This window comes from Aciduricibacillus chroicocephali (genome assembly GCF_030762805.1).
Classification (GTDB): domain Bacteria; phylum Bacillota; class Bacilli; order Bacillales; family Amphibacillaceae; genus Aciduricibacillus; species Aciduricibacillus chroicocephali.
Map to the genome: position 1 here is coordinate 820,001 of NZ_CP129113.1, position 230,686 is coordinate 1,050,686.

Here is a 230,686-nt window from a genome sequence, read left to right on the forward strand (position 1 = left end):
CCATCGGTTCGAATCCGGTTGCCGCCTCCATGATTATATTGATTTGCCGGTGTGGCGGAATTGGCAGACGCGCGGGACTCAAAATCCCGTTCCTTCACGGGAGTGTCGGTTCGACCCCGACCACCGGTATCAAAGATTTTTAAAGAAGCAGATTGACTATTATGTCAAGCTGCTTCTTTTTTGTTTAATACAGATCTACTGTAGGGGAGCGAGCAGAATTGCGGAAATGGTTTCCAAGCATTTACGATAAAGTAATGAATCCCATTGAACGGAGAGCCTTCTATTCTATCCGGAAGCAGCTTATTGGTAAAGCAGAAGGAAAAGTGCTGGAGATTGGTGCAGGATCCGGTGTTAACTTTCCATACTATAAAAAAGCTCAAGAAGTGCATGCAATAGAACCTAATATGTATATGCAAAAACGAGCAGTGAACAAACTTCAATCTGCTGCTATCCCAATTCACTTCTATGAAGCTTCTGCAGAGAAACTGCCTTTTGCTGACAATTCGTTTGATACAGTTGTGGCTACACTTGTATTTTGTACAATACCAGACGTGCTAAAGGCCTTTAAGGAGATTGAAAAGGTAAGCAAGCCTGATGCAACTCTTTTGCTCTTTGAGCATGTCAGAATGTCTGAAAAGCCGTTTCTCGCTAAATTACAGGATGTATTAACACCAGGGTGGAAACGAGTTTGTGATGGCTGCCATCTAAACCGTGAGCCATTAGAATTGCTTCAGCAAACTAGATTCCTAGTTAAAGAACCAATTTATTATTTTGGAGGTCTGTTTGTAACCGTAGAAGCGACAAATTCAAAGGAATGTAGTAAATGATAACTTGACGAGTAAAATTCTTGAGAGTAGGCTAATAGCTTAATAAGAAATGCTTTATTTATATGCCAGTGTGGCGGAATTGGCAGGCGCGCGGTTCAGGGCCGTGTTCTCTTTGGGGAGTGCGGGTTCGACCCCGACCACTGGTATCAACGGGTATACGGCCATTTTAAAAAAATTAAAACGTCTCAAACCATGGTATAGCAAGGTTTGAGACGTTTTCCTGTATTTTGGAAAGACAATCGTATGGGATTGGTTTTTAAATAGAAATACACTGCTCGGACACCCCTTTATGAAGAGTCTTACATATTATCATTAAACATAAAAAGAGCGCATACTGGATTAACCAGTATGCGCTCTTTTTATGCAGACAGCATGTTGCGAAGCTGTCTGTGCTAGTGTGTTGAGTAGTTGTTGTAATACTACTAATTTACATATTGAATATTCCCGTCATTTTAGTAATACGGAGAAATCAGCACATAAACGAATACACCCGTCAAGCTGACATAAAGCCAGATTGGCATTGTCCAGCGCGCAATTCGCTTATGCTTGGTCATATCCATATTGAGTCCTTTGGTCAGTGTGAACAGAGATAATGGCAACAGGACGATAGAAAGAAATACGTGTGTGATTAGAATGAAGTAATATAGGTATTTCATGAAGCCATCTCCGCCAAAGCTTGTCGATCCGGCCATTGCATGGTAGGAAAGATAGGAGATCAGAAATAGAAATGTTGTAATAAAAGCAGAAAAAATGAAATTTCGGTGTGCAGCAATGTTGCCCTTTTTTATCATCACAAGTGCACAAACGAGCAGGATGAAGGAAATGCCATTTAGAAAAGCATTAGCCAGAGGCATGATGGTCAAATTAAATCCAAAAATTGTGTTTGTCGTGCTGCGTGGTAAATAATTCAGCGCAAGTATAATAATTACGGCAACTACGGAAACGCTCCAAATGATTGGAGTATAGTTGCGCTGCTTGAGATCAGCTGTCTCCTTCTTCATAGTCTTCCTCTCTTTCTTAACACGTACTTTATTATAATGATACAATAAAATCACGTCAGAGACTGAAGTCAAAGATGACATTTGTGTGGCTCTCGTAGCGGAAATATGACTGGCAAAAGTACGTTACTTCTGATGATTCCCGAAAGTCTGGATCCGTCGAATGGTATAGTTTAAATCGATGATAAAGGAATGAAGTCATTAGAGAAGCATAATTGGAGAAATAGGTTCATGCCAGATGTTCGCGTTTATCTGGAGAGGATGCTTATGAACTTTGCTTTATGGGGGTAATACAGGGGGCAAAGTATAAAGATAACATTTCCAGTACGTATAGCACTATCTTCAATTAAAAACCAGTCTTGCGTTTGTACATACAGCAATTATATTGAAGAGAACATAAATAAAAACAGGCCCTATAAAGGACCTGTTTTTTATAAAAGATTTAAAATTAAGCTTTTTGAACGTTAGCAGCTTGTGCGCCGCGAGCGCCTTGCTCAACTTCAAATGTTACTTTTTCGCCTTCATCCAAAGACTTGAAGCCTTCGCCTTGAATTGCAGAGAAGTGTACGAATACGTCGTCTCCGTCTTCACGTTCGATAAAGCCAAAACCTTTTTCTGCGTTAAACCATTTTACTGTACCTTGTTCCATGTTTGTTGCCTCCTCGTGCGTTGCCACACATTGTATTACTATCCTTGCTCAAAGTATAATCAAGATGAAGTTGAAATCATACTACCTTTACACCGAACAAAAATAATTCTTCTTTATCATAACAGGAATCGTTAGGAATAGCAAATTATTGGTTTAAAAAATAAAATATTTTAAATTCGGCAAAGAAATATTAACCAAGCAAGTACACGTAATCTCCATTCCCAATTAAATCAGTTCTCCCGGATGAACGCGTGCATTTGTTGAATAGCATACAAATAGAGGAGAAACTGTGTTGCAATACTCCAGGAGAGGTGTTGAAATTATAAGCAGGGGAAGAAAGAAGAGGAAGATATGTTGGCTTCCCTTAATTGCAGGATGCTCTAGGAATGAATGGGAAGTCCGAATACTGGGTTGCTTCAAAGAGCATCTGCAAGACTTAATAAATAAAAATAGCGAATAGGAAAGAGGTAATGAAAGATGGATGTGAAATTTCCGATTGGAGAGTTGCAAGTTCCAGAGATAGCGACATTGGATGATGTACAGGGCTGGTTAAAGGAAATTGGAGCGTACACATCTCGATTGAGGAATACAGTTGATTCATTGAGTGATGAACAGTTACATAAAACATATCGTGAGGGCAGCTGGAATGTCCGTCAGCTTGTTCATCATATTGCGGATTCTCAGCTGAATATGTATCAGCGTCTTAAGCTCGCTTTGACAGATGAAAATCCTGTCGTACCACCATTCGATCAAGATAAGTGGGCGGTTCTGCCGGATACGGAGCTTCCTGTAGAAAGTTCTATCAAAATGTTGGAAGGCATTAACGAGCGAATTGTATCTCTTGGGAATAGTCTTACAGAAGAGCAATTGGGTCGTACTTTTACTCTCCAGGGTGATGGCGAAATCTCAGTTGCAAAAAAGGTTGCCAAATTGGCTTGGCATGAAGAGCACCATTTAGCCCATATTAAGATTGCATTATCGAAATAGTAAGTAGGATATGAAGTAAGCTGAACAGGACCAGTAAGTATTCTACAAAACACAAAAAACACCTCCCATCGCGATAACGAGTCGTGTCGGGAGGTGTTGTACATATTTTTAGTTCTGTTTTGCCTTTTCAACCAAGTCTTGAAAAAGCTTCAGTTGCGGGTCATGTGCTGACATGAATTCGGGATGCCATTGAACACCGATAATGGAGCGGTTATCTGCTTCAATTGCTTCAATCACGCCATCTTCTGTTTGACCGCATACGATAATACCTTCGCCAGGCTCTTTAATTGCCTGATGGTGGAGGGAGTTCGTAAGTGCTTTCTCACCGAACACACTGGAGAAATACGAGTCCTTTGTGAAGTGGACTGTATGTGTCGCATCATGTGGCTCAGCTTGCTGTACGTGTTTCATATAGAATGCGGGCTCGACACCGAGATCCTGATAAAGTGTGCCGCCAAAGGCAACATTGACGATCTGCAAGCCGCGGCAGATGGCGAGTACAGGCTTTCCGAGGGCATGTACGGCACGGAACAGTGAGAGATCGAATTCATCACGTACAGGGGAGATTCTGCCAAGTCCCTGATGCGGCTCTTCGCCGTATAGAAGGGGGTTCACATCGGCACCACCTGTAAGGACAAGTCCGTCGATGCGCTCAGCAAGAGCAGTAATAACCTCCTGTTTGTTTGTGAGCGGCATGATACACGGCGCTCCTCCAGCCAATTCGACTGACTGAATATAGTCATTGCTTATATAAGCACTTTTAATTCCGGGAAATATGGGGCCTTGTCTTGTTTCAATATTGCCGGCAACTCCGATGATAGGCACCATGTGCATCGATCCTTTCTGTAAAATATATAACACTAGTATATGTGAAATACATGAATTCGCATGTGGCAAAAACAGATATATTCCAAATATTGGCTTATGCCCATCTGCTCAATTCATGAACAGCAATGGAATGATCCAATCTTCTTATTATACGGACTGCAAGCCTTTTCGTCTATCATGTAAATCTGAAAGCTTCTTATTAGCCTTCTTTGGAGCGAGAATATAATATAGAGTGGAGCCGGGGCGTGTGATTTGTCTATAATGGGTAAAATACATAATGATCATAATAAAAGGAGATTGAATAATCATGACTACTTATGAAGAGAATGTAGCAGGTTTTGACAAAATTGATTCTGCGAAAGCGCAGGAGCTGGTGAAAGGGAATGCTGAAGCCGTAATTTATATCGGCAAGTCTGTATGTCCATTCTGTCAAAAGTTTGTAGTGAAGCTGAAGAAAGTAGCTGAAGAAACAAATACGCATATCTATTATGTAAATAGCGTGGAAGAATCAGATATGGATGGTATTCAGGCTTTCCGCAGTGAATACAACATTCCAACGGTTCCTGGGTTCATCTATACGAATGGAGAAACAGTGAATGTGAAATGTGATTCATCCATGTCAGAAGAAGAAATTAAAGCGTTTATGCATAAATAATGCAATTCAAGAAGCTACCTTCAGCAATCGCGCCCGATTGCTGAAGGTAGCTTTTTCAATGTAATTAAAAATGTCTTTTTTGTATCTAAGAAGGATACAGTTTTTTTATGTGTAATGCTGTTATAAATTTCAGACCGAAAACTCTTTGCAGTCTACCGAGTAGAAACAGCACAATCAGTCTAACCATTGCATAGTTAATGTAAGATAAGTATGGTAATTCAAAAGGGCTCATATTCTATAGGCGCGTAAAATATTGCGGTAACAGGCATCCTGTTTATGCTAAACTAATGGAATAAATCATAAGATACTTTAAAAAGTGGGGATATAAAATGATAGCAAAGACTGAAGAAGATTTTAACGGGTTAAAGGAAATCGGTAAAATCTGTGGAGAGATTCGAAATGAATTAGTCTCTCGTACAAAACCTGGAGTTACAACACAGGAACTTGATGAAATTGCGGGAAGCCTTTTTGAAAAAGCAGGGGCTCAGTCTGCTCCAAAGGGAGAATATGATTTTCCTGGATATACATGCATTAGCGTAAATAAAGAAGTGGCACACGGAATTCCTGGAGCAAAGGTTATTCAAGAAGGGGATCTTATAAATATTGATGTTTCAGGTTCAAAAAACGGATATTTCGCAGATACTGGTATCTCATTTGTAGTCGGGAATGGAGATAGCATATTACAGAAAATTTGTGATGTTGCGAAAGAAGCATTCGACGCTGGGATTAAGAAGGCAAAACCAGGATCGAAAAAAAGTGCGCTCGGTAAAGCAGTACAAAATACGGCGAAACAGCATGGTTTAACAGTTATCAAAAATCTTACTGGACACGGTGTTGGACGCTCCATACATGAAGCACCGGATCATATTTTCAATTACTACTCCCGCTGGGATGACGAAATTTTAAAAGAAGGTACGGTGATTGCCTTTGAGCCATTTATTTCAACTCTTGAAGAGGAAGTTTACCAATCTGATGATGGCTGGACTTTTTTGACTGATGAAAGTTTTGTCGCTCAATATGAACATACAATTATTTTAACTAAGGAAGGTCCGATTATTACAACATTATAAAAGGACATCGTTTTTCAAAGATTGCGAACCATATAAAGAGTGCATACCTGTTTAGCTGGTATGCACTCTTTTATTGCTGTAATATATAATGTTTACTTTATGGAACCAGGCAGTCTTAGTGCACAAGGCTCCTTTTTAAAACATATTATCATCATAATAATTATTTCCCCGTTTTTTTACGGTCTAGAATTAGTCTAATGTCCATTTATCAGATAATAAAGAAATCTAGAGTGAATATGATGAATATATATCATTACCTATTATAAAAGTAAGATAAATGTTTCTCAGAAGGTTGTTTGGCAGTTCTTTGATTATTTGTTTGAAATCAATAACAGATAAGGGGAGAAGAACAATGGCAGATCAACACAAAGACAGAATAAAAATTCCTCGCAAACATGAGGTATGTTCAAATGAAATTGCAACAATGATCAGTGAGGGCGGTCTTGGAGCTGATAAGTATTATGAGATTGATAATGATATGGAAGGAGAAGATTTTACAGAGTCCATCAGCAACAATGGGTAGCCATATCTGTAACAAAGGCCCAAACAGATGAATAGAATAAGTCCATAAGCCATGAAGGGATTGAAGAGTGACTTATGTATCCATATTCGTATCCTTATCCTTATTCTGTGAACTACGATGACTATAGGCATTTGCCCGGTTACAATTACTATCCTGCAAGCCCAGGATACCAACAGCATGTTACTCCGAATTACTCCAATCAGGAGAGTTACAGGGAAACTTTAAGAGATTACGGTCCAAATCCATTTGTTATTGATATTAACAGTGCTGCGAAGCAAAATAATACGTATCGTACGGCCATATGGACAGGACCGCATATACAAATTACACTTATGAGCCTGAATGTTGGAGAAGATATCGGTTTGGAGGTACATCCTAATCTTGATCAGTTTTTACGAGTGGAGCAAGGGCGGGGAGTCGTTCAGATGGGAAATACTAAAGAAAATCTGAGCTTTGTAAGAAATGTTCATCCTGGTTCAGCAATCGCTGTTCCTGCAGGGACATGGCATAATGTAACCAACACCGGCAATACACCTCTCAAGCTTTACTCTATATATGCTCCGCCAAATCATCCATTTGGCACGGTTCACCCGACCAAAGCAGATGCAATGTCTGAGAGATAGCAGATATAAGAGAAGGTCAGAAAAAAAGAGCCGGCTGGATTCCAGCGGCTCTTTTCAACTCTTTAATTGTTAAACTTGTCTCAACACATTTACCATAACAACGATAATCAGTATAGGTATGATGTAGCGTAGGAGGAAGTACCACGCTTGGAAAATACCTTTTCTCATCTCGCTGCCTTCCGATAATTCCTCATAAACAGTTGATTTCTTCATAATCCATGAAACGAAGATTGCGATGAGCAATGTTCCGATTGGCATGAGTACATTACTTACTGCATAATCAGCTAAATCAAAGAATGTTTTGCCGAATATTTTAAAATCAGCCATTAACCCGTAGGATAACGCTGAAGGAATACCAACAATGAAAATCCCAAGACCAATAATCCAAGACCATTTCCTGCGCTTGTTCGGATCTCCCTTTGTGATGATCGCAACAATCATTTCAAGCATTGAAAAGCCTGAAGTCAGAGCTGCGAATAAGAACACGACAAGGAACAGGAAGAAGAAAAACATGCCGAATGGCAGCTGACTAAAGATTGATGGCAGCACATGGAACAGAAGGACTGGACCAGCATCTGGCTTCATGCCAAAAGAGAACACTGCAGGGAAAATGGCAAGACCTGCAAGTAGAACGACCGCGATATTCATAATAACAATAGATATTGCGGATTTTGGCAAACTCTCTTTTTTCGATAGGTATGAACTGTAAGTAACCATGACGGAAACACCGAGACTTAATGTAAAGAAGGACTGTCCCATCGCTTCCAATATCGTCTGTGAACTCACTTTACCAAAGTCTGGCTGAAGCAGGAAGCGGACTCCTTCGATAGCATGGGGCAAAGTAAGGCTGCGAACGACCAGGATGAAGAACAAAATTGCAAGAGCAGGCATCATAATTTTGCTCATGCGCTCTATCCCTTTTTGCACACCTTTTGCGACTACAATGATGGTGATGAGCATGAAGATGAATTGCATGCTTAAGCTAATCGTAGGATTGGCAATTATCGAGGCAAAAAGCCCGTCATAATTTGCATTTTGTACATGCGCCAAAGAGCCTGTCGCAGCTTTGAATAGATAAATGACGATCCAGCCACCTATTACACTGTAGAAAGAAAGAAGTATGAAACATGTTACAAGACCGAGTATGCCGATACCAAACCATGGTGTTTTCGGTGCCAGTCTTTTATAAGATGTAAGGGCATCTCCACCCCCAGCTCGTCCAATTGAAAACTCGGCGAGCAAGAGCGGAAGACCGATAAGGATTGTAAATAATAGAAATAGCATTAAAAAGGCTCCGCCACCATTTTGGCCGGTTATATAAGGGAATTTCCATATGGCGCCAAGGCCGATTGCCGACCCGGCTGCTGATAATATGAATCCCAGCTTTGAGGCCCATTGTTCCCGTTCTTGCAATGAAATCTCCTCCGATGTGAATACAAAAATAAAACCATGCAGTGACTATACAGGAATTCAATGAGCTTTTCCATAAGAAATCAAAGAGTGGTAATAAGGAGAATATTCTGTTTAAAATCATGTGCTAGAATAAAAAAGTTATTATGAAAATTGAAGTAAAGGGCTGGAGATTTAATGATAGATTTAAGCTATAAGCCGCGAATTGAGGGAGAGAAAGTTGTACTAAGGCCTTTTAAGGAAGAGGATCTTTCGTTCTTAGAGGAATGTTTGAAAGATCCTGAAGTATTAAAGCTGACAGGGAGCGGAGCGGACTTCGACCAAGAATCAATCGCTGAATGGTACAGCACAAGAAATGAACAGACCGATCGTTTGGATCTTGCAATTGAGGACAGGTCACAGGGCGTCCCAGTTGGAGAAGCAGTCGTCAATTTATACGATGAGAACAAACATAGCATGAACTTCCGTATATTAATTGGCCCAAGAGGGAGAGACCGGGGATTAGGAACGGAAGCGATGCATCTGATAATTGATTACATATTTAATAAAACGTCGCTGAATGAACTTACTCTAAGTGTTTTTGAGTTCAATCCAAGGGCAAAGCATGTTTATGAAAAATTGGGGTTTGTTGTCTATAGCGTTGATGAGAATGACTTGGAATTTGAAGGAGGATGGATTAACTCTATTAATATGAAGTTGACGAGGGATAATTGGCTGAGTAGAAAAAGTACTGATGATGTCAGATAGATTTAATATACTTTTATTAATTACTAAGATGTTGTTGCTAAATGAAGCAAATTCATGCTGCAACAGCATCATTTTATATTGTTGTAATGAGAACAGTAGTTAACTTCAGTTAAAAGACTCTAGATTATTGAATTTTTAGTTAACCATATATATAATTTTCCAGTAAAGTTAATAGAACACTTTTTAGGGTGTTGATCTATGAATTGATATTCTATAAGGGGAAAAGGGTGGGTAAAGTGAAGAAAAAATTAGTGTTATATATGCTTTCTATTATTTTAATCATAATAGTTGCGGTTCCTAGTTTTTCTAAAAATGTTTACGCAAAAACAATGGACGAAAAGATAGTAGATAAACAAATAGCAGAGTTAAAGAAGAAAAAAATCTCGGGATATAAATTCCATGAAGCTTATGCTGTTAAGTTTACTGGAAAGAATGTGGAAGAGATTGTGGTATCCAGTTACGGTTTTGAGAAAGGTACTAATTATATTGATAAATCGCTATTACAAGTTTATCAATATAATGCCTCTCAAAAGAAGTGGAAAATTTTAAAAGAATTTGTTAGCAAAAATGATGTTTTTACATATAGTCCATTAAGTTTTATCACAAAGGGTAAATTGGTAAATAGTAAAAAAGAAGCGTTAGTGGTAGGCCATAGATGGGGAAATGATTATACTTTAAGTCCCATGGTATTGGGATCTGTGGATGGAAAGACAGTGAAAATGTTGATTTCCCCAAAGAACAAAAGCTTTACAGATGGAACGGCTATTATTAAGGGACGTCAGTTATACTTCATCAACTTCTTATCCACCGTATCAGAGCGGTATGCCTATAAGAATGGAAAGCTTGTAAAGTATAAAGGTACTGGTTCGGATGATCGTAAAGTTGCTGGTGGTGCGAAGCATTTACTATTGTTGGAAAAGAAATATGGAAAGTTTTCATTAACAGGTAATAAAAACATTCGTATGAAGGTTGGGGAAAGCTTTTCTATTATTAGAAAAAACAAATCTGATCGTACTAATTACATATACAGATTCCTGATCAACCTGAATGATAAGGGGCCTCTAAAGAATAATGGAGGTTCATTAAAAGCGGTTAAACCAGGTAAAATTGATTTCACAGTGATTTTAGATGACCAAAGTATTAATCAAAGTTTCAATGCAGAAGATATTGAAATTACTGTTACTAAATAAAAAATATTTGAGTTGTTTAAAGGGAATGTAATGCTTTTTTATAAGGTCATTACTTTCTTTAGTAAACCTCAAGAGATCTTGCATTTTAAAAAACATCCGCTCCTTTAATTTGCGGATGTCTTTTTCATGTTTCTGTCCTCTCAGAGATGGCAATAACTAAAAGTGGTATGCTTAATTGTACAAGCAGTTGATTTTTTCATCATTGCTCAGTCATAGGGAGGTATCCAAATGCAGCTGCTTCTAGAATACGGCTGAACGGTTATTGTCATCATTGGGCTGGAAGGGTTGCTTTCAGCGGATAATGCCCTTGTAATGGGGGTTATTGTAAAGGATCTACCGGAAAAGCAACAGAAAAAGGCTTTGTTTTATGGGCTAGCTGGTGCGTTTGTTTTTCGTTTCTTAGCTTTATTTGTTATTTCCTTTGTTGCTGGTCTTTGGCAACTGCAGGCAATTGGAGCAATTTATCTGATTTATCTTGGTGTGAAAAATCTTATTCCAAGAAAATCAGGTAAAACGGTTGAGGAAGAGGAAAAACAATCCGTCTCTCCTGAATCAAGTCTTTGGAAGACGATTGTTAAAGTGGAATTGACCGATCTTGCATTTGCAATCGATTCAATATTGGCAGCAGTGGCCATTGCTGTTTCCCTGCCCAATAGTCCATTGCCTGAATTCGGTGGTATGGATGGAGGGAAGTTCGCCATAATCTTTACCGGAATGATGGCTGGTTTGATTCTGATTCGAGTCGCAGCTACATATCTGATTAAGCTTATGAATAAATATCCTGTCCTGGAGAAAGCGGCTTACGTTATTGTCGCTTGGGTTGGGATTAAGCTTGCAATTTTTACGCTAGCTCATCCGAAAATTGGAGTGATTCCGGAAGGGTTTGTCCATGGAGCTCTCTGGAATACGATTTTCTGGGTTGTTTTGCTTCTGATTGTAGCTGTTTCTGTACTTTCTAGTATGCGGAAGAAAAAACGAGAAGAAATTTAAAATTTTTTCTTGACGCAGACGCGCGTTTGCCTCATAATATTTCAAGTAGCCAATCACATTCTATTATGCCGGTGTGGCGGAATTGGCAGACGCGCGGGACTCAAAATCCCGTTCCTTCACGGGAGTGTCGGTTCGACCCCGACCACCGGTATCTCTTAAAAAAGTCTTGCATCTTAATTAAGATGCAAGACTTTTTTGTTTTTTCTATCGTTATTAGCAAGTCGTGAGATTAAACAGTATAAAAGGATAATTTAGAAAATTCCCTTGACTGATAATAAGTAACCATGTATATTATTGTCATAAGTTATCGAATAATTTAATAATTTCTTATCGAGAAAGGTGGAGGGACTGGCCCGTTGAAACCTTAGCAACAGACTCTAGAAGTACTGTGCTAATTCCAGAAGCGTTTGCTTGAAGATAAGAAGAGTGGCTATGCATCTACAATCCTCTTCTTATTTTTAGAAGGGGATTTTATTTATGGCTGTTTTTTGGCAGTCTTGATGAATATTTACGAGAAAGAAGGCTGAAGAGATGGGAACAACTACAAAAAAGAGAAATGTGCGTGCACCTTTCAGAGCAGATCATGTTGGAAGTTTTTTGCGTCCAGAGCGCTTGAAAAAGGCTCGTGCCCAAAGAGAAAATGGGGAAATTACAGCTGAAGAGCTGCGTCAAATTGAAGATGAGGAAATTACCAAACTGGTAGAAAAGCAGAAGGAAGTTGGATTGCAGGCTATTACAGATGGTGAATTCCGCCGCAGTTGGTGGCATTTCGACTTTCTGGAGGGCTTTGATGGAGTAGAAGGTTACACTCCTGATAAAGGTTTGCAGTTCACTGGCACAGAGACGAAAAAACGCGGAATCAGAGTGACAGATAAAATTGGTTTCAGCTCACATTATATGATTGATCATTTCAAGTTTTTGAACGGGATTGTTGGGGATGCTGTTGCGAAGTTCGCAATTCCAAGCCCGAATATGCTTTTCTTCAGAGGTGATTTTGAAGATGGTGTATACGCTAGCGATGAGGAAATCATTAATGATTTGATTGCAGCCTACCAAGGTGTCATTCAGGCACTATATGATGAAGGATGCCGCTACTTGCAAATTGATGATACTTCTTGGGCGATCTTCTTCTCAGATAAAGGAAGAGCTTCCATGATTGGGAAAGGTAAGGATCCTGAGAAAATCGCAGAATTGTGTGCGCGTGCGATTAATGAATCGATTGCGAAACGTCCGGAAGATATGCTTGTTACAATGCATATTTGCCGTGGTAACTATAAATCCACTTATATGTCTAGTGGAAGCTATGAAGCACTGTCGGAAACGATTTTCGGTGGTCTCGATGTAGATGGTCTCTTCCTTGAGTTTGATGATGAACGATCTGGAGGATTCGAACCTCTGCGCCATGTAAAGCGTTCTGATCTCTATATTGTGCTTGGCTTGGTCACATCAAAATTCAGTGAGCTGGAAGATCCGGAACAGATCAAGGCACGTATTGCTGAAGCTACTGAGTATGTACCGCTCGAACAGCTTTGCCTGAGCCCGCAATGTGGTTTTGCCTCAACAGAGGAAGGCAATTTGCTGACTGAAGAACAGCAGTGGGAAAAAATCCGTCACGTGATTAAAATCGCTGAGGATGTTTGGAAGTAATTATACAAATCTATAGCCGGCAGAACTCTTATGAAGAGTGGTGGAGGGACTGGCCCGATGATGCCCGGCAGCCTTCGATATACCTTTATTGAAAGTTGCCAAATCCTGCATAGCTTTAGTCTATGCGACATAAGAGAGGTCCACTGGTTACAGAGCTCCTCTTTTCGAAGAGGAGCTTTTTTATATAAATAAGTGACATAATCTTTAGAAAAAGGAGAACACAGCAATGTCTAAACAAAAAGAAGGTTGGCAGCCTTATCACAAAATCTGGAGTTTGCTTCTATTAGGTTGGGTCATTTCTTATATTGACCGCACAGCAGCAGGTCCAATCATTACATATATGATTGACCATAATGTGTCATTCTTTGCAAATGTTGAAAACCCACATGGAATTGGCGGATTGATTGGGAGTCTGTTTTTTGCAGGCTTCATGCTAATGCAGTTCCCAGGAGGTTATTTTGGGGATAAGCACGGTTATCGTGCAGTAATCGTCTGCAGTATTTTCTGGGCAGGTATTGCAACTCTATTAACCGGGCTCGTTGGAGGACTTGTAGCATTTATTTTATTCAGAGTTTTACTCGGTCTTGGAGAAGGCGTCTTTTACTCAAATGATCGTTCTTATATTGCCTATCATACACCTGCTGATAAAGTCGGGACGGGAATGGGCGTCGTATTGACTGGTGTTTCTGTTGGTTTGACGGCTGGTATGCTTGGTGTTCCTTATTTGCTAACGATTGCTGAACCATTTATGGGAGAAGAAGCATGGAGATTCCCATTCTATGTCACAGGCGGGCTCACGCTTGTAGTCGGAATCATATTATACCTATTCTTGAAGCCGAAAGAACAGCCTGGACGAGAATACGATGCGGCTTCACCTGGAGTTAAAGCAAATTACGGCAAAACCCTACTGCAAATGGTTGGATACTCTGCTGTATTCCTAGTACTCGTTATGGCAATTTACTTTGTCTCCGTCCGCTTGGACCTATCGGAAGTAGGGATTGCTTTCATTCTCGCAGCTTTATGCCCGCTTCTTATTCTGTATCTTTATAAAACAAAAAAAGAAGAAATCAAACCACTGTTAGCGAATCGCAACTTGTTCTTTATCTATCTATTCTTCATACCGGTTATGTGGCATTTGTGGTTCTATGGTTTCTGGTCTGTATCGATCGTACAAGATTTTGGCGGCGGCGCTCTTCTAGCAGCGGCATTGGTTGCATCTTTCAATGGACTTGCCGGTTTAATCGGATTCCCTATTGGAGGGAAAATATCTGATTTGGCATCTGTGCGTCCGAATGGTCGACGTAATGTTCTTGTTGCATTGACTACTGTTCTTACCGTTCTCATATTTGCTTTCGCAGCTTATGTAATGATGGGATATTCCAACCCGGTAGTTATGTCGATTCTACTCTTTGTGTCAGGTCTGTTCTTCTTCGCTTTGCAGCCTGTTGCTCACGCACTTGCGTCTGACCTTACTGAGGAGAAGAATAAAGGATCAATGTTTGGTATGCTGAACCTTGTCGCAGAAATCGGTGCTGTACTTGCTCCAGTCGTTTCCGGGGCAATCCGGGATGCATCAGGCAACTGGGGGTCTGCTTTGATATTGGATGGTGTGCTGATGGCGGTAGGTTTATTACTCGTCATTACGATATCTGGTAAAAAGGCAATAGGTGCTGTTTTTAACAAGGGTGCTTAATTGAAAATAACTGTATCACCAATTCATTCTTCATTTAAAATGTAGTAAATATTAATGATATATCTTTAATCAAAAATTGAGGACATCAGGAAGTAGCGTATAATCGCTGTTTCTTGGTGTCCTTTTATTTTTGATTGGTAAGTAAGCAACTTCGATAAACAGCGTTAATTGTCGTGGGGTAGTGGAACAGCCGGAATTGATGAATAGATACTAAGCGGGGACTTCCTTAACTCTAAGGCTCTTATTAATCGCACGCGTTTGTAATATAATGGAATAGGAGGGGATTAATTTGAAGAAATTATTCGTATTGTTGTTTTTAGCAATATTACTTTCGGCATGTAGTGCTCAACAACGAGCGGCAGATGATTTTGAAAGAAAACTCGAGAAGAGAATTTTAGAGCAAGGTGAAAATGATGATATTTATTTCAAAGAAAATGTAGCAAAGATTGAAGGTATCAAAATTGAAATAACAAATACTAAAGTGATCCCTGTCGGAAATAAAGGCAATAAAGGTGACAAGCCTCTATTTGCCATATGGTACAAGGTAACTAATTATACAGACAAAAATATAGACCCTATAGCAGCCTGGAATTCTATTTATAATGCCGTACAGGAAAATGGTTCAAATAAAATAGACAAACTGAAAATGGGAACGCTGCCAGACCAAAAATATTTAGATTCTCAAGTGGAAAGTATTAAGAAAAACGGAACAGTCGAGAACGCTGTCTCTTATGAATTGGACAATCAAATAACCCCGCTTACATTGATTGCTAGACAAGGAGTGAATGGAGAAGAAATTGGCAGTCAAGAATTCAAAATAAAATATTGGTGAAAAGAAAGAGGGGGGAGAGAGCTTCCCTCCTTTTAATCTTGCATCAATTCATATATCTTACGAACGGTGTTAACATTTCTTACTGTGATGTTTTTGTATATGTCTGAACCAATGATCTTTGATTTACCGCTTTTTGTAATATTTTCTTTGTCTGCTGACCAGAGGATCGCACCTGGGACATATTTTACCGAGTCAATAGCAGGTTTAATAACCAGTTTCTCAAGAACCGATTCATTATCAATTTCATCCCAAAGAAAAAGGACATCACTTTTCATGTTCATGTCATTTTTCCAAGAAGCAGGAATGGCGCTAACGATTTCTTTAAAATCACCAAGGCTCAGTACTATTGTTTTAATATGTAATTGGAAATCATTATGTATCATTTCTTCCAAAAGATTAGCCAGTTCAGTTTTAGATTTGCCTTTACAAGAAAAAATAATGTTTCCTGTGTTGATGTAAGTCACTACATTGTCCAAACCGGCGTTTTCAAAGGTTTGTTTCAGCAATTTCATATTAATTTTATTTTTTCCACCTACATTAATACCTCGAAGCAGCGCAACAAAAATCATCAACCATCCTCCTTGTTAACCTTTTATTTTTGAATCCATTATATTTTAAACTTGGAAGCTCAGCACGTCCTTTATGTTGTCACATAAAAAATATTTGTAAGGATACATGGCATATGCCATAGCAAATAAATAAAGTTCCAATAGTATACAGAATGCCCATATGAAAATTTTTTTTTTGCATATAGTTATTTAAAGGCCAGATGTGCGGGAGGAGTAGGGATTGGATAATCCGCAAAAGGCGTTGTTCGGATCTTGGGTACAAGCAATTGGCACAACAATGGCTGCTGTAGCTGGTACGCCGCTGCCAGGAGAAAGTCAGGTCATTTCCCCGCAGTTTTATGAGGCATTTTCCAGGAATCTTGATATATTGGGAAATGAAATGCAAGCTACAGGAAATGCTTTAATTGCGGACAGTCAATTTGAATTTACTCATGACAAAGTGGGTTCACAAGTACAATCAGTTGGGAATTTGGTGAACGTAGCCGGGTTTCTATTGGATGTCAGTGAGCAAGTGGAGATTAAATTCAATATTAAAGGGAACCTCATTCAAGCGACAGGTGGAAGTCTATCCTATATGCATGCATTAAATGAAGAACAAATACCGGTCATTTCCTTTTACAGTATTTATGGGAATCTCCTTCAAGTAATTGGAAACTCGATGCAAAGTCTATCAGGTATTTTGGAGCTTAGAGGAGAAGACGGGGTAATAATCAATACGATTGGTGGATGGGTTCAAGCGACCGGTTCCATCCTTACCTTGGTCGCTACTATCAAACTTGTTGATTTGGAAGAATAAAAAAACGTGCTAGCTTCCTTTATAGTGAGGAAACTACCACGTTTTTTTCTGTTTTAAGAGATTTGCTGCTTTTTTTGAAAATCCATTGGTTTCTGCTTGCGCGGTTCATAGCTCTTCCATAACTGAGCATGTTCGTGAATATTTTATAAGCGCCCGGGTGTTGCTGTTCGATTTGTCTATGGAAAATAAGGTTCGTGTACAAAAATGTCCCTTTTCCGTAATGTGCAGCGAGTATGCCACTTTCCATTGCCTGTTCATCACGGTCTGCAACTTGGACAACTGTTTCATATTGTGAAGACCAGTTCATCGGGAAGTATAGACCTCTTTCTTGAATCCATCCATCCCAATCTTCTGATGCAATCTGATTCGGATAATGGAATAGGGGAGAGGCGGGCTTCAGATGACTGACTTTTGCTGACTCATCAGCCACACGCCAGCGTAGGGATGGTGTGCCAAGTTTGAACGGATAAGGTCCTGGCACCCAATGATTGAAGCCGTCTGTCGGCTTGTGATACTGCATAATTAGATTGCCACCATGTTTTACATAATCCATTAAGCGGCTATGTTGCTGGATGAGGTCTTGGCGTGACAAATATGCACGAGTTCCGATGACAATCGTATCATAGACTGTCAGGTTATTTTCAGCAAGGTCTGTATCCGTTAGACTCGTGACATCGAATCCAACACCGGCCAGATGATCGGCTACATGATCGAATCCACTATCGACGTAACCGATTCGGAGTGACTCAGGCTTTTCAAGTTCGAACAGAGAAGCACTGATTTTCGCATCTTTTACATAATAGGCAGGGTCGATATGATCATAGCTGATTTCCTGAACTGACAAGGCCCCTGACTTTCCTTCAGCAGTTTGAAGATGTGCTTTAAGCTCAATTTTTCCAGTATCATTCTTGCTGGAAGGTGCGATTTGCAGTACCAATTCATGTTTTGCAAATGGTTCGATTGCAAGTTCTTCTTCGTTGCCATATAAAGCCCATCCTTTAGGCAAGTCGATGACAAGACGGGCATGTTCTCTCTTGGGAGAAAAGTTCTTAATACTTGCTTTAAGAGTAACAGGCTTAATCTGAGGTTCATTTGTGTTAAACGCAATATGATCTTTCGAAAACGTAAGGCTGAGATTTGGCAAAACGTGAATTGGCAAATCTTCCTCCTTAGTAAACACAGCAGACCCAATATGCATTTGCCAGATGCGGCTGATTGCTGGACGTTCATATGGATTATGAAGTTCTGCTTCGGCTGGAATATGAACAGTACTATTAATGGACGTATGTCCACCGGAATCTTTAGTATGAACACGTACTGATGTCGAAATCTCCCAATCTTTAGCAGTATCTAAGAAACTATAAATTTCTACATTGGGGAGTGAACCAGCGTACTTTGTTTTCCAATCAAATTTTGCAATTGTACCGGGATTCAAGATGACAGGCATATTTATATTAGTTATAGACAGTTTTGCAGTGGCGAATGCAGCTTCTGAAACCTGCTTCTGCTTTAATGTCAGTCTATAAACAAGGTCGTGCTTCTTTACTGAATTGAGCTGACTGTGATTAGTCTTTTTAACAAGTTCAGAAATTAGGACACTAGCCTGTACGAGTTGAGTCAGAACTTGTTCTTCATTCGGATAAACATCAATTGCATTGTTCAGTAAATCTTGGAGTTTTATTAGATCATCAGCTAAAACAGAATGAGCTCCCACTGTTTGTGCGTATTCTTTGAAGTCTTGAGGGATACCAGAGAACAGGTTATTATCTGGCATCTCCTGAATAGATTTTGCAAGCTTCAAATAAAAGGTACGTGGTTCTGGATCGAGGTCCACCCCCATGCCTTGTGTACGGTGGAACGAACGTGACTCCTCACCGAGCTGAGGATAGGTCAGTCCAGTTGCTTCATTCAGTTCACCGATTTCGAGGGAAAGGGTAGCGTATTCCTCACTCTCCGGCAAATATAGTTTGCGAATGTTCCATGGCTTCAAGCCTTCCTTGAAATGCTCTGGAAAAACGTCTGCTTTACCCGCGTCGTGGAAAGCTTTCATCGTCAGTTCGGTCATTGCCCGATGATGGCCATGCTCCAATTCATCATCAAGGAAGCAAGGCATTACAATATCGGGTCGATGTTCACGAATAAGACGGATTAATTTGTTATAAACGAGATCCTTTCCCCATTTGCGAAGTGTATCTGCTGCGGTTTTTTCAAAGCCGTGATCGTAAATGGGATCATCTGCATTTTCACTTAAATGGAAAGTCTCAATACCAAGAACATTGGCTGCTTGCTTCATTTCTTCAGTTCGCAAAACCCCGAGCGCGTTCCCATGTTCACTCCCGATTGCGTTCTGGCCGCCTTCACCACGATTGGCGATGATGGCGGTCGTCCGCACACCAAGACCGCGTGAGAGAAAAGCGAGCAGATCACTACGCTCATCATCGGGATGAGCTCCTATATTCATAAAAGAAACGCTCGATTGAAGTTTTTTCAAAGCATTCCATAATTGGTTAGCAGCCATTTGGATTCACTCCTTTTCTTGGTGTCTATAAAAAACAAAGTTAATTTATCGGATTAATTGTTGTTTAGATATTAAACGGGTTTTACTGAATTGTCAATAACTTTCGCAATCTTTCATTCTCAAACCTAGACGCGTCATTGACATTATCAGAAAAATCGAGCATAATTGGAGTATCTATTTTTATATGAAACGTTCGGTTCTTTTCTGTCCTGTGTCATAGGACATGAAGAGGATTTTTTTACATGATATGAAGAAAACGGAGAGATTGACTGGGAGGCGCATCGATGGAGAAGAAACGAGTAGTAGTGAAGATCGGCAGCAGTTCTCTGACAAATAGCCATGGAGAAATTGACCAGGAGAAATTCCAGGATCATATCCATGCGATCGCCAATTTGAAGAAAGCAGGACACGATGTGGCGATTGTTTCGTCTGGAGCTGTCGCTACAGGTTTTAAGAAATTGGGCTATCGTTCGCGTCCCGTCACTCTTAAAGGAAAGCAGGCGGCAGCCGCAGTTGGGCAGAGTTTGCTTATCCAGTCATATATTCAGCATTTCGCCGAATACGATATTGTACCAGCTCAAGTGCTGCTCACACGTACGGACTTTACGAACCGTGAGAGATACAAGAATGCCCACGCAACATTATCGGAGCTTCTTGATAGGGGAATCCTGCCGATCATCAACGAAAATGATACCGTGTCTGTAGAAGAACTTACATTTGGCGACAATGACATGCTTTCTGCTCTTGTAAGTGGGCTAATTCATGCCGACCAGCTAATGATTCTTACAGATATAAATGGCTTGTACAGTGCCAATCCATCAAAGGATCCGGATGCGAAGAAGTTCGATTATATACCGGAAGTGACGGATGAACTTCTTCAAATGGCCACAAGTGAAGGTTCTAGTGTTGGTACCGGGGGAATGAAATCGAAACTGTTTGCTGCCAAGACGGCATTGGCTCTCGGTGTTAAGGCCTTTATTGGTAGTGGAAAAGGTGAGGACAAACTTCTTGATATTCTCAAGGGCAACGGGGACGGTACGTATGTCGGGCAGAACGTCCTGATTCCAGTTAACAATACGAAACAATGGATTTGGATCCACTCGGATGTGTCCGGAAAAATCTATATCGATGACGGTGCGGAACGAGCACTTCTTGACAAGGGAAGTAGTCTTCTGCCGGCTGGAATCTATGATTTCAAAGGAACTTTTGAGAAGGGTGATATAGTCGATGTCTACGGTAAGAGCGGTCTTCTTGGCCGAGGTGAGGTCCGATGCTCTTCCGAAGAACTGACTCAGGCGATGGGCAAGCGGACAGATGAGCTTGTTCTGCATCTGATCGAAGTCATTCATAGGGATGAATGGGTGCAAGCGATTCACTAATCAGAAGGGGGAATATTCATTATGACAAATGTGCAAACGAATGAAGTCAGGGAAAAAGGTGCGCTAGGTAAACGCGCAAGCTTTATTCTGAATGGCAAAACGACAGAAGAAAAAAATGAAGCACTTGCCAAGATTGCTGACCAGTTGATCAAAGATCAGGCTGCAATTATTGAAGAGAATAAGAAAGATTTGATTTCGGGAGAAGAAAAAGGCCTTCCAACGTCAACGCTTGATCGAATCATGCTTGATGAGAAGCGTATTGCGGATATCGCCGAAGCTGTTCGTCTCTTGATTCAACTCGAAGATCCTATTGGAGAAACTTTGGAATCCATTGAGAAAGAAAATGGACTGCGTATTTTTAAAAAGCGTGTGCCGCTCGGTGTTGTTGGTATGATTTATGAAGCACGCCCAAATGTAACAGTCGATGCAGCAACACTTTGCCTGAAAACAGGAAACGCGGTCATTTTGCGCGGTAGTTCCTCTGCAAAGTATTCCAATATGGCACTTGTGAAATCGATTCAGACAGCATTAGCTGAGACATCCATCCCTGTAGATTCAGTTCAGCTCATTGAAGATACGTCTCGCGAAACAGCTAAGGAACTATTCGACATGAAGGAATATCTTGATGTGCTCATTCCGCGTGGTGGTAAGAACCTTATCGACCTTGTTGTTCGTGAAGCGACTGTTCCAGTATTGGAAACAGGAGCAGGTAACTGTCATCTTTATATTGATGAAACTGCTGAATATGAAATGGCTGAAAATGTTGCCATTAATGCAAAAACACAGCGTCCATCTGTTTGTAACGCGATTGAAGGTCTCGTCATTCATAAAGATTGGGTCAAGGAACATGGCGCTAAACTTTTGAACGCCTTGAAATCTCATGGTGTACAGGTTCATGCAGATGAAGCGGCACATTCTGTCTTCCCGGAAGCAATCGTTGCGACTGAAGAGGATTGGGGCACAGAATATCTGGATATGGAGCTTTCCGTCAAAACAGTTTTCGATGTTGAAGAAGCGATCGAACATATTAACAAATATGGCACGAAGCATTCAGAAGGAATCATTACGAACAATCAGGAAAATGCTGAGAAATTTATGAGCAGTGTTGATGCGACTACTGTATATCATAATGCGTCCACACGTTTCACTGATGGTTCGGAATTCGGTTATGGAGCGGAAATCGGCATCAGTACACAGAAGCTTCATGCTCGCGGACCAATGGGTCTTCCTGCTTTGACATCCACTAAATATTACGTATTTGGCGAAGGCCAGATCCGTTCATAATTAATGAATTGGGAGCTTGGATTTATTACAGGCTCTCTTTTTGTATGATTTTTCCTGAATTTCATTTACCTGATGTATAATCTATGCTATGGTAGAGCTAACTGAATGATAAACATTCTGCTGGGGGTGCCCGTGAGCCGGGCTGAGAGGGACATAGCGTTTGAAATGTCTCAACTCTTGGAACCTGATCTAGTTTGTACTAGCGTAGGGAAGTGGAGCACGGTATTGCCAATGGTGTCTTTCTTAAGGGGACATTTATCGATTTTGCATGCCATAAAGTGTATATTTCCACAGGTTCCGTTGATTCGTCAATGGAACCTGTTTTATTTTCCATCAGATCAGGTTCAATCAACGATTCTCATATTTGGAGGGATTAGACGATGAACCAGGTAAATGAAGAAAAGATCGAATTCAGGAAGCAGTTTCCGAATAGCCGGAAAGTATATGTAAAAGGAAGCCGAGAGGATATTCGAGTGCCGTTCCGGGAAATCTCACTTTCAGATACAGTGACGGATTACATGACAATGAAGAACGCACCGATCCGTGTCTATGATACAAGTGGTCCGTATACAGATGACGAGGCTGTTATCGACATACATAAAGGAATAAGCAGACAGCGTGAAAAATGGATTGAAGAACGCGGAGACACAGAGCTGTATGAAGGGCGGAAAGTGAGACCTGAGGATAATGGCGGGAAGGAAGTCGTCTTTTTCCAGAATGAGTTCAAGCATCGTCCGCGCCGGGCAAAAGCGGGCAGAAATGTTACGCAAATGCATTATGCAAGGAAAGGAATCATTACCCCAGAGATGGAATTCATCGCTATTCGTGAGCAGCTTGATCCTGAAATTGTCAGGGAGGAAGTAGCGGCAGGTCGAGCTATTATTCCATGCAATATTAATCATCCGGAGAGCGAGCCGATGATCATCGGCAAACGTTTCCACGTGAAGATTAATGCCAATATCGGAAACTCCGCTGTCAGTTCATCTATTGAAGAAGAAGTAGAGAAAATGACATGGGCCACACATTGGGGAGCGGACAATATTATGGATCTCTCTACTGGCAAAAATATTCATGCGACACGGGAATTCATTATTCGCAACTCACCTGTTCCAGTCGGGACAGTTCCAATTTATCAGGCACTGGAAAAAGTGAATGGAATTGCGGAAGATCTCACTTGGGAAGTCTACCGTGACACGTTGATAGAGCAGGCAGAACAGGGCGTGGATTACTTCACGATCCATGCTGGAGTGCTCCTCCGTTATGTTCCGATGACAGTCGGCAGAACGACAGGCATTGTATCAAGAGGCGGTTCAATTCTAGCTCAGTGGTGCCTTGCCCATCATGAGGAAAATTTCCTTTACGAGCATTTTGAAGACATCTGCAAAATTTTGAATCAATATGATATTTCCGTCTCTCTTGGGGATGGCTTGCGCCCAGGTTCAATCGCTGATGCGAATGATGAGGCGCAATTTGCAGAGCTTGACACATTGGGAGAACTGACAAAGATTGCGTGGAAACATGATGTACAAGTGATGATTGAGGGGCCTGGCCATATTCCGCTCCATAAGATAAAAGAGAATGTTGATAAAGAGATGGAGATTTGTCAGGAAGCACCGTTTTATACGCTTGGGCCATTGGCAACTGATATTGCTCCAGGGTATGATCACATAACTTCGGCAATTGGGGCGGCTACAATCGCTATGTATGGAACGGCGATGCTTTGCTATGTGACACCAAAGGAGCACCTTGGACTGCCTAATAAGAATGATGTGAGGGAAGGGGTCATTGCGTATAAGATTGCAGCACATGCGGCTGATCTTGCAAAGGGTCATCCTGGAGCGCAAGTTCGAGATGATGCTCTTTCTAAAGCGAGGTTCGAATTCCGATGGCACGACCAGTTTAATCTGTCTCTTGATCCGGAGCGGGCACTCAGCTACCATGATGAGACGCTGCCTGCGGAGGCTGCAAAAGTCGCTCATTTTTGCTCCATGTGCGGTCCGAAGTTCTGCTCCATGAAAATTTCACATAATTTGCGTAAGGATATGAAAAAACAGAAAGAGATGGAGCAGGGAATGCAGGAAATGGCTGAGCAATTTGTCGCCAAAGGAAGTGAAATTTATTGGTAGAGTAAGTGACATATGCTGGAGAATTTCTGAAATAATCCTTTGCTGAATGTGATATTCTTATAGGAGTAAGTTTCAGAAAGTAGGGTTATGTGCATGCTATTGGCAAAACGACTCGGTTTCTTCATGTTAGGGCTGATTCTGTTCAGTCTGGGCATCGCGCAAGCCGTTCAGATTCAATATCTCGGCATTCATCCTTGGGAAGTTCTGCATGTCGGGCTTTATGAAAAGTTTGGCCTCTCAATCGGAACATGGTCCATTATCATAGGGATTGGTCTTATATTCATAACACTTATTCTTGACAGGCGTTATATCAATATTGGCACTTTCCTTAATGTATTTCTTGTAGGCTGGGCTGTTGATTTGTGGCTTTGGCTGAACTTTCTTCCAAAAGGCGGGAATCTTATCGTTGATGTTGTAATAATGCTTTGCAGTATGGCTCTTATGGGAGTCGGAGGAGGCATGAACAACGCCGCAAGGATTGGATCTGGTCCCCGAGACGGATTCATGCTTTCAATTTCGGATAAGACAGGCATCTCAATTAGAAAAGTAAGGATTACCATGGAGACGAGTGTTTTCGTGCTTGGGATTATGATTGGCGGCCCAGTGTTTCTTTTTACTTTCCTCTATACATTTGTCCAGAGCCCGATATTCCAATTTGCGTATGAGCGGACGACTGTTTGGCTCATAAAGGATAACTATGAGGAAGCTTCAGCAGTATGAATATAGGGTTGTTCCCAAGTTCAATTGGGAACAACCCTTTTACTTACTTTGGAAATTCGCCAATAACATCTTGAAGCCATACCCAGGTGAGAATCATTGCGATAATGATAACAAGAATGATGATACCGACTGTAATTTTCCCCTTCATGGCAGTCGCTCCTTTTTCTATTACATTAGCAAAAGCGCCAAGCTCTGTAAATCTGTTATACAGTATTGTCTGACATTTTCATTTGAGCTATTATTGTTCGGCAAATAAATAATGATGCGATAACCGAGTAAAATGATTATGTCGCTGGAAAGAAGAAATAAATCCTCCCGCTCGATTTTAGTCCATAAAAACAGTTCGGATTTTTTTGTGTCAGTATTTTTGAGCTTTAGAAAGATTAAAATGACATAGTATTGTTGTTAAAGCGAGGATATCTCATTATTTCCAAAGTTTAAAAAAGAGATGAAATTCCGCCAGCGTGGTATACTTATGCATATACTGGATTAAATGCCGAGAGCGAAAAGGTGCGCAAACATAATGGCTAATGTACTAAAAGGAACGCGTAACCATCAGCTCATTGAAGGAGGAATTGCTCATGTTCAAAAATATTCTGCTCGCTGCTGATGGGTCGGAACACTCTGTAAGAGCTGCTGAATATGCTCGTTCACTTGCAGAAAAATTTGAAGGGACAGTTGAAGTCTGTTATGTCGTTGATGGCGAAAATGCGAAGGCAGACGTATTGCATCACAACGACCCCTTTGAAATCGAGCTTGCACGCAAGGAAAAAATTAGGCAAGTACGAGAGCAATTCGAACTTGCCGATTATCCTTATGAATTGCATATTCTGCATGGTGAACCTGGACCGACACTCGTAGAATTCGTGAACTCCAGAGAATATGACTGTGTCGTCATTGGCAGCCGTGGTTTGAATAAACTCCAGACATTTATTCTTGGTAGCGTCAGCCACAAAGTCGCCAAGCGTGTCAGCTGCCCAGTTCTGATCGTAAAATGAAAAAATGGAACAGATTCCGCTATCCGGATTCTGTTCCATTTTACTTATTTGGCCAATTTGGCTTCATAATCAATATCATGCAGCATCACCTTCATCTGCCCAATATGTTCAGCTTCATGGTGAATCATGAAGAAGAATATGTCTCCATAAGTCTTGAAGCGTCCGAATGACAGTTCATATTGAAGTTCCTTATTGAAAAAATCCGAATCCAACGCGTTGATCCGTTCCGTTTGTTTTTCAATATGGGAGATAAGCTCTTCATGACTTGGTGGTTTTTGAGTCCAGTCGGCAGGCTTCGTATCGGCCGCAAACATATCATAATAATAAGATGGAACGTTCTCGGACTCATTGGGGAAGTGGAACAGATAATGTTCCGGGATAACGATACAGTGGCCAAGATGCCAGCGCAGTGTATTGTTCATCGCCTTAGGCTGATAGTCGAGCTGCTGCTCTTCGAGACTTTTGGCGAGTCTCGTGAAGACCCTTCTCGTCAAATTGAAATGCTCCAGCTGCAACAGCATGGCTGTACACCTCCAGTTCATCACTCTTTACTGCTTATGATTGCGTATCTACTGGGCAATTGCAAATAATATGTTCGAATTTTTCAGCATATATGCGAACTTTCGACATCATTGAACAGGTACACAGGCTATGATAGAATTTTCTTATACTCTGTCAACAAAAGGCTGACAAATCTGAGTTTTATGATAAGATTAATTGGCAGTTGTTATTTTTTGTGATAGATTAGAATCTGATATACATATGAGAATGAAGAGAGGCTGAATACAAATGGGTAAAACATTGATTTTTGGTCATAAAAATCCTGATACGGATACGATCTGTTCTTCACTTGCGTACGCTGACTTGAAGAAGAAGCTTGGAGCGGATGTTGAAGCTGTGAAGCTTGGCGATGTAAACAAGGAAACTCAGTTTGCCCTTGATTATTTCAAGTTCGAAGCACCTGAATATTTGCCGACACTTGAGCCTGGCACAGAAGTTATTCTAGTTGACCATAACGAGTTCCAGCAAAGTTCTGAAGGTATTGAGGCTGCGCGTATTCTTGAAGTTATTGATCATCATAGAATTGCCAACTTCGAAACAAAGGAACCTGTATATTTCCGTGCTGAACCAGTTGGCTGTACAGCAACAATTATTAAGAAAATGTACAAGGAAAATCAAGTTGACCTTCCAGAAAATATCGCTGGATTGCTTCTTTCTGCAATTATCTCCGATTCTCTTCTGCTAAAATCGCCTACATGCACAGACGAAGATGTAGAAGCAGCCCATGATCTTGCTCGTATTGCAGGAGTCAACCTGGAAGAATACGGTTTGGAAATGCTAAAAGCAGGAGCTGACCTGAGTGACAAGTCAGCAAGTGAGCTTATTTCCATGGATGCGAAGGAATTCTCCATGCACGGAGCAAAAGTTGAAGTTGCTCAAGTGAATACTGTTGATGTTGAAGGAACATATGCAATAAAAGCGGAGCTTGAAGCTGCAATTAATAAAGTCATCGAAGAAAAAGGCCTTGACCTCTTCTTGTTTGTTGTAACAGATATTCTGAACAATGACTCTGATGCCCTTGCTCTTGGAAAGTCTGCAGACAAGGTTGAGAAAGCGTTCCATACAAACCTGATCGAAAATCGCGCCTTCTTAAAAGGTGTCGTTTCCCGGAAGAAGCAGATTGTTACAAATCTAACAGATGCTTTCGCTGAATAATAATTAAAAGAAAATCGGTTTCCCAAAAGGGAACCGATTTTTTTATAGAGGGAAAATCTGCTCTTCAATAAGGTACTTACGAATCGCATCGCGGTCTATTTCATAGCCAATGCCAGGACTTTTAGGTACAGTAATCTCTCCGTTGGTGACAACGACTTCCGGATGTATAATATCCTTTTTCCAATAGTGCGCCGAACCACCAATATCCCCTGGTAAAGTAAACCCTGGCAATGAAGCCAAAGCAATATTATGAGCCCGGCCAATTCCTGCTTCAAGCATCCCTCCACACCAAACGGGGATATTCCTTGCAAAGCAATAGTCGTGAATTTTCTTTGCTTCCGCAAGTCCGCCGACACGGCCGATTTTGATATTGATCACTTTGCAACTGCCTAACTCAAGTGCTGTGCGTACATCCTGCAAGGAATGAATGCTTTCATCAAGGCAGACAGGTGTTTTAATAGCTCTCTGTAATTGCGCGTGATCTGCAAAATCTCCGTCTTCAAAAGGCTGCTCAATCATCATCAAATCAAATTCATCCAACTGGCGTAAATAATCGAGATCACGAATACAATATGCTGAATTGGCATCTGCCATTAGGGGGAGAGTCGGGAAATGTCGACGAATTTCTCGCAATATATCCATGTCCCAGCCTTTTTTAATTTTCACTTTAACACGAGGGCAGCCGGCAATTACTTTCTGCTCAATTTTTTTAAGCAAGTCTTTAACATCAGGTTCGATTCCAAGACTAATTCCTGCTGCAATTTTTGTTCGATTACCTCCTAGAAGTTGATAAAGCGGAGTTTCAGTCTGTTTGGCATACAAATCCCATATTGCTTCCTCGACAGCAGCTTTGGCCATTTGGTTCCGCTTAACGACCGAGAATAGCTCTGTTATCTCCTCGGGATGCGAGATTGTCTTTTCGCGAAGTAGAGGGATGAGCCAAGACTCTATAGCCATTCTGTTTGTCGCCACAGTTTCTTCGGTATACCATGGTGTATCAAATGCGACTGTTTCACCGTAGCCTTCTATACCTGCTTCATCTATAGCTGTAATAATATACAATTCTTTTGCGTTCACTGCAGATATACTATTGCGAAAAGGATTGTTCAGTTTCATTTTCAGCCGCTGCAATCGAATTTCTGTCAGTTTCATATCATTCCTCCTAATTCAAAGATACTTCCTGCAATACGTTCTTGCAAATTCTGCCTCGTTTGAAAAAAAGATGTTTAGGGGAAATTATTAACATAACCTAAAAGAAGACGGAGGGAGAACAGGAATTGACTGAACGCTATGACGCAATCATTATCGGATCGGGACCAGCGGGCTCTCAGGCTGCGGCTGAGCTTGGCAGAAGGAATTGGAAAGTTGCCATAATTGAAGAGGACGGATTTGGTGGCACATGCCCGCTCAGAGGTTGTAATCCGAAGAAAATCATGGCAGCTGTTACCGAATTCGTAACAAAAAATGCACAACTTCAAGGGGCAGGGCTCGTGTCTGATACTCGCATAGATTGGAAAGAGCTCATCCAATATAAGCGAAAGTTCATTGAGCCTGTTCCAAAGGCGAAAGAGAAATCGTTAAGGCAACAAGGAGTAGAAACGATACATGGAAAAGCTTCCTTCGTTAACGATAAGACGATCAGGGTCGCTGGAAGAGAGCTTATGAGTGAGAAAATCCTGATTGCCACCGGTGCAAAACCAGCGAAACTTCCAATAGATGGATTGGAGCATCTTGCTACTAGCGACGACTTCCTTGAGCTTGAAACATTGCCGAAGAGGCTTATTTTTATTGGAGGCGGTTATATCTCCTTCGAATTCGCTCATATCGCTGCACGCAGTGGTGCTGATGTAACCATATTACAACGTGGAGATAGGGTGTTGGAAGGGTTTGAACATGACTTTGTTGATATCCTTGTAAAGGAATCTGAGAAAATCGGCATCCGTGTTGAATGTGGCCAATCCGCCAAAAGAGTGGAAAAGGTTGATGGTGGATATAAGGTGATCACTGAAACAGGTGATACTGAAGCTGAATGGGAAGGCGACCTCGTTATTGCTGCTGCAGGTCGCAGTCCGAATATTGATGAATTGAACCTTGAAGATGCTAAAGTGAAATATGATAAGAGCGGCATCATTGTTAATCCTTTCATGCAGAGTACTACAAATCCGTACGTCTATTCAGCGGGAGATGTAGCTTCCACAGGGGCACCTCAGCTTACTCCGATTGCAGGATATGATGCGAGCGTTGTTATTGAAAACTGGATTCGCGGTAATGAGCGGAAGACCGTTTATCAAGATATTCCGTCCGTTGTTTTCACTTATCCTGCTCTAGGAGAAGTGGGCATGTCTGTCGCAGAAGCAAAAGAAAAAGGATCTCGAGTTAAAATAAATGAATATGATTTGAGCAATTGGTTCAGTTATAAGATTGTGAACGATCAGGCGGCTCGAGCTAAGGTGATCATTAACCGTGCTACGGGAGAAATTCTCGGTGCACATATCATTAGCGGCGAAGCCGACCAGCTAATCAATATGTTTGCGCTCTGCATCCAACTGAAAATTAAAGCAGAAGATATTCGCAAAGTCATCTATGCATTTCCTTCACCCGGAAGCGACATGCAAAGTCTCACAGCTGAATAAGAAAGCAAAAATGAGAAGACCGCTTCATGCGGTCTTCTCATTTTACTCTGCATAATACTTTTTCTTGACGACAATCGTCTGAATCACAAGGAACAGACCTCCTGTTGCCCAGTAAAGCGGTAAGGCTGCCGGGGCGTTCAAGGAGATGACACCAATCATGATTGGGGAGATGAGTCCCATGACAGCCATCTGTTTCTTCTGTGTTTCATCCATGCCGATCAGAGAAACACGGTACTGAAGGAAATAGATGATAACCGCAATGATCATCATAATTATATCCGTGTGTCCAAGGCTGAACCACAGGAAGGGGTGCTTGGCAATCTCAGGTGTGCGGATGATCGCATAATAGAAACCGAGTAGCACCGGCATCTGGATCAGCAAAGGAAGACAGCCGGCAACGCCTGCGAGTGGATTCATATTATGTTTCTTATAAATCTCCATCATTTCTGCTTGTTGTTTTTGCTGTGATTCCGGATCTCGTTTATTCGCATACTTCTTCTTAAGCTCATCTAGTTCAGGCTTAAGCAAGTCCATCTTCGCTTTCATATCAAGACTCGACTTTGTCTGTTTCACCATGAATGGCATCAGGATCAGGCGAATCACAACCGTAATGGAGATGATTGAAAGACCGTAACTTCCTCCAAAAATTGATGCGATTTTCTTAATTAGTAGTGAAAACGGATAGACGAAATAATGTTCAAAGAATGTAAGCGAACCGGGATCGAGTGGAGCTCTAGACGGACCACATCCGGCAAGAATGGCAATTAGCAGAACGGCTAGCAAGATAAGTTTGTATTGTTTCGAAAAAGTGAATGCAGGTTTTTTCATTTTCTTCCTCCTCATTGACTGTTTGTCTGTACTGCTGTTTGAGGAAGAAAGAAGGCTCACTATCGTCATCCGGTCCATCTGTCCGCTTCATTTTGAGGACAATCCACCCGTGAAGGGCTTCAATGCTTGGGAATACATAATCATCTCTGTTCATCATAGCTTCATGAGTATGGATTGAGCGCCAGTAGTCATTATTGCTATGGAGTGCCAGTTTACCGAATCGGAGTTGGAACAATTGGCAAGAGCAATATACAGTTATGAACATTCCGATGTACAAATAAAGCGGGTGGGAGTCTGCCAGCATTTCCAGAAGAAGATCCACTCTGCATTCACCTCCTTTTTCTAAGTCTTATCATTATAACATGTCAAGATGCCAAACGATAAAAAAGCAGATAGAATTCCCTTGTCTGCCTTTGCTAAAACAAGTTCGTGATCATCTTAACCAATTGAACTTTTTAAAGTTGTTGGATTTGCGTTACCTTCAGTTGATACAGTGTTGCACCGATTCTGTCGCAAGCGCGGAGATTTTCCTAAAGAAATGGGTCATTGTCTGATACAAGGTATTCTGCTGAGCCATAGTCTGTAGTGTAGTAAATAACAGAAAGGGGCGTTTCATATGAGCTATGGCAGAAGAAACCGATGGATGGGTGGCCACTGTGGCTGCGGTCCGAAAAGAATCGTTCACCCGACTAAACATGAAGTAGTAAACTGCTGCACAGAGGAAATGGTAGAGCATATTCATCCAATCCATACAACGGTATGCAATCACCACATTATAAAGAATCAACATGTTTTCCCGCATACTGTCTCTCAGGAGCAGTCTGTTGAAGAAGTGAACATGACGGCTCCAGTGGGACCTGGCATGATGGGTCCTGGTATGGTTGATCCTGGCATGATGGGTCCGGGCATGGGTGGACCTGGCATGATGGGTCCAGGCATGGGTGGACCTGGTATGGTGGGACCTGGCATGATGGGTCCTGGACATGATGGTTGGGGCAAGAAATGTTGCTCTAAAAAGAAATGGTGCTAATAAATTGGGGGTGGGCTGGCGTTGGCCGGCCCACTTTGTTTTGGAAATCATTCTTGTTACAATATAGTGAGGAAAAGAGGTGTGCCATTGCTGAAGAAGATTGCAGTGAGTGGTTACAAATCGTATGAGCTTGGTATATTTCAAGAAAACGATATTAAAGTTGGTTTCATCAAATCCGCACTTAAGAAACGTCTCCTTCAGCTTATTGAAGAGGGACTGGAATGGGTCTTGCTCTCCGGACAGCTCGGAGTCGAACTTTGGGCAGCACAGTCTGTACAAGAACTTCAGGCAGATGGATGGAATATCCAACTTGGCGTCATTCCACCTTTTGAAAACCAGGAGAGTCGGTGGTCTGACGAAATGAAGATGATTTATGAAGAAGTATGTGCCGTTGCAGACTTTTGCCAGCCACTGTATAAAGGTGAATACAAAGGTCCATATCAATTCAAGGCACGAGACAAGTGGCTCATCGACAAGACAGACGGCTGCCTATTGCTTCTCGATGAGGAAAACCCAGCAAGCGTGCGCTTTTTTCATGAAGAGGCGAAGAAAACCCGGTCACGGAAAAATTACGAGATCATGCTAATTACTCCATTTGATCTTGATGAAATTGTCCAGGAAATACAGATGAATGATCCGGACTTTTGGACGTAAGCAGTACATAGGGGACCGTTTGAATCGTTCTGTTTTGGGTAAGTTAAAGGTAAAGACGACTTACGAAAGAACGGAGGCATCATCATGAGTAAACGTAAATGGATCAAGAAGGCAATTAAATACGGACCAATCGTATATGCGGCATATAAGAAATATAAAAATAAAAAGAATGGGCAAGGAGCAGGAAAAACAAGTAGACATTCCTAACTAGACAGGCAGGCGGTCAAGCTCATGAGCTGACCCGCCTGCCTGTTTGCTTTCAAAAAAGGAGATAGATATGGATAAAACAAGGATACTCAGTCTGCCGCCTGTCCTGCCTGAAAAACCGAGAGTACTCATTCTCGGGTCAATTCCAGGGGTACAGTCACTGACGAAACAGCAATATTACGGAAATCCGCGTAATCATTTTTGGACCATCATGTCAGCGATCTTTAATGACCAGCTGCCTGAAAACTATGAAACCAGACTTAACTGGATTAAAGAAAAACAAATTGCTCTATGGGATACAATCGGCTCATGCACACGTCCTGGAAGTCTCGACTCGAATATACGTGATGAGCAGCCGAATGCGATTCCAGAACTGATCGAGCAATATCCGACAATCGAAAGGATTCTGTGCAATGGGGGTAAGTCGTGGTCTGTTTTTCAAAAACACTTTGGAAAGTCTCTCGGCAGCATAATTGAAGTAAGGAAGCTTCCTTCGACGAGTCCTGTACCTGGAAGATATACGAAGACATTGGAAGAGAAAATAATTATATGGAAGGATGCAGTACTTGAAAGTTAATTTTTTTGCCAAGCAAGTTTATGAAATTGTGAGGGTGGTATATCTATCTATGTAACGCTAACCATACAAAATACCGAGAGGAGAATATACGTAATGGCTAAAAGCAATAACAAGAACAATAAAAAGATGAGCTTGGAAGAAGCAGGACGCATGGGTGGAGAAAAGACAGCAAAAACTCATGACAAGGACTTCTATCGCGAAATTGGTCAAAAGGGTGGCGAAGCGACTGCCAACAATCACGATAAAGACTTCTACCGTGAAATCGGCCAAAAGGGCGGAGAAACAACAGCGAACAATCATGATAAGGACTTCTACCGCGAGATCGGCCAAAAAGGCGGCGAAGCAACAGCAGAAAATCACGACAAGGACTTCTATCGCGAGATTGGCCAAAAAGGCGGAGAGTCAACAGCAGAGAATCATGACAAAGAGTTCTACCGCGAGATCGGTCAAAAGGGCGGAGAGTCAACTTCAGGAAATCATGATAAGGACTTCTACCGTGAAATCGGCCAAAAAGGCGGAGAGTCCCGCAGTCGCAACGATGACAGCAACAATAGCAGAAGCAGCAAATCCCGTCGCAGCAAATCAGATAAATAAAAAAATAATTCCTGAAATAAATCAGGAATTGTCCAGAAATCGAAGAGAGGAAGAGCTTTCCTCTCTTTTTGCTTGTTTTCATTATAATTCTTTGTATGATGTAATGCAATATTTGTGATTTTAAATGTGTATTTTTTAGTAAATGTTAAATGATAAGTGTAGAGAATCCCCCAATTTGGTGTTAGAATTGTTAACATCATAAAAATGGCGGAGAACGCCGTCATTTTTTTACGAGAAAAATGAATGGTCATTCATTTTTTAAATAAACAGATAGGCGGTTGGAAAATAATGAAGAATATTGGACGGATTTATGGCCGCGACATGAAGAACATTGCCACAAACTGGGTCGTGCTCGTACTGATTAGCGGCTTGGTCATTCTGCCATCTCTATATGCGTGGTTCAATATTAAGGCTTCGTGGGATCCTTATGGTCAAACAGAACATATCCCAATTGGTGTAGTCAATGCGGATAAGGGAGCAACTGTAAGAGGGGAGAAAATCCACGGCGGGGATGAAATTGTAAAAGCTCTAAAAGCGAATAAATCGATGGGCTGGAAATTTACAGATCGCAAAACTGCGATGGAAAAAGTGAAGTATGGGGATTATTTTGCAGTCATTGTCATTCCAGAAGACTTTTCGAAAAATCTTGGGAGTGTGTTGGATGAGAAACCGACAAAAGGGAAGATCGAATACTATGTCAATGAGAAGCTCAATGCAATAGCACCTAAAATCACAAGCAAGGGTGCCTCTGTAATTGTGGACCAGGTGAGCAGCAAGTTCATTGGGACAGCAAACGGGGCAATCTTTGACGTTTTCAATTCACTTGGCGTTGAATTGAAGAAGGATAAACCAGATATCGAACGGTTTGAGAATTACATCTTTAAAATTGAAAAAGATCTACCAGAAATTCATAAAATGCTTTCTGGAGCTACAAATGATGCAGCAAATGCGAACGAACTTGTAAGAAATGCAAAAGGACAAATACCGAAAGCGAAGGAAACTGTCCAAAATGGGCTTGAGATCACAGATGATGCTATGAGCTACCTTAATAAAGCAGAAGCTCAGCTTAATGAAATCTCGCCAAATGTGAAAAAAGATTTGAAAACAGCTAAAGACATTACAGACAAGACAAATAGTTCTATCAAGGAAGCGCGGAATATGCAATTTGATTTCAGTAAAGGCCAGGAACTAGCCACCCAGCTGAATAAAGACGCAAACGCTTCTCTTAAAAAAATAGGCGAAATTGAGAATGCTATTGCCAATCTTGAAGCTCAGGCTGACAAGATTGGTCAAGCAGCAGGAACAACTACGGACGAAGAAGGAAATGAAAAGCCGAACGCAGATATAGAAGAACAAGTGAAAAAACAGAAGCAAGTTCTTCAGGATGCAAAAGACAGACTTGAAACACTTAAAGGGGCTATAGGAGAGACACAGGACAACGCTACTAAAGTACGTAGCTTTGCTGAAGATAAGAAGAAAGAAGTCGATCGTACACTCAAGCAGCTACAAGACAAAACAGCGGCGACTTCTGTCCAAATAGATGCCTTCCTTAAGGAATATGAGAATAATATTGAGCCTACTGTTCTTGCTCAAATCAGCAAGACGAGAGATACATTACAAAGTGCTCGCGAAATGCTTTCCGATGTAAAAGATGCAATTCCAGCTGTTGAGAAAATCCTTAATAATACAGAGGCTAATCTCAATACAGGCTCTGACAAGCTAAATGATGTAATGGGCCAGTATCCTTATGTGAGCGAAAAGATTCGCCAAGTAGCGGATAGAATTCGCAGTATTCAGGGAGAGACGGATCTGAATGATATCATTCAACTTCTTCTCAATAACCCTGAAGCAGAGAAAGGTTTCTTTGAACAACCGGTCAAACTTGATGAGCATAAGCTTTATCCGATTGAGAACTATGGAACAGGCATGACGCCATTCTATACAACACTTGCAATTTGGGTAGGCTGTCTACTTCTTATTTCATTAGTTGTGGCGGAAGTACACAGTGAAGAAAGAAAATTCACGAAAACAGAGGAGTATTTCGGCAGAGGGCTCACCTTCTTAACAATCGGACTTATACAGAGCCTAATTGTGACACTCGGGGACATATTCATCATTAATGTTCATATTCACAATCCGGTCTGGTTTGTAATTTTTGGATTGTTCATCGGACTGATCTTCATGATGATGGTATACACGCTCGTATCCATTTTCGGAAATGTCGGGAAAGCAATGGCAATCATTGCATTGGTGTTGCAAGTAGCCGGTTCGGGCGGGACATATCCTGTCGTACTATTGCCGACATTCTTCCAGAAAATCAATCCATTCTTGCCGTTTACCTATGGGGTTGATTTGCTGCGGGAAGCGGTAGGTGGCATCGTTTGGGAAAGAGTTCAACATGATGTAATGATGCTTGCCGTATTCGGAATTCTGTTCCTAATACTAGGTGTGTTGTTGAAGGAACCGATTAACAAAAATACTGATAAAATCCAGGAGAAAGCAAGAGAATCCGGATTATTCCATTAAAATGGGAAGGAAGGTATGGCATTTTGCCGTTCCTTCCTCTTTTTTTGTAGAAAATCCTGTTTTGCTGTTGAAATTCAATAAAATATTATTTACAATAAGTATCAGATGGCAAGTTCAGTTGTGAGCAAGCTTGCTAGCCGCAACGAACCGCACTTGTACATATCTTTTCGCAACGCAGTATCTCGTAACTTGATTTACGAGGTGCTGCGTTTAATTTATATGTACCTTAATAATGAGCTTACCGTTTCTTTTATAAAAGGAGTAGGTTCTTATGATATTCATGTTATTTCTGTCCTAAGAAAACAAAAGATATGAGAAGTTATTTTGATAATAGAGGGTAGAAAATCAATATGTGTAGAATTAGTGTGGATTATGCCGAAGGGAGAGCTTATAGAAAAGCATAGCGCTGCTCTTTCCTTCAATTTCTATCTTAATCAAAAAAACTTTTTATATAGAAGGTTTGATTTCCTATGAATATAGAAGATTTAAAGGCGGAAATTATCGCCTACAGCAAAGAAATTGGCATTGACAAAATCGGCTTTACGACCGCCGATCCTTTCGTGGAACTTAAAGAAAGACTGCGTCGTCAGCAAGAGCTTGGCTACCAGTCAGGTTTTGAAAAAGGGACAATTGAGGAGCGGACGGAGCCACGGCTACTGTTCCCTGATGCGCAATCCATTATTTCAATTGCTGTTGCCTACCCTGCAAAAATGGAAAATGCTCCTAAAAGCACACGTGGAGATAGACGTGGTGTCTTCTGCCGAGCCTCCTGGGGAATCGACTACCATGATGCCCTTAAAGAAAGACTCTCGAAGCTCTCCGATTTTATTAAGAGTAAGGAAACAGAATTTACAGGCAAACTGATGGTTGATACAGGTGAGCTTGTTGATAAAGCAGTTGCCGAGCGTGCGGGCATCGGTTTTGGCGGGAAAAATACTTTGCTCATCACACCGGAATTCGGCTCCTACGTCTACCTTGGAGAGCTCATTACGAATATTCCATTTACACCTGACGAACCTCTTGAAGACAGCTGTGGTGATTGTACTATTTGTATCGATGTCTGTCCAACAGGGGCCATCGTTCAGGGAGGTCAGCTCGATTCCAAGCGTTGCATCGCATTCCTCACTCAGGTAAAAGATTTTGTTCCTGAAGAATTCCGAGATAAAATCGGCAACAGACTCTATGGATGCGATACATGTCAGGCTGTTTGTCCGCGTAATCGGCATGTCGACTTTCATTTGCACGCAGATCTTGAGCCTGAGCCTGAAATCGTCAAGCCACAGCTAAAACCGATCCTAAAAATGTCCAATAGGCAATTCAAGGAAACTTATGGTCACATGGCTGGTTCCTGGAGAGGAAAGAAACCGATACAACGAAATGCCATCATTGCACTTGGTGTATACAAAGACAATACTGCAATTGATGAACTTATTGAGATTCTTGTAAATGATCCGCGTCCAGTTATGCGGGGAACGGCAGCATGGTCTCTTGGGAAAATTGGTACAGACGCAGCTCTCATAGCAATTAGCGAGGCTAAAGAAAGAGAGGCAGATGATCAAGTACTTTATGAAATTGATCTTGCTTTGAATAAGCTTGAAGGAGGGGCTGCATCCAATGCACGTTGAATATGGTGAAATCCAATCTCCATTCGGACTGATGACAGGTGCCATGGCTGAAGGAAAGGTTGTTTGGCTTGATTACGGTCATAGCGAGCAGCATATTTCAGATATGAAGAAGAGACTTGGGCGCCACGCAGACATCACTGAATTTCGCAAAAACGATTGTGCAATTAAACCCTTGAGAGACTGGGTGAATTGCTATTTTAAAGGTGAAGAAACGAAGAAGCCTCCTGTGCTCCTTATCGGTACAGCGTTTCAAGTCAGTGTTTGGGAAGCTCTTTTGGAAGTTGAATATGGTTGTTTGAAATCATATAAGGAAATAGCAGAACGTATTGGGAATCCAAAGGCAGTCCGAGCAGTTGGCCAGGCAGTCAACAGGAACCCGATTTCTATTTTAGTACCTTGCCATTGCATAATCGGTACAAATGGCAGTTTGACCGGTTACAATGGTGGCCTGGACAAGAAGACCTATTTGCTTGAGCTTGAGAAAAAGTCATGAAGCATTATCTCCTCCAATAGAGTTGCATATGGAGGGGATTTTTTTATGGAAGAGATCAGAACATATTGGACAGATTTGTTTGCCGGCTACACGAAAGAAGATTGGCTTGAAAGAAAAAAAGAACTTTTCAGCAGAAGGCAGGCCGAAATTTTAAAAATTTCTGGAAGAGGCCATGTTTATGAAATCATGCAGAGAGATGGAGAGGATCATGGTTCTTACAACTTGCATTTGTCCTATTTTATTAGACAAGGCGACTGCTTTTATATAGAAGAACAGCTGCTTCCAATGCAATTTACTTTAAAGGGTGGCAAACTATCCAAGCACGAGGAAGCTGATAAGGGTTCAATTGAAACATTTACACCGCCACCGGCTCCTTTTGAGCGTAAAGATGGATTAAGAGCTCCTGAACAGCCGTATAACAGGTTAGCTGCTGTTCAGTACGCGGAAAGATGGTGGAATGATTTCAACCCGCAATATCACAGATTTCATAATGACGATTGCACTAATTATATTTCGCAATGTCTGTTTGCTGGCGGCGCCAAAATGTGGGGAAGTCCCAATCGTTCGCGCGGCTGGTGGTATAGCGGGAAAAGCTGGAGCTATAGTTGGGCGGTCGCCCATTCATTCAGATGGTATCTCTCGGGTACATATCAAGGTCTTAAAACGAAAGAGGTGGAATCTCCACAAGAACTCGTGCCAGGGGACATTATCTGTTATGACTTTCAAGGGAATGGGAAGTTCGACCATAACACAATTGTCGTAAACAAGGATGCAGAGGGAATGCCCCTTGTGAACGCACACACAAACAACAGCCGGAACAGATACTGGGCTTATCAAGATTCGGCAGCGTGGACGCCCAACTGCCAATATAAATTTTTCCACATTTTAAGTGTCTGATATAATAAAAGAAGTATGAAATCTTGATGAATGACAGGAGAATACAAAGATGGGCCTTCACGTAGCATTGTATCAGCCGGAAATTCCGCCAAACACAGGCAATATCGCAAGAACATGTCTTGGAACTGGCACGTCTCTGCACCTTATTCATCCGCTCGGCTTCAAAATCGATGACAAGACATTGCGCCGGGCGGGATTGGATTATTGGAAGCATGTCGATGTGCATGAGCATGAATCGTTTGAAGCATTGCATTCCAGCTGGCCAAACGCAGAATTCTATTATATTGAGAACTATGGTACTTCCTATTTGACTGATGTAGATTTCAACAGGCCAGACAGAGACATTTTTCTCGTTTTGGGCAAAGAAACGACCGGTATTCCACATGAACTGCTGGTCGGGAAGGAAGATAGATGTTTGCGTATTCATATGAATGACCAAATCCGCTCACTCAACCTTTCCAATGCTTGTGCCATTGCCATATATGAAGTGTTGAGACAACAAGGTTTTCCTAATTTGAAGTGATACGAAAAGACCCTTCCATGAAGAACATTCATGGAAGGGTCTTTTCATCAGATTACTGTTTGCGCGGCATGCCTGGCTTCGCATCATAGCCCGATGTGAAGCAGGAAATAAGGAAAGTGATCATGACGCCGATAAGTAGTGCAAGCTTCATGCAATATACCTCCTTGTCTGCGGCCTGTATCTGCCTTGAGACAGAGTGGCTGCAAGCTGAAACGGATTAATTTCATTATGGACAATATGTAGATATAAATCAATCTTTTCTGGAAATTCAGAGGACAAGTTTGTTTTCGCCCATTTGGGGAAAATCGATAGCAATACGTAATTTCTTGTACATAGTTATAAGTATAAACGCAGGAAAATGACAGCGCTTGCATGGGAGTGCCAGGTTGCTGTCAGCAGGGGGGATGGCGACATGGATTTTACGGAAAAACGCCAGGCGTTCTGGGGACAGTTCAGCCAACTGAACAGAGGTTATCTTGAGGAACAATATGAACACTATGAAGAAAATCCTAAAAATGTAGAAAAATCAATACGCCAGCTTTTTGATAAATGGGGGCCACCAGAATGGTTTGATCAGGAGGAATTATCTGAGGTAACGGCTGAAAGAGCGCCTACTGTACAGAAAGTCAAAAAGTTAACTGCAGTTATTGAATTAATAGAAGCCATTAGACGCTATGGACATTTGGAAGCGGAAATTTATCCGATTGATTTTTCCAAGGCCGGACACTCACCGTTAATTGATCCTAAAACATATGGGCTGACAAAGGAAGACTTGCGGAATATGCCGATATCATGGCTACGGGACAAGTATCCAAAAGAACTTCAGAATGGCGAGGACCTTATTCAGTATTTACGCAAATGCTACACAGGGAAAATCTCTTTTGAATACGATCATGTGAACAATGATCTGGAGCGCCGCTGGCTGCTGGAACATATTGAGTCGAAGCGGCTTAAAGTTCAGCTCACGGACGAGGAGAAGAAGAAGCTCCTGAAAAGGCTTGAAGACGTGGAGGGATTTGAAAGTTTCCTGCAACGTACTTTCGTTGGGCAGAAACGCTTTTCAATCGAAGGGCTTGAAATGATGGTTCCCGTTCTCGATCATATCATTAAGCTGTCTATTGAGGATAAAATCGAGAACATTTTGATGGGGATGGCACATCGGGGAAGGCTCAGTGTTCTCGCTCATGTATTGAAGAAACCGATTGATAAAATCTTTTCCGAATTCAACAAAGGACCGAATCGGGAATTGCTCCCAGCTGAAGGTACAGCAACAATCAATTATGGTTGGAGCGGAGATGTAAAGTACCATTATGGAGCTCAGAGCGATGTGAAAGAGGGGGCAGGCAAGACTAGTCTCACGCTTGCCCATAACCCTTCCCATCTTGAATTCGTCAATCCTGTCGTCCAGGGAGCGACTCGGGCAAAGCAGGATAACAGACAGCGCTCAGGCATACCATATCAAGAAATGGAAAAAGGCTTTAGTGTGCTGATCCATGGTGATGCAGCTTTCATAGGAGAAGGAATTGTAGCTGAAACACTTAACCTTAGCGGGCTTGCTGGATATCGCACAGGAGGAACTGTCCATATCATCGCTAATAATAGAATTGGTTATACGACTGCAGAAAAAGACGGACGTTCCACCCGGTATGCGAGTGATCTGGCTAAAGGTTTTGAAATCCCGATTATTCATGTGAACGCGGATGATCCACTTGCTTGCATATCGGCTGCTGCTCTCGCATTCAAATATCGACGGACTTTCGAGAAAGATATCTTAATCGATCTTGTCGGCTATAGACGGTACGGCCATAACGAAATTGATGAACCGCGTACAACACAACCGCAACTGTATGCCAAAATCGACAAGCATCCGACAGTTGCCACATTGTTCTCACGCCAACTGATTGAAAAAGGTATTTTATCGGAAGAAGGTTTCAATAACATGCAAGCTGAGCGCAATACAGGCTTAAGAAAGCTGTATGATTCCATGAAAGAGAACAATACGGAAGATCAAGAAATCGGTCCAATTCCGCCCGCGCTTGCTAAGGAGCTTGGCCGCTTCAAAACAGAGGTGCCTTTGGATAAGCTTAAAAAACTAAACGACCAACTTGCCGAGCGTCCAGAAGGCTTCATGGCATTTCGTAAGCTGGAGAAAATTCTTGCCCGACGCAAAGGGATGCTTGAGTCTGGAGGTAAAGTTGATTGGGGAGCTGCTGAAGCACTTGCCTTCGCTTCCATTCTCTCTGACGGGACACCGATTCGCCTAACTGGTCAAGATACAGAGCGAGGCACATTCGCGCATAGACATATGGTATTACATGATGTAGAAACAGAGGATACGTACTGCCTCATGCATGGCATCAAAGACGCCAAAGCTTCATTTGATATTCATAACAGTCCACTATCCGAGGCAGGAGTGCTCGGGTTTGAGTACGGATACAGTGTGCATGCTCCTGAGACTCTCGTAATCTGGGAAGCGCAATTCGGAGATTTTGCTAACGCTGCTCAAGTGATTTTTGACCAGTTCATTACATCAAGCCGGGCAAAATGGGCAGAGAAATCCGGACTTGTCATGCTCCTTCCACACGGTTATGAAGGGCAGGGGCCGGAACATTCCAGTGCGAGACTTGAACGATATCTGCAGGGAGCGGCTGAGAATAATCTGATCGTTGCAAATGTGACATCAAGTGCACAATATTTCCATCTTCTTAGGCGCCAGGCATTACTTTGCGGAAAGGAAGAAGTCCGTCCTCTCATCGTTATGACGCCAAAAAGTCTTCTCCGCAATCCAATTGTCGCTTCAGATCCGGAAGAGTTCTCGGAAAAGACATTTGAATTGGTAAAGCCAGGTTACCAGCGCAAAACTTCTCGTAAAGAGGCAAAGCGCTTGTTGCTTGGCAGCGGGAAAATCATGATTGAAATAGAAGAAAAGATGAAGAAGACAGATGATGACTTCTCCTGGCTTGAAGTGTTGCGCCTAGAGCAATTTTATCCTTTCCCGGAACGGACATTAGGGAGACATCTCGCAGAAATGCCCAATATCGAGGAAATTGTTTGGGTACAAGAAGAACCGCGCAATATGGGGGCGTGGGATTTCGTAGATGACTATCTTAATAACTTGCTCCGACCAGGACAGATGCTGCGCTACCTTGGCAGGCCAAAGCGTTCTTCTCCGGCAGTCGGTGAACCGAATTTGCATCGGAATGGCCAGACACAGATCATTGAGGCGGCAATCAGCCGTGAGAAAAGGAGTGTGTTCCTATGAGTAGCAAAGATATTATAGTGCCCCAGCTAGCTGAATCTATTACTGAGGGTACAATTGTAAAATGGCTCGTTAAAGAGGGAGAAGAAGTCGAGAAAGACAATCCAATTGTTGAACTTGAAACAGATAAAGTGAACGTGGAAATTAACACAGATTACACCGGTGTCCTTGAAAAAATCATTGCCGGTCCAGGAACTGATGTAGTGGTAGGTGAAACAATTGCCCGTATAACGGAGGGTTCCCCAGTACATGATTCCCAACAAAATGAGAAGGAAGAAATAATAGAGGTCGACAACACAGATCATCAGGAGGAATTAACTGAATCCATTTCGAGGAAAGATGAGCCGGATTCAGAATCTGCTTTGCTTAATGTTCCGGCGACCCCCTCAGCACGCAAATACGCCCGCGAGCATGGTCTTAGCCTGAATGAGCTCGACAGGAAGCTTGTTGAGTCCTATGGCAGGATTGGAAGGAGGGAAGCAGAACTGATAGGTTCTTTAAAGAATGGAGAGAAAGAACAGTCGAATGGTTTTAAGAACGGTGGCAACAAAACGGGAGACACTGAAGTGGAAGAAACCCCGTTGCAAAATACGAATTCAGAGCGTCCAACCGAAAGAAGAAAGATGTCTCGTCGCCGCATGACAATTGCCAAAAGGCTTGTTGAAGCCCAACAAGAGGCTGCAATGCTAACTACGTTTAATGAAGTAGATATGACAAATGTTATGAAACTGCGTAAAGAAAGAAAAGAGAAGTTCAAGGAGAAACACGGTGTGAAACTTGGTTTCATGTCTTTCTTCACGAAAGCCGTCGTTGCGGCTCTAAAAGACTTCCCATTGCTCAATGCAGAGATTGAGGGGAACGAACTCATAATTAAGAATTATTTTGATATCGGTATTGCTGTAGCTACAGATGATGGTTTGGTCGTACCAGTTGTCCGAAATGCTGATAAACTTGATTTTGCGGGTATCGAACGGAAGATCGGAGAGCTCAGTGAACGTGCGCGCAACAATGAATTGGAGATAGCGGACTTGCAGGGGGGCAGCTTTACGATAACAAACGGTGGTGTATTCGGTTCACTGCTATCTACACCTATTCTAAATGCTCCGCAAGTTGGAATACTAGGAATGCATACGATACAAAAACGACCAGTAGCCATGCCTGATGATACAATTGAGATTCGGCCAATGATGTATTTGGCTGTTTCATATGATCATCGAATAGTGGATGGCAAGGAAGCGGTTCAGTTCCTTGTCCGTATTAAACAATTACTCGAAGATCCATATGACTTGCTTCTTGAAGGATAATAGAACGACCTGCCGACATACGATCGGCAGGTCCTTTTTTGTCTTTTTCCGAACATTATTCATCTACGTTAAGGGAAAACTAATAAACGAAAGCATATTTACAATTTTATTAATCGAAATTTATGTAAAATACTGTTGCAAAATGTCTAAAAAGCGAATATTATTATCAATGTGTTTTTAAAACATTCGGAAAGCAAGGTGTCCTCATGGATCGATTTTTCAAATTAAAAGATAATAATACATCTGTTCGGACTGAGCTGACTGCTGGTCTGACTACATTTCTGACAATGGTTTATATCGTTGTCATCAACCCGTCTGTTTTGCAAGGAGCGGGTGTACCATTCAATCAGGTGTTCATGGCAACAGTCATTTCCGCCATTATTGGTACATTAATTATGGGGCTCTTTGCTAATTATCCAATCGCGATAGCTCCAGGTATGGGAATGAATGCATATTTCGCAAGTGTTGTAGCTTCACACGGTGTTTCCTATCAGGTTGTTTTCGGTACTGTATTCATTGCCGGTCTCATTTTTATTCTGCTAAGTTTGACACATTTACGCGAAACGCTTATCAGTGCGATACCGCCTTCTTTGAAGTATGGCATTACATCAGGAATTGGTCTGTTCATCGCTTTTCTTGGTCTTAAGCAATCGGGCATTATCGTTCCGAATAAGGCGACAATGGTCGGGTTCGGTGACTTCGGTGAACCGGTTACGATGCTTACGCTAATTGGTCTATTTATTACGTTGATTCTACTCGTATGGAATTTGCGTGGTGCTCTTTTCATCGGCATGATTATTACAGGGATCATTGGTTATTTCATGGGTCTAATTGATTTTCATCATAAGTTTGTCTCTGCACCACCGACTCCAGTATTTTTTGATATTGACATTGCTGGCGTATTCTCACATAGCCTGTATACAGTCGTTTTCGCATTCCTGCTTGTCACGATCTTCGATACAACAGGGACAATGATTGGTGTCGCTGAGAAAGCTGGCTTCATCAAAGACGGCAAATTGCCACGTGCGAAAGCAGCTTTGCTTGCTGATGCCACAGCAACAACAGTCGGCTCTGTATTCGGCACAAGCCCTTCATCAGCATATGTTGAATCTACTTCAGGTGTTGCTGCAGGTGGCCGAACAGGTCTTACATCTGTTACTGTGGCAGCATTGTTCGCAATCTCGATCTTCTTCACTCCTGTAATCGGTGCAATTTCGAGCTTGCCGGCAATTACTTCACCAGTACTCATCATCGTTGGTTGCTTCATGATGGAGGGACTTGCAAAAATTGCCTGGACGAAATTTGATGAAGCGTTCCCGGCATTTGCAATTCTCATGGCAATGCCGCTTACTTCAAGCATTGCTACTGGTATTTCAATAGGATTCATCACATATCCGCTGCTTAAGCTTGTTGGCGGTAAAGGTAAAGAAGTTCATTGGCTTCTATACGTGTTCGGTGTTATCTTCGTATTACAGATGATTTTCTTCCCGGCACATTAAATTTTTGAGGAAAGGGTTATTCCCCAAGTCTGGAAAGAGACTTGGGGAATAACCCTTTTTTTAATGGAACTTTGTGTGTATCACTAACCCTTTAAGATTAGAAAATTTAATAAACATTTAATTATGTCTAGGAAAAATTGGTTTTTAAATATATCTTTACCTATTTGTTTGTATAATGGAATCATCATTATTTAAAATAGAAGCTTCATGGTAAAGGAGTTACTATGCAAAAAATAAAAGATTTATTTAAAAAAACATGGTTTCTAGGATGCCTTGTCATAATTTTTGCGACCAGCGTTTTATGGAATATCCCGATTGAGAAGAGAAAATATGGACTTTCTGAAAGCAGTTTGGTAACAGACTATACAGGACTTCTCCCCGAACGAGTTGTGAGAGTAGTCAAAGCTGCAGATCGCCAAGAATTACAAAAGATTGCCAAACAAGCAAATGAAAGTGGTCAACGAATTTCAGTTGCTGGATTGCAACACTCACAAGGTGGCCATACGTATTATAAAGATGGTGTTGTTCTAGATATGCGGACATACAACAGGATATTGGAAATTAATGAATTGCAAAAAACCGTTCGTGTCGAAGCAGGAGCGACTTGGGAAGATGTTCAGGATGCGATATTGCCTTATGGTTTAGCTTTAAAGGTGACTCAATCGCAATCGATTTTCACGATAGGCGGCTCCCTCTCTGTAAATGGTCATGGCAGAGATATTCGATTTGGACCCATGGCGGGAACGGTTAAAGAAATGACGTTACTGACCCCCACAGGAGAAATAAAGAGATTAACCAGCAGAGGAGATTCAGAGGAGTGGATGAAGTACGTATTGGGTGGTTATGGATTATTCGGTGTGATTTTGGATGTGACATTGGAATTGACGGATAATGATATATACACCATTCATACAGAAAAGTTAAAAACAGAGGAATACGAGTCCTACTTCAATAATTTAATGAAGGATGATAATGCGGCTATGCATTACGCTAGGGTTAGTGTGGCACCAAGTTCCTTTTTAGACGAAATGTATGTAATTGATTACAATCATACTGGTAAACAAGATCGTTCAACCTCACTTAAAGGTGAGCAAGGTGTACGGTTATCCAAACTTGCACTCGATTTGGGACGACATGGGGGAGGAATGGAAGACCTCTTTTGGAGAGCCCAGAAAAAATATATTGCATCAATTGATAAAAAGGAAATTACTCGAAATAATGCGATGCGGTCGGAATCAACTTTCATGGAATTTACGAAGCCTGGGCGGGTAGAAGTACTGCAGGAGTATTTTGTACCGGTCCATTCATATGAGGAATATATAAAGGATTTAAAAAAATTGCTTTCAGCTGATGACAAAAATGATGATTTTAAAGTACATAATATTACAGTTCGATATGCGGCCAAAGACAATTTGACGAGTTTGAATTATGCCAAAGAAGATATGTTGGGTCTGGTCGTCTTGATTCAGCACGGTTTAAAAGAAAAAGAGATTGCTGAGGCGACTGCTATAATCCGGGATTGGACCGATCTAACCCTTAAATACGACGGAACTTATTACTTGCCTTATTACCGTTATCAGACAAAGGAACAATTCAAGGCATCATATCCTGATTGGGAAAAATTCCGTACAGAAAAATTAAAAAGAGATTCAAATGAGGTTTTTCAAAACTTGTTTTACGACCATTACATTAAATGAGGGAGCACAGCATGAGTTATAAACAATACATACCCCTTGTTGTAACGGTGGGACAGGTCGCTATTTTTCCATATTATATAATTTGGTTAAAAGGAGTATCTTTGACTTTTAGCTTGTTCGCTTGGTTCTTTGCTGCGTTCTCTTTTTCCGCTGCTTGGGGTTACCAAATGTATCAGTCAAAAAAAGATAAAAACAATATTCATATCTCTTTTATATACATTGGAATGGGGATTGTATATATAATTACTGGTTTTATTAAGACTACGTTTGAAAATCTGCCTTATATCGTTCTTCTGTTGCAAATCATCTTAGGTGTGCTGCAAGGTTACTTTCGCGCTTGGCACTCTGGACAGAAAGCCTATTATTTACAAGTTGTTCACCATTACTTAATTGTCGGTTTTATGATGATCGGCTTATCTTTTGTCAAAGTAATATCTCCAGCTGTTTTTATCGCTGTTTTTGGATTTTTACTTTGTGGTTGCGGTTTTTTGAGTTTAGTCAAAAAAACTAGCTAGTCTAGATTTTGCCACTAGTTACGTTATGACAAACGAGCGGCTTGTTGACATCAATTTAGAATAGAAAAAGCAGGGAATCTATCCGTGTTGGATTCCCTGCTTTTTTTGTGCCTTTTTTTGAACGAAATAAAGTCTCGCATAGAGCAGAGTGGTACCGATGGCTAGCCCAATGATGAGTCCGATCCAATAACCGAATGGACCCAAAGTTGTATAATGAGCACTGAGCCAACCGACAGGAAGTCCGATGATCCAAAATGAAAGAATGGCCATCAAGAAAGCTGCATTAACATCCTTGTAACCTCGTAATATACCTTGCAAAGGCGCTCCAAAGGCATCGGCAAGTTGCAGTAAAATGGCATAAAGTAGAAAATGAGACGTAAGCGCGACTACTTTTGTATCACTGTTGTAAAGCATTGCTACATCGTCACTTGCAAACAGAAGAACGAGTCCGAGAACAACTGCAATCAGTACACCGCTGAACAGTCCGATACGTCCATATACTTTAGCATCATGAAACCTTTTACGCCCAACTTCATAGCCGACTGCGATGGTGAGAGCCATCCCGACACTTAACGGAATCATATAGAGAAGTGAATAGAAATTCATTGCTGCCTGATGGGCTGCAATTGTGGTTGTACTGTATACAGACATGAGAATTGTCACACCCGAGAAGATGCTTGTTTCAATGAAAATCGCAAATCCAATCGGTACACCAATCTTGAATTGTTCGAGCCAATCAGCAAAAACGGGCCTTCTCCAATTCCAAAAAATCATATATTGTCTGAATGGCTGCATCATACTGACAATGAGAACGGCAATGATGCATATAATCCAGTAAGTGATCGCTGTTGCAATTCCGGCACCGACACCTCCAAAGGCTGGTACACCAAGTTTGCCGAAGATAAAAATGTAGTTAAAGAAGATGTTAAGAGGCAGAGCAATCAGGATAATAAACATCGAAACCCTTGTTTGTCCAAGAGCATCAACGAAGCTGCGAATGGTATTGAATACGAATAGCGGTATGACTCCTGTCAGCAAGGCAAGAACATAATGCTTAGCGATCACTTTGACTTGATGATCAAGGTCCATCAAATCAAGCACTGGTCCAAGTAAGAACAGGGCACCTGCAATGATGACAATAGCTAGAAATAATGCGATGTATATTGCCTGCTTTACTTTATCTGAAACAGTTTTATGTTCTTCAGCTCCGAGCAAATGAGAGACAATCGGTGTGATTGCAAGCAGGACACCATTTATACCAGTAAAGACTGGGACCCAGATACTTGAGCCGATAGCTACACCGGCAAGGTCTTCAGTTCCAACACGTCCGGACATCAGTGTATCGAATACGTTCATGAGATACATGCTGACCTGCGTGATGAGAATGGGGACGACAATGGTGAGAAAAAGTTTGATCTTGTCCCGCAGCCGTGCTGTTTCATACATATAAATCTTCCTTTTTTATAGTTTTTCGCTTAGGATGTAAGAGATGGATTTTATGAAAAAAGTGAATAAAAGCATTATAGCGCTTCTAAAGGCATTAAGGAAGAAAGGACGTCATCACTAGTGAAGAGGAAACGTATTTTATTTACTGGCGGCGGTACAGCTGGCCATGTAATTGTCAATCTGGCGCTCATTCCGGTTTTTCAGGAAAAGGGCTGGGAAATAGATTATATCGGGTCCAAGAATGGTATTGAAAAGGACCTCGTCCAACAACTTGAAGGTGTGACATACCATGCAGTCTCTACAGGGAAACTGAGACGATACATGTCAAAAGAGAACTTAAAAGACCCTTTCAAGGTACTGAAAGGCACGATGCAGTCTTGTAACATTATTCGAAAGCGCAAGCCATCGGTCATTTTTTCAAAAGGTGGTTTCGTTTCAGTCCCTGTCATGATTGCCTCAAAGTTACTGCGAGTGCCTGCTGTCATCCATGAATCGGACTATACACCAGGACTTGCGAATAAAATTGCCATCCCGTTTTCCAGAAAAGTGCTAGCTACATTTGAAGAAACATTGCGTTATCTTCCTGAGAAGAAAGCAGAGTATGTTGGAGCTGTCATCAGAAAGGAACTTTTCTCTGGAGAGAAGGCAAAAGGACTTGCATTTGCAGGACTTGAAGGGAAGCGACCGGTTCTCCTAGTGATGGGAGGAAGTGGCGGATCTGAAAAAATCAACAGTGCAATTCGAGAAGGGCTTGACCGTCTGCTTGAGACATATGAAATTATTCATATTTGCGGTAAAGGCAAAATGGCTCCGGAATTTGATTGTCCGGGCTATCGTCAGTTCGAGTATGTCCAAGATGAGTTGAAAGATATCTTCGCTGCGACAGACTATGTTCTTTCGCGTGCAGGTTCAAATGCAATTTTCGAATTCCTCGCTTTGCGCATTCCGATGCTGCTCGTTCCACTCGGACTTAATGCCAGTCGCGGTGATCAAATTGTTAATGCGAAATCTTTTGCAGAAAAGCGATATGCCCGTGTGCTGGATGAAGATCAACTTACGACAGAGACGCTTGCCGAAGAATTGGAACAGCTGAAGGAGTACGGGCCGATCATGGTCGACCAAATGCGCCAGACAAACGCTTCCGATTCGTTACAAAAAGTTGTTTCCATCATTGAAAATACGAGTAAATGAAAAACGTATGCCCTCATTTTTACACGGGGGCATACGTTTTTACTTTTGCAAAAGTGCTGCAAGTTTTTCGAGCTGTGAGACAAAGAGAAGAATTTCATCTTGGTGGCAAGTCGTCAGCTTTTCTTCTATTAGGTCAATGATTCTCCGTTCAATCTTACGGATAAGTGCTGAGCCTTGTTCAGTGGCTACAAGATAAATTGTTCTTTTATCTTTGGCGTTGCCTGTCTTCATGATCAATCCCAAGTTTTCCAGGCGATTGATCTGAGCTGTGATTGTGCTCTTGCCAACCTCGAAATTCCCTGCAATCTCCGTATTGGTCGTCTGCCTTTGGTGGACGATATACTGAAGCGTAAAAAACAGTTCTCTCTTTATTTCCGGGTGTGCTGTTTCTCTGATAATCCGATTGATGTTGCTGCCGATTGTGCGCATCGCTGCTTGATAACGCTCGGCAACTTTTGTGAAGTCCACGTATTGATCCCCCTCGGATAAATAGACAACTTCCTTGAAACTGCTCACATTATAGCATAAAACATTCCAAAAAGTAGCAAAACATTGTAAGAAAAAGGCAGCCTGCAAATCTTATTGCAGATTTGCAGGCTGCGTGCCTTAATTGGACCGATTATTTCGCATCTCTTGTTACAACGTCAACTTTTCCTGTTTCCGGATCAATTACAAGGCCATGAACCTTGACGTTCTTAGGAAGCAACGGATGGTTGCGAAGAATAGATACACTCTGTTCAACAGATTGTTCAACTGTTTCGAAGCCGTGGAACTCATCTTCAAAATCAATTCCTGAATGCTGAAGCGCGTCAATTGTTTCTTGCGGAATACCACGCTCAACCATTGTCTTTTCCAATGCAGGTACATCCATTTTTGACATGCCACAATCATGGTGTCCGATTACAGCAACTTCATCAGCCTGCAAGTTGTAGACTGCAACGAGGATACTCTTTACAATGCTGTCAAATGGCTTGCGGATAATCGCACCAGCATTTTTAACCATTTTTACGTCGCCGTTCTGGATGTTCAGTGCACGCTGAAGTAGTTCGACAAGACGGGATTCCATGCAAGTGAAGACGACCATCTTTTTATTCGGAATGCTGTCAGTTTTATAAGGCTCATATTGCTTTCCTTCTACGAATTCTTTGTTGTAATCAAGCATCTCTTGTAAGTGCATTATTCATTCCTCCAACTGTTATGTTTAATTTCATGTAATTACTATAACAGTTTTCTATCTAGTTGACTAGGAAGAAGGCTCGGCTTTTTGTTTTTTTTGTCTTTTTTTCTGAAATACGCTAAGTAAAGCGATTGAGAACTCGATGATTAGGAAGATGATTACGATGCTACCCCAAACTGTCAACAACTGTTCCAACAATGATATAACAGAGACTGGTACAGTATTTGGAAGGCGAACTAGCAAATGGTGTGTAAGCAAGTAGAACATGCCGAATGTGAAGTTTCTGGCCCATTGTGACATATCAAAAATGAACAAGCCTTTTACCATTCCAAACAGGCTTATTCGCTGGAATGCACGTGCGATTTCGAAACATTCAACAAGAATAAGCATGAACAAAGCGGCGAGCCAACAGTAAAGAATGGCAGCGAAAGGAAACAGGCCGGATACCGCCATAGCAACTCCGCTAATGGATAGGGCTCCGTGTATAATACAATTTGTATTTTTCCAATCAGTTGAGAGCTTCCAGTCTTGCCATTTACTATATCTCATAATTAGTAGAACGATTCCGGCTATATAAAAGGTAAAACCGATAAAAATCCAACTATACAAAGTCCAGTCTGGCATATGGACAAAAGCAGCGTGACTCATAATAATGGCAGATTGTGTGGCAACAGCAGCGAGCAGGATCATGCCGTGAGCATCTTTTCCTTTTAAGGTGAATAATCTAAATAAGTTCATTGCTGCAATAATCGTAAAAACAGTCCAGCAAAAAATATTGACAACTGCAGTAATCTGAATAAGCGGATGCAACCCGGAATAATATTTAAGCGCAACATTACAAAGGACAGATACAGCAGCAATCCACGTACCGATAGCGAAAAAGTTGATTGGTGGTCCTTTAAGAAGGTTATGGCGGAATTCTTTGGTGAGCATTTGTAGAATCAGCAAGCTATACATGTACATCCAAAGAAGAATGACAAAAGCAGCGACCCATGGTCCAGCATCTTTATCTAGGCAAGGAAATTGTTCAATAGAGCCTACGAGAAAGATACCGATTGCCATAATTGCTGCAGGAGCTGCTGGGGCAATATGCAGTTTCTTCATATAATTACTTCCCTCCATGATGCAATCATTTTAAGTATACCATGCTCCTGAATAGTCCTCATTTGGTGGAGAAGGACAGGGGGAAGTAAGAATAGAATATAGAATGGAGGTACGCAATATGCTCGCATTGGTATCAGAACTACTTAAATGTAATATCGAGGGCAGGGACGGAGAAATCGGGAAAGTGAAAGATATTTATATTGATAATCAGCAGTGGACAATCAGGTATGTGCTCGCGGATACATGGAAAACACTTCCTGGTCGCAGGGTAGTGCTATCTCCATCCAGTTTCGAATCTCTGGATCTGAAAAGCATGTTGCTGAATATTAATCTGGATAAAGGGATAGTGAGGGAAAGTCCGAATTTCACTGAGAAGTCGGTGCTAACTTTTGAAACAGAAGAGAAATTGGCAAATTATTACGGTTGGCCAAAGTATTGGGAAGATGTTATAGTCTCCGAAACGGACGGACAGCTACAGACTCCTCTCCAATCCAATCAATTCGGAAAAATGCATAGCTTGCATCCGGAATCTGAAATGACTCATTTCAGGGTACATGCTGCGGACGGGAGACTAGGTAAAATTGTTGATATGATATTCGATGTTGACAAGTGGACAGTCCAATCATTTGTCATCAAATTAAAATATCAGTCAGAAACAGGTCTTGTACTTTTATCTGCTTACGAAATTGCTTCTATTGAATGGGTTGAGGGAGATATGTATGTAGGTGAAACACTGGAAGGGCTAAAAGGTCGACCAATTTATCGAAATGAAAAAGAATTACATGAATATTTGCCGAATTTATGACTGCCATGTTTCCGGGCAGTCTGTTTTTATCTATATTACACAGTTTTATGTCGTTTTTAATCGAAATGTCAACTAAATGTGATAGCCAATACATACTCTATTAAGTTAAAATATACCATAGACAATACTATATATCTTTATTAGATTACACAGAAGCGGAGCTGCATCATGGATAAGACAAAACAAAGTGAAAACAGAAAAAACAACTTGCCGCCCCCACCCATAAAAAAGGTTAGGGCGGCGAATCTTATGGAAGATGGAGGTGCCTTACAATGGTAACCAGCCCATCATTAAAATCTCTATCCTTGGAAGAGATGATTAGGGCAGCTCAGGAAGGTGACGCCTATGTGCTGAATCATCTGCTGACCAGTTATCAGCCTTTTGTGGCAAAAAGTGTGTCGGAAGTATGCAAACGCTATATAGATCCTAAACGAGATGATGAATTCAGTATCGGTCTTTCTGCTTTTAATGAAGCAATTAGCAGCTATGTACCGGAACGAGGGAATTTTTTCTCTTTCGCCAAGCTTGTCATCAAACGCAAAGTGATTGATTACATCCGTTATTCTCAGAAGGGTGTGACCGCTGTTTCGCTTGATGAAACGTATGACGAAGAACAGATGGAAAATCCTTTGGAAGCCGCAGCTGTTAAGGAAAACTATGATAAAGAACAAGATGCATGGTTTCGTAAGCAGGAAATTATTGAATTTGCCAAACAGCTTAATCAGTATAAACTGACGCTTACTGAACTGGCGGAATCTTCTCCGAAACATAGAGATGCACGCGACTCCGCTGTCGCAACGGCTAAGATTCTGTACCGTGATGAAGCGCTTAGGGATCATGTAAAGCGTAAGCATAAACTGCCGATCAAAGAACTTGCGAAACTTGTTGATGTCAGCAAAAAAACTTTGGAGCGCAATCGAAAGTTCATACTCGCAATATTCATCGTTCTTGATGGGGATTTTGTTTATCTACAGGAGTATTTAAAGGGGATAGGCCAGTGAGTAAAGGTTTAGTGATGGAGAAGCATCGCAAATATATGATCGTCCTGACGAGTGACGGGATGTTCCAGAAGGCCGTCCCGCAAGATTGTGCCGAGCTTGGAGAGGAAGTAGACTTCGAACCCCTCACCGAAAAGCGACGGAAGCTCGTCCTTCCGTCGATAGGCAGGTTCGGTATACCTGTTGGAATTGCAGCAGCAGTAATACTACTTCTAATTGTAATGCCTTTCTTTCCCCAGCCAGGTAAAGAATTGAAGACTTATGCCTATGTCAGCATTGATATTAATCCTAGTATTGAATTGCAGGTTGACGAGTCGATGCGTGTCAAAAAACTAACGCCGTTGAACGAAGATGCTAAAACAGTGCAAGCCAGTCTTGGGGATTACAAAGGCGAAGACATAGCAAAAGTCGTCGACGATATTATGATTAAGAGTGAAGAAAAAGATTTAACTGCTCATGGGAAAAAAATGCTCGTTGGGGTCAGCTACGCCAATAGCAAAGACAGCGATAAAGCATCTGTACTTGATCATTTGCGAGATTTTTTCCGGACAGATGCACCTGACTGGAAGGTAGCTTCATACAAGTTGCCTAAAGACTTAAGAAAAACTGCCCATGAAGAAAAGCTTTCTGCAAATGAACTGCTTGCTAAAAAACTGTACAACTCAGATAATTATGCCTCGCTCTCAAAGAAGGATATTGAAATCATTCATTCTTTTTATCAAAAGAAAAATAAAGAAGCAGAAGAAGCAAAATTAATGAAAAAGGCAAAGCAGGAGAAGGAAAGCGAAAAAACACAAGAGACAGTGAAGCAGGAACAGGAAAAGAAAGATGAACAATCTTCTAGCCAGAAGGTTGTAAATCCGCCTGCATCGTACGAGCCTCAGAGTCAATCGAACAGCGGGCAATCAAAGGGTACAACTCAGCCGTCTGGATCTTCGGGTAGTAATACAAAAAATACTTCAGGCTCTTCTTATTCTGGAAGTAGCAGTTCAAAGACACAACAGCCGTCTACGCCGAATAAAAATAATAATTCGAGCAGCAATGTAAACCGTAATCAGGAAAATAATTATTACAGAGACCAACAAAACAATAATCAAGATAATAGTAACAATAACCAGCATTATGATTATAGGAATAATAATCCATACCGAAACAAGGATTACAATCAATATAAGAACCACGGAGAACAATATCACAATCAATATCAAAACCAGGACGACGATGAGGACGACGATGATTAAGATAAAAGAGGAGCATGTGGCCAAATTTGCCGCATGCTCCTCTTTTTACTAAATTTCAATACTTGGCATCGGTGTCATCTGCATTGCATGGTCTATATAGTGAAGAAGGTCATTGCGTGCTGCTAGTACAATCCCTTCATCAGAGCAAAAGTGAAGTTGAGCAAGAAATGTTTCTATTTTCTTGGAGAGAATGTCGTCAGGCGACTTCGCCATAATATCAATCAGATTGTCCCAATGGCCCCATAAAGTGCAATATAAAGCATTGTCATATTCGAATCCGGGTTCCAAATTAGTCCCCTCCCTTAATTCTGACATTTGCCTGCGTTCGTACTATGCCCATAAAACAAACTGTATTCGCTTGTGCAGTGATGGATTGGTTGCCAGAAAAGTACAGATGAATTTTTGAATAGATGATCTTGCCTTCCGCATACTACTCATGAAATCAAAAGGAGGCAATTATCTATGAGTTGGAAACGTGCAGGCATCGGCTTGGCCATTGCAGCGGCGCTCGTCGGATGTAACAATAATGATAATAATAAAGGCAATAACAACATTGACACACATCGGTATCAGAATGATTTGAATGACAATGGAGATGGAACGACACGTGATCGTTTCAATAACGATATGAACCGTACGCGTGATAATGTACACAACGATATGAATCGTGGCCGAAACACAATTGATCGTGATTACAATGACAGACATGGCGATCATTATAATCTGAGCAAAAAAGCAGCAAACCGTATTGAATCAGAAGTGCAAGGCATTGATGGAGCTTATGTAGTGATGACAGATAACAACGCATATGTAGCTGCAAACCTTGATACGAATAATAGCAATGGTCGTACTGCAGGTGAATTGACTGATTCAGTCAAAAAACATATTAAAAACATTGTGCAGGCAGAAGAGCCAAGTGTGGACCGTGTTTATGTTTCAACAAACCCGGATTTTGCTAATCTAATGAGCCGTTATTCCAATGATGTGGACAACGGGCGCCCGGTCGGCGGAATGTTTACTGAAATTGGCAATATGATCAAGCGTGTATTCCCACAAAATAAATAAGGGGAGGGACGAGCATCCGTGCTCGTCCTTTTCTTTTTTTAATCTCTTTGCTATGATGAATGCATAATGAATAGTAAGAAGGGGCGGTTATGCATGCAAAAAATGAATGTTGAAAGCTTCAATCTCGATCATACGAAAGTGAAGGCACCTTACGTACGTCTAGTTGGCGTAACAGAAGGTTCCAATGGAGATAAAGTATACAAATATGATATTCGTTTTAAACAGCCGAACAAGGAACATATGGTAATGGACGCGCTACATTCCATTGAGCATCTTATGGCAGAGAATATCCGCAATCATATGGACAATGTTCTTGATATTGGGCCTATGGGATGCCAGACAGGATTTTACCTCGCTGTTTTGAATAATGACAGCTATGAAGATGTACTGGAAGCACTTGAAAAGACACTGAAGGACGTGTTGGAAGCGACAGAAGTACCCGCATGCAATGAAGTGCAATGTGGCTGGGCTGCCAACCACAGTCTTGAAGGTGCACAAGAGATAGCACGAGATATGCTTTCCAAGCGAGACGAGTGGCACGAAGTCTTTTAAGAACAAGAAGGTGACAATTCTGTCATCTTTTTTTGTTGTAGTAGGGAATAAGTGCAAACAGGAGAGTGATGAGATGAGTGAGCAAGTAGTTAGCCATTTAAGAGAAAACAGAGAGAGGCTGTTGAAAAAGTTAAATGACTTCCTTCGCATTCCAAGTATTTCAACTGACAGCAAATTTGCAGAATCGGTAAGTGAAGCAGCAGATTTCCTGAAAACATATTTGGAGGACATTGGATTTGGTAAAGTTGAAAAGCAGGAAACGAATGGTCATCCGCTCGTATATGCCGAGTATATGGAAGCAGGTCCTGATGCACCAACAGTGCTTTTCTATGGTCATTACGATGTCCAGCCTCCCGATCCGCTTGATCAATGGGTGACCCCGCCATTTGAACCTGAAATCCGTGATGGCAGATTATATGCCCGCGGTTCAAGCGACGATAAAGGACAAGTGTTCATGCAACTTGCTGTTTTTGAAGCGTTCATGAAAACAAAAGGAAAAATCCCTCTAAATGTAAAGGTTTGTATTGAGGGTGAAGAAGAGATCGGCAGTGAGAACTTGTATGAAATTCTTCATGAAATGAAAGAGAAATTCAGCGCTGATTTTGCAGTCATTTCTGATTCGGGCATGGTTGCCGACAATCAGCCGACAATTCTTTATGGCTTGAAAGGCTTTACTGGTATTGAAATTGAAGTTGAAGGGCCGGATCATGATTTGCATTCCGGTATGTACGGTGGGGCAGTCCGTAATCCGGCGATGGCGCTTGCACATCTTCTTGCTTCCATGAAAAACACTGATGAAGTTGTGACTGTAGAAGGATTTTATGAAGGGGTAGAGGGACTTACTGATAAGGAGAGGGCCCTAATCAAGAGCGTTCCTGGGGAGGATTTCAAAGCTTCTTGCGGTATCGCTGAAACTGCATCAGAAAAAGGCTATACACCGGAAGAACACACAATGGCACGCCCTACTTTTGAAATCAATGGTATGTACAGTGGTTATCAAGGTGAAGGGACGAAGACGATTATCCCTGCGACGGCTACTGCGAAAATCACATGCCGCCTTGTACCAGGTCAGGAACCGGAACATATCCAAGAACTTCTTGAGAAGCATGTATTAAAGCATGCTCCATCTGGTGTTAGAGTGCATGTAAAAAAGGAGAAGCTGTCAGCAAAAGCATATAAAGTCGAGCCGAATCATCCATTGATTCAAAAAGCTTCAGAGAGTTATTCAAAAGCATTTGGAAAAGAAACAGTCTACGTTAGAATGGGAGGTTCAATCCCGGTTGTCGAATGGATTGATGCTTTGTATGATGTTCCAGTTGTACTGCTTGGATTTGGGACGCCGGACGATCGCCTTCATTCTCCAAATGAGAGCTTCCCGCTCGACAGTTTTGACAAAGGAATGGAGACACTTGCCTACTATTGGAGTTCTTTTAGCAAATAACGAAGTGAGCGTTTTGACGTCATCTGCATCGGGTAATAATGGATTAGTTGCAGACTGGGGGGAATTGCGGTGAATTATGCGATTGTTACGGGTACTTCAAGGGGACTTGGAGAAGCTTGTGCTAAGCTGCTTATTGAAAGTGGCATGCATGTATTCGGTATAGCGAGAAATAAGAATGCGAAGCTTGACCATTTTGCGAAAGAGAATCATGTGCAGTTTAATCATATAGAATGCGACTTGGGAGAACCATCTCTTTTGGAAAAGAGGATGGAAGAAATACTTGCAACATTGGCTCATGTAGAAGAGGTGACATGCGTATATCTCATTAATAATGCGGCAACGCTGGAACCAATTGATCGAGCTGATGAATTGACTGATGCTATGGCTATTACTCTTCATACGCAAGTGAATCTGGCAAGCCCGATGCTGATATTGAATGCAGTGCTTCATGCATCAAAAAACAATGACTGGCCGGTGATCGCAGTCAATGTGACGTCCGGAGCAGGAAGGCGCCCAATCCCAGGATTCAGCGCCTATTGCAGTACGAAGGCTGGAATTGATATGTATACTGAAACAGTAGCCAAGGAATTGGAGATTTCAGGATCGGAAAATAAAGTGCTAGGTTTCAGTCCCGGCATAATGGATACAGATATGCAAGAAGAAATTCGGAATTCAAATGAAGCGGCTTTCCATGAAGTTGAGACCTTCCGTGCTTATAAACGGAACGGCCATTTGAGGCAAGTGGAAGAGGTTAGCGGAATTCTTGTTGATATCCTGACAGATCCTGCTAATGCTGTTAGCGGTAAAATATACAATGTACAAGATTACTTCTAAAAGAGTCTTTGCCGGGTTCGGCAAGGGCTCTTTTGCGCAATATAAAGAACTAGGCAAAAAAGTTTTGCATATGTTAAACTTTAAAGAGTTGAATAATGGAGAGGACGTATAAGAATGATCACGAGAAAGAGTGCCCGTGAAATTGAACATATGCAAAAGGCTGGCGATTTGCTCGTGGCCTGCCACAAAAAAATCTCTGAATTGATCCGCCCAGGCATCACAACAATGGAGATTGACAGCTTTGTCGACCGTTTCCTTGAAGAGCATGGAGCTGTTCCGGAGCAGAAAGGATACAATGGGTATCCATATGCGACATGTGCTTCACTTAACGACGAGATCTGTCATGGTTTCCCGACGAATACCCCTCTTAAAAATGGCGATATTGTAACAATCGATATGGTTGTCAATTTGAACGGTGGACTGGCAGATTCTGCTTGGACATATGCAGTCGGTGAGGTCGATGAGAAGGGGAAACGTCTTATGGAAGTGACAAAGGAAGCCCTTTATAAAGGAATCGAGCAGGCTGTTCCGGGGAAACGGATTGGAGATATTGGTCATGCGATCCAGACTTATGCGGAAGGTGAAGGATTCTCCGTCGTACGTGAATTTACAGGTCATGGCATTGGTCCAACCATCCACGAAGATCCGCATATCCCGCATTACGGTTTGCCGAACAAAGGAGCTCGTCTGAAAGAGGGTATGGTCATTACAATCGAGCCGATGATCAATGAAGGTGCATGGCAGAGCAAGCTTGATGATAATGGCTGGACAGCACGCACAATCGATGGCGGCAGATCGGCACAGTATGAGCATACGCTTGCGATTACAAAGGACGGACCGATCATTTTGACAGACCAGGACAAATAATCTTATTTCAAGCGCCCTTTTTTCATTAAGGGTGCTATTTTTTTACGGGAAAAGGTGATGTTATGCAACAAGAGAAAGCGATTGCGGGCAAAGCCTCGCACATGGCGAAAAAAGGACTTGCCGCAGGTTTTCCACTCGTTCTCAGTTATGTTCCGGTTGCAATAGCGTTTGGTGTTGTAGCTAGACAATCCGGAATGAATGTTTTTGATATTGTAATGATGAGTGTGCTCGTCTATGCAGGAGCAGCGCAGTTCATGAGTGTTAATATGATGAATGTGGGGGCGGGGGCTCTTGAGATTGTCATTGCCACATTTGTTCTGAACTTCCGACATTTTATTATGAGCTTTTCATTCATGAATAGGCTTCGCCATATTGAATTTAGTAAAAAGGCACCGCTTACACTGCTGCTTACAGATGAGACGTTTGCAGTTTCATCTATACATAAGGAAGAAGCGAAGAAGGAGAAAGGCATCATATTTTATACAGTGCTCATTCTTTCCGCATACATATCCTGGATTTTCGGAACGATTGTTGGTGCCTTGCTGGGAGATATTATCCCACCGAAATTAAGTGAAAGTATGGGTATTGCCCTTTATGCGATGTTCATCGGATTGCTCGTACCCCCAGTGAAAAAGGAAATCCGGCTTGGCATCATCGCAGTTATAGCAATGATATTAAATGCATTTTTTAGCCAATTCATGGCGAGTGGCTGGTCTATTGTTCTTGGTACAATTATCGGTGGAGCCAGTGGTATCTTTCTTATTAAGGAGGCAAAAGCATGATTTTGCTTATTGTGATTGGTATGTCACTTGCTACGATGATTCCACGACTAGTGCCCGTTTTTATTGTAGATAGGCTTGAATTTCGTCCTTGGTTGAATCGCTGGCTCGCTGCCATTCCGTATGCAGCTCTTGGTGCCCTCATTTTTCCTGGAATACTTTTTGTGAGGGAAAGTTCGCCGGTTGCAGGTATTTTAGGAGGTTTATTTGCGCTGTTACTCAGCCTGTTTCGTTTGAACATCGTTCTAATCGTAATTGGTGCCATACTGTTCATGTATTTCTACCCGGCATAACGTTCTTTAATAGTATAATCAAGCATTTTTGGTCAAAGATATAGGCATGATGAATGAAAGTAGGATGAACAGATGACACAGACAGCGGCCAAAGATAATAAAAACGATCAGCGCTGGGCAATCATATCTCTCGCTTCGATTCCGCTGATTATGACACTTGGCAATTCCATGCTTATACCGATTTTGCCTATGCTTGAAAAAGAACTCGATATTTCAAAGCTGGAGACTAGCTATATTATTACTGTATATTCAATTGTAGCAATTTTTTGTATTCCTATTGCTGGATACTTATCAGATCAGTTTGGCAGGAAGAAAATAATCATTCCAGCATTGATTCTGACAGGCATCGGCGGTCTTGTTGCTGGCTGGGCCTCATGGAAAATGGATAACCCATACGGGATGATTCTCGTTGGTCGCATTCTTCAGGGAGTCGGCGCATCCGGTGCGATGCCGATTGTGCTCCCACTTGTAGGAGATTTGTTCAAAAAGGATGATGAAGCAAGTGCGGCGCTAGGCATTATTGAAACATCAAATACAGTCGGTAAGGTACTCAGCCCAATTCTCGGCTCGCTTCTAGCGGGTTTTATCTGGTTTTTGCCATTTATGGCGATTCCGGTTTTTTCGGTCATCTCACTGTTGCTAATCATTTTCCTTGTAAAGTCTAACGCCGAAGAAAAAGAAGAGCGAATCAAATTCCGGGAATATTGGCAGATGATTAAGGGTGTGTTTAAGGAACATGCAAGATGGCTGGTAGCAGTATTTATCATTGGTGCGATTCTCATGTTCATTCTTTTTGGATTCCTGTTTTATCTTTCGAGTTTACTCGAAGATAAATTCCATTACGATGGTTTGAAAAAAGGTTTTCTCCTTGCAATTCCGCTCCTTGCACTTTCCATTGCTTCTTATATTACGGGAAAGGCAATTAAGGACAACCTCGTCGTAATGAAATGGGTAACGTTTATCGGGATCGTCCTTTCTGGTATATCAGTAGGATTTATTTCTTTCATGGATCATTTTATTTCACTATTAATTATTTTCCTTGTATGCGGGATTGGGATTGGTGCGTCGTTACCTTGTCTTGATTCATTAATTACGAAGAGTTTGGATAAAACAGTTCGTGGGGCAGTGACATCTATCTATAGTGCAATGCGATTCATTGGTGTTGCGGCAGGTCCTCCTGTAATCGCAGTTTTAATGAAAGTTCATCTGCTTTGGATAGTTAGTTTGCTTGCGGTTCTCGCTCTTATTGCGGCAATATTGAGCTTCCGTGGTATTCGTCCAGAAAATGATTAAAAAAATATTCTAACCCTTGCAATTATTCTAAAAATTATGCATAATAATTAAAAGACAAGGGGGAATATCCGATGAAGAAGCAGTTGACCAGTTACCAGTTAGTTTGTTATGTAGGCGAACCGCTTAAAGCTATTCGTGAAATCCCTTTTGAGATGAAATTAACAGCTCGCCTTATTCTCGATGAATTATGCCAATCGTGGAACAAGGCTCGTCTTGAAGGCATGATTGATGAAGCGTTGATCAGCGGAGATCGAGACTCATTTATGGAATTAAGTGAAAAATATAGAGAATATAAGTAGAATATAATAAAGGTTAAAAGTCCTGTCGAATTGGCGGGGCTTTTTACTATTGAAAAGGATAGAGGGGGAATTTGTTATGGAATGGAGAATTGAAAAGGATACACTTGGCGAAGTAAAAGTTCCACAAGAGAAATTGTGGGGAGCACAAACACAGCGCAGTAAAGATAATTTTCCAATTGGAACTGAAAAAATGCCGCAAGAAATCATTCGAGCTTTTGCTATTTTGAAGAAAAGCTGTGCCAAAGCAAATGCTGAGCTTGGCAAATTGGAGGATGAAAAGAGAGATGCAATTGTCTATGCGGCAGATTCTGTTATAAATGGTGAACTTGATGACCATTTTCCGCTTGTGGTTTGGCAGACTGGAAGTGGCACACAATCGAACATGAATATAAATGAGGTCATTGCCCGAAAAGGAAATGAGTGGCTGGAACAGCAGGGAAGTGAATTGCGCCTTCATCCGAATGATGATGTAAATAAATCACAAAGCTCCAATGATACATATCCGACTGCAATGCATATTGCATTTGTCCTTCATTTAAAGGAAAAGGTCCTGCCAGCAACTGAAATTTTACACGAGACAATTGCCGCTAAAGTGAGTAAATTCGAGGGAATTGTTAAAATTGGCCGTACGCATTTGCAAGATGCAACGCCAATCACACTAGGCCAGGAAATGAGTGGCTGGCAAGCTATGCTAGAGAAGTGTAAAAGCATGATATCAAGCGCTACAGAGGAACTGTATGAGCTTGCAATTGGAGGGACTGCTGTCGGAACTGGACTAAATGCGCATCCAGACTTTGCTGAGAAGGTCTGTCGAGAAATAGCAGATGCAACGAAGCTTCCTTTCAAGTCAGCAAAGAATAAATTCCACTCACTCACTAGCTATGATGAAGCTGTGTATGCACATGGGGCTTTGAAGGCACTGGCTGCCGATCTGATGAAAATCGCTAATGATGTCAGGTGGCTTGCAAGTGGACCAAGAAGCGGCCTAGGTGAAATTTTAATTCCTACGAATGAGCCGGGGAGCTCCATCATGCCCGGAAAAGTGAATCCTACACAGTGTGAAGCTTTGACGATGGTTTCCGTTCAAGTAATGGGCAATGATACTGCAATAGGATTGGCAGCAAGCCAAGGGAATTTCGAATTGAATGTGTACAAACCGGTTATCGCCTATAATTTCCTGCAATCATGTCGGCTTCTAGCCGATGGGATGTTATCATTTGAAGAACGCTGTGTTCGCGGCATTGAACCGAATGAAAAACAAATTAAGGACCATCTTGAAGGCTCCTTAATGCTTGTTACTGCTCTGAATCCTCATATTGGTTATGAGAAGGCTGCGGCAATTGCAAAGAAAGCATATGCGGATGAAACTACATTGAAAGAGGCTGCTGCTTCACTTGGTATCCTGGATGAAGCGGAATTTGACCGTCTAGTGCGTCCTGAAGAAATGGTTTCTCCAAAAGCGTAAATATCAACTATCCGTCTGCATGAAGCAGGCGGATTTTTCATTAGTAAAAATTTTTTCAAAAAAAATGAGTGAACTTCGGAAAACGGTACACAATATAGGTACAGGAGGTGAACAACATGGCTAACAACAACAACTCAAACGAACTTCTTGTACCTGGCGTACAGGAGGCACTTGACCAAATGAAATACGAAATCGCTCAGGAGTTCGGCGTGAACCTTGGTGGAGAAACTACTTCTCGTGCAAACGGTTCTGTCGGTGGAGAGATCACTAAGCGTCTTGTCCGTACAGCTCAAGAGCAAATGCGCGGCTACGGCCAGCAATAACAACTGAATATAGAATGGCTAAAAGAGGGAGTTTTTAAGCTCCCTCTTTTTAATTTTTACATAAAGAAGATAAATGAAAATAAATTTTTCCTATAAACGAAAATAAAATTTCTCTACATAATAAATATTAGAAGCACTCTTTTCATGTAACTCAAATAGTATACAGAGTGTCATGTCTTTGATATAGTTATTCACGACATGAACGAACAGGAGGCATGATTATGACGAACTTGTATGATGCTGCTTATGATTTGGAAAAGGCAATCAGAAACAGCAATGAATTCAGTAATTTGAAAACAGCATATGAAGCAGTTATGAATGATTCATCTGCAAGGCAGATGTTCGAGAACTTCCGAGATACACAAATTGCTCTTCAGGAGAAACAAATGAGCGGGCAAGAAATTACTGAAGAGGAAGTCCAGAGAGCGACACAAATTGTGGAGCTGGTACAACAACACGCTGCAATCTCCAGACTAATGGAAGAAGAACAGCGCTTGAATCTTGTCATTGGGGAAATCAGCCAGATTATCACAAAGCCGCTTGAAGAATTGTATAGCACAGTTAAATAATTGTTAGTAAACCCGCGGATCTTTCATCTGCGGGTTCTTTTAGATTATTGGTGAAAAGATTTTATTTTAGCGAAAAGGGAATGGTTCAACAGTTCTAACTCGTTTAGCGGGAAGGAGAGAATATTAATGGCAATCGGTAAACAAAAGGTTGGGGAAATATTTGAGGGATTTGCTCTTATTAAAGATGTGAAGAAAGGAACAACGAGTGGTGGTAAGCCATTTCTTACACTTGTATTTGGTGACCAGACAGGAGAAATGGAAGCAAAATTATGGGACTCAACGAAAGAGGACGAGCAGCTGTTGTTGCCTGAATCCATTGTCCTTGTTAATGGAGAAATTGGTCAGTTCCGCGGTAAGGCCCAAATGCGGATCAATGCAATTCGCCCTGCGCAACCGACTGATGGGGTACATATTGCAGATTTTATCGAAAAGGCGCCAGTGGCTGTTGAGGAATTGAAAGACAGAATCATGGAAGCCATTTTTGAAATGAAGAATCCGAATCTGCAACGGATTGTACGTGCCTTTGTGAAGAAGTACGAAGAAAATTTGTTCTTGTATCCGGCTGCCTCCCGTAATCACCATGAATACACTTCAGGTTTAGCACATCATATTGTTGGCATGCTTGGACTTGCAAAAGGAGTGCATGATTTACATCCGGAAATTGATCGTGATCTTCTATATGCAGGTATCATTCTGCATGATATTGGGAAGTTGCGTGAATTGTCTGGTGTCATCTCGACGAGTTATACAACTGAAGGAAAACTACTTGGGCATATTTCTATCATGGTCGAGGAAATCGCACAGATGGCACGCGAATTACAAATTGAAGGCGAAGAAGTACTCGTGCTTCAGCATATGGTATTAAGTCATCATGGCAAGGCAGAGTGGGGAAGCCCGAAGCCTCCAATGATACGTGAGGCAGAAATCCTTCATCTCATTGATCTGATGGATGCTCGTTTGAATATGCTTGGCCGAGTTCTTGAAAATACGGCACCTGGAGAGTTTACAGAACGAATTTTTTCATTGGAACAGCGCAGTTTTTACAAACCTGCTTTTTCAGTAAAAACTGAATTGGATGCATGAATGACTGATCAGCCTCATACAATGGCAATAGACAAGCCAAAGGAGGCATTATCATGATAGCAGGTATTCCAATATGGGTCTTTGCGGCGATCGGTTTAATTTTTTTCTCTGGTGTTATGGCCTTCCGAGCAATGCGTGCAGAACGGCAACTCGAAAATCAGTTTATTGAAAAAGAGGGCAATATCTTTATTGAACGAATGGAAGCAGAGCGGGCAGCACGCTCACAGCATGGACATGCCGGAGAAACACAATAGAGGATAGAAAAAGTCCGCGAAGCATTCTTATGCTTCGCGGACTTTTTGATTAATTAACCTTGTGGAATGGTCTGTTGGCTATCGTCCTGTTTAAGAGCATCTTTCAAGTCTTTGACTTTGATCTTTACATCAGCTTCTTTAACAAGTTTATCTAGCTTCTCCTGAGCTTTCACAGGATCAATCTTCTTCATAGCCAGTTCACGGCGAATGTCTTTCTTCGCCTTGTCATAGGATTCTACATCTTTGTTTTCACGCTTGTCTTCAAGCTTGATGATGTGGTAGCCGAAGCTGGACTGGACCGGATCTGAAACCTCGCCTTTTTTCATTTTATAGGCTGCATTAAGGAATGCCTCGTCCATATTATCTTTGGCAGAGAACCAGCCAAGTTCGCCACCCTTGTCCTTGTTGGCATCATCTTTTGAATATTTCTTAGCCAATTCGGCGAAGTCGCCACCTGCATCCAATTCTTTTTTCACTTTTTCAGCTGTTTTCTTATCGTCGACAAGAATGTGGCTTGCTTTAAGTTCAGTCTTCATGCGATCATACTGCTTCTTGATATCAGCATCTTTCACTTTGATATCTTCTGTGACAGCTTGTTCCTGAAGAAGGTTCAGGCGCAAGTTTTCCTTCAGCTGCTTCTCAGTGAAGCCTTGTTGCTGAAGAGCTTGCTTATAGCCATCGCCAAGCTGATCTTTAATCTTCTGAAGTTCATCATTTACTTGCTTGTCAGTTACTTTGTACTTGTCTTCAAGGACTTTAGCTGTAACCATTTCCTTCAGCACATCATTACCGCTGCGTTGTTTCATTTCGTTATAGAAATCTTCTTTTTTGATGTCACCGGCTTTGGAAGTAGCGATCGTTTCCGGATCTCCTTTTCCTGAACCTGAATCATTGCTGCATGCAGCCAGACCAAAAATACTGGCGGACAGTGTCAGCGCAATTGCTAATTTCTTCATCTATGAACACTCCCAGTTTTAATGTTTGCGGACAAGACTTAATATAACATATATGATGGGGGAAAACATAGTCAAATCCTCTACAAAGATACGAGCTATTCCGACATATCTGGTTCAAAGGCCTTCATTAAAATAAAAAGACAGCAGGCTTTTTGGCCCGCTGTCATCATTGTGTATCCTGCTCAATCAAAATATCCATGCCACATGTCCGGTTGGCGACCATAGAGCGCTTCGGAGCGCGTAGCAAATGCCCAGTATAGATAAAATCTTTAAGTGAAAGTCCGATATTGGCTGCCGTCAGTATAAGCGTATAGACGTAGAAATCTTTTAATACAAGGCTTGAAATCAGACCTGGCACAGTGAAAAGAATTGTCGGTGACAGGGCAGTGAGCATAGATACAGGTTTTGACAAATGGTTTTTTGTACAAAAGTAAAAAACAGGAAATATTTTCAGCTTCCAGCGTTGAACAATGCGAATCTGTTTTCCGAGCAAAATGCATGGAACAAGATGCAGCAATGAGTATATTGTTGGCATCAGGAGAAAGATTACAGCGAATGGGAAGAATGCCCCGTCATTCGTAAACGCTTTGTGATGAAAAATGGAAATCGGTACGTAAAGCAGTATGAACATGAACAAACCAAGCAGAAACGATACAAAATAACGGCGTTCCTGGCCATATTCTTTATTCATGTTGACACTCTTCCAGCAATTCACCTTAGGTCCCTCCAAAATTAACTTATTTCATCGTTATGATAGAAAATCATAGTATCTTTTATTGAAAAAATCAACAGTCTTTTTAACTTTTTTAAAGGAATTAAATATATAATGAGGAATATGTACTTAACGCGTTGAAAGGAGGGCTTCCAATCAATACATTATCATTCCATCTGCATCTGATTTCCGACCTTATCAGTGCTGATGAATATCCATTTACAAAACTTGTAATCAACAAGGGACTGACCGAGCCGGAATATAATGAATTGTTCCATCTGCTGGAGGAATTGAATTGCCGCTACATTCAGCAGAAGGAGGAAGGCCTCCTCGACTATACGTGTTTGCTCATTCATTTTGCCGGGATGCTGAATTTAAAGTTGCATCCGGACCAGGCAATGCTTGCATTGAAGAGGCAAGGCCTCTATACAGAGCTTATGGAAGAATTCATAGGAATAATTAAGAAATCGGAAAAACGAGGCCTTAGATGGCGTTGAATAAAAAATGTCCGGCTAGACTGAGACTAGCCGGACATTTTTTATTTTTTATTTACTTTATCTTCCAAGTCGCGCAAAGATGCCTCGATTTGTTCGAGATACTCATGGATATTTTGCTGATGCGGTGCGACAGCATGTTTCCATTCTTCTACGGATTTTTTCATTTCTTTAGTAAGATTGTTCATGAGAGCCGCGCCTTCTTTGGAAGTCTCGGCAATCTGTCGTTTGAGACGCAAGCCGTCAAGTTTCACGCTGTCGGCAAGCTCTTTCCATTCAAGGCCTTGCTGTTTTACACGGAAACGGACGTCTCTTCCAGAAGAAGGTGTGCTCAGCAACGTGGCGAGCGCTCCGGCGGCACTGCCGACCAGGACACCAAGTGCGAGTGATTTTGCATTAGCCATATGATCGCTCCTTTGTTCATTGCTATAATTATCATTTCCCTGATGATATGCTGTCAATCGTGAAATATGATTCATAGGCAGGAAAACCCCCTGGCAAACTGCCAGAGGATTTTCACTTTGGAATGCTAAAATCAAGCTGCTGTTGATAGACGGGAACGCTTCATGATTGACTGGACAACAGGGTACAGGACAATCATTACAACCGTATTCACAAGTGTCGCAGGGAGGACCACACCGACAAACAATGCGGTGAATCCAACCGGAATGGAAGCAAGAATGAATACGACGACAGATACAAAAATAGATCCACTGATCATTGTGCCGACTGCTGTAAGAACAGGAGCGGCAATTGGTCCGCGAACCATTTTTCTAATGATGAGGTAAAGGCCGAGAAACGCAAATGCTGTAATCGGTTTATCTATCATATTGGCAATCTGTCCGCCTGGAACCTGTGTTGTCAATGCTGACATGGCACCTGCAAGCAGTGCTATGAGAAGCACATACTGCGGACGCGGGAACATGATAATCCCCAAAAACATCATTGCAAGAAGCATGTCGGGTTTTACACCAAAGATAGGCGGCATAACCGCATGAAGCACTGTTCCAATCCCAATTAGCAAGGCTAGCATTACCAAAACTCGAATATTCAATTTCATGTTGCTCATCTCCACTCTGCTCAGCTTTCATTCCCAACTGTGCCATCTAGGCCAGCTGCGGAATGTTATATTCATTATACCAAATTCGTGACTAAAGAAAAAGATGCTAAAGTCTGAAAATAGCCTTTTCAGTTTCTGAGTTTACTTGATTGATGAAGAAATTTCTCCAGCGATTTTCTGCAAATCTTCCTGGCTATAATTATCGCCATGTGTCGTCCAGTTCGAAGAATATCCGTCTCCCTTGCCATAACGTGGGATGAGGTGAAGGTGAATATGGAAGACAGATTGATCGGCAGGTGCTTCATTATTGTTGAGCACATTCATGCCGATTGCGCCGTATGTCTCTTTAATGGCATTGGCAATTTTCGGTACACGACTGAACAATTCACCAGCGGATTCGGAAGAAATTTCGTAAATATTTTTAGCGTGTTCCTTTGGGATGACAAGTGTATGGCCCTTTGTCACTTGGCTCAAGTCAAGGAAGGCGTATACTTTTTCGTCTTCATATACCTTCGCGGAAGGGATTTCCCCTTTTGTAATTTTGCAAAAAATGCAGTCATCATGGCTCATTAAATAATCTCTCCTGTCTTCTCATTAAGTGAGGAATGCTTACTTTTATTGTACGTTTGGGCTTTCGTTATGTAAAGGGATGCGCCATCTGGAGGCTTGTCGAAAAGGGTGGAAGAGTTTACTTTGGAAAAGAAGCGGTGAAATGATAAAATTTTATCAGGATGAATCGAAAATAATGGAGGCGGAATTATTGGCAGCATTGCTTGAAGTTGCAGACCTTGCTGGAGGATATACGCATAAAAATGTCCTGCATGGTATTTCATTTACTGTAGAGCCTGGTGAGATTATCGGGATGATTGGATTAAACGGTGCGGGAAAGAGTACAACAATTAAACATATTATCGGTCTGATGCAGCCGAAGACGGGCCTGATACGTATTAACGGCAAATCTTTTTCGGAAGATCCGGAAGGCTATCGTCAAGAGCTTTCCTATATTCCGGAGATGCCAATACTGTATGAAGAATTGACACTTTATGAACACTTGCGTCTAACAGCTCAAAGTTACGGACTATCTGAAGAACAGTTTGAACAACGGATGACACCACTTTTAAAGACTTTTCGAATGGAAGGCAGGTTGAAATGGTTCCCGGTTCATTTTTCCAAAGGAATGCGTCAAAAAGTGATGATCATGTGCGCCTTTCTCGTTGAGCCGGCGCTATACATTGTTGATGAACCTTTTGTCGGCCTTGATCCGCTTGGAATCCAAGCTTATCTCGAGTTGATGGAATCGATGAAAGAAAAGGGGGCAGGAGTGCTCATGTCTACCCACATTCTTGCAACGGCAGAGCGATACTGTGACCGATTCGTCATCATTCATGAAGGGAGAATCAAAGCGCATGGCACTTTGGCTGAATTGCAGAAGCAGTTTCAAATGCCGGGCGCTGCACTTGATGATCTTTATGTCCAGCTGACAAAGGATGCGGGCCATGTTTGAATTTAACGCTCGGGAACTATTTGCAAAACGTTTTAGCCGTCATATGCGCGAGCTGAGCCGTTATTTGCGTTACATATTCAATGGTCATATTGCTTTTGCAATGCTGTTCTTCGTATCGGCACTTGCTTATTATTACAAGACATGGCTGGACAAGTTGCCAGCTGATTTTCCGGCGGCTGCCGTCATCGGTTTTGTTTTCGCTGTGGTTTTGGTCTTCAGCCCGGTAAGAACATTGCTGAAGGAGGCCGATCTCGTTTTCCTGCTTGCATCTGAGCAGAAGATGAAACCATACTTCAACAGAGCGCTGCTGTACAGTTTTGTTTCTCAGTTGTATTTGTCAATTGTTGCAGCAGCAGCTTTAGGGCCGCTTTATTTTGCAAGCAGGCCGGATGCGACTGGCAGGACTTATCTGCTAATCATCATAGTGCTCGTTATTTTCAAAATTTGGAATCTATTCGCGGCATGGCAGCTTAGACAAATTCGTTCACAATCATATAGAAGAAGTGAAACAGTCATACGGGCTATGCTTGATTTCATGGTATTCTGGATGCTTGCAAAGGGAGAAATCCTTTTTGCTGGACTAGCGACTCTATTGTTTGGAATTCTTATTGTCAGTGATATCTTTTTTGCTCGCAAAGAAGCAGGATTAAATTGGGAATATCTAGTGGCGAAAGAGCAGGCCGGCATGCAGGCATTTTATCGTTTTGCGAATCTGTTTGCGGATGTGCCGCATTTGAAAGACCGAGTGAAGCGACGTAATTGGCTCGTCTCTCTTATTGGAAGAATTCCTTTCCAGAAGGAGAATAGCTTCGATTATCTATACCGGAGGACAATTGCGAGGAGCGGTGATTATTTTGGAATGTACGTGAGGCTTATTGTACTCGGTGGACTGGCAATCTGGTTCATTCCGAATTTCATCATGAAGCTCATGTTTGCATTGTTGTTCCTTTACATGGCAATTTTCCAATTAGTGCCGTTGTACAAGCACCATAGGACAATTCTTTGGCTGGATATTTATCCGCTTTCCGAAGAGTTGAGGAGAAAATCTGTCCTGCAGCTTCTCTTCCGGATGGCAATCTTGCAAGTCGTCCTTTTTGCGGCTGTCTTTGCTGTACAAACTTTGTGGTTTGGTAGCGTTATTGTTCTTGTTGGAGGAGCTTTATTCAGTTATCTGTTCCTGTTTTATTACGCTGCAGAGAAGATGAAATAGAAGACACCTTGCGCATTTAAATGTGCAAGGTGTCTTTAGCTTAATTTTCGTGCTTTTCCTGATAGGCAAAGAAACATGCAATGAGTGACTTTGCGGCTATTAGGAGGGCACGCTCATCGATATCGAATTTTGGATGATGGTGGGGGTAAATCGTTTCAGGTGCTGCGCCAGTGAAGAAGTAGGTGCCAGGCTTTTCTTTCATGTAATAAGCAAAGTCTTCACCTGCCATACTAGGTTCGCAAACTTCTACATTTGTAACACCAGGAACATGTTTACATGCATCAAGAGCAAGATGGGCTTCTTCTACATGATTTGTAAGTGGCGGATAGCCTTTACCATAGTCTAAATCAATCTCAACATCATGCATCTTTGCAGCTCCGTCAAGAAATCGCTTGATATTCGTTATAATCATTTCTTGTGCGGATTTTCTTAAATACCGAACAGTACCTGTAATCTTAGCTGTTTCTGCAATAATGTTAAATGCTTGGCCTGCATTGAATTGTCCGACTGTGATGACGGCTGTATATAGAGGATTCAGCTTTCGGCTGATAATCTGCTGAAGTTCCATCACCACCTGCGCACCGATGACGAGAGCGTCTTTTGTTTCGTGGGGATAGCCTCCGTGACCGCCTTTGCCTCGTACTGTGATTGTGAATCGGTCAGCTCCAGCCATGAATGGACCTGGTGTCGTCTGGATCTTCCCAAGAGGTTCTGTAGCCCACAGATGCGTACCAAACACAGCATCAACATCCTCCAGGGTGCCTGCATCAATCATTGGCTTCGCTCCCCCAGGCACTAACTCTTCAGCATGCTGGTGGATAAATACGATTGTTCCAGGGATGTCTTCTTGGAACTTTTTTGCTGCTTTGGCGATTGAGAGAAGTGCTGCTGTGTGACCGTCATGTCCGCAAGCATGCATAACGCCTGGGACAGTCGATTTATAAGGAACTTCTTTTTCATCTTGAATCGGCAAGGCATCAAAATCGGCTCGTAAGGCAATTGTTTTACCTGGCTTGCCACCTTTAAGAGTTGCCAAGACGCCATTGCCACCGACGTTATTCCTATAAGGGATGCCGAGATCTTCATAAAAATCAGATATGTACCGGGCTGTTTTTGTTTCGTGAAAAGAAACTTCCGGATGCTGGTGCAAAAATCTGCGACGCTCCACTGTCTCTGCATACAGATTATCAATTTCCTCATAAAGTGCTGATTGAACCATTTGGAAGCCCCCTTTTGAATACAGAATATTATTGACATTTTAGCACGGATGGAACTTATGGGAAAAGAGAAACCCGAGACGAAGCTGGAATTAGCTTCGTCTCGGGTTGTATCAGTTGGTCGGTAATCAGATGCGATGATCTTCCAACAGACGTTCAATTTCTTCTTTGTGATGAGTTTCATCAGCAATCATGTCTTCCAGCTCCACAACGAGCTCTGTAAGCCCAAGATCTGCTGCTTGTTTCTTACGTTCTTCGTATCGGTCAATCGTTTCTTTTTCCGCTTTGAGAGCTTCTTCAAGAAGGTCTCGGACTTCGGTTACTTGTGGAACTTTTGCCGATTCTGTAGTAGGCGTGCCGCCCAATGCTTTAATTTTCTCTGACAAATACATTGCATGTCCAAGTTCGTCTGTAATCTCTTTCTCAAAAAACGGCTTCAGAGCAGAGCGGTACAGACCAGAAACGACGGCGGCACTGTATGAGTATTGGATTGCTGCTCCGTACTCATGGGAAAGGTCTACGTTTAGTCCATCTATTAGATTCTGGATATCCTGGTTCATTTCTATCACCCTTCATTGTTAGTCTGCTAAATTTATTTCCCGCTCTCCTCATTTCCAAAACTAGTTCGGTTCAAGTAAAATGTAAAAGTGGGAGGGAAGAAATTGAAAAGGAAAAGGATATTTCATTGGACGTTGCTCATTATTATTGCCATAGTGGTCAGTATATGGATTCATGATGTGATGATTGGAGAGTTGCCTTTAGTCGACAAGTTGACGAGAGCTTTTGTTACAGCGTTTGGCAACACATCGTACTATCGATTCTTCACATGGTCGACGCACTTCGGCTCTAAGTCATTTCTAATTCCATTCGTAATCGTGATGGCCATCGTTCTCATATATATGTACCGAAGAGTCCTGCCAGGTGTTATGTTCGCATTCGGAACGCTTTTTGGCTGGATTTTTAATGAATTGATTAAGTCTCTTGTACAACGCCAGAGACCAAGCCTGAATCCCGGTCTGGATGCTATAGGGACAAGCTTTCCGTCCGGTCATGCGATGATTTCATTCATCTGTTATGGGTTGCTGCTTTATTTTTTGATAGTGAAAATTAAAAGCCGCATTTTGCAAACCGTTTTGCAAATTCTCATTCCTATAATAATCCTTGTTATCGGACTTGGGCGCTACTTGATTAATGTGCATTATTTGACGGATGTTATGGCTGGATATTTCTTCGGGTATCTGTTCCTTATTGTGTGGATTAAGCTTTATAAGAAGTTATCAGTAAACAAACGGTAATAAAGGGAGTATTTTTATGGAGAATTCAAAAAAAGAAGAGAATTTAATTATGATTATCTGGGCCCAAGCGCTTGTTGCCATGCTTGGCAGTCTGTTCTATTCGGAGATAATGGGCTATACGCCTTGTGAGATGTGCTGGTATCAGCGTATTCTCATGTATCCGCTCGTCATAATCTACGGGGCATATGCCTTTGGCAAGAGAAAGAGCAGAGAGCAGCTTATTCCCGGCATGATCATGAGTGGTATTGGTCTGCTAGTTGCTATATATCATTATATGATTCAAAAAGTACCGGCTTTTCATGAGGCAGGCGGTGCATGTGGCATCGTACCGTGTAACGCGGTTTATGTGAATTATCTCGGCTTTATTACAATTCCGTTCATGGCGGCAGTTGCCTTTGCTGTTATTTTTATTTTGACCATTGTACTTTATAAGAAAAAGGGGAGAGTTGCATGAAGAAACGGCTGCTTATCATACTTGGGGCGATCATCGTATTGTTTGTTGCACTTGTACTCGTCGTCAACCACAAGAATAATGAGAAAATAGAGAATTCAAACAACCCTTATGGCAAGGAAACGCTTAGACAGGAAACGATTGACCAGCTGGATGATCCGCTTTATCAGAATCAAATCATACCGACTGATCTGGATAAAAAACTTGAGAATAAGGAAGATATGCTCGTTTATTTCTATAGTTCTACTTGTGAACACTGCAAGAGAGTTTCACCAGTTCTAGTTCCACTTGCAGAAAAGATGGATGTGGATATGAAAAAAGTGAATCTATGGGAATTTCACCAACAAGCCTATTGGGATAGGTATTTCATTGAAGGAACTCCTACCCTTGTTCAGTATAAAGATGGAGTGGAAGAGGACCGTCTTGTTGGTGAACATACAAAGAAAGAATATGAGAATTTTATAAACGAATATAAAAAATATGCAGAAAAGAAATAGAAAGTGGGCCGCTCAGGCCCGCTTTCTATTTTTCTTGCGTAATTACTGTGTATTTTTTTATATAAGGACGGTCGGCGTAATAGGCAGGTGGTTTTGGTGGTCGATTGGCATGAGCCTGCTTGAACTCTGCCGATTCAGTCCAATTTTCAAAGTCCTGTTTTGATTGCCATTGGGTGAATGCTGCATATGTGTTGCCGGATATAGGTCGGAGCAGACGGAATGCTTGGAATCCCGGAGTTTTCTCGACTTGCTGCTGACGCTGACGGAAGCGTTCCTCGAACATCGGGCGGCCTTCTTCTGTTACTGGAATGTTATTAATAACAACGTATCCTCTTTGAACAAGTTCACCGCTTGTAATTACATGCTCATAGGAACGTCCTGATTCGAATATCTCCTCATTCTCCGCTTCATAATAAAGTACCGCAGTATCAGCTTCTTCCATCAGGATAAAATTCAGTTCCGGATGTTTCACCATCAAGCTTTTTAAATAGCTTTCAGTTCCATTTGTCATATAGCTGTTCACGAAGATTCCCCCCAATTCAGATATTTCTCATTCATCTTAGCATGCCCACTGTTTGTATTCCCGTAAAAACATTATTATAATGATTATTGAATTGGAATCATTACTTAGCGTTTAATTGGAACAGCGATGCCGAGGTGGCAGATGGATCATAAAGAAAATATGTTCAAACGGCTTATGAAAAAGCTATGGAACTATAAAAAAATAAGAACATTTGTTTATACTGCAGTTGTTTTTCTTCTTCTGTTTGGAATGGCCTATGCGTTTCTTCTCTTTGGCGGACGGCTCGTAATTGACGAGAAGGATCTAATCCTGAACGCGACTACGACTATTGAGACAGAGGACGGAGAAACAATTAAGGAATTATATGAAGAAAACCGAAAGCCAATCGCGATTGAGGAGGTTCCTCCATATGTACCGAATGCTTTCATCGCGATTGAAGATCAGCGTTTCCGGGAGCACGGAGGAATCGACTTTCGCTCAATCATGAGAGCGATTGTGCATGATCTGGCTGCAGGTTCAAAAGCGCAGGGTGCAAGTACAATCACTCAGCAAGTCGTGAAAAATCTTTCGCTTAGCCAAGATAAGACTTGGATGCGCAAGACGAAAGAAATGATGGCAGCTATCTATCTTGACAAGCATCTGACAAAAGATGAGATTCTTGAACTATATTTGAATGCTGTCTATTTTGGACAAGGAGCTTATGGGGTTGAGCAGGCTGCCCATGTTTATTTTGGGAAAAGTGCCCAGGAATTGACTACAAGTGAGGCAGCGATGCTTGCCGGAATGGTGAAGAGCCCGACAGGCTATTCACCGGTCAATTATCCTGAAAGAGCTAAGGAAAGACGCAATCTCGTCATATCCCAAATGTACAAAGAAGGTTACTTGTCAGCTAAGGAAGAGCTGCGTGCATCAGGTCAGACACTCGGTCTTGTGAAAAATAATAAAGAATCGATGGCCTGGGCCGACAGTTTTACAGACTATGTCATGAAAGAAGCCGCAGCAGACTACGGTTTGTCAATTGAAGAGCTAAAACGAGGCGGCTACAAAATCAAGACGAGCATCGACCCTGCTGCACAAAAAGCAGCCTATGAAAAATTCCAGGATGATGCTTATTTTTCAGGAAATACAGAGGGTGTCCAGGGTGCACTGACTTTGATGAATGAAAAGGATGGCAGTCTGGTGGCGCTAATAGGTGGCAGAGATTATCAGCTTGGTAACTTAAACAGGGTAAATGTCTTGCGCCAACCGGGTTCAACGATGAAGCCGCTCGCTGTTTATGGGCCTGCTATGATGAAAGGAAAATTCAATCCATACTCTCTGCTCATAGATCAGAAACGGACTTACAATGGTTACACAGCTGCCAATTATGACGGGATCTATGAGAATGCCGTTACAATGTATGAGGCACTCATCAAGTCTAAGAATGCGCCTGCTGTCTGGTTGTTGAATGAGATTGGAGTTCCAAACTCCAAAAAATACTTAAAAAAGATGGATATCGATATTAAGGAAGAAGGGCTTGGTATTGCCCTTGGAGGACTTGAAAAAGGACTATCACCAATTCAGATTGCCGGAGCATACAGGACATTTATTCATGAAGGCAAGTACGTTGAACCACATGCCATTCTTCATATGGTGGATTCTGATGGCAATGAAGTGGAACGAAAACAGCCATTAAAATCATCAAAAGTATTTAGCAAAAAAGTTGCCTGGAATATGGTCGATATGATGGAATCGACTGTTCAGGAAGGTACAGCTCAGGCTGGAATGTATGACAAAGCTCTCGCGGGAAAAACAGGCACGACTCAGCATCCGCTTGCGTCTGGTGAAACAAAGGATGCCTGGTTTGCAGGAGTTACACCGGAATATAGTCTTGCAATCTGGATGGGTTATGATATGAGCGATGCTGATCACTATCTGACAGGTGGCAGTGAGTATCCGACAAAACTTGCGAAGTCTATTCTGTCACAGATAGATGAGGAAGAGAATCTTTCTAGTAAGTTCCAACGTCCGAAAGGGATAAAGGAGCTTCAGAAGCCGATACACTTACCCGAGATTCATGATGTCCGGGTAAAGTATAACCTTGGAGGTTCCACACTGGTCAAGGCGCGTATCTCTTGGCAGGCTGATACATCAGATGACCGTGTCGTCTATCGTGTCTATGAGAAGAAAAAAGGGGAGGCTCAGCTTATTGGCGAGACGAAGGGAAAGAAAGAACTCGTTCTGTCAAAAGCAGATCTGTTCAAGTCGCGTACATTTTATGTCGTACCATATGATCCATTGACCAGGCTTGAAGGGGAAAGGTCGAAAAGTGTTGAACTTGGATTTTAAATAAGAATAATTATTGACAATTGGTCCTTGCCCCAATATTTTTTTCGGTGAAAATGATATAGTGGATTCAGGACATTATAAATATAAATTGGATAACTTAAAAGGGTGAACAATTTGGCGAAGAAGATAAACGATGTGATCATCCGCGCCTACCGCGGGGAAGAGACAGAGTATACACCTGTCTGGTTTATGCGACAGGCAGGAAGGTCGCAGAAAGAATACCGTGAGCTGAAAAAAAAGCACTCTCTATTTGAAATTACACACCAGCCGGAAATGTGTGCATATGTAACCCGGCTTCCTGTGGAGCATTATGATGTAGATGCAGCAATCCTTTACAAAGATATCATGTCTCCGCTTCCAGCTATTGGTGTGGATGTCGAGATTAAATCTGGCATTGGCCCGGTTATTTCAAATCCAATCCGTACAAAAGAGGATGCCGAAAGACTTGGCACAATTAATCCTGGAGAAGATGTTCCTTATGTTCTTGACACAATTCGTCTGTTGACTGAGGAACAGCTTGAAGTGCCGCTTATCGGGTTTGGCGGAGCGCCTTTCACATTGGCGAGTTATATGATTGAAGGCGGGCCGTCAAAGAATTACAGCAAGACGAAAGCAATGATGTATCGGGATCCGGAAACATGGTTCCTGCTCATGGACAAACTTGCTGATATGACGATTACATATATTCAGGCGCAAGTCGAAGCAGGAGCGAAGGCGATCCAGATTTTTGATTCATGGGTTGGTTCTTTGAATGTTAGTGACTACCGGATCTTCATAAAACCTGTTATGACGCGTATTTTCAATGAACTCGGCAATGAAGGAGTACCACTGATTCTATTCGGATTTGGCGCCAGTCACTTACTTATGGAATTTAATGATCTTCCTGTCGATGTCATCGGCCTTGATTGGCGTACATCAATTGAGGAAGCTAGAGAGATGGGCGTGACGAAGGTGCTTCAGGGGAACCTGGATCCAGCGATTTTGCTTGCTGACTGGGACACAATAGAAACACGCACAAAAGCGATTCTTGATTCCAGCATGAAAGATGGCCATCATGTATTCAATTTGGGTCACGGAGTTACACCTGATATCGAACCGGCAACATTGAAAAGGCTCACAGAGCTAATTCATTCCTATACTAAAAGATAAATTTCAATCTGAAGACTAAGAGGTGCTACTAACATGGAAAAGAAAAAAATGGGTCTGCTTGTCATGGCATATGGCACACCACACAAAGAAGAAGAAATCGAGCCTTACTACACACATATTCGTCACGGTCGCAAGCCGTCTGACGAAGCACTTCAGGATCTGAAGGACCGTTATAAGGCAATTGGCGGTATTTCTCCACTTGCTAAGATTACTGATGACCAAGCTGAAGGTCTGAAAAATCGTCTTAACGAAGTACAGGATGAAATTGAATTCGAATTGTTCATCGGTTTGAAGCATATTGCGCCATTCATTGAGGATGCAGTTGCTGATATGAACAAGGCTGGTATCAAGGAAGCTGTAACAATCGTCCTTGCACCGCATTATTCAACCTTCTCCATCAAGTCATATAACGGACGTGCGAAGGAAGAGGCTGATAAATACGGCATCTCCGTAACATCTGTAGAAAGCTGGTATGATGAGCCTAAATTCATTCACTACTGGTCAACACGTGTGAAAGATACATTTGATAAGATGGCGGAAGAAGAACGTGAAAAAGCTTGTCTGATCGTATCAGCCCACAGTCTTCCACAAAAAATTCTTCAGTACGGCGATCCATATGCAGATCAGCTTCATGAAACTGCAAAACTGATTGCTGAAGAAGCTGGAGTCAACAATTATGAAGTAGGCTGGCAGAGTGAAGGAAATACACCGGATCCATGGCTTGGACCAGATGTTCAGGACTTGACACGTGAGTTGTTCGATAAGAAAGGTTACCGCTCATTCGTCTATACTCCAGTAGGCTTTGTCGCAGATCACCTTGAAGTTCTCTATGATAATGACTATGAGTGCAAGGTTGTCTGTGATGAACTTGGTGCGAAGTATCACCGACCTGAAATGCCAAACGCACAGCCTGAATTTATCGACATTCTTACTGGTGTCGTTCTCAAGCACTTGCAGCGTGAAGCGTAATGAATAGGAAGATTGCCATTATAGGCGGCGGAATCACTGGACTTTCCGCCGCCTATTCTTTAAAGAAAAAGATAGAAGAAAAAGGATTGCCGATTGATATCGCACTCTTTGAAGGCAGCAATCGACTTGGTGGTAAAATTGAAACAATGCATCATGGCGATTTTGTAATTGAGCGGGGAGCCGACTCTTTCCTCGCCCGTAAGCGACCGGCTGTTGATCTTGTCAAATCTCTAGGACTTGAAGAAGAGCTTGTAAGAAATGGCACAGGTCAATCGTATGTTCTCTCGGGCGGCAAATTACATAAGATCCCGAAAGGTTCTTATCGTGGCATTCCGACAAGATTAGGCCCTTATTTCAACTCTTCTCTGTTCTCTGCAAAGGGGAAGTTAAGGGGCAGCATGGATTTGGTTCTGCCTAAAAGCAAACATGAAGGAGACCAATCGCTAGGTGCCTTTTTTCGCCACAGATTCGGCGATGAATTTGTTGAACGGCTTATCGAACCATTGCTGGCAGGCATCTATTCAGGCAATATTGATGAAATGAGCCTGATGGCAACATTCCCGCAGTTCCATGAACTTGAACAGCGTCATGGAAGTCTTGTTAAAGGTTTGCAAGCAACAATGCCTGAAATCAATACGAAGAAACAGAAAAATCCAAAGGCAAAAGAAGGCGCTTTTCTATCTCTGAGGAATGGTCTTGGAACGATGATTACAGCTCTGGAAAAGGAGCTTGGAGCAATCATTTTTAAAGATGAATCTATAGATCATATCGAAAAGAAAGAAAACAGGTTTAATCTTTTGCTTGGCAGTGGCGAAGTATTCAAGGCTGATCGTGTTGTAATCGCGACAGAACATGAAGCAGTACCGAAAATGCTCAGCCAGTACGATTTTCTAAAGGTATTGAATGAAATACCGTCCACCTCGACTGCGAATGTGGCACTCGCTTTTGACAAGACTGCCATCAGGAAGGATATAGATGGAACCGGTTTTGTCGTTGCGCGTAAGAGCAAAACACGGATTACAGCATGTACATGGACACATAAGAAATGGCCTACGACGACACCAGAGGGGAAAGCGCTCGTCCGCTGTTATGTAGGAAAACCTGATGATCAGGAAGTTGTCAATTTGTCAGATGAGGAATTGACGGAAATCGTACTTAAAGATTTGAACAAAACAATGAAAATCAAGAAAGATCCTGAATTCGCTGTAATTACCCGATGGCGGGAAGCACGTCCGCAGTATACGGTCGGACATGTAGAGCGAATGAATAAGATTCAGGCTGGTCTTGAAGCGAACCTGCCTGGCGTGTTCCTTGCAGGAAGTTCCTATGCAGGTGTTGGCATCCCAGACTGCATTGAGCAAGGGGAAAAGGCTGCATCAAATGCACTCATCCACTTGGAAAATGAGTTGTATTAGTACAGAAAGAGGCTCACCTCAATTAAGGTGAGCCTCTTTCTCATATATAATCAACTGCTGACAGCAGTCTCTCGATTTTGAATATTATCGGGCAGGATGATCGCAGTCATCACAGAGCGATACGTAGCAATCCGCCTTTTCCCTAATTTCATGTCCGCATTTGCGACATTTTCTCTTTGGCAGTTTCTTGAAGAATTCAATAATGTTGTTCATTCGAAAAAGCCTCCTTGGGATAATGGCAAAATCTGTTTACAACAACCATTGTATTATAACAATTAAGATTAGTCAATATCTGTATTATAACAAAAGCGGGGTTTTTTATGCTTAATATTGTAAATTGTATAAAAGTTAAACGAGACAATATCCGCAGAATATGTCAATTCGGTTAAAATGAGTAGTTATTTGACTGTTTGATCAACATCTGATTGAACGTTCAGACGGTTTTGGATAAAATGAAATCATGTAAGATACGCATTAACAATGGGGGATGACATGAATGAAATTCATAGATAATAAAGGTATTACAGATCCAAGGATCAATCTGGCACTGGAAGAATACATACTTGAGAACTTCGGTGAGACGGATTCCTTCCTGCTTTTCTACATAAATGAGCCATCTATCATCATTGGCCGTAACCAGAACACGATTGAGGAGATTAATACGGATTATGTTGATTCGAAAGGAATTAAAGTCGTTCGCCGTCTCTCTGGTGGTGGAGCGGTCTACCATGATCTTGGCAATCTGAACTTTAGCTTCATTACACAAGATGATGGAGATAGCTTCCATAACTTTGCTAAGTTCACCAAACCTGTCGTCGAGGCTCTTCAGTCAATCGGGGTTCCGGCTGAGTTGAAAGGACGCAACGATCTGCTTGCAGATGGCCGCAAGATTTCCGGTAATGCACAATTTGCGACAAAAGGACGTATGTTCAGCCACGGAACACTTATGTTTGATTCAGAAATTGAACATGTTGTGTCTGCACTTAATGTGAAAAAGGAAAAAATCGAATCAAAAGGAATCAAATCAATTCGTAGCAGAGTAGTGAATATATCGGAATTCCTGGAAGAAAAAATGACAATGCAGGAATTTAAGGAATTGATTTTACGCCATATCTTTGATGTGGAAAAAGTTGAAGATGTACCGCAATATGTTTTGACTGAAGAAGATTGGAAAAATGTAAATGCTATTGCTGATGAGCGTTACAGAAACTGGGACTGGAACTTTGGTAAATCCCCAGCGTTTAACAAGCAGGCTTCACATAAATTCCCATCAGGACTTGTTGATGTACGTCTAGATGTTAAAAGAGGCATCATCGAAAACTGCAAAATTTATGGTGATTTCTTCGGTGTCGGATCGATTGAAGAGGTTGAGAAGAAGCTGGTCGGAGTCAAGCATGAGCGTGAGTCGATTGAGAAAGCACTATCAGATATTGATGTGCCACATTATCTTGGAAAAATTACAAAAGAAGAATTGATTAATCTAATTTACTGATTTTGAGGGGGACAAACCCCCTCTTTTTCCTTTTTGTCATTTTTAAGAACAAATATTTGCCTATTCAGCCTTTTCGGAAACAAGGTAATTTGCTAGATTGAAGATGACCCTTTCTTTCCACTTTAATATTTGGAAGGATGTAATCAATTTGACAAATCACCTCTACGCAACAAGCTACGAAGTAAATCCTCTTACACTTGCTATTCTTTCAAGAAAAGATGAGAAGGGCAGAACGACTGCATATGTTCTTGAACAGGATGCTGAATATGTCGTTTCCCGAACGCCAACGAATATTATTGATCAGAGCTGTTCTTACTTCGGTGCGAGTCTTAAAGGCCGCCAAGAAGGGACGAGAAGTATTTGTGGCATCACACACAAAGCTCCAATCTCAATCGATCCGGCAAGCGGTATGTATTTTTTCCCGACAGCCTCTCCATCAAACGCGCTCTGTTCCTGGATCGCACATTCACATATTGAGACACTTCATTCTCTTCCTAACCAAAATACTGAGATTACTTTCAAAAATGGTACGAGTATCGTCGTTGAGGCTTCACAAGGGTCCATCATGAATCAGGTGCAGCGAACGGCTCATTTTCGCTATTTGCTTGATAAACGCCTGCAAGGTCTGCCACGCTCTTTTGGGACGTCGGAACGGCTCCCGGTAATATAAGCTCTCTCATAATTGCTTCAACCTGTTTTCTGATTGCAGGATTGAAATAGTTGCGCTGTTCTTCTTTACGTCCTGAAATGAACATATAAGATGAGAATGACTCGTTCTGACTTAGTCTCGATACTCGTATTTTCCTCTCATGCATCGATTTCCTTAGTTCGCGCCTCTCTTTTTTTGCTTTAACAAGTAATTTTTCAATGAAATCAAGATAAGGTTCTTTGATTTTAAATGCTCCATTCGCAAAATGTTTCATGTCCTGTTCGAGAACCGTAATAGCCATTGACAGGAATAGAAAGCGTGAAGCAAGGTTGAATTCATCTTCTTTTAAATAACGCATTAAAACACACTCCTTCAGATGAAGAACGTTTGTTCTATTTTATGATGCCCGATTTTTGTTATGAATGCAATGGAATTTTTTCGGGAAAGAAAGGGTCTATGCATATTCTTTCCTGTAAAAAGGTTTATACTATAGGGTATGCGGCAAATGTTCGAATTGAAGGAGAACTGACTCACATGCATGAAGCAACCTTTGTCATTCTTACACAGAATTTAAAAGATTCAGGCCAGTATGAGGAGCAAGTAAAATATCTGCTGAATCAATATGAAAACCTCGGTCCTTTACCAGGATTGCTTCTTCCATTTGCAGAAGCATTTTTACCATTTCTGCCTCTCATCGTATTTGTCTTTGCGAATGCGGCAGCATATGGTCTACTGAAAGGGTTCATTCTCTCCTGGGCTGGTTCAAGCCTAGGATCAATCCTCGTATTTCTTATTGTTCGCAGACTCGGCAGGAAGAAGTGGGTCCGAAAAATTGCGGATCATAAGCAGGTCCATAAAGTGACAGAGTGGGTGGATCGCCACGGTTTTGGACCTTTATTTCTGCTCTTATGCTTTCCATTCTCACCGTCTTCCATTATTAATATTGTTGCCGGATTAAGTCGGGTCAGCACTCAGCAATTCATTCTAGCTGTCTTATTAGGTAAGTCGGTTATGATTTTCTCTATTGCCTACGTTGGGTCGAGCATTTTCTCGTTTGCTGAGAATCCTGTGAAGACCATTGTGGTCGGCATCTGTATAGTTCTGTTCTGGATGTTTGGAAAATTGATTGAGAAGCGGCTGCAACGCCGGAACAAAATGTAGCACCAATTTACAGAGTGTGATTAAAAGAGGTTTTTTCGGGAAAAATATGAGTAAAGAAAAGACCTGGAGGAGACAGCTATGAGAAACCGACTGCTCCGGCTTATTCCACTCATGTTGGTCGCTATTATGCTAGGCATGATGGTTCATGCCGTTCTCTTTGTAAATTACATCGTGGATGGGAAATCAATGGAACCATCTTTTGATGATGGCAATACGCTTGAGGTTAACCGGATTGCGTATAATCTGCACGAAGCAAAACGTTTTGATGTCATCGTTTTTCATGCGAATGAGAATGAGGACTTTGTAAAGCGAATCATTGCGCTTCCTGGTGAAACGATTGAATTTCGTGATGACAGTCTTTTCGTGGATGGCAAGCAGATTGAGGAGCCTTTCCTGAAGAACCGGATTCATGACCAGATTGGCCAATACACAGAGGATTTCACACTTAAAGAAAAGACGGGTAAGCAGACTGTACCGCCAAACGCAGTCTTTGTAATGGGTGATAACCGGCCGGACAGTTATGATTCAAGAGCATTTGGATTTGTTGAGAAGGAACAGATTGTTGGCAAGGTGAATAGACACTGGACTGAATCCAAAAAACCGTCGAATGTATGGCAATCAGCAATAATCCCGCTATTTTCTCTATGGAAATGAGAAAATAGCGGGATTTTTTAGTTGCTAACACTGATTCAGAAAATAGAGGGACAATATTTGTTGTCGACATTTTGAAGCATTTTTCTCTCCTTTTTGGTATCTTATGGGGGAATGAATTAATGGGATATGTTCGATTTTCATTCTCTAAATTTATGGTACAATGAGAACAAATGTTTGATTTGGCTTTCGGCTGAATTTGTGGAAGTACCGGAGAGGCAGTCATTTACTAAAATGAGATAGAGATTTTAAGTGGGAGGGATTCAAATGGGCATTCGATTTGTACTTGGTCGTTCAGGAGCGGGGCAGAGTGAGCATATTATTGAGGAAATTAAACAAAAGCTGATTGAAAACCCTCAGGGACCACCCATTTTTTATGTTGTCCCTGAACAGATGACATTCCAGCAGGAGCAAGAGCTGTTCGGCGACCCGGAACTGGGTGGCAGTATTAGAGCTCAGGTAGTAAGCTTTTCCCGTCTGGCATGGCGTGTGCTTCAGGAGACAGGAGGTGGGACGAGGCAATTTATCAGTCCTGTCGGAATTCGGATGATGCTCAGAAAAATTATCGATGAAAAGGATGATGGCTGGAATGTCTTCCAAAAGGCAATAGAAAAACAAGGTTTCCTGGAGCAGCTGGAAGGGATGATTACCGAATTCAAACGGTATGATATTACACCAGGCATGCTGGAAGAGCAAATTACGGACATCGACCAGTTCACGCATAAGACACCAAGAGAAATTTCTCTTCAGAAGAAACTAGGCGACCTCACCTACATATATGAGCACCTTGCAAAGGCTCTTGCTGGCAAGTATATGGACGGAGAAGACCAGCTAGATATGTTAAGAGATAGAATTGGGACAACTTCATTTTTCCGTGATGCAGAAATCTATTTGGACGGCTTTTATCAATTCGCACCGAAGGAAATGGCTGTAGTCGAAGCTCTTATGAATAAATGTGAATGTGTCACAATTGCGCTGACGGCTGACCCAGAGCATCTTTATGAAGAAAATGAGATGTCTGAGCTTGATTTGTTTTTTAAAACAAAAGAAACTTATTGGCAGTTTAAGCAGCTAGCTGGAGTGAACGGGATTGGTGAGGAGACGTCAGTTATTTTGGATGGCAAAGATATGAAATTTGCCAACAGCTCAGCATTTCTCCATTTAGAGCGTAATTTTGATTCTCGTCCTTTCCCTGAATATAGAGGAGAGGCTCCAATAAGAATTGCAGAAGCTGTACATCCGCGTGCTGAAGTGGAGGGGATGGCACAGGAAATCCTGAACCTTGTTCGTGACAAGCATTGCCGCTTTAAAGACATTGTTATCTATATGCGTGAGCCTGACACATACCATGATCTCATTCATACAATTTTTGATGATTATGGGATTCCTGTTTTTATAGATGAAAAGAAACCGATGCTCCATCATGTGCTTATTGAACTGATTCGTTCTGCCCTTGAGATGGTTGAGAACAATTGGCGCCATGATGCAGTTTTCAGGGTGTTGAAAACAGGCTTCATTCCCGAGGGGGATGGAGAGTTTCCATTAAATGAAGACGCGATTGATGAGTTGGAAAATTACGTCCTTGAATACGGTATTCGAAGCAGAGATCAGTGGTCAGCAAAGCGTGACTGGAAGTTCCAGCGTTTCCGCGGCTTCGACGAGGCTGCACAGACAGATGAGGAATTACAAATGCAGAAACGGATCAATATGCTTCGACGGCAAGTCACAGCTGCACTTGGTAATTTTGATGAAGAAATCAGGAAAGCTGAAACGATCCGGGAAAAGTCAGAAGCGGTTTATTTCTTGTTGGAGCGGCTTAAGGTGCCGGAACAGTTGGAGAAGTGGCGCACCTATTATGATGATCATGGAGAAATTGAACGTGCCCGTGAACAGGATCAAGTATGGGATGCCATGGTTCAGCTGTTTGATGAAATGGATGAGCTCGGTGCCAAAGAAACCATTTCTTTGAAGGCTTTCCGTGAAACACTGGATGCAGGTCTTGAGTCTCTCAAATTTGCTCACGTGCCGCCAAGCTTGGACCAGGTCATTGTCGGAACAATCGATCGTTCACGTATAAACGGCAAATCGCATGCATTCCTGCTAGGCGTTAATGAAGGAGCATGGCCAATGAAGCCGCCATCAGATGGGATGATTAGTGAAGATGAGCGTGAATTGCTCTTGAAACGTGGTGTTCGACTCGCTGAAACGAGCAGGCGCAAGCTTCTTGATGATTGGTTTTATATCTATTTGGCATTCACTTCTGCACATGAAGGGTTATGGGTGAGTTATCCGCTGAGCGATGAAGAAGGAAAGGCGAAGATGCCTTCACAGCTTATAAGACGCCTGGAAGGTTTATTCCCTTCATGCAGTGAGCGCATATTGCTGCAGGATCCCGACGAACTGTATGATGCCGAGAGATTTATTACAACACCTGTCAAAACAAGAGCAGCATTGACTGCACAGCTGGCGAGGAAACAAAGGAACTATCCAGTGAAGAATATTTGGTTGGACGTTCTTAATTGGTACATTGAAAATACACCGAAATACAGTACAACGTATGCAATTTTACAAAGTTTGCATTATGATAACTTGCCGACAGATCTTGCGGAGGAAACGGTACAACAGCTTTATCCAAAACGCTTAAAAGCAAGTGTGTCCCGGCTTGAAATGTACCATCGCTGTTCCTACCAGCATTTTGCCCAGTATGGTCTTGGACTGCAGGAGCGGCGTACGTATAAGCTTGATGCACCTGATATTGGGCAGCTTTTCCATGAGGCACTCAAGAAGATTGCCGAATGGGTTCAAGGAGAAGGCAAGGACTTTTCACAGCTTACAAAAACGGATGCTGGAAATTATGCGAACAAAGCTGTCAAAAGTCTTGCTCCCATACTTCAGCACCAGATTTTACACAGTTCGAAGCGCTATGAATATATTCAACACAAATTGAAAGAAGTCATTGCTCGAGCGGCTTATGTACTTAGTGAACAGGCTAGGATGAGCGGGTTTTCCCCGGTAGGGCTTGAGGTCGGTTTTGGGGAGAAAGAAGAATTGCCGCCACTCACAATGCAGTTGCCAAATGGTTATGAGCTCATTTTGCGTGGGCGCATTGACAGGGTAGATAAGTCGATTTCTGGAAACGACCTTTATTTGCGCATCATTGATTATAAATCCAGCTCCAAGAAATTGAACTTGACCGAAGTGTATTACGGTTTGGCATTGCAGATGCTCGCTTACCTTGATGTCGTACTGCAATCTTCAGAAGCGTGGCTTGGACTCAAAGCTTCCCCTGCAGGTGTACTCTATTTCCATGTGCACAATCCGTTCATCTCCGGAGAAAAGGCACTTTCCGAAGATAAGCTTGAAGAAGAACTTTTCAAAAAGTATAAAATGAATGGCCTTTTACTTGCAGATCAGGAAGTTTTCCGGCTCATGGATAAATCAACGGAGAGTGGGACAAGCCCGATTGTGCCCGCAGGTCTGACCAAATCTGGTTCTTTCACAAAGGCTTCAAGTATTGCTGGGAAAGAGACTTTCAACCAGCTCGAAGGTCATATTCATCAACTGATGAGTCAGGCAGGACTGGACATTACATCAGGTGGCATCCATTTGAATCCATATGAGTTAAAGGATCAAGTTGCCTGCACGTTTTGCCCATTCAGTTCTGTGTGCCAATTCGATCCGCAAATTGGTACAAATGAATTCAGGAAACTCCAGCAAATGAATGAAAAGCAAGTGCTTCAAAAATTGACAGGAGAGGAGTGAGGTAATCGTGGTTAAATGGACGAAAGAACAAGAAGATGCCATTTACTCGAAAGGAAGCGATATTCTTGTAGCAGCGGCGGCAGGTTCGGGGAAAACTGCTGTCTTGGTTGAGAGAATGATTCAGAAGCTGATTGATACAGATGATCCAATCAATATTGATGAGCTTCTTGTCGTAACCTTTACAAATGCGGCTGCTCAGGAAATGCGCAACCGGATTGGCGCAGCCTTGGAGAAAGCGCTAGAAGAGAATCCCGCTTCCAACCATTTGAAAAAACAACTGTCCCTTCTGCAAAGGGCGCCAATTTCCACTCTGCATTCATTCTGTCTGGAAGTAATCCGAGAGCATGCATATTTGCTGAATATCGACCCAGCTTTTCGAATAGCGGATGAGATGGAAGCCGATTTAATTAAACAAGACGTCATTGAAGAGCTGTTTGAGGAGTGGTACGGAGAAGAAACAGGTGAGGGAAATCTTTTCTTTGCAGTTATCGACAGATTTTCCGGAGACCGCAGTGATCTTGAAGTGGAAGAGCTCATAATGGATTTGTTCACATTTGCTATGCAGAGTCCAGATCCTGATAAATGGCTCGATTCTTTGAGTGAACCGTACAATATTCCAGAAGATTTCAGGGAAGAAAACTTGGCATGGCTGAATATCATGAAAGCGGAAATCAAGCTGCAATTTGACGCGATACGAGATGAAATTGGACATGCAATGAGTATTGCAGAAGAGAAAGATGGACCTTATCAGTACTGTTCTGCAATTGAACAGGATCTAGAAGGGCTGCGGGAAGCCGAGCAACTGATTGAGGACTGGGATGCGCTTCAACAGTTTATGAACGGATTTAAATTTGCAACATTGAAAAATGCGAAAGACTGTAATGAAGATAAAAAGGCGAAGACGAAAAAATTACGTGATGATTATAAAAAACGCTGGAATGACATGAAGGATTCGTGGTTTACACGATCGCTATCTCGTCAAGTTGAAGATATGCGCGTTCTTGCTCCGGTTGTAGCCAAGCTTGCAGATCTCGTGAAACAGTTCATAAAGAGATTTGAAGAGCAGAAGAGAGAAAAGGCTTTAGTTGACTTCTCTGATTTAGAACATTTTTGTTTACGAGTTTTAACGACAATAAATGAACAGACTGGAGAACGTATTCCATCCGAAACAGCACGTGGATTCCAATCGCGCTTTAAAGAAGTTCTTATTGATGAGTATCAGGACGTCAATCTCGTGCAAGAAACGATTGTTTCACTGATCAGTGATAAAGAAGGTGCCGGCAACAGGTTCATGGTTGGAGATGTTAAGCAGAGTATTTACAGATTCCGCCATGCAGAGCCGGGACTTTTTATAGGCAAGTACAAGCGCTTTGCCGAAATGGAAGATCCAGGTAAACGGATTGACCTGGCAAGTAACTTCCGCAGCCGTAAAGAGGTACTGATCGGTGCCAACTATATATTCCGTCAAGTTCTTGATGAAGAACTCGGCGAAATTGCTTATGACAAGGATGCAGAACTGATTTATGCAAATAAAATGTACGAAGTTATGCCATATCCGGAGCCATCTCCAGAGCTTGTAATTATTGACAGAGAAAAGGGAGAAGCTGCAACTTCAGGAGAAGAGACAGGAGAAGAAACATTGGCCGATCTTGAAAAGGCCCAGCTGGAAGCCCGTGCTTATGGTGAGCGTATTAAAGAATGGATTGGTCATAAAGATAGTCCTCCTCTTCAAGTGACGGACAAAAGCAATGGTTCGCAACGTGATCTGCAGTATAGGGATATTGTCATCCTGCTGCGTTCAATGACATGGGCGCCTCAGATTGCAGACGAATTGAAGCAACTTGGAATACCTGTCTATGCCGAGATTTCATCAGGATACTTTGCAGCAATCGAAATCAAGGTGATGATCAATTTACTGAAGATCATTGACAATCCAAGGCAAGATATACCTCTTGCTTCTGTATTGAAGTCTCCAATCATTGGTTTGAATGAGGACGAACTTGCACGTGTCAGGCTTGCTGATCGTAAAAACGCTCTTTACGATGCTGTTCACCAGTATATGAAATTAGAAAATGATGAAACCGCAGCTAAGCTATCTGTCTTTATGGAGAAGCTATCCAAGTTCAGGATGAGCGCGAAACAGGGAGCGCTTGCCGATCTCATTTGGGAAATTTACCGGGAGACTGGTTTCTATGACTTTGCCGGTGGTATGCCGGGAGGGAGGCAGCGTCAGGCGAATTTGCGGGCTCTTTATGATAGAGCACGGAGTTATGAACGAACATCATTCCGCGGACTTTATCGTTTCCTTCGTTTTATAGAAAGAATGGAAGAACGTGGCGATGATCTTGGTACCGCTCGTGCACTCAGTGAGCAGGAAGATGTTGTACGCATCATGACAATCCATAAGAGTAAAGGCTTGGAATTCCCGGTCGTTATCGTAGGTGCTATGGATAAGCAATTCAATATGCAAGATTTGCGTATGAAACATTCATTGCATAAAGATTTGGGCTTTGCGATGAAATACATCGACCCGGGCAAGCGCATCATTTATCCAACTCTATTCTATCAGGCAATGAATGAATTGAAGAAACGGGAAATGCTTGCTGAAGAGATGCGTGTTTTATATGTTGCTCTTACACGTGCCAAAGAGAAGCTTCTCATGGTTGGTAATGTCAATTCTTTCGAGAAAAAACGTACAAAATGGCTGAAAGCGCTGGATGAGCCTGGATGGGTGCTGCCAGTACATCTGCGAGCCAGTGCGAATTCTTATATGGACTGGGTTGCTCCTGCGCTCGCGAGACATGAGCACGGCTTTGCATTAAGAGGTGGGGATGAGGCAATTCCTCTTACCGTTCAAGGAGAAATCAGCCAGGATCCTTCCAAGTGGAAAGTGACCGTGCTGCATGCAAGCGAGCTGTCTGAAATCGAAAAAGAAGAAGAAAATATCGAAGAATTGCTGACAGATCAAATAAAAAAATGGAAAGCACTTCCCGAACATACTGAGAAAAAAGAATGGGTTGACGCTCGTCTTTCTTACGTATATCCGTACTCTGAGGCGGCAGTCACTCGGGCTAAACAATCGGTAACAGAGATTAAAAGGCAGCGGGAAATCAGGGATGAATATTCAGGAGATCAACTTGTTAAGCCATTCCGGGCCCCAATTGCTAAACGTCCAAAATTCATGCAGGAAAAAAAGGAGCTGTCGGCAGCAGAGAGAGGGACCGCTCTTCATACTGTCATGCAGCATATCCCACTTGACCGCAATATGACAACTTCTGAAATCATGGCTTTCGCTGAGGAACTTGTCACGAAAGAGATTCTTACTGAAGAATCTGCCGAAGCGGTGGATTATACTGCAATCGAACAGTTTTTCCAAACAGATATCGGAAAAATGATGCTGAGTGCAACTCAAGTACAAAGAGAAATTCCCTTCAGTCTAAGCTTACCTGCAGAGGACGTCTATGCGAAATGGACTGGGGATGGAAAAGAGCGGGTACTTGTACAAGGGATTATCGACTGTGCCATACCTGCAGAGGACGGATCCTGGATTATTCTCGATTATAAAACTGACGAAATTCATGGCGAGATAACACCAGCTTTGGAACAAAAATTGTGGAAGCGTTATGCGACACAACTTGAACTGTATAAAACTGCAATTGAACAAATTTGGAAAATACCAGTGAAAGAAGTATGCCTTTATTTTTTCAGCAAGCAGATGCTCCTCAAACAATCTTTATAAAGAATAGATTGCCTCGGAATCCCAATCGGGAGAATCCGAGGCTTTTCAATGTTGGAAAAGGGATGCATTTTCTGTAGATGGGACAAACTAGCATGCAGGAGGTGAGCCCGAATGAATGAACAGAATCCAGAGATTAAAAAGAAAAGAACCGTAAGCAGTCTGAATCCTCAAGGTCTTACAGAAGATGAGAAGGATCATTCCCCTAAGTCGGTATTGGAAGACCGCGCGAAGAAAAAAAACACAAAAATCTAATGGAAGCAGGTGGCGGCAATCGAATCCTCATTGCTCTATTTGAAGGAATCCATGGATATGTACAGGGATAACCCTCTTTGCGAGAGCATTTTCCGCAAGCTTGAAGCGAAGGATTATGAGACGGAGAGTGCATTCATAACAGAACTGACAGATGAAGAAATCTCCTATTTGAATGCCCTCGTGCGCAAAGAATTGCGGTATGCAAATGATGCCGTGGACCGTACTCGATTCAATCAATTGAACGATATTTATGAGTTACTATACTAGTCGGAGTACATCGTAGGAAATATTATTTTTTTCGTGCCCATTGTTTTTTGATTCGTTTTGCAGTATTATATAAACATAAGCTGCGATGTGCGTATTCAACTAAGTTTTAACCTCTAATGGTTAGTTCGGGAGTTTAAGATTGAAACTGGAATGTCGTGCCGTGCAAGAGAGGCGGAAGACAGGAACGTTTCTGCAAACACCCACCTGGTGAAAAGGTGGTTTAAAACTTCGTATAAAGAGTACGGCAATTGTGGCTCATCCTATGAATATTCAAAGGCGGGTATCTTTTTAGATGCCGGTCTTTTTTGTTTTACTGTCAAAAAAGCCTGGAGAAGACATTATGTACTTAGTCTTCTCCAGGCTTTTTCTTATTTATTATCTAGAACTTCGTAAATCCGCTCTATTGCCCAGTCCATTTGATCTTTCGTAATTGTAAGTGGCGGAGCGAATCGAATGACACTGTCATGTGTTTCCTTTGCGAGTAAACCATGATTCATTAGCTCTTCACATATGCCTCGCGCATCACAATCAAACTCCATACCAATCATAAGACCCTTTCCTCGGATTTCTTTAATATGAGAATTACGGATTTCATACAGTTTTTCCTTCAAGTATTGGCCTAATTCCAAAGCTCGATCAGGGAGCTGCTCATCTTCTATTACCTCTAGAGCAGCAATGGAAACTGCACATGAGAGCGGATTGCCGCCAAAGGTGGACCCATGAGAACCAGGGGTGAAAACGCCGAGTATTTCTTTGCTGGATACGACAGCTGATATCGGCATTACACCGCCACCGAGCGCTTTTCCAAGGAGATACATGTCAGGAACAGCGTCTTCCCAGTCACAGGCGAACAGTTTACCAGTACGGCCTAGACCAACTTGTATTTCATCTGCAATGGAGAGGATATTTTCTTCTTTGCAAAGTTCAATGGCGTCACGAACATAGCCTTCTGGAGGAACAATGACACCAGCTTCACCCTGAATCGGTTCAAAGAGGAATGCCGCAGTATTTTTATTGATAGCCTCTTTTAAGGCTTCGAGATCACCATACGGAACCACTTTAAATCCAGGCAAGAGAGGTTCATAACCCCGTTTGTTCTCTGTATTGGAGGATAGCGATACAGGCACCATCGTCCGCCCATGGAAGTTATCCGTGCATGCTATGATTTCTGCCTTGCCAGGTTCAACGCCCTTCACTTCATATGCCCAGCGCCTTGCTGCTTTTATAGCTGTTTCTACAGCCTCCGCTCCTGTATTCATCGGGAGAGCCATCCCTTTGTTACAGAGCTTGCAGAGTCGATCATACCAAAGGGAGAGAGAAGCATTGTGAAAAGCACGTGATGTAAGCGTCACTTTGTCGGCCTGGTCTTTCAGTGCCTGGATAATTCTCGGGTGTCTATGACCCTGATTGACAGCGGAATAAGCGCTGAGGAAATCCATATAACGGTTGCCCTCGGGATCCTCAGTCCAAACACCTTCCGCTTTTGTGATTACAACAGGAAGTGGGTGATAGTTCTTCGCTCCGAATTCCTGATCCAAACCGATCAATTCTTCGCTTGTATGCATGGAAATTCCTCCTTTATGGTGTTATATGACGATTGTGCCTACCATGTTCGATTTCACAAATCTTCTGGCGTGAAACCCTTTTACATGAAATAAAGAAGGGCGCATGATAAGATATGAGAAAATCAGATTGCTGATTTCTTTAAAATATGAATTGAAAGGAGTATGAATATGACAACTCACTTGCATATTACTGCATGGGCACTTGCGATTATTCTGCTAATCATTACAATTGCTCTTTACAGAAAAGGGAATATGAAAGGCGGCAAGATTGCGCATATGATTCTTCGTCTTGATTATTTGCTGATTTTGTATTCGGGCGGATCTCTCCTTACATATTTGCTGACGCATAATTTCAGTGCATATGGATCTTCCCTTGTGCCAGAAGTTATCGTCAAGGCACTTGCTGGACTGTGGGTCATCGTTGCAATGGAGCTCATCGCTGTGAAAACAGGGAAAGGCAAATCTGCAAAAGGGCCATGGATTCAACTTGTCATTGCCTTGATTATTACACTTATTCTTGGATTCGGCCGCCTGCCACTCGGTGTCTGAAGAAAAAAACCATTCCAGCAAGAAGCCGGAATGGTTTTTTCGTGAACAAATTAGCAATCTTTCCAATCTCTTGTTGCAACATCCAAGATTTGCATGAATAATGTAAGCATGATTTGCAATTAGGGGGAGAGCAGATTGTCTTTTAAAAAATATATAGCCGGTTTTGCTATGTCTATCCTACTGCTTGCAGGAGTACCAGAAGCTGCAGCTGCAAGTGGGATTCAGAATGAGACGATATATCGCATACTCGTTGACAGATTTAATAATGGCACACCTGCAAATGATGGAGATGCAAATGTAAATGATCCGAATGATTTCCATGGCGGTGATTTGAAAGGGGTTACAAACAAGCTTGATTTAATTGAATCACTTGGCATGACAACAATCATTCTGTCGCCAATCATGAAGAATGCGAAAAGAGGCTACCATGGGTATTGGACTGAGGATTTTACAAAAATTGATCCGCATTTCGGAAATAAGCAGGATTGGAAAGATCTAGTAGAAAAAGCACATAAGAAAAATATTAAAGTCATTCTGGAATTTGCTCCGAGTTACATAGCGAAATCAAATGCAATTGCAAAGGATCCAAAAAAGAGCATCTGGTTCAAAGCGGAAACACCAAAAGGCAGAGAAAAATGGAAGGACCAGACTTTCGCTCTTGATTTGGACAATCCAGAGGCAGCGCAAATGTTAAAGATGGCAGGTGGGCAATGGATTGAAGACGGAGCGGATGGTTTTCTCATTCACGATGCCTCTTCAGTTTCACAAAAGTTCCTTAAAGAATTCGCCCGAGAAATGAAAAAGAAAAAACCAGAATCCTATATTTTAGCAGATAACACAAGTGGTGCTGGAAAAACACTAAAGGATTTACCTGGGATTGATGCAGTTCTGGATGAAAGTGTAAGCAGACAGTTTGATCAGTCGTTTGGTAAGCTATCTGGACATTTACCGGATAAAGCATTTAAAGAAAATACGATATTACATATAGATGGACCTGAACAAGAAAGATTTGGCCAGATTGCGGGGGAGAATGGGCGTAATGCTGCAACAGCCTGGAGATTGGCGCTAGCCTATATGTACACCGCACCAGGAGTACCAATGATTTTCCAAGGTTCTGAACTGCCAATGTACGGTAAGAAGCTTTCTGAAGTGCAACAGCTCGTTAATTTTAACAGTGGGGATCCGGATTTGAAGGAGGATTTTGAAAGGCTTGGAGCGTTAAGAAAGCAATTCAAAGTTCTGCAAACCGGAAAATTTGAACTCATTTCGAACAAGGATAGCATGTATGTGTTCAAACGTTGGGATGAAAAAGACATCATTTATGTTGCAATCAATAATGATAAACGATCCCATGCTGCAGTCATTAAAGATTTAGAAGAAGGCAGGCAGTTGAAAGGATTAATTGGGGACAATCTTGTCCGTGCTGATGAAAACAGTGATTATACGCTAACGCTGCCTCGTGAGACAGCTGAAATCTATGTGGTAAGTGAAGACAAAGGTATTAACTGGGCACTTATTATATTCATTATCGGTGTGATGGTTGTCTTCGTTGGGGCAATTATCATATTAAGCCGCAAACAAAAAAGGCACGCATCTTGATGCGTGCCTCCTTCAAGTCAGCCATTTACAATTGCTCCGCCGTTTACGTGGATGACTTGGCCAGTGACGTAGCTTGAATCCTCGCTGGCGAGATACACATAAGCTGGTGCAAGTTCCATCGGTTGGCCAGGTCGTTTCATCGGTACATTTTTTCCAAATTCACGGACTTTATCTTCATCGAATGTTGAAGGAATGAGCGGTGTCCAAATCGGTCCTGGAGCAACACCGTTAACTCGAATTCCTTTCTCGACAAGCTCCTGGGAAAGTGAACGTGTGAAGGATGTGATTGCGCCTTTTGTGGAAGAATAATCAATCAGTTCTTCACTGCCTCTATAAGCTGTAATTGAAGTAGTATTGACAATTGTACTTCCTGACTTCAAGTGTGGAAGAGCGCTTCTCGTCAAGTACATCATTCCGAATATATTCGTTCGGAATGTCTGTTCAATCTGATCAGGCTTCACATCAAGGAATTTATCCTGCGGGTGCTGTTCACCAGCATTATTGATCAGAATATCAAGCTTGCCGAGTTCTGAAACAGTTTTCTCCACGGCAGAATCACAGAAGGAAGGATCACCAATATCTCCTTGGATAAGAAGGCATTTGGAACCAGCATCTTCGACGAGCTGTTTTGTCTTTTTGGCGTCTTCCATCTCTTCTTCAAGGTGGATAATTGCAACATCGGCACCTTCTTTGGCAAAATAGATGCTTACAGCGCGACCAATTCCGCTGTCACCGCCAGAGATAAGTGCTACTTTATTTTTAAGTTTGTCACTGCCCTTATAGCCTTCACGGATGTATTCTGGCTTAATTTCCATATTGGCTTCAATGCCAGGCTGACTGTTTAGTTGTTCAGTATGGTTTTCCAGTTGTTTGCTTTTGTTCTCGGATGTCATTCTATAGCCCTCCATCATTATTGGAATCACTAAAGAATGTACCCGTAAAACATGGAGTTAATCCTTCAAAAAGAAAAGAGCCAAAGTACCAGGGCCCGAATGAGCTCCGATTACGGCGCCGACCATTTCAATGACAATGTCTTTTACATTGTGTTTGTCCCGGATCATTTCCGCGAGCTGCTCGGCTCTTTCGCGGCAGTCCCCATGACTGATTGCGATTGTTTGTCCTTCAAGATTATGAGAGCGTTCTTCCATTACTTCGACCATGCGGCCGAGGACACGTTTCGTTCCGCGGATTTTTTCCCGAGGGACGAGCTTGCCATCCTCCATATCGAGAAGGGGTTTGATTTTGAGCATAGTACCGATGAATGCGGCTGTCTTAGATACACGTCCGCCACGGTACAGAAATTCCAAGTCATCCACGGTGAAAATATGCTCCATCCGAGCAGACTGATCAATCCCGTGCTTAATGATTTCACTGGCATCCATACCTTCAGCAGCCATCTGTCCGGCTTTTAACACGATAAGACCGTAGCCCAGAGAGGCGCATTTCGTATCAATGATGTGAAGATCTGCCTCAGGATATTTTTCTTTCGTTTGTTGTTCAGCCAACTTTGCAGTGGAAAAAGTACCCGAAAGGCCAGATGAGAAGGCGAAGTAGATTAGGGTTTCATCCTCCTTGGCAGCTTCCTGGAAGATGGTAAGGAAAGTCTGCAATGAGACCTGTGCCGTCTTAATGATTTCTCCTTTGCGCATGGCACTATATACTGTCTCTGGTGAGATATCCACCTGATCTTTGTATTCAGCATTATCATACTGAACGGTTAGTGGCAGTACTTCAACAGGTAAACCGGCAAGACGCTCAGGAGGCAGGTCGCATGCAGAATCTGCAAGAATTCGAATTGTCATAGGAGACACCGTCCATTTCAATTAAGTTTTAACAATAAGTTTATGAGGAATCGCAGGCTTAGTCAAAGTTTAATAAGCCAGTGACTTTAGCATCAAGGAGGAAACATCATGTTTTTTATTGAAGCACGGAGAATTGCTGTTGTCATTCTCGGTTCGCTGTTTGGAGCAGTAGCTCTTAATTTCTTCATGATTCATGCGAATATTTATGCGAGTGGCGTAACAGGTGCGGCCCAGTTGCTTGCAAGTATTTTTAAAGATTATGTTGGAATTCATATTACGACAGGTATTCTTGTTCTGCTGCTCAATATTCCAATTGCCATTCTTGGCTGGTTTAAAGTAGGAAAGGGTTTTACTATTTACAGTTCTATTTCAGTCCTGTTTCTAACATTGTTCCTGGAGATCATTCCAACAATGGAACTTTCTCACGATATTATTCTGAATGCAGTGTTTGGTGGAGTGGTAAGTGGAATTGGCATTGGCATAACACTTAAAGTCGGTGCTTCCACAGGCGGAATGGATATTATCGCCATGCTTCTTTCAAGGATGAAGGACAGGCCGATTGGGACTTATTTTCTTCTATTGAACGGTTTGATCATTCTGCTTGCAGGGGTCTTGTACAAGCCGGAGAATGCGCTATATACACTCGTTACGCTATACGTCTCAACACGAGTCATTGACGCGATTCATACGCGCCACGAAAAGGTTACGGCAATGATTATTACCCACCGTGCTGAAGAACTAAAGTCCGCTATTCATGAAAAGCTGATACGGGGAATTACAATCTTGCCGGCAAAAGGTGCCTATACAAACGAAGACAAAAACATGCTATATCTCGTTATAACACGTTATGAACTATATGATTTGGAACGAATTATTAGTGAAGTCGATCCAAATGCCTTCACAAACGTAGTACAGACAACCGGCATATTCGGCTTCTTCAGAAAAGATGATAAAGCAATATAAATGGGGGAGAGAAGGATGAAAAAATGGTTGCTATGTATAGCTTTGACTGGTGCAATTCTGAACGGTTGCAGTGACAAAGAAAATGCGACTGAGCCAGATGATGCAGCTGAGCAGGATACGGTTGTTAAGCCTCAGACAGAGGAGCTAGTGCCAACCGGGTTTAAGGACATCCAATTTAATAAAGATCAAGAAAACATTTATGTGAAAGGTGAGGCAAAGGCGGAGAATGGCATTTTCTATTACAAAGTGGAAACACAAGAAGGCAAGGAACTGCTGCCTGAGAAGGAAATAAAGCTGGCTCACTCGCATGCTTACTTGCCCTACAAATTAAAACTTGATCGCAATAAGCTTAATGCAGACAAGGTCGTCATTTTACGAATGTACAGTAAAAATGACAAAGGAAAACCAACAGATCAAAATTATTTTCCAATTGAACAAGATAAAATTGAATTAAAAAAGCAGTGAGTATAAAGAAATAAGGGACAGCCGGATTAAACCGAGGCTGTCCCTTATTTTTTAATACCCGTGAGCTTCGAATACTTTCTCAACTTCGGGTGTCAATTGATCCCATTCGATATCAAAGTCTTTATTAACAGTAATAAAGTTCTGATAGCCGAAAACGTTGTCTACACCTTCAATTTTCAAAAGATCATTCAAAATTTCATGTTCGCTCGTTTCGCCAGCTTTCACAGATATACTGCCATCGCCCTGGAAAATGAGCTTGTCCGTAGTAAATTTAATTGCGTTTGGATTTGGAGTTACTTCAGCTCTTACGCCCATTGTATTTGGATACCTCCCATTACATGCTGAATCAATCATATCAGAAACCGAAAGAATACTAAAGCTCTATGTACCCCTCTTCCTTGCAAATGGAAGAGGGGGGTGATGCAATCCCGTTTCATCCCCTGAATGAATTGGCAATTGCCTTGTTTCTACCTATCCCTGGATGGCTGCCGGACTTATGAAAACTGGTCTGACTGATCGTTCAGCAAACCACGGCTTTGCAATGTCTGCTCAAGCTCCTGAAGATGACCTTTTTCTTCTTCAGTTGCATTTGAATAAGCTGCTTCAATTGCCTTTTGTGTAGCGTGCTTTTCAGCATCATTTGCATTGCCGTTTTTTGAATTCAGATTTGTAATCATTTCACGTGCTTGATCAAACATGTTGTCCATGATGAAGCCTCCTTTTTATTGGAAAACCTTCTTTTATTGCTTCATGCTGGATGAGGCAAAAAAAGAAGTGAACGCTTTTTCGGGTTTCTCCCTTGCGCTCACTTCTATTATGGGGTTGTACTTGATCAAGTATGAAAGGAAATTGCCGGCAATCATGTTGTTCTTACTTTTAAGCTGAGATAATCGGATAAAAAGATGCCGATGCCATCCTGTTCATTTGTCAGGGTAACCTGCCCGGCAATTGACTTAAGCTCATCAATCGCATTGCCCATTGCTACGCCTACACCAGCATATTCAATCATCTCAAGATCATTGTCCTCGTCGCCAAAGGCAATAATCTGCTCACGAGGTATGTTGAAATAATCGGCAACTTGTTTAAGGCCGACTGCTTTATTAATACCTTTGCGAACAATTTCAATAATATTCCATGGCGCTCCCCAATTGCGATGTTCAACAAGTTCTGCATGTTCATTATTCAACTCTGAACGCAAATCATCAACAGTTGCCATATTTGGGTGGATTAATATTGAAGTTGGATCTTCTTGCAGCTGTTGCTTGAGATTACCAATGTAGAACGGTTCATTCTCCCTCATGCTTTCAGGGAGGGAAGAACGGAAAATATCGAGGATTGCTTCGTCATACTGGTCGAGGTAGACGTTGTCCTGGATTTCTGCAAGGATGTTGCGTACATTCACTTCATGACAAGAATCAACAATCTTCAATGCAGTGTCTACAGGTAATGGTGTATGGGAAATTTTCCAATGTTTATCAAAGGGGTTGTGAACGAGAGCGCCATTGAAATTGATCATTGGCGTTTCAAGCCCTAATGCTTCATAATATTGAATACTCGCCCGATGCGGTCTGCCGGTGGCAATGACGACGACATGACCTGCTTCCTTGGCTTCAAAGATCGTTTGTTTCGTCTGACTACTGATTGTTTTTTCATCTGTAAGCAACGTACCGTCAAGATCAAGTGCGATTAAATGTCTGGACTTCACTATTTACTCACCTCACAAATGGATTGTACCATTCTGATAAGGTTTCGTATAATGATTTGGTATGAATGGTGAAGCAATTATCCTGCAATTTACAAAACATTAACAGCAGAAAGGATTTTTACGATGCTCGTCATTCAAGATATTGAAATTAAAGAAGTCCCGTGCCTCGTGATTGAAAATTCCGTTGATGTCGGTAAGCCGCTTCCGCTGTTTGTTTATCATCATGGTTTCCAAAGTGCGCGTGAGCACAGCCTGCCTATCGGATATATGCTTGCAAATAAAGGATTTCGTGTCATATTGCCGGATGCATTGCACCATGGTGTTCGTGAAAATGGAATCAATGCTTTTGAACGAAGTCTCGCTTTTTGGGATATCGTAATGAAAAACGTTGAGGATACGAAATTAATTTACGACTATTATCAAAAGCAAAATTTGATTGAGAACAAACAATTTTTTGTGGCAGGTACAAGCATGGGAGGCATTACAACAGCAGCAGCTCTTGTGGCACATGACTTCATTACTGGAGCCGGCCTCTTGATGGGGACTGCGATGCTTGGGTCATATGCTGAACTGCTTGGTGAGCGTGTACGAAAAGAGGGGGCGAGGATTGCAGATTCCGAACTCGAGGCGGCACACCAAATGATTTTGCCATTTGATTTGTCTGGTCAACTTGAGAAGCTTAACAGACGTCCACTGTTCATCTGGCATGGAGAAAAAGATTCGGTCATCCCATTTTCATTTGCGAAAGAGTTTTATGAAAAGGCGAAGGAATACTATCCAGATAATGGTGAAATTACTTTTATGAAGGCACCAGGTGTCGGACATAAAGTGAATAGGGCTGCTATGCTTGCGGCCGCAGACTGGTTCGGCTCTTTCATATCGAAAGACAAAAGGTGAAAAATTTTTCAAAATATGCAATACTATGTTTAAATCATTGAAGGTTGAAAAGGAGGATGTACATGAGTAAGGAACTTGAAGAAAATATTATGGGTGCTCTCGAAAACGTAATTGACCCGGAACTCGGTATTGATATTGTCAATCTTGGTCTTGTATACGGTGTTTCTATTAATGAAGAGGGCTTCTGCACAGTGACAATGACACTGACATCAATGGGCTGCCCGCTTGCTGGCCATATTGAAGCTGACATCCGACGCGCGCTCGCGGATATTCCCGAAATCAAAGAATTGAAAGTGGAGATTGTCTGGAATCCGCCATGGGGTAAGGACAAGATGTCCCGCTATGCAAAAATCGCACTGGGCATTCCTGATTGATCTGACTTAAAAGCTGGTTCCATATGTGAACCGGCTTTTTTAATTAGAGAGGTTTCTAAAATGGAAAGAAAGGGTATGAAAATGGTTAGAGGTAAAATTCCTGTTTTCCAAATTGTCGGTTACAAGAACTCCGGCAAGACAACATTAATGGAATGGCTTGTTGAGCAGCTTGCATTATCCGGCATACGAGCTGGGACAATTAAGCACCATGGGCATGGAGGCAAACCTGCTCGATCGGAGAACACCGATTCCTCTCGATTCCTCAAAGCTGGAGCGGATTGTTCTGCGGTAGTCGGAGATGGAGAATGGCAACTCATTCTTTCTGAGTCGATGCCCCTAACCCTTGAGCAAATGATTGAAATGCAGAAAATGCTCGGTGCCGATCTCATCTTGATTGAAGGATTTAAAAATGAACATTATCCTAAGATTGTAATGTTGCGCGGAGAAGGAGATATGCAACTGCTTCAGTTAGATAATGTGATTGGTGCTGGCGGATGGCAACGGCCGAGTCTGAGCAATGAAGAGTTACTTGCATTCTCTTTGGAAAACTTTGAGGAATATAGTAAGGACGTAATGGAATTATTGATGAGCAGGTGAACAAGTTGGACAAATTATTTTGGATTTCTGATATGCCCATAGATTCGGGTGAAGTTATTAATAAGGTCGTACGTCCTGAAGCTGGAGCGGTTAGTACTTTCATTGGGATCGCCCGTGAATTCACAAAAGGGAAACGGACACTTTTTCTCGAGTATGAGGCTTATGTGCCAATGGCTGAGAAGAAGCTTGCTGAGATTGGCAAGGAGATAAATGAGCGCTGGCCGGATGCTAAAACTGCAATTGCTCATAGAGTAGGCAGACTGGACATTTCTGATATTGCAGTTGTTATTGCAGTATCAACACCTCACAGGGCGGATGCTTTTGAGGCGAGTCGTTATGCGATAGAGCGGATTAAGGAAATGGTACCGATTTGGAAACGAGAGAATTGGGAAGATGGAACAGAATGGCTCGGTGACCAGCTGGAAAAAGTCGCTGGAGAACCAGGGAAGGAGTCGGCTGGAAGTGATTGAAGTCTTGTTTTTTGCTGGTTTAAAAGAGGAAGCCGGAATGGCCAGTATGCAAGTCGATGCTATCGGAATGACTGTTGAGGAAATGTGTGAGAAGTATTTAGTTAAGCTGAACTTGCCAAGTCTTGACAAGGCTATGACAGCAATTAATGAAGAATACGCACCAGGCTCTGCAGTACTTAATTCTGGTGATGTCGTTGCCTTTATCCCGCCTGTAAGCGGTGGTTAAGAAATAGAAAAAAACACCCGTAGATGTTCTCGCATATTAAGCGGGAATATTCATCGGGTGTTTTTTGATTAGAGGAAAATAATAACGAGAATTCCGGCAATAAAGCAGTAATATGAGAAGTATTTTAAATTTCCTTTTGCCATCACATTCATAAACCATCTCAATGCAAAATAAGAAGCAATGAGAGAAGCAGCAAAAGCTATAGCATACGGAATTGCCAGTATGCTGAAGTTCGGATCATTTACAATGTCTTTAGCTGAAAGAATCGTAACACCGAGACTTACTGGAATGTACAGCAGGAAGGAAAAACGAAGTGCAGTTTCCTGTTTCATTCCAAGCAGCATGGCAGCAACAATTGTTGCTCCTGAACGGCTGATTCCTGGAATTAAGGCGATCGTTTGGGCCAGTCCGATTATAATTGCATCTTTTGCTTTCAGGTCACCGTCATTTTTGCGGCCGCGCAGATTACGAATCGTCCATAACGCAACTCCCGTAATGAGCAGAGTCACTCCTACGATTGTAACCCCTGCAAGTCGAGCGCTTATGTAGTCTTCAAGAAGTATTCCGAAGACACCGGTTGGAATGGTCGCCAAAGCTAAAAATAGCACGAACCGAAAATTGGACTTGTCCGCCTTGTTGCGTGTAAAAATGTATCGAAGAAAACCTGCAGCAAGGCGCAGAATATCCTGTCGATAAATAATCAACACTGCAATTAGCGATGCGAAGTTCACAAGAATTTCGAAGCTTAGGCCTTCGATATTGACACCGAATATTTTTTTGAAAATCACGATATGGCCACTTGATGAAATTGGGATTGGTTCTGTAAAACCTTGAATGGCACCAAGTACCAGGAATTTGATCAGGATCCAAAGATCAGAAATTGATTCCATATTAGACACTTCCTTTTCTGCTTCGTTTGCCAATGTCACCTTTTCTGGGCACTTTCATAGGATGCTCTTGTAAAAGGGGAACTGAGGCGTGAAATACAATCATCAATAAATGTACGATTTATACAGCCGGCATATGCATGTTTATGTATTAGCGGAGATGAAAGGTGGCTCCATGTTTAATGGGGTCGTAACTGGTTTTGACGATGAAATGTGTACCTTGCTCTGCCTTATGGACCAGCTGAAGACGAGATGCGTAATGATACCGCAGATAACAGACCGTTCGGCTGGGGCCCCCAATACCCTATTACAATCCTTTCGGCTAAGGATATTCGCCAGGTTGGTATGGCTGTGGACAGCAGGCTGATACTTCCTCTTGCTGGGCTGTTGCACTGAGTTTATTGCCATGGTACTAACTAAAACAATCCTTGCCTTTTATGAGAAAAAAGGCAAGGATTGTTTTAGTTTCTTAACATATAATTTACAAAGTTTCTGACTTGCTGCTGTCACCGAGAATACCTTCACCGACAATGAAGACAGTGAGTGAAATGACAGCTACCATTGCAAACATCAGTACAAAACTGAACTCCTGTCCGCCCATAGCGGTCAGCATGTAAGAGATGGCACTGCCAATGGCTATTCCCCAGATCAGTGTCATAATATATCTCATCTAAAACACCTCATTTGAAATGTCTGACTAAATATGAGTTTACCACGATTGAAGTTAAATCGAAAGCGGTTATTGAAAGGGTGGGCTTGATGAATATTTATATTGACAATTGCTACAGCTGGGTTGGCTATCATATAGCGAATGACTTTCTAGAGCATGGATGGACAGTATGTAGCCAAAACATGCCGAGAAATGAGGGGGAAGATCATCTGGCAATGTTCCTTGGACGTAACAGCCGCTTCCACTCTGATGATTTTATTGAAAATCCCGATGCCCGGATTTTAATTGAGACCGAATGTTCAGAAGAACCATCACTTACCGTGCTGGCAAACGAAAGAAAATGGCACATCAGTTGCCCTTTTCTAATCGGGGAATGGATGCCGTTAGATGGAGATCATCTGTACAATGGCTGCGAATCAGAATTAGTGTATACATGTGAACTTTCAGATTTTCTTAGACAATCATTGAACGGGAATCTTCCTAACGGGCATGTACAGTTTATTTCAAGGCACTCAAAAAGAGTTCCACTCGATTGTTCCGGTGTAGCGGTATCATTATCAGAACTGGCTCCTGAAGAAAAACTGATGAAAGTGAAAGACCATTTTAACCGATTTCGCCACCTGTATATATAAACAAAGAGAGAAACGATTATGATTGCAAGTTCAAAATAAATACATTAAAATTAGTACCAAGTCTTAATATGCACTCTAATACAATGTAATTTATATAGAATAGTTCTAAGGGGATGTATAAATGGGAGTCGGATTGCTCGGTACAGGTTATTACGTACCGCCAAAGATATTGACCAATAAAGATTTAGAGAAAATTGTAGAAACGAATGATGAATGGATTCAAACGAGGACAGGTATCAAAGAACGTCGAATTGCAGCAGACGATGTGACAGCAGCAGACATGGCATATGATGCAGCAGTCCAGGCATTGGAAAATGCAGAAGTGAAAGCTGAAGAGTTGGACATGATTCTCGTTGCTTCCATAACTGGTGAATCTTCTACACCGTCAATTGCATGTATTCTCCAGGACCGCCTTGGAGCTTTTGGCGCATCAGCAATGGATATCAATGCAGCATGCTCAGGGTTTCTCTATGCTGCTGTGACAGCTTACCAGTTCATTGCTGCGAAAACATATAGTAAGATTCTGATCATTGGTACAGAAAAACTTACAAAAATTACGGATTGGGAAGATCGCAATACATGCATTCTCTTCGGTGACGGAGCCGGTGCTGCTGTAATGGGTGAAGTTTCTGATGGAAAAGGAATTCTTTCCTTTGATCTTGGAGCGAACGGAACCGGTGGCAAGCACTTGTATGAAAGTGATAGAGGCTACCTCGTTCAGAACGGCCGGGAAGTATTCAAATTTGCAGTTAGACAGATGCCTGACTCTGTAGAAAAAGTTATCGATAAAGCCGGACTCGGAAAGGAAGAAGTCGATTTTCTCGTTCCGCATCAAGCGAATATCCGTATCATGGAAGCGGCACGTCAGAGAATTGGAATTCCGGAAGAAAAAATGGCACAATCGATTAGGAGATATGGAAATACATCGGCAGCATCAGTTCCAATCGCTCTTGCTGAAGAAGTGGAAAAAGGCAACATTAAAGATGGAGATCTAATCATTCTTGTCGGTTTTGGCGGAGGATTGACATGGGGATCCCTCGCTATGCGTTGGGGCCGGTAATCATAAGATTCAGGAGGAACATTCATGGAAAAAAACAGAGTAGTAATTACAGGAATCGGTGCTATTACACCGCTTGGCAATGATGCAAAAACATTATGGAATAATTTGCAGGAAGGCAAATCGGGAATCGATTACGTAACTCGTATAAATCGTGAAGATTTTCCAGTTAGCGCTGCTGCTGAAGTAAAAGACTTCGATCCAACGCTTTATATGGATAAAAAAGATGCGAAGCGTATGGATTTGTTCACTCAGTATGCTGTGGCAGCTGCGAAGATGGCTGTTGAGGATGCAAAACTAGTCATTGATGACTCTAATGCTGACCGTATTGGCGTATGGATTGGTTCTGGTATCGGTGGAATGCAGACTTTGGAAACACAGCACCAGAATTTCATGGAAAAGGGCTATCGTCGAGTCAGCCCATTCTTCGTACCGATGATGATTCCGGATATGGCTGCAGGGCAAGTCTCTATCCAGCTAGGAGCAAAGGGTATTAATTCTTGCTCAGTAACAGCATGTGCTTCAGGTGCGAATTCAATTGGGGATGCTTTCAAAGCGATTCAGCGCGGTGATGTAGATTGCATGATTGCAGGCGGTACAGAAGCACCTTTGACAAACATGGCATTCGCTGGTTTCTCCACAGCAAAGGCACTTACTTTCAATGAAAATCCATCGAAAGCGAGCCGACCTTTTGATTTGAACCGTGATGGTTTTGTTATGGGCGAAGGAGCGGGGATTCTCGTTCTTGAAAAACTTGATGATGCACTTAAGCGCGGAGCTCATATTTATGCTGAAATCATCGGTTATGGTGCAACAGGAGATGCTTATCATATTACAGCTCCTGCAGAAGGCGGAGAAGGTGCTGCTCGTGCAATGAACCAAGCACTTTCAGACGGTGGAATCAGCCCTGAGCAGGTTGATTACATCAATGCTCACGGGACAAGCACGAACTTGAATGATAAATACGAAACAATGGCGATTAAAACTGTATTTGGTGATTATGCATACAAGCTTGCAGTTTCATCAACTAAATCAATGACCGGGCACTTGCTTGGAGCGGCAGGCGGCATCGAAGCTGTCATTTCCGCAAAAGCAATTGAAGATGGCATTATTCCGCCAACAATCAATTATGATACTCCAGATCCAGAGTGTGATCTTGATTACGTTCCAAACGAGGCGCGCAAACAAAAGCTTGATGTTGTTTTGAGCAACTCACTCGGTTTTGGTGGACATAACGTATCTTTGTTGTTTAAGAAGTACGAATAGAATCTTGAAGGCTGTCTGTTTATACAGACAGCCTTTTTTAATGTATGATTCACTGCCAGGCATCATAGCATTGTAATATTGGACAAGTCCTTCAGGTGGTGTTTTCATGGGCTGTATATTTCTTTTTCTGATTGGTTTCGGCCTCTGTGTATCAGGTGGCGTCACTTTAATTGCATATACGAATTTTTTGCCAGCAGGTATCTCTTGGACGGAATATGGTATTTTCATTTCCGGGCGGATTGAGTGCTACTTTTTCCCGGCAGGCTTGCTGCTCATGACAATAGCAGTTCTACTCTATCCTGATGAAAGTTCACGGCACGAGGAATAGATACGTTGCCTGATGGTGATAATGTACCTAAACCATCACGAACAAAGAGGGTAGGGTTGTCTTATGTTGTACATGCATGATGTATGGGTGAACTGGTTCGAAGGCGAAGAAAATGCGTATAGTGTTTGTCATTTTCATGAATGGCGCAAGGAAGATACAATTGATATGCTTGATCAGGTGCCGCTCCTTTACATAACAGATGAGCTGTTCACCTATATTGAGAATGATATGCACGAGTTGCCAAAGTGTCTATTGCAAAAGATTCACAAGAAAGGTTACGCTAGAAAAGGGCAAGTGAGAGAAACACTTGAGTATGCAGCAGTCATAACTAACGGACAGGAAGTTCTCGTATTTGATACAATTGGTTATCAGATTCCAGTTAGAAAAAGTCGTCTGATCCCCCGTCAGGAACAGCTTGTTTTCAGCATGATTGAGAAACGTTCACCTGAATCTTTCGGATATAGAAAAGGTGATTACAAAAAGGAATATCATATGTTGTCTATGCCTCCTCATATGGTCACGGGGCTAACAAGAAAAGAACGTCAGATGAAACAACTGCTTATGATTGCACTAGATCAGCTTAAAAACACAGAAAATCCTGATGAGCTTCGCTACTGGCTGACTGAATGGGATCCAAAAAGCTATCATATGGCCCTTGATGCCAGTGAAGAAGAGATATGGCAGAAATTGTACAATGGTGTTTCTAATGGATGGGGCAAACGCCAGGAAGAGTTATGCCGCAAAATGGTAAAAGGGCAAGCCTTTCTTGAAAAAATGTGGGAATTGGAAGTTGGAGAAGAAGAAAACTCAATGAAATAAAAAATGGCGGCTTCGATTAGAAGCCGCCATTTTTTATTTGCGTTTTTTAACACGTCCAAGTCCCATTGCTTTCATTGCTTTTGCAAGTGTTTTGTTTGCTGCTTGATTCGCTTTTTCCGCACCACTGTCAAGAATGTCATCAAGCTCTTCTGACTGCATAAGCTCTGCATGTTTCTCCTGAATCGGCTGAAGTACACTAAGAACAGCATTCGCTGTGCTTTGTTTGAAGTCGCCATAGCCTTGTCCGGCAAAACGCTTCTCCAGCTCTTCGATAGATTCTCCGGAACAGCTGGCATGGATCGTAAGCAAGTTTGAGACACCAGGCTTATTTACTTTATCAAACTTGACAACACCTTCAGAATCAGTAACCGCACTCTTAATTTTCTTTTCGATCTGTTTAGGTGTATCTAACATAGAAATGAAGCCTTTTTCATTTTCATCAGATTTGCTCATTTTCTTTGTCGGTTCCTGCAGTGACATGATTCGAGCACCGACTTCCGGCATACGGATGTCCGGAATAGTAAAGATGTCATTGAATCTGTTGTTGAAACGCTGAGCCAAATCACGTGTCAACTCAAGATGCTGCTTCTGGTCTTCACCGACAGGAACAATATCAGCATTATAAAGAAGAATATCAGCAGCCATAAGGGAAGGGTATGTAAACAAGGCGGAGGAAATCGCTTCTTTCCCTGCTGATTTGTCTTTGAATTGTGTCATTCGTTCCAATTCACCCATATAGCTGATTGACTGAAGCATCCAACCGAGCTGCGCATGTGCTGGCACTTCGGATTGAATGAAAAGCGTCGCCTGTTCCGGATCGAGCCCGCATGCTACATAAAGAGCTGCAAGGGAACGGATATTTTCGCGCAATTTAAGTCTATCTTGCGGCACTGTAATGGCATGTTCATCAACAATGCAGAAATAACAATTATAATCATTTTGCAGCTGGACGAATTGTTTCAATGCACCGAGATAATTGCCGATCGTCGGCGTGCCGCTCGGTTGAATTCCTGAGAAAATCGTTTCCATACTGTAAGCCTCCAATTTTGCAACAAAAAAGAAAAATCCCTGAGATTATACAAAAAGATAAGCAGGGGAATGATTGCATGATTATGTTCATACTATTATATACTAGCAAAAAGAGCGAAAGCAAGCGGACACAAATGAATTAGAAAGTGTGTTTGTCACAAAGCTGTAAAGGGAATGTTCATCTAAGCAATAATTGTTATATAATAGAAGAATAACTTGAATTATGCAGGAGGTTGAAGATTGCGAAAAGGAATCTTGTCAGCAAGTGTCACTTTGGGAATCATGGCGGCATCTTTTGTAACAGGGGAAGTAAGTGCTGCTGAGATGACGGCGAGTGCTCATACGTTACGAGCCGTCGACGTCAAACCTTATGATATACATAAACCATTAAAACGTTTTAAGTTCGATTCGGGCCTCTCGTTCGATTATCCCCATGCAGTCAGAGGAATTTACGTAACAGGGCCTTCGGCAGGTGGAGAGCGTTTCAAGGAATTGCTTAACCTCGTAGACAAAAGCGACCTCAATGCAATGGTAATCGATGTGAAAGAGGACTATGGAAAGCTCACCTTCAAGCCGGAAGATGAGAAATTCAATTGGGCCTCAGACGATTTCATTAAAGATCCAAGGCAAATGCTAAAGACATTAGAGAAAAAGGGCATTTATCCAATTGCTCGTGTCGTTGTATTCAAAGACTCCGTATTTGCGAAGAAGCATCCTGAATATTCCTTTAAGGAAAACGGCGAAGTATGGAGTAACGGCAAAGGAGAATCCTTTGTCAATCCATTTAATAAAGAAGTCTGGGAGTACAATGTTAAAGTTGCCAAAATGGCAGCAGAGCTTGGTTTTCAGGAAATCCAGTTTGACTATGTACGTTTTCCTGAAGGATTTGAGAATAAAGACGAGGAATTGGAATACTCACTAGGCGATTATGAGAATTCAAATTTGGATCCTGTCAAAAGAAGGGTACAAGCTGTTACAGATTTTGTGAAATATGCTAAAAAAGAATTATCTCCTTATGATGTAGATGTTGCTGTTGATATTTTTGGATATGCGGCAACAATACCTGAAACACCGGGAATCGGACAGAATTTTTCTAAGATTAGTGAAAATGTTGATGTTATTTCTTCAATGATCTATCCAAGTCATTGGACGAGCTATTTTGGGATTGATATGCCTGACAAAGAACCTTACAGGCTCGTGAATGAGTATACTAAGGTAGAGAACAGTATTTTAAAGAAGTTGAAGAATCCTCCGGTCTCAAGACCATGGATTCAGGATTTCGAAGCTCCATGGCTATATGGTGGATCAAGCCCGACTCAATACGGGAAGGCCGAAGTGGAGGCACAGATCAAAGCTTTAAATGAGAATGGGGTCAATGAATTTCTCATATGGAATGCCGGAAACAAATATACAAAAGGTGTCGACTATACGCCGCTCGATTAGACATTCCTAAATGGGATGTCTTTTTTTAAAAAAAAATTTAAATAAAAAGGTTTTAACATTTAAAAAAAGGGTTATTATAACAACGTAGCGAATTTATCTAAAGATGACAAACAGATTAAGTTAATGTAAATTTAGTCCATACTCTACCTATCCCTTGACAATTGTAGTATAATATACATAGGGGCTAGATTAAAATAATTTTAATCTGAATTTGGTTTCTCATACGCAGTACGATACTTAATCCAAACGAGGAGTGAAGTTACATGGTAACACTTTATACCTCACCAAGCTGTACTTCATGCAGAAAAGCAAAAGCATGGCTCGAGGAGCACGAAATTCCATTCACAGAACGGAACATCTTCTCAGAACCACTTTCGCTTGATGAAATCAAAGAAATTCTGCGAATGACAGAAGACGGTACAGATGAAATTATTTCAACACGCTCAAAGGTTTTCCAAAAGCTGAATATTGATATTGAGCACTTGCCGCTGAAGAATCTTTATAATTTGATTCAGCAAAACCCTGGCTTGTTGCGTAGACCGATCATTCTTGATGAGAAGCGTCTTCAAGTGGGATACAATGAAGACGAAATCCGCAGATTCTTGCCGAGAACTGTACGTACATTCCAGTTGCGTGAAGCGCAGAAAATGGTCAACTAACCCGAAAAAACAACATATTTTAACAAATGTAACGCAGGGTTTTATTAACCCTGCGTTTTTAGCATATTCCGTTTCAAAAACGTGACAAGCGGGCTGAAATGATATAGAATGATAGACCAAATACAAGTTTTATTTTGCTAGGCATTTGAAATTCAGGGGCTGACTGAATTTTGCATATATTATCATAAGCTCCTACAGCCGAATATTGATTAACCGGTAACAATGAAGGGTATATATTTGTACAGCAACATGCATGCAATCCAGGCGGTCGCATATCCCGCTGGCCGCGGCTCTCTGCAAGCAACCGGAATGATTCCGAAAGTTTTGTTGCGGCAGGCCGGTTATTCAGGCGCATGAGCAGATTCCTACAGAGGGGAGAGAGCGATCATGGAAATAGAGAGAATTAATGAAAATACAGTTAAATTCTATATATCTTATATTGATATTGAAGATCGTGGGTTTGAACGTGAAGAGATCTGGTATGACAGAGAGCGGAGTGAACAGCTTTTCTGGCAGATGATGGATGAAGTGAATTACAAGGAAGATTTTAATGTTGATGGACCACTTTGGATACAGGTTCAGGCAATGGATAAAGGTTTGGAAATCACGGTTACAAAAGCTCAGCTAAGCAATAATGGCGAAGATATTGAGCTTCCGATTGAGCATGGCGCAGCAGATGAAATGACTGTAGATGAAAAAATCGAGAACATTCTTGAAGAAAAGTTTGGCAACAGGCACGAAATGGAAGATGGGAGCGAAGAGGGAAGTCTTTCGTTGATTGCCCAGTTCATTGACTTTGAAGATGTCATCCAATTGAGCCATTACTTTAAAGAAGATGAGCAGAATCTTATTACGAAATTGTTTGCTTTCAAAGATAAGTATTTCCTATATGTAGAATTCCCAGAAACGATGAGTGACGACAAACAAGAAGACTTGATTAGCCAGCTATTCGAATTTGGCGATGACTCGGATATGACAATTCATCTGCTTGAGGAATACGGAAAAGTCATCTTTGATGAAAGATCACTCTCACAAGTACAAATGTATTTCTCTGCCTGAAAAAAGATACCTTGCAGGAGGTATCTTTTTTATTTTCTCTTCAAAATTTCTTTATGAATCTTCATTTTGTTACTCTGCAACTTAATAAAAATCAATTTTAGTTTAAGAAAAGGAGTTCGGTGTGCCTTGGTGGAATAATATCCATGAGGTGATCAGAATGCTACAGGCAATAGATGAATCTGGCCAAAGTATCATTCCAGCTGCTCTTAATATGGAGAGCCTTAATTATTTAAAGAAGGAGAGGCATTCCTTTTACTGTCCCGAGTGCAAAAAGCCAGTCATCCTGAAGGCTGGAAGACGGGTGATTCCGCATTTTGCCCACTTTGCTACTAGTAATTGTGGAGGAGGAGAGGGCGGTTATCATGAAAATGGTAAATGGCAGCTGTTCAATTGGCTTGCAAATCAGAATCTGGATGTTTCTTTGGAAGCATTTTTGGAAGAAGTGAAGCGCCGTCCTGACATTCTCTTAAAGATAGGTGACCGCCGAATCGTAATTGAGTATCAATGTGCTCAGATTACCCAAGAGGAGATTCGCAGCAGAATGGACGATTACGATCAGGCAGGCCTTGAACAAATTTGGATTCTTGGCGGAAATCGGCTGAAACGTCTTGGAAGTACCTCATTGTCACTTGATTATTTTTCTCAATATTTTCTCCATCGTTATAAGAAAACCCCAGACGAATATCTCTACTTTTATTGCCCCGGAACGATACATTTCGCAATCTTTCATAACCCTCTGTTCGCGAATAAAAGAAAAGCGTTTGGCACAATCCAATTCAGCCATATAAAAAGAATTAATTTTAAAGATCTCTTCCAGCCTTTCCATTTTAAATCGGAACAAATTGCCCAATGCTGGGAAAATGAAAAAGAATCATTTCGAAAGTCAGCAAGTCGCAGATGCTACGGTGAAGAAATGAGATTTCATCAGTGGCTTTATTCACATGGTTGGCACGTTAGTACGCTTCCAGCATGTATCGGTTTGCCAGTAAGAAATGCGAATGAAATGAGATTGCCTACTTTTCACTGGCAGGCGAGACTTGTCATGGAGATAATTAGACCTGCTTTTAATCGACAAGCATTATCCTTAAATTCAATCAAGTCGAGTATGAGCCGTTTCGTGGTGGTCAATGATAATCTGCCTATTCTGCAAGAAGGCATCGATCCTGTTGTCGATTATGTGATGCAACTGTCCCATCTAGGATATCTGAATATATATCCCGATGGCACAATCACTTGTGAAAAGCGGATTGATTTACACAGAAATGTGGAACATTCATTGCATGAGGACTCTCTGATTATGCAGAAGTGGCTGCAGTTGCAGAAGATGCCGAATCAAAAGAAGAGCATGATTCCTGCAAATTCAGCTATACTATAGACAGGGAAATTCAACCAGCCTGCAAGTGTGCAACAGTCCGATTTTTGTTGCATTGCAGGCCTATTTTAAGGAGGAAAGAAATAATGGCAAAAAACTCAGTAAAAGAACTGCCAAAACGTGAGGAACTTAAGGTTGAAGATACATGGAAGCTGGAAGATATTTTTGCAACGGATGAAGACTGGGAAAAATCTTTTAAAGAGCTCCAAAAAGACATTCCAAAAGTCGAAGCGTATCGAGGCAAGCTCGGAGAATCGGCACAAGAACTCGTTTCGCTATTTAAGCTTCAGGATGAGCTCTCCAATAGACTTGGGCGCCTATATACATACGCTCATATGCGGTATGATCAGGATACGGCAAACAGCTTCTATCAGGGGATGAACCAGAAGGCTGAATCATTGCTCACCGAGGCGGGCAGTGCGATGAGCTTCATCGTGCCGGAAATTATTGCAATTGATACAGATAAAATTGAACATTTCATTAAAGAAAATAATGATCTGAAAGGTTATAAACTTACATTGGATGAGATTACTCGCCAAAAGGCACATATTCTTTCTGAAAAGGAAGAAAGTTTGCTCGCGTTGGCGTCTGAACCACTTGGATCGGCTGAGACGACATTTGGAATGTTAAATAATGCCGACCTGCAATTCCCTGTCATTAAAAATGAAAACGGGGAAGAGGTAGAATTGACTCATGGACGTTATGTAGGATTCCTTGAATCGAAGGATCGTGATGTACGTAAAGCGGCTTTTAAGGCAATGTATGAGACGTACGGGAAATACCGAAATACATTTGCTTCCACATTATCGGGAACTGTAAAAAAGGATAATTTCTATGCAAAAGTACGTAAATACGATTCAGCTAGACAATCCGCATTGGATGGCAACAATATCCCTGAATCTGTATATGACAATTTGGTGGAAGCTGTAAATGAGCGCCTGCCACTCCTGCATCGCTATATCAAACTGCGCAAAAAGGTACTCGGTCTTGATGAGTTGCATATGTATGATATGTACACACCGCTTGTTAAAAATGCTGATATGAAAATAGATTATGAACAGGCGAAACAATACGTGCTGGACGGTCTGCAGCCACTTGGAGAAGACTATAAACGCATTCTCGAAGAAGCTTTTTCAAATCGTTGGATTGATGTCCATGAGAATAAAGGTAAGCGGAGCGGTGCATATTCTTCCGGCTCTTACAGTACAAATCCGTATATTTTGCTGAACTGGCAGGATAAAGTGAATGACCTGTTTACACTTGTCCATGAACTTGGACATTCAGTGCATAGCTATTATACGCGTAAAAACCAGCCTTATCGTTATGGAAACTATTCGATTTTTGTTGCAGAAGTTGCGTCAACAACGAATGAGAACTTGCTAAGTGAATATATGATCAATAATCTCGAAGATAAGAATGAAAAACTGTATCTGCTGAATCATTATCTTGAAGGTTTCCGCGGCACTGTTTTCCGTCAGACAATGTTTGCTGAATTTGAGCATGATATTCATATGCGTATGCAAAATGGTGAAGCACTTACTGCTGATTCACTCAGTGAGATTTATTATAATCTGAACAAAAAATACTTTGGTGATGATGTTGTTTCTGATGAAGAAATCGGTTTGGAATGGGCAAGGATTCCACATTTCTATTACAACTACTATGTGTATCAGTATGCTACTGGATTCTCTGCGGCAGCAGCTCTTTCACACGGTATTCTAACTGGAAAAGAAGGGGCAGTCGATCACTATCTTGATTTCTTAAAAGCAGGAAGTAGTGATTACCCTATTGAAGTTTTGAAAAAAGCTGGTGTAGATATGGATTCCAAGCAGCCAATCCTTGATGCACTTGACGTCTTTGAAGAAAAACTAAATGAAATGGAAAAGCTTCTTGCTGAATAACAGTTTAAGACGGTGTGCTCTAGGCACACCGTCTTTTTTTATCTTGTCCAACCTCTGTACACATGCCGATTGAAAAAGGTATAAAACATCATAAAAATTGCAATAAACAGAAGTGGAAGTGTCAGCAATAATGAAATCAGGCGCATCATGGCGAGGACGTTAAGACAAAATGCAAATAAAGTAAACAACATAGACAACATTGGTAACCATTTAGCCACATGCAATATCTCCCTTCAAATCACTTGAAATTAGCATATGTGACAGCATTGTGAATCAGAATTGACAAAAATATGGACAAGCTTTAGGACCACTTGTTCATGTAATCACATGATTGTAAAATAAAACTAAGACACCCCTATGTTTAATAAATGGTGATGGCTTCTTCCTATGGAAGGTCAAGCAAAGGATATACATACCCCGTATATCCTTATTTTTTACATATGATATGCAGTTCCTTTATGAAGAGAAGTTCCTGAAATCTTATATGAATGTAAAAATACTTAGGAAACAAAAAAAAGCGTATGGCAGTTTGCCAATACGCTTCTCTATTTAATATATTTCCAGAAATTCCCGTGTTTCGCGGGGATTTTACGAACTTTTCTTCTTAGTTGGAGTTTCATCATTTCTCTTTCTGCTTTTTCCAATGTCCAATCGTAAACAAAGGCAATTTCATATGTGCCAACTATTTTATAAAAACTGAGAAATTCCTCCAGTGGCAGATTTGCTGAAGGCAAAGGGTTTCGCTGCAAGATTTCTTTTAGAACAAGTACGTAAATATGGTATGAATGCAATCCTGAGATCTTTATTCCGTCTTCATTGTCATCTGCTTGGTTAAAGAAGACTAGAGAAGGGAATGTATCGACATCCATTTCCCGTGTGAGTTTCAAATCGCATTGCAATGCTTTGCGAGCTGAGACAGAATAAAGGTCGTCCTTGAATTCTTCTATATCCAGACCGACTTCTTCCGCACATTCAACGATAACCGATTCATCGGAAACATTCTGTTTGTAAAGGAAAGCAGCTTCCTGCAAACGTCTAAGGAAAATCCTTCCTGCTCTTTTGCCTTGAAGTCCTGCAGCTTTGATTGCAAGAGAAGCAACCCATGGAGAGGAAATAGGATTCTCGACCCAAAGATCTCCATCACAACTCATACCTGTCCGCTTGGCAGTTCGTTCCCAATCCCGTTTTAAGTCTTCAGGTTTTTTCTGTGCTTCCAAATTCAGTGAATCCAGCTTGCTGCTGATGATCGGCTGAATTGTGAAAAAACGTCCGTACTGCATTGTAAGTTTTTTAAGAATGGGATCAAGTGACCAGCACTCTGCGCATAGCGGATCAATAAAGACAAATATTTCAACAGGTTTCTGAAAGAAATCAAAATACTGACAACTATCCGAGTGTGTAGTTTGAACCGGGCCGCAAGACTCGAATCTGTTACGCTTCCTACTCACACCGATTCTCCTTTCCACAATTATGGCGTATTCATCATATGGTGGGCAGTCATTGTCAACCGTTCAAGCATGAATGAAAAATGCGGTTCTTCAATGTCAGCCTCATCCATTGCAGCTTTCATACATTCAAGCCAGGCATCCTTTCGTTCAGGTGTAATCTCGAAGGGGAGATGCCGGCGTCTTAGCCGCGGATGGCCTCTTTCTTCTGAATATAAAGGGGGTCCGCCAAGAAATTGAGTCATGAACATATACTGCTTACGGGCAACCTCTGTAAGATCCTCCGGAAAAATTGGAGTCAATGCCGGGTGGCTGCCAACCCTTTCGTAAAAGGCTGGGATAAGCTTGTCCATTGTTGCTGCTCCGCCGATCGCTTCGTATAAACTAATTGCATCCGACATATTCAAGCACCTCAACTTTATAAATATTATTGTAGCAATGCGGTCATTTTCCGGCAAATATTCTGTTTGCAAGAAAGTTTGAAACCGACTATTTATTTCTTTTTCATACTGTTATAGAACCGTTCAATTTTATTTGGTGTTTTCCGTCTAGGTATGGAGAATTCCTGTAATACTTCCTCCATTGCAGCCTGTCCGGATTTACGATCCATGGCTTCGATTTCCAATTCGTAATCGTTTTCTCCATTATAAGTACTGTAGTCAAGAACAAGCAGTACTCCATTACTTTTTGTCTCCAGACGTTCTGTTGTAAGAGAACCGAACAATTTCAGATCTGCTTCATTAACTCCAAGTTGTTCAAGTTGCTCTCCGACATTTTCTTTAGGAAGAGGGCTTCCTTCAATCCAGGATGCAGCTTCTTCATCAGTGAGGGTGTCATGTGTTTCCAGCAAACCATCTGGGTGGGGTTCTTTCAGAGTCAGGGTAAATCGGTCATTTTTCTCCCGGATTCTTAAAGCGGATCCCTTCTGCTTAAGGTTAAATGCTTCTGTATCAAAATAATGATTCGTTTGGGTCATACTTGCACTGTGGAAGGGGAGGCCTGCTCGAAGCTTCGTATACTCTTCTTTACTTAGCAGGTTTTTAAATTCAATTTCAATTTCTTGTGCCATTATGGACCTCCGTCGTTTTTTTCGTATTATCGCCCAAGCAGATTAAATATGCAAAGAATAACCTCTACCTGTGTTATGATAAGAGTACATGCGTTTACATTGTACAGATGCAAGTTGCAGGTGGTGTTTTTATGGTGAATTGGGAAACAAATCTTGCTCCCTATGCTCAAGCGATTGCAGAACTTAAAGTGAAACTAAAAGCAATGCGCGGTCAATTTCAGAGTGAATCGCGACATTCTCCAATCGAATTCATTACTGGAAGAATCAAGCCAGTAAAAAGCATTCTTGAAAAAGCAGCAGGAAAGAATCTTGACCCTAATAATTTCACTGGAATTGAAAGCGAACTTCAGGATATAGCAGGACTGCGCGTCGTCTGTCAATTTGTCGATGATATCTATACAGTTGTCGATATGATTCGGGAACGCAAAGACTTGAGTATTATTGAAGAAAGAGACTATATCAGAACACATAAGGAAAGCGGCTATCGTTCCTATCATCTGATTATTGAATATCCTGTTGAAACGATACATGGATTGAAGATTGTCATTGCCGAAATCCAAATCCGGACACTGGCGATGAATTTCTGGGCTTCCAATGAACACTCTTTGAATTACAAATACAAAGGCAGCATACCGGCGCACATTAAGGAAAGATTACGCAAAGCCGCCGAGGCTGCATACAAACTCGATGAAGAAATGTCCAAAATCAAACATGAAATACAAGAAGCGCATCAAATTATTGATGAATTCTGATACGTTCGGTCATCGCGTACCATGGCATGACCAAAGGGGGACCATACAGTGAAATTCGATATTGTTTCCAGAGGAGACCATCGCTCCAACAATATCAAGGCAACGATGAAGCAATATTTGACTGATTTTGATTTGGAGTACAGTGAGGAAGAGCCTGATCTCGTCATTTCCATCGGAGGAGACGGAACCTTTCTGGAAGCGTTTCACCGCTATATGCACCGTCTTAGCGAGACGGCATTTATCGGGGTACATACGGGGCATCTTGGTTTCTATGCTGACTGGATGCTGGATGAGGTGGAAAAGTTGATCATTGAGATTGCTAAGACACCTTTCCAAGTCGTTGAGTATCCAATCCTAGAAGTAATTATTCGCTCCAAGACAGGTGGCGAGGAAGATCGTTATCTTGCTTTGAACGAAGCGACAATCAAAACAGCAGAGGGTTCGGTCGTATTTGATGTCGAAATCAAGGGAGAGCACTTCGAGACATTTAGAGGAGATGGTCTCTGCATCTCTACGCCATCAGGAAGTACTGCATATAATAAAGCACTAGGAGGAGCAATATTGCACCCTTCTATTGAAGCTGTTCAAATTACGGAAATGGCTTCGATCAACAACCGGGTCTTCAGGACAATCGGTTCTCCAATGATTTTGCCTAAGCATCATACATGTGTTCTTAGACCAATTGTAGATAGAAGTTTTCTTCTTGCTATTGATCACTTCACGGAGACATATACGAATGTGAAATCCATTCAGTGTCGTGTCGCCAAGGAAAAAATCCGTTTTGCTCGTTTCCGTCCTTTCCCGTTCTGGAATCGAGTTCGTGATTCATTTGTTAGAGAAGGCGACAGAACAAGAATGGACGATTAATATGCGGACGGTTTGGATTGTGGAACAAGAAGCAGATGGCGAAGTTCTGAAAAATTACTTGCGAGAAAATAAGGGCTTCTCCAGACGATTGTTAAAAGCAATGAAAGCTGAAGGTGGAAAAGTACTTGTAAATGGACTTGATTATCCGCTTAGTGGTCTAGTCTCATCTGGTGATAAAGTGGAGTGCATCCTTTTGTCCGAAGAGAGGGGGCATACACTTCTAGCGGAGCCAATCCCGCTTTCAATTAAGTTCGAGGATGATTATCTTCTTATAGTGGACAAGCTGCCTGGAATGGCTGTTATTCCTTCAAGGCAACATCCATCCGGAACGGTTGCCAATGCGCTGCTTGCCCATTACGATAAGCAAGGTTTGAACAGTACTGTTCATGTTGTAACAAGGCTTGATAAAGATACGTCAGGCCTTGTTCTTGTCGCGAAAAATCGGTATATTCATTCTTTATTATCCGTCTCTCAAAAGGCTGGGCAAATATCGCGTACGTATGAAGCTGTTGTTGAAGGCCATTTTGAAGAAGAGGCCTCGACAATCGATTTACCGATTGGACGGAAAGAAGGGTCGATTATCGAACGTGCCGTTAATAATGAGGGGCAAGAGGCTGTCACACATTACAAAGTATTGCGGTCGAATAATCATTTATCTCTACTTTCTGTAAAACTGGAGACTGGGAGAACCCATCAGATTCGGGTACACTTCTCTCACATTGGACATCCTCTTGCCGGTGATACCTTATATGGGGGAGGAACTGAATACATAAAAAGACAGGCACTCCATTGTGAGCACCTGAGCTTTTCCCATCCTGTTACAGGAGAGGATCTCCATTTCAGTTCTGACTTGCCGGAGGACATTCAACTCCTCATTCGGGAAATGAATTGAATCTCGTTTCGTCATAAGCTTGACGGGAGGGTACAGAAATGGTTGTTTCTTCCGGCAACCGAAAGGCAGTAAGCTTGTTGCCAAATACACAGCCCGTATCAATATTGACTGTATGATTAAGGAATCGCGGTTCTTTCACTGGTGTATGACCATATACGATCCAGTAAGAACCGTGATATTTTTGTGCCCAATCCCGGCGGACGGGCCGTCCATCAGGATGGAATTCACCTGTCGTATCTCCATATAGTACAAACGATTTGACCTTCTTATCAGATCTGCCAATATAGGATTCTTTTATGCCAGCGTGAGCAGCAACTGCCTGTACATCTTTAAGATGTAAGTAAAGCGGAGCCTTCGTATAAAGAGCGATGAACATCCGAGCGATTTTTTGCTGCTCCTTGGAAGGTAAATCCTTTAATTCGGCAACAGTCGTCTCAAGACCATGCATAAGCTTCACATTGTTGCCACGAAAGTAACGATACAGCTTATCACAATGGTTGCCGGGCACATATTTAGCTTTTTCATGTCTGACAACCATCTCATAAGCAAGCTTAATTACAGAAAAAGAGTCCGGTCCGCGGTCGGTAAGATCTCCAATGAAAACCGGGATTCGACCATCCGGATGAATATATATTTCATCTGTCTTTTCATAGCCAAGATGCTGGAATAGATCGCAGAGTTCCTCATAGCAACCGTGTATATCTCCAATAAAATCATACTTCAATGCTGTTTCCTCCTAACCTTTTCAAATTCAATGCCATATTGGGCGAATGCACATATGATACCCCTTAATCATATACTTAACCAGACCCGAAATTAAAAGGAGTGCATCGCCATGGGAGAAAGCCGTTATGCAAAGAAACCTCTGTTGTATATTGAACAGCCAGGTATCCGTGAACCGAAGGCGGAAATGCAAACTACTTACCGTAGTCCTTCAAGAAAAGATAATGCTCAGCCATCTTCACTCGGAAGCGATTCAAATTCTTCTAAGGGAAGCCGAGGAACCGGAAAGAAGCGAAATGCATTCCATGAACAGCTGCTGGCAAGTCAAAAAGGACGAAAGCGTCCGGCGACAGAATATGAATTGAGCAAGGCAGAAGAGGAAGAAAAAGTAACAGAGCCTCAGAATGAAAAGAAAGTTGAGGCGGAAGCAGTAGTTAGTGAACAAAAGGAACAGGAACAAAGTGATAAGAAACAGAACGTACAGAAAAATACCAGCCCTGAGTTTGTCCATTTGCCGTTCAATGAACTTGATCTCCGAGGAAAAATTAACTATTTTCTTAATAAACCCCCGCTAGTTCCTGTGCTTAAATGTGAATTACGTACTTCAGAACAGACTCATTTAGGGGTTATTGAAAAGTTTGAGAATGAAATTGTACATTTGCGTAAAAAGCGTAAAGCAAATCCGGAACTGATTCCATTTGAAGAAATTACAAGTATTAGACTGCTTGGTTTTTAAAATAGGAAGCGGCCCGCCCATCATGGCGGGCCGCTTTATTAGTTGTTAGCAGTTTGCCTGGATGGCAGGCAAGCAAGTAACATGGCAGAAGCAATTAAGATCAACTGTCAGGCAGAGTCCTGTTGCCTGAAGATGGTCCGTTGGCTGACAAGCAGGTGTCTTAGGATCATCTTTACATTTTCCTTCTTCGTTTTCATGGCCAACTTCTGTGTCAGGTTTGTGGCAGCCATGTGAAGCGAGCAATTCAAGCACGGCACAGTTATCATTCGTTACCTTTTTTACTTTAAAGAAGAAGCTGCCGATAGCTCGAGTCAATTTATCGTGCCCATGGTGATGATGCTGGCCGACTCCATAACCTTTAAACGGTTTACAAGTCCCTTTGCAGTAAAGGATAACAGGTACTGTGTCCAAATCGTTACCTGGCTCAGTTTCACCAAGCAAGTCACTGATGGACTGTTCACAGCTCGTGTCACAGCAATCGTTATTTACTACATCATTTTGAGCTGCAACAATCTCTCTTAGAATACGACTAACACAATTTTCCCCCAAATGTTCAGGTTTGACGTTTTCTCCACAACCCATGAATCATTCCCCTTTCAATTTCTCAATTTGACTTTCATGTCCCTAACAATTTATGAACGCGCAGTTTAACTGTGTGGGCAAAAGCTGGTTTTGAAAAAAAGAGAATTGGGAATGATGAAAAAGGAGAGATGTGTTAGATCTATGCATATAATAAAAGGAAAAGCCAAAAAAATCTGACTTTTCCTATTCAGACGGCCAAATATCCATTATTAGTTCCGAATCATTAATTAAGAAGAAACAAACATCCAGAAATGAGGAGGCGGAGACAATGGGCTATATTGCACCAGTTACAAATTACCAGTATGCTGACTATCAGAAAAGGGTTACTGCTGAAAAGAGAGATCCAATCCATATAGAAAAGCCTTTTAAAGTCGTTTTGGAAACCCAATATGAAGAAACATATGACTCCGAAACGAAAGTTAGGAATGAACATAGATTGGAATCTTCAGAAAAACGCAATCCATACACTTTCGGCCAGTATGAGCCATCTTACTATAACAATGCTGCTGTAGCTGCGGTAACCGGAAAAGGGCAGTTATTCAGCGGCATGGTCTGATTCATCTTTGTTCAATCCTTTACCGTCTTGAGCCAATAATTTTTGATCGGGAGTCCATTCAGCATAAAATACATCTTTAACTCGCGTGAATCCTTGCTCTTTCAATTTTTGCATCAGCCATTTTTCATTACGACCCATTTCATTGAGATTGTCATGAATGATTGCTCCATCAATCACAAGGGTCATCGGAAGACGGACTGGTTTTGGAACAAGATTGTGATCTTGCCTATCTGCCATTTGGAAGTCGGACTTCTTCAGGACAGATAACGTTCCATCCGTTTCAAGGATAGCCGAATGAACCTCGGACACCGTAAATGCATTTTTTGCTCGAAGTAAATGCTGAAGCTGGTTAATATCGAGCTTATTTTTGCGCATGGAATCTCTAATAAGTTCTCCACGTTGGATAATGATTGCCGGTCTTCCTTCTAGGAAAGAGCGGGAACGGTTGAACTTCTGGGTAATCATTTCGGTACCATACATAAGAACGCTCCAGATGAAAATGACAAGCGCTATTTCGATAATTCCTGTATTCTTATCGAAGAGTGCATTTCCTATAAGGTCACCTAATACGAGTGCGGAAATAAAGTCAAAGGTCGTAATCTGGGAGATTTGCGTTTTACCCATGATTTTAGCAAAAATGAGCAGAGCAAAAAATCCGAAAACCATTTCATATATCATTGATAAATAAAACTGCATAGAGTTGATCCCTCCGTGAATTACTCAGATTCCTATGCTTTAGTCATCTCCCATCGATTGCAAAGCATACATAATAAAAACAGCCGACACCATGATATGGAGTCGGCTGTTTTTATTTAGTTCAGTTCCCGAGAACGAAGGAGTCGTACACTGTCCAAGATCCATTTTCAAGTTGATAAAGGAGATGGAAACGGTCAACTTTGTCTTGGAACTGGATTTTTTTCATGCGCAGGCTGCTGAAAACATCGGAGAATTCATCATCTGTCAAATTTTGGGCAATTGTAATATGCGGGACGAAGGAGTGTTTACCTTGAGCAGGGAAAATTCCTTCATGCATATGACTGTTCAAGTCGATGAGTGATTGGATAGGTTCCACTTTGAAATAGATCGTATTTGTGACTGGTGCAAAGGAGCTGACCTTATTGATATAGACTGTGAATGGTTTCGTGTCCTTCGCAATGTATCTCAGTTCAGTCGATAATTCCTTAATAAGCTCTTCTTCGGCTTCGAAAGGTGTTTTCAAAGTAATATGCGGAGGAATCAGCGAATAGTGGGGATCGTACCGCTTTCTGTACGAATTGGCTTCGTCCTGTACGGATTTGGATGGAAAAATGGCAATACCGAATTTCATGATAAAACCTCCTGTTCTCAAATTATACAAATATTCTTGCGGATGTACAACGTATATTTTGAATATTGCCGCTATGGCATTATGTGAATATAAGGAAGTGGACTTTTTTATTCTATGTTTCATTATATCAGAACATGACTCTGTAACTGACCAAATATAATCTCTATAGAAGTGCAAAACGAGCTTTCCATCTATTCCCAAAATATTCAAATGCTAAACATTTTAAACATAAAGTGATGCATATTTTCCTTTTTGTGAAATCAGTTGGGCATGTGTTCCTTGTTCAATAATCTGTCCGTGTTCTAAAACAATAATTTGGTCAGCCTCTTCAACTGTGTTCAGGCGATGGGCAATAACGAAGCTTGTACGATTCCTCATCAGTTCCTTTAAGGCTTGTTGGATATGCATCTCCGTGATTGTATCTATATTACTTGTCGCCTCATCGAGTATAAGGATTTCTGGTTCCTTCAGAAATGCTCGTGCAATTGCCAAAAGCTGTTTCTGTCCCTGACTGATGCCGCTGCCGGATTGGTCAAGCATCGTGTCATAGCCATTCGGTAAGGAGCTGATAAAATTATGTGCGTTCGCTTGTTTCGACGCAGCTATAACTTCCTCGTTTGTCGCATCTAACTTCCCATAACGGATATTTTCTCGAATAGAGCCTTTGAATAGGAATGTATCTTGAAGCACAATCGCCATATGTTGTCGCAAGCTTGTACGGCGGATGGAATTCAGTTCTATTCCATCTAGTTTTATGCTGCCTGAGTCGTAATCGTAAAAGCGGGCGATCAAGTTTGCAATTGTCGTTTTACCTGCTCCGGTATGTCCGACAAAAGCAACTGTCTGACCGGGAAGTACTTCAAAATTAATGTCTTTTAAAATGCTTCTTTCATCATATGCAAAGCCTACATTGTTAAAAGCAAAATGGCCATTTGTCTTTTTCAATTCTTTGCCTTCATCTTCCTTAAGATCCTCAGGTTGCTCATCAAGGACTTGAAAGACCCGTTCGGCTCCAGCAACAGCAGACAGGACGACATTGAACTGATTGGCAAGATCATTAAGCGGCCTTGTGAACTGGCGGGCGTATTCAATGAAAATGACAATAACACCAACTGTAATTGTACCTTTAACTGCAAGCCAGCCGCCAAATAAAGCGATAAGAGCGAAGCTTAAAAAGTTCAGCGTATTCATTACTTTAGGAATCAAGCCGGAAATTGCCTGTGCCCAAAAGCCTGATTGTTGTAAAGCTTCATTATGGTTTCTGAAATCTTCTGCAAATCGTGCTTCCTGAGAAAATAGACGGACTATTTTCTGACCATTGAATGTTTCGTCGACAAAGCCATTCATTTCTCCAAGGTCCTTTTGTTGCAGTTTATATAAAGGGCCAGTACGATTCGTAATCCATTTCGTTCCGATGAAGAGCAATGGAACGACAATCATGGTGACTACAGTTAGGAGAGGGCTCAGCATTAGCATAACGACTATTGTTCCGCAGAGTGTAAGTACACTTGAGAAAATCTGAATGACTGATTGATTCAATGTACTATTAACATTGTCAATATCATTCGTGACGCGACTCATGAGGTCCCCTTGTTTCCTTTTGTCATAATAGCTAATTGGAAGCCTGTGAAATTGTTCGAAAAGCTGCTGCCTAAGCTTATAGACAATGTTCTGGCCGATGCCGACCATCCAGTAATTCTGTAAGAAGGTGGCAAGAGCAAGCAAGATATAAACGAAAGCTAATGTACCGATCAACAGGCCAAGCCCTTTTGACATGCCGCCGCTAATATACTTGTCAATTCCACGTCCAACGAGGTACGGTCCAAGCAAACTGAATACTGTGCTTAGCAAAACCATGAAAATAACGATGATGAGCATTCGTTTTTCCTTGCCAAAATAGGACCAGAGACGCTTAATTGTTCCTTTTGCATCTTTGGCTCGCTTTTTGTCCTTGCCTTTGACGTCTTTAAGTGTAATTTTCTTTTGTTGGAAAGGCTCAGTCCATTGTTTGACGTTCACGCAAAGCTCCTCCTTCCGCTTGAGATTCTAAAATTGACTGATACAGACCGGATTGAGCAAGCAGTTCCTTATGTGGAGCAAGACCGACTGCCTTTCCGCCATCAAGCAGCATGACACGATCCGCATTTTTGGCTGTTCGAATTTTTTGGGTGATCAATAAAGTCGTACATTCATACTTATCCAGAGCTTTTAGCAATTTGGATTCTGTAGTGGTATCAAGAGCGCTTGTACTATCATCAAGCATAAGAATGAGAGGCTTGGCAATCAGAGCTCTGGCAATGGAGATACGCTGCTTCTGTCCACCGGAAAGATTCACCCCACGCTGCCCAATAACGGTTTCATAGCCAGATTCGAGGTTAGAGATCAAGTCATGAATCTGAGCGTCTTTTGCTGCCTGTTCCATTTCTTCATCTGTAGCATTCTCTTTACCAAAAAGGATGTTCTCGCGAATTGTTCCACTGAAGAGCATCGCTTCCTGAGGAACAAAGCCGATTGATTTACGCAAATGTGTCAGATCATATTCTGTTACCGGACTTCCATCAATCGAGATAACACCTTCATCCGGGTCAAATAGGCGGGGAATCAGTTCGAATAAAGTTGTTTTACCAGTTCCAGTCGTACCCATAATGGCGATCCGTTCACCAGTTTTTATCTTAAAAGAAATGCGGTTCAAGACTTTTTGCGGTTTGTCCGGGTATGCAAAGGAGACATCATTAAACTCAATTGAGCCAGTAAGAGGGATTTTTTTGGATAGCCCAGCTATTAACGGTTTCTGGTCATCTGCTGACAGAACAGCATCTACTCTGTTCACTGAAGCTTTAGCCCGGGAAATTGCAAGTGTAATGAAGGTGAAAGTGGAGACCATAATTGAAATTCGCAATGCATAATTGATGATTGCTACGACATCTCCGATTGAAGAATTGCCAGCAACTGACTCACGATGCCCGAACCAAAGAATAAATAGTAATGTGGCATTCATGATAACGAGCAGAAGAGGCATTGAAGCCTCAACAAACCGAAAAGTATTCCTTGTTTCATCTGCAAGTTTTCTATTTGCCGCTTTAAAGCGCTTTTCTTCATGCTTTCTGCGTACGAAAGCTCTAATCAACTTCATACCGGATAAATTCTCCTGCATGACCTGGTTCACTTCATCGACATTTTCCTGAACAGTATTGAAGCGTTCTCCAGCTTTTTTTAGTACCCAAAATAGAAAAATGAGAGCGGCTGGGACTGTAATTAAGAAAACAACAGCAATTTTTGCATCTAATAGAAAGGCCATAATGATTGAACCGATTATTGTCAGAGGAGCCTTTGCCATGATTCGCATGCCCATGAACAATGTATTTTGAATTTGCCGGATATCATTGGTGAACCTTGTGACAAGAGCAGACGCAGGGAAACGTGCCATATTCCTATATGAAAAATTTTGGACTTTATTAAAAAGGTCTGTTCGTAAATCAGAGCTGAAACGAATGGCGGCGAAAGAGCCATAAAAAGAATTAGCAAGTCCTGCTAGAAATGCTATAAGGGATATGCCAATCATGATCGTCCCCCAATACATGACAATGGACAAATCCTGGTGCAGGACACCTTCATTAATCATCTTTGCGAGCATTACAGGGAGAACAAGGTCGATTCCCATTTCCGCAATGGTGAGAATAAGAGCAAGCAAAGCAGGCAGGCGGTATGGTTTTAAGTAAGTAAGAATCAATTTCATGTTGCAATGCAATCCCTTCATGAATTCAAACTAATTTATCTTCCTATTATACTTGCATTTTTGATTGTTCAAAAATCTTATGACTTAATTAATAAAAACGTATCCTATTTTAGGTAATTTTTCATTGACGTGATAACTGGAAGGAAATACTATTTAATTATAGATAAAAATAAACGACTTTCTCCGCAGAAATGGCGGAGCTTCATAGATTGTACAGGTCAGGGCCTGGCTCGGCGCCATTCCTGTCATTTGCATGATGTTTCGGATTCGGCGAGGAATCTCAGGGGGGTTGCAAAATTGAGCACAACATCTGACACCGACGTACAAGGATTGCAACATCAAAAAGAGAGTGAACAATCGATACAGAGTCTGCTTAAAGATTTGCAAGATATTAAATATGCACTGGATCAGTCTTCTATTGTTGCAATTACAGATCAGCGAGGCAGAATTAAGTATGTAAACGATCATTTCTGCAAGATATCTAAATACAAACGTGATGAACTTCTTGGAAAGGATCATAGCCTTGTCAATTCCGGTTATCACGAAAAAGGCTTCTTTAAAGAGATGTGGGCAACAATTGGAAAGGGTCATATATGGAGAGGGGAAATTAGAAACAGGGCGAAAGATGGAACGCTTTATTGGGTGGATACAACGATAGTTCCTTACTTGAATGAGAAAGGAAAACCTTATCAGTATGTTGCAATTCGCAATGATATAACCAAGCGTAAGGAAATGGAAGAGAAAATTCGGGAGAGTGAAGAGAAATACAGGCTCATTACTGAGAATTCCGGAGATCTGATTTCTGTCATCGATAAAGAAGGAAATATTCGTTATTTGTCCCCTTCGCATGGTGAACTGCTCGGTACAAGAGTTGCCAATGATTTGACTGGGAATCTCCTTGATTGGATTCATGAAGAAGATCACAAGATGTTATGTGCAGAGCTAATCCTGCTCGCCGCAATGAAGAAAAAAACTTCTCACATTGAGATTCGAATTAAATCAAGCAGCAATATTTATCATGTCATGGATACGAGAATTAACCCTGTAAAAACAGAGGAAGGAATAAGAGATTTTGTTCTTATTATGCGAGATGTGACAGAGCGTAAAAACTCAGAAAAGATGATCTATCACCTCGCATATCATGACACGCTTACAGACCTTCCAAATAGACGTATGTACATGAATACTTTAAGAAAAGAAGTCCATGAGGCAAATGAGTCCCATACGAAATTTGCGGTCGTATTCATCGACCTTGATAATTTCAAGCATATTAACGACTCTTGGGGACATGAGAATGGAGATTATCTGCTGGCGGAAGTGGCTGCCAGAATGAAAAAATCAATTCGTGATTCGGACGTCGTAGCCCGATTCGGTGGAGATGAGTTCACAGTACTGTTACGTGATGTGCCAAGCCTGACTGTCTTGCATCAGATGGCGAAACGCATCCACAGTGATTTTCAGAAACCATTAGAGATTGATGGCCAGCGCTATACACCGTCCTGCAGCATGGGAATCGCTCTATATCCCGAACATAGTATAGATGCAGATGATTTACTGAAAAAAGCTGATACAGCATTGTATACAGTTAAAGAACGCGGACGAAATGGATATGCAATATTTGATGAGAAGATGGAGCGCAAGTCACTTGAAATTATTCTGATGGAAAATGAAATGCAAAAAGCAATTGAGCATGATCAATTCCATATTGATTATCAGCCTAAGATGGATTTGGCTTCAAATAAATTGATCGGTATGGAAGCGCTCGTTCGCTGGAAGCACCCGGAGCTCGGTCTTATTCCACCGAACAAGTTCATACCGCTTGCCGAAGATTGTGGTCTGATTATGAAGCTCGGGGAATGGGTTCTTAGACACAGCTGCGAACAGAATAAGAAATGGCAGGACAAAGGCTACGAACCGATAGTCGTTTCCGTAAACCTTTCACCATACCAGGTCATGCATCCAGCTATTGTTCAGAGGATAAAGGATGTCCTTGCCGATACAGGGATGAATCCTAAATGGCTCGAACTGGAAGTGACTGAGAGTATTTTTACCAATGTGGACCATGCTTCCGGCGTATTACAAGAGCTGAGAGACCTCGGCATTCAAATTTCCATTGATGACTTTGGAACCGGATACAGCTCGTTCAGCTATATTAAAAATCTGCCGGTAGATACTTTGAAAATAGATGCTTCATTTATCCAAGACATCGATCAGAACAAAGAAAGCCAGGCAATCGTTCAAGCGGTTCTTGCTGTCGCCAAAACACTTGGAATCGGAGTTATTGCAGAGGGGATTGAAAGCAGTGACCAGCTTGGGGTTCTATTGGAAGATGGTTGTGCTCAGGGGCAAGGCTACTTCTTCAGTAAACCACTCCCTAGTGAAGACTTTGAAAGCTATTTGAAAGGTGCTGGACCAGACTCGGATTAAATTAAGTAAGTAATAAGAGTACCGGATTTCCTATTTTGGTTAAGATTCTGGGGAAATTCGGTACTTAATTTAAATATGAAATGAATAGCTAAATATATTAAAGAATTGTTGACTTCATTTTAAATCTCATGTATATTATTAACTGTAATACATATCCCATGCGATTCCTTAGCTCAGCTGGGAGAGCGCTACCTTGACAGGGTAGAGGTCGCTGGTTCGAGCCCAGTAGGAATCATCGAGTGAGAAGAGCTTGAAATCCTTTATTTGTAAGGGGTTTGAGCTCTTTTTCTGTTTCCATTTATAGTGTTTTATAATATTGTAAGCGGGGCGTGGCATGATTTGTTTAACGGATGCTATTCTCTAAATAAAATACTATCCAATCGGAGCCGAGCTAGTTGCTGCATACTCTAGTAGTTAAGCAATTATACGGCAAGAATATGAAACGAAAAGCCAATAATAATAAATCCTCAAAGTTACAAATCCATAATAAAAGCTGTAAATTCTTTAGTTCAAGAGGATTCGGAACCCTAGAGTACCTAAATAGATACTTTGTTATACGGAACAAGATGCGAAATGCTATAATGTTTATTATATTCACAGTTATGTAATTTTTATCATTTATGGTAATTTTGTATAATTTACAATCACTGATTGGCGGTTTGGAATATATGCTTAAGTGCAAAGCTGGGAACCTCGATGATGCTGCTGTTTTATACCTGAGTTTCTTCAACTTATCATTAGCTTAAATAAGCATATGCAGTTTCGCCCACATACATAATGATAAGCATCATTGACCTTAGCCAATCGAAACACTTCCGTACTTTTACTGCAAGAAGTCGTTCCCACTTCTCTAAGACTAGCAATTCAGTCTGAAAACAGCAGTAAAGACCTTGCCTAATGATTGCTACGTTGATTTTCTGCATTGGCTCAACTAACCTTATCTGTTATTTATCGTGATTTAAGGGCGTTCCCACGGTTATGCTTTTAAGTAATTTTTCATGTCGAACTACTGAAACGAAAGCGTTTTGACAGAGGTGGTAGCTCTGACTCAAAAGGGATTTATTCTTTTTAAAATAAACAAAACCTTTTAATAAGAAAAATGCAATATTAAATTTTCGTTAACGGAAAGAATCAAATGTAACGGAGGCAAAGATGTATATAAAATCTATGAAGGCACAAAATTTCAGGTCTTTGAAGAATGTCAAAATTGAATTCAAACCAGGATTTAATCTAATCATTGGGAAAAATAACACGGGTAAATCAAATATTTTAAAGCTTCTACAACGCATCTTTGTAGATGACTGTAAATTTTCTCAAAGTGATTATTCGAAAATTAATAATACTAATCAAATGGCACCAGAATTTGTCATTGAAACATCCCAAGGTAATTACATGAAGAATAATGAAGCTTATTACGCTGGTTCAAAAGTAAGTTTTAATGATTTCTTAAATAAGTTGGGTGATTGGCATTTAATATTTATTGATATTCAAAAAGAGTATAGTGATTTTATAAAACTCGTTTTTGAGGAGTACAATAATTTAGATAAGAACAGCAAAACTATACTTGATACTCAAATTAACATAGACTTTAGTGAAGTTATGGGGATGGGTAATTCAATATATTTCAAAGAAGACTCGATTTACGTAATTGATGAGTATGCTGATACCTCGGAGTTGGAAAATAAAAGTACTGGTGTTCAAAGAGTGGCATTATTAATTTGTTTAATAAATTTATTTAAGATTAAGAAGAAAATAAGTCACTATATACTGTTAATTGACGAACCAGAAGGAAACTTACATGTTAAGTCACAAAAGAAAATGCTTGAATTACTAAAAAGCTTTAGTGAAGATCATCAAGTTATAATCTCTTCACATTCCACAATTTTTATGAAGGATTTAGATTTAGATGCTGTAAATTATATTGATAGAGATAAGAACACTGGATCCTATGTTGACAATAAGAATCTCGGCTTGGAAAACTTTAAAAAAATTAGAGATGTACTAGGTCTGGATTTGAGTGATACTTTGTTCCTGAATAAGAATATTGTTGCTGTAGAAGGGATGAGTGAAGTCATTCTACACTCCTACATATATGATAGACTAAATAAAAACAAGTCTGACTTCACCTTTTATACTATTGAAGGCGCTGATAATGCGCTTCAGAATATCATAGCTTTAAAACAGGTATTAAATAAGGACCTAATAATTATTCTTGATAACGATTCTAAGGGTATTAAGATAGCAGAAGATATTAGGAAAAATACCTTTGTTAACAAGTCTAGAATATTTATGCAACCTAACGATACTATTAAAGGTGAATTGGAAGATCTTTTCCCTAAAGATTTTATTAAAATAGTTATAAGCAAATTTATAGAGCTTCAGCGTAGTGTAATTACAAAAAACTTGGGCGAAAACGCAGAGGAAAAATTAAATGGTTATATTGGAAAAATAGAAAGCTTCGACAAGTTTTCAGAAGTCGAAAGAATAGGAGAGGGAGACAGTTCTTATATATTTAAAGGGCAGTCTTTTGTGAAATTTATTAAAAGGAATCTAGAAGAACTAAACGATGAAGACTTTCATTCTACTGTAAAGGAATTTGAGCTATTATACGATCAATTTTAAAAAAGGTTGAAGTAATTTTTATTTAAACAAGCTCAAATAATACTGGCATCATCGTGGGCATTAATATATGAAACGCTAAATAACAAACTAACATTTAAAATTACAACTCAACAATAAAAGCCACAAATCCCTTGTTGCAAAAGGACTTGCAGCTATTGTCGGTAACAATAAAACACTAACGATAATTGACGTCACGCCTTTGACAGGGTAGAGGTCGCTGGTTCGAGCCAAGTAGGAATCATCGAGTGAGAAGAGCCTAAATTCCTTTAGTATTAAGGAGTTTGGGTTCTTTTTCTGTTTCCTAGCGTATTGATTTTTCTATTAAAATGTGATTGAGGTGTTTCGATTTCAATAACGGTATTGATTTAATACACCCTTCTCTATATTTACAGCGCAATTGTTATTTGAATTGAAAATATATCTGTGAGTATCTCAATAAGACTTTTGAAAATAAGGGCATTGACTTTGAAAGCCCCCTGTCACTAAAATTAAAATCCGTGACAGAGGGGGAGTGTAGTATTACATCTATATTTTACTCTAAAGTTGTGAACTTTGATCATATTGTATTTGACCTATATCAGTTTTGCCCACATACATAATTAGCGTTATTCGTAACTATTTACCGAAAATCACCAGAATCCTTTATGTGCTTCAATGACAAGCTCTTCAATTTCAGGAAATGGACCTAAAACCTCTATTTTCTTTTGTCCTCTTGCAAAAACTTCGCGGCATGGTAAATCAAAGGTTGGATTTTGCACATTATTACCCGTCAATTCTAGTAATCGTTTTTCAGTAATACCGTATACTATTTTGCCAATATTACCCCAATAAGCTGAACCAGCACACATTGCACATGGCTCTGCAGTTGAGTATAGTGTGCATTTATTTAAAAATTGTTTATCGTATTTCTTAGAGGCCTGAATCATCGCTTGTGTTTCTGCATGCCCGGCACAGTTGGATTCTGTGATCTCTATATTTTCCTGTTCTATAATTACTTCGCCACTTGGTCCTGTAATAAGTGCACCAAATGGTGTATTACCATTTTTTCTTGCTTGTTTAGATAACTCAACACAGCGCTCCAAAAGCTGTAAGTGATTATTCATACTATTACTCCCTTTCTCAAAAATATTAGTATTAGGTAATACCTTTATTTAAAGCCGAAAAATTGAGATTTTATGAATCTGTACTCTGAACTATTTTGGAATTTGTGGGAAAGGACTTCGAGAATATTTCACGGTAATTGAATAGCAAATTAAGGAGAATTGCTATAAATGTACCTGTGAAAATTCCATTTCCCAATAGTGTCTCTATAATTTCAGGCATTTTACTGAATAATCCTGGTACTGCTTCAACTCCGAGACCTGAACCAATACTACAAGCTACAACTAGTAAATTATTAGTATTAGACAAATCAACTTCACCAATCATTTTTACACCTGTAGCTCCGATCATTCCAAACAATGCAAGCATCGCTCCTCCAAGTACAGGGGAAGGTACAATAGTGGCCAAAGCTGAAAACTTAGGGATAACGCCTAGTATAATTAGGAACAATGATGCTGAAATTACGACGTAACGACTTCTCACTCCCGTAATCGTCATGATACCTGCATTTTCTGAGAAGGTTACATAAGGAAATCCATTAAAAACCGCCCCTAGTACTTGGGCAATTCCTTCAGCGCGAACCCCTTTAGAAATATCTTTCGTACTAATCTTTGTCTCACATAAATCTTCTACAAGTCTATACATACCTACAGATTCTACTATGGCTACAGTTGCAAATATACTCATAGTTAAAGCGCCTGTTAACGTAAATTTAGGCATCCCAAAGTAGAAGGGGGTAATAACCCTGAACCAAGGGGAGTCACCTACAGCTGTTAAATCAACCATTCCCATAAAGCCGCCAATAATCGTCCCAACGATAAGCCCTATCAGAATTGCTATGGCTTTAAAGAAACCTTTAAAGAACTTATTAACAAGGAGAATGATCAATAATACAAAGGTGGCTAGTAAGTAGTTTTTCGGCTCTCCAAAAGAAGGGGACCCCTGGCCGCCAGCCATATCTTGTAATGCGATTGGAGTTAGTGATAAACCTACAATTGTAACAAGGCAACCGCTAACAAGTTTTGGAAAAAACTTTATAAGCTTTACTACGAAGAATGAAAGGAAGAATATAAAGGTACCTGAGATCAGGATAGCTCCATACATAGCAGGAAGCCCTTCGCTACCAGCAACCATAATCATGGCAGGCAGTGTAATTACAGCAGCACCCATTATAATTGGTAATCGAATCCCGATAAATTTTCCAAAACCAACAACTTGCAGTAAGGTTGCAATCCCGCAAGTAAATAGATCTGCTGATATTAGAAACGCAATATCAGCTGCTGACAGGTTAATTGCAGCACCAAGTATTAACGGTACTATTACCGCTCCGGAATACATTACAAGAACATGTTGGAAACCCAATATACCCAAGGTTTGTACTGGTAATTTTTCATTAATCACATCTTTCTTATTCAAATTATTCTTTCCCAAGCTCATCACCCCTCGTTTTGATTTTGGTAAAAGGTATTACCTGTTACAAGGTATGATTAGCAAGGGGATAAATGACACATAATTTAATGCCCACAAGAAACAAATAAGGTATAAACCAGATTTCAACCCCCGTATTATATGATTTTCTTTATATATAAGGAGTAAAGTAATTTAACAGGGTTCTATACCAATTAAAGCGAAATATTTATAGAGTAATATGATTAAACTAAATACAATTAATTGAATTAACAACTTGTTTCACAAGAGAACCTAATTTTGACAAAGGAGGTAGTTCTAAATGAAAAAAATAAAACCAATTGACTTAGCTGTTGCCACTGAGAAAGCCATTATGGAGTATATTCATTCACTTGATCTTGGGAAATCAAATAAACTACCTAGGGAGGAAGAATTAGCTAAACGATTGGGGGTCAGCAGAATTACTGTTAGGAGTGCATTGGCACAATTGGCAGCAGAGGGGACAATCTTTAGGAAACAAGGCAAAGGTACATTTGTCAATACAGAGGCGATACAAATCCAAGTCAACTTTAGTCCAATTGAAGATTTCCGTAAGGTGATTATTAAAAGTGGATACAAGGTGGAAACTGAAATAAGACAAATCACAGTCAGAGGTGCTACAAGTAATGAATCTTTGGAACTTGATATTCCCGTAAATTCCGAAATAATTATTATAGATAAAATTTTTTTCGCGGACAAACACGCAGCAATATATTGTATAGACCGCATTCCTACTGCTCTGTTTGTCGGAAAAATCAATAAAACTAATATGTCCCTTCCACAGGCAGAACTGGTAAAAAAACATATGAATCGTAAAATAATTTGGGATAAGGTCGAGTTGCTTACAACAACTACTAGTGAGATTCCTGATCTGGAGAGATATTTCGAATCCAGACAAACAAATTCACTTCTTAAGTGTAATGTAGTGAATTTTGACGAAGATGATAAACCAATCATTTATTCAACAGAATATATCAATACTGATTTAATTAAATTTAATTTAATCAGAAAAAAAAGTGGTTACTGAAAATAAAAATATTATCTGTTTAAACAACATAAGAATTTTAGAAATGACTTTACGCTACTTTACAAGTAACGGTCGCTGGGATGAACCCGGTAAGAATAATCACGAAATCCCCTTCAAACATTTTAGTTATGATGGGGTTTTTTATTTTGTCTATATATCAAACAATAATATGTAATGGATTGCTTGTCGGCGAGTTAAAAAGTAGTTGATCAAAAATAATATACGATGATCTCTATTTTTCTATCCTTATAAATAATATCTTTCTGAATCGATGGCTTTATTCAAGCTTCCTTATAAAAGATATTTCATAACAATTTTACCAATCCAAACTGCAAACAGAAGCCAGATTAGTATAAACAAACTGCCCATAAGCCAATTTTTTGGTTTTCCTTTTCTTCTTAGATCTTCTGCTTTTTCTCTATTCTCTTCTAGAACATTGGAGGGAATTATCTTAAGTGATATCGAAATACCAAGTGGAACGATGATTAAATCATCTAAATAACCTAGGACTGGAATGAAATCTGGGATCAAATCTATTGGACTAAAAGCATAGGCAACTACACAAATAACAAAAACTTTTGCAAACCAGTGAGTTCTATCATCCTTATATGATAAGAACAGGACGTATAATTCCTGCTTTAATCTTTTAGCGAATAGTTTAAGTCTTGAAATCACATCGCTTACCTCCTTTTTTTATAAATATAAAGCATGCTATGGCTAAAGGAAATAAGTTTTTAGCTATTAGTACTATTGAATTAGTAACTTAATGGGAAAATTTTATATGTGAGTAAAGGGTGATGTTCTGAAAATGAAAAAAAGAAAGAGTAGATGAGGGAACACTCAATTAACTTTTGTCTTTAAATAATAATTTCTTACAAATAATTGAATATTATGTATATAATATTCATAAGGATTGAGTGTCTACAGAAAGGAAAATAAATCAACTGTCCAAAAGATATTGGAATTTTACTTTGAATATAAAGAAAAGCAGGGGAATGAATATGCTGAGGAAAAATGGAATTCTTTCCTTTCTAGCAATTATGCTGTTGATAATATTTGCTGGATGTAAAGGAACAGATGATAATTTAATTGAGGAAAATGAAGATTTTAGAGAGGAAGTAAAAAGCAAAAATACAATTAAGATTCCAAACGATATCCCAGGGTTTGTAAAAATGAGTGATTTTCAAGATATCGATTGGTCCAAGAAGGCAACATATATTGATGGTGGTGATTTGATTGGTAATAAGGGGAAAGCAGCAATTCTTGGAGCGGATGCTTCGCCAATCAATAATACGCCAAAATGGATGTGGCTTCTATGGGGTGTAAAAGATGTTGACCTGACAGTGATCGGTTATGAAAAATATTCAAATACAGTTAGCAAAGTTCTAACTGGCGGTTGGACCGAGCCTGTTGCGGGAGAAAACGATGGAGCGGATGCCCATTTGCCATCAAACGTAGAGTTGCCGAAAGCGGGCAACTGGGCCATGCTTCTCTATTGTGATGGAAAGTTGTTTGATACTATAATTTTAGATGTTAAAAAAATAGTTCATACCAATTAATATCTTATCTATTACAAAAAATTCAAATAAATTTTAGGTAGGCGGACATGTTACGCCCATTTCATGTATAATGGATACAAGCTAGATCATTTTGAAGTGAGGTGCAAACAACATGGGTATTGGAAACATTGGAATTCCCGGTTTGATTCTTATTCTTGTTATGGCGCTCATTATTTTCGGGCCGAAAAAATTACCGGAGATTGGTAAAGCGGCAGGTGAAACGCTTCGTGAATTCAAGAATTCAGCAAGCGGCCTCATGAATGATCATGAGAAGAAGGATGCAAATAACAAATCCGACAAACAGGAACAGCAATAATCGCCGTTAATCTGTTACGTCGAATAATGTTAAATCATATGAAGTATATTCAGCGACTGGCAGTAAAAGCCAGTCGCTTTCATTTTACGTAAAGTCTTTTTTTGTCTAGTTGAAATTCAAGAGGGGAATACTTTAATTGGATACAAAGGAGGGCAACAATACATGCAAGTAAAAATACAGATGCTTTATAGTACTCCAAAAAATGTAGTGACTACTTTCGTTTCAGAACCATTGCCAGCTGGGGAGGCTATTGTGATGGTGGAAGATATGCAAAAAACAGGGCGGATCAGTAATATATTGTTTGTTGACAACAAAGAGCAGGAGTGGAACTTGAAAGAGCTGAAAAAACTTCTAGAAGGAATTGAGGAAGAGCCACATGACATTACCATCTACTTTGATGGCGGATATGATATCGAATCTGGTCGTGCAGGGCTTGGTTGTGCCATTTATTATAAGCAAAATGGAAAATCGTATCGAATTCGAAAAAATGCGCTTGTAGATGAACTGTCATCTAATAATGAAGCTGAATATGCCGCACTTCACCTAGCTCTTAAAGAACTGGAGTATATGGGAGCACGTCATATAGAAGTGAATATTATTGGAGACTCAAAAGTTGTCATTCATCAACTCAATGGTGAGTGGCCTGTTTATGAAGAAACATTATCTGAATGGGCTGATAGAATTGATGCGAAGCTTGAACAGCTTGGTTTTGAGCCCCATTATGAGGCAATATCAAGAAAAGGCAATAGGGAGGCAGATCAGCTTGCGGGGCAGGCTTTGCGCGGAGAAGAAATGTTCAGTACATTGGAATTAGAACAAAAGTAAGGAGGGACAGCTCAGTAATAGCTGCCCCTCCTTACTCTTCTTAGTTCTTTTCATAAGTCCAGACACGGTTCTGATTTCTCGTCTCGGGAAACTTGTCACCTGTCTCCATCTTCAACATTTGCGGATTTTGTACGCTTGTGCCAGTCTCTCCGATTTCTACATAGAGCCCATTTTTAGGAGCTTTTTGACCCGCTCTAAATTGTGTTGGTTCACCCATTTGTATGACCCCTTTCTGTCATGAAATGCATTCTTATCATGTTCAATTGAGAAAAAAATCATGCATGAGGATGAAGAAGGAGTAAGAGGGACAAAATACAGTAAAAGGGGTGAAATAATGTCTGAACAGAACAAGAACCGTAACAAAGATAAGGGTAAGCAGAATAATAAGAATAAACATGATCGTAACGGTGACACAGTAGAATTTGCAGAGGAAAGTGTATTTAACGTGGACAAAAAGAAGCGTAAATAAATAAACCCCTCATTCCAATTGGAGTGAGGGATTAATTTATTTTTAGAGTTGATCAATGGTTTCTTGTACATTTTTAGAGCGGGTAATCGCTGAGATGATAGCAACACCGTCTGCGCCGGCCTCAAGAACGGACTGGGCATTCTCCGGCTTAATACCACCGATACCGACAATCGGTTTGTCAGGATAAAGGACGCGGAGCTGCTCGATCCATTCAACACCTGTTGCCTGCTTTGCATCTACCTTTGTCGCAGTCCAGAATACAGGACCTGCACCGAGATAGTCGGCGTATTCAATTTGAGGTGATTTCGCTTCTTCCATATTGGAGACAGAGAGACCGATAATTAAGTCTGGATATTTGGCACGAATCTCATCAGCTTTTGCATCCTGCTGACCAAGATGGATGCCATCTGCTTCAAGGAAATCAATGAGTTCAATATCGTCGTTGATAATAAAAGGGATATTATAACGTTTACATATATCACGAAATCTTTTGCCAAGTCTTATTTTGTCACCACCAAAAACTGAACCAGGACCTTTTTCGCGGAATTGAAATGCGGTAATCCCTGAACGGGCAGCTTCTTCTAGTAACATGCCTGGTGCCCGTACACAGTTCTGGCTTCCCATGACAAAATATTTGCGGAGCTGTTTTCTGTCAAATATCATTAGAGAATCCCTCCTTCATATCAAGAATATCATATGAAAGTGCGTCTATAAAATATGGAAGGAATGTACCGGGACCATGCACTTGAGGGTGATTTGCAGCATGTTGAGCTGCCAAACCGTAAAAAGCAACAGCAGTGCCAATTTTTTTAATTGTATCTGCTTTAACAGTAAGGCAGGCTGCAATAATGGAACCTAACAGACAACCACCGCCCGTTATTTTTTCCAAAAGAGGGTGGCCTGTACGGTTCTTAAAAGTATCTTTCCCCACAGCAATATAGTCGATCTCTCCAGTTACAACTGCTGCTGTTCCATATTTCTTGGCAACAGTAAGTGCTACTTTTTCCGCATCGCCACTGCCAATAGCATCTACTCCGCGTGTTTGCCAAGGAATATCGGCAAGATATGCCATCTCTCCGGCATTGCCTTTAATAACATCCATTTTTACATTATCTAGTATTGTTTTTCCTGCTTCTTTATTGAATACTGAACCAGCAATTCCAACGGGATCAAAGACTACAGGTATCCCTAATTCATTTGCAGTTTGGCCTGTCTTCACATATGTTTCTATGTCTATACGGGTTAGCGTACCCATATTGAGCAGGACAGCATTGGATTTTGTTGTGATTTCTGGTGCAGATTCAATGTACTTCGCCATTATGGGCGTGCCTCCAAAAGAGAGAAGGCCATTGGCACTAAAATTCATTACGACTTGATTTGTTAGATGATGAATTAGAGGTGTATGAGCTCGTACTTGATCGAGTATTTTCTGTTCCATGATCTTCAACCTTCAATCCGAGGAGCCCAATGATTCGTCGGCCCATTGCCTTTACCGATATTAAAGGAATAACGAATGGCTTCTGTAATATATTTTTTCGACAGTTCTACCGCCTCATATAGTGAAAGGCCTTTTGCAAGATATGCTGTTATCGCCGCAGAGAGGGTGCAACCTGTACCGTGAGTGTTTTTCGTGTTGATTCTTTCGGAAGTGAAAGTGTGCATTGTTTTGCCATCAAACAGTACATCTGCCGCCTGATCATTTAAGTGCCCGCCTTTGACGAGAGCTGATTGTGCTCCATAACGGCTTACAATTGCTGCCGCTGCATCTTTCATATCATCAAGAGTTTTTATTTCAACGCCTATAAGACTCTCTGCTTCTGGAATGTTTGGTGTTACAATTTTAGCGAAGGGCATAAGTCTGTCACGGAGGAAAGTACGTGCATCTTCATGGATCAATGAATCACCGCTTGTAGCGACCATTACAGGGTCCATCACATAGGGAACACCGATTTCAGGAATTTTCCTCTCAAGGAGTTCCATCATTTCCAGGTTGGCAATCATGCCTGTTTTGAAAGCATCGACAGGAATATCAGAGATAACAGAGTTAATCTGACTTTCAATCAAATCAATTGGCTGGTGGAGTACTTTTTGTACACCAGTTGTATTCTGAGCCAAAACAGAAGTAATGACGGTCATGCCGTACGTTCTTAATTCCTGAAAGGTTTTTAAATCTGCTTGAATCCCAGCACCGCCAGTTGGGTCAGTACCTGCAATTGTTAATGTACAATTTACGTTTTTCATTCAAATTCACCTCTTTTTGAATTGGGTCAGTCTACTTGTAGAAAAAACATTTTTTCGAAGTCTGACAGTAAGAAAGAGCCCGATTATCGCTCCAGAAATACTGCTTATAAGAAAAGATGGCATGAAGAAAAAAACACCAAAAGATGTATGCATAAAAAATTTCGCGAATGGAATAGCAACTAATGAGGCAACAATACCTGTTCCAATAATTTCTCCTATGGCTGCAAAAGAAGGACGGCCGCTTAATCGGAACAGGATACCCGCGAATAAAGCGCCAATCATTCCTCCTGGAAAAGCGAGCAGAGAACCAATTCCAAGCATATTGCGTACAAGGGCCATTACGAAAGCTGCCAAAACAGCAGGACCGGGGCCGAACAGGATGGCGGCGATGACATTCACTGCATGCTGGACTGGATATGCTTTTGCAATGCCGGCAGGGAACCAGAGAAACTGAGAGCAGAGTGTACCGATTGCGATAAGAGCAGCAAGGGCTGCCATTACATTTACTCTTTTCAAATGGCAAAATCCTTTCATATTCATATAAAAAAGCCGGTTTCAGCTGAAACCGGCTTTTGAGGGTATGCGAAATTGAACGGAATTAAATCCGCATCTACTTCCCTCCGCTGGTATGAGCCAGATCAGGTTCTTAAGGGTTGGATGTATCCTCTCAGCCTTTATAGTGGGCACCCCTAGTAGCTTGATAGTTTATTCATTAATCAGCCATAGCATAACATAGGCATGAACCAAAAACAAACTATAATCAGAATAGTACGAACGCTTGCTCCGATTTTGTGTATCTGCTATGATAGATTCATCCTCAGCAATTTCCTCCTTAGATCTATTATAATTCTTTCAAACACTTCATCTAAATTTCCTTGCTATTAATAAAAAAGAGAGGTAATACAAATGAAATTTTTTCATACAGCAGATTGGCATCTTGGCAAACTTGTTCAGGGTCTTTATATGACAGAAGACCAACGTTACATATTGGATCGTTTCGTAGAGGATGCTGCAAATGAACGTCCTGATGCAATTATTATTGCTGGTGACCTCTATGACAGGGCAGTGCCTCCGACAGAGGCTGTGCAACTTCTGAATGAAGTGCTCGACAAAATTGTATTGGATTTGAAAATACCTGTTATTGCCGTTGCAGGAAATCATGACAGTCCAAGCAGGCTCCATTTTGGCAGTACAATCATGGAGCAGAATGGTTTCCATATCGTCGGTCAGTTCCAAAAAGAGAGAGAGCCAGTAGTGATGAAGGACGAATTCGGTGAAGTTCATTTTCATCTTGTTCCTTATTGTGATCCTAGTGTTGTCAGAGCTGCCTTTGAAGATGAAGAAATTCGTACTCATGATGATGCAATGAAAAAGATCTGTGAGACGATTTATTCTTCCATGTCAGATAAAGCGCGCAATGTTTTCGTAGGGCATGCTTTTGTAACGCCACATGGAGAGCCGGAAGAAAATACTAGTGATTCAGAACGTCCCCTTTCTGTAGGCGGAGCTGAGCATGTAAGTGCTCACCATTTTGTTGATTTCAACTATACGGCTCTCGGCCACCTGCACCAAGCACATCATGTATTAAATGAAACAATTCGATATGCAGGCTCAATACTTAAATACTCAGCATCCGAAGCTACACATAAAAAAGGCTATTACGTTGTTGAAATTGATGGTGATGGAAACACAGAAGTCGAAAAGAGATTGCTTGAAGCGCGCCGTGATCTGCGTATTGTTGAAGCTAAAATGGATGATCTGCTGAAACAACCAATTTGTGATGACTACGTTTTTGTCAGACTGCTTGATGAAATGCCAATTCTTTCACCAATGGAAAGGATTCGCTCTGTCTATCCAAATTGTTTGCATGTTGAAAGAGTCAATTTAAGCACTTCGGCAAATGGTGACAAAACGGTCTCAGCTAAGAAAAGAAGCGAAATGTCCGATATGGAGAGATTCGAAGCTTTTTATAAGGAAGTGCAAGGAAATGAACCTTCAGACAGAACTGTGGATCTATTTAAAGAGATTCTCGATGAGTGGCTTCATGAAGAAAGAGAAACGGTTATGGTACGCAAGGCGGGGGCTGAATCGAAATGAGACCATTAACATTGAAACTGACGGCATTCGGGCCGTATAAAAATACAGAAATAATTGATTTTCGAGAGCTTGGGGATAACAGACTTTATGTTATCTCAGGTAATACAGGAGCGGGCAAAACAACTATATTTGATGGAATTTGTTTTGCTCTTTTTGGAAGTGCAAGCGGTTCTGATAGAGGGGAAAGCCGCCTGATGCGAAGCGACTTTGCCGATGATGAGGTTCATACTTCAGCAGAGCTCCTTTTTGAACTTGGAGGCAGGACTTATCGGATTCTGCGCCAGCCTGGCCACGTCAAGCTGGGGAACAAAACAAAAACGGGTGAGCGGTATGAATTCTTTGAGATCAGAGATGAAAAAGAAATCCCTGCAGTTGACAGGCAAATAGTTTCGGAGATCGATAAAAAAGTTGAAGATATCATTGGACTGACAGAAAAACAGTTCAAACAGATTGTCATGCTGCCGCAAGGAGAATTTCGCAAGCTGCTCACGTCCGATGCAGAGAATAAGCAGAGTATTTTACGGCAATTATTCAAGACTTCCAAATACAATCATCTCAATGAAATTATCAAAGAAAAAAGGCAGCGTACAGACAAGGCATTTGATCAGGTGAAGCGGGATCAGGAACATTTTATTCATTCCATTTCCACTTCGTTGCCACAAAGAGAAGATTCAACTTTGACAGCTGCTCTCGCTGCAGAATATAAACATATGGAGCATATTAGCGCAGGTATTGGCCAGGAAATAGAGTACTATAAAGATCGGATCGAAACAGAGAAGCTTGAGTATGAAAAAGTTTATACAGAACATGAAATGAAACAGCAGCTTTTTTATGAAGCTGAACAGGTTAATAAATTATTCGATGAAATGGCGAGCAAACAAAATGAAGTCACCGAACTTGAAGCCCGATCAACTCAATATAAAGAACTTGAAGAGAGGCTTGTACAAGCTGGAAAAGCGGCAGAAATAGAGTGGCAGGAACAGCAAAGGAATCAGCTACAGCAAGATCTTGATTATAAGAGAACTTTTGCCAATCAAGTACATGATCGTTTCCTGAAGGCGCAAGAAGGGCTGGAAGTTGCTGAAAAACGTTTAACAGATGAGATAGCCAAAGAAGATGAACGTCAGCAGTGCCAAAAAGAATTAATTAATTTGCAAAATCTGCTGCCAATATTTGAACAGTTGAATGCTGCAGCCCACGAACGGGATCTGGCACATAAAAAACAAGAAGCGACTTCACTTAATTTGCAGAAAGAAAGAGAAGCACTTATATCAAAAAATGAACAGCTTCTTCAAGCTGACAAATACATTAAGGAACTCGAACAAGCAGTCGATCAGCTTCCTGAAAAGATTGCAATGCGCAACGACCTGCGTGAAATATGTAAACTGCTCTCTGATTACTTGACGTTGCAACAAAAGTATGAAGAAAGTTTGAAGTTGGTACAGAGGGAAGAAATTGAGTATAAAGAGTTCTATAAAAGCTATAAAAAAGTTGAAAATGAATGGCTTAATGGTCAAGCTTCCTTGCTTGCAGAACATTTACATGAGGGGGAATCTTGCCCGGTATGCGGCAGTATTGAACATCCTCAAAAAGCAGTCTCAACGGAAACAGCAATCAGCCGTGACGTACTTAATAGAGAAAAACTTTTGTTAGAGCAGAAAGAAAATGCTTTTCGTTCTGCAGAAGCGACTTTAAACAACACGAACTCTGAGAAGAAACGGTTGGGTGTTTTACTCGAACAAAGAGGTATTGACTGCACAAAAGCAAGGGATACGTATAACGAGACTGTAACAGAAGGAAAGCAGCTTTCCTTAGAAATTACAAAACTTGAAAAACAAAGAACGAAACTTTTAGAAGAGAGAAAGAAACATGAACATACGGTACTAGAAAGCCGAAAACATACAGAACAGTGTGCTCATTTGGAAAGCGAGTTTTACAAGTTTAAATCAGTTTATGAATCTTCTCTCCGTGTATATGAAGATAAGTTGACACGAATTCCTGAAAACCTCCGCGATCATGGCAAGCTGGAACAGGAGCTTTCTAAAGTTGAGCAGAAGTATTCCCATATGAAGCAAACCTACGAAAAAGCAATGCAAGATTCTGAAAAAGCTAAATCCGAGCTTGCAGGCCAGGTAGTTGAAAAAAGGAATGCTCTCGCTAATAAAGAGGAAGCTGAAAAAAGATTTAAACAAGCTGAATTACAATTTGCGGTTTCTCTTGAGCAAAAAGGATTCGATTCTGAAGAGAGTTATAAAAAGGCTAAAATGAATTCGGTTGATAGAGAACAAGGTCAAGCCCGACTGGAATCATTCAACCAGCATTTGCACTCTCTTCAAATGAGAATAAGTGAGCTCTCTGGCAAATTGAAAGGCAAACAAAGGACTCCTTTAGATATGATGAGGGAAGAAATCCAGGAATTAAAGAACGCATATGAAGGGGCACTTCAACACCTCAATCATTCTAAACAATATTTGCAGACAGCAATACTGCTGCAACAGCAGCTTGCAGATACGGGTGACGCAATTGATAAAATTGAACGAGAACGTGCGATCATCACTGACCTCTATGAGACACTACGTGGACAGAATCCAAGGAAGATTTCATTTGAACGCTATTTGCAAATAGAATATTTGGAGCAAATCATAGAAGCCGCAAATGAACGTCTGCATGAACTATCAAATGGCCAGTTCCGTCTCGTTCATAGTAATCGTCAGGAAGCTCGCGGTAAGGCAAGTGGACTGGGACTAGATGTTTATGATTCTTATACTGGCCAAACTCGGGATGTAAAGACTTTGTCTGGTGGAGAGAAATTTAATGCTTCTCTATGTCTAGCACTTGGTATGTCCGATGTCATACAGAGTTTTCAAGGGAATGTTTCCATTGAGACGATGTTCATCGATGAAGGTTTCGGATCTCTTGATGAAGAATCTCTTCATAAAGCGATAGACGCTCTTATTGGACTTCAAAAAACAGGCCGCATGATTGGGGTCATTTCCCATGTACATGAACTAAAAGCAATGTTTCCGGCAACATTGGAAGTTAAGAAAACGAAGGAAGGCTGTTCAAGAACAAAATTTGTAATCAAGTAAGAAGTAAAAATCGTTAGGGATTAGTCGAGAAGCATATTGCTTCTCGACTTTTTATTTGGAAACTCTGGAAACATAGTATTTTCAACTTTTATAAGACTGTAGAAAAATGGATTGAACAACTTCTGTGATTTAGAAGAATGCCGTTTTTTTCTGGAAAATTCAAAAATAGATTGTAATCTAGCTGAGATTCCCTTTATAATTGAGAACGATAATCATTGAAAATGACTCGGAAGGTGGCCTTCTTATGAATAAAAATATCAAGATCCTATCTATTTTAACTTTGACTGGGACGTTACTTTTTGGATGTACTCAGGAAAACGAAAAAAATAACCAATCGAAAGAAAAAGAAGAAGCACAATCTGGCATGTCAGCAAAAGAACAAAAGCGTATTGTGACAGAATACCGCGAGTATGCAATCAACGAACTCGACCAATTTGTTGAAAAAACGACAGCTTTCACAGATGCTGTAAAAGCAGGAGACGTTGAAAAGGCGAAGAAACTATATGCTCCGGCAAGAATGCATTATGAACGCTCTGAACCGATAGCTGAATCATTCGCTGATCTTGATCCGAAGATTGATGCAAGAGAAGGGGATGTCCCGAAAGAAGATTGGACTGGATATCATAGGATTGAGAAAGGGCTATGGGTTGATAATTCTGCTGATGGTGTAAAGGATTATGCAGATCAGCTGAAGAAAGACGTTCACGTACTGAGAAGTAAAGTTGAAACAGTAGACATTACCGCGGATGTTCTAGTTACAGGTGCTGTCGATTTGCTTAACGAAGTGTCTACATCGAAGATTACCGGTGAAGAAGATCGTTATTCTCATACGGACTTGTATGATTTCGTGGCAAACGTTGACGGAGCAAAAGAAATATTTAAGCTTTTCAAGCCGACTGTTGAGAAGAAGGATGAGAAGCTCGCAAAAACGATTGATAAGCGATTCGATAATTTATATGGACTTTTGGAAAAGCATAAAGACGGAGATGGCTATGTTTCTTACACAAAACTTAAAAAGGATGAAGTTCAGGAACTAAGCCGTGCTGTGAACGAATTGGCAGAACCACTTTCCCAAATTGGCATTGCATTGGAGGGATAAAGATGAAAAGCAATGAAACCGGTCAAGATCAAAACATTGAACCTGAAAAGACGTATTCCAGAAGGACGATATTAAAATCAGCAGGAATCGGCAGTCTTGGTGTTATTATCGGTGCGAGTGGGTTAGGCGGTGTAATCTCTGCGAGAGAATCCGCTTCCAATTCTGCCAAAGCAAATAAAAACACCATTCCTTTCTATGGAAAACATCAGGCAGGCATCGCTACAACAAAACCGGCATTGCTTTATTTCGCTTCATTCGATGTTAAGACAGAAAGCCGTGCAGAGCTTATTGAAATGCTTAAAGATTGGACGAAAGCAGCAGCTGCGATGGCATCAGGAGAAATGATCGGAGGAACGCAGAATAGCGTTTATTTGCCACCTGAAGATACAGGTGAGGCAGCAGCACTTGATACAGCTAATCTGACACTGACATTTGGCGTGGGACCGACTCTCTTTAAAAAGAATGGTAAAAACCGTTTTGGCATTGCACATAAACTTCCTCAAGAACTCAAAAAGTTGCCGGCCTTTTCACTCGATGCGCTCGATAAAGATTGGTGTGATGGAGATTTATGCGTTCAAGTATGCAGCGACGATGCACAGGTGAATTTCCATGCGATCCGGAATCTTGTCCGAATCGCTAGGGGTAAAGCGATACTCAAATGGAGCCAGGAAGGATTCCAGGGTAAAAACAATCCACATACTAAAAATGAAACGCCAAGAAATTTGTTCGGGTTCAAAGATGAAACAGTCAATCTTTCACCTGAGAAAAAAATGGACTTTGATAAACACGTCTGGGTACAATCAGGAGATGGTCCTAATTGGCTTACAGGCGGAAGCTACCTTGTTGTAAGAAGAATCCAAATGCATATTGAAGTATGGGATAGAACTGCCTTGGGTGAGCAAGAGAAAACGTTTGGACGGCATCGAATAACTGGGGCGCCGCTAGGTAAGGAAAAAGAATTTTCCGATCTTGGGTTGGACCGGAAGGATGAAGCGGGCAACTTTGTAATCCCAGTTAATGCTCATGCCCGCCAGGCTCATGGGAAGGGTGATCAACCGTTATATCGGCGCTCTTTCTCTTATTCATCTGGCATGGCAGCAAATACAGGTACTTTGGACGCAGGATTGTTCTTTATGTGTTTCCAGCGTTTTCCTAGCAAGCAATTCATCCCAGTTCAAAAAAGGCTTGGACAATCTGATAAATTGAATGAGTATATTACACACCGAGGCAGTGCGATTTTTGCCTGTTTGCCAGGCATCAGAAAGGGTGGCTGGATTGGTGAGACACTATTCAGCTAAGAGCCGGCAAGGGGGTAAGAAAATGAAAAAGATATTGATCTTATTATGCATTGTTTTCACTTTCATGAGTGTATCGAATGTTGCGGCCGAGCAGGGAGCTGCAAATGCTGACGACGGTTACGCAGCTATTGGTGAAGCAATTATGCATGCGAAACAAAAAGATTGGAGCGGCATTGAGGATTCAGCTGCACAATTCTCTGTATTTGCTGAACAGATTAAACCAACAGATAAGTACGAGAAAGAAGTCACATCCATTAAAGAAAAAGCAAATATGCTTGAAGAGCAAGTGGAGAAACGAAACGACTGGTCTAAAATCCAAAACACGCTGCAGGAAGCTTCACATGCCGTTCGAGCCTATGATGAAGCGTTGCATCCTGTAGATAAAAATAAAGAACGGGCTAAACTCGGTGTTCTTCTTCCTATTACAGATCGACTGGATAAGGCTCTTGATGAAAATGATTTGAATCGTGCAAAAGCAGCTTATGATCAATTGAATAAAACTTGGACGGCAAATGAAGCGATTGTTCGTACCGACAGTGTTGCTTCTTATGGAGCAATTGAAACGAATTTATCTATGATGCGCATTGGTTTCGAGCAGAAACCAGTGAACATGGCTCAAATCAAAACAGGTAATGATGGTTTTATCGAAGCTGTAAAAGGCTTTATGGAAGGAAAAAAAGAGGAGAAATCCAAGGAGAAGTCTTCTCTTAATGATGTAGTAAAGTTACTTGAACAATCTCAAACTTCCATAAAAGATGAAAAAGCTGTAAATGCTGTCAAACCGCTGCAGGAAATTATTCGAATTTGGCCTACAGTAGAAGGAGAAGTTCGGATTAAAGACCCATCATTATATAATGATGTTGAAAATAAAATCCCAGCAGCAATCGGCAAATTACAATCGGAAAAACCTGATTATAATAAAGCATCTGTCATAATCAGCGACCTGCATGACCGTCTGAAAATCCTTTCTTCAAATACATCTTATAATTTCGTTGATGCAATGCTTATTTTGCTCCGTGAGGGGATAGAAGCAATACTAATCGTTGCCGGACTTATAGCATTTTTGAAGCGAGCGAATAATGGTGAAGGAAAGAGATGGATTTGGGGAGGAGCAGGGGCTGGGATTATTGCAAGTCTTGCCCTTGCAGTTGTGATGGTTATCTTCTTCGCAAATGCTGGTGGGGCCCAAAATCGAGAGACACTTGAAGGGACAATCGGCCTTGCTGCAGTCATCATGATGCTCTCCATTGGTGCCTGGCTCCACAAGCGTTCAAATATCTTGAACTGGAATGCTTATTTTGAAAGAAATATGGGCAAAGCGATTGCAACAGGAAGTTTGCTTTCGATGGCAAGTTTGAGTTTTCTCGCTATTTTTAGAGAGGGAGCTGAGACAGTTATCTTTTACATCGGCATGGCTCCGGCAATTGAATTAAAAGAGCTGTTAATCGGAATCGGGACTGCCCTCGTCATCCTAGCTTTACTGGCTCTTGTAATCATCCGATTTAGCTCGCGAATACCGCTTCGACCATTTTTCGCTATTGCTGCCTGGCTTATTTATATTTTGGCCTTTAAAATGGTTGGTGCAAGTGTTCATGCATTGCAGGTTGCGGGTATTTTTTCAGTACATGTCGCTGATTATGTACCATTTATCAATTGGCTTGGTATCTATCCGACACTGGAGACGATTTTGCCTCAATTGTTGCTGATCGGGTTGATTTTATTTACAAGCATTCATTTGAAACGAGCAGCAAACGCAGCAAAAACATAAAATATAAAAATGACCGTATGTGTCTCATCACATGCGGTCATTTTTAAGTTTATTGCGCAATTCAACTTGTTTGAACATGCAGAATTTAATGATGTCAGCTCGTTCAGGTTCTTTCATTTTTAAGAATTCAAGGGCAATGCGGAAAACATCATGTTCCGTTTTGACAATGCTTATAACTTTTGCATCAAAACGCACATCAGACTGGAAATTCGGTGTCTTTAATTGTAAAATGCCGGATACTTTATCACCTGTCTCGGTAATTTTCTTCGGGTGCAGGAATGCGACACCACCGCCACTTATATTATGAGTGAATAGTTCAATTGTATTACTGGAAGTTTTCTGGTCGGGCAGTTCCAGTGTCATAGGTACTCCAATTTTGACCCGGAAAAAACGTCTACGTTGAGCTTTTTCAATTTGTTCGGGATCTGGTTTTTCGAGATAGGCTATTCCGTCAGGCAGTATATAAATATTTGTTTTGAATGTAAATAGACCTTCTTCTTCAATATCAAAAAAGAAGACAACTACAGGGACGCCACGTAAAATATTCATATACATATTTTTTTTATCTTGTGGTCGCTGGATATAAAGCTCGCCATTTTTTTCGCCAGCAAATTGTGTGTAGAATATCTTTTTATCCTCTGTCTGAATTTCGAAGGACTGACCTTGCCAAAATGGAGTCGGCATAACTTTTTTAGACATATTCGGCACCTACTTTTTTATCTTGAACTTTCAATTGGTATTAAGAACTCTTAAAAGCATATGAATAACAAGGAAGTAATTATACAGAAATATAGATGTTTAGACTCATATTATAACAGAATATAGTAAAAAGGCTATATAATTATCTGAGTATAAGGTAGGTAATTTGAGTGTAGGCCCATGTGTGTAAAAAAGCGCTTACATCGTTATCTGATTGAGTTATAATATAGCTGGAACTTTGTTTTGGGAGGGGGATTAACTTGGGGAAATATAAGGATAAGAAAGATCGTGCACGTGCAATTAATGATCTTGAAGAAACGGGGAGACTTCTAGTTGTAGGAGCGGATAGGAACCGTAAAATTGACGATGAAGACAAACTCCAACAATTCATTAATAGTGCAAAAGGTGCTAAGGCATTTACTGTCCAAGTCATGGAGGACGAGCATTATGGTAAAGACAATGGTGAACTGGCTGCAGTAAAAAGAATGTATGTGCGAAATCTAGACGAGTGTCAGGCACTTGGAGAGAAAATTCTTATGTTACATAAAGAAATTAAAAAACATGCTGGCATTAATGGAATCTTCTATCCGTTTTTTCCAGCAAGCATGTCGCAGCTTGCTATTACTTCCAGTGATTTACTAATCGTTTTGGCAGTCTGCTTAGTGTTGTTCTTCCTTCTATAATTTGCCTGAACGGGCTTCACTGTATTCCCATAGGATATGTTAAATATACTTCTCGCAAAGGTGGGGACATTTGATGTTTGAAGAGTTCTTTGCGTCGAGATGGGCATTGATAGGGAGTATTGTGGGTACTGGAGCATCAATCCTTCTTCTTGTATCTTCGGTTATAGCTTTAGTAATTGCATATCGAAATTATATGTCACAGGTGCAGTGATTACCTAATAAGGTATTTACTGCATTTTCTTTTTTATAGGTGAAAAGATAGAAGTCGGCGAAAATTAATTCGCCGACTTTTTTTAATATATATAAGCTGCTCCAACGATGATCAAAAGGATGAACAATACAACAAGCAGAGCGAAACCTCCGCCGTATCCTCCCTTAACTACTTCACTCATGAATACAACACCTCCTCGTTGTTTGATAACAATATATGCATATCATCCTAACTTGCGATGGTCGCCAGCCCAAGAATGAAAAACAGGACATTACCATTTTTAGAATGAACAATTGTCTTTATCCGGGCTGTTATGCTATACGTATCGCCTGCCTACTCATAAGATGTCTTAGTGTCACTGAAGGATGGGGGTGAACAGATGAGTGCTCAATATTATCAATTGTGCAACCGACATAAAGGAAAACCGGTTGTAATTAGAGAGAAAGGCGGTAAAGTTCATAGAGGAATTATTGAACGTGTAGACCGCAACTACGTTTATTTGCGTCCGGTGAACGCTGGAAGAGGTATTGGCGGCTTTGGAAGCGGCTATTACTATGGTCCGGGTTATGGTTACGGGTACGGCTACGGTTACGGATGGGGCCGTGTTGCCCTTGGAGCGATTGCCGGCTTTGCGTTGGCTACGGCACTTTTCTGGTAGAGATTAAAAAGGAGTTGGCTCACACAATGCCAGCTCCTTTTCGTATTTTTGTTAATGGACATTATCCAAAATCTCATTAGAAGAGATATCAAATAGATCAGCACTCTCAACTTTATGCTTCTCCATGTATTTCTTAACGAGCACATAGCCGCAACAGTAACCTGCCATTTCAGGAAGCTTGCCATGACCGTGTAGTAGTCGATGATGCTTTTCTTCTGTTTTGGGAATTTGCAAATTCGGTCGAATGAAATTTTTCCAAATCCGATTGATCTCTTTATTATTGTACAGACTTGTCCAATAAGCTGTGCGTTTTTCACCATAAAGCTCCCGGACTGCGTTCTCGGCAAGACCTTCCATCACAATGGAGTCTAGAAGAGTAAATATATTTTCCTTTTTATCTAGGCTGTTGAGACGAATAACGTGATGATATTCGTGGGCCAGTAATGTCTGTAAGTCTTTCTTTTTAGCTTGGGGAGTAATAAATAGCAGTAATTTGTCCTTGAATGCAATGCCAGATCGGCCTTTTAATTTATCACGCAGAACTGTGTTATCTTCATCTGCGGGTAAAATAAAAATTGGCAAGTCGTGACCGTTCCATTTTTCTTTCAGTTTATTTGCCTCATTACTAATTAAACGCCAAGTATTACTATTCTCAAATTTGACTATGGCAGATACAGCTTTTTCCGGGTCTCTGTACATCCCATGCCTGACAAGGTGGTCGCAGATCGCTTCTGCCGAATGTCCCTTGAAGTAAGGTTCGAGAAATTGGCAAACAGCGAGTGGTGCGGGGTCTTTATCAATCCATTTTTCTGTTCGAATCATTTTCATCTTGGTTGCCTCACTCTCCAGTATTTGCTAATCAGCTACAAGCCTAAACGTCTTCTAAGAACTGGAATATGCTATTAGCAAATGCATCTTCATGGAGGGTTGTGAATGTTTCCTGAGAGAAGAATGAATCAGAGGCCTTCTGGAACTGGACGACGACAAATGAATCGAGGAAACAGCCGTATGCAGCCGCAAAAAACACCATTCCAATCAAGAAGACCAATTCAGCCTATGACACCGGCTCCACGCAGAAATGGTATATTGCCGCGTCTGGGGAATCAAAGAGGACGAGAAGAAAGATTCTCAAGACCTGGAAATCAGAGAGTACAGGAAGAAAATGTGGAGAAGAAATCATCTATTATTGAGCAATTAAAGAAAGAGGATGGCCAATGGGATTTGGATAAACTGATGGCTGTTTCGAATCAATTACAAAAGATGTATGGACAGGTGAGCCCGCTTATCTCGAGGTTTATCAAATAGAAAGGGGCCCCTATGCCATGAATATGGCTGGGTGCCCCAATTTTTTTATTCCATTTCAAATTGATCTTTGCCGATCTTTTTCTTTGGAATCAATACTTTAAGCAAACCGTCCTTATGGGAAGCGCGTACATCTTTTTCGGAAATAAGAAAAGGGAGAGTAATTACTTTCTTCAATTTATTGTCATCAGAGGTACTTGTATTGTTCTTCAAAGCAGTAATATGCAACTGGTTGCCAATAACTTGCATTCGAATCTGTTCTCGGCTATATCCTGCAAGTTGAGCAGTGATTTCATAACCTCTTTCAGTTTCTTTTACTGTTGCTGGTATTTCATGCGCATTGACGACAGTTTTAAACCGGTTGCGCGATTGGTGGAAAAACGAATCAATTTGTTTCATTACATTGTGAAGCGGCTGAAAATCCATTCTCCCACGTTCTCTTCTATTCTCATTAGACAATGAGACCACCTCGTTTTCAATTTTTGTTTTCAGCATATGCAATGCAATCTGAATTGTTGTGTGAAGAGTCTATTGGATACTTTATGGTAGAATGATGGAAAGACGAGTACGGGAGGGGACGGAATGAGGCCCAAGGCGATTTTTTTTGATTTGGATGATACACTTCTTTGGGATAAGCAAAGCATTGCCAAAGCATTCGAGGAAACATGCAAGCTGGCAGAAACAAAGTATGGCATCCCGAAAAAAAAGTTGGAAATAGAGACTAGAAGAGCGGCGAGTGAGCTCTATGCCTCTTATGAAACATATCCTCATACCAAAAATATTGGCATCAATCCATTTGAGGGGATGTGGGGGGACTTCGATGACGCTGGGGATGCGTTCCAATTAATGAAAAAGCTTATGCCGCATTATCGAAAAGCAGCTTGGTATGAGGGGTTAAAAGCTTGTGGCATTCACGATATGGAATTTGCTGAAACACTCTCGGAAGCTTTTCCGGAAGCGAGGAAAAAACACCCTTATTTGTATGAGGAAACACTTGATGTGCTAGAAAAGCTGCAAGGTGAATATGAACTTGTTCTGCTTACGAATGGATCACCGAGCCTGCAGCAGAAAAAACTCGAATTAACACCTGAACTAAGGCCGTTTTTCAAAGCAATTATCATATCAGGAGATATAGGCAAAGGAAAACCTGACCGAAAAATGTTTGAAAAAGCACTCCAAGAAGTTGATCTTAAGCCAAATGAGGTTTGGATGGTGGGAGATAATATGCTTACAGATATTATCGGAGCTAATGAAATGGGCATTTATGCAGTATGGATCAACCATGAGTGTAAACCTACTGATGGTGCAAAGCCTGATGCCACAATTTCCCGACTTGGAGAACTGTTGGATCTGTTAAAAGGATTGGAATAAAAAAGCTTGGGAGCACAAATGCTCCCAAGCTTTTTTAGTTGAAATCAATTGGATACACTTTTTCTATATTCGGTAAAGCACGCAACTTTTCCAATGCTTCATCGTCTGGATGCTTGTCAACCGATAGCAGCATAATCGCTTCGCCGCCTTGACCGCGGCGGTCAACTTGCATTGTAGCAATATTGATATCGTGGTCACCGAGCAGACTGCCCATGCGTCCAATTGCCCCTGGTTTATCATGATGGCGGATAAATAGAATATGACCTTCGGGCGCAAGATCGGCATTGTATCCGTCAATTTTGACAATACGGGGGCCAATACCTTCTAGGACAGTACCGGAAATGGAATGTACACCATCGTTCGAAACAACTTCAACAGCAAGCAAATTTGATTTTTCCCTTGAATGTGTTGATTTTGTTTCTTGAATCGCAATATCTCTTTGTCCTGCGAGGAATAGTGCATTTACATCATTTACTTCTTCATCAATGAAGTTTTGCAGCAGTCCCTTTGCCGCATGGCGTGTAAGGGGAGACAAATCTCCTTCAGCAATCTTCCCAAAAGCGGTCAGGCGGATTTCTCGGATTCCCTCCGCTGCCAGTTGGCTAAGCCATTCTCCAAGTTTCTCCGCAAGTTCAAAGTAAGGAGATAATCGATGCATCGTTTCCTTATCCATTGCTGGTAAATTGACAGGATGCAAAACAACATCACCATTGAAGAATTTGATGACATCGTGACTAATGTCTGTAGCAACATTCTCTTGAGCTTCAACAGTGCTGCCACCGAGGTGTGGTGTCGTAATAACTTGCGGCAGTTCGAGCAAAGGACTATCGAATGGCGGTTCATTCTCGAACACATCGAGTGCGGCTCCTGCGACTTTTCCTGATTTGATTGCTTCTAACAAAGCACATTCTTCAATAATTCCGCCACGTGCACAATTAAGAATGCGGACACCATCTTTCATCTTGGCAAAGGCATCCTTGTTCAGCATATGTCTTGTCTGCTTGATGAGTGGCGTGTGTACAGTAATAAAATCTGCATTTCTCAATATATCATCGACAGAACCGCACTTAATACCAAGTTTGTCAGCCTTCTCTTTCGTCATGAAAGGATCATATGCAATGATTTCCATTCGCTGACCTTTTGCTCTGTGTGCAACTTCAGCACCTATTTTACCAAAACCGATAATGCCAAGAGTTTTACCTTTTATTTCGATTCCCATATACTTTTTGCGTTCCCATTCTCTTTTTTGAAGAGAACTGTATGCTTGTGGGATATTGCGTGCAAGGGACATGAGCATCGCCATAGTATGTTCTGCTGCTGAATTCGTATTACCTCCAGGTGCATTGACTACAAGGATGCCATTTTCCGTAGCTGCATCAAGGTCTATATTATCGACTCCAACACCGGCACGGCCAATGATTTTTAAGTTCTTCGCCTTCTCTAACAATGAGCGTGTTACTTCTGTTTGGCTACGGACGAGTAAGGCGTCCGCATCTTTTATTTTCTCTGCTAATTCATCATCTGAAAGGTTTGTACTGATTTCCACTTCCATTTTGTTGTCTGACAAGAGAGGTTGAAGTCCGTCTTCGTTTAAAGAATCTGTTACGAGAATTTTATAGTTCAAGTAAATCCCTCCCTCAATATTAAGCATTTAAGAAGATTTCTTGTGCAGCTTTTGTTCCAGCGCCAAGTTCAATATTCGCGCCTGCTTTTTTGAATGCGACTTCCAAGGCTGCGATATACTCAAACACATCAGCCGGGGAACAGTAACCCATATGGCCAATTCGGAAAATTTTCCCTTTGAGATGCTTTGGTCCGCCTGCTACATAAATCTTGAAGTCTTGTATGAGAATTTTGCGGACCTTTTCGGCGTCGACTTGTTCGGGTTTTACAGCTGTGACAGTAGGGGAGGCATATTTATTCTCTGTAAGGAGAGGAATGCCAAGTGCCTCTATCGCAGACCTTGTCATATTGCTCATAAGACGGTGTCTTTTGAATACGTTCTCGAGTCCTTCTTCCATCATCATATTTAATGCTTCATCCAATCCGAATAGAAGGGAAACAGGAGGAGTGAATGGTGTTGAATTATTTTCGATTTTCTCAGCATATTTGTTCAAATCGAAATAGAAGCGGGAGTGATCATTTTTCTTGAAAGCTTCTCTTGCTCGTTCGGATGCAGCGACAAAAGCAAGACCAGGTGGTAGCATGAAAGCCTTTTGTGAACCGGTTACGTAGATGTCAACGCCCCAATCATCCATATTCGCTTCGACTCCCGCAATGCATGACACACCATCTACTGCAACAAGTGCATCAGACTCTGAGCGTACAGTATCTGTCAGCTCCTTAATCGGGTTCAAAACACTTGTGGACGTTTCACAATATGTCATAAAGACAGCTTTTACACTTGGATGTTCCCGTAAAAACGCTTTCAATTTTTCGGGAGTACAAGCTGTTCCCCAATTCATTTCCAAACGATATGTTGTAAGACCATGAGCATCACAAATATCAGCAAAACGTTCTCCAAATGCCCCAGTTACAACGACGATGACTTCATCCCCGGATTTACACAGATTCACTGCTGCTGTTTCCATTGCTCCAGTACCACTTGAAGAAAGAATCATGACATCTTTTTTTGTGCCAAATATCTTTGCCAGTTTTGGTTTAAGACGGGCATGCAGCTCACCCATTTGTGGATTTCGATGTCCGATCATTGGCTGTCCCAATGCATGTTCCACCCGTGGAGGGATTGGTGTAGGACCCGGGATGCGCAAAATTTGTTTATCTAGCATAATGGCAAAACTCCCTTCAGATCATTAAATGCAGCATATCTTGCTGCACAGGATTTATTTGGCATTGCCCAAATGCTATCAATGATCTTCTAAGTATTATTAATCAGTCTTGTCTATAAGGATATGTTTGTTATTCCTGCTAATTACCTGTTTTTGTTAGCGATAAACCTTCAGAATATGAAAGAGATTGGGATGTATTACTGGAGTATGAGCGTTTTGTGAAAAAAATCTTTGGGAATTGAGTTTAATAATGACTAAATATTCAATTTCATTCTGAAGCAATAGGAGGGGGTTAATTATGAAGCGCGGGACAGAATACGGCTACTTGAGAACCGGAAGACCGGTTGCTAAAGGGATGCATGGAGCAATAGCCTCACCGCATTATCTAGCAACACAAGCAGGAAAAAATATTCTCATGGATGGCGGACATGCCGTTGAAGCAGCGATTGCCTGCAATGTAACATTATGTGTAGTTTATCCACATATGGCCGGACTTGGAGGTGATTTGTTCGCTCTCGTCTGGGATAAGAATGAACAGGAAGTGAAAGCAATCGATGGCAGTGGCCGCTCTGGAGTATATGTTACAAAGCAAGCATATGCAGATCGGGGATTGGATGAAATCCCGTCGAGAGGACCCCTAGCGGCCAATACTGTCCCTGGTACAGTCGATGCTTGGTGGAAGCTGCATCAGCGATACGGACGGCTTAAATGGGAGCAGTTGTTTGCAACAGCAATAAACTATGCAAAAAAAGGGTTTCCTGTAAGCGGGAAATTCAGCAGATATATTGAATCAAAACAAGAAGTCCTAGAGGAAAATGCAAACTGTGCCAAAGTGTTTCTGAAAGATAGCGTGCCTCTGCAAGACAGTGATGTACTCGTACAGCCGGATCTTGCATGGTCTCTTGAACAGATTGCTAAAAATGGCCGGGACGCTTTTTATGAGGGTGAAATTGCGGACAAGATTGTTGCATCGATGGAGAAACACGGCGGTCTGCTAACGAAGGAAGACCTTGAAAAACATTCATCCACCTGGGAAGAACCAATCTCCACAACGTATCGCGGCTATGAAGTGTATGAAGTTAAGCCAAACACTCAAGGAATTGCGGCGCTTATGATGCTGAATATGATTGAACAATATGATTTAACAGAGATCGGAGATGGCACACCCGATTACTTCCATCTGATGGCTGAAGCAGCAAAATTAAATTACCACTACAGAGATAAGTGGATAGCTTCGCCGTTATATAAAGATATTCCGTACAATGAATTACTATCCAAGGATTTTTCTAAAAAAATTGCTTCCCATTATTCCTGGGAAGAAGCGTTTGACACAGATAATCTTGAGAAGCTCCCGACAATTGCAACGAACAAAGACACGACGTTCACATGTGTGACAGATGAAGCAGGCAACTCAATTTCTCTAATTCAAAGTATATATCATGAGTTCGGTTCAGCCTTCATGCCGGATGGCTGCGGATTCCTGTTGGAAAATCGCGGTGCTTCATTTAGTTTGGACGATGAGCATCCGAATACTTTACGGCCTGATACGCGTCCTTTCCATACACTTATTCCTGGAATGGTCATGAAAAATGAAAAACCTTATATGTTGCTTGGCACGATGGGAGGAGAAGGCCAGCCGCAAACACAGTGTGCAATGATTACACGCGTTATTGATTTTGGTTACAACATTCAACAGGCGATTGAAGCACCACGCTGGCTATATGGAAGAATGTGGGGAAGTGAAAGTCGTACGCTTAAACTTGAAAACCGGATATCTGATCCAATTATCGCCATGCTTGGTCAAAGAGGTCATGATATTGATAGAGTAAGTGACTATTCACAGACGATGGGGCATGCTCAGGGCATTGTTATCAACCAGGAGACAGGGGTTTACAGCGCTGGAGCAGACCCGCGCGGTGATGGTTTGGCGCTTAGCTGGTAGTGTCTTTTGAACGCAACTGGAGGTGAGCGGATATTATGGATTGGACCAGTTTGAAAAAAACGAGTGTATGGGCGGGAGGTGTGCAGTGGCTGTTCTTCATTTTTGCCAATATTGTCGTTATTCCCCTAACTGTCGGACAGGCCTTTCATCTGGATCATGATAAAATCGGTTCCTTGCTGCAACTCAGTTTCATTATTACAGGTATTGCCTGTGTAGCCCAAGCATGGATTGGTCATGAAAGAGCGATCATGGAAGGACAGTCGGGTCTCTGGTGGGGTATCATTCTGACGCTCGTTGTAACAACTTCTGCTTCGGGCATGTCACTCAAAACACTTGGAGGAAGTCTTGCCGTTGGGATTTTTATTTCTGCTGCATTAACTATTGTTATCGGTCTTTTAGGGATTGGTCCCTATATTGCCAAGCTCTTTAATGATGCGGTTATGGGAGTCTTTATGCTTCTATTTGGCTTTCAGCTCATTCAGATTTTCCTGAAAGGGATGCTTGGTTTGCCATTTGGAAAATCGACAGATGCAAGCATTGATTTGAAGACTACGCTTTTTTCCATTGTCTTGTCAGCTCTTGTCATTATTGTGAGTATTAAGGCTCCAAAACGATTTCGAAGTTACGCATTGCTCGTTGGAATCATCGTTGGTTGGATAGGTTATGCGCTTATTTTTCATACAAAATCGATGTCTCATACAAGTGGAATCTCTGTGAAAGTATTCCCGCTTGGCAATCCGAAATGGAATACGGGGGTAATTGTAACAGCTGTGATTGCTGGGCTTTTGAACTTGGCAAATACGTTTGGTGCTCTTAAAGGTACAGACGATATGTATGGTAATGAAACGACGAAAGGACAATATCGCCGTTCACTCACAATATCTGGTCTGTTTCAGGGGATTGCCGGTCTGTTGGGACTTGTCCCTTATGCACCTTTCGTCTCCTCAATCGGATTTCTGCAGCAGACGAAAATTGTTGATCGTCTGCCCTATATTATTGGTGGGTTCTTGTTCTTTTTAGTAGGTATTATTCCACCAGCTGGCCATTTCTTTGCGACGATGCCGTTAAGTGTTGGAAGTGCAGTATTATTCGTAGCGTATGTTCAGCTATTCAATTCACACCGCAGTTTCATCAAAAATGTCTCATCAAATTCATTGAATGTGTACAGAGTGGCAATACCGGTTTTTGTCGGTGTTGTAATTATGACTTTGCCGAGCCAGTATTTTTCTACAATGCCTGATTTCCTTAGACCGGTAGCTGCTAATGGACTTCTTGTCGGCATTATCCTTGTCTTAATTTTGGAACATGTCTATAACTGGAATCAGCTTGAAGATGATGACCAGGATCATGAGCAAAAGGCAGAGAATGGCTAATGAAAAACCCCATCGGCGATTATTAGCTGACGGAGTTTTTCTATGTCAAAATTTAATGTTTTTCAGATTGGAGCGTAGTTGCTGGAATGCGTCTTCCATCGATTCAGCATGAATATGGACTGTTTCACCTTCTGATTGTGTGATGGCATGCTCATAACGGGAATCATAGTAATATTCCAGAAGCAATGCTATTGCTTTTGGAAACTGTTTTCCTTCAAGCAATTTCTGAATTTCATTAGCGATTGGTGAATGAATGTTCCGCTTTATGAATTGGAATGCTTCAAGGAACTGTTCAGGACTTTCTTCGGGTTTATAATCCTCCATTATGTTTGCAACACGTACGTCAATAGGCAAATGAAGGAAGAATTGAGTTCCGGATTCTTTTTTGCTATAGAAGAATTCAGGGAGTACAACTTTTCCAATTCGCTTGCTCTCACCTTCAATAATGATATGTTTTTTATCTTTATATTTCTCCAGATCCTGAAGAAGAAGGGAGTCGAACTTTTTTTGGTTGTTTGGCAAGAGACCAATTTGTCCAAAAATTGACCCCCGATGTCCCGCCATTTGTTCCAAGTCAATTACAGGATAACCTTTATCTAGAAGCTGATGAAGAAGTTTTGTTTTCCCTGTACCTGTATATCCGTTTAAAACAATCAAATCGGATTTCAAGTTATATGATTCCATCGTTTTCACGACGTATTGACGGTAGGAACGGATGCCGCCTTTCAGTCTTCCGGCTTTAACACCCATAAGATCCAGCACTGTAGTCGCGGTTTTCGATCTCATGCCACCACGCCAGCAGAAGACTGCTACAGGCTTATTTAATTTTTGGAAGTCATTAATGAACCTTGGCAGCTTGTCAGAGAATATTTCCAGGCCGCGCTGTTTCGCGGCCTCGGGGCTTTCCTGTTTATATAGTGTACCGATCTCTGAGCGTTCTTCATTCGAAAACACAGGGATATTGATTGCGCCCGGAATACTCGCTTCCTGAAATTCTTTCGGAGAACGTACATCGACTAGAGCATATTTTCCACTCTCTCTTAGCTCAAGCAGTTCTTCAATCGTATATTCTTGCTGCATGTAAGACACCTTCTTATAAAAATGAATGCAATTAGATTGTGATCCTTTTCCTTTATCTATTCTAACATACAGCAGTACTGTCGATACATGTTGTGCCTGATTGATTTAACATTCAGACTGAAGACATATCATGGAAAGAAGTAGACTCTGGCGGGAGTGGCTTTGTGGCGGCTAGACAGCGAATTGCTGTGAAATCTTCAAGATCTACTGTCATACAAATACCGGTTTCGCGGAAACGAATCGTTTTAAATGGGCTTTTTTCACAGAGAAATTCACTAAGCTCGTTCCCTTTATTGTGAAGTGACATGCCATTAGCGTTACAAGGAAGAAGGATTTCAACAACGGCACAACATTTACTGCCAAGAATGATTTTTTTAGCTTTTAAAAACGGACTCTTCACGCAGCGATACCACTTCTGATCGAAGCATTTCATGGAGGCATGTTCGATTGTTTCAACAATGAATGGTTTGCATGTTCCTTTACAATAGAGGACAAAAGGAATAGTTGTCGCTTCATTTCGACTAGGTCTGCTTGTTTTAAGCAAATCCCGAATTGATTTTTCACAGCCCGTTGAACAATGTTTATTTCTCTTTGTAACTTTATCTTGAGCTTCTATAATCTTTCTTACTGTTCTGCAAACACATTGTTCATGGCAATACTCTTTATTTGTCATTTCCATTTCACTCCTTTATCTATTGGACTTGTAACAACATATTGAAGCAATCTTCAAATTGCTTGTACAGGAGTCTGTATTTAAGAAGATTTACTGAAAATGAGCAAGTGGACGAGTCGATATTAGCTAGGTTTCATACAATGCAGCATGCCAGTCAAGTACTGGCGGCCCACCCCCATGAATCAAATTGACCGGTGAAAACCGGTCTTTTTTTATTGATTTTTTCCTTATATAAAAGAAGCGATCAGAAACTAGATTTCAGTCTATTGGACAAGAGTATATTTACCGAATGAATAAACAATTGACCTGTTCAGAAAAGCGTTTGCTGCATGTAATGAAAGCAGGAGGTGAGGGAGATGAAAGAAAAAAAGTTCTCGAGTTATGAAGAGTTCGAAATGAGAGAAATGGAACGTTTTATTAAAAAGAAAAGGGAGATGGAAAATATGAGTAAGTACCATGAATTCGATGAGTATGAAGAGTATGGAAAACATCATGATAAGTGTAAATGTCACAAGAAACATCATGAATGTGATGATCACGATCACGGCAAGGATAAGGACAAAGACGAAGAAGTGTACTACTGCAAATGCATGAAGAAAAAAGAGAAGAAGAAACACCCAGTTAAGAAGCATGAGCATAAGCACTATCACATGCATGAATACAAGCACCATAAGAAAGACGATAAGAAGGATGATCATAAGAAGGATGATCATAAGAAGGACGATCATAAAAAAGATGAACACAAAAAGCATAGGAAAGTTTTTGCGGATGTAGTGGATTTTGAATATGATCAGAAGAAACCAAGGAATGTGTATCAAGAAAACTTTGTACGTCTGCCAAGAAATATCGCATTTCCAGTTGCCGAAGTTACTATGGAAGAAGTCAAAGCAGGTGATCTAGTGTGGTTGAATGGCGTTGTAGCTCTTGATAATGATGAATTTATTGGTAACACTGTGACAGATATTAGAATTATTAAGGGCAATAACTTTATGACAGGAGAAGAAATTTATCACTCACGTATTGAATTAAATCAAGATGGTGAAGGCGATGATGATCTTTCTATTGAACCATTTTCACATGTAGATAAAAACTTTGAATCTGCGAAGAATGTAAAATACACTGTAACAGTAACGGTCAATAGAGACGATGTATTCTTGCCAGGTCCGACTACGTTAACTGCTCTTCAAATCGACAAGAAACGCAACTGCTAAACTATATTATCAAGCCTAGTGCCAAGCACTGGGCTTTTTTGGTTATTCTTAATCTGATTGAAAATACAGGGACGGCTGCTCTAATTTAATTAGGCAGATACATGGAGACCATTAAACTTCTGTTTTACAACAACTTATATTTATCAACTACGTAGTATTATCAAGTTGTTTCGTGCTGCTATTTCTGACAAGAAATCACTTATATTGGTGGCAATGAGAGAAGTCATAAGGAATGAACTCATTTTTTTAATATCACTTTCTCTTCATATTTACATAATTGTGGGTGGAAAAGTGTAGTGATTAAGTTTTAAAATTGTTTTTGAAGAATTCTATAAACCGAGAAGAATGATTTAAGCGCAAATTCTTTATGCTTGAAGTACTTCTTCTAGAGTACTATCATGTAAATCATAAGGCATTAAAGTATTTTTAGTTGATAAAGCCTGAAATGATAGAAAAACGCTGGATGTTTTGGTATGATGTTCTATGTTGTGAAAATTTAAAAAACGCTACAGATAAGCGTTTTTTTATGAAATGTGCGTTGCATGAAACAAGGAGGGCTACATATGTACACTAAACCGAAAATTGTCGTGCTTGGTGCCGGTTATGCGGGAATGGTAACGACAAAACGTCTGACTCAGCTTTTGTCAGCTGAAGAAGCAGAAATTGTGCTCGTCAATAAGCATAATTATCATTATGAATCCACTTGGCTTCATGAAGTCGCAGCTGGTACGATCAATCCGAACCAGGCGCGCGTCATGATTTCAGATGTAATCAATCCGAACAGAGTGCGTCTCGTATACGATGCGGTTGTAAAAGTGGATAAGGATAACCAGCGTGTGGAATTGGAAAACGGCGAACTTGATTATGATATTCTAGTATTCGCTCTCGGTTTCGAATCGAACACATTCGGTATCAAAGGTATGAAAGAAAATGCCTTTGCCATTGAAGACATCGATTCTAGCCGTCAAATCCGCGATCATATTGAGTATCAGTTCTCAAGATACAACAATTCTCCTGAGAAAGATGACGCGAGCCTAGCAATTCTAGTTGGAGGCGGCGGTTTCACAGGTATTGAATTCGTTGGAGAGCTTTCTGAACGTGTTCCGGAGCTTTGCAAGAAATACGATATCGATCGCAGCAAAGTCCGTATCATCAACGTGGAAGCTGGACCAACGATCCTTCCTGGTTTCGATGAAGAACTTGTGGCATACGGTAAAAAGTCATTGGAAGATCGCGGTGTCGAATTCCGTCTCGGTGCTAAAATTTCCGAATGTACAGAAGAAGGTTTTATCGTCAATGATGACGAACTTATTAAAGCTGGCACAGTTGTCTGGACTGGTGGCGTAACTGGAAACTCGGTCCTTGGCAACTCAGGATTCGAATTGTTCCGTGGTAAAGTGAATGTGAACAGTGACTTGCGTGATCCAAGCTCTGATCATGTATTCATCCTCGGTGACTGCTCATGGGTTATGAACGAAGAGACAGGCCGTCCTTATCCGCCAACTGCACAAATTGCAATTCAAGAAGCGGATACAGCTGCTGCGAATATTAAAGCACTTCTTTATGGTGAACCACTTCAGGATTTCGTATTCGATAATAAGGGTACTGTAGCATCTCTAGGTAAGAAGGATGCAATGGGCACTATCTTCGAAGGTACGAAATTGTATGGCAGAAAAGCGGTTTACATGAAACAGATTATCGACAATCGCTCACTTTATATTATTGGCGGTCCTAAGCTAATTCTCAAAAAAGGGAAATTCCGTCTATTTTAAACTGAGCTAAAAAAGGAGGACGACCAAGTGAAAAACGGTCTGATTGGTGTGCTGCTTGTAGCGGTAAGTGCAATTTTCGGATATGCAATCGCAACACGCTGTGCAGAAGAATCCAGAGATTTTCGCTAAGCGTTCGGGCGCTCTTTCTCAATGAGAAGGGCGTCTTTTTTATATGTATGAGAAAAGGCTCTCTCCGCATACTACATGCGAAAGGAGGGCTTTATTCATGTTTAAGTTCCTTATTGCTATACAAACAGCCTTCCAGTTCACTCATTTTCCGCCTGAAGAATTAACAATTTTTAATGAAAAAGGAAAACCCGTTCAACAGATCCAGCGAGAGGAAGCTTATCACTTCTTGGAAGATCCGCTGTTTATCAATACGAGGAAAATTGACGAGCTTGCTGCCAAATTGAATGAAGAAGTATATCAGGCTCCTGAGAATGCCAAATTGGGCGAAGGCAATGTTATTTTACCGGAAAAGACAGGTAGAGAGCTTGACAGGCAAGGATTTAAAAGACAGTACCTTGAATTTTTGATGGAAGGAAGAGAGGATTCATTTAAAATTCCTACAAAGGCTGTTCACCCTCGTGTCACAGCAGAAATCTTATCTGAAATACAGGGTCAGAAAATTGGCTCTTATACGACTTATTTTCCAGACCGTAACAAGGAAAGAACTTTAAACATCAAGCTTGCAGCCAAAGCAATTGACAGTCATGTCGTCTTTCCTGGAGAACAGTTTTCCTTCAACAAAGTTGTTGGAGAGAGGACAGAAGAGAGAGGATATGAACGCGCCCCTGTAATTATTAAAGGGGAATTCGCCGAAGACATTGGAGGCGGTATTTGCCAAGTTTCGTCTACTCTTTTCAATGCGGTAAATTTGCAAGGAATTAAAATTATAGAACGTTACATGCATAGTCGGGATGTTTCTTATGTACCTCCAGGAAAAGATGCGACTGTAAGCTGGAATGGGCCTGACTTCGTATTTGTTAATTCTTATAATGAGCCGATCCTTATTAGGGCTTCAGCGAACAATGGAAAAATGCATATTACGATCCAAACAGCTGAAGGTGCTCAGGCAAAGTAATTATTTTTTAGGAGGAAGATTGCATTTACCATCTTCACATTGACCGACCGGGAAAAAGGATCTGTTTTTAGCGATCGTTTTATAAATAATGCTGCCTATGCCGAGCCATTTTCCTATATAAAGAAAAGGGACTGCAGGCCAAAAAAGCGGCAATGTCTTTGAAATGGCGATGACGGCTGGGTAGCCTTTTTTCCATTTTCCATTTTTTTTAATATGGATTTCCTTCTCCATCTCAGGTGGATAATTGTTCTGCTCTCGAAAAGATTGAAAAATTAGCTTGTGTCGCCAGTCAAGCTTTTTCCAGACAGCTGCTGTACGTGTGCAGAGCTTGCAATGGCTATCATAATAAACAATCATCTAAAAGCCTCCCTTATTATTATCTTACCTTATATAACCTTTATAATATATTGGAAAACGAACGATGCAATATACAGAAATACGTATGTATTTTGATTATTAAAACATAAAAATGTGTAGGACTTATTGATTAGTAAATGATATAATATTCCCATTCGAAAATTATGGAAGGGGAAATTATATATGAAACGCCAAAGTATTTCAAGAAAAGTGTCATTTATACTCTGCATTTCAATTGCAGTAGTACTTGCGATAACAGGCATATTAATCAATCTGTATACAAAGAACATGATTAAGCAACAGATTGAAAGCGAAATGGGAGCACAGAGCAGAGCTGTTGCCGCTAAAATCGATCAATTCTTTGCTCAGAAGGGACAGGTTGTTAATCAGCTTACTTCTGATCAGTCTGTACTTCGTTACCTTGATAGTACAAAAGGACGAAAAGATGCTTTGCAAAACCGAAATTATAAGGATATGAACAAAGCGCTTGAGACCGTTAAAGAAATGAATCCAGAAGTAGCAATGGTCTGGGTGGCGAGTGAAAAGGGTAATTTTCTTACAGGAACTGGAAATGTGTTATCTGATTCAGATTTTGAGTTGAAAGAACGACCGTGGTACGAATCCGTACATAATGCAAAGGGTCTCTACTACACAGAACCATACATGGATCAGGTTTTTGGTAAAGTTATCATGAGTGTAATGAAAGTTGTTGAAGTTGATGGGAAGGAAGTAGGTATTGTTGCCGCTGATCTATTCCTCGATTCCCTTCCATCCATCATGGAGCAATATAAGATTGGTAATTCCGGATATGGCATTCTTACAGCACCGGATGGCAATGTTATTTATCATCCAGATAACAAGCACGTTCTTAAACCATTGGCTGATGCAGGAAGTGACTGGAGGAAACTGTCTGAAAAGATGAAATCCGGTGCAGACGGACTGATGGAGATCAGTGGTAAAAATAAGGACTATTACGTTGGATATGAACCAGTAAAATCAGCCGGTTGGTCAGTTGCGACAGTTCTGGATCAAAATGAAGTATACGCTCCGCTTCATAGTATGACGGTAAAAGTAGCAGTAATCTTTATTATTGCTCTTATATTGCTCGTACTGCTCACTTATTTCCTACTACGTCATATGCTTAAGAATATTCCGGTTATGTCTGACGTAATTAATAAAATCGCTGAAGGAGACTTGACTCAGAGGATTACAATTGATTCCAATGATGAACTTGGAAAAGTAGCGGAAGACATGAATGAAATGCTGGATCAGGTAAGTGAATTCATTGGCGTCGTACAGGAAAATGCACAGCAAGTTGCAGCTACTTCAGAACAACTTAATGTCAGCACGGATCAGACAGCTCAGGCAGCTCAAGTTGTTGCCGAAACTGTTGATTCAGTTAATACAGGTATCATGCAGCAAATTAATCGTACAAGTGAAGCGAGCGGTACAATTAGTAAGATGTCTACTACATTTGAGATGATTTCAGATGAATCTGATGCAGTTGCCCGTCAATCGGCTATCGCTGTTGAAAAGGCCAAAAGCGGTGAAGAATCTGTAGAATCAGCTCAGGAACAAATGGAAACAATTAATGAAAAGGTGCATGCGACAGCACAAATTATTTCTCGCCTTGGTGAACGTTCAAGTGCAATTGGACAAATTGTTGATACCATTTCAGAAATTTCAGGACAGACCAATCTCCTTGCTCTTAATGCTTCAATAGAAGCTTCGCGAGCCGGAGAAAGTGGTAAAAGCTTTACGGTTGTTGCAAACGAAGTGAAGAAGCTGGCTGAACAGTCAAATGCAGCTGCAGGAGAAATTGCAGAATTAATTCGTGAAGTCCAAGTCGATACAGAGGAGGCAGTCGCTTCCATCCGTGAAGGGACGACTGAAGTACAGAAAGGATCGGCTGCTGTTGGCACAGCCGGAGAAGCTTTTCATGCAATTTCAGATATTGTATCTCGCGTATCAGGGCAGATGAATGAATTCTCTTCATCTATTCAAGACCTGTCCTCAGGTGTCAAGCATATTGTCGATATTATTGATGATGTAGACTATCTTGCCCAGGAAGCAAGAAGAGATTTTGAAAATGTAGCCGCTGCGACTGAAGAGCAGACAGCAACTCTTGAAGAAATCGCATCAGCAAGCCATTCATCTTCTGAACGTGCACTAGAACTGCAAGATGCTATTTCAAAATTTAAAGTGTAAGTAAAAAAACGTTCTCCACTTTGTTGTGGAGAACGTTTTTTATTAAATATTTATACCAAATAACGCTCAGGATTGTCTGTATTTGTAACGATCAGCAGAACTTTCCCTTCATCCATTTTTTCCTCATAGTTTTCTGCATCTTCTTGAGAGAAGCCTATATCCTTCAATTTTGTACGGAGCTCATCACCTTTTTTCTTGAACACATTGCTAATGGCGCTGCCCATCTTCATTTCCTTCATGCCAATTGTGTTTGCTCCGGCATTTTTTGCAATGCGATTCGTCCGGTCATCATCATGTGAAATCACATAGATATTTTCCGCATCGACAGAACTGTCCTTAAGCGATTGGATATCATTTTCTAGTTTCTCATCGTTTGTATATTCTCTGATAAATGGTTTCAAGATTATTTCCTCCTGATTGGGTTGTTGTACAGGACATTCCCGACTATCAAGTGATTAAACATGCTCACCTGAAAAAAAACCTCCGCATATGTTGTAGCATAACGCAGTTTAGAAGGGAGCAATAGAAATGGATTTGACCGCATCGCATTATCTTTATGGCGGTTTTACGCTGCTTATTATTTACGCGATGATTCGGAGAAAGAGCATTGTCATGCCGGCATTGCTTGGAACTTTTATCATCGGAATCGTTCATACCGGTAGTTTGATTAAAGGATTCACTGCCATTTTTCAGGCGAATATGACAGCTGCAACAGAATTGTTCAATATCTTTCTGATCATTACATTCATGTTGGCTTTACTCCATGCACTGCGTGATCTTGGATCTGACCGCCTGATGGTTCGACCTATTAGTAGATTTATGAGGAATGGACATTTATCATTCTTCATACTCATCGGCGTAACGTATGTAATTTCTCTATTTTTCTGGCCGACACCTGCTGTACCGCTTATTTGTGCACTACTCGTTCCGGCGGCCGCAAGAGCTGGGCTGCCGCCGATGCTCGCTGCAGTGGCTGTAGCATTGGCGGGACAGGGTATGGCACTTTCTTCAGATTATATCGTTCAAGTCGCGCCAGCCTTATCTGCAAAAACGGCAGGAACTTCAGTAACAGAGGTCGCAGATGTGGGACTGGTGCTGTCACTTATTACAGGATTTGTAGCGATTGGGGCAGCCTACATCTTCTATCGAAAAGAAATCCGCAAGCCGAATGATGAGCTTAACGAAATAGCTGTAAAGCAACTCGAAATTCCTGCAGAAACAAAACATGCAGCAAAGAGCCGTCATGTAGAGAAATGGAGAAGATTATTTGCCATCCTTGTCCCACTCTCACTTCTCACTATCGTCGGTTATATGCTAGTTCAAAAGTTCTCATCAGGGAGAATGAGCGGTTTTGAAGGTGGAGATGGAGCAGCATTCATAGGAGGCGCAGCTGTCATACTTTTGTTGCTTGCAAGCCTTTCTTACGGAAAATCACATGCGCTTGATTACGTTTCCAATCATATTACTGAAGGATTTGTATTTGCCTTTAAAGCAATGGGTCCTGTCATACCGATTGCGGGGTTCTTCTTCCTTGGGAGCGGAGACTATGCAGGTGTGATTCTCGGAATAGAAAAAAATGTGCCTTCATTGTTATTTGATTTGGCAGGAGCAGCCCAAGCTTATTTGCCAGGCGGAACAATTGTTGCTGCATTCGGCATTCTGCTTATTGGGATAATAACGGGATTGGATGGTTCTGGTTTCTCAGGTCTGCCACTTACAGGAGCACTTGCCCAATCTTTGCAAATAGGTGATTTTGATACTTCAGTACTCGCAGCAATCGGTCAAATGGGAGCAATCTGGACAGGAGGCGGGACAATTATTGCTTGGTCATCCCTCATTGCAATCGCAGGCTTCTGCGGGGTTTCTGCAGTTGATCTCGCTAGGAAGAATTTCATTCCGGTTATGCTCGGATTAATTGCCAGTACGATTGCAGCAATCCTTCTGTTCACATAAATTGGTATCCGCAACTCTGCAAATCTTGTCAAATTTGTGCAGAGTTGCTGTTTTACATAAGAAACATAAGGGTAAGCACGTAATAGTGGACTAGGAGGGGACTAATCTCCTTGTAGGAAAATAGATGGGGGGAAATTACTTTGCAGGAGCATGTCGTCATAACTCTGAACGGCACAGAATACTTGGCAAAGCCAGGCCAGAACTTACTGGATTTTATACTTTCTGAGGAAGTTAACATTCCTCATATTTGTTACAACGAATCACTTGGGCCCATTCAGACATGTGATACATGTATGGTCGAAGTTGATGGAGAAATTGTACGTGCATGTGGAACGACAATCGAGACTGCAATGCAAGTCAACACGAATCTTGATGAGGTACGAGACGCACAGAAAGAGGCTCTTGACCGTATTCTTGAGAAGCATGAATTATATTGCACGGTATGTGATTATAACAATGGAAGCTGTGAAATTCATAATACGATGAAAGACTTCGGTCTTGAACACCAGTCTTATTCTTATAAATCCAAAGGTTATGAACAGGATCACTCCGGGTCCTTCTACCGTTACGACCCAGATCAGTGTATATTATGCGGTCGCTGTGTCGAAGTGTGTCAGGATGTTGAGGTCAATGAAACGCTGCTCATTGACTGGGACCGTGAACAGCCGCGTGTCGTATGGGATAATGATGTACCAATTGATCAGTCCTCGTGTGTATCATGCGGGCAATGTGTAACAGTTTGTCCATGTAACGCTCTAATGGAAAAGAACATGCTTGGAGAAGCTGGCTATATGACAGATGTTGAACCGGGTCTGCTCCGTTCCATGATTGATATTACGAAAAAAGCGGAAACTGGATATGGACCTCTATTCGCCATTTCAGATTCAGAAGCAGAAATGCGTAAAGATAGAATTGAAAAGACAAAAACCGTCTGTACATATTGCGGCGTCGGCTGCACATTCGATGTATGGACGAAGGGCCGCAAAGTTCTTAAGGTGCAGCCGCAACATGATTCACCAGCAAACGGCATCAGCTCATGTGTAAAAGGAAAGTTCGGCTGGGATTATGTGAATGCCGAAGAACGTCTTACAAAGCCGCTAATTCGTAAGGGAGATCAATTCGTTGAGGTCGAATGGGAAGAGGCATTAAGCTATACGGCTAAGCGCTTCAACGAAATTAGAAAGGCACACGGACCAGATGCACTCGGTTTCATTGCGTCTTCCAAAGCAACAAACGAGGAATCCTATCTGATGCAGAAATTCGCACGCCAAGTCATCGGGACGAACAATGTGGACAACTGTTCACGCTACTGTCAGTCTCCGGCGACACAAGGTTTATTCCGTACTGTTGGCTATGGTGGTGACTCTGGATCCATTGAAGATATAGGTAAGGCGGAAATGGTCATCATCGTAGGCTCAAACACTGCTGATGCGCATCCTGTACTCGCTTCAAGGATTAAGAGAAGCCATAAACTATTTGGTCAGAAGCTTTATGTATTTGACTTGCGTAAGCATGAAATGGCTGAAAGGGCAGATAAATTCTTCCGACCAAAGCCAGGGACAGATCTCGTCTGGTTATCAGCAGTTGCCAAATATATCATTGATCAAGGCTGGCATCATAAGGAATTCATTGATAAATGGGTAAATGATTTCGATAAATATTACAAGAGCCTTGATAAATTCACTTTAGATTATGCGGAGGAAGTAACAGGCCTTTCCAAAGAAGATTTGATTGGCATCGCAAAAGAAATTACGAGTGTGGACAAGCTCGCCATCTGTTGGGCAATGGGTGTGACGCAACACCAGATCGGCAGTGATACAAGTACAGCAATCTCAAACTTGCTTCTCGTTACAGGAAATTACATGCGTGAAGGTACGGGAGCTTATCCGCTCCGAGGTCATAACAACGTACAAGGAGCGAGTGACTTCGGAAGTATGCCAAACGTATTCCCTGGGTATGAGAGTGTTGAAGATGATACGATTCGCAAGAAGTATGAGACAGCATGGGATGTTGATTTACCGAAGAAAAAAGGAATGGATAACCACGAATTAATTGTTGGTATCCATGATGGCAAGGTGCATTCAATGTACGTAAAAGGTGAAGATACAGCAATCGTTGATGCGAATATCAACTATGTGACAGACGCGTTCAAAAAGCTGGATTTCTTCGTTGTGCAGGACTTATTCCTAACTGCAACTGCAGAATATGCGGATGTCGTGTTCCCTGCGTCACCAAGTCTCGAAAAAGACGGTACATTTACAAATACTGAGAGACGAATCCAGCGTCTTTATAAAGCTATGGAACCGCTCGGTGAATCAAAGCCTGACTGGCAGATCATTACAGAACTAGCCAAAGAAATGGGCTTCGATTGGGGCTATACACATCCTTCTGAAATCATGGATGAAGCAGCATCACTCACACCATTGTTCCGTGGCGTCAGCTATGACTTGCTGGAAGGCTATAATAGTTTGCAATGGCCAGTAAACGCAGATGGTACTGATACGCCGTTGCTTTATACAGAAGGTTTCCACTTCCCAGATGGCAAGGCGAAACTATACGCTCTTGACTATGAGAATCATTACGATACTGATGAAGAATATGATCTTCATATTAACAATGGACGCCTTCTTGAACACTTCCATGAAGGCAATATGACTTATAAAGTACCAGGACTTGCACATGAACAGCCAAACTCATTTATTGAAATCTCACAAGAATTGGCTGATGAACGTGGTATTAAGGAAGGTGCGACAATTAAACTCATTTCTGAAGCAGGCGAAGGTACTGGTATTGTCACCATTACTGACAGGGTGCATGGAAAGGAATTGTTCGTGCCGTTTAATGATAACGGTAAATCTGCAGTCAACTTCTTGACTGACAACTCTGTTGACAAGGACACGAATACACCTGCTTATAAAGAAATTAAAGCAAGAATGGTCGTCTTGACAAAACAGGGCAAGTCTCCAATTCCGGACTGGAACCATCGAAACGGGAACCGTCAGCCTCAACAGTCTGTACGCGTTCATAAGAAATGGGAGCGAGACGACTATACTTTCCCGGGAAGCAAGGTGAGAAAAGATGGCTGAACCAATAAGAAAAGTAAAAAGGATGCAAATATCCGAAGAGAAGGTAATCGACCATAATGTTGATGAGGTTAGGAAAGCTGTCAGTGCGAATAAGGATGCTATATTAGACGGTATTAATATGCTTGCGTCATTGCACAACAGTGATTTTCTTATGGCTGGGTCGGCAATGGTCAATCATCGAAAAGAAATCGTAAAAAATTTCTCACAGGAAATCAACAAACCGCAGTATGAAGGGGCTCTCCACAATTTGGGACAAATGTTCTTCCTATTAGGTGACCTCAATATTGATCAGATGGAGGATTTTACAAAACGAATCAATAATGGGCTTGATTCAATGGTTAATACAAGAGAAGAGGAACGTACTTCTTATGTAGGTTTGCTTCGTGCGTTAAAGGATCCGGAAGTGAACCATAGCTTAACAATGCTGCTCAATTTCCTTAAAGGGATGAGCCGCAAAAATTAATAAATGATGGATGAAGGAAGACTTTCGGCAAAGAGCCGGAAGTCTTTTCTTTCTCGTTCAACAATACCTTTGCTAAGATATAAGGAGAGAGTTTAGAGAGGAAAGTGATTAGCATGAAAGCCTATGTTCATGACAAGAATGGATGTAACATTAAGGAAATGCCTGAGCCTCAAGCAGGTGAAGGAGAAGTCGTTGTCCGCATAAAATATGCTGGTTTAAATCGCCGTGACCTTTATATTCCTGGACGCAGAGGAGATAATCCGGATAGTCCGCTCATTCTTGGTTCTGACGGAGCTGGGGTAATTGAAACTGTTGGGTTTGGTGTATCTGATTTGAAGCAAGGTGATGAAGTACTAATCAATCCTTCACTTCGTTGGAAGAAGAACAGCCCGGCTCCACCAGCAGAATTTGATATTCTCGGTATGCCGGATCACGGTACCTTTGCTGAAAAAATTGTATTATCCGCTGATCAAATTGAAAAGATTCCAGAACATCTTACAATGAAAGAAGCGGCTGTTGTTGCGCTTGCAGGTACAACGGGCTATCGAGCAATGTTCACGAAAGGAAGACTACAAAGAGGTGAAACCGTATTAATTCCCGGTGCCGGGAGCGGAGTTGCTACTTTCCTCATTCAGTTTGCAAAGAAAATTGGAGCTAGAGTCATCGTATCTTCCAGAAGCAAGGAAAAGCGGGAACGGGCCCTTGCCATAGGAGCCGACTTGGCAATTGACACGCATGCTGATTGGGAGCAGGAACTTGCAGATGAGAAGATTGACCTCGTAATTGACAGTGTTGGAAGGGCAACATTTAATAAATCGCTCGCTGTATTGAAAAAAGGCGGCAGAATTGTCGTATTCGGTGCTACGACTGAAGACAAGGTAGAATTCGATCTCCGTACATTTTTCTACAATCAGCAAGAAATAATTGGGTCGACAATGGGTTCTCGGGAGGAACTGAGAGATATGCTTGAATTGATGGAAAAGTATAATATCCATCCTGAAATTGATGGTGTATTGCCAATTGATGAAGCAGAAGTGGCATTTGAAAAATTGCATACCAATCATCAGTTTGGCAAGCTTGTGTTAGAAATCGAATAAAAAAGGGTCTGCCTCAATATTGAGGCAGACCCTTTTTTAGTATAGTTTTAAAACTGAGAAAAAAGGTGCTATTAGAGCCATTATAGTGAAAATTAAAACCGGTATGATTCCGATTTTTTCTCCCTTTTTCCAATAATAAATTGAAATTACAATACTATATATTAGTGTAAAGAACATAAATAGATAAATTATATATCCCATTTATTTATTAATCCCTCTTATCTTTGGAATGTTCTTTTGTCTTCCATAGTCTGTAATGCGTGTTTCTACATTAACTCTTACTTCCATGTCAGGATATTTCTTAGAAAATTTATAGTCATCATATTGCTGAAGAGTAAGGAACTTTTTACGGGCTTCCAATGACCAACCGAATGGTTGTGCCTTGAACTCATTCTGGGTACGCTTTATAAAAGTGAGAAACTCCTTTTTTATTTCGTTTTGCAATGATCTCTCTAATTTATCACGATTTTTCTTCTCTTGATAACTCGTTAGAGTGTGGTCAGACAATATCTCAAGAATTAGAGAAACAGTGACCTCGATAATAGGTTTCTCTGCTTTTAAATTCATTCTTACTTTTGTTTTTTTACTTTTATTAATTTTGACAGCCAGTTGGTTCTTTTTAGAGAAAGGATCAGGATATGAAGCGATTATATTCTCAGCTGCAGGTTCCATTCCAAGTAAATTGGCTATACGTACTTCATCACCAGTTATTTTTTCAATCATTCTTCCGTTTTTAAAAACGGCTGCTCCACCAAATTCAGTTCTATTTGTATCTCCTTGAAAAGGAAGTTCTCCAGCCAAAATTCTGTTTTCAACTCCACCATCAAATGTCTTGTCTTCTTCGATAGTTGTGTAAAGACTGAGATATAGATCAGAACCTGACTCGGTTATACGGTAATATTGCAGTAGCTCGGAAGGTCTGGGAGCAAGTCCGGTTTGTTGTATGTTAGCAATGATCAAATTAAAATATTTATGAACACGTGCTTCCATCTTTGGCTTTGTTTGCTCAAAATATTTTTCGGGGGTTTCATCTGTTACGATTAGTTGAACATCACGCCGAATTTGTACATCTTTTTGAGCATCATAAATATATCGAATGAATTTTTTATCACGTGCCAATTTTTCAGATACGATAATGAATTGAAGCTGATCATACGTAACAGTTTTTGCCATTACTGTACTGAACCTGTTCTTTGACGAAACAAAATCATTTGCTTCCATTGTAACGAACTCTCTCGGGCTACTTGAAGCGCCACCACCCTGTATTTGTGCACCGAACTCAGGATTCGGTGATAAATAGGTCACTTTAATCAGATTATTTTCACCTTTGTCCAAGCCAATGCCTACAATATAAGAACGTTTTTCAATTTCTTGGCTATCCCAGCATCCAGTAAGTAGAAGAAGGGAGAGCAGAAGCAGTAAACATTTTTTAATTGTCACGCTTAGTTTCCCTCCTTTTCTTGAACTTTACAACGCCCCAAAGGAGAATTGTAATTGATATTGTCGGGAGAGAGAGAAGATTAATAAAGGATTTACGCAATTCCGGTAAGGCAAATGAAGGCTGTTCCGGAATCATACCTATAAAGACCGTTAATACAGCTAAGATAGGAACGATTAACTGGAATTTATTAATCTTAAAAAGCCTTCCCAATAGGTAGGCAGTAACATAGAAATAAAAAGAAAATCGAATTATTAGTCCAATCAGCCAGAAAGGAAAGAATAAAGACTCGACGTTCTTAATGAAACCAAGGGAAATATATCGTATAACTTCATGCCATGGGTAATTAAGCAGTTGTGCCGACTTATAATCAAACACTGTTATAAAGGCAATCATGGAGAGGGTAATTTCAATAGTTACCATTATGAGCATAATCCACATACCTTTGCGGAAATCTTTCTTAGTAGGAAGCAAGGTAGCAAATATACAAAAATAGAAAAATTCATCTAACAAAGAAATACTGCTTATACTCTCTTTAATGACATCCCATTCACCGTAACCAAATAATGGATAGATAAAGCTCGTCTGTCCGTGCCCAAATGCTAATACTAAAGCTATGAATAAAAAAAACTTAAGATAAACGATTATGGACCAAGCAAGAGAGCTAATTGCCCCGATTCCCATCATTGCCCCGATACTGCAAAGGATAACGATCAAGCCATAGATTGCGACTACGGGAGTATTAATGAAATACATCGTGGAAATCAGGTCAGAATATATAGCTGAGTCAATTATTAGGCTTAAATACAGTGAAATAAACAAATACATTACGACAATCCAACCAATTATTTTCCCGAAGCCAATATAAATGACATCTATAAGATTTTGGCCTTCATACCTATCTAGAGTGTTCATTGTCAAATAAATTAGGACACCGACAATTACACCACTTATGAGTGGAGCCATCCACGCTGAATTGGCTAAACTTTTATAATATACAACGGGTGTATCGTCAGTCAGCTTCAACCCGACTATAATAGCTCCCATTGAAACAAACTCTCTTAGGCCGATTACATTGGTGGGCTTCACAGGCATCCCTCTATTTCTTCGTTAAATCTTTTGGATCCAGATATTCAGGACGGTACTTCTCTTTGGTAATTCTTCTGCGGAACAAGACATTTTTTGATGATGCATATACAGGTGTGAACGGAGCAAGGTAGGGCACACCGAAGGATCTAATTGAAACCATATAAAACATTCCGACTGCGAAGACAGCCGCCATGCCAAAAATGCCGAATAACCCCGCTGCAAGTATGAATAAAAGACGTGTGGAACGTATAGCGAAGTTCATACTAATATCTCCAACGACAAAAGAACTCAGACCACTTAAGGCAACGACAATTACTACAATGGGACTGACTATATTCGCCTGAACAGCCGACTGGCCAAGAATTAGAGCACCAACAATACCAATTGTAGGTCCAATCGGTGCTGGAACGCGAAGTCCAGCCTCACGAATTAATTCGAAAGCAAGTTCCATTATTAACACTTCAACCAAAGCTGGAAAGGGAACTTTTTCCCGTGTGGAAGCAATGGCGAAGAGAAGGTCAGGAGGTATCATACTTGAATGGAAGTTGGTCACAGCAACATATATAGCGGAAGTGAATATCGTTACAAAAATAGAAATCGCCCTTAGAATACGTATGAAATTCCCAAATATAAATCTTAAATACTGATCATCAGGTGAATGGATGAACGACCAGAACGTAGCTGGAAGAACGAGCACAGCGGGGGTACCTTCCATAAGAAGAATAACATGTCCATCATTCAGAAAGGCGGCAGCTCTATCCGGACGCTCAGTGTGCAGCAATGTTGGGAATAGAGAGTAAGGATGTTCGTCTATATATTCTTCAAGAATAGAAAGATTTTGCAGCAGTGCGGGGTCCAGGTTTTTTATTTTTTTTCGTATTTTGTCTATTGTTTCTGTGTTGGCGATATCGCTGATGTATGAGATGAACAACTGATTGTTTCCTCTAGCAGATATAGTAACGTTTTCGAAAACAAGATTTTCATTTTGCACCCTTTTTCGAATTAGGTTGATATTAGTCGAGGCCGTTTCGTTAAACCCTTCTTTTGGACCTGTTAGAGTAATTTCATTTGCAGGCTTTTCAATTGAACGTGCTTCGAATTTTGTAGTATCCAATTTATATGCAATTGTTGATCCGTCGATAAAGACAACAGTATTGCCTCTATTAACATTTTGGATAGCATCATGAATCGTTTCAACCTCAGTAATGGAAGCACTGTCTATTATATTTCCCATGCTTTTATCTACGCTATTAATGCTTAATAGAGGTTTGATAATACTGTCCTCAATTGACTTCGTATTACTGATTGAACTGATAAACAGCAAGAAGGCCGGCGTACTGCCGATGTTCAAGTCGCGAATGACTATATCCGCATTCGTAGGAACGTGGAATAGCTTCTTGATGAGTTGGCGAGTTTGCTCCAGCTTCTTCGGTATCTTTTGATCTTTAAGATCTTGGTTTTGTGTTTTCTTGTTAGGTTTGCGAAACATGCGCTGCCTCCGTTCAAAAGAGCATTCTTAGATTAGCATGTCCAACTGTTGGAAATTATAAAACCCGAAAAACGGAGAAACACCGCTTTTCGGGTTGATTCATAAATCAGTTTCCTTTTGGTTTAAAAATAAGAGCCGCAATAACACCAAAGACAATAGCTGCCGAGATACCTGCACTTGTTACTTCAAAGATTCCGGTTAGTACACCGATGATTCCATGCTGTTGCATTTCCTCCATCGCTCCGTGTACAAGTGAATTACCAAAACTTGTGATTGGAACAGTTGCTCCCGCTCCGGCAAAACTGATTAGCGGCTCATACAGGCCAAGACCATCAAGTATAGCACCCAATACAACAAGGGTCGTTAATGTATGGGCAGGTGTCATTTTGAACACATCAAACATAATTTGCCCGATTACACATATTAGACCTCCGATAATGAAAGCCCAGAGAAATATCATGCTTGTTCACATCCATTCTCAATGGAAACTGCATGTGCAATTACAGGAATCGAGTCATTCTGATTCATGCTAAGAGGGGAGTGAAGCGCTCCTGTTGCAACGAGCAGAACGCGATTCAATTTACCGCTGAATATTTTTTTCATGAAATGACCGTAAGTGGTAACAGCTGCACAAGCCGGTCCACTTCCTCCAGCTTGTACTTGCTGGTCATCTTTATAAATTGTCATACCGCAGTCTTTATAATTGGAATCATTCAGTTTAATGCCCTGCTTGCCTAACAATTCCATGGATATGCCATGTCCGATTTTTCCTAGATCGCCTGTTACGATTAAATCATAATAGGAAGCGTCGACATTGCGTTCTTTTAGGTGGGTTACAATCGTATCAACTGCTGCTGGAGCCATTGCACCGCCCATATTGAAAGGGTCTGTGATCCCCATATCGATTACCTTGCCAATGGTTGCTGAAGTAACACTTGGCCCTTTACCTTGTTTGGCTAGAAGCACGCAACCTGCACCGGTAACTGTATGCTGGGCAGTCGGGGGCTTTTGTCCACCGTATTCAGTCGGATAGCGGAACTGACGCTCGGCCGCAGAGTTATGACTTGACGTGCCGCTGAGCACATAATCCGCACCTTGTCCGTTAATCAAAAAAGCAGATAGCGCAAGGCTCTCTGTCGTAAGCGCACAGGCACTGAAAAGTCCAAAATAGGGGATCTCCAAAGTTCTTGCCGCGAAAGTCGTTGGGGTAATCTGATTCGTCAAATCTCCGCTGACAAAAAAGTTCACATTTTTTTCATTAATATTAGCTTTCTTCAAGGCAATATCACATGCTTGTTCCATCATCATCGTTTGAGCCTTTTCAAAAGAAGCCTGCTCAAGCCACATGTCGTCATGAAGGAGGTCAAAGTCAGCTGCAATGTTTCCGGCTGCTTCATCTGGTCCTCCTACAGCTGCTGCAGAGAGAATGACAGGGTTATTTTTGAAAAGCCATGTACGTTTTCCAGTGAGCATTTACATTCCTCCCAGCTTAAGAAATATGGCTTTGATCAGTCCGATAATAAACGCAGAGAACACACCATAAACGATAACTGGACCGGCGAGCTTCAGCATATTCGAACCAACACCAAGCACATAGCCTTCAGTCCGATGCTCAATCGCCGAACTAATAACCGCATTCCCAAAACCTGTTACAGGGACAGCTGTTCCCGCTCCAGCAATTTGAGCAAGTCTGTCATACACACCGAAACCTGTCGCCAGCATGGTCAGGAAGATCAGTGTCGCTACCGTTGGGTTTCCAGCTGTCTCTTCGGTGAAGTCGAAGAAATGGATATAAAATGCCGTTATGCATTGTCCAATAAGACAAATAATACCACCTATCAGAAAGGCTTTAAGACAATTTTTAAAAACAGGTTTTTTCACTTCATGTTTGTCTTGTATTTTTTTATAGTTTTCGATTTCTTTCGTTTGTTTCTTGCTTTCTGCCACAGTCGTTCATTCCTTTACGTTTTTTTACGTGAAAGCTTTGTCAGCCACTCAATTTTCTGCTTAATATCTATGTTGCTGCCGCTCTTTCTCAGTTCCTGCTCGGCTTTGGCAGTTTCTGTAACCAGTTTGGTGTCACTAGAAATTTCAATTTTTCTGCCGGGAAACATTTTCGTCAGATCTTTCCTTGCCTGATTTTTAATTTGTTCGACCGTGAAGCTATGGTGATGGTGTACATCGAAAGCGACAAACAGAGTGTCCGAGCTATTAATTGCATGAACTGTTTTAATCTCCTTATAGCCGGAAAGTTTTCCTTTTGCTTTGATGGAAATTGTTTGATCCGGCTTATCAGGAGCACTGTTTCGCAAATCCGCTTTTGTTGCCCCGTTGCCGCAAGCGGTGAGGAGTATTAGTGAGAAAAGAAGCAGTGCTGACATAACTTTTAGTTTCATCGCTTATCACACTTTCTTTAAGATTTTCTCTTTATATTCTTTATTTGTTGCATGGAATTATGCATCTATAGGCATAAAAAAATCACGCGCGGTTTGAAACCGGCGTGATTTTTCCTAATTAAGCAATCTGTTTTGATTCACTAAATAGAGGAATTAGTTTTGGATAAACTTGTTCAGCATGATTACCTTCGATAATTAATAATACTTCATCATGTGGATCGATCATGAAGAATGATAGCAATTTAGGAAGGTCCCGAGCATCAGCCATTGCTTCTTGATGATACAAGAAAATGTTAATGTCACGATGAATTGCGAATGTATGAATTTCAAGAAGATCCTTTGTCATAAGTTTTTTCTGGATCTTAATTGTATGTGAAGCGATTTCCTGCATGATTTTTGCACCTCTGATTAATTCTTTTTGTTATCGTTCTGCAGAGAATGTATACCCGCTTGATAAATAGCTTAAACAGGGATCAATAAAGAACTTGTTTTCTTGAAAACGAGGTGCTATTGCTCTAGTATGACACTAAAGACAAGGAACGTATTCGTTTGTTTGAGGTATAGATTAAAAGGGAAAAGGAGTTGGTAATTGATGCAAGCCAGAAAACCCATTCCGGTATGCGAAGCGGTTGAAAAAGTGATGTTGCATGCACAACCGGGAAAAATAGAATTAGTGAATTTTTCTGATGTTGGGGGTCGTCGTCTTGCAGAGCCGCTTATCGCGACAAATCAAGTACCTACTTTTGATAAGTCTCCATATGACGGATTTGCATTCAAAGCTTCTGATACAAAGGATGCTTCAAAAGAGAACCCAATTTGTTTTGAAGTGATGGAAAGAATCGGGGCAGGTGAATTACCAACAATTACTCTTGAATCTGGACAAGCAACCCGTATTATGACAGGTGCGATGATTCCTGAAGGAGCCGATTGTGTTGCTATGCTAGAAGTATGCAAGGATTTCCAAGAAAACGGAAAGCAATATATGGAAATGAAGCGTAGGATGGAAGCGGGACAAAACATTATGACAGCAGGCTCTGAGCTGGATGAAGGTGCCATACTTGCCGAAAAAGGTGCCTATGTAAATCCTGGAGTTGAAGCGCTGCTTGCTACATTTGGCTACAATGAAGTGAAAGTGGCTAAGAAGCCGCTCGTCGCCATCATTGCAACCGGAACGGAACTACTTGATATTGATGAACCGCTTCAGCCAGGAAAAATTCGCAATTCAAATGGTTATATGGTCGGTGCTCAGGCTAAGCGCGCAGGAGCCGATTGCAAATATTATGGGAAGCTTCAAGATGAATTGGAATCAAGCTACAAAATGATTGAACAAGCATTTCATGAGACAGATATGGTAATCACAACAGGCGGAGTTTCTGTTGGCGATTTTGATTTAATGCCTGAGATTTATAAGAGACTCGGTGCAGAAGTGCTGTTCAATAAAATTGGTATGCGTCCTGGAAGTGTAACAACTGTTGCTGTGAAAGATGGTAAATTTTTGTTTGGTTTGTCAGGAAATCCGTCGGCTTGCTATGTGGGATTTGAACTTTTTGCACGGCCAATTATCCAAAAAGCTCTTTTTAACAACAGTTGCTATCATATAAAGGCGAAAGCAGTGCTAAAAGAGGATTTTCCAAAGCCGAATCCGTTTACTCGTTTCGTCCGTTCCAATATTGAGTACGGACCTGATGGACTAGAAGTACATCTTGCAGGCTTGGATAAATCGAACGCAGTCAGCTCTCTTGGTAATACAAATGCTTTAATGGTACTTCCAGGGGGAACACGCGGATTCAAGGTAGGAGATTTAGTGCAGGTGCTTCTGCTTGAAGAGACAAGGGGACAAGCAGAGTTTCAAATATAGATAAAGGATGATAAAAATGACTGCAAATCAAAAGCATGTGACAGATCGATTCGGCAGAACGCTTAGAGATTTGCGCATTTCTGTTATAGATAAATGCAATTTACGCTGTACGTATTGCATGCCGAAAGAAATATTTGGTGATGACTATGCTTTTCTTCCTGAAGAGGAATTACTCAGCTTTGAAGAAATTTCTGATTTGGCATCAGGATTTGCCAAACTTGGCGTAACGAAGTTGAGATTGACCGGTGGTGAGCCGTTATTACGCAAGGATTTGGGAAAATTGGTTGCTAGTCTCACTGCAATAGAAGGTATAGAAGATATTGCGTTGACAACGAATGGCATATTGCTAGTGAAACGTGCTAAAGAACTTAAAGAAGCAGGACTTCAGCGTGTTAATATTAGTCTCGACGCGATTGATGATAATGTTTTTAAGGAAATTAACGGAAGAGGTGTCGTCGCGAAGCCTGTGTTAAAGGGGATTGACGCGGCAATTGATGCTGGGCTTGATGTCAAAGTGAATATGGTTGTCAAAAAAGGCATGAATGAGAATCAAATTCTTCCGATGGCTCGTTATTTTCATGGTAAGAATGTGATTCTTCGTTTTATTGAATTCATGGATGTCGGAAATCATAATGGTTGGGATATGAAAAATGTTGTATCCAAAAAAGAAATTGTAGACAAAATCAATGAAGAGCTTCCGCTTGAACCTGCTGAACGAAATTATTATGGAGAAGTCGCTTCACGTTTCCGTTATAAAGATGGTGGAGGAGAAGTCGGTGTCATTTCTTCGGTAACCGATTCTTTTTGTGGTACTTGTACAAGGATTAGACTTTCAGCAGACGGCAAATTATATACTTGTTTATTCGCTTCGGAAGGATATGATATCAAATCTAAAATCCGCAGCGGCCTGGCAGGAGAAGAACTTGAAGATGATCTTGCTGCTCTCTGGGGGAGACGGACGGACCGTTATTCTGATGAACGCAGCAGTCTGGAACAGCCGCGAAAGAAAATAGAAATGTCTTATATTGGCGGTTAAAATCATATAAAGGAAGAAATGAATGAAAACTTTTTATTTGAAATCACTCGCTATTCTTGAAGAAGCATCTAATGAGCTTAACCGTGTGGATATTGAACTGATTGACGGTCTCATTATCAATAGGGAAGACGAAAATCATGGTTGGATAGTTGAAGCTTATATTGATAAAGATTATAATTCCTACTTCATAAACTTAAAGGAACAGGGAAAAGTAATGATAGAGGTCAAAATTACGAGTGAACATAATGAGCCGGCAACTATGATTGCTGAGATCATTGGCATGAACGAGTTGGGAAAAGAAATAAATGTTTTGTTTCGAGGGAAAATTGTTGATGAACGCAAGGAGAGAATAGAAAAGAAACTGAAAGAGCTGATTGACCAAGGTTATCAGGGAGATCAATTGCTTGAAAAACTAAAATCTTCTATTTAAACAAAGAGCCCTTGCTTTTTATCCGGAAACGGCGTATCTTAAGTTTCAAAGTCGGCTATTTTAAGCAGACTGTCTGACGAAAGCAGATTGCAAGGAGTTTTGGAATGATTAAACAGCGTCGTCCCTTTTATCAGTGGAAAAATGCACTTTCACCAGTACGTCTGCTGCTATTATTTTATTTGGCAGCAGTTATTTTTTCGACTATATTGCTCTCTCTACCTTTTGCTTACAAAGAGGGTGTGCATGTCGCATTCATTGACATCATGTTTACTGCTGTCAGTGCACTAAGTGTAACCGGTCTTAGCACAATTTCTATCGGAGATACTCTGAGTGTTCCAGGTGTATTCATACTTATGATTATTTTGCAGCTTGGAGCGGTAGGAGTCATGGCGCTTGGAACGTTTATTTGGCTTTTTCTTGGTAAGAAAATTGGCTTAAAAGAACGCAGGCTGATTATGACGGATCAAAATCAGACGAAGTTCGAAGGAGCAGTTAAGCTAATTGAGCAGATTGTAATTGTGCTGCTTACGATTGAGTTTCTGGGCTTTCTTATTCTTGGTACATATTTTCTCAAGTATTATCCAGATCCGGGTACCGCATATTATCACGGACTTTTCGCTACTATTAGCGCAATTACAAATGGCGGGTTTGATTTAAATGGTAGTTCTTTGCAGCCATTTGCGCATGACTATTTTGTTCAGTTCGTTACAATGATTCTTATCATTTTTGGAGCAATTGGTTTTCCTGTATTGATTGAATTGAAAACCTTTATTTTTTCCCGAAATGATTCAAGACGTCATTTTCGATTTAGTCTGTTTGCAAAGGTTACATCGATTACTTTTTTCAGTTTAATTGTTGCAGGAGCAATCGGAATTTATTTGTTGGATGCCAATCAGTTTTTCAAAGGGAAGTCTTGGCATGAAAGTTTGTTTTATGCCTTATTTCAGTCTGTAACAACGAGAAGTGCAGGTCTTAATACGATGGATGTTTCTCAGTTGTCTCAAGAAAACCAGCTTTTCATGTCCTTCCTTATGTTTATTGGTGCATCACCGAGTAGTGCAGGCGGTGGAATTCGAACAACTACTTTCGCGCTTGTTGTGATTTTTATCATTACATATGCTCGAGGAGGACGCAGTATCAGGCTTTTTAAAAGGACTATTTTTGAAGAAGACTTGCAGAAAGCTGTTACAGTTACTCTGATGGCACTTGCATTTGTTTTCGTATCACTAATTATTCTTATGAGCATTGAGCCGTTTTCAATGATGCAGATACTATTTGATGTGACATCGGCCTTCGGTACAGTCGGACTGTCATTAGGTATTACCCCTGATCTCAGTACTTTCAGCAAGCTTGTACTCATGTTCCTCATGTTTGTCGGACGTGTAGGAGTTGTCACGTTCCTATTCATGTTCAAAAATGACCGTAAAGAGAATGAAAAATTCCAGTATCCGAAAGAAAGAATGATTATTGGATAACAAAAAAAAGGTTCCCATCACTTAGACGGGAACCTTTTTGTTTAGCAGTAGTAGGCCGCTCCGACAATGATCAGAAGAATGAACAATACAACGATCAAAGCGAAGTTGCCGATACCGCCACCACAAGCAGGATAGCTTTCAACCTGAGTATATCCACAACCACAATTTCCACCAAAGAACATATACAGCACCTCCGTTGTTTTGTAGTACACTATAATGTATGAGAAGGGCTGTTAATTGTCTGGTCAATAGCCCATATTCAAAATAAGAATTGGGTCAAAGTCGCCGGTACTTCATTTTTTTGAAAATTGTTGATATGATGGAAGTGAAAACGCTTTATTATAGAGGAGGGCTAAAGGTAATGTGGGAAACAGCTTTTGGCATAATTTGCTTTTTAATTCTCGCTTTAAACATCGGGTATTGTGTATTTGATAAGGAACATTAAGAAAGCCGGCATTTTGCCGGTTTTTTTAATAAAATTTGTCAAAAGTTTTAAATAGTAGTTTACTTTTTGGAACATTCGTTCTATAATGGGGTTATCATTTAAATGCACTGCAATAAAAAGCAGTTGAAAGATTTTTGGCTACTACATACATTTTTATTGTAGCCTCTTTCCGAACGGCAATGAAGCATCTTAAAGCAAAGGGGGCGCGGGTATGTATTCCAAAGTATATTTGCAACGGAAGATTGAGCTATTGCGCCATGAGATGACTGAAATAGCCATTGAGAAAGGATTCTCAGACGATGAAGCAGTTAGACTTAGTCAGGAACTCGACTGTTTATTGAATGAATATCGAAGACTGGAAGATACAGGTTGGTATTCTTTGGAAAAGCCTTGAACAATTGATCAAGGTAATAAAAAGGATGTTTAAATGAGGAAATTATTGGTGAAACTACTCTCACATATGGATTGGGAGGTTTTCACATGGATGTTTTCTCATTTGAAATAGAAGTATTATGGCCAATGATTTTGTGCCTTTTTTTATTCACTTTTATATACATACTTTTGCTTCCACTAGCTAAGTGGATTGTGCAGGCCGGTGCAACGCGTCTCCTTGCCTATTTGGCGAGCGGGTCTTTTTGTGTTGGTGTTTTGTATTCATGTATGCTAGTAGCTCCGAATCTTGTCCAGAGGTTCGATATTCGTTTGCCACTACAATATTTCGCATGTTTTGGTCTTGCTCTTGGTCTCATTCGTTTAATCGGAGGACGAACAGGGAGGAGAGCACAGGCAGCTAATTATTATAAAGGAAGGCAGTCAGGTCAATAAACCTGACTGCCTTTTATCTTTTTGTACGATAATTTGGAGTGCCGTTCCGCCAATCGAGTTTGCCAAGAGAAGAAGGCGTATAGCTGGAGTATGTTGAAGTTTGTACAGAAGCGTCATTCCGTTTCGGTTGCAATCCAATATATTTGGAAATAATTCGCTTCGCTTCCGAAAGAGGCATTTTCGTTTGGGGATTCCGATAGTTCTGGTCTTGCTCTCCAAGGTGCTTCAGTTTTTTGAAATCCTCCTTGGTTGGCGGTATATGGAAGTAATACTGGGCAACTTTTATAAGCAGAGTAGAATGCTGACTACTCATTTTTGGATTTTCTGAAAAATGAAGTCCAATTTTTTTCGCTTTGTTTTCTTTAAGCAGTTTTTCAATTGCGGATTTCTTTAAATAGTAGAGATGTTGCGGTTCTGGAGCTGTCTTCGCATGGCGGTTGATCGTGTAGAGCGCTTTTGCCAATTCTTCCGTAGAAATCAAATCTGGTTACCTCCCGATTTCAGGCTAGGACAAGCCTATACCAAATTATCAGTGTTTGCAATAAGAACTAAGCCGCCACTTATAATATCGACAGCGGCTTATGGTCAAACTTTGTTGCTAAGCGTATAGCAATGGACTTCAGGCTTGCAAAGAAATCTGTATGGGAGACGGGTTGTGCCAATGCCACTATTCACATAAAGATCCAAGTTACGGCTGCGATCATTGAAATCGTATTTTCCTCGGATGTACTTGGTCGCATAGGAAGGTGTATAAAGGCTTCCAAGGAAAGGTAAACGAATCTGTCCTCCATGGCTGTGTCCCGAAAGCTGCAAATCTACAGGATATGATCTTGCTATATCAGCGAAATCCGGTGCATGCGAGAGTAGAATGGTGAAGTGCTCTGAAGGAGCGTTGTGGAGCGCTGCATCAATATCTGGACGGCCAAGGCTCATATCATCTATGCCTGCTATCGTGATTGCTGCATTTCCTCTATTGATTATCTGGTGTTCATTCAACAGGAGGGTAAACCCAGCCTTGTTCATCAGATTTTTCAATATAGTAGTACCATTCCCGCCATGGTCATGATTGCCGTAGATCCATAATTTATCTTTTGCATCAAAGGTACGAAGCGCATCAATCAACTGATCATTCCAGTTATAAAGGTCAGGACGATCAACAAGGTCACCAGTAAATACAATAAGATCTGGTTGCAGTTCGTTTACTTCTATTGCCAATTGTCGCAGCTGTTTCACTGTATATTGAAATCCAATATGCGTATCTGAAAATTGAACAATGCGATAGTTGTCGAATTGGGCTGGCAGTCTGCCAGATGAAATGGTTTCCCGACGAATTGCAAGCATAGCCGGCTCAATATCGCGTGCATAATAATATGTACCACCAGAAGCCCCTGCAAAAGCAAGTAAACTGCCAAATGTCTTTTTCAGAAAAGTTCTTCTGTTCATCGTGCCAACCTTTCTATAAACCAATAATACTATTCTATGAGTATAACACGAAAAGCGGTTACATACATCACGTTAGAAGCATTATAAAAAGTAATGAAATCCTCATTTTGAATTGGGATAAATTCCGGTCTTTATGCTAAACTGTAAATGTGCTCATAATATAAAGAGCGTATAAAGAAATAGAAGATTTACCAAAAGGGGCGGAACAAATGACCATGATTCACGATCAGCTCTCACAGGCACCAAAAGTTGGTGAGCTGATGATTCCCGGAGAAAAGGTGGCCCATGTCCAACTGAATAATCCTTTGGAACATGCTTTGCTCGTCCTGGTCAAATCCGGATACTCTGCTGTTCCTGTGCTGGATACTTCATATAAACTGGCTGGCCTGATCAGCAAGACAATGATTTTGAATCAAGTAATGGGTCTTGAGCGTTTTGAAATGGAAAGACTCTCTGAGATAAAAGTGCAAGAGATTATGGATGAGGAATTGCCGAATCTAAGTAAAGAAGATTCTTTCATGAAAGGGCTTAAACTTGTTATCGACCATCCATTTGTTTGTATTCAGGATGAAGAAGGGTACTTTGAAGGTATACTTACGAGAAGAGCGATACTAAAACGTGTCAACCGTGCGTTTTATGAAGCAATAGCAGAAAAGAAGGATAATGCCTAATTTGGGCATTATCCTTCTTCATTTTGGTCTTTGGATTGTTGCTGTTCTTTTTCAAAGGCAAGCTGAATTTGTTTCCGGATGTCTCTTTCACATTGGAATTGCTGGCCGCTGGCGGTTTGTCCAACAATGCGTAACACTGCGTTTGAAGCATCGAGATTTTGGACTCCGAGCAGATGAGGGCCGTCTGTGAAACGTATGTCATTTCTGAAGTGTGCGCATACATCTTCAAGGATTGCAAGAGCACGGTCGATTTCTTTGTCACGAGGCACAGTAAAGTCGACAAGAGCCCGCATATTCCCGCGCGAATGGTTGGCAACATTTGTAATATTTCGGTTCGGAATGTAGTTCAGTGTCCCATCAAATGAACGAATTTTAGTCGTTCTTAATCCTACTTCTTCTACAATACCATCTACGGAACCGATTGTTACGTAGTCATCGATTTCCAACTGCCATTCAAGCAGTATGAAGAAACCTGTTACAACATCACTTACAATCCCTTGGGCTCCAAAACCTATTGCTAGACCTACGACACCAGCACCAGCAAGCAGTGGTCCAATTGGAATTTTAAGTACATCGAATATCATTATGATAAGGATAAAGAAAAGAATATAGAAATAGACATTGCTTAAAAGCTTCTCGAGTGTTTTAATCCTGCCTGGCTTAATTTTCTTTGAATTACCGGTTTTCGTAAGGACTTTACTAATAATTTTCTTCCCAACAGGCAGTAATATAAGGAAAAGAACAATTAATACAACAATTATAAGGGAATTAGAAAGAAATACTGCAACCCAGCTATCGTCATTTTTTGTCAGTTGTTTGAATAATTTTTGCATTTTGAGCTCCTCTCGTTGTCGAAAAATGTGCTAAAACTACATTAACAATAAGTCGTATGGAAAATCAAGAAAGACAGATGATTTTACGATGACGATACTTCTCGCAACTGTAAGCCCATTATGTTAGAATGAGAAAACCAAATGAGCTGCAATGGAGGAAAAAGGATGAAGCGCGAATTTGCCGTAATTGGGCTTGGCCGTTTCGGAGGAAGCATTTGCCGGGAATTAAGCATGGAAGGCATGGATGTGCTTGCTATTGATGTAGATGAAGATAAAGTGAATGAGTTCAAGAACTTTGCATCTTATGCAGTAATCGCTGACTCAACTGATGAAGCGGCACTGAAAGAGCTTGGTATAAAAAATATAGACCATGTTATAGTGGCCATTGGCGACAATATTCAAGCGAGTATTCTGACGACTGTCATTTTAACAGATCTTGGTATTAAAAAAATCACAGTAAAAGCACAGAATGACTATCATGAGAAAATCCTCAAAAAGATAGGGGCAGATCAGGTTGTTCATCCGGAGCGGGATATGGGTAAGAGAATTGCCCATAATATTATCTCCAACAACATCCTTGATTATTTAGAGCTATCTGATGAACACAGTATTGTTGAAGTTAAAGTGGGGGAAAGGATGCTTGGCAAAACGCTTGTCGATCTTGATATTCGTGCCAATTACGGTTGTAACGTTGTTGCTATTAAGCGAGGCAAGGAGATCAACGTTTCACCAAGCGCTGATGATGCTTTGCAGAAGAGTGACATTTTAATTGTAATAGGAGCAGACAATGATATTTCTCGCTTTGAACGCCATCTTGTCGTAGATGATGATGATGACGAAGATCTATAATTCAATTCTATTCCAATAAAAACCTGTCCCAAATTAATTTGGGACAGGTTTTTCGCTATTTACAAAAGGCTATAGTATAGAGGAGTGTTTCGATTAGAGAAGGAGTTGTTCATAGTGGAAAAAAGGACAGGTGCGATTCTCGCTGATCAGCTGATTGATTGGGGAGTTGAACATATATATGGCATGCCAGGGGATTCCATTAATGAATTTATGGATGATCTACGAGAACGACAGGATGCTTTAAAGTATATTCAAATTAGACATGAAGAAGTTGGAGCGCTTGCGGCTAGTTCTTATGCCAAACTTACTGGAAAGCTTGGCGTCTGTATGTCAATTGCTGGGCCGGGCGCAATTCACCTCCTTAATGGTCTGTATGATGCTAAAGAAGACGGTGTTCCAGTGCTTGCCATAGTTGGCCAAGTAGCAAGTAATAAAATGGGAACAGGAACTTTCCAAGAGGTGAATTTGGATCGTGTATTTCAAGATGTAGCTGTGTATTGTCAACAAGCGCAATCAAGTGCCCAACTTCCCGATATGCTGAATATTGCTATTAAGAAGGCCTACAGCAAGGGCGGTGTCTCTGTACTGATTGTACCGGACGACTTGTTTGCAGAAAAACAGAATGTGTCCCCAGCTCTTACATCTCGTGCATTTTCACAACCGAAAGTCATGCCTGGTGAGCAAAGCTTAGCTAGAGCTGTCCAGATGATCAATGAAGCAAAGAAACCAATAATCTTAGCAGGAAGAGGGACTAGATCTGCGAAAGAAGAGTTGCTATCATTTGCCGAGAGGATCGGGGCACCGATCTGTTTTGCTTTGCTGGGAAAAGGAATCTTACCAGATTATCATGAGCTAAATCTTGGCCAGCATGGACAAATTGGTACAAAACCTGCATATGAAGCAATGATGGAAGCGGATTTACTCATTATAGCAGGTTCATCATTCCCTTACAGAGAATTTCTCCCTGATAAGGTTAAGTCAATTCAGATTGAAATCGACCAAAGCAAACTCGGAACGATTTATCCAGTTGATTTAGGATTGTGTGGAGACGCGAAGGTTGTACTTGACCTGTTGACAGCAACAGTTGAGGCTAAACAAGATAGGACATTCTTAGAGAAGTATAAGAAAAAGATGGAAACCTGGTTTAAGCATATTGAGAGGGAAAAGATGGATAACAGAAAACCAATGCAGGCTCCACAAGTGATGAATGTACTTGATAAAGTTGTTGATGATCATGCAATCATTTCATGTGATGTAGGGAACGTGACAGTCTGGACCACACGTTACTTCCCATTTACGAATCAAGATTTTCTCGTATCAGGAAGACTGGCCACAATGGGATGTGGGCTACCTGGAGCAATTGCCTCTCAACTTGCTTATCCTGACAGGCAAGTAGTAGCGATTTGTGGTGATGGAGGTTTTGCGATGGTCATGCATGATTTCATTACTGCAGTGAAATATGAGTTACCAATAAAAATCATTGTACTTAATAATAGTAAAATCGGCATGATTAAATATGAGCAAGCGGGTCAGGGACACTTGAACTATGAGACAGATCTAGGTGAAGTGGACTTTGCGGCTTTTGCTAGAAGTTGTGGGGGAGATGGCTTCAGAGCTAATTCTATCGAGGAATTGGATCAAGCAGTACAACAGGCATTTTTATCAAAGAAGCCGGTAATAATTGATGCTGTCATCGAAGATAAGGCTCCGCTGCCTGGAAAGATTGGTTATCAGCAAGCGATTAAGTACTCTGAATTCCTAGTGAAGAATTTCTTTAAAAATAAAAAGATTGAATTTCCGAATCTCGCTGAAACGACGCGCCGTATATTCTAATAAAAAAAGTGATGAAGCTTTTACAGCTCCATCACTTTTTTATTATACTTCCATAATAATTGGAAGTACCATTGGGCGACGCTTTGTGCGTTCATACAAGAATGGTGAAATCGTATCGGTAATTTCATTTTTAATTTCGGACCATTGAGTCGTTCTGCGGTCCATTACCCGGTTCAAATGATCAGAAACGAGCTTCTGTGCTTCGTTAATCAAGTCTTCTGACTCACGCATGTAAACGAAGCCACGAGAAATGATATCAGGGCCTGAAGCAATCTTGAATTCCTTCATATTAATGCTGACTACGACGATAACAAGTCCTTCTTCAGATAGGATGCGACGGTCACGCAATACAATATTGCCGATATCGCCAATACCTTTACCATCTACATAGACTGTACCAGAAGGGATTTTACCAGAAATGGTAGCTTGATCTTTACCAAGCGCAAGGACATCTCCGTTATCCATAATGAATGAATTCTCCATAGGCACATCGCATGCTTCAGCAAGCTTGGCATGCTGCTTAAGCATTCTATATTCACCATGTATAGGCAAGAAGTATTTAGGTTGAATCAAACGGAGCATAAGCTTCATTTCTTCCTGGCTACCGTGACCAGAAGTATGAATATTGCTTAGACGGCCATGAATGACATCGGCTCCAGCTCTAGAAAGCTTGTCAATAGTACGGCTGACACTAACTGTGTTCCCTGGAATTGGAGAAGAAGAGAATACAACTGTGTCTCCAGGAATAATTTGAATATGACGGTGTGTGCCATTGGCGATGCGGGAAAGCGCAGCCATCGGCTCACCCTGTGAACCAGTGCATAGTATGCAGATTTGATCAGCAGACATGCGATTGATCTGATTTGGCTCAATGAATGTGTCTTTAGGAGCCTGGATATAGCCAAGTTCCTGTCCAATTGTAATGGCTGACTCCATGCTTCGACCGAAAACGGCTACTTTACGGCCGAATTTAACAGCATTTTCGATAACTTGCTGCAAACGGTAGATATTAGATGCAAATGTTGCGAAAATCAAGCGTCCATCAGTTTTGCTGAAAATATCATTAATACTTTCACCAACAACTCGCTCAGACATTGTAAAGCCCGGTACTTCACTGTTTGTACTATCAGAAAGCAGGCAAAGCACACCTTCTTTTCCGATTTCGGCCATTTTAGCTAGGTTCGCGGGTTCTCCAACAGGTGTAAAGTCGAATTTGAAATCACCTGTATGAACAATGTTACCTGGTGGTGTTTTAACTACGATACCATAGGAGTCCGGGATACTATGTGTTGTACGGAAGAAGCTGACAGATGTTTTGCGGAACTTGATTACATCATCTTCTTCAATAGGAATCAGCTTTGCGTTACGCAATAGACCATGCTCTTCAAGCTTGTTTCGGATTAGTCCAAGTGCCAATTTGCCACTATAGATTGGAATGTTCACCTGGCGTAGAAGGAAAGGGATTCCGCCGATATGATCTTCGTGTCCATGTGTTATGAACAAGCCTTTGATTTTGTCCTTATTTTGTACAATGTAAGTGTAATCCGGGATGACATAGTCGATTCCGAGCAAATCATCTTCTGGGAATTTTACACCGGCATCAATAAGAATAATTTCATCCTGGAACTGAACGCCATAAGTGTTTTTGCCGATTTCTGAAAGGCCGCCAAGAGCGAAAACGGCAGCTTGGTCATTTTTTACAAATTTCATATTCTACAACCGCTCCAATTCATATTTTTCGGATTCTTGTTCGTAGGCAAGATGCGCTTCGTCGAGCGGCTGTACGAGTTCAATGTTGTAATCGCGATCTGCCAGTTTACGGCGCACTTCACGTACGGAATCCGCCTCAACATATAGACTTTTTGTTCTTTCACGAATAGGAGCTTCAAGCGAAGACTCCTGGAATAATACTTTGTATACCATTTCATCTCTCCTAATTTTTTGCAGACAAATACGAATGGCTCTAAGCCATCCACTCTGCAGTTAATTTATATAAAAGCAAAACGCTTTTCCGCACCTTTGCAAGCGGACAGAAACCATCAATCTGGGACTGTCCTAATGGAAACCGACTTTAATATTAACGGTTATCACTGCTGTATGTTGTTGGTACTCGCTTTCTTCCCAACAAATCCTTTAGACGTTTCTTCAGCTTTTCTTTAAGACGCCTCAACATGTGGAAGCCATCTCCTTCCCGAAGAATGATGAGAAAAGCGTCAAAACAAACAGAATACCGGCCCAATCCTACTTATCTATAGTATAATACGATTTGTGTAATAATTAAATAAAAATGTATGTTTTGCATGAAATAATTCATTTCTATTGTAGACGTGAGAAGAAATTATATACGAAACAGCTGCTTGTGTGTGACTTTGTAAAGGGGCGGATTCTGGAATGAGCAAGGAAATGGTCTTGTTTGATATTGACGGAACGCTTGTGGACAAGGAGAAGCGCATCCCGGCTTCAGCAAAACAGGCGATCACCGATTTGAAGAAGAGAGGTATTGAGGTTGCTGTGGCAACAGGAAGACCAGCTTTTTTGTTTGACGATATATGTAACGAATTAGGGATAGACTCGTACGTCTGTTTTAGTGGTCAATACGTTGTTTATAAAGGTGAAGTCATTTACGAAAATGAAATAATCGAGGATGAGGTTTTGCGCTTGCACGAAAAAGCGGAAGCAGCAGGTTATCCAATGATTTTCATGACAGCAGAGGAAATGAAGGCAACAGTTGCAGAACACCCGCATGTTTTTGAAGGACTCCAAAGGTTAAGATTTGATTATCCGGAAACAGACCCGAAATTCCATATAGGTAATAAAATTTTTCAAGCTCTCTTGTTCTGTGATGAATCGTCAGAAGAGGGGATGCGCTGTATAGAAGACCGCTCCAGATTTATCAGATGGCATCAATTTGCCTGCGATGTTCTCCCGGGAGGCGGATCCAAGGCTGTAGGCATTGGCAAGCTCCTGGATGCTGCAGGTATCAGCCAAAGGAATACGTATGCATTTGGAGACGGACCAAATGATGTAGAGATGCTGCAGTTTGCTGGTGTCGGCATTGCAATGGAGAATGCTGTTGCGGAATTAAAAAAAGCCGCAGATCACATTACGGACCACGTAGAACAGGATGGTGTCGCTAAGGGGCTGCGACATTTTGGGCTTATATAATGAAAAATAGGAAGAGACTGTAGTCTCTTCCTATTCTATTGCTTTGGAATTGTCGGGAATGGTAAAAGGGTTTTCCTTATTGATATGGTCATAGAACATAATACCATTCAAGTGGTCGATTTCATGCTGGAAAACAATCGCGGCATAGTTGCGCAGGCGCAGCTTCACTTCATTGCCATCCATGTCCACAGCTTTTACTGTTATCCTCGCTGGACGAGGGACAAAGCCTTCCACGGGACGATCAACTGAAAGGCATCCTTCACCAGCTTGCAGATAGACCAGTTCAACAGAATGACTAACAATTTTTGGGTTATATAAACCGTAACTGTACAGCTTTCCATCAAAATCCTCGAAATGTACAGCCATCATCCTTTTATTGATTCCAAGCTGAGGGGCTGCCAATCCAACTCCTGGGCGCAAATTACATTTAGCGGCAATTTCATCGTCTTGGCTATTTATTAGAAACTCAAGCATTTCCTTAAGTATTTTCTTTTCCTCAGCTGTAGGTGGCAACTGTACTTCTTCCGAGCGTTTCCGCAGTGACGGATGTCCTTCTCGTACAATTTCTTTCATTGTGATCATTTATTTAATTCACTCCTGTTTATTACGGCATGTCATACGTGTATTTTACCACATTATAAGTGCAGACATCACATCCTCTGTTTGGCAATGGTTTTTGAACCATGTATGATACTGGTTAGAAATTTCAAATATGGGGTAAAAGACATGGTAGGTTTTGGGAGGGATACATATATGAAGAAACTAATACTTGGATACGGATTCGTAGGCACTATATTAATAGTGTTTCTTGCGGCTTGTGGGGGATCTCCTGCGGAAAAAATGCATAAAAACATGGAAGAATCCGTAGGTATTGAGAAAAAGGCTGCTGATGTGCAGGATAAAATCATTAGTTTGGAAAAGAAGGAAAAACAAAGCTACGATAAATTAATCAGTCTTGATGACCATAAGATGAAGGAAATTAAAAAACTGTCAAATGATGCAAAATCAAATATTGACAAACGTCGCGTCCTCGTCAAAGAGGAAAAAGAGATCATGAATGACTCCAAAGAAAATTTCCAGAAAATTGAGGGTCAAATTGATAAACTTAAAACAAAAAAAGAAAAAGTGAAGGCAAAAGCAATGCATAAAGCGATGATGGAACGTTACAAGCTTTATGGTAAATTGAATAAGGCTTATAAAAGATCACTCGCTGATGAAAAAGAAATGTACAGTCTGCTGGCAAAAAAAGATGCAACACATGACCAGGTGAAAAACGTAATTGAAAAAGTAAATAAAAGCTATGACAAGCTCGTTCAGGCAAACAAATCATTTAACGTGCAAACGGAAAAGTATAACGACTTTAAAAAAGCATTCTATAAAACAACGGACCTTGATGTCAGTTATAAGAAGTAATGTGTTCATACAGGGCAGACTCTTAAAGGAAGAGTCTGCCCTCTTGCTATGTTAAAGTGATACAGCGACAAGTATGGTTTATGTAACAGGCTTCGCGGAAAGGTGACAAAACCAGCGATGGCAAGCGTTTTGCGTAAAAAATCTAAACAAAGTAATTGACCAAACAGAGGAATATGAGTACACTTTAACTAGATTGAATATTGTACCATTTGCTCTGCTGAAAAGAGTATAACAGTTTTATAACCGCCTTTAAATGTGGACTGATTCAAATATACATACAAATTATTAATCATTTGCAAATAAGGTACAGCACAGGATTGTTCATTTTAGAACACATCTATGCATAGCAAACGAAGGGATGGGTGAATGGATTGAAAAACGTTCTAGAAAGCATCGAAAATCAATTTGAAATGATCCAGATTCTGGATGAGGAAGGCAATGTTGTGAATGAAGCGGACATGCCTGATCTTTCCGATGAAGATCTTAAGGAACTTATGCGCCGCATGGTTTATACGAGAGTACTTGACCAACGTTGTGTCGCATTGAACAGACAGGGGCGCCTCGGCTTCTATGCACCTACAGCGGGACAGGAAGCTTCTCAGCTCGCTAGCCAGTTCGCACTTGAGAAAGAAGACTTTATACTTCCTGGTTACAGAGATGTTCCACAAATTATTTGGCATGGTTTGCCACTTTATCAGGCATTCTTGTTCTCACGCGGTCATTTCCATGGCAATCAGATGCCTGAAGGTGTTAATGCGCTTAGTCCTCAGATCATTATCGGGGCTCAGTATGTACAGGCTGCAGGCGTTGCTCTCGGTATGAAAAAACGCGGCAAGAAATCAGTAGCCGTTACATATACAGGTGATGGCGGAACGTCTCAAGGTGATTTCTATGAAGGAATCAACGTTGCCGGGGCTTATAAAGCGCCAGCAATTTTCTTTGTTCAAAATAACCGCTTTGCGATTTCTGTACCAGTTGAGCTTCAAACAAACGCGAAAACACTCGCCCAGAAGGCTGTAGCTGCTGGTATCGAAGGTTATCTAGTTGATGGTATGGATCCACTAGCAGTTTATGCAGTTACTAAATATGCACGTGAGCGCGCAATCAATGGGGAAGGTCCGTCACTTATCGAGACACTTACTTACCGTTATGGTCCGCACACACTTGCAGGTGACGATCCGACACGTTATCGTACAGAGGAATTGGATAAAGAATGGGAAAAGAAAGACCCAATTGTACGTTTCCGCGCCTTCCTCGAGAAGAAAAACCTATGGACTGCTGAAGAAGAAGAGGCAGTAATGGAAAAGGCTAAGGAAGAGATCAAAGAAGCGATCAAAAAGGCTGATCAATACCCTAAACAAAAAGTAACAGATCTAATTGATAATATGTTTGAAGAGCTTCCTTCGAACTTGCAGGAACAGATGAAACAATACAAAGAAAAGGAGTCGAAGTGAAATGGCTCAACTTACAATGCTTCAAGCAATTACTGATGCACTCCGCACAGAACTTGAAAACGATGAAAACGTCCTAGTCTTTGGAGAAGATGTCGGAAGAAATGGCGGTGTATTCCGCGCAACTGAAGGTCTTCAGGAGAAATTTGGTGAAGAACGTGTTTTTGACTCGCCTCTAGCGGAATCTGCAATTGGCGGTATGGCAATCGGTCTTGCTTTACAAGGCTTCCGTCCAGTGCCGGAAATTCAGTTCTTCGGGTTCCTTTATGAAGTAATGGACTCTGTAAGTGGGCAGATGGCAAGAATGCGCTATCGTTCAGGTGGTACATACAGTCAGCCAATCACTGTTAGAGCGCCTTTCGGAGGCGGTGTACATACACCAGAACTTCATGCAGATTCCCTTGAAGGGCTTGTTGCTCAGCAGCCTGGTCTTAAAGTTGTCATTCCTTCAACCCCTTATGAAGCGAAAGGTTTGCTCATTGCTTCGATTCGGGACAATGATCCGGTTATTTTCCTTGAACATATGAAATTGTACCGCTCGTTCAGAGAAGAAGTTCCTGAAGAAGCTTATACAATTGAATTGGGGAAAGCGGCAGTTAAACGTGAAGGAACTGATGTAACAGTTATCTCTTACGGAGCAATGGTACATTCGTCACTTAAAGCAGCGGAAGAGTTGGAGAAGGAAGGCATTAGTGTTGAATTGATCGATTTGCGCACTGTCTCTCCTGTGGATTACGATACAATTCTTGAATCTGTAAAGAAAACGAACCGTGCAATTGTTGTTCAAGAAGCACAAAAGCAAGCAGGAATAGCAGCGAATGTCGTTGCAGAAATCCAGGAGCGGGCTATTTTGCATTTGGAAGCACCGGTTCTTCGTGTTACTGCGCCTGATACTGTATATGCTTTCTCTGAGGCTGAAGAAGTGTGGCTTCCAAATCATGAAGACATCAAAGAAAAAGTGCAACAGGTAGTCAATTTCTAAAACAGAAAGACGGGAGGTACAAAAATATGGCATTTACATTTAAACTGCCGGACATCGGTGAAGGTATTCACGAAGGAGAAATCGTCAAATGGTTCATCGAGGAAGGCAAAGAAGTTAAAGAAGACGATGTACTTTGTGAAGTGCAAAATGATAAAGCAGTTGTCGAAATCCCTTCTCCGGTTGATGGAACGGTAAAGACAATTCATGTCAAGGAAGGTCAAGTGGCTGTTGTTGGTGATTCACTAGTGAGCATTGATGCTGAAGGCTACGAAGACGAAGAGGTTGAACAGCCGAAAGCGGAAGAAGAAAAAGCTCCAGCTTCTGAAGAGGCGAAACAGCCAGCTAAAGAAAATGAATCACGCTCTGTTGCAGATTCTGGGGAGAAGAGCGCTAATGTAATTGCGATGCCTTCAGTCCGCAAGTTTGCACGTGATAATGATGTAGCACTTTCTGGTGTTACTGGTACTGGTAAAAATGGCCGCATCCTAAAAGAAGATGTCGAAGCTTATTTGAACGGGGACACTGCTAAACAGGAAGTTTCTGAAGATATTCCATTGCAAGAAACTGGAGAGACTCCAGAAACAGCTCCACAGCAGTCACAAACAATTACAGGTCCACTAGCGGAAACACGTGAGAAAATGAGCCCGATTCGCAAAGTGATCGCTAAAGCAATGGTCAATTCCAAAGCTAAAGCCCCTCATGTTACTTTGATGGACGATGTAGATGTGACTGAACTTGTTGCTCACCGCAAAAAGTTCAAAGAAACGGCTGCAGCTCAAGATATCAAACTCACATATTTGCCATATGTAGTGAAGGCTCTCGTTTCAACTTTGAAGAAATATCCAATTCTTAATGCATCTGTTGATGATGAGACTGATGAAATTGTCTATAAGCACTATTACAACATCGGAATAGCAGCTGATACGGATAAAGGATTGCTCGTTCCAGTTGTAAAAAATGCCGAAACAAAGTCAATTTTTGAAATTTCCAGAGAAATTAGCATATTGGCAGAAAAAGCACGCGATGGTATACTTGCATCGGAAGAGATGAAGCACGCATCATGCACCATTTCCAATATTGGTTCTGCTGGCGGACAGTGGTTCACACCAGTGATCAACTATCCTGAAGCAGCGATTCTTGGCATTGGCCGCATTGCTGAAAAGCCGATAGTCCGCAACGGGGAAATTGTTGCAGCTCCGGTCCTCGCTCTTTCACTCAGCTTCGACCACCGTATTGTCGACGGCGCGACAGCACAGTCTGCGCTGAATCAAATAAAGAGATTGCTGAATGATCCACAACTAATTATGATGGAGGGGTAGAATATGGTAGTAGGAGATTTCCCGGTAGAAACAGATCTTCTCGTAGTTGGAGCAGGTCCTGGAGGTTACGTAGCAGCTATCCGCGCTGCACAGCTTGGTCAAAAGGTAACAATCGTTGATAAGGCACATCTCGGTGGTGTATGCTTGAACGTTGGATGTATTCCTTCTAAAGCACTTATACAGGCTGGTCATGCAGCAGTTCACGCTGGTGGCGATGCTGAACTTGGCATTTCTAGTGAAAATGTGAAAGTTGATTTCACAAAAGTACAGGAATGGAAGTCTGGCGTTGTAAACAAACTTACTGGTGGTGTTGAACAGTTGCTTACAGGCAACAATGTCGACATCGTAAGAGGCGAAGTTTACTTCGTTGATAAAAACACAGTTAAAGTAATGGATGAGAAGAACTCTCAGACATACACTTTCAATAATTGCATCATTGCAACTGGTTCTACACCTATCGAAATTCCGACATTCAAGTTCTCATCACGAGTTCTTGATTCAAGCGGCGCTTTGAATCTTAAAGAGATTCCTAAAAAGCTTGTCGTGATCGGTGGCGGATACATAGGTACAGAGCTTGGTACAGCTTATGCAAACCTTGGTTCTGAAGTTACAATCGTTGAAGGCGGCAAAGATATCCTTGGTGGATTTGAGAAATCAATGACTGCTCTTGTCAAGCGCCGTTTGAAGCAGAAGAACGTTACAGTTGTTACAAAGGCACTTGCTAAAGGTGTTGAAGAATCAGCTGATGGCGTAAAAGTTACTTATGAAGTAAAAGGCGAAGAAGTTACAGTAGATGCAGATTATGTACTTGTAACAGTTGGCCGCCGTCCGAACACTAAGGAAATCGGTCTCGAAGAAATCGGCATCGAGTTCACTGAAAGAGGACTTATCCAGGTTGACAAGCAGTGCCGTACGAATATCCCGAATATTTATGCAATCGGTGATATCGTTCCAGGTCTTCAGCTTGCACACAAAGCTTCCTACGAAGCAAAAGTAGCAGCTGAAGCAATCGCTGGTGAGAAGAGCGAAGTGGATTACATCGCAATTCCGGCAGTTTGCTTCACAGACCCTGAACTTGCTTCAGTTGGTCACACAGAAGCGAGTGCTAAAGAAGCTGGCATTGCAATTAAACCAGGCCGCTTCCCGTATGCTGTTAACGGACGCGCTCTTGCATTGAACGAGACAGACGGATTTGTTAAGCTAATTGTCCGTGAAGAAGATGGCGTTGTAATTGGCGGCCAAGTTGCCGGTGCAAGTGCAAGTGACATCATCGGAGAAATCGGGCTTGCTGTTGAATCCGGCATGACTGCTGAAGATATCGCACTTACAATTCATGCGCATCCTAGTCTTGGCGAAATGGTCATGGAAGCTGCAGAGCTTGCCATTGACAAGCCAATTCATATGATTAAGCAGTAAATATTTTGAAAAGACTGTACACCGATAGCGGGTACAGTCTTTTTGTCGGTGCTGAATAATTTGTTTCAAGAATGGGAAAACAGAATTGAAGTCTGTATTTAGGGGTGACGTGATGAAAAAATTTACAATGCTGCTTATAGTAATTGCCATGATCTTTATCGCCGCTGGCTGTGGAGATAACAATAGCTCCAAACAGCCGGACAATGATAAAAAAGAAAGTACAACAGAAACAGATAAAAAAAGATCTATAGAAACGAGCAAGTCGTCCGAGAACGGTAAAAAGCAAAAAGAAGAGCAAGCTCAGGCAATTAAGCCAGAGTATAAGCTCAATGAAAAAAACTGGTCTATTGAGCCTATAGGTGATGCTCCTTCAAAAGTTGTTCTCGTAACAATTGATGATGCTCCAGATAAACATGCTGTTGAAATGGCAATAAAATTAAAGAAAATGAATGTACCTGCGATCTTCTTTGTCAATGGACATTTTATTGATTCTGAAAAAGGCAAGAATGATTTGAAGAAGATACATGACATGGGCTTTGTTATTGGCAATCATACATATAGCCATAACAGCCTCCCAGAACAGTCAAATGCAAGGCAGAAAAAAGAAATCACGGATGTCGATCAAATGGTAGAAGATGCGATTGGGAAGCGCCCTTCATTTTTCAGGGCTCCGTTTGGGCAGAATACAGATAATTCTAAGAAAGTAGCTGCCGATGAAGATTTGACATTAATGAACTGGACATACGGATATGATTGGAATAATGAGTATATGACGAAAGATACCATTCAAAAAATTATGGTTAATGCGCCAGAACTGAATGATGGAGCGAATTTGCTCATGCATGACCGCGAATGGACGAATGATGCTCTCGAAGGTATTATAAAAGGGCTTCGGGATAAAGGATATGGTTTTGTAGACCCTAAAAAAATCAAAGGGTACCATCCGTAAATCGATTTTCGAAAAGGAGGGGAATGTTTTGAGTTACCACTACCCGCTTGATGAATCTTGGTCAAGGCAGGAAATTATCGATGTTGTCAATTTTTTCAATATGATTGAAATGGCATATGAAGGACAAGTGAAACGGACAGACCTGCTTCTTGCTTATGAACGATTTAAGCAAATAGTTCCAGCAAAAAGTGAAGAGAAGCGTTTCTATGCAGATTTTCAGAAAAGCTCCGGATACTCTGCTTATCGCGTTCTAAAAGAAGCCAAGAATAGTACACAGGATAAAATCAGATGCAACAGATGAAAAAAAACAGCCAGGGCTATATTAGCCTTTGGCTGTTTTTTTTAATTATGCATGACGGGCGCTTAAAGCGAGTTTATAGAACGGAATGAGCGAGTCTATTGTCTTCTTTGTGATGTTCATGAATTTCTCTCCATCTTCAAGTATCGGATCTCCAGGCTTCAAATGCAGTCCAACGAGAAACTCAGCCTTTTTGACATCTCGGAAGCGCTCAAGGTCCTTCTGTTCAAGTTCGGCCACGGTGAAAGAGCTGTTTTTCATATGATCAAGAGATACGGCATAATGGTCAGGCAAAGCTTTTAGTTCGTCATAATGCTCAAGGAATTTACTGGCAATTTCCGATTTAAAATCCAATTCATAAATGAGTGCAAGCCAGATGAATACATGATCGTCAAAGAGGCCAACCTGAAAATGAGGGTGCTTTTTATATCCACGTTTGTTATCGGCTACTGCGAGCCACGTATCTTTTGGGGGATTGACAGTCCTGCGGGCGTGTTTGGCAATATGAAGAAACATTTCATTGCCAAGTTGAGCTGACAGATGATCTTCCAGCTCAGATCCGATTTCTCGGAATTTTGGCTGAATACGCGTCTGGATTGCTTCCATTCGCTCTTCAAGACCGTCTATCAAGAATGTGTCAAAGTCAGTTTTATGAAATCCATTAAAGTCCATTTGTATGTCTCCTTCTATGTTTAAATGCATTCTCTATAAGATGATTATTCAGTAAGGAGGCTTTCCAGTCAAGCGGTGACAGACGCCTGTACAAGGTTTAAAGCAGAAAGTAAACAGGGTATGAATATACCAACATCGAGAATACACAGAATATTGTTGAACAATCTCGAAAGGATTGCCATATATATAATACAAAGGATAAATGAAAGGATGAGAAACATGAACTACGTAATGGATGCATTGAGAAAAAAAGAAGCCGAAAAGAAACTTCCAGTCATCAAGATGGAAATTGACTACGAACTCCTTACACTTTATGATGCGATGCAAGCAAAAGACAAAACTCAGCAAATCCTTTCCAAAGAAAAATTGGTACAATTGCATGCTGAACTGCAAAAAATTACCCAGTAGCAACTTGATAACATGAATGGTCTCAATATATGAAAGATGTATATTGAGGTCATTTTTTGTGTGTTGTATCCATTCGTGTTTTCTCATCCGTTCAATGAAAGTGACGGAATTTAATCCTTTTGTTAAACTGTATATACATATTATTTTTCGTGGGGGACAAATCATGAAAGCTGAAATACGGAACAGTCTTTACGAACAAGCGAAAGAGTGGATTCTAGAAGCTGGTGCAAGAATACGAAAACAGATGCGTGATCCGCTCGTTATTTCCATAAAGTCCAATCCACAGGACCTTGTAACAACAGTGGATGAAGAGACAGAAAGATTCCTGGCCGGCAAAATTCGAGAGCTCTATCCGGATCATCATTTGATTAGTGAAGAAGGATTTGGCGATAATTTAAATTCAATGAAAGGTACAGTATGGCTCATTGACCCGATTGACGGGACGACTAATTTTATTCACCAACGTCGGAATTTTGCGATATCAGCTGGTATTTATCATGACGGGATCGGCGAAATCGGTTTGATTTATGATGTCATGGGGGATTGTCTTTACAGTGCAAAAAAAGGTGAAGGCGCCTTCAAAAATGAAGAACGTCTTCCACAGCTGCGTGAAGGTGCTATGCTTGAACGCTCAGTCTTGGCAATGAATAATAAATGGCTGATTCCGAATCCGGTTGTACAAGTTGAGAAGATGGAGGAATTAATCCGTACTGTCCGTGCAACACGTACATATGGTTCAGCGGCACTTGAATTTGCCTATGTTGCGGAGGGAATTGTCGATGGTTATATGACTATACAGTTGTCTCCATGGGATATTGCTGCAGGCATCATCATTGTTAATGAAGTTGGCGGTGTCACAACAAATGTATTCGGAGAGCATGTTGATATTCTGAAGAAGAATTCCATACTCGTTTGCAATAAAAAAATTCATGGCCGTATCGTCAACGATTTTATTTTAGAAGGAAAAAAATAGGGAGATTGACACAAAAAATCCGCCTAGGCGGAAGTGAAAAGGAAGATTAGATGAGTATCCTAAAGCGATTTACTACGATTATGTCCAGTAATATCAATTCTCTTCTTGATAAAGCAGAGGACCCGGCAAAGATGGTAGACCAGTATTTGCGTGATTTGAACAGTGATCTCGGAAAGGTCAAAGCTGAAACAGCGTCCGTCATGGCTGAGGAACAAAGATCAAAGCGTGAATTGGATGAATGTACGGCTGAGATTGATAAAATGCAGAAGTATGCTGTAAAAGCTTTGCAGGCAGGCAATGAAGACGATGCACGCAAATTCCTTGAACGGAAAAATGTGTATACGACAAAGCAACAGGAATTGCAAAGTGCCTATGAGCTCGCGAGCACGAATGCAAAGCAGATGCGTGAGATGCACGATAAGCTTGTTAAAGATATTGGCCAGTTGGAATCACGCCGTCAACTGATCAAGAGCAAAGCTGCAGTAGCAAAGACACAGCAGCGTATTAATAATCTTGGATCCTCAGCAAGCGGAGCGAGTGATACGATGGGGGCCTTCAGCAGAATGGAAGAACGTGTAAATCGTTCGCTTGATGAAGCAAATGCGATGGCAGAGCTGAACCGTGATGATACTGATGACATTAAAGATTTAACTGCAAAATATGATGACGATAAGAATCCGGTGGAAGATGAACTGGAAGCACTAAAACGCCAGCTCGCAGAAGATAAAGAGTAAAACATCATATTTACTGACAGCCGCTGTATATATACGGCGGCTGTTTTTAGGCGAGGGGGAATCTGAATGCTCGTTCAGTACAAATGTCCGAACTGTGGGAGTGATATGGAATTCGACGCTGATAGCGGAACACTATCTTGCCCCAGCTGCGGCAGACAGGAAAATATCGAAACATTCCCAGAAGAAAACAAGATTAAGGAGTTCAGCAACGAGGAAGTCAATGAATACCATTGTGAAAATTGCGGTGCAGAGATTATAACTGATTCGGACACAACAGCGACGAATTGTGATTTTTGTGGAGCCCCAGTAGTACTTGCTGATAGATTGGCCGGCAAACTGGCACCTCATGAGGTCATTCCTTTTGCCATTACCAAAGAGAAGGCCCAGGAGGCATTTAGAAAATGGTGCCGGAACGGGAGACTTACTCCAAAAGGATTCATGACTGCAGACAGAATCAAGAATATAACTGGCATCTACGTTCCGTTCTGGTTGTATGACACAGAGACTAGGGCTAAAGTACACGCTAAGGCAACACGAGTCCGTACATATACAAGTGGCGATTATATTTACACAGAAACAGATCATTTTGAACTGATGCGCGATGTGGAATTGCACTATAATCGAGTTCCAACTGATGCATCGGAGAAAATGAACGATCAGTTGATGGATAAGCTGGAACCTTTTCATTATCAAGGTTTGAAAGAGTTCAAAATGCCATATTTAACCGGGTATGTGGCCGAAAAATACAATTTTGACGATAAAGAGTTATTTTCACGATTGAAAATAAAAATCGACCCTTATATCAACTCATTTGTCAGATCGACAATGAACGGTTACTCTACAGTTGTTCCAATGGAGCAACAAGTTAATACAAAGCCGAAACGGGCTTCATATGCACTCATGCCCGTCTGGATGGTTTACTACGATTACAACCAGTCTGTTCATACGTTTGCCATGAATGGGCAGACTGGAAAAGTCGTCGGCAAGCCACCAATTAGCAAAGGGAAAGTAGCCGCATGGTTTTCCAGTATTGCAGGAGGAATTTTTATTGCTTGGAAAGCCTTTGTGCTCGCTGCAGGAGGTCCTTTATGGTGAGTTATTCCCAAAAATTCGCTGCGTTCCTAGTGCTCATGCTCGTCTTTTTAGTTGTTCTCCCATTCGGCAACAAAGCTGAAGCTGCCAAACAGAGGGTCTTTGACTATGGTAACTTATTATCCAGTGCGGAGAAGCAGAAGTTGGAAGACAGTGCGGCAGAATACAGCAGCAAGCGGAAGATTGATTTCTATATAGTCACTCATGTTCGTGAACAAGTGGGGAGCCAAAAAGCACAAATAATTATGGAAGATTTCTATTCAGAAGTATTAAAAGCTAAGGGTAATGCTGCCATCCTAAGTTATATCGACGATGTTCCCGGGAAGAAGGACCTGTATATTGGCGGCTATAAAAAAGCGGAGAAGAGTTTGAACAACAATCGAATCAACACACTTCTGGACAAAATTGTACCGTACTTAGCTGAAGATGAATATGCTAAAGGATTTGAGAAATATCTCGATTTAGCTTATGAATATTCTGGAATACGTTTTGGATTGAATCCAGAAAGCATATTGTTCAAAACATGGTTTCAACTGCTGATTGCTTGCAGTGTTGCAGGGATTGTATTGTGGATAATGCTTCGGGACATAGGTGGTAAAGTGACGGTTTCTGGCGCGACGTACAGAGATGCCGGTCAATCGAAGCTGCTTGGCAAGGAAGACAGATACATTACGACAACGGTTACTCGGGTTCGCAAACCTGAATCTAATGATAATAATAATTTTGGCGGCGGTGGAATGTCTGGAGGCGGTCCATCACATAGTGGAGGCGGACGCAGATTCTAAGAGAGGGGTTAGAACTATGGGTTTTTTCAAAAATCAATTTGCAGATGTAGTAGAGTGGGAAGAATTCAGACAGGATATGATTTTTTGGAAATGGCAAGAACGTGAAATTAAGAGAGGCAGCAAGCTGATTATACAGATGGGTCAAGATGCTGTTTTTCTAAGAGACGGCAAGATCGAAGGGATTTTCGAGAAAGAAGGTAGTTATGATATTGAGTCTCAAATTGTTCCCTTTCTATCTACATTAAAGGGCGTTAAATTTGGATTTAATAGCGGGATGAGAGCGGAAGTGCTATTCGTTAACACAAAGACGTTTGTCGTAAAATGGGGCACGAAGAATGCCATAAATATCCCTACAGAGCAACTGCCAGGAGGCATGCCGATCCGTGCAAACGGCACATTCGAATTCAAGGTTTCCGATTATGTTGCGCTTATCGACAAGATTGCCGGGATTAAGCAAAGCTATCTCGTTGAAGATGTCAAAATTAGAATTACGGCTGTCCTTGATCAGCTGCTTATGAAATGGATTTCCCGAGAAGGGCATGACATGTTCAATTTGCAGGCAAATGCGGGTGAAATTGCATCAGGCATTCGTGAAGATCTTGACATGCAGGTTATTGATAGCGGGTTGTCTATTACGAACTTCACGATTATGAGCTTCAACTATCCGAAAGAGATTCAAGATATGATTACGAAAAATGCCTCACACGGAATGGTTTCCGATTTAGGCAAATACCAGCAGATCGAGCTTACAAATGGCATGGCTTCAGGCAAGATGCAGGGTGGAGCGGCTTCAGACATGGCTGGTATGATGATGGGTATGAACGTTGCTAAGGAAATGATGGACAATATGAACAAAAACGAGAAGGGGAAGAACCAAAAAGATTCAGATGAGCAAGTTCAGAATGTAGATCCATCTGGTAAAATGCCGAACTTCTGTCCGAATTGCGGGGAGAAAACGACTGGATCAAAATTCTGTCCAAATTGTGGTCAAAAGCTCGTACCCTGAAAAGAATTGATAATTGCGAAAAATGGTCTGGCTCGAACTAACTTCTTCTTGTATGATAGGAGGTATAGTATCGACAGGGTGGGAGTTTTCTATGAACTTTCTATATGATTGGGTCGTCAACACATTTCCAGGTCAAGTTTTCTGGACATATTATGTTTTAAATCTTATTTTTGCAGCAATTGCGTATAAGCTTGGTTTTGCGAGGGAATTGCCTTGGCAAAAAAGTATCATTGTTTACCTGCTTCTAGCTGTTGGAAACTTTATCCTTGCAGTCTTTAGCATTATGAAATTGCCGATTACAGAGAGCCTTATCATCATATCTCTTATATTAGGGATGTACAGATACCGCCTTCATAAGGAACGCTCTGCAAAAGGAAACGAAGCTTAAAAAAGCGAACACCACATGGTAGCATGTGGTGTTCGCTTTATTTAATAAGCTGTCGTTTTTTCTTTTTGTGATGAAATAATCTAAAATTTCCCGTTGCAAGCCGCTCTTCAGTCCGTTTGCTGATCCGTTCTCTGCATTCCTCACACATATGCAATCTTTCTTGGCGGTTACGGAGATTTTTAGCTTGAAGAGAATCGAAGTCAATATCATCTATTTTATTGCACAAAATGCAAGTGGCTTTCATATTGTTCACTTCCTGAAATCTAGAATGAATTTCATTATATCATAAAGGTTTTTAAGATGTATGACATGCACATACAACAACCATTATACATCATAATTGAACCGTATCCATGTTTGTTTAGCGTCAGCTTGGGGAAACTTGTGATTGACACAATAATTAATCAATTTTTAAGTCCATGGTTTTTGGAAGGAGAAAACGTTCATGAAAAAAAGGCTACTGCTGTCAATCGCGACTTTAGCTGGAGCAGGCATTGTATATCAGAAAAAAAGGGCACGGTCGAACCACTTTGATAAAATTGCAAGAACAAAACTTGAAAAAGGCGATGACTTGCATCTGGAAGAGACGATTGAGGATGCTGGCATACCTGATCAGACAGGCGAGAAAAGTCATGCGCAACTTGAAAACGCCAAGATGGTCTCTGAAGGCTCACAATTCGGTGTACAATATTATAACGAGTTGAAAGAGAAAGAATATAAACTGAAGTCTAAAGGAAAGTCGGCAAAATAAATATTGCCGGCTTTTCTTTTTTAATTAATGACAATACTTGCAAATCCTTTGACCGGGATGCCTTTTGGTTCAGTGAATAAATAGACTGGACCTTTATCTTTTATTTGTTTGCCGTCAATTGAAAAGAGCAGGACACTGTTTCTAAGCTCTGTCATTGACAACAAGGCAAGTGAAGTGCCATCAGCTGCTTTTAATTGTGCAGATTGTGCCTCTTCAAATGGCTCAGCACGTTCAATAAAAAACTTCAGCTCCATGACATAGCTTCCTGTTTCTGAAACGCTAAGCGTACTTTTGCGAGAACTTCTTTCGGTTGGTGATTTGCTATTACGGGATTCGGAGTCTAATCCGCTTTTGCTAGGATCATTTTTTAAATAATCCTCTAATGACAGCTTTCGATCATCAAAAATCCATACTGAAGGATCTAATGTGATGTCATATTTTACACTTCCTTTTATAAGGACGATCATTGTAATTTCCTCCGTTTTTTCAGACTGTTTTTCCTATCGTATCAAAATTCTCTCTGACTATCATTATAGTAATCCGCATTTGCTCCTAGACACTGATTTTGTTTGCTTTTTATCTTTTCACAAGCTAATATATTATATAAGGAAGTCTTACAGTGGAGGGATAAGAATGATAACCGAGGCAACTGAAAAACATCGTGAAAAAGCCTGCGCCCTTCTTATGGCAGATGCCGAAAAAATCCTGAGATTGATTGAAGTTCAGATTGAGAACTTGACTATGCCTCAATGCCCTCTGTATGAAGAGGTGCTTGATACTCAAATGTATGGACTTTCAAGGGAAATCGACTTTGCTGTAAGGCTCGGACTTGTCGAAGAAAGTAAAGGCAAGGAAATTCTCGATAACCTTGAGAAACAGCTTAATATACTGCATGAAGCAGCACAGCACTCTCTCTAATGAGGAATTCGAGTGGGTGGGGATACTGAACTTTGCCTGCGGACTGACGGCAAGGTTTTTTTATCTTCAATAAAGCCGTCGTCTTTTGTGCGTATACGCACTGTCGTAAATGGCAAGATAAAACAGAAAAATCTGAAGCACATTATGTTACACTATTTCGGGTAATGTGTTATACTAATAAAAAATTCTGTTTTAAACGTATCGCCTGCCTGATTAAGGAGTAGGTTATGATCCGAAAATTGAAAGAATTTGATTTTATTTTGGTGTTCGCACCTCTTCTTCTCGCAGCTTTCGGCATGGTCATGATCTACAGTTCCAGCATGGTTACATCCATTGTTGAAGGTCAAGCGAGCACGTACTACCTCATGAAGCAGCTCCAGTGGTTCATACTGGGTCTTGCGGGAATGATTTTCACCAGCTTCTTCCCGTACAGAAATTATCAAAAAATGATGAAAATGCTCATGTTAGTTGTTATTGTATTATTAGCTGGTGTTTTGATTTTTGGGGAAACGAGAAATAATGCAAGATCTTGGTATTCATTTGGCCCCGTGAGCCTTCAGCCTGCGGAATTTGCCAAATTAGGTTTGATTTTGTATCTCTCGTACATATATTCCAAAAAACAAGCCTATATTGACCAATTTGCAAAAGCGGTTGTACCTCCATTGGTATTCATGGTATTCATCCTGCTTTTCATCGTTGCCCAGCCGGATTTAGGTACGGCAGCAATCATTCTGCTCATTGCCTGTACTGTCATTTTCAGTTCAGGGATCCGTATTCGACATCTTGCCTTCCTTGGTACAGTGATTGGCATTCTCCTTGCTGTAGCGATTCCGTTTATGGTGACTGATGTCCGAATTGCTCGTTTTACTGGAGCATTCAAGCCATTTGATGCACCTGATACGGGTGGCTACCACCTGATTCAGTCATACTTGGCTATCAGCGGTGGAGGGCTGACGGGTACGGGCTTAGGTCAGAGTATTCAGAAACTTGGCTATCTGATGGAAGCCCATACCGATTTCATTATGGCGGTTATTGTCGAAGAGCTTGGAGTGTTTGGCCTTATTATCGTCTTTGGGCTGCTTGCTCTAATTATATTAAGGGGCTTGCATTTTGCCAGAAGATCTAACGACAGTTTTGGCTCTCTTCTAGCGATAGGCATCACTTCGATGGTAGCTATACAAGCGTTTATCAACCTTGGTGCCATCAGCGGACTTTTACCGATTACAGGTGTGCCGCTGCCATTCGTCAGTTATGGTGGTTCATCATTGCTCGTCCTCTTGTTATCGATGGGTATTTTGAACAACATCGCCAGATCTGTAAGAAGAGAAGAAGGAAAGCCGATGAAATTGGAAATCGGTGAGCAGCATTCAGCTGAAAAAGTATTACATAATAGAGGAGGAAAATCATGGCTGAAACAAGAGAAATCAAAAAGGTACTAGTAGCAAACCGAGGCGAGATTGCAATCCGTGTTTTCCGTGCATGCACTGAGCTAAACATCCGTACCGTTGCAATCTACTCAAAAGAAGATTCTGGGTCTTATCATCGCTATAAAGCGGATGAGGCTTATCTGATTGGTGAAGGCAAGAAGCCGATTGATGCTTACCTTGATATTGAAGGCATCATTGAACTTGCGAAAAGTGTCGATGTAGATGCAATTCACCCTGGCTATGGTTTCCTTTCAGAGAATATCCAGTTTGCTCGCCGCTGTGAAGAAGAAGGCATCATCTTCATTGGTCCTACAAGCACACACCTTGATATGTTCGGGGACAAAGTAAAAGCACGTGAACAGGCAATCAAAGCTGGTCTTCCTGTAATTCCAGGTAGTGACGGTCCTGTAGAATCACTTGAAGAAGCTAAGGAATTCGGTGAGAAGCACGGTTACCCACTTATGATTAAAGCATCATTGGGTGGCGGCGGACGCGGTATGCGTGTTGTTCGCAGTGCTGATGAAATTTCCGAAGCTTATGACCGTGCGAAAGGTGAAGCGAAGGCTGCCTTCGGCGATGATGAAGTATATGTTGAGAAGTTGCTAGAAAACATTAAGCATATTGAAGTTCAGATTATTGGTGATAAGCATGGAAATGTTATACACCTATTTGAACGTGACTGTTCAGTTCAGCGCCGTCACCAGAAGGTAGTTGAAATTGCTCCAAGTATTTCACTATCTGAAGACTTGCGTGATCGCATTAACAATGCTGCGGTAAAGTTGATGAAAAATGTCGACTATATCAACGCAGGTACTGTTGAATTCCTTGTAAGTGAAAATGATTTCTACTTCATTGAAGTAAACCCACGTGTTCAGGTTGAGCATACAATCACTGAAATGATCACTGGTTTCGATATTGTTCAGACACAGTTGAAAGTTGCTCAAGGCGAGAACTTGCATGGTAAGTCAATCGGTATTCCTGAACAGGACAAAATTACAACAAATGGTTATGCGATTCAGTCCCGTGTAACGACTGAAGATCCACTTAACGGATTCATGCCTGATACAGGACGCATTCTTGCTTACCGTTCGGGTGGCGGTTTTGGTGTACGTCTTGACGCAGGAAATGGTTTCCAAGGTTCTGTAATTTCCCCACACTACGATTCTTTGCTAGTTAAATTATCTACATGGGGTCTTACATTCGAGCAGGCTGCACAGAAGATGCTGCGTAACTTGAAAGAGTTCCGTATTCGCGGAATTAAGACAAATATTCCGTTCATCGAGAATGTTGTAACACATGAGAAGTTCCTTACAGGTCAATACAATACAACATTTATTGATCAGACACCTGAGTTGTTCGAATATCCTAAGTCCCGCGACAGAGCTACTAAGATCTTGAACTATCTTGGTACAACTACTGTCAATGGCTTCCCGGGTATTGAAAAAGCGAAGAAACCGGTATTTGACAAGCCGCGATTCCCACAGACTTCCGGCAAGGAAATCCGTGAAGGTGCCAAGCAGCTTCTAGACAAGGAAGGTCCTGAAGCAGTTGCGAAATGGGTAAAAAGCGAGAGCGATGTTCTTCTTACTGATACGACATTCCGTGACGCTCACCAGTCATTGCTAGCGACTCGTGTACGTTCTAAAGACCTTCTAGCTATTGCGGAACCAACTGCAAAACTTCTTCCTGATCTATTCTCAGTTGAAATGTGGGGCGGTGCTACATTTGACGTTTCCTATCGTTTCCTTCTAGAAGATCCTTGGAAGCGCCTGATTGAAATGCGCAAGAAAATGCCGAACGTTCTATTCCAAATGTTGTTGCGTGCAAGCAACGCGGTAGGATATAAGAACTACCCAGATAACCTTATCAAGAAGTTTGTTGAAAAGAGTGCTGAAACAGGCATCGACGTATTCCGTATTTTTGACAGCTTGAACTGGCTTCAAGGAATGATTCCTGCAATCAATGCTGTTCGTGAAAGCAATAAGATTGCCGAAGTTGCACTTTGCTACACTGGCGATATCCTTGATAAAGGACGTACAAAGTACGATGTCGACTACTATGTAACAATGGCGAAAGAGCTTGAAAAAGCAGGCGCCCACATCCTTGGTTTGAAAGATATGGCCGGGTTGCTCAAGCCTGAAGCAGCATACCAGCTTATTACAGCTTTGAAAGATGCAGTTGATCTTCCAATTCACTTGCATTCCCATGATACAAGCGGTAATGGTGTCATGATGTACTCTCGTGCGATTGATGCAGGAGTTGACATTCTTGACATTGCAAACGGACCAATGTCAGGTTCAACTTCACAGCCTAGCGCGCAGTCTCTATACTATGCACTTGAAGGCAAAGATCGCAAGTTGAAAGCTGATATTAATGGTTTCAACGAACTTGCCGGTTATTGGGAAGATGTTCGTGAATATTACCAGGAATTCGAAAGTGGAATGAAAGCTCCACATACGGAAGTTTACTTCCACGAAATGCCAGGTGGTCAGTACAGCAACTTGCAACAGCAAGCTAAAGGTGTTGGACTTGGCGATCGCTGGGATGAAGTCAAGACTATGTTCCGCCGTGTTAATGACATGTTCGGCGATATCGTTAAAGTAACTCCATCTTCCAAAATTGTTGGTGACATGGCATTGTTCATGGTACAAAACAACTTGACTGAAGAAGATGTATACGAAAAAGGTATGTCCATTGACTTCCCGGATTCAGTTGTTGAATTCTTCCAAGGTTATATCGGCCAACCTTACCAAGGCTTCCCTGAAAAGCTTCAGAGAATCGTCTTGAAGAGCAAAGAAGCAATTACTGTTCGTCCTGGAGAACTTCTTGAGCCGATTAACTTCGATGAACTCAAAGTTGAACTTGAGAAAATCATGGAGACTGAACCAACTGAATTTGATTTGATTGCCTATGCTTTGTATCCTAAAGTGTTCAAAGACTATATCGCTAACACGAAGATCTTTGGTGACATTTCCACAGTGGATACTCCTTCATTCTTCTATGGCATGAAGCTTGGCGAAGAAATCGAAGTAGAAATCGAGAAAGGGAAGACGCTTATCATCAAGCTCATCTCCATTTCCGAAGCACGCTCCGATGCAACGCGTGTAGTATTCTTCGAGTTGAACGGTCAGCCTCGTGAAATTGAAGTGAAAGATGCAAGCATCAAGTCTAATGTCGTAGCTAAAGTCAAAGCTGATCCGACAAATGACAAGCATATCGCTGCAACAATGCCAGGAACAGTTGTTAAAGTTCTAGTTGAAAAAGGCGATAAAGTCAAACAAGGCGACTATTTGTTGATCACAGAAGCCATGAAGATGGAAACAACTGTACAAGCACCATATGAAGGTGTTGTTAAAGATATTCACGTTAAAAATGCTGATGCCATTACAGTTAATGATTTGCTAATCGAGTTCGAATAATATAAAAAGACCCGCTCTTCATGTTGATGAAGAGCGGGTCTTTTGAAATTCTTAGATAAAAAAATATAGAAGCTCAGCAAAATTATGCTTGCTGAGCTTCTTCATATTGAGGAGCATTTGCTTTTTTCTCATAATATGCGCTTCTTTCAGAAAGAAGTACGAAATAGCTGATCATACCGAAATAACATGAAATAACGAGTGCATGCATAAGAGCTATCCCAAGATTAAGCTGTGAGAAGATGATTAGTGCTCCAAAAACGACTTGCATACAAATAAGTAGGAATGTAATTTGCCAACCGCGTTTCATTGTCATTTGATTCTGATAAGTACGCCTTACTCTAATATAGAAGGATAATGTCCATATAAACAATAGAAGCGCAGCAAGCCGATGACCCATTTGTATCCATTGCAGATGATTGTAAGAGTTAAAAGCAAATGGAGCTGCATTATTACAAAATGGCCATCCGCCACATACAAGGTTTGCTTTAGCATGACGTACGAGCGCTCCTGTATATACAGCGATGAGTGTGTAGGCCATTAAACAGTAAATCTCAATTCTATGAGATTTGCGTATGATCAGCTTCGAAGCGTCAAATTTCTTATCCACTTCAAAAATAAGCAAAGTCAAAAGAAAAACCGAAGCAAAAGATATTAAAGAAATTCCAAAATGTGCTGCTAAGATGAATTTTGACTGTCCCCACATTACTGCTGCTGCTCCAATCAGTGCTTGGACAAGTAGAAAAGATATTGAAATGAGTGAAAGAAAGCGTGCTTCACGAATATGCGGCAACTGTTTCCACGTCCAGAAGCAAAGCAGCAAAACTGCGATGGATACCACTCCGGAAACAAGTCTATGGCTTAGCTCGATTAATAGTTCGGGAGTAACGTTCGTAGGCATGAATTTGCCATTGCAAAGAGGCCAACTTCTGCCGCAGCCGTCCGCAGAACCTGTTTTTGTGACAAGGGCACCACCCATGAGAATAAGTGTCATCCCAATTGTTGCAACAACAGAAGTTACTTTTAGTTTTCTTAACATTAGGAGAGCCTCGCTTCTGTTAATTTATTGAATTTGTCAAAATGCTCTTTATTTGGTACTTTTAATTTATCATTAGATTTAAATCTATCTTAACACATTAACTCTTTATTGCAATTGTCAACATAGGTCGAAATACATCGGCACTTGGAGGTGATTCCTGTTTTTGCAAGCGCATTCAATAAAGTGACCAAACTTTTGGAAAGCGCGTACAATTCTAAAAAAGCTGAATAGATTGTCTTGCAAGAACATGGTACAATATGTTTAATGCTGGCAATATTGCCAGTCTGCCATAATAAAATTGCAAAGATGATTCTACATGAATGTGACAAGAGAAGGGGGGATCTCAGTTGGAAAGATTGGAGGCAGTCCCTGGCCAATCCGATAGCGGGCATCATGTTCTGTCCAAAAACAGCAGACTAACAATAGCTGATATAAAGGCATTTGTGAAAACAGGCATAATTAATTCTAATCTCATGATGGTTTTCGCAGGTTACTGGTTGGCACTGCATTTTTCCGATGCAAGCTTTTGGGCGAACTGGAATATATTAATTTATACTATGTTTGGCAGCGGGCTTGTCATAGCTGGGGGATGCATACTCAACAATTGGTTTGATTCAGATATCGACCCTGTAATGGAAAGGACAAAGGAACGCCCAACGGCAACAGGGCAGATTGCTTTGCCGGCTACGCTCATTATTGGAACCGGTTCCACAATCCTCGGAATTGGTATATTGCTTCTTGCCTCTACTGCAGCTGCAATCATTGCACTTACCGGTTGGTTTGCATACGTAGTCCTTTACACAATTTGGACGAAACGCCGATATACTTTGAACACAGCTGTTGGCAGTCTTTCTGGAGCTGTTCCACCGCTTATTGGCTGGGCGGCTGTAGACTCGAAGCCTCATGTGGTAGCTGTCGTACTTTTTCTGATCATGTTTATATGGCAGACACCGCATTTTTTGGCCCTTGCTATGAAGAAGAATGAAGAGTATAAGGCTGCCGGCATTCCAATGCTTCCCGCTGTATATGGTTTTGCTTTTGCAAAACGACAGATTGTTGTCTATATAGCTTGTCTGCTTCCGCTGCCGTTCTACATGGCAGAACTTGGAACAGCTTTTGTTTCCATAATGACAGTATTAAATACTGGCTGGCTGATTACCGGGCTAGCAGGGTTCATTATGAAAAACGAACTTAAATGGGCCAATCTTATTTTCTTCTATTCATTGAACTACCTTACTGTCCTGGTAGTAGCAATGTTCATTGCTACAGTCTAGGCAAGAATCCAGTGTCCTTAATATTTCACAATATAAAGGAAAAACAAATAGAAAGAGAGGTAGACATTTTATGAGAAGTGCATTTGGCAAAATGAAAACTGCATTTCTTTTAGCTGTAACCGCTTTAATACTTGCGGGCTGCGGCAAGGAGAATTTGACAGCACTTGTCCCAAAAGGGGTCGGCGCTCAGAAATCTATGGATCTGATTATCCTGACTACAGCTGTCATGACCCTAGTATTCTTAATTGTTATTATTCTTTTTGTGGTTGTCCTGGTAAGGTACCGCAGGAAAAAAGGTCAGGAAGATTACATACCAGAGCAAGTGGAAGGCAACAAGACATTAGAAATTGTCTGGACTGTCATCCCAATCATCCTTGTATTGGTCATGGCTGTTCCGACAGTTGTCTATACCTTCGAGCTAGCTGATGATTCAAAAGCAAAGGATCATATTAATATTGATGTAAAAGGAAACCAGTACTGGTGGCATTTTGATTACAAAGGAGAAAAGATTCAAACGAGTCAGGATCTTTATATTCCAACTGGTGAAAAGGTGTACGTCCATCTCCTTTCGAACGATGTGACACACTCGTTCTGGATTCCAAGCATATCAGGTAAGCTCGATGTCAACCCTGAGAACGAGAACACGATGTATATTGAAGCGAACGAAGAAGGAGTTTATTGGGGGAAATGTGCTGAATTTTGCGGTCCGTCTCACTCTCTGATGGATTTCAAAGTGGTGGCAGTCAGCCCGGATAAATACAAGCAATGGGTAAAAGACATGCAAAACTTTGACCCTAAAAAGTTCAAACCGGACACTCAAGTTGCACAGGAAGGACAAAAGCTTTTTGAAGAGAAAAGCTGTATTGCCTGTCATGCGATTGGGCCATCTCCGGTTGCAACAGGTCCTAATCTGACTGACTTCGGAAACCGAGAAAAATATGCTGGTATTCTTGAACCGACAAAAGAGAATCTCGTTAAATGGATTGTCGATCCGGAAAAAGAGAAACCTGGAAACAAAATGACTGGAAAATATCCGAAAGTAACGGAAGAGGAAGCAGGAAAGATTGCTGAATATCTCATGCAATTAAAACCTTCTTCTGTAACACCTGAAACTGTTTCCAAATAAAGAAAAGTTCCATTCAGGGAATCAAAGGGGAGGTAACATAACGTGAGTACAGCAGCGACTCAAAAAAGAAGTGTTGGCGCTGTAATATGGGATTACATGACGACAATTGACCATAAGAAAATCGCCCATCTCTATCTGATAGGCGGTGGGTTGTTCTTCCTGCTTGGTGGTCTTGAAGCTGTCATTATCCGTATACAGCTGATCAAGCCAATGAACGACTTTATCAGTGCCGGTTTGTATAACGAAATGATTACAATGCATGGAACGACAATGATTTTCCTTGCAGCAATGCCGATTATATTGGCACTTATGAATGCCGTGCTTCCATTACAAATTGGAGCACGAGATGTAGCTTTTCCATTCTTGAACTCACTAGGATTCTGGCTGTTCATGCTGGGTGGAATTTTGCTGAACTGCAGCTGGTTCCTTGGTGGCGCTCCTGATGGAGGATGGACATCCTACGCATCGTTCGCGATGACATCACCCGGACATGGAATCGACTTCTATGTAATTGGATTGCAGATAGCAGGGGCTGGAACGCTTATGGGGGGCATTAACTTCCTCGTAACGGTGATCAATATGAGAGCCCCAGGAATGACTTATATGAGAATGCCACTATTTACTTGGGCATCTTTTATTACAAGTGTTCTGATTCTGTTTGCTTTCCCAGCCCTAACAGTAGCATTGTTCTTACTAATGTTTGATCGCATGTTCGGTTCTGCGTTCTTTGATGTGGCAATGGGTGGTAACACGGTCATCTGGCAGCATTTGTTCTGGATTTTTGGACACCCGGAAGTATATATTCTAATTCTTCCAGTGTTCGGACTGTTTAGTGATGTGTTCTCCACATTCTCTAAAAAACGTCTCTTTGGTTACACAGCAATGGTATTTGCTACTATGCTCATTGCCTTCCTTGGCTTCATGGTTTGGGCACACCATATGTTTACGGTAGGACTTGGACCTGTTGCGAACTCAATCTTTGCAATTGGTACAATGGCAATTGCCGTGCCTACAGGAATTAAAATCTTTAACTGGCTTGCAACAATGTGGGGAGGCAGTATCAAAATCACTGCAGCAATGCTTTGGGCATTAGGTTTTATCCCTTCCTTTACAATTGGTGGTATGACAGGTGTCATGCTCGGTTCTGCAGTAGCAGATTTCCAGTACCATGACACGTACTTCGTAGTTGCACACTTCCACTATGTCATTGTTGGTGGTACTGTTTTCGGGATCTTCTCGGGACTGCATTACTGGTGGCCTAAAATGTTTGGACGAATTTTGCATGAAGGACTCGGTAAGATTACCTTCTGGCTGTTCTTCATTGGCTTCCATCTGACATTCTTCATCCAGCATTTCCTTGGTCTTATGGGGATGCCAAGACGATATTGGGTGTTCTTGAAGGATCAGGATCTTGATCTAGGGAACTTGATTAGTACAATAGGTGCATTCTTTATGTCTGTTGGTGTTATTCTGTTCCTCATTAATGTAATTATTACAGCTAGAGGGCCAAAAGCACCTGCCGATCCATGGGATGGACGTACGCTTGAATGGGCAATTTCTTCACCGCCGAAATATTATAATTTCAAGCAATTGCCTCTTATTCGGGGTTTAGATCCGCTCTGGATCGAAAAAATGGAGGGGAATGGAAAAATTCCTCCTGCAGAGCCTCTTGCTGATGTTCATATGCCAAGTAATACGATTTTGCCGTTCCTTATCTCAGTCGGCTTTTTTGTAGCAGGTTTTGGCTTTATTTATCAAACAGATCACAAACTGGCATTGCTGCCGTTGTATATCGGCATGGCCTTTGCAATTGGCTGCATGGCAGTTCGCTCATTCAAGGATGACCTCGGCTACTATATCAAGAAAGAAGATCTTGAAGGGGAGGTTGACTGAAAATGAGTCATGAACACACATTGAACCCTGAAGTGATGCCTGCAGAACCTGAAAAAGCAACGCTTGAAGGGAAAAACAAATTTCTAGGACTTTGGTTTTTCCTTGGCGGAGAGACAGTACTGTTTGCGAGTCTTTTCGGAACATATCTTGCATTGAAAAATTCTACAAATGATGGACCGGATACGCAAGAATTGTACGGTCTGGGCCTTGTCTTCCTTATGACAATGCTGCTTCTTACAAGTTCTTTGACAAGTGTATACGCGATGTATCACATGAAGAACAATAATTATAAGCAAATGCAGCTCTGGCTTGCGATCACGGCTGTTCTCGGTCTTGGCTTCCTTGCTTGTGAATTTTATGAGTTTGCGCACTATATTACAGAGTACAAATTCACATTCCGTTCCTCTGCTTTTGGATCAGCTTTCTTTACGCTTGTAGGCTTCCATGGAGGCCACGTTATATTCGGTATTTGTTGGCTTATTTCACTGATGATCCGCAATGCCAAGCGTGGTTTGAACCTGTATAATGCACCCAAGTTCAATACGTTCAGTCTATACTGGCATTTTATTGATGTTGTTTGGGTATTCATCTTTACAGTCGTTTATCTGATGGGAAAGGTGGGCTAAACCATGCCGGATCTCACAAATAACAAAATGAGCACTTATCAGAAACAGAAGAACAAAGATGAAATGAAAAAGCAGATCATTTCTTTCGCGTTGATGATTTTCTTTACGGTTATTGCGTTTATTGTCGTCGGTACTGGCAATATGAGCAAAATGTACGCTTTGCCGTTGCTATTCGTCCTTGCTGTTGTACAAGTAGGCTTCCAGTTCTACTATTTTATGCATCTGAAGGACAAAGATCATGAGATGCCTGCCATCATGATTTACGGAGGGGTCTGGGCCGCACTGCTTACATTGGCTGGTCTTGGCGTCATCACTTGGTGGTAATTTAGGGAAAGGTTGTCCTGTAAGTCTTTAAAGGGCTTATGGGCAGCCTTTTTGTTATTTATTCAGTACTTTAGGGAAATCATTTCCTAGGCAATATTCCCGAAAGGTAGTTATAACTACAGTATTTTTCACATCATTCAGCAAATTCCTTAATTTGTCATGATGAATTGATGTAAAGAGTTGGCAAATATACTATACTGTACAGGAAAGCATTAATTGTGAGGTGAAATCAGCAATGTGGCTTAATCTGCAGATTTTTGGGTTCAGAGCTTTATGGAGTCCATATTATATGGCATTTCTTATTGGACTTGCTCTGGCCTATTTTTTGATTACTGGACCTTTACGACATAAGTTTGTCAATGGAGTTTCTAAGCCGACACGTAAGCAACAATTGTTCTTTTATTCGGCCATCGCTTTGCTTTACATAGTCAAAGGTTCTCCTATTGACCTTCTAACGCATATTATGCTGACGTTTCATATGGCTCAGCTCGCTATTTTTCTTCTTGTTGTCCCAATATTTTTTATTAAAGGTATTCCAGAATGGATTTGGCGCAAAATAGTGAAGAACCGTCTTATTGAGCCAATGCTGAACGTACTGACAAAGCCTTTAATCGCGATCCTCCTATTTAATGGACTGTTTTCTCTTTATCATATTCCCGCTATCTTTAATTTTTCAAAGACAGCGCAAGTAGCACATACTTCTTTTGCGATTGTGCTATTCATTGCATCATTTATTGTTTGGTGGCCGTTGCTTAATCCATTAAATGAGAAAGATGATATTCATCCACTTTTAAAGCTCGCCTATATTGCTGGAAATGGTGTATTGTTCACTCCGGCATGCGTGCTAA

Annotated in this window: 236 protein-coding genes, 5 tRNA genes, 1 other RNA gene and 4 riboswitches (2 of these 246 cut by a window edge); of the genes, 161 read left to right on the plus strand and 81 right to left on the minus strand. The window is 41.2% G+C overall.

What is annotated here, in order from left to right:
* From QR721_RS04285 to QR721_RS04300, 4 genes are all read left to right on the plus strand, one after another.
* Positions 1–30: transfer RNA gene (locus QR721_RS04285), tRNA-Cys, on the plus strand (it extends 44 nt beyond the left edge of the window).
* A 15-nt stretch (positions 31–45) separates the two neighbouring features.
* A tRNA-Leu gene (locus tag QR721_RS04290) sits at positions 46–129 on the plus strand.
* A gap of 89 nt (positions 130–218) precedes the next feature.
* Positions 219–827, plus strand: a complete 609-nt coding sequence (locus tag QR721_RS04295; protein ID WP_348029226.1) for a class I SAM-dependent methyltransferase — start codon at positions 219–221, stop codon at positions 825–827.
* A gap of 64 nt (positions 828–891) precedes the next feature.
* Positions 892–973 (plus strand) — tRNA-Leu (locus QR721_RS04300).
* Positions 974–1,279: 306 nt separating this feature from the next.
* Here QR721_RS04300 and QR721_RS04305 read toward each other — a convergent pair.
* Together QR721_RS04305 and QR721_RS04310 are read right to left on the minus strand one after the other, a co-directional pair.
* Positions 1,280–1,828 (minus strand): DUF420 domain-containing protein, encoded by a 549-nt coding sequence (locus tag QR721_RS04305; RefSeq protein ID WP_348029227.1) that lies wholly within the window; start codon positions 1,826–1,828, stop codon positions 1,280–1,282.
* A gap of 445 nt (positions 1,829–2,273) precedes the next feature.
* Complete coding sequence (locus QR721_RS04310) at positions 2,274–2,474, minus strand: cold-shock protein (RefSeq protein WP_348029228.1); 201 nt, start codon at positions 2,472–2,474, stop codon at positions 2,274–2,276.
* A 477-nt stretch (positions 2,475–2,951) separates the two neighbouring features.
* On the opposite strand from QR721_RS04310, the gene QR721_RS04315 reads away from it, so the two are divergent.
* Positions 2,952–3,461, plus strand: a complete 510-nt coding sequence (locus QR721_RS04315) for a YfiT family bacillithiol transferase (protein ID WP_348029229.1) — start codon at positions 2,952–2,954, stop codon at positions 3,459–3,461.
* 108 nt (positions 3,462–3,569) lie between these two features.
* On the opposite strand, the gene QR721_RS04320 is transcribed toward QR721_RS04315, so the two are convergent.
* The gene (locus tag QR721_RS04320; protein WP_348029230.1) at positions 3,570–4,289 is read right to left on the minus strand and encodes a gamma-glutamyl-gamma-aminobutyrate hydrolase family protein; all 720 of its coding nucleotides are present in this window, start codon (positions 4,287–4,289) and stop codon (positions 3,570–3,572) included.
* Positions 4,290–4,596: 307 nt separating this feature from the next.
* Here QR721_RS04320 and QR721_RS04325 point away from each other — a divergent pair, with 307 nt between their 5' ends.
* From QR721_RS04325 to QR721_RS04340, 4 genes are all read left to right on the plus strand, one after another.
* A complete protein-coding gene (locus QR721_RS04325) occupies positions 4,597–4,944 on the plus strand; it encodes a DUF6568 family protein (protein WP_348029231.1) in 348 nt (115 codons plus the stop codon).
* Positions 4,945–5,273: 329 nt separating this feature from the next.
* On the plus strand, positions 5,274–6,014 hold the full coding sequence (map, locus tag QR721_RS04330; protein WP_348029232.1) for a type I methionyl aminopeptidase: 741 nt from the start codon (positions 5,274–5,276) through the stop codon (positions 6,012–6,014).
* A gap of 352 nt (positions 6,015–6,366) precedes the next feature.
* On the plus strand, positions 6,367–6,537 hold the full coding sequence (locus tag QR721_RS04335) for a hypothetical protein (protein ID WP_348029233.1): 171 nt from the start codon (positions 6,367–6,369) through the stop codon (positions 6,535–6,537).
* A gap of 74 nt (positions 6,538–6,611) precedes the next feature.
* Positions 6,612–7,160 (plus strand): cupin domain-containing protein, encoded by a 549-nt coding sequence (locus QR721_RS04340; RefSeq protein ID WP_348029234.1) that lies wholly within the window; start codon positions 6,612–6,614, stop codon positions 7,158–7,160.
* Positions 7,161–7,229: 69 nt separating this feature from the next.
* Here the strand turns inward: QR721_RS04340 and QR721_RS04345 are convergent, their stop codons facing one another.
* A complete protein-coding gene (locus tag QR721_RS04345; protein WP_348029235.1) occupies positions 7,230–8,573 on the minus strand; it encodes a sodium-dependent transporter in 1,344 nt (447 codons plus the stop codon).
* Positions 8,574–8,747: 174 nt separating this feature from the next.
* Between QR721_RS04345 and QR721_RS04350 the strand changes: the two genes are divergently transcribed.
* From QR721_RS04350 to QR721_RS04380, 7 genes are all read left to right on the plus strand, one after another.
* The gene (locus tag QR721_RS04350) at positions 8,748–9,317 is read left to right on the plus strand and encodes a GNAT family N-acetyltransferase (RefSeq protein WP_348029236.1); all 570 of its coding nucleotides are present in this window, start codon (positions 8,748–8,750) and stop codon (positions 9,315–9,317) included.
* A 227-nt stretch (positions 9,318–9,544) separates the two neighbouring features.
* Entirely contained in the window at positions 9,545–10,507 is a 963-nt protein-coding gene (locus tag QR721_RS04355) for a hypothetical protein (RefSeq protein ID WP_348029237.1), read from the plus strand.
* 261 nt (positions 10,508–10,768) lie between these two features.
* Positions 10,769–11,497, plus strand: a complete 729-nt coding sequence (locus QR721_RS04360; protein ID WP_348029779.1) for a TerC family protein — start codon at positions 10,769–10,771, stop codon at positions 11,495–11,497.
* A gap of 67 nt (positions 11,498–11,564) precedes the next feature.
* A tRNA-Leu gene (locus tag QR721_RS04365) sits at positions 11,565–11,648 on the plus strand.
* A gap of 173 nt (positions 11,649–11,821) precedes the next feature.
* Positions 11,822–11,921, plus strand: a riboswitch (SAM riboswitch).
* Positions 11,922–12,028: 107 nt separating this feature from the next.
* The gene (locus tag QR721_RS04370) at positions 12,029–13,144 is read left to right on the plus strand and encodes a 5-methyltetrahydropteroyltriglutamate--homocysteine S-methyltransferase (protein WP_348029238.1); all 1,116 of its coding nucleotides are present in this window, start codon (positions 12,029–12,031) and stop codon (positions 13,142–13,144) included.
* A gap of 25 nt (positions 13,145–13,169) precedes the next feature.
* Positions 13,170–13,280, plus strand: a riboswitch (SAM riboswitch).
* A gap of 90 nt (positions 13,281–13,370) precedes the next feature.
* Complete coding sequence (locus tag QR721_RS04375) at positions 13,371–14,837, plus strand: MFS transporter (protein ID WP_348029239.1); 1,467 nt, start codon at positions 13,371–13,373, stop codon at positions 14,835–14,837.
* A gap of 289 nt (positions 14,838–15,126) precedes the next feature.
* Positions 15,127–15,669, plus strand: a complete 543-nt coding sequence (locus QR721_RS04380; RefSeq protein WP_348029240.1) for a DUF5067 domain-containing protein — start codon at positions 15,127–15,129, stop codon at positions 15,667–15,669.
* 32 nt (positions 15,670–15,701) lie between these two features.
* On the opposite strand, the gene QR721_RS04385 is transcribed toward QR721_RS04380, so the two are convergent.
* Positions 15,702–16,238, minus strand: a complete 537-nt coding sequence (locus tag QR721_RS04385; RefSeq protein ID WP_348029241.1) for a DUF1697 domain-containing protein — start codon at positions 16,236–16,238, stop codon at positions 15,702–15,704.
* A 220-nt stretch (positions 16,239–16,458) separates the two neighbouring features.
* On the opposite strand from QR721_RS04385, the gene QR721_RS04390 reads away from it, so the two are divergent.
* Positions 16,459–17,034, plus strand: a complete 576-nt coding sequence (locus QR721_RS04390) for a DUF6944 family repetitive protein (protein WP_348029242.1) — start codon at positions 16,459–16,461, stop codon at positions 17,032–17,034.
* A 19-nt stretch (positions 17,035–17,053) separates the two neighbouring features.
* Here the strand turns inward: QR721_RS04390 and QR721_RS04395 are convergent, their stop codons facing one another.
* Positions 17,054–19,552, minus strand: coding sequence for a PIG-L family deacetylase (locus tag QR721_RS04395; protein ID WP_348029243.1), 2,499 nt, complete (start codon positions 19,550–19,552; stop codon positions 17,054–17,056).
* A 284-nt stretch (positions 19,553–19,836) separates the two neighbouring features.
* On the opposite strand from QR721_RS04395, the gene proB reads away from it, so the two are divergent.
* From proB to QR721_RS04420, 5 genes are all read left to right on the plus strand, one after another.
* On the plus strand, positions 19,837–20,931 hold the full coding sequence (proB, locus tag QR721_RS04400) for a glutamate 5-kinase (RefSeq protein ID WP_348029244.1): 1,095 nt from the start codon (positions 19,837–19,839) through the stop codon (positions 20,929–20,931).
* Between the two features lie 21 nt (positions 20,932–20,952).
* Complete coding sequence (locus QR721_RS04405) at positions 20,953–22,215, plus strand: glutamate-5-semialdehyde dehydrogenase (RefSeq protein WP_348029245.1); 1,263 nt, start codon at positions 20,953–20,955, stop codon at positions 22,213–22,215.
* A gap of 112 nt (positions 22,216–22,327) precedes the next feature.
* Positions 22,328–22,443: riboswitch (TPP riboswitch) on the plus strand.
* Between the two features lie 152 nt (positions 22,444–22,595).
* Positions 22,596–24,341, plus strand: a complete 1,746-nt coding sequence (thiC, locus tag QR721_RS04410; RefSeq protein ID WP_348029246.1) for a phosphomethylpyrimidine synthase ThiC — start codon at positions 22,596–22,598, stop codon at positions 24,339–24,341.
* Positions 24,342–24,434: 93 nt separating this feature from the next.
* The gene (locus QR721_RS04415; RefSeq protein WP_348029247.1) at positions 24,435–25,061 is read left to right on the plus strand and encodes a YczE/YyaS/YitT family protein; all 627 of its coding nucleotides are present in this window, start codon (positions 24,435–24,437) and stop codon (positions 25,059–25,061) included.
* A 581-nt stretch (positions 25,062–25,642) separates the two neighbouring features.
* Positions 25,643–26,059, plus strand: coding sequence for a universal stress protein (locus QR721_RS04420; RefSeq protein WP_348029248.1), 417 nt, complete (start codon positions 25,643–25,645; stop codon positions 26,057–26,059).
* Positions 26,060–26,103: 44 nt separating this feature from the next.
* On the opposite strand, the gene QR721_RS04425 is transcribed toward QR721_RS04420, so the two are convergent.
* Positions 26,104–26,580, minus strand: coding sequence for a DinB family protein (locus QR721_RS04425; protein WP_348029249.1), 477 nt, complete (start codon positions 26,578–26,580; stop codon positions 26,104–26,106).
* A 268-nt stretch (positions 26,581–26,848) separates the two neighbouring features.
* Here QR721_RS04425 and QR721_RS04430 point away from each other — a divergent pair, with 268 nt between their 5' ends.
* Positions 26,849–27,775: a manganese-dependent inorganic pyrophosphatase gene (locus tag QR721_RS04430; protein WP_348029250.1), complete on the plus strand. Its 927-nt coding sequence runs from the start codon at positions 26,849–26,851 to the stop codon at positions 27,773–27,775.
* 42 nt (positions 27,776–27,817) lie between these two features.
* On the opposite strand, the gene menC is transcribed toward QR721_RS04430, so the two are convergent.
* Complete coding sequence (gene menC, locus QR721_RS04435) at positions 27,818–28,927, minus strand: o-succinylbenzoate synthase (protein ID WP_348029251.1); 1,110 nt, start codon at positions 28,925–28,927, stop codon at positions 27,818–27,820.
* A 125-nt stretch (positions 28,928–29,052) separates the two neighbouring features.
* Here menC and QR721_RS04440 point away from each other — a divergent pair, with 125 nt between their 5' ends.
* Positions 29,053–30,408 carry a dihydrolipoyl dehydrogenase family protein gene (locus tag QR721_RS04440; protein WP_348029252.1) on the plus strand — a complete coding sequence of 452 codons (1,356 nt, stop codon included), beginning with the start codon at positions 29,053–29,055 and terminating at the stop codon, positions 30,406–30,408.
* A gap of 42 nt (positions 30,409–30,450) precedes the next feature.
* Here QR721_RS04440 and yidC read toward each other — a convergent pair whose 3' ends face one another.
* On the minus strand, positions 30,451–31,236 hold the full coding sequence (gene yidC, locus QR721_RS04445; RefSeq protein WP_348029253.1) for a membrane protein insertase YidC: 786 nt from the start codon (positions 31,234–31,236) through the stop codon (positions 30,451–30,453).
* Positions 31,142–31,558 (minus strand): hypothetical protein, encoded by a 417-nt coding sequence (locus QR721_RS04450; protein WP_348029254.1) that lies wholly within the window; start codon positions 31,556–31,558, stop codon positions 31,142–31,144. Before QR721_RS04450 ends, yidC begins: the two co-directional genes overlap by 95 nt.
* Before the next feature lie 294 nt (positions 31,559–31,852).
* Here QR721_RS04450 and QR721_RS04455 point away from each other — a divergent pair, with 294 nt between their 5' ends.
* From QR721_RS04455 to QR721_RS04525, 15 genes are all read left to right on the plus strand, one after another.
* Positions 31,853–32,266 (plus strand): spore coat protein, encoded by a 414-nt coding sequence (locus QR721_RS04455; protein WP_348029255.1) that lies wholly within the window; start codon positions 31,853–31,855, stop codon positions 32,264–32,266.
* 87 nt (positions 32,267–32,353) lie between these two features.
* Entirely contained in the window at positions 32,354–32,920 is a 567-nt protein-coding gene (locus QR721_RS04460) for an SLOG family protein (protein ID WP_431189515.1), read from the plus strand.
* An 84-nt stretch (positions 32,921–33,004) separates the two neighbouring features.
* On the plus strand, positions 33,005–33,127 hold the full coding sequence (locus tag QR721_RS04465) for a hypothetical protein (protein ID WP_348029257.1): 123 nt from the start codon (positions 33,005–33,007) through the stop codon (positions 33,125–33,127).
* Positions 33,128–33,197: 70 nt separating this feature from the next.
* Entirely contained in the window at positions 33,198–33,704 is a 507-nt protein-coding gene (locus QR721_RS04470; RefSeq protein WP_348029258.1) for a DNA-deoxyinosine glycosylase, read from the plus strand.
* Positions 33,705–33,797: 93 nt separating this feature from the next.
* On the plus strand, positions 33,798–34,298 hold the full coding sequence (locus QR721_RS04475) for a con-10 family general stress protein (protein ID WP_348029259.1): 501 nt from the start codon (positions 33,798–33,800) through the stop codon (positions 34,296–34,298).
* Between the two features lie 288 nt (positions 34,299–34,586).
* Positions 34,587–36,824, plus strand: coding sequence for a YhgE/Pip domain-containing protein (locus QR721_RS04480; protein ID WP_348029260.1), 2,238 nt, complete (start codon positions 34,587–34,589; stop codon positions 36,822–36,824).
* A gap of 470 nt (positions 36,825–37,294) precedes the next feature.
* The gene (queG, locus tag QR721_RS04485) at positions 37,295–38,449 is read left to right on the plus strand and encodes a tRNA epoxyqueuosine(34) reductase QueG (protein WP_348029261.1); all 1,155 of its coding nucleotides are present in this window, start codon (positions 37,295–37,297) and stop codon (positions 38,447–38,449) included.
* Positions 38,439–38,942 (plus strand): methylated-DNA--[protein]-cysteine S-methyltransferase, encoded by a 504-nt coding sequence (locus QR721_RS04490; protein WP_348029262.1) that lies wholly within the window; start codon positions 38,439–38,441, stop codon positions 38,940–38,942. The genes queG and QR721_RS04490 overlap by 11 nt, the downstream gene beginning before the upstream one ends.
* A 45-nt stretch (positions 38,943–38,987) precedes the next feature.
* Positions 38,988–39,839 (plus strand): amidase domain-containing protein, encoded by an 852-nt coding sequence (locus QR721_RS04495; protein ID WP_348029263.1) that lies wholly within the window; start codon positions 38,988–38,990, stop codon positions 39,837–39,839.
* Positions 39,840–39,888: 49 nt separating this feature from the next.
* On the plus strand, positions 39,889–40,362 hold the full coding sequence (locus tag QR721_RS04500) for a tRNA (cytidine(34)-2'-O)-methyltransferase (RefSeq protein ID WP_348029264.1): 474 nt from the start codon (positions 39,889–39,891) through the stop codon (positions 40,360–40,362).
* Positions 40,363–40,774: 412 nt separating this feature from the next.
* Positions 40,775–43,624, plus strand: a complete 2,850-nt coding sequence (locus QR721_RS04505) for a 2-oxoglutarate dehydrogenase E1 component (protein ID WP_348029265.1) — start codon at positions 40,775–40,777, stop codon at positions 43,622–43,624.
* Positions 43,621–44,925, plus strand: coding sequence for a 2-oxoglutarate dehydrogenase complex dihydrolipoyllysine-residue succinyltransferase (gene odhB, locus QR721_RS04510; RefSeq protein WP_348029266.1), 1,305 nt, complete (start codon positions 43,621–43,623; stop codon positions 44,923–44,925). Before QR721_RS04505 ends, odhB begins: the two co-directional genes overlap by 4 nt.
* Positions 44,926–45,131: 206 nt before the next feature.
* Positions 45,132–46,424, plus strand: a complete 1,293-nt coding sequence (locus QR721_RS04515) for an NCS2 family permease (protein WP_348029267.1) — start codon at positions 45,132–45,134, stop codon at positions 46,422–46,424.
* A 224-nt stretch (positions 46,425–46,648) separates the two neighbouring features.
* Entirely contained in the window at positions 46,649–48,121 is a 1,473-nt protein-coding gene (locus tag QR721_RS04520) for an FAD-binding oxidoreductase (RefSeq protein WP_348029268.1), read from the plus strand.
* Between the two features lie 11 nt (positions 48,122–48,132).
* Positions 48,133–48,636, plus strand: a complete 504-nt coding sequence (locus QR721_RS04525) for a hypothetical protein (RefSeq protein WP_348029269.1) — start codon at positions 48,133–48,135, stop codon at positions 48,634–48,636.
* A gap of 78 nt (positions 48,637–48,714) precedes the next feature.
* Here QR721_RS04525 and QR721_RS04530 read toward each other — a convergent pair whose 3' ends face one another.
* Positions 48,715–50,082 carry an MATE family efflux transporter gene (locus QR721_RS04530; RefSeq protein WP_348029270.1) on the minus strand — a complete coding sequence of 456 codons (1,368 nt, stop codon included), beginning with the start codon at positions 50,080–50,082 and terminating at the stop codon, positions 48,715–48,717.
* 120 nt (positions 50,083–50,202) lie between these two features.
* On the opposite strand from QR721_RS04530, the gene murG reads away from it, so the two are divergent.
* Positions 50,203–51,273 (plus strand): undecaprenyldiphospho-muramoylpentapeptide beta-N-acetylglucosaminyltransferase, encoded by a 1,071-nt coding sequence (murG, locus tag QR721_RS04535; RefSeq protein WP_348029271.1) that lies wholly within the window; start codon positions 50,203–50,205, stop codon positions 51,271–51,273.
* 39 nt (positions 51,274–51,312) lie between these two features.
* On the opposite strand, the gene QR721_RS04540 is transcribed toward murG, so the two are convergent.
* The 3 genes from QR721_RS04540 to QR721_RS04550 form a co-directional block, all read right to left on the minus strand.
* The gene (locus QR721_RS04540) at positions 51,313–51,741 is read right to left on the minus strand and encodes a MarR family winged helix-turn-helix transcriptional regulator (RefSeq protein ID WP_348029272.1); all 429 of its coding nucleotides are present in this window, start codon (positions 51,739–51,741) and stop codon (positions 51,313–51,315) included.
* 151 nt (positions 51,742–51,892) lie between these two features.
* Positions 51,893–52,453, minus strand: a complete 561-nt coding sequence (locus tag QR721_RS04545; RefSeq protein WP_348029780.1) for a beta-class carbonic anhydrase — start codon at positions 52,451–52,453, stop codon at positions 51,893–51,895.
* A gap of 63 nt (positions 52,454–52,516) precedes the next feature.
* The gene (locus QR721_RS04550) at positions 52,517–53,554 is read right to left on the minus strand and encodes a hypothetical protein (protein ID WP_348029273.1); all 1,038 of its coding nucleotides are present in this window, start codon (positions 53,552–53,554) and stop codon (positions 52,517–52,519) included.
* A 118-nt stretch (positions 53,555–53,672) separates the two neighbouring features.
* Between QR721_RS04550 and QR721_RS04555 the strand changes: the two genes are divergently transcribed.
* From QR721_RS04555 to QR721_RS04565, 3 genes are all read left to right on the plus strand, one after another.
* Positions 53,673–54,359, plus strand: coding sequence for a hypothetical protein (locus QR721_RS04555; RefSeq protein ID WP_348029274.1), 687 nt, complete (start codon positions 53,673–53,675; stop codon positions 54,357–54,359).
* Between the two features lie 272 nt (positions 54,360–54,631).
* Positions 54,632–55,360: an RNA polymerase sigma-I factor gene (gene sigI, locus QR721_RS04560; RefSeq protein WP_348029275.1), complete on the plus strand. Its 729-nt coding sequence runs from the start codon at positions 54,632–54,634 to the stop codon at positions 55,358–55,360.
* Positions 55,357–56,598, plus strand: coding sequence for an anti-sigma factor domain-containing protein (locus tag QR721_RS04565; protein ID WP_348029276.1), 1,242 nt, complete (start codon positions 55,357–55,359; stop codon positions 56,596–56,598). The genes sigI and QR721_RS04565 overlap by 4 nt, the downstream gene beginning before the upstream one ends.
* A 48-nt stretch (positions 56,599–56,646) precedes the next feature.
* Here QR721_RS04565 and QR721_RS04570 read toward each other — a convergent pair whose 3' ends face one another.
* Entirely contained in the window at positions 56,647–56,886 is a 240-nt protein-coding gene (locus tag QR721_RS04570) for a YhdB family protein (RefSeq protein ID WP_348029277.1), read from the minus strand.
* Between the two features lie 174 nt (positions 56,887–57,060).
* On the opposite strand from QR721_RS04570, the gene QR721_RS04575 reads away from it, so the two are divergent.
* The 14 genes from QR721_RS04575 (at position 57,061) to QR721_RS04640 (ending at position 67,715) form a co-directional block, all read left to right on the plus strand.
* The gene (locus tag QR721_RS04575; protein ID WP_348029278.1) at positions 57,061–57,663 is read left to right on the plus strand and encodes a YhcN/YlaJ family sporulation lipoprotein; all 603 of its coding nucleotides are present in this window, start codon (positions 57,061–57,063) and stop codon (positions 57,661–57,663) included.
* Positions 57,664–57,756: 93 nt separating this feature from the next.
* Positions 57,757–58,215 carry an S-ribosylhomocysteine lyase gene (locus tag QR721_RS04580; protein ID WP_348029279.1) on the plus strand — a complete coding sequence of 153 codons (459 nt, stop codon included), beginning with the start codon at positions 57,757–57,759 and terminating at the stop codon, positions 58,213–58,215.
* A 73-nt stretch (positions 58,216–58,288) separates the two neighbouring features.
* Complete coding sequence (locus tag QR721_RS04585; protein ID WP_348029280.1) at positions 58,289–59,656, plus strand: dipeptidase; 1,368 nt, start codon at positions 58,289–58,291, stop codon at positions 59,654–59,656.
* A gap of 69 nt (positions 59,657–59,725) precedes the next feature.
* Positions 59,726–60,490 carry an SDR family NAD(P)-dependent oxidoreductase gene (locus QR721_RS04590; RefSeq protein ID WP_348029281.1) on the plus strand — a complete coding sequence of 255 codons (765 nt, stop codon included), beginning with the start codon at positions 59,726–59,728 and terminating at the stop codon, positions 60,488–60,490.
* Positions 60,491–60,604: 114 nt separating this feature from the next.
* Complete coding sequence (gene map, locus QR721_RS04595; RefSeq protein ID WP_348029282.1) at positions 60,605–61,357, plus strand: type I methionyl aminopeptidase; 753 nt, start codon at positions 60,605–60,607, stop codon at positions 61,355–61,357.
* Positions 61,358–61,419: 62 nt separating this feature from the next.
* Positions 61,420–62,139, plus strand: coding sequence for an AzlC family ABC transporter permease (locus QR721_RS04600; protein WP_348029283.1), 720 nt, complete (start codon positions 61,420–61,422; stop codon positions 62,137–62,139).
* Positions 62,136–62,429, plus strand: a complete 294-nt coding sequence (locus tag QR721_RS04605; protein WP_348029284.1) for an AzlD domain-containing protein — start codon at positions 62,136–62,138, stop codon at positions 62,427–62,429. Before QR721_RS04600 ends, QR721_RS04605 begins: the two co-directional genes overlap by 4 nt.
* A 72-nt stretch (positions 62,430–62,501) precedes the next feature.
* Positions 62,502–63,722, plus strand: coding sequence for an MFS transporter (locus tag QR721_RS04610; RefSeq protein ID WP_348029285.1), 1,221 nt, complete (start codon positions 62,502–62,504; stop codon positions 63,720–63,722).
* Between the two features lie 71 nt (positions 63,723–63,793).
* The gene (locus QR721_RS04615) at positions 63,794–64,021 is read left to right on the plus strand and encodes an IDEAL domain-containing protein (protein ID WP_348029286.1); all 228 of its coding nucleotides are present in this window, start codon (positions 63,794–63,796) and stop codon (positions 64,019–64,021) included.
* Positions 64,022–64,097: 76 nt separating this feature from the next.
* Entirely contained in the window at positions 64,098–65,486 is a 1,389-nt protein-coding gene (gene fumC / locus QR721_RS04620) for a class II fumarate hydratase (protein WP_348029287.1), read from the plus strand.
* A 116-nt stretch (positions 65,487–65,602) separates the two neighbouring features.
* A complete protein-coding gene (locus QR721_RS04625; RefSeq protein ID WP_348029288.1) occupies positions 65,603–65,809 on the plus strand; it encodes an alpha/beta-type small acid-soluble spore protein in 207 nt (68 codons plus the stop codon).
* A gap of 221 nt (positions 65,810–66,030) precedes the next feature.
* Positions 66,031–66,378 (plus strand): YlbF/YmcA family competence regulator, encoded by a 348-nt coding sequence (locus QR721_RS04630; RefSeq protein WP_348029289.1) that lies wholly within the window; start codon positions 66,031–66,033, stop codon positions 66,376–66,378.
* A gap of 126 nt (positions 66,379–66,504) precedes the next feature.
* The gene (yhaM, locus tag QR721_RS04635; RefSeq protein WP_348029290.1) at positions 66,505–67,461 is read left to right on the plus strand and encodes a 3'-5' exoribonuclease YhaM; all 957 of its coding nucleotides are present in this window, start codon (positions 66,505–66,507) and stop codon (positions 67,459–67,461) included.
* Positions 67,462–67,514: 53 nt separating this feature from the next.
* Entirely contained in the window at positions 67,515–67,715 is a 201-nt protein-coding gene (locus QR721_RS04640) for a sporulation YhaL family protein (RefSeq protein ID WP_348029291.1), read from the plus strand.
* A 53-nt stretch (positions 67,716–67,768) separates the two neighbouring features.
* On the opposite strand, the gene QR721_RS04645 is transcribed toward QR721_RS04640, so the two are convergent.
* Both QR721_RS04645 and QR721_RS04650 read right to left on the minus strand, forming a co-directional pair.
* On the minus strand, positions 67,769–68,671 hold the full coding sequence (locus tag QR721_RS04645; protein ID WP_348029292.1) for a peptidylprolyl isomerase: 903 nt from the start codon (positions 68,669–68,671) through the stop codon (positions 67,769–67,771).
* A 166-nt stretch (positions 68,672–68,837) separates the two neighbouring features.
* Complete coding sequence (locus tag QR721_RS04650; protein ID WP_348029293.1) at positions 68,838–69,386, minus strand: DUF3267 domain-containing protein; 549 nt, start codon at positions 69,384–69,386, stop codon at positions 68,838–68,840.
* A gap of 134 nt (positions 69,387–69,520) precedes the next feature.
* Between QR721_RS04650 and QR721_RS04655 the strand changes: the two genes are divergently transcribed.
* Entirely contained in the window at positions 69,521–69,880 is a 360-nt protein-coding gene (locus QR721_RS04655) for a DUF1878 family protein (protein WP_348029294.1), read from the plus strand.
* A 41-nt stretch (positions 69,881–69,921) separates the two neighbouring features.
* Here QR721_RS04655 and QR721_RS04660 read toward each other — a convergent pair whose 3' ends face one another.
* From QR721_RS04660 to QR721_RS04670, 3 genes are all read right to left on the minus strand, one after another.
* Positions 69,922–70,281: a YtxH domain-containing protein gene (locus QR721_RS04660; protein WP_348029295.1), complete on the minus strand. Its 360-nt coding sequence runs from the start codon at positions 70,279–70,281 to the stop codon at positions 69,922–69,924.
* Between the two features lie 131 nt (positions 70,282–70,412).
* Positions 70,413–70,937, minus strand: coding sequence for a tryptophan transporter (locus QR721_RS04665; RefSeq protein WP_348029296.1), 525 nt, complete (start codon positions 70,935–70,937; stop codon positions 70,413–70,415).
* Positions 70,938–71,078: 141 nt separating this feature from the next.
* Positions 71,079–71,507 (minus strand): HIT family protein, encoded by a 429-nt coding sequence (locus QR721_RS04670; protein WP_348029297.1) that lies wholly within the window; start codon positions 71,505–71,507, stop codon positions 71,079–71,081.
* A gap of 175 nt (positions 71,508–71,682) precedes the next feature.
* Between QR721_RS04670 and QR721_RS04675 the strand changes: the two genes are divergently transcribed.
* Together QR721_RS04675 and QR721_RS04680 are read left to right on the plus strand one after the other, a co-directional pair.
* The gene (locus QR721_RS04675) at positions 71,683–72,441 is read left to right on the plus strand and encodes an ABC transporter ATP-binding protein (protein ID WP_431189530.1); all 759 of its coding nucleotides are present in this window, start codon (positions 71,683–71,685) and stop codon (positions 72,439–72,441) included.
* Complete coding sequence (locus QR721_RS04680) at positions 72,434–73,651, plus strand: ABC transporter permease (protein ID WP_348029298.1); 1,218 nt, start codon at positions 72,434–72,436, stop codon at positions 73,649–73,651. Before QR721_RS04675 ends, QR721_RS04680 begins: the two co-directional genes overlap by 8 nt.
* Positions 73,652–73,691: 40 nt before the next feature.
* Here QR721_RS04680 and QR721_RS04685 read toward each other — a convergent pair whose 3' ends face one another.
* Positions 73,692–74,870: a M20 metallopeptidase family protein gene (locus QR721_RS04685; RefSeq protein ID WP_348029299.1), complete on the minus strand. Its 1,179-nt coding sequence runs from the start codon at positions 74,868–74,870 to the stop codon at positions 73,692–73,694.
* A 126-nt stretch (positions 74,871–74,996) separates the two neighbouring features.
* Positions 74,997–75,428, minus strand: coding sequence for a ferritin-like domain-containing protein (locus tag QR721_RS04690; RefSeq protein WP_348029300.1), 432 nt, complete (start codon positions 75,426–75,428; stop codon positions 74,997–74,999).
* A 102-nt stretch (positions 75,429–75,530) separates the two neighbouring features.
* On the opposite strand from QR721_RS04690, the gene QR721_RS04695 reads away from it, so the two are divergent.
* The 3 genes from QR721_RS04695 to QR721_RS04705 are packed head-to-tail and all read left to right on the plus strand — an operon-like array spanning position 75,531 to position 77,111.
* A complete protein-coding gene (locus QR721_RS04695; RefSeq protein ID WP_348029301.1) occupies positions 75,531–76,163 on the plus strand; it encodes a phosphatase PAP2 family protein in 633 nt (210 codons plus the stop codon).
* 16 nt (positions 76,164–76,179) lie between these two features.
* Positions 76,180–76,617, plus strand: coding sequence for a disulfide oxidoreductase (locus tag QR721_RS04700; protein ID WP_348029302.1), 438 nt, complete (start codon positions 76,180–76,182; stop codon positions 76,615–76,617).
* The gene (locus QR721_RS04705) at positions 76,614–77,111 is read left to right on the plus strand and encodes a thioredoxin family protein (protein WP_348029303.1); all 498 of its coding nucleotides are present in this window, start codon (positions 76,614–76,616) and stop codon (positions 77,109–77,111) included. The genes QR721_RS04700 and QR721_RS04705 overlap by 4 nt, the downstream gene beginning before the upstream one ends.
* Positions 77,112–77,136: 25 nt before the next feature.
* Here QR721_RS04705 and QR721_RS04710 read toward each other — a convergent pair whose 3' ends face one another.
* Positions 77,137–77,634 carry an antibiotic biosynthesis monooxygenase family protein gene (locus QR721_RS04710; RefSeq protein WP_348029304.1) on the minus strand — a complete coding sequence of 166 codons (498 nt, stop codon included), beginning with the start codon at positions 77,632–77,634 and terminating at the stop codon, positions 77,137–77,139.
* A 141-nt stretch (positions 77,635–77,775) separates the two neighbouring features.
* On the opposite strand from QR721_RS04710, the gene QR721_RS04715 reads away from it, so the two are divergent.
* The 4 genes from QR721_RS04715 to hemY all read left to right on the plus strand — a co-directional run bounded on the left by QR721_RS04715 (position 77,776) and on the right by hemY (position 83,495).
* A complete protein-coding gene (locus QR721_RS04715) occupies positions 77,776–79,962 on the plus strand; it encodes a transglycosylase domain-containing protein (protein ID WP_348029305.1) in 2,187 nt (728 codons plus the stop codon).
* Positions 79,963–80,076: 114 nt separating this feature from the next.
* Complete coding sequence (gene hemE / locus QR721_RS04720) at positions 80,077–81,111, plus strand: uroporphyrinogen decarboxylase (protein WP_348029306.1); 1,035 nt, start codon at positions 80,077–80,079, stop codon at positions 81,109–81,111.
* A gap of 33 nt (positions 81,112–81,144) precedes the next feature.
* Positions 81,145–82,080, plus strand: a complete 936-nt coding sequence (gene hemH / locus QR721_RS04725; RefSeq protein WP_348029307.1) for a ferrochelatase — start codon at positions 81,145–81,147, stop codon at positions 82,078–82,080.
* Positions 82,080–83,495, plus strand: a complete 1,416-nt coding sequence (hemY, locus tag QR721_RS04730; RefSeq protein WP_348029308.1) for a protoporphyrinogen oxidase — start codon at positions 82,080–82,082, stop codon at positions 83,493–83,495. The genes hemH and hemY overlap by 1 nt, the downstream gene beginning before the upstream one ends.
* A gap of 84 nt (positions 83,496–83,579) precedes the next feature.
* Here the strand turns inward: hemY and yhfH are convergent, their stop codons facing one another.
* Positions 83,580–83,708, minus strand: a complete 129-nt coding sequence (gene yhfH, locus QR721_RS04735; protein WP_348029309.1) for a protein YhfH — start codon at positions 83,706–83,708, stop codon at positions 83,580–83,582.
* Between the two features lie 283 nt (positions 83,709–83,991).
* Between yhfH and lplA the strand changes: the two genes are divergently transcribed.
* A complete protein-coding gene (gene lplA, locus QR721_RS04740) occupies positions 83,992–84,987 on the plus strand; it encodes a lipoate--protein ligase (RefSeq protein ID WP_348029310.1) in 996 nt (331 codons plus the stop codon).
* Positions 84,988–85,135: 148 nt separating this feature from the next.
* A complete protein-coding gene (locus QR721_RS04745; protein WP_348029311.1) occupies positions 85,136–85,657 on the plus strand; it encodes a competence protein ComK in 522 nt (173 codons plus the stop codon).
* Here QR721_RS04745 and QR721_RS04750 read toward each other — a convergent pair.
* Positions 85,551–85,994 carry a YhjD family protein gene (locus QR721_RS04750; RefSeq protein ID WP_348029312.1) on the minus strand — a complete coding sequence of 148 codons (444 nt, stop codon included), beginning with the start codon at positions 85,992–85,994 and terminating at the stop codon, positions 85,551–85,553. The two genes, QR721_RS04745 and QR721_RS04750, sit on opposite strands and share 107 nt — an antisense overlap.
* Positions 85,995–86,170: 176 nt before the next feature.
* Here QR721_RS04750 and QR721_RS04755 point away from each other — a divergent pair, with 176 nt between their 5' ends.
* The 7 genes from QR721_RS04755 to ssrS all read left to right on the plus strand — a co-directional run bounded on the left by QR721_RS04755 (position 86,171) and on the right by ssrS (position 95,729).
* Positions 86,171–86,797 (plus strand): TVP38/TMEM64 family protein, encoded by a 627-nt coding sequence (locus tag QR721_RS04755; RefSeq protein ID WP_348029313.1) that lies wholly within the window; start codon positions 86,171–86,173, stop codon positions 86,795–86,797.
* 78 nt (positions 86,798–86,875) lie between these two features.
* Positions 86,876–87,451 (plus strand): signal peptidase I, encoded by a 576-nt coding sequence (lepB, locus tag QR721_RS04760; RefSeq protein ID WP_348029314.1) that lies wholly within the window; start codon positions 86,876–86,878, stop codon positions 87,449–87,451.
* A gap of 264 nt (positions 87,452–87,715) precedes the next feature.
* Positions 87,716–91,210 carry a helicase-exonuclease AddAB subunit AddB gene (addB, locus tag QR721_RS04765; RefSeq protein WP_348029315.1) on the plus strand — a complete coding sequence of 1,165 codons (3,495 nt, stop codon included), beginning with the start codon at positions 87,716–87,718 and terminating at the stop codon, positions 91,208–91,210.
* A 7-nt stretch (positions 91,211–91,217) separates the two neighbouring features.
* Entirely contained in the window at positions 91,218–94,949 is a 3,732-nt protein-coding gene (addA, locus tag QR721_RS04770; RefSeq protein WP_348029316.1) for a helicase-exonuclease AddAB subunit AddA, read from the plus strand.
* A gap of 111 nt (positions 94,950–95,060) precedes the next feature.
* Complete coding sequence (locus tag QR721_RS04775; RefSeq protein WP_348029317.1) at positions 95,061–95,201, plus strand: small, acid-soluble spore protein L; 141 nt, start codon at positions 95,061–95,063, stop codon at positions 95,199–95,201.
* 9 nt (positions 95,202–95,210) lie between these two features.
* Complete coding sequence (locus QR721_RS04780) at positions 95,211–95,468, plus strand: sporulation protein (protein ID WP_348029318.1); 258 nt, start codon at positions 95,211–95,213, stop codon at positions 95,466–95,468.
* A gap of 74 nt (positions 95,469–95,542) precedes the next feature.
* Positions 95,543–95,729: non-coding RNA, 6S RNA (ssrS, locus tag QR721_RS04785), on the plus strand.
* 107 nt (positions 95,730–95,836) lie between these two features.
* On the opposite strand, the gene QR721_RS04790 is transcribed toward ssrS, so the two are convergent.
* Positions 95,837–97,033, minus strand: coding sequence for an ornithine--oxo-acid transaminase (locus tag QR721_RS04790; protein WP_348029319.1), 1,197 nt, complete (start codon positions 97,031–97,033; stop codon positions 95,837–95,839).
* A 168-nt stretch (positions 97,034–97,201) separates the two neighbouring features.
* Here QR721_RS04790 and QR721_RS04795 point away from each other — a divergent pair, with 168 nt between their 5' ends.
* Together QR721_RS04795 and QR721_RS04800 are read left to right on the plus strand one after the other, a co-directional pair.
* Positions 97,202–97,582, plus strand: coding sequence for a DUF1516 family protein (locus QR721_RS04795; RefSeq protein WP_348029320.1), 381 nt, complete (start codon positions 97,202–97,204; stop codon positions 97,580–97,582).
* Positions 97,583–97,717: 135 nt separating this feature from the next.
* On the plus strand, positions 97,718–99,181 hold the full coding sequence (locus QR721_RS04800) for an alpha-amylase family glycosyl hydrolase (protein ID WP_348029321.1): 1,464 nt from the start codon (positions 97,718–97,720) through the stop codon (positions 99,179–99,181).
* A 17-nt stretch (positions 99,182–99,198) separates the two neighbouring features.
* On the opposite strand, the gene QR721_RS04805 is transcribed toward QR721_RS04800, so the two are convergent.
* Both QR721_RS04805 and QR721_RS04810 read right to left on the minus strand, forming a co-directional pair.
* The gene (locus tag QR721_RS04805; protein ID WP_348029322.1) at positions 99,199–100,074 is read right to left on the minus strand and encodes an SDR family oxidoreductase; all 876 of its coding nucleotides are present in this window, start codon (positions 100,072–100,074) and stop codon (positions 99,199–99,201) included.
* A 57-nt stretch (positions 100,075–100,131) separates the two neighbouring features.
* Entirely contained in the window at positions 100,132–100,983 is an 852-nt protein-coding gene (locus QR721_RS04810) for a DegV family protein (protein WP_348029323.1), read from the minus strand.
* Positions 100,984–101,091: 108 nt separating this feature from the next.
* Here QR721_RS04810 and QR721_RS04815 point away from each other — a divergent pair, with 108 nt between their 5' ends.
* Complete coding sequence (locus QR721_RS04815) at positions 101,092–101,946, plus strand: YitT family protein (protein ID WP_348029324.1); 855 nt, start codon at positions 101,092–101,094, stop codon at positions 101,944–101,946.
* Between the two features lie 15 nt (positions 101,947–101,961).
* Positions 101,962–102,411 carry a hypothetical protein gene (locus QR721_RS04820; protein WP_348029325.1) on the plus strand — a complete coding sequence of 150 codons (450 nt, stop codon included), beginning with the start codon at positions 101,962–101,964 and terminating at the stop codon, positions 102,409–102,411.
* Between the two features lie 51 nt (positions 102,412–102,462).
* Here QR721_RS04820 and QR721_RS04825 read toward each other — a convergent pair whose 3' ends face one another.
* The 3 genes from QR721_RS04825 to QR721_RS04835 all read right to left on the minus strand — a co-directional run bounded on the left by QR721_RS04825 (position 102,463) and on the right by QR721_RS04835 (position 104,119).
* Entirely contained in the window at positions 102,463–102,726 is a 264-nt protein-coding gene (locus QR721_RS04825; RefSeq protein ID WP_348029326.1) for a NifU N-terminal domain-containing protein, read from the minus strand.
* Between the two features lie 179 nt (positions 102,727–102,905).
* Positions 102,906–103,118 carry a DUF3813 family protein gene (locus QR721_RS04830; RefSeq protein ID WP_348029327.1) on the minus strand — a complete coding sequence of 71 codons (213 nt, stop codon included), beginning with the start codon at positions 103,116–103,118 and terminating at the stop codon, positions 102,906–102,908.
* A 152-nt stretch (positions 103,119–103,270) separates the two neighbouring features.
* Positions 103,271–104,119: a Cof-type HAD-IIB family hydrolase gene (locus QR721_RS04835; protein WP_348029782.1), complete on the minus strand. Its 849-nt coding sequence runs from the start codon at positions 104,117–104,119 to the stop codon at positions 103,271–103,273.
* Between the two features lie 120 nt (positions 104,120–104,239).
* Here QR721_RS04835 and QR721_RS04840 point away from each other — a divergent pair, with 120 nt between their 5' ends.
* The 5 genes from QR721_RS04840 to moaD all read left to right on the plus strand — a co-directional run bounded on the left by QR721_RS04840 (position 104,240) and on the right by moaD (position 106,680).
* A complete protein-coding gene (locus QR721_RS04840) occupies positions 104,240–105,013 on the plus strand; it encodes a serine aminopeptidase domain-containing protein (protein WP_348029328.1) in 774 nt (257 codons plus the stop codon).
* Between the two features lie 62 nt (positions 105,014–105,075).
* Positions 105,076–105,387: a metal-sulfur cluster assembly factor gene (locus tag QR721_RS04845; protein WP_348029329.1), complete on the plus strand. Its 312-nt coding sequence runs from the start codon at positions 105,076–105,078 to the stop codon at positions 105,385–105,387.
* A gap of 60 nt (positions 105,388–105,447) precedes the next feature.
* Positions 105,448–105,984, plus strand: coding sequence for a molybdopterin-guanine dinucleotide biosynthesis protein B (mobB, locus tag QR721_RS04850; RefSeq protein WP_348029330.1), 537 nt, complete (start codon positions 105,448–105,450; stop codon positions 105,982–105,984).
* Between the two features lie 32 nt (positions 105,985–106,016).
* Entirely contained in the window at positions 106,017–106,454 is a 438-nt protein-coding gene (locus QR721_RS04855) for a molybdenum cofactor biosynthesis protein MoaE (RefSeq protein WP_348029783.1), read from the plus strand.
* Positions 106,447–106,680, plus strand: a complete 234-nt coding sequence (gene moaD / locus QR721_RS04860) for a molybdopterin converting factor subunit 1 (RefSeq protein WP_348029331.1) — start codon at positions 106,447–106,449, stop codon at positions 106,678–106,680. The genes QR721_RS04855 and moaD overlap by 8 nt, the downstream gene beginning before the upstream one ends.
* A gap of 68 nt (positions 106,681–106,748) precedes the next feature.
* On the opposite strand, the gene QR721_RS04865 is transcribed toward moaD, so the two are convergent.
* Both QR721_RS04865 and QR721_RS04870 read right to left on the minus strand, forming a co-directional pair.
* Complete coding sequence (locus QR721_RS04865) at positions 106,749–107,561, minus strand: undecaprenyl-diphosphate phosphatase (protein WP_348029784.1); 813 nt, start codon at positions 107,559–107,561, stop codon at positions 106,749–106,751.
* 487 nt (positions 107,562–108,048) lie between these two features.
* Entirely contained in the window at positions 108,049–108,237 is a 189-nt protein-coding gene (locus QR721_RS04870; protein ID WP_348029332.1) for a DUF2929 family protein, read from the minus strand.
* An 89-nt stretch (positions 108,238–108,326) separates the two neighbouring features.
* Here QR721_RS04870 and QR721_RS04875 point away from each other — a divergent pair, with 89 nt between their 5' ends.
* The 5 genes from QR721_RS04875 to QR721_RS04895 all read left to right on the plus strand — a co-directional run bounded on the left by QR721_RS04875 (position 108,327) and on the right by QR721_RS04895 (position 112,339).
* Positions 108,327–108,869, plus strand: coding sequence for a hypothetical protein (locus QR721_RS04875; RefSeq protein WP_348029333.1), 543 nt, complete (start codon positions 108,327–108,329; stop codon positions 108,867–108,869).
* Positions 108,870–108,990: 121 nt separating this feature from the next.
* Positions 108,991–109,929, plus strand: a complete 939-nt coding sequence (locus QR721_RS04880; protein WP_348029334.1) for a beta-ketoacyl-ACP synthase III — start codon at positions 108,991–108,993, stop codon at positions 109,927–109,929.
* Between the two features lie 24 nt (positions 109,930–109,953).
* Positions 109,954–111,192: a beta-ketoacyl-ACP synthase II gene (gene fabF / locus QR721_RS04885; protein WP_348029335.1), complete on the plus strand. Its 1,239-nt coding sequence runs from the start codon at positions 109,954–109,956 to the stop codon at positions 111,190–111,192.
* Positions 111,193–111,298: 106 nt separating this feature from the next.
* A complete protein-coding gene (locus QR721_RS04890) occupies positions 111,299–111,520 on the plus strand; it encodes a YuzI family membrane protein (protein ID WP_348029336.1) in 222 nt (73 codons plus the stop codon).
* Between the two features lie 63 nt (positions 111,521–111,583).
* Positions 111,584–112,339, plus strand: coding sequence for a DUF3603 family protein (locus tag QR721_RS04895; protein ID WP_348029337.1), 756 nt, complete (start codon positions 111,584–111,586; stop codon positions 112,337–112,339).
* A 33-nt stretch (positions 112,340–112,372) separates the two neighbouring features.
* Here the strand turns inward: QR721_RS04895 and trpS are convergent, their stop codons facing one another.
* On the minus strand, positions 112,373–113,368 hold the full coding sequence (gene trpS / locus QR721_RS04900; protein ID WP_348029338.1) for a tryptophan--tRNA ligase: 996 nt from the start codon (positions 113,366–113,368) through the stop codon (positions 112,373–112,375).
* Positions 113,369–113,650: 282 nt separating this feature from the next.
* Here trpS and QR721_RS04905 point away from each other — a divergent pair, with 282 nt between their 5' ends.
* The 5 genes from QR721_RS04905 to pepF all read left to right on the plus strand — a co-directional run bounded on the left by QR721_RS04905 (position 113,651) and on the right by pepF (position 119,802).
* Positions 113,651–114,811, plus strand: coding sequence for a putative glycoside hydrolase (locus tag QR721_RS04905; RefSeq protein ID WP_431189531.1), 1,161 nt, complete (start codon positions 113,651–113,653; stop codon positions 114,809–114,811).
* A 263-nt stretch (positions 114,812–115,074) separates the two neighbouring features.
* Positions 115,075–115,470, plus strand: a complete 396-nt coding sequence (gene spxA / locus QR721_RS04910; RefSeq protein WP_348029340.1) for a transcriptional regulator SpxA — start codon at positions 115,075–115,077, stop codon at positions 115,468–115,470.
* Positions 115,471–115,857: 387 nt separating this feature from the next.
* Positions 115,858–116,529 carry an adaptor protein MecA gene (gene mecA / locus QR721_RS04915; protein ID WP_348029341.1) on the plus strand — a complete coding sequence of 224 codons (672 nt, stop codon included), beginning with the start codon at positions 115,858–115,860 and terminating at the stop codon, positions 116,527–116,529.
* A 157-nt stretch (positions 116,530–116,686) separates the two neighbouring features.
* Positions 116,687–117,904: a competence protein CoiA gene (locus QR721_RS04920; protein ID WP_348029342.1), complete on the plus strand. Its 1,218-nt coding sequence runs from the start codon at positions 116,687–116,689 to the stop codon at positions 117,902–117,904.
* 83 nt (positions 117,905–117,987) lie between these two features.
* Positions 117,988–119,802 (plus strand): oligoendopeptidase F, encoded by a 1,815-nt coding sequence (pepF, locus tag QR721_RS04925; RefSeq protein ID WP_348029343.1) that lies wholly within the window; start codon positions 117,988–117,990, stop codon positions 119,800–119,802.
* A gap of 38 nt (positions 119,803–119,840) precedes the next feature.
* Here the strand turns inward: pepF and QR721_RS13930 are convergent, their stop codons facing one another.
* The 4 genes from QR721_RS13930 to QR721_RS04940 all read right to left on the minus strand — a co-directional run bounded on the left by QR721_RS13930 (position 119,841) and on the right by QR721_RS04940 (position 122,316).
* Positions 119,841–120,002 (minus strand): hypothetical protein, encoded by a 162-nt coding sequence (locus tag QR721_RS13930; protein ID WP_488656352.1) that lies wholly within the window; start codon positions 120,000–120,002, stop codon positions 119,841–119,843.
* A gap of 345 nt (positions 120,003–120,347) precedes the next feature.
* A complete protein-coding gene (locus QR721_RS04930) occupies positions 120,348–121,250 on the minus strand; it encodes a ClpXP adapter SpxH family protein (RefSeq protein WP_348029344.1) in 903 nt (300 codons plus the stop codon).
* A gap of 20 nt (positions 121,251–121,270) precedes the next feature.
* The gene (locus tag QR721_RS04935; protein WP_348029345.1) at positions 121,271–121,648 is read right to left on the minus strand and encodes a globin domain-containing protein; all 378 of its coding nucleotides are present in this window, start codon (positions 121,646–121,648) and stop codon (positions 121,271–121,273) included.
* A 92-nt stretch (positions 121,649–121,740) separates the two neighbouring features.
* On the minus strand, positions 121,741–122,316 hold the full coding sequence (locus tag QR721_RS04940) for a CYTH domain-containing protein (RefSeq protein WP_348029346.1): 576 nt from the start codon (positions 122,314–122,316) through the stop codon (positions 121,741–121,743).
* 134 nt (positions 122,317–122,450) lie between these two features.
* Here QR721_RS04940 and QR721_RS04945 point away from each other — a divergent pair, with 134 nt between their 5' ends.
* Genes QR721_RS04945 through QR721_RS04955 form a run of 3 tightly spaced genes read left to right on the plus strand, consistent with a single transcriptional unit; the run spans position 122,451 to position 124,827 of the window.
* Entirely contained in the window at positions 122,451–123,068 is a 618-nt protein-coding gene (locus QR721_RS04945) for a GTP pyrophosphokinase (protein WP_348029785.1), read from the plus strand.
* A 48-nt stretch (positions 123,069–123,116) separates the two neighbouring features.
* Complete coding sequence (locus QR721_RS04950) at positions 123,117–123,935, plus strand: NAD kinase (RefSeq protein ID WP_348029347.1); 819 nt, start codon at positions 123,117–123,119, stop codon at positions 123,933–123,935.
* Position 123,936: 1 nt separating this feature from the next.
* Positions 123,937–124,827 carry an RluA family pseudouridine synthase gene (locus tag QR721_RS04955; protein ID WP_348029786.1) on the plus strand — a complete coding sequence of 297 codons (891 nt, stop codon included), beginning with the start codon at positions 123,937–123,939 and terminating at the stop codon, positions 124,825–124,827.
* Here QR721_RS04955 and prpE read toward each other — a convergent pair.
* A complete protein-coding gene (gene prpE, locus QR721_RS04960) occupies positions 124,808–125,551 on the minus strand; it encodes a bis(5'-nucleosyl)-tetraphosphatase PrpE (protein WP_348029348.1) in 744 nt (247 codons plus the stop codon). The two genes, QR721_RS04955 and prpE, sit on opposite strands and share 20 nt — an antisense overlap.
* 111 nt (positions 125,552–125,662) lie before the next feature.
* Here prpE and QR721_RS04965 point away from each other — a divergent pair, with 111 nt between their 5' ends.
* The gene (locus tag QR721_RS04965; protein WP_348029349.1) at positions 125,663–126,286 is read left to right on the plus strand and encodes a CotO family spore coat protein; all 624 of its coding nucleotides are present in this window, start codon (positions 125,663–125,665) and stop codon (positions 126,284–126,286) included.
* A gap of 45 nt (positions 126,287–126,331) precedes the next feature.
* On the opposite strand, the gene QR721_RS04970 is transcribed toward QR721_RS04965, so the two are convergent.
* Positions 126,332–126,868: a CotY/CotZ family spore coat protein gene (locus tag QR721_RS04970; RefSeq protein ID WP_348029350.1), complete on the minus strand. Its 537-nt coding sequence runs from the start codon at positions 126,866–126,868 to the stop codon at positions 126,332–126,334.
* A gap of 268 nt (positions 126,869–127,136) precedes the next feature.
* On the opposite strand from QR721_RS04970, the gene QR721_RS04975 reads away from it, so the two are divergent.
* Positions 127,137–127,424, plus strand: a complete 288-nt coding sequence (locus QR721_RS04975; protein ID WP_348029351.1) for a hypothetical protein — start codon at positions 127,137–127,139, stop codon at positions 127,422–127,424.
* Here the strand turns inward: QR721_RS04975 and QR721_RS04980 are convergent.
* The 4 genes from QR721_RS04980 to QR721_RS04995 all read right to left on the minus strand — a co-directional run bounded on the left by QR721_RS04980 (position 127,404) and on the right by QR721_RS04995 (position 132,487).
* On the minus strand, positions 127,404–128,120 hold the full coding sequence (locus QR721_RS04980; protein WP_348029352.1) for a DUF421 domain-containing protein: 717 nt from the start codon (positions 128,118–128,120) through the stop codon (positions 127,404–127,406). The genes QR721_RS04975 and QR721_RS04980 overlap by 21 nt on opposite strands.
* Positions 128,121–128,241: 121 nt before the next feature.
* On the minus strand, positions 128,242–128,751 hold the full coding sequence (locus QR721_RS04985) for a YjcG family protein (protein ID WP_348029353.1): 510 nt from the start codon (positions 128,749–128,751) through the stop codon (positions 128,242–128,244).
* A gap of 222 nt (positions 128,752–128,973) precedes the next feature.
* Positions 128,974–130,770 (minus strand): ABC transporter ATP-binding protein, encoded by a 1,797-nt coding sequence (locus tag QR721_RS04990; protein ID WP_348029354.1) that lies wholly within the window; start codon positions 130,768–130,770, stop codon positions 128,974–128,976.
* The gene (locus tag QR721_RS04995) at positions 130,748–132,487 is read right to left on the minus strand and encodes an ABC transporter ATP-binding protein (protein ID WP_348029355.1); all 1,740 of its coding nucleotides are present in this window, start codon (positions 132,485–132,487) and stop codon (positions 130,748–130,750) included. The genes QR721_RS04990 and QR721_RS04995 overlap by 23 nt, the downstream gene beginning before the upstream one ends.
* Positions 132,488–132,784: 297 nt before the next feature.
* Here QR721_RS04995 and QR721_RS05000 point away from each other — a divergent pair, with 297 nt between their 5' ends.
* The 3 genes from QR721_RS05000 (at position 132,785) to QR721_RS05010 (ending at position 137,536) form a co-directional block, all read left to right on the plus strand.
* Complete coding sequence (locus QR721_RS05000) at positions 132,785–134,914, plus strand: sensor domain-containing protein (protein WP_348029356.1); 2,130 nt, start codon at positions 132,785–132,787, stop codon at positions 134,912–134,914.
* A 162-nt stretch (positions 134,915–135,076) separates the two neighbouring features.
* A tRNA-Val gene (locus tag QR721_RS05005) sits at positions 135,077–135,149 on the plus strand.
* A 917-nt stretch (positions 135,150–136,066) separates the two neighbouring features.
* Positions 136,067–137,536, plus strand: coding sequence for an ATP-dependent nuclease (locus QR721_RS05010; protein ID WP_348029357.1), 1,470 nt, complete (start codon positions 136,067–136,069; stop codon positions 137,534–137,536).
* A gap of 629 nt (positions 137,537–138,165) precedes the next feature.
* On the opposite strand, the gene QR721_RS05015 is transcribed toward QR721_RS05010, so the two are convergent.
* Both QR721_RS05015 and QR721_RS05020 read right to left on the minus strand, forming a co-directional pair.
* On the minus strand, positions 138,166–138,639 hold the full coding sequence (locus QR721_RS05015; RefSeq protein ID WP_348029358.1) for a nucleoside deaminase: 474 nt from the start codon (positions 138,637–138,639) through the stop codon (positions 138,166–138,168).
* Between the two features lie 70 nt (positions 138,640–138,709).
* Positions 138,710–140,068: a nucleobase:cation symporter-2 family protein gene (locus tag QR721_RS05020; protein WP_348029359.1), complete on the minus strand. Its 1,359-nt coding sequence runs from the start codon at positions 140,066–140,068 to the stop codon at positions 138,710–138,712.
* 298 nt (positions 140,069–140,366) lie between these two features.
* Between QR721_RS05020 and QR721_RS05025 the strand changes: the two genes are divergently transcribed.
* Entirely contained in the window at positions 140,367–141,110 is a 744-nt protein-coding gene (locus QR721_RS05025) for a GntR family transcriptional regulator (protein ID WP_348029360.1), read from the plus strand.
* A 291-nt stretch (positions 141,111–141,401) separates the two neighbouring features.
* On the opposite strand, the gene QR721_RS05030 is transcribed toward QR721_RS05025, so the two are convergent.
* Positions 141,402–141,785 (minus strand): YkvA family protein, encoded by a 384-nt coding sequence (locus QR721_RS05030; protein ID WP_348029361.1) that lies wholly within the window; start codon positions 141,783–141,785, stop codon positions 141,402–141,404.
* A 326-nt stretch (positions 141,786–142,111) separates the two neighbouring features.
* On the opposite strand from QR721_RS05030, the gene QR721_RS05035 reads away from it, so the two are divergent.
* The 3 genes from QR721_RS05035 (at position 142,112) to QR721_RS05045 (ending at position 143,810) form a co-directional block, all read left to right on the plus strand.
* Positions 142,112–142,669 carry a DUF4871 domain-containing protein gene (locus QR721_RS05035; RefSeq protein WP_348029362.1) on the plus strand — a complete coding sequence of 186 codons (558 nt, stop codon included), beginning with the start codon at positions 142,112–142,114 and terminating at the stop codon, positions 142,667–142,669.
* A gap of 112 nt (positions 142,670–142,781) precedes the next feature.
* Entirely contained in the window at positions 142,782–142,985 is a 204-nt protein-coding gene (locus tag QR721_RS05040) for a twin-arginine translocase TatA/TatE family subunit (RefSeq protein WP_348029363.1), read from the plus strand.
* A gap of 162 nt (positions 142,986–143,147) precedes the next feature.
* Positions 143,148–143,810 (plus strand): reverse transcriptase-like protein, encoded by a 663-nt coding sequence (locus tag QR721_RS05045; RefSeq protein ID WP_348029364.1) that lies wholly within the window; start codon positions 143,148–143,150, stop codon positions 143,808–143,810.
* Positions 143,811–143,850: 40 nt separating this feature from the next.
* Here the strand turns inward: QR721_RS05045 and QR721_RS05050 are convergent, their stop codons facing one another.
* Positions 143,851–144,027: a YjzC family protein gene (locus QR721_RS05050; RefSeq protein WP_348029365.1), complete on the minus strand. Its 177-nt coding sequence runs from the start codon at positions 144,025–144,027 to the stop codon at positions 143,851–143,853.
* 117 nt (positions 144,028–144,144) lie between these two features.
* Between QR721_RS05050 and QR721_RS05055 the strand changes: the two genes are divergently transcribed.
* Entirely contained in the window at positions 144,145–144,279 is a 135-nt protein-coding gene (locus QR721_RS05055) for a hypothetical protein (RefSeq protein ID WP_348029366.1), read from the plus strand.
* Positions 144,280–144,321: 42 nt separating this feature from the next.
* Here the strand turns inward: QR721_RS05055 and thiE are convergent, their stop codons facing one another.
* From thiE to thiW, 4 genes are read right to left on the minus strand one after another with little or no spacing between them, the layout of a single operon-like run.
* A complete protein-coding gene (thiE, locus tag QR721_RS05060) occupies positions 144,322–144,942 on the minus strand; it encodes a thiamine phosphate synthase (protein WP_348029367.1) in 621 nt (206 codons plus the stop codon).
* Complete coding sequence (thiM, locus tag QR721_RS05065; RefSeq protein ID WP_348029368.1) at positions 144,932–145,717, minus strand: hydroxyethylthiazole kinase; 786 nt, start codon at positions 145,715–145,717, stop codon at positions 144,932–144,934. The genes thiE and thiM overlap by 11 nt, the downstream gene beginning before the upstream one ends.
* Positions 145,718–145,722: 5 nt before the next feature.
* Entirely contained in the window at positions 145,723–146,520 is a 798-nt protein-coding gene (gene thiD, locus QR721_RS05070; RefSeq protein WP_348029369.1) for a bifunctional hydroxymethylpyrimidine kinase/phosphomethylpyrimidine kinase, read from the minus strand.
* Positions 146,521–146,526: 6 nt separating this feature from the next.
* Positions 146,527–147,036 carry an energy coupling factor transporter S component ThiW gene (gene thiW / locus QR721_RS05075; protein ID WP_348029370.1) on the minus strand — a complete coding sequence of 170 codons (510 nt, stop codon included), beginning with the start codon at positions 147,034–147,036 and terminating at the stop codon, positions 146,527–146,529.
* A gap of 82 nt (positions 147,037–147,118) precedes the next feature.
* Positions 147,119–147,221: riboswitch (TPP riboswitch) on the minus strand.
* 205 nt (positions 147,222–147,426) lie between these two features.
* Between thiW and QR721_RS05080 the strand changes: the two genes are divergently transcribed.
* The 5 genes from QR721_RS05080 (at position 147,427) to QR721_RS05100 (ending at position 155,871) form a co-directional block, all read left to right on the plus strand.
* The gene (locus QR721_RS05080; protein WP_348029371.1) at positions 147,427–148,617 is read left to right on the plus strand and encodes an exonuclease SbcCD subunit D; all 1,191 of its coding nucleotides are present in this window, start codon (positions 147,427–147,429) and stop codon (positions 148,615–148,617) included.
* On the plus strand, positions 148,614–151,706 hold the full coding sequence (locus tag QR721_RS05085) for an AAA family ATPase (RefSeq protein WP_348029372.1): 3,093 nt from the start codon (positions 148,614–148,616) through the stop codon (positions 151,704–151,706). Before QR721_RS05080 ends, QR721_RS05085 begins: the two co-directional genes overlap by 4 nt.
* Before the next feature lie 244 nt (positions 151,707–151,950).
* Positions 151,951–152,805 (plus strand): iron uptake system protein EfeO, encoded by an 855-nt coding sequence (efeO, locus tag QR721_RS05090; protein WP_348029373.1) that lies wholly within the window; start codon positions 151,951–151,953, stop codon positions 152,803–152,805.
* 2 nt (positions 152,806–152,807) lie between these two features.
* Positions 152,808–154,103 carry an iron uptake transporter deferrochelatase/peroxidase subunit gene (gene efeB, locus QR721_RS05095; protein ID WP_348029374.1) on the plus strand — a complete coding sequence of 432 codons (1,296 nt, stop codon included), beginning with the start codon at positions 152,808–152,810 and terminating at the stop codon, positions 154,101–154,103.
* A 22-nt stretch (positions 154,104–154,125) separates the two neighbouring features.
* On the plus strand, positions 154,126–155,871 hold the full coding sequence (locus QR721_RS05100; RefSeq protein ID WP_348029375.1) for an FTR1 family iron permease: 1,746 nt from the start codon (positions 154,126–154,128) through the stop codon (positions 155,869–155,871).
* 27 nt (positions 155,872–155,898) lie between these two features.
* Here QR721_RS05100 and QR721_RS05105 read toward each other — a convergent pair whose 3' ends face one another.
* The gene (locus QR721_RS05105; RefSeq protein WP_348029376.1) at positions 155,899–156,570 is read right to left on the minus strand and encodes a flagellar brake protein; all 672 of its coding nucleotides are present in this window, start codon (positions 156,568–156,570) and stop codon (positions 155,899–155,901) included.
* 260 nt (positions 156,571–156,830) lie between these two features.
* Between QR721_RS05105 and QR721_RS05110 the strand changes: the two genes are divergently transcribed.
* On the plus strand, positions 156,831–157,253 hold the full coding sequence (locus QR721_RS05110) for a hypothetical protein (RefSeq protein ID WP_348029377.1): 423 nt from the start codon (positions 156,831–156,833) through the stop codon (positions 157,251–157,253).
* A 293-nt stretch (positions 157,254–157,546) separates the two neighbouring features.
* Here the strand turns inward: QR721_RS05110 and QR721_RS05115 are convergent, their stop codons facing one another.
* The gene (locus tag QR721_RS05115) at positions 157,547–157,645 is read right to left on the minus strand and encodes a YjcZ family sporulation protein (RefSeq protein ID WP_348029378.1); all 99 of its coding nucleotides are present in this window, start codon (positions 157,643–157,645) and stop codon (positions 157,547–157,549) included.
* A gap of 198 nt (positions 157,646–157,843) precedes the next feature.
* Between QR721_RS05115 and QR721_RS05120 the strand changes: the two genes are divergently transcribed.
* Positions 157,844–158,122, plus strand: coding sequence for a hypothetical protein (locus QR721_RS05120; RefSeq protein ID WP_348029379.1), 279 nt, complete (start codon positions 157,844–157,846; stop codon positions 158,120–158,122).
* Positions 158,123–158,173: 51 nt separating this feature from the next.
* On the opposite strand, the gene QR721_RS05125 is transcribed toward QR721_RS05120, so the two are convergent.
* Positions 158,174–158,950, minus strand: coding sequence for a DUF2268 domain-containing putative Zn-dependent protease (locus tag QR721_RS05125; protein ID WP_348029380.1), 777 nt, complete (start codon positions 158,948–158,950; stop codon positions 158,174–158,176).
* A gap of 159 nt (positions 158,951–159,109) precedes the next feature.
* Here QR721_RS05125 and QR721_RS05130 point away from each other — a divergent pair, with 159 nt between their 5' ends.
* Positions 159,110–159,427, plus strand: coding sequence for a YppG family protein (locus tag QR721_RS05130; RefSeq protein ID WP_348029381.1), 318 nt, complete (start codon positions 159,110–159,112; stop codon positions 159,425–159,427).
* 45 nt (positions 159,428–159,472) lie between these two features.
* On the opposite strand, the gene QR721_RS05135 is transcribed toward QR721_RS05130, so the two are convergent.
* A complete protein-coding gene (locus QR721_RS05135) occupies positions 159,473–159,883 on the minus strand; it encodes an Hsp20/alpha crystallin family protein (RefSeq protein ID WP_348029382.1) in 411 nt (136 codons plus the stop codon).
* A 123-nt stretch (positions 159,884–160,006) separates the two neighbouring features.
* On the opposite strand from QR721_RS05135, the gene QR721_RS05140 reads away from it, so the two are divergent.
* Positions 160,007–160,795 carry an HAD family hydrolase gene (locus QR721_RS05140; RefSeq protein ID WP_348029383.1) on the plus strand — a complete coding sequence of 263 codons (789 nt, stop codon included), beginning with the start codon at positions 160,007–160,009 and terminating at the stop codon, positions 160,793–160,795.
* A gap of 34 nt (positions 160,796–160,829) precedes the next feature.
* On the opposite strand, the gene serA is transcribed toward QR721_RS05140, so the two are convergent.
* Both serA and QR721_RS05150 read right to left on the minus strand, forming a co-directional pair.
* On the minus strand, positions 160,830–162,419 hold the full coding sequence (gene serA / locus QR721_RS05145; protein ID WP_348029384.1) for a phosphoglycerate dehydrogenase: 1,590 nt from the start codon (positions 162,417–162,419) through the stop codon (positions 160,830–160,832).
* A 19-nt stretch (positions 162,420–162,438) separates the two neighbouring features.
* The gene (locus QR721_RS05150; protein WP_348029385.1) at positions 162,439–163,584 is read right to left on the minus strand and encodes a pyridoxal-phosphate-dependent aminotransferase family protein; all 1,146 of its coding nucleotides are present in this window, start codon (positions 163,582–163,584) and stop codon (positions 162,439–162,441) included.
* Between the two features lie 298 nt (positions 163,585–163,882).
* Here QR721_RS05150 and ggt point away from each other — a divergent pair, with 298 nt between their 5' ends.
* Entirely contained in the window at positions 163,883–165,526 is a 1,644-nt protein-coding gene (gene ggt, locus QR721_RS05155; RefSeq protein WP_348029386.1) for a gamma-glutamyltransferase, read from the plus strand.
* 35 nt (positions 165,527–165,561) lie between these two features.
* Positions 165,562–166,899, plus strand: a complete 1,338-nt coding sequence (locus QR721_RS05160) for a uracil/xanthine transporter (protein WP_348029387.1) — start codon at positions 165,562–165,564, stop codon at positions 166,897–166,899.
* Between the two features lie 45 nt (positions 166,900–166,944).
* On the opposite strand, the gene mnmH is transcribed toward QR721_RS05160, so the two are convergent.
* Together mnmH and QR721_RS05170 are read right to left on the minus strand one after the other, a co-directional pair.
* Entirely contained in the window at positions 166,945–167,979 is a 1,035-nt protein-coding gene (gene mnmH, locus QR721_RS05165) for a tRNA 2-selenouridine(34) synthase MnmH (protein WP_348029388.1), read from the minus strand.
* A gap of 112 nt (positions 167,980–168,091) precedes the next feature.
* Positions 168,092–168,652: a CotY/CotZ family spore coat protein gene (locus QR721_RS05170; protein ID WP_348029389.1), complete on the minus strand. Its 561-nt coding sequence runs from the start codon at positions 168,650–168,652 to the stop codon at positions 168,092–168,094.
* A 356-nt stretch (positions 168,653–169,008) separates the two neighbouring features.
* Between QR721_RS05170 and QR721_RS05175 the strand changes: the two genes are divergently transcribed.
* From QR721_RS05175 to QR721_RS05185, 3 genes are all read left to right on the plus strand, one after another.
* On the plus strand, positions 169,009–169,863 hold the full coding sequence (locus QR721_RS05175) for a hypothetical protein (protein ID WP_348029390.1): 855 nt from the start codon (positions 169,009–169,011) through the stop codon (positions 169,861–169,863).
* Positions 169,864–170,426: 563 nt separating this feature from the next.
* Positions 170,427–171,635, plus strand: coding sequence for an NAD(P)/FAD-dependent oxidoreductase (locus tag QR721_RS05180; RefSeq protein WP_348029391.1), 1,209 nt, complete (start codon positions 170,427–170,429; stop codon positions 171,633–171,635).
* 226 nt (positions 171,636–171,861) lie between these two features.
* Complete coding sequence (locus QR721_RS05185) at positions 171,862–172,719, plus strand: VanW family protein (RefSeq protein WP_348029392.1); 858 nt, start codon at positions 171,862–171,864, stop codon at positions 172,717–172,719.
* Here the strand turns inward: QR721_RS05185 and QR721_RS05190 are convergent, their stop codons facing one another.
* Complete coding sequence (locus QR721_RS05190; RefSeq protein ID WP_348029393.1) at positions 172,720–173,076, minus strand: thiol-disulfide oxidoreductase DCC family protein; 357 nt, start codon at positions 173,074–173,076, stop codon at positions 172,720–172,722.
* 183 nt (positions 173,077–173,259) lie between these two features.
* Here QR721_RS05190 and QR721_RS05195 point away from each other — a divergent pair, with 183 nt between their 5' ends.
* The gene (locus tag QR721_RS05195; protein ID WP_348029394.1) at positions 173,260–175,284 is read left to right on the plus strand and encodes a methyl-accepting chemotaxis protein; all 2,025 of its coding nucleotides are present in this window, start codon (positions 173,260–173,262) and stop codon (positions 175,282–175,284) included.
* A gap of 50 nt (positions 175,285–175,334) precedes the next feature.
* On the opposite strand, the gene QR721_RS05200 is transcribed toward QR721_RS05195, so the two are convergent.
* Entirely contained in the window at positions 175,335–175,685 is a 351-nt protein-coding gene (locus QR721_RS05200; protein ID WP_348029395.1) for a YflT domain-containing protein, read from the minus strand.
* Positions 175,686–175,812: 127 nt separating this feature from the next.
* Here QR721_RS05200 and QR721_RS05205 point away from each other — a divergent pair, with 127 nt between their 5' ends.
* From QR721_RS05205 to QR721_RS05220, 4 genes are all read left to right on the plus strand, one after another.
* On the plus strand, positions 175,813–177,237 hold the full coding sequence (locus tag QR721_RS05205) for a hypothetical protein (protein WP_348029396.1): 1,425 nt from the start codon (positions 175,813–175,815) through the stop codon (positions 177,235–177,237).
* A 140-nt stretch (positions 177,238–177,377) separates the two neighbouring features.
* Positions 177,378–180,323, plus strand: a complete 2,946-nt coding sequence (fdhF, locus tag QR721_RS05210) for a formate dehydrogenase subunit alpha (protein WP_348029397.1) — start codon at positions 177,378–177,380, stop codon at positions 180,321–180,323.
* Complete coding sequence (locus QR721_RS05215; RefSeq protein ID WP_348029398.1) at positions 180,316–180,786, plus strand: helical membrane plugin domain-containing protein; 471 nt, start codon at positions 180,316–180,318, stop codon at positions 180,784–180,786. Before fdhF ends, QR721_RS05215 begins: the two co-directional genes overlap by 8 nt.
* Positions 180,787–180,899: 113 nt before the next feature.
* Positions 180,900–181,883, plus strand: a complete 984-nt coding sequence (locus tag QR721_RS05220) for a zinc-binding dehydrogenase (RefSeq protein WP_348029399.1) — start codon at positions 180,900–180,902, stop codon at positions 181,881–181,883.
* Between the two features lie 201 nt (positions 181,884–182,084).
* Here QR721_RS05220 and QR721_RS05225 read toward each other — a convergent pair whose 3' ends face one another.
* The 8 genes from QR721_RS05225 to QR721_RS05260 all read right to left on the minus strand — a co-directional run bounded on the left by QR721_RS05225 (position 182,085) and on the right by QR721_RS05260 (position 188,686).
* The gene (locus QR721_RS05225; protein WP_348029400.1) at positions 182,085–183,323 is read right to left on the minus strand and encodes a Ger(x)C family spore germination protein; all 1,239 of its coding nucleotides are present in this window, start codon (positions 183,321–183,323) and stop codon (positions 182,085–182,087) included.
* Positions 183,313–184,410 (minus strand): GerAB/ArcD/ProY family transporter, encoded by a 1,098-nt coding sequence (locus tag QR721_RS05230; RefSeq protein ID WP_348029401.1) that lies wholly within the window; start codon positions 184,408–184,410, stop codon positions 183,313–183,315. Before QR721_RS05230 ends, QR721_RS05225 begins: the two co-directional genes overlap by 11 nt.
* 10 nt (positions 184,411–184,420) lie before the next feature.
* Positions 184,421–185,899, minus strand: a complete 1,479-nt coding sequence (locus tag QR721_RS05235) for a spore germination protein (RefSeq protein ID WP_348029402.1) — start codon at positions 185,897–185,899, stop codon at positions 184,421–184,423.
* A 106-nt stretch (positions 185,900–186,005) separates the two neighbouring features.
* Entirely contained in the window at positions 186,006–186,359 is a 354-nt protein-coding gene (spoVAE, locus tag QR721_RS05240) for a stage V sporulation protein AE (protein ID WP_348029403.1), read from the minus strand.
* The gene (gene spoVAD / locus QR721_RS05245; RefSeq protein ID WP_348029404.1) at positions 186,356–187,372 is read right to left on the minus strand and encodes a stage V sporulation protein AD; all 1,017 of its coding nucleotides are present in this window, start codon (positions 187,370–187,372) and stop codon (positions 186,356–186,358) included. Before spoVAD ends, spoVAE begins: the two co-directional genes overlap by 4 nt.
* Positions 187,373–187,816, minus strand: a complete 444-nt coding sequence (spoVAC, locus tag QR721_RS05250) for a stage V sporulation protein AC (RefSeq protein WP_431189532.1) — start codon at positions 187,814–187,816, stop codon at positions 187,373–187,375. It abuts the gene before it with no gap.
* A 44-nt stretch (positions 187,817–187,860) separates the two neighbouring features.
* On the minus strand, positions 187,861–188,295 hold the full coding sequence (locus QR721_RS05255; protein WP_348029406.1) for a YhcN/YlaJ family sporulation lipoprotein: 435 nt from the start codon (positions 188,293–188,295) through the stop codon (positions 187,861–187,863).
* A gap of 118 nt (positions 188,296–188,413) precedes the next feature.
* Positions 188,414–188,686 (minus strand): hypothetical protein, encoded by a 273-nt coding sequence (locus QR721_RS05260; RefSeq protein ID WP_348029407.1) that lies wholly within the window; start codon positions 188,684–188,686, stop codon positions 188,414–188,416.
* 198 nt (positions 188,687–188,884) lie between these two features.
* On the opposite strand from QR721_RS05260, the gene QR721_RS05265 reads away from it, so the two are divergent.
* From QR721_RS05265 to QR721_RS05280, 4 genes are all read left to right on the plus strand, one after another.
* Positions 188,885–190,153 (plus strand): molybdopterin molybdotransferase MoeA, encoded by a 1,269-nt coding sequence (locus QR721_RS05265; RefSeq protein WP_348029408.1) that lies wholly within the window; start codon positions 188,885–188,887, stop codon positions 190,151–190,153.
* Positions 190,154–190,169: 16 nt separating this feature from the next.
* Complete coding sequence (gene moaA, locus QR721_RS05270; RefSeq protein ID WP_348029409.1) at positions 190,170–191,189, plus strand: GTP 3',8-cyclase MoaA; 1,020 nt, start codon at positions 190,170–190,172, stop codon at positions 191,187–191,189.
* 22 nt (positions 191,190–191,211) lie between these two features.
* On the plus strand, positions 191,212–191,619 hold the full coding sequence (locus QR721_RS05275; protein WP_348029410.1) for a YwpF family protein: 408 nt from the start codon (positions 191,212–191,214) through the stop codon (positions 191,617–191,619).
* A gap of 104 nt (positions 191,620–191,723) precedes the next feature.
* Positions 191,724–193,094 carry a TrkH family potassium uptake protein gene (locus QR721_RS05280; RefSeq protein ID WP_348029411.1) on the plus strand — a complete coding sequence of 457 codons (1,371 nt, stop codon included), beginning with the start codon at positions 191,724–191,726 and terminating at the stop codon, positions 193,092–193,094.
* Between the two features lie 41 nt (positions 193,095–193,135).
* Here the strand turns inward: QR721_RS05280 and QR721_RS13880 are convergent, their stop codons facing one another.
* Positions 193,136–193,207: a YjcZ family sporulation protein gene (locus tag QR721_RS13880; protein WP_431189533.1), complete on the minus strand. Its 72-nt coding sequence runs from the start codon at positions 193,205–193,207 to the stop codon at positions 193,136–193,138.
* Between the two features lie 543 nt (positions 193,208–193,750).
* Here QR721_RS13880 and QR721_RS05290 point away from each other — a divergent pair.
* Both QR721_RS05290 and QR721_RS05295 read left to right on the plus strand, forming a co-directional pair.
* Positions 193,751–193,933: an aspartyl-phosphate phosphatase Spo0E family protein gene (locus QR721_RS05290; RefSeq protein WP_348029413.1), complete on the plus strand. Its 183-nt coding sequence runs from the start codon at positions 193,751–193,753 to the stop codon at positions 193,931–193,933.
* An 86-nt stretch (positions 193,934–194,019) separates the two neighbouring features.
* Positions 194,020–194,364: a hypothetical protein gene (locus QR721_RS05295; protein ID WP_348029414.1), complete on the plus strand. Its 345-nt coding sequence runs from the start codon at positions 194,020–194,022 to the stop codon at positions 194,362–194,364.
* A gap of 13 nt (positions 194,365–194,377) precedes the next feature.
* Here the strand turns inward: QR721_RS05295 and QR721_RS05300 are convergent, their stop codons facing one another.
* On the minus strand, positions 194,378–194,845 hold the full coding sequence (locus QR721_RS05300) for a YkyB family protein (protein WP_431189516.1): 468 nt from the start codon (positions 194,843–194,845) through the stop codon (positions 194,378–194,380).
* Between the two features lie 104 nt (positions 194,846–194,949).
* Complete coding sequence (locus tag QR721_RS05305; protein ID WP_348029415.1) at positions 194,950–195,807, minus strand: metallophosphoesterase; 858 nt, start codon at positions 195,805–195,807, stop codon at positions 194,950–194,952.
* Positions 195,808–196,016: 209 nt separating this feature from the next.
* Here QR721_RS05305 and cbpB point away from each other — a divergent pair, with 209 nt between their 5' ends.
* On the plus strand, positions 196,017–196,478 hold the full coding sequence (gene cbpB / locus QR721_RS05310; protein ID WP_348029416.1) for a cyclic-di-AMP-binding protein CbpB: 462 nt from the start codon (positions 196,017–196,019) through the stop codon (positions 196,476–196,478).
* 8 nt (positions 196,479–196,486) lie between these two features.
* Here the strand turns inward: cbpB and QR721_RS05315 are convergent, their stop codons facing one another.
* Positions 196,487–197,311, minus strand: coding sequence for a mechanosensitive ion channel family protein (locus tag QR721_RS05315; protein WP_348029417.1), 825 nt, complete (start codon positions 197,309–197,311; stop codon positions 196,487–196,489).
* Between the two features lie 165 nt (positions 197,312–197,476).
* Here QR721_RS05315 and QR721_RS05320 point away from each other — a divergent pair, with 165 nt between their 5' ends.
* Complete coding sequence (locus QR721_RS05320; RefSeq protein WP_348029418.1) at positions 197,477–198,160, plus strand: potassium channel family protein; 684 nt, start codon at positions 197,477–197,479, stop codon at positions 198,158–198,160.
* A 111-nt stretch (positions 198,161–198,271) separates the two neighbouring features.
* Entirely contained in the window at positions 198,272–199,993 is a 1,722-nt protein-coding gene (locus QR721_RS05325) for a pyruvate oxidase (protein ID WP_348029788.1), read from the plus strand.
* Positions 199,994–200,035: 42 nt separating this feature from the next.
* On the opposite strand, the gene rnjA is transcribed toward QR721_RS05325, so the two are convergent.
* Together rnjA and QR721_RS05335 are read right to left on the minus strand one after the other, a co-directional pair.
* The gene (gene rnjA, locus QR721_RS05330; RefSeq protein ID WP_348029419.1) at positions 200,036–201,703 is read right to left on the minus strand and encodes a ribonuclease J1; all 1,668 of its coding nucleotides are present in this window, start codon (positions 201,701–201,703) and stop codon (positions 200,036–200,038) included.
* 3 nt (positions 201,704–201,706) lie between these two features.
* A complete protein-coding gene (locus QR721_RS05335; protein WP_348029420.1) occupies positions 201,707–201,916 on the minus strand; it encodes a DNA-dependent RNA polymerase subunit epsilon in 210 nt (69 codons plus the stop codon).
* 468 nt (positions 201,917–202,384) lie between these two features.
* Between QR721_RS05335 and QR721_RS05340 the strand changes: the two genes are divergently transcribed.
* Positions 202,385–203,158 carry a Cof-type HAD-IIB family hydrolase gene (locus QR721_RS05340; protein ID WP_348029421.1) on the plus strand — a complete coding sequence of 258 codons (774 nt, stop codon included), beginning with the start codon at positions 202,385–202,387 and terminating at the stop codon, positions 203,156–203,158.
* A gap of 30 nt (positions 203,159–203,188) precedes the next feature.
* On the opposite strand, the gene def is transcribed toward QR721_RS05340, so the two are convergent.
* On the minus strand, positions 203,189–203,740 hold the full coding sequence (def, locus tag QR721_RS05345) for a peptide deformylase (protein WP_348029422.1): 552 nt from the start codon (positions 203,738–203,740) through the stop codon (positions 203,189–203,191).
* 171 nt (positions 203,741–203,911) lie between these two features.
* On the opposite strand from def, the gene QR721_RS05350 reads away from it, so the two are divergent.
* The 7 genes from QR721_RS05350 (at position 203,912) to QR721_RS05380 (ending at position 210,989) form a co-directional block, all read left to right on the plus strand.
* A complete protein-coding gene (locus tag QR721_RS05350; protein WP_348029423.1) occupies positions 203,912–204,571 on the plus strand; it encodes a YkyA family protein in 660 nt (219 codons plus the stop codon).
* A 410-nt stretch (positions 204,572–204,981) separates the two neighbouring features.
* Entirely contained in the window at positions 204,982–206,025 is a 1,044-nt protein-coding gene (pdhA, locus tag QR721_RS05355; RefSeq protein ID WP_348029789.1) for a pyruvate dehydrogenase (acetyl-transferring) E1 component subunit alpha, read from the plus strand.
* A gap of 1 nt (position 206,026) precedes the next feature.
* On the plus strand, positions 206,027–207,004 hold the full coding sequence (locus QR721_RS05360; RefSeq protein WP_348029424.1) for an alpha-ketoacid dehydrogenase subunit beta: 978 nt from the start codon (positions 206,027–206,029) through the stop codon (positions 207,002–207,004).
* 26 nt (positions 207,005–207,030) lie between these two features.
* Positions 207,031–208,323 carry a dihydrolipoamide acetyltransferase family protein gene (locus QR721_RS05365; protein WP_348029425.1) on the plus strand — a complete coding sequence of 431 codons (1,293 nt, stop codon included), beginning with the start codon at positions 207,031–207,033 and terminating at the stop codon, positions 208,321–208,323.
* Positions 208,324–208,326: 3 nt separating this feature from the next.
* Entirely contained in the window at positions 208,327–209,739 is a 1,413-nt protein-coding gene (lpdA, locus tag QR721_RS05370) for a dihydrolipoyl dehydrogenase (RefSeq protein ID WP_348029426.1), read from the plus strand.
* Positions 209,740–209,851: 112 nt separating this feature from the next.
* On the plus strand, positions 209,852–210,688 hold the full coding sequence (locus tag QR721_RS05375) for a polysaccharide deacetylase family protein (RefSeq protein ID WP_348029427.1): 837 nt from the start codon (positions 209,852–209,854) through the stop codon (positions 210,686–210,688).
* A gap of 28 nt (positions 210,689–210,716) precedes the next feature.
* Complete coding sequence (locus tag QR721_RS05380; protein ID WP_348029428.1) at positions 210,717–210,989, plus strand: UPF0223 family protein; 273 nt, start codon at positions 210,717–210,719, stop codon at positions 210,987–210,989.
* Between the two features lie 45 nt (positions 210,990–211,034).
* On the opposite strand, the gene QR721_RS05385 is transcribed toward QR721_RS05380, so the two are convergent.
* A complete protein-coding gene (locus QR721_RS05385; protein WP_348029429.1) occupies positions 211,035–211,658 on the minus strand; it encodes a YktB family protein in 624 nt (207 codons plus the stop codon).
* A gap of 219 nt (positions 211,659–211,877) precedes the next feature.
* On the opposite strand from QR721_RS05385, the gene QR721_RS05390 reads away from it, so the two are divergent.
* From QR721_RS05390 to QR721_RS05420, 7 genes are all read left to right on the plus strand, one after another.
* Positions 211,878–212,066: a hypothetical protein gene (locus QR721_RS05390; RefSeq protein ID WP_348029430.1), complete on the plus strand. Its 189-nt coding sequence runs from the start codon at positions 211,878–211,880 to the stop codon at positions 212,064–212,066.
* 163 nt (positions 212,067–212,229) lie between these two features.
* Positions 212,230–213,039 carry an inositol monophosphatase family protein gene (locus QR721_RS05395; protein WP_348029431.1) on the plus strand — a complete coding sequence of 270 codons (810 nt, stop codon included), beginning with the start codon at positions 212,230–212,232 and terminating at the stop codon, positions 213,037–213,039.
* A gap of 50 nt (positions 213,040–213,089) precedes the next feature.
* Positions 213,090–213,773, plus strand: coding sequence for a PspA/IM30 family protein (locus QR721_RS05400; RefSeq protein WP_348029432.1), 684 nt, complete (start codon positions 213,090–213,092; stop codon positions 213,771–213,773).
* Between the two features lie 66 nt (positions 213,774–213,839).
* Positions 213,840–214,868 (plus strand): TFIIB-type zinc ribbon-containing protein, encoded by a 1,029-nt coding sequence (locus QR721_RS05405; RefSeq protein ID WP_348029433.1) that lies wholly within the window; start codon positions 213,840–213,842, stop codon positions 214,866–214,868.
* Complete coding sequence (locus tag QR721_RS05410) at positions 214,862–215,650, plus strand: TPM domain-containing protein (RefSeq protein WP_348029434.1); 789 nt, start codon at positions 214,862–214,864, stop codon at positions 215,648–215,650. The genes QR721_RS05405 and QR721_RS05410 overlap by 7 nt, the downstream gene beginning before the upstream one ends.
* A gap of 16 nt (positions 215,651–215,666) precedes the next feature.
* The gene (locus QR721_RS05415; protein WP_348029435.1) at positions 215,667–216,656 is read left to right on the plus strand and encodes an SPFH domain-containing protein; all 990 of its coding nucleotides are present in this window, start codon (positions 215,667–215,669) and stop codon (positions 216,654–216,656) included.
* Positions 216,657–216,747: 91 nt separating this feature from the next.
* Complete coding sequence (locus tag QR721_RS05420; protein WP_348029436.1) at positions 216,748–217,044, plus strand: YlaH-like family protein; 297 nt, start codon at positions 216,748–216,750, stop codon at positions 217,042–217,044.
* Between the two features lie 37 nt (positions 217,045–217,081).
* On the opposite strand, the gene QR721_RS05425 is transcribed toward QR721_RS05420, so the two are convergent.
* On the minus strand, positions 217,082–217,288 hold the full coding sequence (locus QR721_RS05425) for a YlaI family protein (protein WP_348029437.1): 207 nt from the start codon (positions 217,286–217,288) through the stop codon (positions 217,082–217,084).
* 201 nt (positions 217,289–217,489) lie between these two features.
* Between QR721_RS05425 and QR721_RS05430 the strand changes: the two genes are divergently transcribed.
* Positions 217,490–217,795: a hypothetical protein gene (locus QR721_RS05430; RefSeq protein ID WP_348029438.1), complete on the plus strand. Its 306-nt coding sequence runs from the start codon at positions 217,490–217,492 to the stop codon at positions 217,793–217,795.
* 20 nt (positions 217,796–217,815) lie between these two features.
* Here the strand turns inward: QR721_RS05430 and QR721_RS05435 are convergent, their stop codons facing one another.
* Positions 217,816–218,262: a hypothetical protein gene (locus tag QR721_RS05435; protein WP_348029439.1), complete on the minus strand. Its 447-nt coding sequence runs from the start codon at positions 218,260–218,262 to the stop codon at positions 217,816–217,818.
* A 166-nt stretch (positions 218,263–218,428) separates the two neighbouring features.
* Here QR721_RS05435 and QR721_RS05440 point away from each other — a divergent pair, with 166 nt between their 5' ends.
* From QR721_RS05440 to pyc, 3 genes are all read left to right on the plus strand, one after another.
* Entirely contained in the window at positions 218,429–218,713 is a 285-nt protein-coding gene (locus QR721_RS05440; RefSeq protein ID WP_348029440.1) for an Fpa/YlaN family protein, read from the plus strand.
* Positions 218,714–218,940: 227 nt separating this feature from the next.
* Positions 218,941–220,152 carry an FtsW/RodA/SpoVE family cell cycle protein gene (locus QR721_RS05445; RefSeq protein WP_348029441.1) on the plus strand — a complete coding sequence of 404 codons (1,212 nt, stop codon included), beginning with the start codon at positions 218,941–218,943 and terminating at the stop codon, positions 220,150–220,152.
* On the plus strand, positions 220,119–223,559 hold the full coding sequence (gene pyc, locus QR721_RS05450) for a pyruvate carboxylase (RefSeq protein ID WP_348029442.1): 3,441 nt from the start codon (positions 220,119–220,121) through the stop codon (positions 223,557–223,559). The genes QR721_RS05445 and pyc overlap by 34 nt, the downstream gene beginning before the upstream one ends.
* 82 nt (positions 223,560–223,641) lie before the next feature.
* Here pyc and QR721_RS05455 read toward each other — a convergent pair whose 3' ends face one another.
* Positions 223,642–224,595 carry a COX15/CtaA family protein gene (locus tag QR721_RS05455; RefSeq protein WP_348029443.1) on the minus strand — a complete coding sequence of 318 codons (954 nt, stop codon included), beginning with the start codon at positions 224,593–224,595 and terminating at the stop codon, positions 223,642–223,644.
* Between the two features lie 347 nt (positions 224,596–224,942).
* On the opposite strand from QR721_RS05455, the gene cyoE reads away from it, so the two are divergent.
* From cyoE to ctaG, 6 genes are all read left to right on the plus strand, one after another.
* Positions 224,943–225,869: a heme o synthase gene (gene cyoE / locus QR721_RS05460; protein WP_348029444.1), complete on the plus strand. Its 927-nt coding sequence runs from the start codon at positions 224,943–224,945 to the stop codon at positions 225,867–225,869.
* A gap of 70 nt (positions 225,870–225,939) precedes the next feature.
* A complete protein-coding gene (gene coxB, locus QR721_RS05465) occupies positions 225,940–226,995 on the plus strand; it encodes a cytochrome c oxidase subunit II (protein ID WP_348029445.1) in 1,056 nt (351 codons plus the stop codon).
* A 42-nt stretch (positions 226,996–227,037) separates the two neighbouring features.
* Positions 227,038–228,888 carry a cytochrome c oxidase subunit I gene (gene ctaD, locus QR721_RS05470; protein ID WP_348029446.1) on the plus strand — a complete coding sequence of 617 codons (1,851 nt, stop codon included), beginning with the start codon at positions 227,038–227,040 and terminating at the stop codon, positions 228,886–228,888.
* A gap of 2 nt (positions 228,889–228,890) precedes the next feature.
* On the plus strand, positions 228,891–229,514 hold the full coding sequence (locus QR721_RS05475) for a cytochrome (ubi)quinol oxidase subunit III (protein WP_348029447.1): 624 nt from the start codon (positions 228,891–228,893) through the stop codon (positions 229,512–229,514).
* A gap of 3 nt (positions 229,515–229,517) precedes the next feature.
* Positions 229,518–229,838, plus strand: coding sequence for a cytochrome c oxidase subunit IVB (gene ctaF, locus QR721_RS05480; protein ID WP_348029448.1), 321 nt, complete (start codon positions 229,518–229,520; stop codon positions 229,836–229,838).
* Between the two features lie 235 nt (positions 229,839–230,073).
* Positions 230,074–230,686, plus strand: the 5' portion of a protein-coding gene (ctaG, locus tag QR721_RS05485; protein WP_348029449.1) for a cytochrome c oxidase assembly factor CtaG. 320 nt of this gene lie beyond the right edge of the window; the window shows 613 of its 933 coding nt (coding positions 1–613); its start codon is at positions 230,074–230,076; its stop codon lies off the right edge, out of view.

What these genes read in the sequence shown, in the direction of transcription:
- QR721_RS05015 (WP_348029358.1), bottom strand. Translation starts at nt 138,639, where the DNA reads ATGAATAATCACTTACAGCTTTTGGAGCGCTGTGTTGAGTTATCTAAA.
- QR721_RS05290 (WP_348029413.1), top strand. Translation starts at nt 193,751, where the DNA reads ATGTATTCCAAAGTATATTTGCAACGGAAGATTGAGCTATTGCGCCAT.
- QR721_RS04425 (WP_348029249.1), bottom strand. Translation starts at nt 26,580, where the DNA reads ATGCTGTTGCAGCTGGAGCATTTCAATTTGACGAGAAGGGTCTTCACG.
- QR721_RS04350 (WP_348029236.1), top strand. Translation starts at nt 8,748, where the DNA reads ATGATAGATTTAAGCTATAAGCCGCGAATTGAGGGAGAGAAAGTTGTA.
- QR721_RS05045 (WP_348029364.1), top strand. Translation starts at nt 143,148, where the DNA reads ATGCAAGTAAAAATACAGATGCTTTATAGTACTCCAAAAAATGTAGTG.
- QR721_RS05040 (WP_348029363.1), top strand. Translation starts at nt 142,782, where the DNA reads ATGGGTATTGGAAACATTGGAATTCCCGGTTTGATTCTTATTCTTGTT.
- QR721_RS05105 (WP_348029376.1), bottom strand. Translation starts at nt 156,570, where the DNA reads ATGTCTAAAAAAGTTATGCCGACTCCATTTTGGCAAGGTCAGTCCTTC.
- fumC (WP_348029287.1), top strand. Translation starts at nt 64,098, where the DNA reads ATGGAATGGAGAATTGAAAAGGATACACTTGGCGAAGTAAAAGTTCCA.
- QR721_RS04515 (WP_348029267.1), top strand. Translation starts at nt 45,132, where the DNA reads ATGGATCGATTTTTCAAATTAAAAGATAATAATACATCTGTTCGGACT.
- QR721_RS05395 (WP_348029431.1), top strand. Translation starts at nt 212,230, where the DNA reads ATGAAAGCTGAAATACGGAACAGTCTTTACGAACAAGCGAAAGAGTGG.
- QR721_RS04975 (WP_348029351.1), top strand. Translation starts at nt 127,137, where the DNA reads ATGGGCTATATTGCACCAGTTACAAATTACCAGTATGCTGACTATCAG.
- QR721_RS05190 (WP_348029393.1), bottom strand. Translation starts at nt 173,076, where the DNA reads ATGATTGTTTATTATGATAGCCATTGCAAGCTCTGCACACGTACAGCA.
- QR721_RS05365 (WP_348029425.1), top strand. Translation starts at nt 207,031, where the DNA reads ATGGCATTTACATTTAAACTGCCGGACATCGGTGAAGGTATTCACGAA.
- QR721_RS04500 (WP_348029264.1), top strand. Translation starts at nt 39,889, where the DNA reads ATGGGCCTTCACGTAGCATTGTATCAGCCGGAAATTCCGCCAAACACA.
- QR721_RS04875 (WP_348029333.1), top strand. Translation starts at nt 108,327, where the DNA reads ATGAATATTTATATTGACAATTGCTACAGCTGGGTTGGCTATCATATA.
- pepF (WP_348029343.1), top strand. Translation starts at nt 117,988, where the DNA reads ATGGCAAAAAACTCAGTAAAAGAACTGCCAAAACGTGAGGAACTTAAG.
- QR721_RS04645 (WP_348029292.1), bottom strand. Translation starts at nt 68,671, where the DNA reads ATGAAGAAATTAGCAATTGCGCTGACACTGTCCGCCAGTATTTTTGGT.
- QR721_RS04680 (WP_348029298.1), top strand. Translation starts at nt 72,434, where the DNA reads ATGTTTGAATTTAACGCTCGGGAACTATTTGCAAAACGTTTTAGCCGT.
- QR721_RS04675 (WP_431189530.1), top strand. Translation starts at nt 71,683, where the DNA reads ATGGAGGCGGAATTATTGGCAGCATTGCTTGAAGTTGCAGACCTTGCT.
- efeO (WP_348029373.1), top strand. Translation starts at nt 151,951, where the DNA reads ATGAATAAAAATATCAAGATCCTATCTATTTTAACTTTGACTGGGACG.
- QR721_RS04805 (WP_348029322.1), bottom strand. Translation starts at nt 100,074, where the DNA reads ATGACATCCGAGAACAAAAGCAAACAACTGGAAAACCATACTGAACAA.
- QR721_RS05215 (WP_348029398.1), top strand. Translation starts at nt 180,316, where the DNA reads ATGGCTGAACCAATAAGAAAAGTAAAAAGGATGCAAATATCCGAAGAG.
- QR721_RS05475 (WP_348029447.1), top strand. Translation starts at nt 228,891, where the DNA reads ATGAGTCATGAACACACATTGAACCCTGAAGTGATGCCTGCAGAACCT.
- QR721_RS05260 (WP_348029407.1), bottom strand. Translation starts at nt 188,686, where the DNA reads ATGCAGGAAATCGCTTCACATACAATTAAGATCCAGAAAAAACTTATG.
- QR721_RS05335 (WP_348029420.1), bottom strand. Translation starts at nt 201,916, where the DNA reads ATGGTATACAAAGTATTATTCCAGGAGTCTTCGCTTGAAGCTCCTATT.
- QR721_RS05415 (WP_348029435.1), top strand. Translation starts at nt 215,667, where the DNA reads ATGGGTTTTTTCAAAAATCAATTTGCAGATGTAGTAGAGTGGGAAGAA.
- QR721_RS04405 (WP_348029245.1), top strand. Translation starts at nt 20,953, where the DNA reads ATGACAAATGTGCAAACGAATGAAGTCAGGGAAAAAGGTGCGCTAGGT.
- QR721_RS04690 (WP_348029300.1), bottom strand. Translation starts at nt 75,428, where the DNA reads ATGAACCAGGATATCCAGAATCTAATAGATGGACTAAACGTAGACCTT.
- QR721_RS04700 (WP_348029302.1), top strand. Translation starts at nt 76,180, where the DNA reads ATGGAGAATTCAAAAAAAGAAGAGAATTTAATTATGATTATCTGGGCC.
- QR721_RS05425 (WP_348029437.1), bottom strand. Translation starts at nt 217,288, where the DNA reads ATGAAAGCCACTTGCATTTTGTGCAATAAAATAGATGATATTGACTTC.
- QR721_RS04750 (WP_348029312.1), bottom strand. Translation starts at nt 85,994, where the DNA reads ATGCGTTATTTAAAAGAAGATGAATTCAACCTTGCTTCACGCTTTCTA.
- QR721_RS04315 (WP_348029229.1), top strand. Translation starts at nt 2,952, where the DNA reads ATGGATGTGAAATTTCCGATTGGAGAGTTGCAAGTTCCAGAGATAGCG.
- QR721_RS04685 (WP_348029299.1), bottom strand. Translation starts at nt 74,870, where the DNA reads ATGGTTCAATCAGCACTTTATGAGGAAATTGATAATCTGTATGCAGAG.
- QR721_RS04660 (WP_348029295.1), bottom strand. Translation starts at nt 70,281, where the DNA reads ATGGCTAATGCAAAATCACTCGCACTTGGTGTCCTGGTCGGCAGTGCC.
- thiE (WP_348029367.1), bottom strand. Translation starts at nt 144,942, where the DNA reads ATGATATTTGACAGAAAACAGCTCCGCAAATATTTTGTCATGGGAAGC.
- def (WP_348029422.1), bottom strand. Translation starts at nt 203,740, where the DNA reads ATGATCACAATGAAAGAAATTGTACGAGAAGGACATCCGTCACTGCGG.
- coxB (WP_348029445.1), top strand. Translation starts at nt 225,940, where the DNA reads ATGAGAAGTGCATTTGGCAAAATGAAAACTGCATTTCTTTTAGCTGTA.
- QR721_RS05275 (WP_348029410.1), top strand. Translation starts at nt 191,212, where the DNA reads ATGAAAACTTTTTATTTGAAATCACTCGCTATTCTTGAAGAAGCATCT.
- QR721_RS04325 (WP_348029231.1), top strand. Translation starts at nt 4,597, where the DNA reads ATGACTACTTATGAAGAGAATGTAGCAGGTTTTGACAAAATTGATTCT.
- QR721_RS04475 (WP_348029259.1), top strand. Translation starts at nt 33,798, where the DNA reads ATGGCTAAAAGCAATAACAAGAACAATAAAAAGATGAGCTTGGAAGAA.
- QR721_RS05430 (WP_348029438.1), top strand. Translation starts at nt 217,490, where the DNA reads ATGAAAAAAAGGCTACTGCTGTCAATCGCGACTTTAGCTGGAGCAGGC.
- QR721_RS04940 (WP_348029346.1), bottom strand. Translation starts at nt 122,316, where the DNA reads ATGGCACAAGAAATTGAAATTGAATTTAAAAACCTGCTAAGTAAAGAA.
- QR721_RS05400 (WP_348029432.1), top strand. Translation starts at nt 213,090, where the DNA reads ATGAGTATCCTAAAGCGATTTACTACGATTATGTCCAGTAATATCAAT.
- QR721_RS05140 (WP_348029383.1), top strand. Translation starts at nt 160,007, where the DNA reads ATGAGGCCCAAGGCGATTTTTTTTGATTTGGATGATACACTTCTTTGG.
- QR721_RS04870 (WP_348029332.1), bottom strand. Translation starts at nt 108,237, where the DNA reads ATGAGATATATTATGACACTGATCTGGGGAATAGCCATTGGCAGTGCC.
- QR721_RS04955 (WP_348029786.1), top strand. Translation starts at nt 123,937, where the DNA reads ATGCGGACGGTTTGGATTGTGGAACAAGAAGCAGATGGCGAAGTTCTG.
- QR721_RS05125 (WP_348029380.1), bottom strand. Translation starts at nt 158,950, where the DNA reads ATGAAAATGATTCGAACAGAAAAATGGATTGATAAAGACCCCGCACCA.
- QR721_RS04840 (WP_348029328.1), top strand. Translation starts at nt 104,240, where the DNA reads ATGCTCGTCATTCAAGATATTGAAATTAAAGAAGTCCCGTGCCTCGTG.
- QR721_RS05115 (WP_348029378.1), bottom strand. Translation starts at nt 157,645, where the DNA reads ATGAGTGAAGTAGTTAAGGGAGGATACGGCGGAGGTTTCGCTCTGCTT.
- QR721_RS05385 (WP_348029429.1), bottom strand. Translation starts at nt 211,658, where the DNA reads ATGGACTTTAATGGATTTCATAAAACTGACTTTGACACATTCTTGATA.
- QR721_RS04335 (WP_348029233.1), top strand. Translation starts at nt 6,367, where the DNA reads ATGGCAGATCAACACAAAGACAGAATAAAAATTCCTCGCAAACATGAG.
- QR721_RS04465 (WP_348029257.1), top strand. Translation starts at nt 33,005, where the DNA reads ATGAGTAAACGTAAATGGATCAAGAAGGCAATTAAATACGGACCAATC.
- yidC (WP_348029253.1), bottom strand. Translation starts at nt 31,236, where the DNA reads ATGAAAAAACCTGCATTCACTTTTTCGAAACAATACAAACTTATCTTG.
- QR721_RS04895 (WP_348029337.1), top strand. Translation starts at nt 111,584, where the DNA reads ATGTTGTACATGCATGATGTATGGGTGAACTGGTTCGAAGGCGAAGAA.
- QR721_RS04820 (WP_348029325.1), top strand. Translation starts at nt 101,962, where the DNA reads ATGAAAAAATGGTTGCTATGTATAGCTTTGACTGGTGCAATTCTGAAC.
- QR721_RS05405 (WP_348029433.1), top strand. Translation starts at nt 213,840, where the DNA reads ATGCTCGTTCAGTACAAATGTCCGAACTGTGGGAGTGATATGGAATTC.
- hemY (WP_348029308.1), top strand. Translation starts at nt 82,080, where the DNA reads ATGAATAGGAAGATTGCCATTATAGGCGGCGGAATCACTGGACTTTCC.
- moaA (WP_348029409.1), top strand. Translation starts at nt 190,170, where the DNA reads ATGACTGCAAATCAAAAGCATGTGACAGATCGATTCGGCAGAACGCTT.
- QR721_RS04505 (WP_348029265.1), top strand. Translation starts at nt 40,775, where the DNA reads ATGGATTTTACGGAAAAACGCCAGGCGTTCTGGGGACAGTTCAGCCAA.
- map (WP_348029232.1), top strand. Translation starts at nt 5,274, where the DNA reads ATGATAGCAAAGACTGAAGAAGATTTTAACGGGTTAAAGGAAATCGGT.
- spoVAD (WP_348029404.1), bottom strand. Translation starts at nt 187,372, where the DNA reads ATGCTCACTGGAAAACGTACATGGCTTTTCAAAAATAACCCTGTCATT.
- QR721_RS04935 (WP_348029345.1), bottom strand. Translation starts at nt 121,648, where the DNA reads ATGTCGGATGCAATTAGTTTATACGAAGCGATCGGCGGAGCAGCAACA.
- QR721_RS04775 (WP_348029317.1), top strand. Translation starts at nt 95,061, where the DNA reads ATGAATGAACAGAATCCAGAGATTAAAAAGAAAAGAACCGTAAGCAGT.
- fabF (WP_348029335.1), top strand. Translation starts at nt 109,954, where the DNA reads ATGGAAAAAAACAGAGTAGTAATTACAGGAATCGGTGCTATTACACCG.
- menC (WP_348029251.1), bottom strand. Translation starts at nt 28,927, where the DNA reads ATGAAACTGACAGAAATTCGATTGCAGCGGCTGAAAATGAAACTGAAC.
- QR721_RS05255 (WP_348029406.1), bottom strand. Translation starts at nt 188,295, where the DNA reads ATGAAACTAAAAGTTATGTCAGCACTGCTTCTTTTCTCACTAATACTC.
- QR721_RS04520 (WP_348029268.1), top strand. Translation starts at nt 46,649, where the DNA reads ATGCAAAAAATAAAAGATTTATTTAAAAAAACATGGTTTCTAGGATGC.
- QR721_RS05160 (WP_348029387.1), top strand. Translation starts at nt 165,562, where the DNA reads ATGGATTGGACCAGTTTGAAAAAAACGAGTGTATGGGCGGGAGGTGTG.
- yhaM (WP_348029290.1), top strand. Translation starts at nt 66,505, where the DNA reads ATGGCAATCGGTAAACAAAAGGTTGGGGAAATATTTGAGGGATTTGCT.
- QR721_RS05100 (WP_348029375.1), top strand. Translation starts at nt 154,126, where the DNA reads ATGAAAAAGATATTGATCTTATTATGCATTGTTTTCACTTTCATGAGT.
- QR721_RS05010 (WP_348029357.1), top strand. Translation starts at nt 136,067, where the DNA reads ATGTATATAAAATCTATGAAGGCACAAAATTTCAGGTCTTTGAAGAAT.
- QR721_RS05305 (WP_348029415.1), bottom strand. Translation starts at nt 195,807, where the DNA reads ATGAACAGAAGAACTTTTCTGAAAAAGACATTTGGCAGTTTACTTGCT.
- QR721_RS13930 (WP_488656352.1), bottom strand. Translation starts at nt 120,002, where the DNA reads ATGTTGTCTATGTTGTTTACTTTATTTGCATTTTGTCTTAACGTCCTC.
- ggt (WP_348029386.1), top strand. Translation starts at nt 163,883, where the DNA reads ATGAAGCGCGGGACAGAATACGGCTACTTGAGAACCGGAAGACCGGTT.
- lplA (WP_348029310.1), top strand. Translation starts at nt 83,992, where the DNA reads ATGAAATTCATAGATAATAAAGGTATTACAGATCCAAGGATCAATCTG.
- QR721_RS05025 (WP_348029360.1), top strand. Translation starts at nt 140,367, where the DNA reads ATGAAAAAAATAAAACCAATTGACTTAGCTGTTGCCACTGAGAAAGCC.
- QR721_RS05340 (WP_348029421.1), top strand. Translation starts at nt 202,385, where the DNA reads ATGAGCAAGGAAATGGTCTTGTTTGATATTGACGGAACGCTTGTGGAC.
- QR721_RS04795 (WP_348029320.1), top strand. Translation starts at nt 97,202, where the DNA reads ATGACAACTCACTTGCATATTACTGCATGGGCACTTGCGATTATTCTG.
- QR721_RS04550 (WP_348029273.1), bottom strand. Translation starts at nt 53,554, where the DNA reads ATGAAGAAACTGCATATTGCCCCAGCAGCTCCTGCAGCAATTATGGCA.
- QR721_RS04615 (WP_348029286.1), top strand. Translation starts at nt 63,794, where the DNA reads ATGAAGAAGCAGTTGACCAGTTACCAGTTAGTTTGTTATGTAGGCGAA.
- thiM (WP_348029368.1), bottom strand. Translation starts at nt 145,717, where the DNA reads ATGGAACAGAAAATACTCGATCAAGTACGAGCTCATACACCTCTAATT.
- QR721_RS05130 (WP_348029381.1), top strand. Translation starts at nt 159,110, where the DNA reads ATGAATCGAGGAAACAGCCGTATGCAGCCGCAAAAAACACCATTCCAA.
- QR721_RS05035 (WP_348029362.1), top strand. Translation starts at nt 142,112, where the DNA reads ATGCTGAGGAAAAATGGAATTCTTTCCTTTCTAGCAATTATGCTGTTG.
- sigI (WP_348029275.1), top strand. Translation starts at nt 54,632, where the DNA reads ATGGTAACCAGCCCATCATTAAAATCTCTATCCTTGGAAGAGATGATT.
- QR721_RS04630 (WP_348029289.1), top strand. Translation starts at nt 66,031, where the DNA reads ATGACGAACTTGTATGATGCTGCTTATGATTTGGAAAAGGCAATCAGA.
- QR721_RS04905 (WP_431189531.1), top strand. Translation starts at nt 113,651, where the DNA reads ATGGCGGCATCTTTTGTAACAGGGGAAGTAAGTGCTGCTGAGATGACG.
- QR721_RS04495 (WP_348029263.1), top strand. Translation starts at nt 38,988, where the DNA reads ATGGAAGAGATCAGAACATATTGGACAGATTTGTTTGCCGGCTACACG.
- pyc (WP_348029442.1), top strand. Translation starts at nt 220,119, where the DNA reads ATGGCTGAAACAAGAGAAATCAAAAAGGTACTAGTAGCAAACCGAGGC.
- QR721_RS04305 (WP_348029227.1), bottom strand. Translation starts at nt 1,828, where the DNA reads ATGAAGAAGGAGACAGCTGATCTCAAGCAGCGCAACTATACTCCAATC.
- QR721_RS04610 (WP_348029285.1), top strand. Translation starts at nt 62,502, where the DNA reads ATGACACAGACAGCGGCCAAAGATAATAAAAACGATCAGCGCTGGGCA.
- QR721_RS04580 (WP_348029279.1), top strand. Translation starts at nt 57,757, where the DNA reads ATGCAAAAAATGAATGTTGAAAGCTTCAATCTCGATCATACGAAAGTG.
- cbpB (WP_348029416.1), top strand. Translation starts at nt 196,017, where the DNA reads ATGACCATGATTCACGATCAGCTCTCACAGGCACCAAAAGTTGGTGAG.
- QR721_RS04965 (WP_348029349.1), top strand. Translation starts at nt 125,663, where the DNA reads ATGGGAGAAAGCCGTTATGCAAAGAAACCTCTGTTGTATATTGAACAG.
- QR721_RS04395 (WP_348029243.1), bottom strand. Translation starts at nt 19,552, where the DNA reads ATGGCTGCTAACCAATTATGGAATGCTTTGAAAAAACTTCAATCGAGC.
- QR721_RS04555 (WP_348029274.1), top strand. Translation starts at nt 53,673, where the DNA reads ATGCTCGCATTGGTATCAGAACTACTTAAATGTAATATCGAGGGCAGG.
- QR721_RS04985 (WP_348029353.1), bottom strand. Translation starts at nt 128,751, where the DNA reads ATGAAATTCGGTATTGCCATTTTTCCATCCAAATCCGTACAGGACGAA.
- QR721_RS04920 (WP_348029342.1), top strand. Translation starts at nt 116,687, where the DNA reads ATGCTACAGGCAATAGATGAATCTGGCCAAAGTATCATTCCAGCTGCT.
- rnjA (WP_348029419.1), bottom strand. Translation starts at nt 201,703, where the DNA reads ATGAAATTTGTAAAAAATGACCAAGCTGCCGTTTTCGCTCTTGGCGGC.
- spxA (WP_348029340.1), top strand. Translation starts at nt 115,075, where the DNA reads ATGGTAACACTTTATACCTCACCAAGCTGTACTTCATGCAGAAAAGCA.
- QR721_RS04670 (WP_348029297.1), bottom strand. Translation starts at nt 71,507, where the DNA reads ATGAGCCATGATGACTGCATTTTTTGCAAAATTACAAAAGGGGAAATC.
- QR721_RS04375 (WP_348029239.1), top strand. Translation starts at nt 13,371, where the DNA reads ATGTCTAAACAAAAAGAAGGTTGGCAGCCTTATCACAAAATCTGGAGT.
- QR721_RS04600 (WP_348029283.1), top strand. Translation starts at nt 61,420, where the DNA reads ATGCAACAAGAGAAAGCGATTGCGGGCAAAGCCTCGCACATGGCGAAA.
- QR721_RS05195 (WP_348029394.1), top strand. Translation starts at nt 173,260, where the DNA reads ATGAAACGCCAAAGTATTTCAAGAAAAGTGTCATTTATACTCTGCATT.
- QR721_RS05180 (WP_348029391.1), top strand. Translation starts at nt 170,427, where the DNA reads ATGTACACTAAACCGAAAATTGTCGTGCTTGGTGCCGGTTATGCGGGA.
- QR721_RS04705 (WP_348029303.1), top strand. Translation starts at nt 76,614, where the DNA reads ATGAAGAAACGGCTGCTTATCATACTTGGGGCGATCATCGTATTGTTT.
- QR721_RS05150 (WP_348029385.1), bottom strand. Translation starts at nt 163,584, where the DNA reads ATGCTAGATAAACAAATTTTGCGCATCCCGGGTCCTACACCAATCCCT.
- QR721_RS05050 (WP_348029365.1), bottom strand. Translation starts at nt 144,027, where the DNA reads ATGGGTGAACCAACACAATTTAGAGCGGGTCAAAAAGCTCCTAAAAAT.
- proB (WP_348029244.1), top strand. Translation starts at nt 19,837, where the DNA reads ATGGAGAAGAAACGAGTAGTAGTGAAGATCGGCAGCAGTTCTCTGACA.
- QR721_RS05280 (WP_348029411.1), top strand. Translation starts at nt 191,724, where the DNA reads ATGATTAAACAGCGTCGTCCCTTTTATCAGTGGAAAAATGCACTTTCA.
- QR721_RS04420 (WP_348029248.1), top strand. Translation starts at nt 25,643, where the DNA reads ATGTTCAAAAATATTCTGCTCGCTGCTGATGGGTCGGAACACTCTGTA.
- QR721_RS04575 (WP_348029278.1), top strand. Translation starts at nt 57,061, where the DNA reads ATGAGTTGGAAACGTGCAGGCATCGGCTTGGCCATTGCAGCGGCGCTC.
- QR721_RS04815 (WP_348029324.1), top strand. Translation starts at nt 101,092, where the DNA reads ATGTTTTTTATTGAAGCACGGAGAATTGCTGTTGTCATTCTCGGTTCG.
- QR721_RS04430 (WP_348029250.1), top strand. Translation starts at nt 26,849, where the DNA reads ATGGGTAAAACATTGATTTTTGGTCATAAAAATCCTGATACGGATACG.
- lepB (WP_348029314.1), top strand. Translation starts at nt 86,876, where the DNA reads ATGAGAAACCGACTGCTCCGGCTTATTCCACTCATGTTGGTCGCTATT.
- QR721_RS04970 (WP_348029350.1), bottom strand. Translation starts at nt 126,868, where the DNA reads ATGGGTTGTGGAGAAAACGTCAAACCTGAACATTTGGGGGAAAATTGT.
- mobB (WP_348029330.1), top strand. Translation starts at nt 105,448, where the DNA reads ATGGAAAGAAAGGGTATGAAAATGGTTAGAGGTAAAATTCCTGTTTTC.
- QR721_RS04845 (WP_348029329.1), top strand. Translation starts at nt 105,076, where the DNA reads ATGAGTAAGGAACTTGAAGAAAATATTATGGGTGCTCTCGAAAACGTA.
- QR721_RS05220 (WP_348029399.1), top strand. Translation starts at nt 180,900, where the DNA reads ATGAAAGCCTATGTTCATGACAAGAATGGATGTAACATTAAGGAAATG.
- QR721_RS04625 (WP_348029288.1), top strand. Translation starts at nt 65,603, where the DNA reads ATGGCTAACAACAACAACTCAAACGAACTTCTTGTACCTGGCGTACAG.
- lpdA (WP_348029426.1), top strand. Translation starts at nt 208,327, where the DNA reads ATGGTAGTAGGAGATTTCCCGGTAGAAACAGATCTTCTCGTAGTTGGA.
- QR721_RS05360 (WP_348029424.1), top strand. Translation starts at nt 206,027, where the DNA reads ATGGCTCAACTTACAATGCTTCAAGCAATTACTGATGCACTCCGCACA.
- QR721_RS05315 (WP_348029417.1), bottom strand. Translation starts at nt 197,311, where the DNA reads ATGCAAAAATTATTCAAACAACTGACAAAAAATGACGATAGCTGGGTT.
- QR721_RS04855 (WP_348029783.1), top strand. Translation starts at nt 106,017, where the DNA reads ATGCCCATAGATTCGGGTGAAGTTATTAATAAGGTCGTACGTCCTGAA.
- trpS (WP_348029338.1), bottom strand. Translation starts at nt 113,368, where the DNA reads ATGGAAACGATTTTCTCAGGAATTCAACCGAGCGGCACGCCGACGATC.
- QR721_RS04470 (WP_348029258.1), top strand. Translation starts at nt 33,198, where the DNA reads ATGGATAAAACAAGGATACTCAGTCTGCCGCCTGTCCTGCCTGAAAAA.
- QR721_RS05320 (WP_348029418.1), top strand. Translation starts at nt 197,477, where the DNA reads ATGAAGCGCGAATTTGCCGTAATTGGGCTTGGCCGTTTCGGAGGAAGC.
- QR721_RS05055 (WP_348029366.1), top strand. Translation starts at nt 144,145, where the DNA reads ATGTCTGAACAGAACAAGAACCGTAACAAAGATAAGGGTAAGCAGAAT.
- QR721_RS04480 (WP_348029260.1), top strand. Translation starts at nt 34,587, where the DNA reads ATGAAGAATATTGGACGGATTTATGGCCGCGACATGAAGAACATTGCC.
- pdhA (WP_348029789.1), top strand. Translation starts at nt 204,982, where the DNA reads ATGATCCAGATTCTGGATGAGGAAGGCAATGTTGTGAATGAAGCGGAC.
- QR721_RS04790 (WP_348029319.1), bottom strand. Translation starts at nt 97,033, where the DNA reads ATGCATACAAGCGAAGAATTGATCGGTTTGGATCAGGAATTCGGAGCG.
- queG (WP_348029261.1), top strand. Translation starts at nt 37,295, where the DNA reads ATGAATATAGAAGATTTAAAGGCGGAAATTATCGCCTACAGCAAAGAA.
- QR721_RS04385 (WP_348029241.1), bottom strand. Translation starts at nt 16,238, where the DNA reads ATGATTTTTGTTGCGCTGCTTCGAGGTATTAATGTAGGTGGAAAAAAT.
- QR721_RS04880 (WP_348029334.1), top strand. Translation starts at nt 108,991, where the DNA reads ATGGGAGTCGGATTGCTCGGTACAGGTTATTACGTACCGCCAAAGATA.
- QR721_RS05080 (WP_348029371.1), top strand. Translation starts at nt 147,427, where the DNA reads ATGAAATTTTTTCATACAGCAGATTGGCATCTTGGCAAACTTGTTCAG.
- QR721_RS04715 (WP_348029305.1), top strand. Translation starts at nt 77,776, where the DNA reads ATGGATCATAAAGAAAATATGTTCAAACGGCTTATGAAAAAGCTATGG.
- QR721_RS05390 (WP_348029430.1), top strand. Translation starts at nt 211,878, where the DNA reads ATGAACTACGTAATGGATGCATTGAGAAAAAAAGAAGCCGAAAAGAAA.
- QR721_RS05410 (WP_348029434.1), top strand. Translation starts at nt 214,862, where the DNA reads ATGGTGAGTTATTCCCAAAAATTCGCTGCGTTCCTAGTGCTCATGCTC.
- QR721_RS05420 (WP_348029436.1), top strand. Translation starts at nt 216,748, where the DNA reads ATGAACTTTCTATATGATTGGGTCGTCAACACATTTCCAGGTCAAGTT.
- QR721_RS04890 (WP_348029336.1), top strand. Translation starts at nt 111,299, where the DNA reads ATGGGCTGTATATTTCTTTTTCTGATTGGTTTCGGCCTCTGTGTATCA.
- odhB (WP_348029266.1), top strand. Translation starts at nt 43,621, where the DNA reads ATGAGTAGCAAAGATATTATAGTGCCCCAGCTAGCTGAATCTATTACT.
- efeB (WP_348029374.1), top strand. Translation starts at nt 152,808, where the DNA reads ATGAAAAGCAATGAAACCGGTCAAGATCAAAACATTGAACCTGAAAAG.
- QR721_RS05120 (WP_348029379.1), top strand. Translation starts at nt 157,844, where the DNA reads ATGAGTGCTCAATATTATCAATTGTGCAACCGACATAAAGGAAAACCG.
- QR721_RS05350 (WP_348029423.1), top strand. Translation starts at nt 203,912, where the DNA reads ATGAAGAAACTAATACTTGGATACGGATTCGTAGGCACTATATTAATA.
- QR721_RS04310 (WP_348029228.1), bottom strand. Translation starts at nt 2,474, where the DNA reads ATGGAACAAGGTACAGTAAAATGGTTTAACGCAGAAAAAGGTTTTGGC.
- hemH (WP_348029307.1), top strand. Translation starts at nt 81,145, where the DNA reads ATGGAAAAGAAAAAAATGGGTCTGCTTGTCATGGCATATGGCACACCA.
- thiC (WP_348029246.1), top strand. Translation starts at nt 22,596, where the DNA reads ATGAACCAGGTAAATGAAGAAAAGATCGAATTCAGGAAGCAGTTTCCG.
- QR721_RS05440 (WP_348029440.1), top strand. Translation starts at nt 218,429, where the DNA reads ATGATAACCGAGGCAACTGAAAAACATCGTGAAAAAGCCTGCGCCCTT.
- thiD (WP_348029369.1), bottom strand. Translation starts at nt 146,520, where the DNA reads ATGAAAAACGTAAATTGTACATTAACAATTGCAGGTACTGACCCAACT.
- QR721_RS04980 (WP_348029352.1), bottom strand. Translation starts at nt 128,120, where the DNA reads ATGCAGTTTTATTTATCAATGATATATGAAATGGTTTTCGGATTTTTT.
- QR721_RS05170 (WP_348029389.1), bottom strand. Translation starts at nt 168,652, where the DNA reads ATGACAAATAAAGAGTATTGCCATGAACAATGTGTTTGCAGAACAGTA.
- ctaF (WP_348029448.1), top strand. Translation starts at nt 229,518, where the DNA reads ATGCCGGATCTCACAAATAACAAAATGAGCACTTATCAGAAACAGAAG.
- QR721_RS04585 (WP_348029280.1), top strand. Translation starts at nt 58,289, where the DNA reads ATGAGTGAGCAAGTAGTTAGCCATTTAAGAGAAAACAGAGAGAGGCTG.
- QR721_RS04530 (WP_348029270.1), bottom strand. Translation starts at nt 50,082, where the DNA reads ATGTATGAAACAGCACGGCTGCGGGACAAGATCAAACTTTTTCTCACC.
- QR721_RS05235 (WP_348029402.1), bottom strand. Translation starts at nt 185,899, where the DNA reads ATGTTTCGCAAACCTAACAAGAAAACACAAAACCAAGATCTTAAAGAT.
- QR721_RS04665 (WP_348029296.1), bottom strand. Translation starts at nt 70,937, where the DNA reads ATGAAATTGAATATTCGAGTTTTGGTAATGCTAGCCTTGCTAATTGGG.
- QR721_RS04640 (WP_348029291.1), top strand. Translation starts at nt 67,515, where the DNA reads ATGATAGCAGGTATTCCAATATGGGTCTTTGCGGCGATCGGTTTAATT.
- QR721_RS04825 (WP_348029326.1), bottom strand. Translation starts at nt 102,726, where the DNA reads ATGGGCGTAAGAGCTGAAGTAACTCCAAATCCAAACGCAATTAAATTT.
- QR721_RS04995 (WP_348029355.1), bottom strand. Translation starts at nt 132,487, where the DNA reads ATGAAATTGATTCTTACTTACTTAAAACCATACCGCCTGCCTGCTTTG.
- yhfH (WP_348029309.1), bottom strand. Translation starts at nt 83,708, where the DNA reads ATGAACAACATTATTGAATTCTTCAAGAAACTGCCAAAGAGAAAATGT.
- mecA (WP_348029341.1), top strand. Translation starts at nt 115,858, where the DNA reads ATGGAAATAGAGAGAATTAATGAAAATACAGTTAAATTCTATATATCT.
- QR721_RS05085 (WP_348029372.1), top strand. Translation starts at nt 148,614, where the DNA reads ATGAGACCATTAACATTGAAACTGACGGCATTCGGGCCGTATAAAAAT.
- spoVAE (WP_348029403.1), bottom strand. Translation starts at nt 186,359, where the DNA reads ATGATATTTCTCTGGGCTTTCATTATCGGAGGTCTAATATGTGTAATC.
- QR721_RS04755 (WP_348029313.1), top strand. Translation starts at nt 86,171, where the DNA reads ATGCATGAAGCAACCTTTGTCATTCTTACACAGAATTTAAAAGATTCA.
- QR721_RS04490 (WP_348029262.1), top strand. Translation starts at nt 38,439, where the DNA reads ATGCACGTTGAATATGGTGAAATCCAATCTCCATTCGGACTGATGACA.
- QR721_RS05435 (WP_348029439.1), bottom strand. Translation starts at nt 218,262, where the DNA reads ATGATCGTCCTTATAAAAGGAAGTGTAAAATATGACATCACATTAGAT.
- QR721_RS04525 (WP_348029269.1), top strand. Translation starts at nt 48,133, where the DNA reads ATGAGTTATAAACAATACATACCCCTTGTTGTAACGGTGGGACAGGTC.
- QR721_RS05175 (WP_348029390.1), top strand. Translation starts at nt 169,009, where the DNA reads ATGAAAGAAAAAAAGTTCTCGAGTTATGAAGAGTTCGAAATGAGAGAA.
- QR721_RS04370 (WP_348029238.1), top strand. Translation starts at nt 12,029, where the DNA reads ATGGGAACAACTACAAAAAAGAGAAATGTGCGTGCACCTTTCAGAGCA.
- QR721_RS05375 (WP_348029427.1), top strand. Translation starts at nt 209,852, where the DNA reads ATGAAAAAATTTACAATGCTGCTTATAGTAATTGCCATGATCTTTATC.
- QR721_RS05295 (WP_348029414.1), top strand. Translation starts at nt 194,020, where the DNA reads ATGGATGTTTTCTCATTTGAAATAGAAGTATTATGGCCAATGATTTTG.
- QR721_RS05455 (WP_348029443.1), bottom strand. Translation starts at nt 224,595, where the DNA reads ATGTTAAGAAAACTAAAAGTAACTTCTGTTGTTGCAACAATTGGGATG.
- QR721_RS04605 (WP_348029284.1), top strand. Translation starts at nt 62,136, where the DNA reads ATGATTTTGCTTATTGTGATTGGTATGTCACTTGCTACGATGATTCCA.
- QR721_RS05205 (WP_348029396.1), top strand. Translation starts at nt 175,813, where the DNA reads ATGGATTTGACCGCATCGCATTATCTTTATGGCGGTTTTACGCTGCTT.
- QR721_RS04455 (WP_348029255.1), top strand. Translation starts at nt 31,853, where the DNA reads ATGAGCTATGGCAGAAGAAACCGATGGATGGGTGGCCACTGTGGCTGC.
- addB (WP_348029315.1), top strand. Translation starts at nt 87,716, where the DNA reads ATGGGCATTCGATTTGTACTTGGTCGTTCAGGAGCGGGGCAGAGTGAG.
- QR721_RS04415 (WP_348029247.1), top strand. Translation starts at nt 24,435, where the DNA reads ATGCTATTGGCAAAACGACTCGGTTTCTTCATGTTAGGGCTGATTCTG.
- QR721_RS05185 (WP_348029392.1), top strand. Translation starts at nt 171,862, where the DNA reads ATGTTTAAGTTCCTTATTGCTATACAAACAGCCTTCCAGTTCACTCAT.
- QR721_RS04320 (WP_348029230.1), bottom strand. Translation starts at nt 4,289, where the DNA reads ATGGTGCCTATCATCGGAGTTGCCGGCAATATTGAAACAAGACAAGGC.
- QR721_RS04810 (WP_348029323.1), bottom strand. Translation starts at nt 100,983, where the DNA reads ATGACAATTCGAATTCTTGCAGATTCTGCATGCGACCTGCCTCCTGAG.
- QR721_RS05445 (WP_348029441.1), top strand. Translation starts at nt 218,941, where the DNA reads ATGATCCGAAAATTGAAAGAATTTGATTTTATTTTGGTGTTCGCACCT.
- mnmH (WP_348029388.1), bottom strand. Translation starts at nt 167,979, where the DNA reads ATGCAGCAAGAATATACGATTGAAGAACTGCTTGAGCTAAGAGAGAGT.
- QR721_RS04830 (WP_348029327.1), bottom strand. Translation starts at nt 103,118, where the DNA reads ATGGACAACATGTTTGATCAAGCACGTGAAATGATTACAAATCTGAAT.
- map (WP_348029282.1), top strand. Translation starts at nt 60,605, where the DNA reads ATGATCACGAGAAAGAGTGCCCGTGAAATTGAACATATGCAAAAGGCT.
- QR721_RS04340 (WP_348029234.1), top strand. Translation starts at nt 6,612, where the DNA reads ATGTATCCATATTCGTATCCTTATCCTTATTCTGTGAACTACGATGAC.